At 73.5% G+C, this 227195-nt stretch carries 208 protein-coding genes, 1 tRNA gene and 1 pseudogene (2 of these 210 running past the window's edge); 131 read left to right on the forward strand and 79 right to left on the reverse strand.

What is annotated here, in order from left to right; translation table 11 throughout:
* The 7 genes from GA0070609_RS01835 to GA0070609_RS01865 all read left to right on the forward strand — a co-directional run.
* Positions 1 to 1206 carry the 3' portion of a homoserine dehydrogenase gene (locus GA0070609_RS01835; RefSeq protein ID WP_172899462.1) on the forward strand. 114 nt of this gene lie to the left of the window's left edge, so the window shows 1206 of its 1320 coding nt (coding positions 115-1320); its start codon lies beyond the left edge, outside the window; the stop codon is at positions 1204 to 1206.
* A gap of 147 nt (positions 1207 to 1353) precedes the next feature.
* Positions 1354 to 2403 (forward strand): threonine synthase, encoded by a 1050-nt coding sequence (gene thrC / locus GA0070609_RS01840; RefSeq protein ID WP_088992180.1) that lies wholly within the window; start codon positions 1354 to 1356, stop codon positions 2401 to 2403.
* A 347-nt stretch (positions 2404 to 2750) separates the two neighbouring features.
* Complete coding sequence (locus GA0070609_RS01845) at positions 2751 to 6038, forward strand: efflux RND transporter permease subunit (RefSeq protein ID WP_088992181.1); 3288 nt, start codon at positions 2751 to 2753, stop codon at positions 6036 to 6038.
* A gap of 103 nt (positions 6039 to 6141) precedes the next feature.
* The gene (locus GA0070609_RS01850) at positions 6142 to 7386 is read left to right on the forward strand and encodes an MFS transporter (protein ID WP_088992182.1); all 1245 of its coding nucleotides are present in this window, start codon (positions 6142 to 6144) and stop codon (positions 7384 to 7386) included.
* Between the two features lie 91 nt (positions 7387 to 7477).
* Entirely contained in the window at positions 7478 to 8422 is a 945-nt protein-coding gene (gene thrB, locus GA0070609_RS01855) for a homoserine kinase (RefSeq protein WP_088992183.1), read from the forward strand.
* A 294-nt stretch (positions 8423 to 8716) separates the two neighbouring features.
* Positions 8717 to 10711, forward strand: coding sequence for a transcription termination factor Rho (rho, locus tag GA0070609_RS01860; RefSeq protein WP_088992184.1), 1995 nt, complete (start codon positions 8717 to 8719; stop codon positions 10709 to 10711).
* Positions 10712 to 10891: 180 nt separating this feature from the next.
* Positions 10892 to 14389 (forward strand): phosphodiester glycosidase family protein, encoded by a 3498-nt coding sequence (locus GA0070609_RS01865; RefSeq protein ID WP_088992185.1) that lies wholly within the window; start codon positions 10892 to 10894, stop codon positions 14387 to 14389.
* A gap of 47 nt (positions 14390 to 14436) precedes the next feature.
* Here the strand turns inward: GA0070609_RS01865 and GA0070609_RS01870 are convergent, their stop codons facing one another.
* On the reverse strand, positions 14437 to 15333 hold the full coding sequence (locus tag GA0070609_RS01870) for a phosphatase domain-containing protein (RefSeq protein ID WP_088992186.1): 897 nt from the start codon (positions 15331 to 15333) through the stop codon (positions 14437 to 14439).
* 330 nt (positions 15334 to 15663) lie between these two features.
* Between GA0070609_RS01870 and rpmE the strand changes: the two genes are divergently transcribed.
* Together rpmE and prfA are read left to right on the forward strand one after the other, a co-directional pair.
* Entirely contained in the window at positions 15664 to 15888 is a 225-nt protein-coding gene (gene rpmE, locus GA0070609_RS01880; RefSeq protein ID WP_012184056.1) for a 50S ribosomal protein L31, read from the forward strand.
* Positions 15889 to 15980: 92 nt separating this feature from the next.
* Positions 15981 to 17069, forward strand: coding sequence for a peptide chain release factor 1 (gene prfA, locus GA0070609_RS01885; protein WP_088992187.1), 1089 nt, complete (start codon positions 15981 to 15983; stop codon positions 17067 to 17069).
* A 153-nt stretch (positions 17070 to 17222) separates the two neighbouring features.
* On the opposite strand, the gene GA0070609_RS01890 is transcribed toward prfA, so the two are convergent.
* Entirely contained in the window at positions 17223 to 18773 is a 1551-nt protein-coding gene (locus GA0070609_RS01890) for a GGDEF domain-containing protein (protein ID WP_088992188.1), read from the reverse strand.
* Positions 18774 to 18855: 82 nt separating this feature from the next.
* Here GA0070609_RS01890 and prmC point away from each other — a divergent pair, with 82 nt between their 5' ends.
* The 4 genes from prmC to GA0070609_RS01910 all read left to right on the forward strand — a co-directional run bounded on the left by prmC (position 18856) and on the right by GA0070609_RS01910 (position 23431).
* A complete protein-coding gene (gene prmC, locus GA0070609_RS01895) occupies positions 18856 to 19794 on the forward strand; it encodes a peptide chain release factor N(5)-glutamine methyltransferase (RefSeq protein ID WP_408630651.1) in 939 nt (312 codons plus the stop codon).
* Positions 19794 to 20441, forward strand: coding sequence for an L-threonylcarbamoyladenylate synthase (locus GA0070609_RS01900; RefSeq protein WP_088997429.1), 648 nt, complete (start codon positions 19794 to 19796; stop codon positions 20439 to 20441). Before prmC ends, GA0070609_RS01900 begins: the two co-directional genes overlap by 1 nt.
* Positions 20442 to 21053, forward strand: a complete 612-nt coding sequence (locus GA0070609_RS01905) for an arsenate reductase/protein-tyrosine-phosphatase family protein (protein ID WP_088992190.1) — start codon at positions 20442 to 20444, stop codon at positions 21051 to 21053. It begins immediately after the preceding gene.
* Between the two features lie 266 nt (positions 21054 to 21319).
* Positions 21320 to 23431: a transglycosylase domain-containing protein gene (locus GA0070609_RS01910; RefSeq protein ID WP_088992191.1), complete on the forward strand. Its 2112-nt coding sequence runs from the start codon at positions 21320 to 21322 to the stop codon at positions 23429 to 23431.
* On the opposite strand, the gene GA0070609_RS01915 is transcribed toward GA0070609_RS01910, so the two are convergent.
* Complete coding sequence (locus tag GA0070609_RS01915) at positions 23406 to 24902, reverse strand: SDR family oxidoreductase (protein ID WP_088992192.1); 1497 nt, start codon at positions 24900 to 24902, stop codon at positions 23406 to 23408. The genes GA0070609_RS01910 and GA0070609_RS01915 overlap by 26 nt on opposite strands.
* 35 nt (positions 24903 to 24937) lie before the next feature.
* Here GA0070609_RS01915 and GA0070609_RS01920 point away from each other — a divergent pair, with 35 nt between their 5' ends.
* The 13 genes from GA0070609_RS01920 to GA0070609_RS01980 all read left to right on the forward strand — a co-directional run bounded on the left by GA0070609_RS01920 (position 24938) and on the right by GA0070609_RS01980 (position 35897).
* Positions 24938 to 26227 (forward strand): serine hydroxymethyltransferase, encoded by a 1290-nt coding sequence (locus GA0070609_RS01920; protein WP_088992193.1) that lies wholly within the window; start codon positions 24938 to 24940, stop codon positions 26225 to 26227.
* Positions 26220 to 26648 (forward strand): hypothetical protein, encoded by a 429-nt coding sequence (locus GA0070609_RS01925; RefSeq protein ID WP_088992194.1) that lies wholly within the window; start codon positions 26220 to 26222, stop codon positions 26646 to 26648. Before GA0070609_RS01920 ends, GA0070609_RS01925 begins: the two co-directional genes overlap by 8 nt.
* A gap of 180 nt (positions 26649 to 26828) precedes the next feature.
* Positions 26829 to 27065 carry an AtpZ/AtpI family protein gene (locus GA0070609_RS01930; RefSeq protein WP_088997430.1) on the forward strand — a complete coding sequence of 79 codons (237 nt, stop codon included), beginning with the start codon at positions 26829 to 26831 and terminating at the stop codon, positions 27063 to 27065.
* Between the two features lie 12 nt (positions 27066 to 27077).
* Positions 27078 to 27875: a F0F1 ATP synthase subunit A gene (atpB, locus tag GA0070609_RS01935; RefSeq protein WP_088992195.1), complete on the forward strand. Its 798-nt coding sequence runs from the start codon at positions 27078 to 27080 to the stop codon at positions 27873 to 27875.
* 65 nt (positions 27876 to 27940) lie between these two features.
* On the forward strand, positions 27941 to 28174 hold the full coding sequence (locus tag GA0070609_RS01940; RefSeq protein ID WP_043966050.1) for an ATP synthase F0 subunit C: 234 nt from the start codon (positions 27941 to 27943) through the stop codon (positions 28172 to 28174).
* Positions 28175 to 28201: 27 nt separating this feature from the next.
* Entirely contained in the window at positions 28202 to 28741 is a 540-nt protein-coding gene (locus GA0070609_RS01945; RefSeq protein WP_088992196.1) for a F0F1 ATP synthase subunit B, read from the forward strand.
* Entirely contained in the window at positions 28741 to 29562 is an 822-nt protein-coding gene (locus GA0070609_RS01950; protein WP_088992197.1) for a F0F1 ATP synthase subunit delta, read from the forward strand. The genes GA0070609_RS01945 and GA0070609_RS01950 overlap by 1 nt, the downstream gene beginning before the upstream one ends.
* A gap of 93 nt (positions 29563 to 29655) precedes the next feature.
* The gene (gene atpA, locus GA0070609_RS01955; protein WP_088992198.1) at positions 29656 to 31311 is read left to right on the forward strand and encodes a F0F1 ATP synthase subunit alpha; all 1656 of its coding nucleotides are present in this window, start codon (positions 29656 to 29658) and stop codon (positions 31309 to 31311) included.
* Between the two features lie 9 nt (positions 31312 to 31320).
* Positions 31321 to 32250 carry a F0F1 ATP synthase subunit gamma gene (locus GA0070609_RS01960; protein WP_088992199.1) on the forward strand — a complete coding sequence of 310 codons (930 nt, stop codon included), beginning with the start codon at positions 31321 to 31323 and terminating at the stop codon, positions 32248 to 32250.
* A complete protein-coding gene (gene atpD / locus GA0070609_RS01965; RefSeq protein WP_088992200.1) occupies positions 32250 to 33689 on the forward strand; it encodes a F0F1 ATP synthase subunit beta in 1440 nt (479 codons plus the stop codon). The genes GA0070609_RS01960 and atpD overlap by 1 nt, the downstream gene beginning before the upstream one ends.
* Positions 33690 to 33911: 222 nt before the next feature.
* Positions 33912 to 35054 (forward strand): LCP family protein, encoded by a 1143-nt coding sequence (locus tag GA0070609_RS01970; protein ID WP_088992201.1) that lies wholly within the window; start codon positions 33912 to 33914, stop codon positions 35052 to 35054.
* A 90-nt stretch (positions 35055 to 35144) separates the two neighbouring features.
* Positions 35145 to 35429: a F0F1 ATP synthase subunit epsilon gene (locus GA0070609_RS01975; protein ID WP_088992202.1), complete on the forward strand. Its 285-nt coding sequence runs from the start codon at positions 35145 to 35147 to the stop codon at positions 35427 to 35429.
* A 12-nt stretch (positions 35430 to 35441) separates the two neighbouring features.
* Complete coding sequence (locus GA0070609_RS01980; RefSeq protein WP_088992203.1) at positions 35442 to 35897, forward strand: DUF2550 domain-containing protein; 456 nt, start codon at positions 35442 to 35444, stop codon at positions 35895 to 35897.
* A gap of 135 nt (positions 35898 to 36032) precedes the next feature.
* On the opposite strand, the gene GA0070609_RS01985 is transcribed toward GA0070609_RS01980, so the two are convergent.
* A complete protein-coding gene (locus tag GA0070609_RS01985; protein WP_088992204.1) occupies positions 36033 to 36422 on the reverse strand; it encodes a VOC family protein in 390 nt (129 codons plus the stop codon).
* 32 nt (positions 36423 to 36454) lie between these two features.
* Positions 36455 to 37027, reverse strand: a complete 573-nt coding sequence (locus tag GA0070609_RS01990) for a cob(I)yrinic acid a,c-diamide adenosyltransferase (RefSeq protein ID WP_088992205.1) — start codon at positions 37025 to 37027, stop codon at positions 36455 to 36457.
* On the opposite strand from GA0070609_RS01990, the gene murA reads away from it, so the two are divergent.
* Positions 37026 to 38468: a UDP-N-acetylglucosamine 1-carboxyvinyltransferase gene (gene murA, locus GA0070609_RS01995; protein WP_088992206.1), complete on the forward strand. Its 1443-nt coding sequence runs from the start codon at positions 37026 to 37028 to the stop codon at positions 38466 to 38468. The genes GA0070609_RS01990 and murA overlap by 2 nt on opposite strands.
* A 119-nt stretch (positions 38469 to 38587) precedes the next feature.
* Positions 38588 to 39436: a 3-hydroxyacyl-CoA dehydrogenase family protein gene (locus GA0070609_RS02000; protein ID WP_088992207.1), complete on the forward strand. Its 849-nt coding sequence runs from the start codon at positions 38588 to 38590 to the stop codon at positions 39434 to 39436.
* Positions 39437 to 39457: 21 nt separating this feature from the next.
* On the opposite strand, the gene GA0070609_RS02005 is transcribed toward GA0070609_RS02000, so the two are convergent.
* Entirely contained in the window at positions 39458 to 40642 is a 1185-nt protein-coding gene (locus GA0070609_RS02005; RefSeq protein WP_088992208.1) for an MFS transporter, read from the reverse strand.
* A gap of 59 nt (positions 40643 to 40701) precedes the next feature.
* Between GA0070609_RS02005 and GA0070609_RS02010 the strand changes: the two genes are divergently transcribed.
* Positions 40702 to 41655, forward strand: a complete 954-nt coding sequence (locus GA0070609_RS02010; RefSeq protein ID WP_088992209.1) for an ArsR/SmtB family transcription factor — start codon at positions 40702 to 40704, stop codon at positions 41653 to 41655.
* Positions 41656 to 41685: 30 nt separating this feature from the next.
* Here the strand turns inward: GA0070609_RS02010 and GA0070609_RS02015 are convergent, their stop codons facing one another.
* Both GA0070609_RS02015 and GA0070609_RS02020 read right to left on the reverse strand, forming a co-directional pair.
* Positions 41686 to 42531, reverse strand: coding sequence for an ABC transporter permease (locus GA0070609_RS02015; protein WP_088992210.1), 846 nt, complete (start codon positions 42529 to 42531; stop codon positions 41686 to 41688).
* Complete coding sequence (locus GA0070609_RS02020; protein WP_088992211.1) at positions 42528 to 43376, reverse strand: ABC transporter ATP-binding protein; 849 nt, start codon at positions 43374 to 43376, stop codon at positions 42528 to 42530. The genes GA0070609_RS02015 and GA0070609_RS02020 overlap by 4 nt, the downstream gene beginning before the upstream one ends.
* A gap of 151 nt (positions 43377 to 43527) precedes the next feature.
* Here GA0070609_RS02020 and GA0070609_RS02025 point away from each other — a divergent pair, with 151 nt between their 5' ends.
* Complete coding sequence (locus GA0070609_RS02025) at positions 43528 to 45534, forward strand: protein meaA (RefSeq protein WP_088992212.1); 2007 nt, start codon at positions 43528 to 43530, stop codon at positions 45532 to 45534.
* A gap of 65 nt (positions 45535 to 45599) precedes the next feature.
* Here GA0070609_RS02025 and GA0070609_RS02030 read toward each other — a convergent pair whose 3' ends face one another.
* Together GA0070609_RS02030 and GA0070609_RS02035 are read right to left on the reverse strand one after the other, a co-directional pair.
* Positions 45600 to 45899, reverse strand: a complete 300-nt coding sequence (locus tag GA0070609_RS02030) for a DUF1540 domain-containing protein (protein ID WP_088992213.1) — start codon at positions 45897 to 45899, stop codon at positions 45600 to 45602.
* Positions 45900 to 45958: 59 nt separating this feature from the next.
* Positions 45959 to 46885, reverse strand: coding sequence for a polysaccharide deacetylase family protein (locus tag GA0070609_RS02035; protein WP_231928499.1), 927 nt, complete (start codon positions 46883 to 46885; stop codon positions 45959 to 45961).
* A gap of 1483 nt (positions 46886 to 48368) precedes the next feature.
* On the opposite strand from GA0070609_RS02035, the gene GA0070609_RS02040 reads away from it, so the two are divergent.
* The gene (locus tag GA0070609_RS02040; RefSeq protein WP_088992214.1) at positions 48369 to 48962 is read left to right on the forward strand and encodes a hypothetical protein; all 594 of its coding nucleotides are present in this window, start codon (positions 48369 to 48371) and stop codon (positions 48960 to 48962) included.
* A gap of 639 nt (positions 48963 to 49601) precedes the next feature.
* Here GA0070609_RS02040 and GA0070609_RS02045 read toward each other — a convergent pair.
* Complete coding sequence (locus tag GA0070609_RS02045; protein WP_088992215.1) at positions 49602 to 50219, reverse strand: DUF4126 domain-containing protein; 618 nt, start codon at positions 50217 to 50219, stop codon at positions 49602 to 49604.
* Between the two features lie 71 nt (positions 50220 to 50290).
* Between GA0070609_RS02045 and nucS the strand changes: the two genes are divergently transcribed.
* Complete coding sequence (nucS, locus tag GA0070609_RS02050) at positions 50291 to 50950, forward strand: endonuclease NucS (protein ID WP_088992216.1); 660 nt, start codon at positions 50291 to 50293, stop codon at positions 50948 to 50950.
* Between the two features lie 145 nt (positions 50951 to 51095).
* Here the strand turns inward: nucS and GA0070609_RS02055 are convergent, their stop codons facing one another.
* Entirely contained in the window at positions 51096 to 52592 is a 1497-nt protein-coding gene (locus GA0070609_RS02055) for an aldehyde dehydrogenase family protein (RefSeq protein WP_088992217.1), read from the reverse strand.
* Between the two features lie 346 nt (positions 52593 to 52938).
* On the opposite strand from GA0070609_RS02055, the gene GA0070609_RS02060 reads away from it, so the two are divergent.
* From GA0070609_RS02060 to GA0070609_RS02090, 7 genes are all read left to right on the forward strand, one after another.
* On the forward strand, positions 52939 to 53433 hold the full coding sequence (locus tag GA0070609_RS02060; RefSeq protein WP_231928500.1) for an FHA domain-containing protein: 495 nt from the start codon (positions 52939 to 52941) through the stop codon (positions 53431 to 53433).
* Between the two features lie 85 nt (positions 53434 to 53518).
* The gene (locus GA0070609_RS02065) at positions 53519 to 54580 is read left to right on the forward strand and encodes an alpha/beta hydrolase (RefSeq protein WP_088992219.1); all 1062 of its coding nucleotides are present in this window, start codon (positions 53519 to 53521) and stop codon (positions 54578 to 54580) included.
* A gap of 170 nt (positions 54581 to 54750) precedes the next feature.
* Positions 54751 to 56541, forward strand: coding sequence for a 3-hydroxyacyl-CoA dehydrogenase family protein (locus GA0070609_RS02070; protein WP_088992220.1), 1791 nt, complete (start codon positions 54751 to 54753; stop codon positions 56539 to 56541).
* Positions 56542 to 56581: 40 nt separating this feature from the next.
* Complete coding sequence (locus GA0070609_RS02075; RefSeq protein WP_088992221.1) at positions 56582 to 57076, forward strand: SigE family RNA polymerase sigma factor; 495 nt, start codon at positions 56582 to 56584, stop codon at positions 57074 to 57076.
* Positions 57073 to 58152 carry a hypothetical protein gene (locus GA0070609_RS02080; RefSeq protein WP_088992222.1) on the forward strand — a complete coding sequence of 360 codons (1080 nt, stop codon included), beginning with the start codon at positions 57073 to 57075 and terminating at the stop codon, positions 58150 to 58152. Before GA0070609_RS02075 ends, GA0070609_RS02080 begins: the two co-directional genes overlap by 4 nt.
* A 66-nt stretch (positions 58153 to 58218) precedes the next feature.
* Positions 58219 to 58545, forward strand: a complete 327-nt coding sequence (locus GA0070609_RS02085) for a hypothetical protein (RefSeq protein ID WP_172899274.1) — start codon at positions 58219 to 58221, stop codon at positions 58543 to 58545.
* 66 nt (positions 58546 to 58611) lie between these two features.
* The gene (locus GA0070609_RS02090) at positions 58612 to 59421 is read left to right on the forward strand and encodes an alpha/beta hydrolase (RefSeq protein ID WP_088992224.1); all 810 of its coding nucleotides are present in this window, start codon (positions 58612 to 58614) and stop codon (positions 59419 to 59421) included.
* A gap of 67 nt (positions 59422 to 59488) precedes the next feature.
* On the opposite strand, the gene GA0070609_RS02095 is transcribed toward GA0070609_RS02090, so the two are convergent.
* From GA0070609_RS02095 to mce, 5 genes are all read right to left on the reverse strand, one after another.
* Complete coding sequence (locus tag GA0070609_RS02095) at positions 59489 to 60721, reverse strand: AI-2E family transporter (RefSeq protein ID WP_088992225.1); 1233 nt, start codon at positions 60719 to 60721, stop codon at positions 59489 to 59491.
* Positions 60722 to 61017: 296 nt separating this feature from the next.
* Complete coding sequence (locus GA0070609_RS02100) at positions 61018 to 63264, reverse strand: hypothetical protein (protein ID WP_088992226.1); 2247 nt, start codon at positions 63262 to 63264, stop codon at positions 61018 to 61020.
* 173 nt (positions 63265 to 63437) lie between these two features.
* Positions 63438 to 64700, reverse strand: a complete 1263-nt coding sequence (locus GA0070609_RS02105; RefSeq protein ID WP_088992227.1) for a coiled-coil domain-containing protein — start codon at positions 64698 to 64700, stop codon at positions 63438 to 63440.
* Positions 64701 to 64988: 288 nt separating this feature from the next.
* On the reverse strand, positions 64989 to 66344 hold the full coding sequence (ccrA, locus tag GA0070609_RS02110; protein WP_088997432.1) for a crotonyl-CoA carboxylase/reductase: 1356 nt from the start codon (positions 66342 to 66344) through the stop codon (positions 64989 to 64991).
* Between the two features lie 365 nt (positions 66345 to 66709).
* Positions 66710 to 67198 carry a methylmalonyl-CoA epimerase gene (gene mce, locus GA0070609_RS02115; RefSeq protein WP_088992228.1) on the reverse strand — a complete coding sequence of 163 codons (489 nt, stop codon included), beginning with the start codon at positions 67196 to 67198 and terminating at the stop codon, positions 66710 to 66712.
* Between the two features lie 62 nt (positions 67199 to 67260).
* Between mce and GA0070609_RS02120 the strand changes: the two genes are divergently transcribed.
* From GA0070609_RS02120 to GA0070609_RS02145, 6 genes are all read left to right on the forward strand, one after another.
* Entirely contained in the window at positions 67261 to 68460 is a 1200-nt protein-coding gene (locus GA0070609_RS02120) for an acetyl-CoA C-acetyltransferase (RefSeq protein ID WP_088992229.1), read from the forward strand.
* An 80-nt stretch (positions 68461 to 68540) separates the two neighbouring features.
* The gene (meaB, locus tag GA0070609_RS02125) at positions 68541 to 69476 is read left to right on the forward strand and encodes a methylmalonyl Co-A mutase-associated GTPase MeaB (RefSeq protein ID WP_408630652.1); all 936 of its coding nucleotides are present in this window, start codon (positions 68541 to 68543) and stop codon (positions 69474 to 69476) included.
* 212 nt (positions 69477 to 69688) lie between these two features.
* On the forward strand, positions 69689 to 70102 hold the full coding sequence (locus GA0070609_RS02130; RefSeq protein WP_088992230.1) for an Asp23/Gls24 family envelope stress response protein: 414 nt from the start codon (positions 69689 to 69691) through the stop codon (positions 70100 to 70102).
* 109 nt (positions 70103 to 70211) lie between these two features.
* Positions 70212 to 71900, forward strand: coding sequence for an acyl-CoA mutase large subunit family protein (locus tag GA0070609_RS02135; RefSeq protein WP_088992231.1), 1689 nt, complete (start codon positions 70212 to 70214; stop codon positions 71898 to 71900).
* A 194-nt stretch (positions 71901 to 72094) separates the two neighbouring features.
* Positions 72095 to 73003 (forward strand): tetratricopeptide repeat protein, encoded by a 909-nt coding sequence (locus GA0070609_RS02140; RefSeq protein ID WP_088992232.1) that lies wholly within the window; start codon positions 72095 to 72097, stop codon positions 73001 to 73003.
* 66 nt (positions 73004 to 73069) lie between these two features.
* Complete coding sequence (locus tag GA0070609_RS02145) at positions 73070 to 74410, forward strand: arginase family protein (RefSeq protein WP_231928501.1); 1341 nt, start codon at positions 73070 to 73072, stop codon at positions 74408 to 74410.
* Between the two features lie 141 nt (positions 74411 to 74551).
* Here the strand turns inward: GA0070609_RS02145 and GA0070609_RS02150 are convergent, their stop codons facing one another.
* Positions 74552 to 76501 carry a penicillin-binding transpeptidase domain-containing protein gene (locus GA0070609_RS02150; protein ID WP_088992233.1) on the reverse strand — a complete coding sequence of 650 codons (1950 nt, stop codon included), beginning with the start codon at positions 76499 to 76501 and terminating at the stop codon, positions 74552 to 74554.
* Between the two features lie 289 nt (positions 76502 to 76790).
* Between GA0070609_RS02150 and GA0070609_RS02155 the strand changes: the two genes are divergently transcribed.
* Positions 76791 to 81848: an NAD-glutamate dehydrogenase gene (locus tag GA0070609_RS02155; RefSeq protein ID WP_088992234.1), complete on the forward strand. Its 5058-nt coding sequence runs from the start codon at positions 76791 to 76793 to the stop codon at positions 81846 to 81848.
* A 66-nt stretch (positions 81849 to 81914) separates the two neighbouring features.
* Here GA0070609_RS02155 and GA0070609_RS02160 read toward each other — a convergent pair whose 3' ends face one another.
* Complete coding sequence (locus tag GA0070609_RS02160) at positions 81915 to 82592, reverse strand: class F sortase (RefSeq protein WP_088992235.1); 678 nt, start codon at positions 82590 to 82592, stop codon at positions 81915 to 81917.
* 1 nt (position 82593) lies between these two features.
* Positions 82594 to 83664 (reverse strand): hypothetical protein, encoded by a 1071-nt coding sequence (locus GA0070609_RS02165; RefSeq protein ID WP_088997434.1) that lies wholly within the window; start codon positions 83662 to 83664, stop codon positions 82594 to 82596.
* 615 nt (positions 83665 to 84279) lie between these two features.
* Here GA0070609_RS02165 and GA0070609_RS02170 point away from each other — a divergent pair.
* On the forward strand, positions 84280 to 86058 hold the full coding sequence (locus tag GA0070609_RS02170) for a glycoside hydrolase family 6 protein (protein WP_088992236.1): 1779 nt from the start codon (positions 84280 to 84282) through the stop codon (positions 86056 to 86058).
* A gap of 213 nt (positions 86059 to 86271) precedes the next feature.
* On the opposite strand, the gene GA0070609_RS02175 is transcribed toward GA0070609_RS02170, so the two are convergent.
* From GA0070609_RS02175 to GA0070609_RS02195, 5 genes are all read right to left on the reverse strand, one after another.
* Positions 86272 to 86652: a hypothetical protein gene (locus tag GA0070609_RS02175; protein ID WP_088992237.1), complete on the reverse strand. Its 381-nt coding sequence runs from the start codon at positions 86650 to 86652 to the stop codon at positions 86272 to 86274.
* 115 nt (positions 86653 to 86767) lie between these two features.
* Positions 86768 to 87082, reverse strand: coding sequence for a hypothetical protein (locus GA0070609_RS02180; protein WP_231928502.1), 315 nt, complete (start codon positions 87080 to 87082; stop codon positions 86768 to 86770).
* Between the two features lie 15 nt (positions 87083 to 87097).
* Positions 87098 to 88756, reverse strand: a complete 1659-nt coding sequence (locus GA0070609_RS02185; protein ID WP_088992238.1) for a sodium:solute symporter family protein — start codon at positions 88754 to 88756, stop codon at positions 87098 to 87100.
* A 157-nt stretch (positions 88757 to 88913) separates the two neighbouring features.
* The gene (locus tag GA0070609_RS02190) at positions 88914 to 89906 is read right to left on the reverse strand and encodes a hypothetical protein (RefSeq protein ID WP_088992239.1); all 993 of its coding nucleotides are present in this window, start codon (positions 89904 to 89906) and stop codon (positions 88914 to 88916) included.
* Between the two features lie 10 nt (positions 89907 to 89916).
* Positions 89917 to 90510: a hypothetical protein gene (locus tag GA0070609_RS02195; protein ID WP_088992240.1), complete on the reverse strand. Its 594-nt coding sequence runs from the start codon at positions 90508 to 90510 to the stop codon at positions 89917 to 89919.
* A gap of 300 nt (positions 90511 to 90810) precedes the next feature.
* Here GA0070609_RS02195 and GA0070609_RS02200 point away from each other — a divergent pair, with 300 nt between their 5' ends.
* The 8 genes from GA0070609_RS02200 (at position 90811) to GA0070609_RS02235 (ending at position 101395) form a co-directional block, all read left to right on the forward strand.
* Positions 90811 to 92301 carry a catalase gene (locus GA0070609_RS02200; protein ID WP_088992241.1) on the forward strand — a complete coding sequence of 497 codons (1491 nt, stop codon included), beginning with the start codon at positions 90811 to 90813 and terminating at the stop codon, positions 92299 to 92301.
* Positions 92302 to 92519: 218 nt separating this feature from the next.
* Positions 92520 to 95225, forward strand: a complete 2706-nt coding sequence (locus tag GA0070609_RS02205) for a sensor histidine kinase (RefSeq protein WP_408630626.1) — start codon at positions 92520 to 92522, stop codon at positions 95223 to 95225.
* A complete protein-coding gene (locus tag GA0070609_RS02210; protein ID WP_172899463.1) occupies positions 95222 to 95647 on the forward strand; it encodes a roadblock/LC7 domain-containing protein in 426 nt (141 codons plus the stop codon). Before GA0070609_RS02205 ends, GA0070609_RS02210 begins: the two co-directional genes overlap by 4 nt.
* On the forward strand, positions 95637 to 96026 hold the full coding sequence (locus GA0070609_RS02215; protein ID WP_088992243.1) for a DUF742 domain-containing protein: 390 nt from the start codon (positions 95637 to 95639) through the stop codon (positions 96024 to 96026). The genes GA0070609_RS02210 and GA0070609_RS02215 overlap by 11 nt, the downstream gene beginning before the upstream one ends.
* Positions 96007 to 96603 carry a GTP-binding protein gene (locus GA0070609_RS02220; protein WP_088992244.1) on the forward strand — a complete coding sequence of 199 codons (597 nt, stop codon included), beginning with the start codon at positions 96007 to 96009 and terminating at the stop codon, positions 96601 to 96603. The genes GA0070609_RS02215 and GA0070609_RS02220 overlap by 20 nt, the downstream gene beginning before the upstream one ends.
* A gap of 149 nt (positions 96604 to 96752) precedes the next feature.
* Positions 96753 to 97790, forward strand: a complete 1038-nt coding sequence (locus GA0070609_RS02225) for a lactonase family protein (protein ID WP_088992245.1) — start codon at positions 96753 to 96755, stop codon at positions 97788 to 97790.
* A gap of 142 nt (positions 97791 to 97932) precedes the next feature.
* The gene (locus GA0070609_RS02230; RefSeq protein WP_088997436.1) at positions 97933 to 99690 is read left to right on the forward strand and encodes a substrate-binding domain-containing protein; all 1758 of its coding nucleotides are present in this window, start codon (positions 97933 to 97935) and stop codon (positions 99688 to 99690) included.
* 220 nt (positions 99691 to 99910) lie between these two features.
* Positions 99911 to 101395: a sugar transferase gene (locus tag GA0070609_RS02235; RefSeq protein ID WP_088992246.1), complete on the forward strand. Its 1485-nt coding sequence runs from the start codon at positions 99911 to 99913 to the stop codon at positions 101393 to 101395.
* Positions 101396 to 101410: 15 nt separating this feature from the next.
* Here GA0070609_RS02235 and GA0070609_RS02240 read toward each other — a convergent pair whose 3' ends face one another.
* On the reverse strand, positions 101411 to 102541 hold the full coding sequence (locus GA0070609_RS02240) for a PP2C family protein-serine/threonine phosphatase (protein WP_088992247.1): 1131 nt from the start codon (positions 102539 to 102541) through the stop codon (positions 101411 to 101413).
* A gap of 96 nt (positions 102542 to 102637) precedes the next feature.
* On the opposite strand from GA0070609_RS02240, the gene GA0070609_RS02245 reads away from it, so the two are divergent.
* On the forward strand, positions 102638 to 103165 hold the full coding sequence (locus GA0070609_RS02245) for a MarR family winged helix-turn-helix transcriptional regulator (protein ID WP_088992248.1): 528 nt from the start codon (positions 102638 to 102640) through the stop codon (positions 103163 to 103165).
* Between the two features lie 135 nt (positions 103166 to 103300).
* On the opposite strand, the gene GA0070609_RS02250 is transcribed toward GA0070609_RS02245, so the two are convergent.
* The gene (locus tag GA0070609_RS02250; RefSeq protein WP_172899276.1) at positions 103301 to 104938 is read right to left on the reverse strand and encodes a PP2C family protein-serine/threonine phosphatase; all 1638 of its coding nucleotides are present in this window, start codon (positions 104936 to 104938) and stop codon (positions 103301 to 103303) included.
* Between the two features lie 129 nt (positions 104939 to 105067).
* Complete coding sequence (locus GA0070609_RS02255; protein WP_088992249.1) at positions 105068 to 106333, reverse strand: ROK family transcriptional regulator; 1266 nt, start codon at positions 106331 to 106333, stop codon at positions 105068 to 105070.
* Positions 106334 to 106382: 49 nt separating this feature from the next.
* Between GA0070609_RS02255 and xylA the strand changes: the two genes are divergently transcribed.
* The 3 genes from xylA to GA0070609_RS02270 all read left to right on the forward strand — a co-directional run bounded on the left by xylA (position 106383) and on the right by GA0070609_RS02270 (position 110627).
* Positions 106383 to 107570 (forward strand): xylose isomerase, encoded by a 1188-nt coding sequence (gene xylA / locus GA0070609_RS02260; protein WP_088992250.1) that lies wholly within the window; start codon positions 106383 to 106385, stop codon positions 107568 to 107570.
* A gap of 11 nt (positions 107571 to 107581) precedes the next feature.
* Entirely contained in the window at positions 107582 to 109078 is a 1497-nt protein-coding gene (locus GA0070609_RS02265) for a xylulokinase (protein ID WP_088992251.1), read from the forward strand.
* 124 nt (positions 109079 to 109202) lie between these two features.
* Positions 109203 to 110627 carry an MFS transporter gene (locus GA0070609_RS02270; protein WP_088992252.1) on the forward strand — a complete coding sequence of 475 codons (1425 nt, stop codon included), beginning with the start codon at positions 109203 to 109205 and terminating at the stop codon, positions 110625 to 110627.
* A 237-nt stretch (positions 110628 to 110864) separates the two neighbouring features.
* On the opposite strand, the gene GA0070609_RS02275 is transcribed toward GA0070609_RS02270, so the two are convergent.
* The 5 genes from GA0070609_RS02275 to GA0070609_RS02295 all read right to left on the reverse strand — a co-directional run bounded on the left by GA0070609_RS02275 (position 110865) and on the right by GA0070609_RS02295 (position 117147).
* Positions 110865 to 112529 carry a glycoside hydrolase family 13 protein gene (locus GA0070609_RS02275; RefSeq protein ID WP_088997438.1) on the reverse strand — a complete coding sequence of 555 codons (1665 nt, stop codon included), beginning with the start codon at positions 112527 to 112529 and terminating at the stop codon, positions 110865 to 110867.
* A gap of 68 nt (positions 112530 to 112597) precedes the next feature.
* On the reverse strand, positions 112598 to 113647 hold the full coding sequence (locus GA0070609_RS02280; RefSeq protein ID WP_088992253.1) for a LacI family DNA-binding transcriptional regulator: 1050 nt from the start codon (positions 113645 to 113647) through the stop codon (positions 112598 to 112600).
* Positions 113648 to 113709: 62 nt separating this feature from the next.
* Positions 113710 to 114675 (reverse strand): carbohydrate ABC transporter permease, encoded by a 966-nt coding sequence (locus GA0070609_RS02285; protein WP_088992254.1) that lies wholly within the window; start codon positions 114673 to 114675, stop codon positions 113710 to 113712.
* Position 114676: 1 nt separating this feature from the next.
* Positions 114677 to 115726, reverse strand: a complete 1050-nt coding sequence (locus GA0070609_RS02290; RefSeq protein ID WP_088992255.1) for a carbohydrate ABC transporter permease — start codon at positions 115724 to 115726, stop codon at positions 114677 to 114679.
* Positions 115727 to 115797: 71 nt separating this feature from the next.
* The gene (locus GA0070609_RS02295; protein ID WP_088992256.1) at positions 115798 to 117147 is read right to left on the reverse strand and encodes an ABC transporter substrate-binding protein; all 1350 of its coding nucleotides are present in this window, start codon (positions 117145 to 117147) and stop codon (positions 115798 to 115800) included.
* Positions 117148 to 117397: 250 nt separating this feature from the next.
* Between GA0070609_RS02295 and GA0070609_RS02300 the strand changes: the two genes are divergently transcribed.
* Entirely contained in the window at positions 117398 to 118171 is a 774-nt protein-coding gene (locus GA0070609_RS02300; RefSeq protein ID WP_088992257.1) for a M23 family metallopeptidase, read from the forward strand.
* A 39-nt stretch (positions 118172 to 118210) separates the two neighbouring features.
* Here GA0070609_RS02300 and GA0070609_RS02305 read toward each other — a convergent pair whose 3' ends face one another.
* The 5 genes from GA0070609_RS02305 to GA0070609_RS02320 all read right to left on the reverse strand — a co-directional run bounded on the left by GA0070609_RS02305 (position 118211) and on the right by GA0070609_RS02320 (position 120626).
* On the reverse strand, positions 118211 to 118699 hold the full coding sequence (locus GA0070609_RS02305) for a TspO/MBR family protein (RefSeq protein WP_088992258.1): 489 nt from the start codon (positions 118697 to 118699) through the stop codon (positions 118211 to 118213).
* A 155-nt stretch (positions 118700 to 118854) separates the two neighbouring features.
* The gene (locus GA0070609_RS33485; RefSeq protein WP_007464364.1) at positions 118855 to 118998 is read right to left on the reverse strand and encodes a GPGG-motif small membrane protein; all 144 of its coding nucleotides are present in this window, start codon (positions 118996 to 118998) and stop codon (positions 118855 to 118857) included.
* Entirely contained in the window at positions 118989 to 119765 is a 777-nt protein-coding gene (locus GA0070609_RS02310) for a metallophosphoesterase family protein (protein ID WP_088992259.1), read from the reverse strand. The genes GA0070609_RS33485 and GA0070609_RS02310 overlap by 10 nt, the downstream gene beginning before the upstream one ends.
* Positions 119766 to 119775: 10 nt before the next feature.
* Positions 119776 to 119985, reverse strand: coding sequence for a hypothetical protein (locus GA0070609_RS02315; RefSeq protein WP_231928829.1), 210 nt, complete (start codon positions 119983 to 119985; stop codon positions 119776 to 119778).
* A gap of 56 nt (positions 119986 to 120041) precedes the next feature.
* Positions 120042 to 120626, reverse strand: a complete 585-nt coding sequence (locus GA0070609_RS02320) for a nucleotidyltransferase (RefSeq protein WP_088992261.1) — start codon at positions 120624 to 120626, stop codon at positions 120042 to 120044.
* A 162-nt stretch (positions 120627 to 120788) separates the two neighbouring features.
* On the opposite strand from GA0070609_RS02320, the gene GA0070609_RS02325 reads away from it, so the two are divergent.
* Positions 120789 to 121520: a dTMP kinase gene (locus GA0070609_RS02325; protein ID WP_088992262.1), complete on the forward strand. Its 732-nt coding sequence runs from the start codon at positions 120789 to 120791 to the stop codon at positions 121518 to 121520.
* A gap of 71 nt (positions 121521 to 121591) precedes the next feature.
* Here the strand turns inward: GA0070609_RS02325 and GA0070609_RS02330 are convergent, their stop codons facing one another.
* Positions 121592 to 122275: an SDR family NAD(P)-dependent oxidoreductase gene (locus tag GA0070609_RS02330; RefSeq protein WP_088997439.1), complete on the reverse strand. Its 684-nt coding sequence runs from the start codon at positions 122273 to 122275 to the stop codon at positions 121592 to 121594.
* A 236-nt stretch (positions 122276 to 122511) separates the two neighbouring features.
* Here GA0070609_RS02330 and GA0070609_RS02335 point away from each other — a divergent pair, with 236 nt between their 5' ends.
* From GA0070609_RS02335 to GA0070609_RS02345, 3 genes are all read left to right on the forward strand, one after another.
* On the forward strand, positions 122512 to 123426 hold the full coding sequence (locus GA0070609_RS02335; RefSeq protein WP_088992263.1) for a MurR/RpiR family transcriptional regulator: 915 nt from the start codon (positions 122512 to 122514) through the stop codon (positions 123424 to 123426).
* Positions 123423 to 124373, forward strand: a complete 951-nt coding sequence (locus GA0070609_RS02340; protein WP_088992264.1) for an N-acetylmuramic acid 6-phosphate etherase — start codon at positions 123423 to 123425, stop codon at positions 124371 to 124373. The genes GA0070609_RS02335 and GA0070609_RS02340 overlap by 4 nt, the downstream gene beginning before the upstream one ends.
* Before the next feature lie 496 nt (positions 124374 to 124869).
* Positions 124870 to 125859 carry a sigma-70 family RNA polymerase sigma factor gene (locus GA0070609_RS02345; RefSeq protein WP_088992265.1) on the forward strand — a complete coding sequence of 330 codons (990 nt, stop codon included), beginning with the start codon at positions 124870 to 124872 and terminating at the stop codon, positions 125857 to 125859.
* Between the two features lie 187 nt (positions 125860 to 126046).
* On the opposite strand, the gene GA0070609_RS02350 is transcribed toward GA0070609_RS02345, so the two are convergent.
* Positions 126047 to 127021 (reverse strand): C40 family peptidase, encoded by a 975-nt coding sequence (locus GA0070609_RS02350; RefSeq protein WP_088992266.1) that lies wholly within the window; start codon positions 127019 to 127021, stop codon positions 126047 to 126049.
* 502 nt (positions 127022 to 127523) lie between these two features.
* Here GA0070609_RS02350 and GA0070609_RS02355 point away from each other — a divergent pair.
* Positions 127524 to 128063: a DUF6232 family protein gene (locus tag GA0070609_RS02355; protein WP_231928504.1), complete on the forward strand. Its 540-nt coding sequence runs from the start codon at positions 127524 to 127526 to the stop codon at positions 128061 to 128063.
* A gap of 114 nt (positions 128064 to 128177) precedes the next feature.
* Here the strand turns inward: GA0070609_RS02355 and GA0070609_RS02360 are convergent, their stop codons facing one another.
* Both GA0070609_RS02360 and GA0070609_RS02365 read right to left on the reverse strand, forming a co-directional pair.
* Positions 128178 to 128516, reverse strand: a complete 339-nt coding sequence (locus tag GA0070609_RS02360; RefSeq protein WP_088992267.1) for a DUF3817 domain-containing protein — start codon at positions 128514 to 128516, stop codon at positions 128178 to 128180.
* A 25-nt stretch (positions 128517 to 128541) separates the two neighbouring features.
* The gene (locus GA0070609_RS02365; RefSeq protein ID WP_088992268.1) at positions 128542 to 128937 is read right to left on the reverse strand and encodes a hypothetical protein; all 396 of its coding nucleotides are present in this window, start codon (positions 128935 to 128937) and stop codon (positions 128542 to 128544) included.
* 128 nt (positions 128938 to 129065) lie between these two features.
* Here GA0070609_RS02365 and GA0070609_RS02370 point away from each other — a divergent pair, with 128 nt between their 5' ends.
* Genes GA0070609_RS02370 through GA0070609_RS02380 form a run of 3 tightly spaced genes read left to right on the forward strand, consistent with a single transcriptional unit; the run spans position 129066 to position 130263 of the window.
* Positions 129066 to 129389, forward strand: coding sequence for a DUF6158 family protein (locus GA0070609_RS02370; protein ID WP_088992269.1), 324 nt, complete (start codon positions 129066 to 129068; stop codon positions 129387 to 129389).
* The gene (locus GA0070609_RS02375; RefSeq protein ID WP_088992270.1) at positions 129389 to 129709 is read left to right on the forward strand and encodes a hypothetical protein; all 321 of its coding nucleotides are present in this window, start codon (positions 129389 to 129391) and stop codon (positions 129707 to 129709) included. Before GA0070609_RS02370 ends, GA0070609_RS02375 begins: the two co-directional genes overlap by 1 nt.
* Before the next feature lie 26 nt (positions 129710 to 129735).
* Positions 129736 to 130263: a DUF1360 domain-containing protein gene (locus GA0070609_RS02380; RefSeq protein WP_088992271.1), complete on the forward strand. Its 528-nt coding sequence runs from the start codon at positions 129736 to 129738 to the stop codon at positions 130261 to 130263.
* Positions 130264 to 130332: 69 nt separating this feature from the next.
* Here GA0070609_RS02380 and GA0070609_RS02385 read toward each other — a convergent pair whose 3' ends face one another.
* From GA0070609_RS02385 to GA0070609_RS02395, 3 genes are all read right to left on the reverse strand, one after another.
* Complete coding sequence (locus GA0070609_RS02385) at positions 130333 to 130542, reverse strand: hypothetical protein (protein WP_088992272.1); 210 nt, start codon at positions 130540 to 130542, stop codon at positions 130333 to 130335.
* 32 nt (positions 130543 to 130574) lie between these two features.
* Positions 130575 to 130811 carry a hypothetical protein gene (locus GA0070609_RS02390; RefSeq protein ID WP_088997441.1) on the reverse strand — a complete coding sequence of 79 codons (237 nt, stop codon included), beginning with the start codon at positions 130809 to 130811 and terminating at the stop codon, positions 130575 to 130577.
* Between the two features lie 242 nt (positions 130812 to 131053).
* Complete coding sequence (locus tag GA0070609_RS02395; RefSeq protein WP_088992273.1) at positions 131054 to 132151, reverse strand: 3-deoxy-7-phosphoheptulonate synthase; 1098 nt, start codon at positions 132149 to 132151, stop codon at positions 131054 to 131056.
* 362 nt (positions 132152 to 132513) lie between these two features.
* On the opposite strand from GA0070609_RS02395, the gene GA0070609_RS02400 reads away from it, so the two are divergent.
* On the forward strand, positions 132514 to 132729 hold the full coding sequence (locus tag GA0070609_RS02400; protein ID WP_172899277.1) for a hypothetical protein: 216 nt from the start codon (positions 132514 to 132516) through the stop codon (positions 132727 to 132729).
* On the opposite strand, the gene GA0070609_RS02405 is transcribed toward GA0070609_RS02400, so the two are convergent.
* The gene (locus tag GA0070609_RS02405; protein ID WP_088992274.1) at positions 132696 to 133436 is read right to left on the reverse strand and encodes a phosphodiesterase; all 741 of its coding nucleotides are present in this window, start codon (positions 133434 to 133436) and stop codon (positions 132696 to 132698) included. The two genes, GA0070609_RS02400 and GA0070609_RS02405, sit on opposite strands and share 34 nt — an antisense overlap.
* Positions 133437 to 133524: 88 nt before the next feature.
* Between GA0070609_RS02405 and GA0070609_RS02410 the strand changes: the two genes are divergently transcribed.
* The 5 genes from GA0070609_RS02410 (at position 133525) to GA0070609_RS02430 (ending at position 138743) form a co-directional block, all read left to right on the forward strand.
* Complete coding sequence (locus GA0070609_RS02410; protein ID WP_088992275.1) at positions 133525 to 134817, forward strand: M16 family metallopeptidase; 1293 nt, start codon at positions 133525 to 133527, stop codon at positions 134815 to 134817.
* Positions 134814 to 136160: a M16 family metallopeptidase gene (locus GA0070609_RS02415; RefSeq protein WP_088992276.1), complete on the forward strand. Its 1347-nt coding sequence runs from the start codon at positions 134814 to 134816 to the stop codon at positions 136158 to 136160. The genes GA0070609_RS02410 and GA0070609_RS02415 overlap by 4 nt, the downstream gene beginning before the upstream one ends.
* Before the next feature lie 547 nt (positions 136161 to 136707).
* Positions 136708 to 137733 (forward strand): aspartate-semialdehyde dehydrogenase, encoded by a 1026-nt coding sequence (locus GA0070609_RS02420; RefSeq protein ID WP_088992277.1) that lies wholly within the window; start codon positions 136708 to 136710, stop codon positions 137731 to 137733.
* Between the two features lie 51 nt (positions 137734 to 137784).
* A complete protein-coding gene (locus GA0070609_RS02425; protein WP_088992278.1) occupies positions 137785 to 138225 on the forward strand; it encodes a PPOX class F420-dependent oxidoreductase in 441 nt (146 codons plus the stop codon).
* Between the two features lie 101 nt (positions 138226 to 138326).
* Complete coding sequence (locus GA0070609_RS02430; RefSeq protein ID WP_088992279.1) at positions 138327 to 138743, forward strand: CBS domain-containing protein; 417 nt, start codon at positions 138327 to 138329, stop codon at positions 138741 to 138743.
* Between the two features lie 126 nt (positions 138744 to 138869).
* Here the strand turns inward: GA0070609_RS02430 and GA0070609_RS02435 are convergent, their stop codons facing one another.
* Positions 138870 to 139979 (reverse strand): DNA glycosylase AlkZ-like family protein, encoded by a 1110-nt coding sequence (locus GA0070609_RS02435; RefSeq protein WP_088992280.1) that lies wholly within the window; start codon positions 139977 to 139979, stop codon positions 138870 to 138872.
* 210 nt (positions 139980 to 140189) lie between these two features.
* Between GA0070609_RS02435 and GA0070609_RS02440 the strand changes: the two genes are divergently transcribed.
* Both GA0070609_RS02440 and GA0070609_RS02445 read left to right on the forward strand, forming a co-directional pair.
* The gene (locus GA0070609_RS02440; RefSeq protein WP_088992281.1) at positions 140190 to 140564 is read left to right on the forward strand and encodes an SCP2 sterol-binding domain-containing protein; all 375 of its coding nucleotides are present in this window, start codon (positions 140190 to 140192) and stop codon (positions 140562 to 140564) included.
* Positions 140561 to 142621 (forward strand): amylo-alpha-1,6-glucosidase, encoded by a 2061-nt coding sequence (locus GA0070609_RS02445; protein ID WP_088992282.1) that lies wholly within the window; start codon positions 140561 to 140563, stop codon positions 142619 to 142621. Before GA0070609_RS02440 ends, GA0070609_RS02445 begins: the two co-directional genes overlap by 4 nt.
* 47 nt (positions 142622 to 142668) lie before the next feature.
* On the opposite strand, the gene GA0070609_RS02450 is transcribed toward GA0070609_RS02445, so the two are convergent.
* Positions 142669 to 143313 (reverse strand): alpha/beta hydrolase fold domain-containing protein, encoded by a 645-nt coding sequence (locus GA0070609_RS02450; RefSeq protein WP_088992283.1) that lies wholly within the window; start codon positions 143311 to 143313, stop codon positions 142669 to 142671.
* A gap of 116 nt (positions 143314 to 143429) precedes the next feature.
* Between GA0070609_RS02450 and GA0070609_RS02455 the strand changes: the two genes are divergently transcribed.
* The 3 genes from GA0070609_RS02455 to GA0070609_RS02465 all read left to right on the forward strand — a co-directional run bounded on the left by GA0070609_RS02455 (position 143430) and on the right by GA0070609_RS02465 (position 145969).
* A complete protein-coding gene (locus GA0070609_RS02455; protein ID WP_088992284.1) occupies positions 143430 to 144179 on the forward strand; it encodes a lysophospholipid acyltransferase family protein in 750 nt (249 codons plus the stop codon).
* 197 nt (positions 144180 to 144376) lie between these two features.
* A complete protein-coding gene (locus tag GA0070609_RS02460) occupies positions 144377 to 144985 on the forward strand; it encodes a cysteine hydrolase family protein (RefSeq protein WP_088992285.1) in 609 nt (202 codons plus the stop codon).
* A 3-nt stretch (positions 144986 to 144988) separates the two neighbouring features.
* Positions 144989 to 145969 (forward strand): GlxA family transcriptional regulator, encoded by a 981-nt coding sequence (locus GA0070609_RS02465; protein ID WP_088992286.1) that lies wholly within the window; start codon positions 144989 to 144991, stop codon positions 145967 to 145969.
* On the opposite strand, the gene GA0070609_RS02470 is transcribed toward GA0070609_RS02465, so the two are convergent.
* From GA0070609_RS02470 to GA0070609_RS02490, 5 genes are all read right to left on the reverse strand, one after another.
* Entirely contained in the window at positions 145851 to 146579 is a 729-nt protein-coding gene (locus tag GA0070609_RS02470; protein ID WP_088992287.1) for a hypothetical protein, read from the reverse strand. The two genes, GA0070609_RS02465 and GA0070609_RS02470, sit on opposite strands and share 119 nt — an antisense overlap.
* Positions 146580 to 146653: 74 nt before the next feature.
* Positions 146654 to 147367, reverse strand: coding sequence for a response regulator transcription factor (locus GA0070609_RS02475; protein WP_088992288.1), 714 nt, complete (start codon positions 147365 to 147367; stop codon positions 146654 to 146656).
* Entirely contained in the window at positions 147340 to 148542 is a 1203-nt protein-coding gene (locus GA0070609_RS02480; RefSeq protein ID WP_088992289.1) for a hypothetical protein, read from the reverse strand. The genes GA0070609_RS02475 and GA0070609_RS02480 overlap by 28 nt, the downstream gene beginning before the upstream one ends.
* The gene (locus tag GA0070609_RS02485) at positions 148532 to 149710 is read right to left on the reverse strand and encodes a sensor histidine kinase (RefSeq protein WP_088992290.1); all 1179 of its coding nucleotides are present in this window, start codon (positions 149708 to 149710) and stop codon (positions 148532 to 148534) included. Before GA0070609_RS02485 ends, GA0070609_RS02480 begins: the two co-directional genes overlap by 11 nt.
* Positions 149711 to 149828: 118 nt before the next feature.
* Entirely contained in the window at positions 149829 to 150641 is an 813-nt protein-coding gene (locus tag GA0070609_RS02490; protein ID WP_088992291.1) for a class I SAM-dependent methyltransferase, read from the reverse strand.
* Positions 150642 to 150777: 136 nt separating this feature from the next.
* Between GA0070609_RS02490 and GA0070609_RS34755 the strand changes: the two genes are divergently transcribed.
* Both GA0070609_RS34755 and GA0070609_RS02495 read left to right on the forward strand, forming a co-directional pair.
* Positions 150778 to 150903 carry a hypothetical protein gene (locus tag GA0070609_RS34755; RefSeq protein ID WP_269459268.1) on the forward strand — a complete coding sequence of 42 codons (126 nt, stop codon included), beginning with the start codon at positions 150778 to 150780 and terminating at the stop codon, positions 150901 to 150903.
* 45 nt (positions 150904 to 150948) lie between these two features.
* On the forward strand, positions 150949 to 151818 hold the full coding sequence (locus tag GA0070609_RS02495) for an alpha/beta fold hydrolase (protein WP_088992292.1): 870 nt from the start codon (positions 150949 to 150951) through the stop codon (positions 151816 to 151818).
* A gap of 78 nt (positions 151819 to 151896) precedes the next feature.
* On the opposite strand, the gene GA0070609_RS02500 is transcribed toward GA0070609_RS02495, so the two are convergent.
* Together GA0070609_RS02500 and GA0070609_RS02505 are read right to left on the reverse strand one after the other, a co-directional pair.
* Positions 151897 to 152997 carry a PLP-dependent cysteine synthase family protein gene (locus tag GA0070609_RS02500; RefSeq protein ID WP_197700208.1) on the reverse strand — a complete coding sequence of 367 codons (1101 nt, stop codon included), beginning with the start codon at positions 152995 to 152997 and terminating at the stop codon, positions 151897 to 151899.
* A 35-nt stretch (positions 152998 to 153032) separates the two neighbouring features.
* Positions 153033 to 153296, reverse strand: coding sequence for a hypothetical protein (locus tag GA0070609_RS02505; protein WP_088992294.1), 264 nt, complete (start codon positions 153294 to 153296; stop codon positions 153033 to 153035).
* A gap of 177 nt (positions 153297 to 153473) precedes the next feature.
* Between GA0070609_RS02505 and GA0070609_RS02510 the strand changes: the two genes are divergently transcribed.
* Entirely contained in the window at positions 153474 to 153710 is a 237-nt protein-coding gene (locus GA0070609_RS02510; protein ID WP_231928505.1) for a GntR family transcriptional regulator, read from the forward strand.
* A 167-nt stretch (positions 153711 to 153877) separates the two neighbouring features.
* Positions 153878 to 154468, forward strand: coding sequence for a dihydrofolate reductase family protein (locus GA0070609_RS02515; protein WP_088992296.1), 591 nt, complete (start codon positions 153878 to 153880; stop codon positions 154466 to 154468).
* 226 nt (positions 154469 to 154694) lie between these two features.
* Here GA0070609_RS02515 and GA0070609_RS02520 read toward each other — a convergent pair whose 3' ends face one another.
* The gene (locus GA0070609_RS02520) at positions 154695 to 155036 is read right to left on the reverse strand and encodes a winged helix-turn-helix transcriptional regulator (protein WP_231928506.1); all 342 of its coding nucleotides are present in this window, start codon (positions 155034 to 155036) and stop codon (positions 154695 to 154697) included.
* Between the two features lie 66 nt (positions 155037 to 155102).
* On the opposite strand from GA0070609_RS02520, the gene GA0070609_RS02525 reads away from it, so the two are divergent.
* Together GA0070609_RS02525 and GA0070609_RS02530 are read left to right on the forward strand one after the other, a co-directional pair.
* Complete coding sequence (locus GA0070609_RS02525; protein ID WP_088992298.1) at positions 155103 to 155531, forward strand: YybH family protein; 429 nt, start codon at positions 155103 to 155105, stop codon at positions 155529 to 155531.
* Between the two features lie 119 nt (positions 155532 to 155650).
* Positions 155651 to 156205, forward strand: coding sequence for a GrpB family protein (locus GA0070609_RS02530; RefSeq protein WP_157748039.1), 555 nt, complete (start codon positions 155651 to 155653; stop codon positions 156203 to 156205).
* 122 nt (positions 156206 to 156327) lie between these two features.
* On the opposite strand, the gene GA0070609_RS02535 is transcribed toward GA0070609_RS02530, so the two are convergent.
* Positions 156328 to 156939, reverse strand: coding sequence for a hypothetical protein (locus GA0070609_RS02535; RefSeq protein ID WP_088992300.1), 612 nt, complete (start codon positions 156937 to 156939; stop codon positions 156328 to 156330).
* Positions 156940 to 157155: 216 nt separating this feature from the next.
* On the opposite strand from GA0070609_RS02535, the gene GA0070609_RS02540 reads away from it, so the two are divergent.
* Together GA0070609_RS02540 and GA0070609_RS35135 are read left to right on the forward strand one after the other, a co-directional pair.
* Positions 157156 to 157467, forward strand: coding sequence for a tyrosine-type recombinase/integrase (locus GA0070609_RS02540; protein ID WP_088992301.1), 312 nt, complete (start codon positions 157156 to 157158; stop codon positions 157465 to 157467).
* Positions 157468 to 157525: 58 nt separating this feature from the next.
* Positions 157526 to 157996 (forward strand): annotated as a pseudogene (locus tag GA0070609_RS35135) (site-specific integrase); the annotation flags it as partial.
* A 64-nt stretch (positions 157997 to 158060) separates the two neighbouring features.
* Here the strand turns inward: GA0070609_RS35135 and GA0070609_RS02550 are convergent.
* Positions 158061 to 158136, reverse strand: a tRNA-Arg gene (locus GA0070609_RS02550).
* A gap of 168 nt (positions 158137 to 158304) precedes the next feature.
* Between GA0070609_RS02550 and GA0070609_RS02555 the strand changes: the two genes are divergently transcribed.
* Positions 158305 to 158997 carry a hypothetical protein gene (locus GA0070609_RS02555; protein ID WP_088992302.1) on the forward strand — a complete coding sequence of 231 codons (693 nt, stop codon included), beginning with the start codon at positions 158305 to 158307 and terminating at the stop codon, positions 158995 to 158997.
* Between the two features lie 36 nt (positions 158998 to 159033).
* On the opposite strand, the gene GA0070609_RS02560 is transcribed toward GA0070609_RS02555, so the two are convergent.
* Together GA0070609_RS02560 and GA0070609_RS02565 are read right to left on the reverse strand one after the other, a co-directional pair.
* Positions 159034 to 160083 (reverse strand): alpha/beta hydrolase, encoded by a 1050-nt coding sequence (locus GA0070609_RS02560; protein WP_088992303.1) that lies wholly within the window; start codon positions 160081 to 160083, stop codon positions 159034 to 159036.
* Positions 160084 to 160184: 101 nt separating this feature from the next.
* On the reverse strand, positions 160185 to 160610 hold the full coding sequence (locus GA0070609_RS02565) for an HPF/RaiA family ribosome-associated protein (RefSeq protein ID WP_088992304.1): 426 nt from the start codon (positions 160608 to 160610) through the stop codon (positions 160185 to 160187).
* A 364-nt stretch (positions 160611 to 160974) separates the two neighbouring features.
* Here GA0070609_RS02565 and GA0070609_RS02570 point away from each other — a divergent pair, with 364 nt between their 5' ends.
* The 4 genes from GA0070609_RS02570 to GA0070609_RS02585 all read left to right on the forward strand — a co-directional run bounded on the left by GA0070609_RS02570 (position 160975) and on the right by GA0070609_RS02585 (position 166180).
* Positions 160975 to 161844, forward strand: coding sequence for a single-stranded DNA-binding protein (locus GA0070609_RS02570; protein ID WP_088992305.1), 870 nt, complete (start codon positions 160975 to 160977; stop codon positions 161842 to 161844).
* Between the two features lie 263 nt (positions 161845 to 162107).
* Positions 162108 to 163106 carry a cobalamin biosynthesis protein gene (locus tag GA0070609_RS02575; RefSeq protein ID WP_088992306.1) on the forward strand — a complete coding sequence of 333 codons (999 nt, stop codon included), beginning with the start codon at positions 162108 to 162110 and terminating at the stop codon, positions 163104 to 163106.
* A complete protein-coding gene (locus tag GA0070609_RS02580) occupies positions 163103 to 164653 on the forward strand; it encodes a cobyric acid synthase (protein ID WP_088992307.1) in 1551 nt (516 codons plus the stop codon). The genes GA0070609_RS02575 and GA0070609_RS02580 overlap by 4 nt, the downstream gene beginning before the upstream one ends.
* A 540-nt stretch (positions 164654 to 165193) precedes the next feature.
* Complete coding sequence (locus tag GA0070609_RS02585; protein WP_157748040.1) at positions 165194 to 166180, forward strand: hypothetical protein; 987 nt, start codon at positions 165194 to 165196, stop codon at positions 166178 to 166180.
* 124 nt (positions 166181 to 166304) lie between these two features.
* On the opposite strand, the gene GA0070609_RS02590 is transcribed toward GA0070609_RS02585, so the two are convergent.
* On the reverse strand, positions 166305 to 166706 hold the full coding sequence (locus GA0070609_RS02590; protein ID WP_088992309.1) for a rhodanese-like domain-containing protein: 402 nt from the start codon (positions 166704 to 166706) through the stop codon (positions 166305 to 166307).
* A 188-nt stretch (positions 166707 to 166894) separates the two neighbouring features.
* On the opposite strand from GA0070609_RS02590, the gene GA0070609_RS02595 reads away from it, so the two are divergent.
* The 4 genes from GA0070609_RS02595 to GA0070609_RS02610 all read left to right on the forward strand — a co-directional run bounded on the left by GA0070609_RS02595 (position 166895) and on the right by GA0070609_RS02610 (position 170930).
* Positions 166895 to 167518 carry a uridine kinase family protein gene (locus tag GA0070609_RS02595; RefSeq protein ID WP_231928508.1) on the forward strand — a complete coding sequence of 208 codons (624 nt, stop codon included), beginning with the start codon at positions 166895 to 166897 and terminating at the stop codon, positions 167516 to 167518.
* Between the two features lie 74 nt (positions 167519 to 167592).
* Entirely contained in the window at positions 167593 to 168942 is a 1350-nt protein-coding gene (locus GA0070609_RS02600) for a dipeptidase (RefSeq protein WP_172899464.1), read from the forward strand.
* Between the two features lie 77 nt (positions 168943 to 169019).
* Positions 169020 to 169226: a hypothetical protein gene (locus GA0070609_RS02605; protein ID WP_088992311.1), complete on the forward strand. Its 207-nt coding sequence runs from the start codon at positions 169020 to 169022 to the stop codon at positions 169224 to 169226.
* Positions 169227 to 169346: 120 nt separating this feature from the next.
* Positions 169347 to 170930: an ATP-dependent DNA ligase gene (locus tag GA0070609_RS02610; RefSeq protein ID WP_088992312.1), complete on the forward strand. Its 1584-nt coding sequence runs from the start codon at positions 169347 to 169349 to the stop codon at positions 170928 to 170930.
* An 80-nt stretch (positions 170931 to 171010) separates the two neighbouring features.
* On the opposite strand, the gene GA0070609_RS02615 is transcribed toward GA0070609_RS02610, so the two are convergent.
* The gene (locus tag GA0070609_RS02615; RefSeq protein ID WP_172899278.1) at positions 171011 to 171826 is read right to left on the reverse strand and encodes an SURF1 family cytochrome oxidase biogenesis protein; all 816 of its coding nucleotides are present in this window, start codon (positions 171824 to 171826) and stop codon (positions 171011 to 171013) included.
* A gap of 175 nt (positions 171827 to 172001) precedes the next feature.
* Here GA0070609_RS02615 and GA0070609_RS02620 point away from each other — a divergent pair, with 175 nt between their 5' ends.
* The gene (locus GA0070609_RS02620) at positions 172002 to 173393 is read left to right on the forward strand and encodes a cobyrinate a,c-diamide synthase (protein WP_088992313.1); all 1392 of its coding nucleotides are present in this window, start codon (positions 172002 to 172004) and stop codon (positions 173391 to 173393) included.
* Positions 173390 to 173959, forward strand: coding sequence for a GNAT family N-acetyltransferase (locus tag GA0070609_RS02625; RefSeq protein WP_088992314.1), 570 nt, complete (start codon positions 173390 to 173392; stop codon positions 173957 to 173959). Before GA0070609_RS02620 ends, GA0070609_RS02625 begins: the two co-directional genes overlap by 4 nt.
* Before the next feature lie 120 nt (positions 173960 to 174079).
* Here GA0070609_RS02625 and GA0070609_RS02630 read toward each other — a convergent pair whose 3' ends face one another.
* Positions 174080 to 176212, reverse strand: coding sequence for a transglycosylase domain-containing protein (locus GA0070609_RS02630; RefSeq protein ID WP_088992315.1), 2133 nt, complete (start codon positions 176210 to 176212; stop codon positions 174080 to 174082).
* Positions 176213 to 176334: 122 nt separating this feature from the next.
* Here GA0070609_RS02630 and cobC point away from each other — a divergent pair, with 122 nt between their 5' ends.
* The 3 genes from cobC (at position 176335) to cobA (ending at position 179947) form a co-directional block, all read left to right on the forward strand.
* Complete coding sequence (gene cobC, locus GA0070609_RS02635; protein ID WP_088992316.1) at positions 176335 to 177432, forward strand: Rv2231c family pyridoxal phosphate-dependent protein CobC; 1098 nt, start codon at positions 176335 to 176337, stop codon at positions 177430 to 177432.
* On the forward strand, positions 177432 to 178502 hold the full coding sequence (gene cobT / locus GA0070609_RS02640) for a nicotinate-nucleotide--dimethylbenzimidazole phosphoribosyltransferase (RefSeq protein ID WP_088992317.1): 1071 nt from the start codon (positions 177432 to 177434) through the stop codon (positions 178500 to 178502). The genes cobC and cobT overlap by 1 nt, the downstream gene beginning before the upstream one ends.
* Positions 178503 to 178717: 215 nt before the next feature.
* A complete protein-coding gene (gene cobA / locus GA0070609_RS02645; protein WP_088992318.1) occupies positions 178718 to 179947 on the forward strand; it encodes a uroporphyrinogen-III C-methyltransferase in 1230 nt (409 codons plus the stop codon).
* 361 nt (positions 179948 to 180308) lie between these two features.
* Here cobA and otsB read toward each other — a convergent pair whose 3' ends face one another.
* Together otsB and GA0070609_RS02655 are read right to left on the reverse strand one after the other, a co-directional pair.
* On the reverse strand, positions 180309 to 182870 hold the full coding sequence (otsB, locus tag GA0070609_RS02650; RefSeq protein ID WP_088997444.1) for a trehalose-phosphatase: 2562 nt from the start codon (positions 182868 to 182870) through the stop codon (positions 180309 to 180311).
* Positions 182871 to 182911: 41 nt separating this feature from the next.
* Positions 182912 to 184312 carry an alpha,alpha-trehalose-phosphate synthase (UDP-forming) gene (locus GA0070609_RS02655; RefSeq protein ID WP_088992319.1) on the reverse strand — a complete coding sequence of 467 codons (1401 nt, stop codon included), beginning with the start codon at positions 184310 to 184312 and terminating at the stop codon, positions 182912 to 182914.
* Positions 184313 to 184613: 301 nt separating this feature from the next.
* Here GA0070609_RS02655 and ettA point away from each other — a divergent pair, with 301 nt between their 5' ends.
* The 4 genes from ettA (at position 184614) to GA0070609_RS02675 (ending at position 188155) form a co-directional block, all read left to right on the forward strand.
* Positions 184614 to 186290, forward strand: coding sequence for an energy-dependent translational throttle protein EttA (gene ettA, locus GA0070609_RS02660; RefSeq protein WP_088992320.1), 1677 nt, complete (start codon positions 184614 to 184616; stop codon positions 186288 to 186290).
* Position 186291: 1 nt separating this feature from the next.
* A complete protein-coding gene (locus tag GA0070609_RS02665; RefSeq protein ID WP_088992321.1) occupies positions 186292 to 186735 on the forward strand; it encodes an acyl-CoA thioesterase in 444 nt (147 codons plus the stop codon).
* Positions 186732 to 187448, forward strand: a complete 717-nt coding sequence (locus GA0070609_RS02670; protein ID WP_088992322.1) for a hypothetical protein — start codon at positions 186732 to 186734, stop codon at positions 187446 to 187448. Before GA0070609_RS02665 ends, GA0070609_RS02670 begins: the two co-directional genes overlap by 4 nt.
* A gap of 131 nt (positions 187449 to 187579) precedes the next feature.
* On the forward strand, positions 187580 to 188155 hold the full coding sequence (locus tag GA0070609_RS02675; protein WP_088992323.1) for a type III secretion system chaperone family protein: 576 nt from the start codon (positions 187580 to 187582) through the stop codon (positions 188153 to 188155).
* 136 nt (positions 188156 to 188291) lie between these two features.
* On the opposite strand, the gene GA0070609_RS02680 is transcribed toward GA0070609_RS02675, so the two are convergent.
* The 5 genes from GA0070609_RS02680 to GA0070609_RS02700 all read right to left on the reverse strand — a co-directional run bounded on the left by GA0070609_RS02680 (position 188292) and on the right by GA0070609_RS02700 (position 193395).
* Positions 188292 to 188723, reverse strand: a complete 432-nt coding sequence (locus tag GA0070609_RS02680; protein ID WP_088992324.1) for a globin — start codon at positions 188721 to 188723, stop codon at positions 188292 to 188294.
* A 63-nt stretch (positions 188724 to 188786) separates the two neighbouring features.
* Positions 188787 to 190232 carry an MFS transporter gene (locus GA0070609_RS02685; RefSeq protein ID WP_088992325.1) on the reverse strand — a complete coding sequence of 482 codons (1446 nt, stop codon included), beginning with the start codon at positions 190230 to 190232 and terminating at the stop codon, positions 188787 to 188789.
* Positions 190233 to 190467: 235 nt separating this feature from the next.
* Complete coding sequence (locus tag GA0070609_RS02690) at positions 190468 to 191514, reverse strand: mechanosensitive ion channel family protein (protein ID WP_231928509.1); 1047 nt, start codon at positions 191512 to 191514, stop codon at positions 190468 to 190470.
* Positions 191515 to 191659: 145 nt separating this feature from the next.
* Positions 191660 to 192715: a HEAT repeat domain-containing protein gene (locus GA0070609_RS02695; RefSeq protein ID WP_088992327.1), complete on the reverse strand. Its 1056-nt coding sequence runs from the start codon at positions 192713 to 192715 to the stop codon at positions 191660 to 191662.
* Positions 192709 to 193395 carry a HEAT repeat domain-containing protein gene (locus tag GA0070609_RS02700; RefSeq protein WP_088992328.1) on the reverse strand — a complete coding sequence of 229 codons (687 nt, stop codon included), beginning with the start codon at positions 193393 to 193395 and terminating at the stop codon, positions 192709 to 192711. The genes GA0070609_RS02695 and GA0070609_RS02700 overlap by 7 nt, the downstream gene beginning before the upstream one ends.
* Positions 193396 to 193774: 379 nt before the next feature.
* On the opposite strand from GA0070609_RS02700, the gene GA0070609_RS02705 reads away from it, so the two are divergent.
* The gene (locus tag GA0070609_RS02705) at positions 193775 to 194308 is read left to right on the forward strand and encodes an HNH endonuclease (protein ID WP_088997445.1); all 534 of its coding nucleotides are present in this window, start codon (positions 193775 to 193777) and stop codon (positions 194306 to 194308) included.
* Between the two features lie 6 nt (positions 194309 to 194314).
* On the opposite strand, the gene GA0070609_RS02710 is transcribed toward GA0070609_RS02705, so the two are convergent.
* The 3 genes from GA0070609_RS02710 to GA0070609_RS02720 all read right to left on the reverse strand — a co-directional run bounded on the left by GA0070609_RS02710 (position 194315) and on the right by GA0070609_RS02720 (position 196255).
* The gene (locus GA0070609_RS02710; protein WP_088992329.1) at positions 194315 to 195151 is read right to left on the reverse strand and encodes a class F sortase; all 837 of its coding nucleotides are present in this window, start codon (positions 195149 to 195151) and stop codon (positions 194315 to 194317) included.
* A gap of 11 nt (positions 195152 to 195162) precedes the next feature.
* The gene (locus tag GA0070609_RS02715) at positions 195163 to 195702 is read right to left on the reverse strand and encodes a hypothetical protein (protein ID WP_408630627.1); all 540 of its coding nucleotides are present in this window, start codon (positions 195700 to 195702) and stop codon (positions 195163 to 195165) included.
* A gap of 85 nt (positions 195703 to 195787) precedes the next feature.
* Complete coding sequence (locus GA0070609_RS02720; protein ID WP_088992330.1) at positions 195788 to 196255, reverse strand: Lrp/AsnC family transcriptional regulator; 468 nt, start codon at positions 196253 to 196255, stop codon at positions 195788 to 195790.
* Positions 196256 to 196368: 113 nt separating this feature from the next.
* Here GA0070609_RS02720 and GA0070609_RS02725 point away from each other — a divergent pair, with 113 nt between their 5' ends.
* From GA0070609_RS02725 to GA0070609_RS02790, 14 genes are all read left to right on the forward strand, one after another.
* Complete coding sequence (locus tag GA0070609_RS02725; protein WP_408630628.1) at positions 196369 to 197304, forward strand: tryptophan 2,3-dioxygenase; 936 nt, start codon at positions 196369 to 196371, stop codon at positions 197302 to 197304.
* A gap of 14 nt (positions 197305 to 197318) precedes the next feature.
* Positions 197319 to 198617 (forward strand): kynureninase, encoded by a 1299-nt coding sequence (kynU, locus tag GA0070609_RS02730; protein ID WP_088997447.1) that lies wholly within the window; start codon positions 197319 to 197321, stop codon positions 198615 to 198617.
* A 20-nt stretch (positions 198618 to 198637) separates the two neighbouring features.
* Positions 198638 to 199969 (forward strand): FAD-dependent oxidoreductase, encoded by a 1332-nt coding sequence (locus GA0070609_RS02735; RefSeq protein WP_088997448.1) that lies wholly within the window; start codon positions 198638 to 198640, stop codon positions 199967 to 199969.
* Positions 199970 to 199995: 26 nt separating this feature from the next.
* Complete coding sequence (locus GA0070609_RS02740; protein ID WP_088997449.1) at positions 199996 to 201477, forward strand: 2-hydroxymuconic semialdehyde dehydrogenase; 1482 nt, start codon at positions 199996 to 199998, stop codon at positions 201475 to 201477.
* A gap of 156 nt (positions 201478 to 201633) precedes the next feature.
* Positions 201634 to 202431, forward strand: coding sequence for a 2-keto-4-pentenoate hydratase (locus GA0070609_RS02745; RefSeq protein WP_088992332.1), 798 nt, complete (start codon positions 201634 to 201636; stop codon positions 202429 to 202431).
* A gap of 44 nt (positions 202432 to 202475) precedes the next feature.
* Complete coding sequence (locus tag GA0070609_RS02750; protein WP_088992333.1) at positions 202476 to 203420, forward strand: acetaldehyde dehydrogenase (acetylating); 945 nt, start codon at positions 202476 to 202478, stop codon at positions 203418 to 203420.
* Complete coding sequence (gene dmpG, locus GA0070609_RS02755) at positions 203417 to 204472, forward strand: 4-hydroxy-2-oxovalerate aldolase (RefSeq protein WP_088992334.1); 1056 nt, start codon at positions 203417 to 203419, stop codon at positions 204470 to 204472. The genes GA0070609_RS02750 and dmpG overlap by 4 nt, the downstream gene beginning before the upstream one ends.
* A complete protein-coding gene (locus GA0070609_RS02760; protein WP_088992335.1) occupies positions 204469 to 205242 on the forward strand; it encodes a 2-keto-4-pentenoate hydratase in 774 nt (257 codons plus the stop codon). Before dmpG ends, GA0070609_RS02760 begins: the two co-directional genes overlap by 4 nt.
* A 264-nt stretch (positions 205243 to 205506) precedes the next feature.
* A complete protein-coding gene (locus GA0070609_RS02765) occupies positions 205507 to 205935 on the forward strand; it encodes a RidA family protein (RefSeq protein ID WP_088992336.1) in 429 nt (142 codons plus the stop codon).
* Complete coding sequence (locus GA0070609_RS02770; RefSeq protein WP_088992337.1) at positions 205932 to 206456, forward strand: 3-hydroxyanthranilate 3,4-dioxygenase; 525 nt, start codon at positions 205932 to 205934, stop codon at positions 206454 to 206456. The genes GA0070609_RS02765 and GA0070609_RS02770 overlap by 4 nt, the downstream gene beginning before the upstream one ends.
* Positions 206456 to 207496, forward strand: a complete 1041-nt coding sequence (locus GA0070609_RS02775) for an amidohydrolase family protein (protein WP_088992338.1) — start codon at positions 206456 to 206458, stop codon at positions 207494 to 207496. The genes GA0070609_RS02770 and GA0070609_RS02775 overlap by 1 nt, the downstream gene beginning before the upstream one ends.
* 49 nt (positions 207497 to 207545) lie before the next feature.
* Positions 207546 to 209009, forward strand: coding sequence for an amidase (locus tag GA0070609_RS02780; protein WP_088992339.1), 1464 nt, complete (start codon positions 207546 to 207548; stop codon positions 209007 to 209009).
* A gap of 49 nt (positions 209010 to 209058) precedes the next feature.
* Positions 209059 to 209367, forward strand: a complete 309-nt coding sequence (gene ctaJ, locus GA0070609_RS02785; protein WP_446723590.1) for an aa3-type cytochrome oxidase subunit CtaJ — start codon at positions 209059 to 209061, stop codon at positions 209365 to 209367.
* The gene (locus GA0070609_RS02790) at positions 209354 to 209761 is read left to right on the forward strand and encodes a DUF5130 family protein (protein ID WP_088992341.1); all 408 of its coding nucleotides are present in this window, start codon (positions 209354 to 209356) and stop codon (positions 209759 to 209761) included. The genes ctaJ and GA0070609_RS02790 overlap by 14 nt, the downstream gene beginning before the upstream one ends.
* Positions 209762 to 210104: 343 nt before the next feature.
* On the opposite strand, the gene pepN is transcribed toward GA0070609_RS02790, so the two are convergent.
* On the reverse strand, positions 210105 to 212654 hold the full coding sequence (gene pepN / locus GA0070609_RS02795; RefSeq protein ID WP_088997450.1) for an aminopeptidase N: 2550 nt from the start codon (positions 212652 to 212654) through the stop codon (positions 210105 to 210107).
* 244 nt (positions 212655 to 212898) lie between these two features.
* Between pepN and GA0070609_RS02800 the strand changes: the two genes are divergently transcribed.
* From GA0070609_RS02800 to GA0070609_RS02815, 4 genes are all read left to right on the forward strand, one after another.
* Positions 212899 to 213498 carry a mycothiol-dependent nitroreductase Rv2466c family protein gene (locus GA0070609_RS02800; RefSeq protein ID WP_408630653.1) on the forward strand — a complete coding sequence of 200 codons (600 nt, stop codon included), beginning with the start codon at positions 212899 to 212901 and terminating at the stop codon, positions 213496 to 213498.
* A gap of 230 nt (positions 213499 to 213728) precedes the next feature.
* Entirely contained in the window at positions 213729 to 214151 is a 423-nt protein-coding gene (locus tag GA0070609_RS02805) for a hypothetical protein (protein WP_157748041.1), read from the forward strand.
* 85 nt (positions 214152 to 214236) lie between these two features.
* Positions 214237 to 215436, forward strand: a complete 1200-nt coding sequence (locus GA0070609_RS02810) for a DUF1015 family protein (RefSeq protein WP_088992344.1) — start codon at positions 214237 to 214239, stop codon at positions 215434 to 215436.
* A 71-nt stretch (positions 215437 to 215507) separates the two neighbouring features.
* Positions 215508 to 215978 carry a ribose-5-phosphate isomerase gene (locus tag GA0070609_RS02815; protein ID WP_088992345.1) on the forward strand — a complete coding sequence of 157 codons (471 nt, stop codon included), beginning with the start codon at positions 215508 to 215510 and terminating at the stop codon, positions 215976 to 215978.
* An 87-nt stretch (positions 215979 to 216065) separates the two neighbouring features.
* Here the strand turns inward: GA0070609_RS02815 and GA0070609_RS02820 are convergent, their stop codons facing one another.
* Positions 216066 to 216422, reverse strand: coding sequence for a hypothetical protein (locus GA0070609_RS02820; RefSeq protein WP_088992346.1), 357 nt, complete (start codon positions 216420 to 216422; stop codon positions 216066 to 216068).
* 24 nt (positions 216423 to 216446) lie between these two features.
* Positions 216447 to 217670, reverse strand: a complete 1224-nt coding sequence (locus GA0070609_RS02825) for a GNAT family N-acetyltransferase (RefSeq protein WP_088992347.1) — start codon at positions 217668 to 217670, stop codon at positions 216447 to 216449.
* Between the two features lie 111 nt (positions 217671 to 217781).
* On the opposite strand from GA0070609_RS02825, the gene GA0070609_RS02830 reads away from it, so the two are divergent.
* Positions 217782 to 218348, forward strand: a complete 567-nt coding sequence (locus GA0070609_RS02830; RefSeq protein ID WP_088992348.1) for a hypothetical protein — start codon at positions 217782 to 217784, stop codon at positions 218346 to 218348.
* 166 nt (positions 218349 to 218514) lie between these two features.
* On the opposite strand, the gene GA0070609_RS02835 is transcribed toward GA0070609_RS02830, so the two are convergent.
* Together GA0070609_RS02835 and GA0070609_RS02840 are read right to left on the reverse strand one after the other, a co-directional pair.
* Positions 218515 to 218781 (reverse strand): hypothetical protein, encoded by a 267-nt coding sequence (locus tag GA0070609_RS02835; RefSeq protein WP_088992349.1) that lies wholly within the window; start codon positions 218779 to 218781, stop codon positions 218515 to 218517.
* A 128-nt stretch (positions 218782 to 218909) separates the two neighbouring features.
* Positions 218910 to 222032, reverse strand: coding sequence for an Hsp70 family protein (locus GA0070609_RS02840; RefSeq protein WP_088992350.1), 3123 nt, complete (start codon positions 222030 to 222032; stop codon positions 218910 to 218912).
* 220 nt (positions 222033 to 222252) lie between these two features.
* On the opposite strand from GA0070609_RS02840, the gene GA0070609_RS02845 reads away from it, so the two are divergent.
* Complete coding sequence (locus GA0070609_RS02845) at positions 222253 to 223050, forward strand: S1 family peptidase (protein WP_088992351.1); 798 nt, start codon at positions 222253 to 222255, stop codon at positions 223048 to 223050.
* A 64-nt stretch (positions 223051 to 223114) separates the two neighbouring features.
* Here the strand turns inward: GA0070609_RS02845 and GA0070609_RS02850 are convergent, their stop codons facing one another.
* Positions 223115 to 223939 carry an HAD family hydrolase gene (locus GA0070609_RS02850; protein WP_088992352.1) on the reverse strand — a complete coding sequence of 275 codons (825 nt, stop codon included), beginning with the start codon at positions 223937 to 223939 and terminating at the stop codon, positions 223115 to 223117.
* A 116-nt stretch (positions 223940 to 224055) separates the two neighbouring features.
* Between GA0070609_RS02850 and GA0070609_RS02855 the strand changes: the two genes are divergently transcribed.
* The 5 genes in view from GA0070609_RS02855 to GA0070609_RS02875 are tightly spaced (at most 11 nt apart) and all read left to right on the forward strand, a layout consistent with a single transcriptional unit that may run on beyond the window.
* Entirely contained in the window at positions 224056 to 224394 is a 339-nt protein-coding gene (locus GA0070609_RS02855; RefSeq protein WP_088992353.1) for a PadR family transcriptional regulator, read from the forward strand.
* Entirely contained in the window at positions 224391 to 225218 is an 828-nt protein-coding gene (locus tag GA0070609_RS02860) for an ABC transporter ATP-binding protein (protein ID WP_088992354.1), read from the forward strand. Before GA0070609_RS02855 ends, GA0070609_RS02860 begins: the two co-directional genes overlap by 4 nt.
* On the forward strand, positions 225215 to 225904 hold the full coding sequence (locus tag GA0070609_RS02865) for an ABC transporter permease (RefSeq protein WP_088992355.1): 690 nt from the start codon (positions 225215 to 225217) through the stop codon (positions 225902 to 225904). Before GA0070609_RS02860 ends, GA0070609_RS02865 begins: the two co-directional genes overlap by 4 nt.
* Positions 225901 to 226776: an ATP-binding cassette domain-containing protein gene (locus GA0070609_RS02870; protein ID WP_088992356.1), complete on the forward strand. Its 876-nt coding sequence runs from the start codon at positions 225901 to 225903 to the stop codon at positions 226774 to 226776. Before GA0070609_RS02865 ends, GA0070609_RS02870 begins: the two co-directional genes overlap by 4 nt.
* An 11-nt stretch (positions 226777 to 226787) precedes the next feature.
* Positions 226788 to 227195: the 5' portion of a hypothetical protein gene (locus GA0070609_RS02875; protein ID WP_157748042.1), read on the forward strand. 183 nt of this gene lie beyond the right edge of the window; the window shows 408 of its 591 coding nt (coding positions 1-408); the start codon lies at positions 226788 to 226790; its stop codon lies beyond the right edge, outside the window.

Consider the following 227195-nt stretch of genomic DNA (forward strand, 5'->3'; position numbering starts at 1 on the left):
ATCGCCGTACGCCGCCTCAACCGCGACCGCGGTGACCTGCCGGTCGATCCGGCGCTGTTCACCACCGACGCGCTCGGCCTGGTCAAGCGCGACGACGTCGACGTGGTGGTCGAGGTGGTCGGCGGCATCGAGCCGGCCCGCGGCTGGCTGGTGGAGGCGCTGCGCGCCGGCAAGAGCGTGGTGACCGCGAACAAGGCGCTGCTCGCCGAAGACGGCGCGGCGCTGCACGACGCGGCCGCCGAGGGCGGTGGCGACCTCTACTACGAGGCATCCGTGGCCGGGGCCATCCCGCTGCTGCGCCCGCTGCGCGAGTCGCTGCACGGCGACCGGATCACCCAGGTCACCGGCATCGTCAACGGCACCACCAACTTCATCCTCTCCGCCATGGACGCCACCGGCGCCGGCTTCGCCGAGGCGCTGGAGGAGGCGACCGAGCTGGGGTACGCCGAGGCCGACCCGACCGCCGACGTGGAGGGCTTCGACGCCGCAGCCAAGGCGGCCATCCTGGCCTCGCTGGCCTTCCACACCCGGGTGAGCGCGGCCGACGTGCACCGGGAGGGCATCACCGAGGTGACCGCCGCCGACGTGGCCAGTGCCAAGGCGATGGGCTGCACGATCAAACTGCTCTGCATCGCGGCCCGGGGCGCGGACGCCGCCGGCCGGGAGACGGTCAACGTCCGGGTGCACCCGGCGATGATCCCGCTGACCCACCCGCTGGCGAGCGTGGGTGACGCGTTCAACGCGGTCTTCGTCGAGGCCGAGGCGGCCGGCCAGCTGATGTTCTACGGCCGCGGCGCCGGCGGCGCGCCGACCGCCAGCGCGGTGCTCGGCGACGTGGTGGCGGTGGCCCGCAACCGGCTCGCCGGCGTCCGCGCGGCCAGCGAGAGCGCGTACGCCGACCTGTCGGTGCGGCCGATGGGGGAGGCGCTGACCCGCTACCACATCAGCCTTGACGTGGCCGACCGTCCGGGCGTGCTGGCCGCGGTGGCCGGGGTGTTCGCCCGGCACGACGTCTCGATCGCGACCGTGCGGCAGGGCTCGGCGGCCGCCGGCACCTCCGGCGGCGGCCGGGACGACGACGCGGAGCTGGTCATCGTCACCCACGTGGCGCCGGACGCCGCGCTCGCCGCGACCGTCGGTGAGCTGCGCGGGCTGGACATCGTCCGCTCGGTGACCAGCGTGCTGCGGGTCGAGGGCGGATTCTGACCGCGTCGGCCGCCCGATCGGCACGTCGGCTGGCGCTCCCGTCCCGTCAGGTGGTTAATGGCGGGTGTGCGGCGGCCGGCCCGGCGAGGCTGGTCCAGGCTGGAGGCGCCCCCGGCTGGGCGGGGCGGTAGAGGCGAGGAGTGCGACATGTGGCGGGGCCTGATCGACGCCTTCCGGGACCGACTGCCGGTCACCGACGCCACTCCCGTCGTCACCCTGCACGAGGGGAACACCCCGCTGCTGCCCGCGCCGGTGCTCTCCGCCCGGCTCGGCTGCGACGTCCACCTGAAGGTGGAGGGGGCCAACCCGACCGGCTCGTTCAAGGACCGGGGCATGACGCTCGCCGTCTCCAAGGCGGTCGAGGCCGGCAACAAGGCGATCATCTGCGCCTCCACCGGCAACACCAGCGCCTCCGCGGCGGCGTACGCGGCCCGGGCCGGGCTGACCTGCGCCGTGCTGGTGCCGCAGGGCAAGATCGCGCTGGGCAAGCTGGCCCAGGCGCTGGTGCACGGCGCGAAGCTGCTCCAGGTCAACGGCAACTTCGACGACTGCCTGTCGCTGGCCGCGAAGCTCGCCCAGGACTACCCGGTCGCCCTGGTCAACTCGGTCAACATCGACCGGCTGCACGGCCAGAAGACCGCGGCGTTCGAGATCGTCGAGGCGCTCGGCGACGCGCCGGACATCCACTGCCTGCCGGTCGGCAACGCCGGCAACATCTCGGCCTACTGGATGGGCTACGAGGAGGACCTGCGGGACGGCAACGCCACCCGCGCCCCGAAGATGTACGGCTTCCAGGCCGCCGGCGCGGCGCCGATCGTGACCGGCGAGGTGGTGCGGGAGCCGTCCACCATCGCCACCGCCATCCGGATCGGCAACCCGGCCAGCTGGACCAGGGCGCTGGACGCCCGGGACGCCTCCGGCGGCCTGATCGAGGCGGTCACCGACCGGGAGATCCTGGCCGCGTACCGGCTGCTGGCCCGGGAGGTCGGCGTCTTCGTGGAACTGGGTAGCGCGGCCAGCGTTGCCGGTCTGCTCCAGCAGGCCGCTGCCGGCCGGGTGCCGGCCGGCTCGACAGTGGTCTGCACGGTCACCGGGCACGGCCTGAAGGACCCGGAGTGGGCGATCTCCACCGCCCCGGCCCCGGTCACCATCGCCAACGACCCCCTCGCCGCCGCCCGCTCCCTCGACCTCGCCTGACCCGCCCCCTCCACCGGCCCACCCCCGGACACCCGCGCCACGGTGCCGGTGATCAAGGGGTTTGGGTCAGATCCGCGCCGCGTCCTGACGCAAACCCATCGATCAACGGGCTCGGGAGGGCTGGTCCAGTGGGGATCCCCGGGATGGGGGCTCGCCTTCGGCGGCACCTCGGTGTTCTGGACGTGGGTGGGGGGCGAGCTCGGTGGGTGGGGTGGGGACGGCGGGGGTTGGCAGGGGTGGTGGGAGCGGTCCCGTGAGTGGGACGTGGGGCGGGGGCGCGCGGGGCGGGGGAGATCGGGTCCGGCACACTCTCCGTATCCACCCATCCCCCTTCAGGAGCCGAGCCGATGTCGCTGCTCGCCAGATTCAGCCTCGCCAACCGAGGGCTGGTCGCCCTCATCGCGGTGGTGGCCACGGCGTTCGGAGCGTTCGCCGTACCGTCGCTCAAGCAGCAGCTGCTGCCGTCGCTGGAGTTCCCGGCCGCGTTCGTGGTGGCCGCCTACCCCGGCGCCGGCCCGGAGATCGTCGAATCCCAGGTCACCGAGCCCATCGAGAACAGCCTCCAGGGCATCCCGGGGCTGGAGGAGGTCACCTCGACCTCCCGCGAGGGCTTCGCGACCGTCCAGGTGCTCTACGAGTTCGGCACCGACCTGGACGACGTGGTCAACAAGATGCAGACCGCGTTGAGCCGGATCGACACGCAGCTGCCGGAGAACGTCGATCCGCAGGTCATCGCGGGCAGCACGGACGACCTGCCGGCGGTGGTGCTGGCCGCGTCCGGCGGCGACGACCAGCGCGTGCTCGCCGAGCGGCTGCGCGGCACGGTGGTGGCGGAGCTGGAGGCGATCGACGGGGTCCGGTCGGTCGACGTCACCGGCACCCAGGACCAGGTCGTGGTGATCATCCCCGACCCGGCGAAGCTGGCGGCGGCGAAGCTCCAGCCCACCGCGATCGGCGCCGCGCTGAAGACCAACGGCGTGACGATCCCGGTCGGCACGGTCACCGACGGCACCGAGGCGCTGCCGGTGCAGGTCGGCACCCCGCTCGGCACGCTGGACGACCTGCGCGGCATCGTGGTCTCCCCGGCCGCGGGCAGGACCGGACCGGTGCTGCTGGGTGACGTGGCCAGCGTCTCCGAGCAGACCGCCCCGGCCACCGCGATCACCCGGACCAACGGCAAGGACAGCCTGGGCATCGCGATCACCGCGAGCCCGGACGGCAACGCGGTGGAGATCTCCCACGAGATCCGGGACCGGCTCACCCAGCTGCGCGAGGCTTCCGGCGCCGAGCTGACCATCGTCTTCGACCAGGCGCCGTTCGTCGAGAAGTCCATCGAGAGCTTGACCACCGAGGGCCTGCTCGGCCTGGTGATGGCGGTCGTGGTGATCCTGGTCTTCTTGCTGTCGGTACGGTCCACCCTGGTCACCGCGGTGTCCATCCCGCTGTCCGTGGTGGTCGCGCTGATCGCGCTCTGGGTCGGCGACTACTCACTCAACCTGCTCACCCTCGGCGCGCTGACCATCGCCGTCGGTCGGGTGGTGGACGACTCGATCGTGGTGCTGGAGAACATCAAACGGCACCTGGAGTACGGCGAGGAGAAGATCCACGCGATCCGTACCGCCGTCCGCGAGGTGGCCGGCGCGGTGACCGCGTCCACCCTGACCACGGTCGCCGTGTTCGCTCCGATCGCCCTGGTGGGCGGGTTCGTCGGGCAGCTCTTCGCGCCGTTCGCGATCACCGTCACGGTGGCCCTGCTCGCCTCGCTGCTGGTCTCGCTGACCGTCATCCCGGTGCTCGCCTACTGGTTCCTGAAGCCCAAGGGCGGCACCCCGGACGACGAGGCGGTCCGCCGGGCGGCGGAGGAGAAGGAGCTGCGCAGCCCGTTGCAGCGGGCGTACCTGCCGGTGATCGGGTTCGCCACCCGGAAGCGGGCCACCCGCTGGATCACCCTGGGGCTCGGCGTGCTGGTGCTGTTCGGCACGTTCGGCCTGTCCCGCCAGCTGGAAACCAACTTCCTGGACGACTCCGGCCAGGACACCCTGAGCATCCGCCAGGAGCTGCCGGTCGGCACCGGGCTGGCCGGCACCGACGCGGCGGCCCGCCAGGTCGAGGCCGTGCTGGAGCGGACCGCGGGCGTCGAGACGTACCAGCTGACCGCCGGGGCCGGCGACACCCCGTGGGCGGGCGGCGGCGGCAACAACGTCGCCACCTGGTCCCTCTCGCTCAGCGACGACACCGACGCCAAGGAGATGCGGGGCATCCTGCGCAAGGAGTTCGACACCCTCGGTGCGGGCGCGGGCGAGTTCAGCTTCGGTGGCGGGCAGGACGCGGCCGCCAACCAGATCGAGGTGGTCGTCCAGGCCAGCGACCCGGCGACGCTGGACCGGGCCGCCAAGGAGGCGGAGGCGGCGCTGGCCGGCGTCGCCGGCGTGGAGGACGTCGCCAGCAGCCTGGCCGCCGAGGTGGAGCGGGTGGAGGTGACCGTCGACCGGGTCGCCGCCGGCCGGTTCGGCCTCACCGAGGCGGCTGTCGGCCAGCTGGTGTCGCAGGCCTTCCGCGGCGCCCCGCTCGGCCAGGTGACGCTCGACGGCGGGCAGCGGGACGCGGTGCTGCGGCTGTCGGCCGTGCCGCCGACCACCGTGGAACAGTTGCGCGCGCTGCCGGTCGGCCCGGTCAAGCTGGACGACATCGCCGACATCGCCACCACCGCCGGGCCCCAGCAGGTGACCCGGATCGACGGTGAGCGCAGCGTCTCGGTGACCGGTACGGCCACCGGCTCCAACCTCGGCGCCACCAGCCAGGAGCTGCAGCGCCGGCTGGACGGCATCGACGTGCCGGGCGCGACGTTCCGCATCGGCGGCGTCAGCGCCGACCAGGAGGAGGCCTTCGCCGACCTCGGGCTGGCGGTGCTGGCGGCGATCGCGATCGTCTTCCTGATCATGGTGGCGACGTTCCGGAGCATCACCCAGGCGCTGATCCTGTTGATCTCCATTCCGTTCGCCGCCACCGGCGCGATCGCGTTGCTGCTGGGCACCGGCACCCCGCTCGGCGTGCCGGCGCTGATCGGTGTGCTCATGCTGGTCGGCATCGTGGTGACCAACGCGATCGTGCTGCTGGACCTGGTCAACCAGTACCGGGCCCAGGGCCTCGGGGTCGCCGAGGCAGTGGTCGAGGGCGGCCGGCGGCGGCTGCGGCCGATCCTGATGACCGCGGTGGCCACCATCTTCGCGCTGCTGCCGATGGCGTTCGGGCTCACCGGCGAGGGTGGCTTCATCTCCAAGCCGCTGGCCATCGTGGTGATCGGTGGTCTGCTCAGCTCCACGCTGCTGACCCTGATCCTGGTGCCGACGCTCTACGCGATGGTGGAGCACACCAAGGAGTCGATCCGGCAGCGGCGCTGGCGCTGGCGCGACGGTTCCGCAGCGGCCACCCCGGCCGAGCCGGTCGAGGGCGGGGAGTCCGCGGCGGCGCGGGAGCCGGCGACCACCGTCCCGGCCGGCGAGGCCGGTGACCGGGAGCGCGGCGAGCAGGCCCCCCGCCCGGCCCCGTCGGCCGCGCTGGTGGACGGCACCGACCAGTTCGAGGTGCTGCGGCTGCCGAAGAGCCGCACCTCGCCGCTGCCGCCGACCGAGTAACTCCGGCCGCACCGCGTACGCCCCCGCCGGGTCCTCCTGTCGGGGGCGTTCGCTGTCCGCGCTCCGACGGTTCCGCGCTGGCCTGGCGGGTAGGGTCCGGTCCGTGGCGTCCACCCTCTCGGTCCTCACCCGCAACCGGAACTTCCGCAACCTCTTCCTGGCCGAGCTGGTGGTCTTCGGTGCCGACTGGTTCGTCATGGTGCCGCTGCTCGTGCTCCTGCCGAAGCTGACCGGCAGCGGAGTGTGGGGCGCCCTGGTGCTCGCGGTGGACACCGGGATCGTGGCGCTGCTGCTGCCGTACACCGGCACCGTCGCCGACCGGTTCGACCGGCAGAAGATCATGATCGCGGCGAACGTCGCCGCGCTGCTCGGCGTGCTGTTGCTGCTCGGCGTCCGCAGCGCCGGCACCGCGTGGCTGGCCCTGCTGGGCATCGGCGTGGTCGCGGTGGCCAAGGCGTTCTACTCCCCGGCGGCCCAGGCCGCCCTGCCCAACGTCCTCGAACCGGACGAGCTGGCCGCCGGCAACGCCGTGGCCGGGTCGGCCTGGGGCACCATGACGATCGTCGGCGCCTCGCTCGGTGGCGTGCTCAGCGGCGAGGTCGGCCCGTACGTCTGCTTCTGGGTGGCCGCGGTCGGCCTGGTGCTCGCGGCCGGCCTGGCCGCGTTCATCCGCCGGCCGTTGCAGGCGCTGCGGGAGAGCGGGCGGCCGACGCCGCAGACCTGGGCGGCGGTCGGCGAGGCGCTGGGCTACATCGGGCACCGGCCCCGGGTGCTGGCGCTGGTCACCGTGAAGTCGGCGGTGGGCCTGGGCAACGGCGTGCTGACCGTGTTCCCGCTGCTGGCCGGGGTGTACGGCGCCGGCTCGGCGGGGACCGGCCTGCTCTTCGCGGTCCGCGGGGCCGGCGCGCTGGTCGGGCCGATCCTGATGCGCCGGGTGCTGACCAACCGGTCCTGGCTGCTGCCGGGCCTGGCCCTGTCGATGTCGCTGTACGGGCTCTCCTACCTCGGCATCTCGCTGGTCGACTGGTTCCCGCTGGTGCTGGCCCTGGTCTTCGTCGCCCACTTCGCCGGCGGCAGCAACTGGGTGATGTCGAACTTCGCCCTCCAGGGCGAGGTGCCGGACCGGTTGCGGGGGCGGGTCTTCGCCACCGACATGATGCTGGCGACGCTGGCCATCTCGGTCAGCCAGCTGGTGGTGGCCGCCGTGGTGGACACCGTGGACGAGCGGGTGGTGCTGGCCGGCTGCGGCCTGGTCACGCTGGTCTACGCGGTGGGCTGGCGGATCGCCACCCGGCGGCTCTCGCTCTCCGACCCGGTCACCGAGCCGGACCCGACCGCCGTCCGGTGACCGCCGGCCGCAGGCCCGCCGGTGAGCCGTCGCGGGTCCCAGGGTGCGGACGGCGATCCGTGGTGTCGGTACCGGGCCATAGCATGAGCGCGTGCCGACGACTTTCGCGCCCGGGCCGGTCCGGGTCCGGGTTCCCGCCACCAGCGCCAACCTGGGGCCGGGCTTCGACGCGCTCGGGCTGGCCCTGACGCTTTACGACGACGTGGCGGCCGAGGTCACCTCGGGCGGCGTGGTGGTGACCGTGACCGGGCAGGGCGCTGGTGAGCTGCCGGCCGACGACCGGCACCTGGTGGTGCGGGCCATGCGGGTGGCCTTCGACGCCCTCGGCGCGCAGCCGCCCGGGCTGGCGGTCGAGTGCGTCAACCGCATCCCGCAGGCCCGCGGGCTCGGGTCCTCCTCGGCGGCGATCGTGGCCGGGGTGCTGCTGGCCCGGGCCCTGGTGGCCGACGGCGAGAAGCGGCTCGACGACGCCGGCGCGCTGCGGCTGGCGGCCGAGATCGAGGGCCACCCCGACAACGTCGCCCCCTGCCTGCTCGGCGGGTTCACCCTGGCCTGGACGGAGCCGTTCGGCGCCCGGGCGGTGTCGCTGCCGGTCGCCGAGGGCGTCCGCCCCACCGTGTTCGTACCCGAGGAGCGGGGCCTGACCGCCACCGCGCGGGCGACGCTGCCGGCGACCGTGCCGCACGGCGACGCGTCGTTCAACGCCGGCCGGGCGGCCCTGCTGGTGCACGCGCTGACCACGGATCCCGCGCTGCTGCTGCCGGCCACCGCCGACCGCCTGCACCAGGAATACCGCGCGCCCGCCATGCCCGGCACCGCCGCCCTGGTCGATGCGCTGCGTGCGGCCGGTGTGGCGGCTGTGGTCAGTGGGGCCGGGCCGACGGTGCTGGCGCTGGCCGAGCCGCCGGAGAGTTTCCAGGCGGGAACAGGTTGGCAGGTTCTGCGGTTGCAGTCAGACGTAGGCGGCGCACAGGTCGCTCGGGGTAGACTTGGACACGCGGAGCGGGACCCTGTTGCCGCAGGTCGGAAGAGTTGATTACGCTCTAGACCTAGCACAGCCGCGAAGCATGCGATCTCCTGCGGGTCGGCGCACCCCCGAAGCTTTCGGCGGTAAGCCCGTCACCCCTGCCTAGGCCCACGCCGCACCGCAGTTTCCACAGGTCGCCGCAGACGGCGAGACCTGCTCACCGACGCTGGTGAGTCGGGAGACCGACCGGCTGCTGTGTCACAGACTCCCGCGACGCGTCCATGCGAGGCGGGTGCACCGAGGCCGCCCGGCCACCTGCTGTTCGACTCCGGGCAGTCCCGGCCTATCGAGGGAAGGAATCCATTGAGCGACACCACCGACGTGACGTCGGATGTTTCCAACGTCGCTGGCGATGCCACCACCGCCGCTCCCGCCCGTCGTCGGCGTAGCGGCACCGGTCTGTCGGCGATGCTGCTGCCAGAGCTGCAGAGCCTGGCCGCGTCGCTCGGCATCTCCGGTACGGCTCGCATGCGCAAGGGCGAGCTGATCAGCGCGATCTCCGAGCGGCAGGGCGGCGGCGCCGCCGCCGGGACCCCTCGACCGCGGGCCGAGGTCGCGGCCGCGGCCGCTCCCGCCCGTGACGAGGTCCACGCCGAGGTACGGGAGACCGGCGAGCGGCCGGAGGCCGAGCGGCGTACCGCGGAGACCTCCGCGGCGCCGGCGGCCGCCGAGCCCGAGGGCCGGGGCCGGTCCCGGCGCAGCCGGGCCGCCGCCGCCGAGGCGCGGGCCGAGGAGGCCACCGCCGAGACCGGCGAGCGGGCCGAGCGCGGCGAGGGCCGCGGCGGTCGCGACCGTGCCGAGCGCGGCGAGCGGACCGCCGAGCGCGGCGAGCGTGCCGAGCGGGCTGAGCGCGGCGAGCGGGCTGAGCGCGGTGAGCGTGCCGAGCGCGGCGAGCGGGCCGAGCGTGGTGAGCGCGCGGAGCGCAACGAGCGTGGCGACCGTGGCGACCGTGGCGACCGCAACGAGCGGGGCGAGCGTGCCGATCGGGGCGAGCGCAACGAGCGGGGCGACCGCGGGCAGCGCGCCGAGCGTGACAACGACTCCGACGACGACGGCGAGGGCGGCGGCCGGCGTGGCCGGCGCAGCCGGTTCCGCGACCGTCGGCGGGGCCGGGGCGAGCGCGCCGAGGGCGGCGACGGCGGGCGCGAGCCGCAGGTCAGCGAGGACGACGTGCTCGTCCCGGTGGCCGGCATCATCGACGTGCTCGACAACTACGCCTTCGTGCGGACCACCGGCTACCTGGCCGGCCCGAACGACGTCTACGTCTCGATGTCGCAGATCAAGAAGTACGGCCTGCGGCGCGGTGACGCGATCACCGGCGCGGTGCGTGCCTCGCGCGACGGCGAGCAGCGGCGGGACAAGTACAACCCGCTGGTGCGGCTGGACACCATCAACGGGATGGAGCCCGACGAGGCGAAGCGCCGGCCGGAGTTCTACAAGCTGACCCCGCTGTACCCGCAGGAGCGGCTGCGGCTGGAGACCGAGCCGCACATCCTCACCACCCGGGTGATCGACCTGGTCATGCCGCTCGGCAAGGGCCAGCGGGCGCTGATCGTGTCGCCGCCGAAGGCGGGCAAGACGATGGTGCTGCAGGCCATCGCGAACGCGATCACGCACAACAACCCGGAGTGCCACCTGATGGTGGTGCTGGTCGACGAGCGCCCCGAAGAGGTCACCGACATGCAGCGGTCGGTGAAGGGTGAGGTCATCGCGGCGACGTTCGACCGTCCGCCGCAGGACCACACCACGGTGGCGGAGCTGGCGATCGAGCGGGCGAAGCGCCTGGTCGAGCTGGGCCACGACGTGGTCGTGCTGCTCGACTCGGTGACCCGGCTCGGTCGGTCGTACAACCTGGCGGCGCCGGCCAGCGGCCGGATCATGTCGGGTGGTATCGACTCCACCGCGCTCTACCCGCCGAAGCGCTTCCTCGGCGCGGCCCGCAACATCGAGAACGGCGGCTCGCTGACCATCCTCGCCACCGCGCTGGTGGAGACCGGGTCCATGGCGGACACGGTCATCTTCGAGGAGTTCAAGGGCACCGGTAACGCGGAGCTGAAGCTGGACCGGAAGATCGCCGACAAGCGGACCTTCCCGGCCATCGACATCCACCCGTCCGGCACCCGCAAGGAGGAGATCCTGCTCGCGCCGGAGGAGCTGGCCATCGTCCACAAGCTCCGCAAGGTCCTGCACTCGCTGGACTCGCAGGCGGCCCTGGACCTGCTGCTCGACAAGCTCAAGCAGACCCGGACCAACATCGAGTTCCTGATGCAGATCGCCAAGTCGACGCCGGGGGAGTGACCCTCCCGGTTGACTGAGAAGGGGCACGGCCGTCCGGCCGTGCCCCTTCGTCGTGCGTCGGCGACGTCAGCCGAGCCGGTCGGTGGTGGTGCCGGCGGTGGCGGTGCGGATGCGAAGTTTTCCTTCGCTTCAAGCGGTAGGTATTGAAACTTCTATTCACAGTCGGGTTGACTGTCGTCCATGCGTACCCGCAGACGATCCGCCCGGCTCGCCGGTGTCCTGCTGATGACGCCGTTGCTCACCCTGGCCGGCCCCGTGCCGGCGACCGCCGGGGCACCGGCCCCCGACCGCTTCGCCACCGCCGCCGAGGACGCGCCGCGCGCCTCCTCCCATCCCACGGACTCCGTGACGCTGGCCGGCGACCCGGCCGCGAGCACGGCGACCGCCGGGGCGCCGACCGGCGTGGAGCCGGCCGGCGGCCTGGAGACCACGAAGACCACCCGTCCGGTCGCCCCCGGCCTGGAGCTCACCTCGTTCGACCGGTACGACGCGGACGGCTGGCTGCGCGCCGACGCGCTCACCGCCGACCTGACCGGCGGCGTCACCGTCGACTACGTCAACTCCGGCGTGGTGAGCCGCGCCGAGCCGCTCCGCGGGGCGGTGGACGCCGCCCGCGCCGTCGCCGCGGTCAACGGGGACTTCTTCGACATCAACAACTCCGGCGCCGCCCAGGGCGTCGGCATCCAGAGCGGCAAGCTGGTGCAGTCCGCGGTCAGCGGGCACCGCAACGCCGTCGCGATCACCACCGAGGGCCTCGGCCGGGTGATCGAGGTGAACTTCGACGGCACCGCGACGCTGCCCACCGGGCCGGTGTCGCTGACCCAGTTCAACAACATGGTCCAGACCAACGGCATCGGCGTGTTCACCGCGCTCTGGGGTTCGTACACCCGGGAGCGGACGGTCGCCGGGGCCAGCCGGGTCACCGAGGTCGTGGTGGTGGACGGCCGGGTGGCGAGTGTGGGCACGACGGCCGGCAGCGGGCCGATCCCGGCCGGCACCACCGTGCTGCTCGGCCGCGAGGCCGGCGCCGACGCGCTCGCCGGGCTGCGCCCCGGCGACCCGGTGGACGTCGCCTACCAGCCCAAGCCGGCCGACGGCGGCACCCTGCACGCGGCGGTCGGCGGCGGCAACGTGCTGGTCCGCGACGGCGTGGTGCAGAGCATCGCCGACGCGTCGCTGGCGCCGCGGACCGCTGTCGGGTTCTCCGCCGACGGCCGCCGCATGATCATGCTCACCGTGGACGGCCGGCAGGTCGACAGCCGCGGCGTCACGCAGACCGAGATGGGCCGGATGATGGCCGAACTCGGCGCGCACCACGCGCTGAACCTGGACGGCGGCGGCTCCTCGACGCTGCTCGCCCGGGAACCCGGCGCGGCCGCCGTGCAGGTCGAGAACAGCCCGTCGGACGGCACCGAACGCGCCGTGCCCAACGGTCTCGCGCTCTACGCGCCGAAGGGCAGCGGCCGGCTCACCGGCTACTGGCTGGAGACCGCCAGCGACCCGACCACCGCGCCGGGCGTCTCCCCGGTGCGCGGCGGCCGCCCCGATCGGGTCTTCCCGGGCCTCACCCGGCGGCTCACCGCCGCCGGCCACGACGAGACGTACGGCCCGGCGGCCGGCGCGCCGCGGTGGCGGGCCAACCCGGCGGTGCACGGCGTGGTCGACCACGAGGGCCGCTTCCGGGCCGGGCTGCCCGGCCGCACCACGGTCACCGCCTGGCGCGACGGAGCCCGGGGGACCCTCGACCTGACCGTGCTCGGGCCGCTGGCCCGGATCGACTCCACAGTGGATCGCGTCGGGCTGACCGCCGCCGGCGGCACCGCGCTGTTCGGCGTGGTCGGCTACGACGCCGAGGGCAACACCGCCCCGATCGAGCCCGCCGACCTGCGGCTCGACTACGACCGGGAGTTGCTGACCATCACCCCGACCGCGGACGGCAACCTCTCCGTGACCGCCCGGCGGGACACCGGTTCCGCCCTGGTCACCGTCCACGTCGGCCGGAGCAGCACGGTCGTGCCGGTCACCGTCGGGCTCACCGACGTGCCGGTGGCCACCTTCGACGACGCGGCGTCCTGGCGGTTCAGCCAGGCCCGGGCCAGCGGCGCGGTCGCCCCGGCGCCCGGCCACAGCGGCACCGGCCTGCGGATGACGTACGACTTCAGCCAGTCCACCGGCACCCGCGCCGCGTACGCGGACCCGCCGGCCTGGATCCCGGTCGCCGGCCAGCCGCAGGCGTTCGGCATGTGGATCCACGGCAACGGCACCGGCGAGTGGCCCAGCCTGCACCTGCACGACGCGCAGGACACCCAGCACGTGCTGCGCGGCCCCTACATCACCTGGACCGGCTGGCGGTACGTCGAGTTCACCGTCCCGGCCGGGGTGCAGTACCCCGTGCGGATCCGCCGGTTCTACGTCGCGGAGACCAACGCCGCCGCCCAGTACAAGAGTGAGGTGATCATCGACGACCTGGTGGCCCGGGTGCCGCCGACGGTCGACGTGCCGGCCGAGGCGCCGCGTACCGACCGGGTGGTGCTGCGCGACGGCAGCGTCGACGGCGCGCCGTGGCGGTTCGCGGTGCTGTCCGACGCGCAGTTCGTCGCCGCCGACCCGGACAGCGACCTGGTCGCCCAGGCCCGCCGTACGCTGCGCGAGGTCAAGGCGGCCCGGCCGGACTTTTTGGTGATCAACGGTGACTTCGTGGACACCGCGTACCCGGCGGACTTCGCGCTGGCGAAGCGGGTGCTGGACGAGGAGCTCGGCGGAGAACTGCCGTACTACTACGTGCCGGGCAACCACGAGATCATGGGCGCCCCGATCAGCAACTTCCGGGCCGTCTTCGGCGACACCGAGCGGGTCTTCGACCACAAGGGCACCCGGTTCGTCACGCTGAACTCGTCCACCGGTTCGCTCCGCGGCGGTGGCTTCGACCAGGTCCGGATGCTGCGCGAGGCGCTGGACTCCGCGGCCGGCGACCCGGCCGTCGGCTCGGTGGTCGTGCTGCACCACCACCCGCCGCGCGACCCGAGCCCGGCCAAGGCCAGCCAGCTCGGCGACCGGAAGGAGGCGGCGCTGCTGGAGCAGTGGCTGGCCGACTTCCAGCACCGCACCGGCAAGGGGGCGCTCTTCGTCGGCGGGCACGTCGGCACCTTCCACGCCGACCGGGTCGACGGGGTGCCGTACGTGATCAACGGCAACTCGGGCAAGAACCCGTCCACCCCAGCGGACCAGGGCGGCTTCACCGGCTGGACGGAGTTCGGGGTGGACCCGGTGAGCCCGGCCGAGGCCGACCGGGCCCGCCGCGACCCGCTCGCCGAGGGGCCGCGCTGGGTGAGCGCCGAGACGCACGCGCACGTCGACCAGCTCGCGCTGGCGGCGCCGGGGAGCGTCGCGGTCGGCGCATCGGCGACCGTCACCGCCACGGTCGCCCAGCCGGGCGGGCGTACGGTGCCGGTGGCCGCCCCGGTGAGCGCGGACTGGTCCGCCTCGCCGAACCTGCACATCGGCTCGGCCGCCGGGCTGCGGCCATGGCACGTGGCCCGCTTCGACCCGGCCACCGGGCGGCTCACCGCGCTGCGCCCGGGCGCCCAGGTCACCCTCGCCGTCGAGGTCAACGGCGCACGGGCCCAGGCGAGCATCGCCCTGACCGCGGCGACGGCGGCGGAGGCGCCCGCCGCCTGACCGCGCGCCGGTGGGCTCCCCGCGGACCGCGGGGAGCCCACCGGGGGTCAGAAGTCGCCCTCGGCCACCTGGAAGACGGTCAGGCCGAGGTCGCGCCACATCCGCACCACCTGCTGGCGGTCGTCGAAGACGCCCACCACCCGGTACCGGTCCCGGACCTCGCGCTCGTAGATCTCCCGCTTGACGATCGAGTCCTTGCGCGAGTCGCCGATCGCCCGCAGGTGCAGGGCCAGGTACGGCACCCGCACGTGCCGGGCCAGCCACGCCTCGGTGTCGGCCCGGGCCGAGGCGTCCCGGCCGGAGCAGAAGACCACCCCGTGGCCGGCGGCGTGCATCGCCCGCACCGCCGCGATCACCGCCGGGTTCGGCGCGTCCTCGCCGACCCGGGTCATGTCGTACGGGCTGCGCGAGACGTTCAGCGCCACCGTGCCGTCGATGTCGACCAGCACGATCTCGGGCGGCTCGGCGGACGGGGGGTGCACCCGGGCGGGGCGGCCGGTCCGCGCCTGCGGCACCGGCAGCGGCAGGGTGCGCCCCTCCAGGTACCGCTCGTGCAGCCGGCGGATCGCCGCCTCGCCGACCCGGTCGGCCTCCGGCCGCTCGGCGTCGCGGCGCAGGCACTCGGCCAGCGGCACGTCGGTGAAGTCGTGCACCTCGAACTCGGCGCCGTACCGGGCGGCCAGGTCGGCCCAGTCCCGCAGCGTCCGGGAGCGCAGGTTGGTGTCGTCGACGCAGACGTCCGCCCCGGCCCGCAGCAGCGTCTCCACCTGGGCCCGCTGCACCAGCGTCACCTGCCACTCCGCCCGCTGGGTGAAGAGCCGCTCGCCGTGCAGCATCCGGCGCAGGTCGTCCCGGTTGACCCGGACCACCCCGGGTTGCAGGGTGCGGGCGAAGGTGGTCTTGCCCGAGGCGGGCAGTCCCCGGGTCGCGATCAGGCGGGCCATCACTCACTCCGGTTGGCTCGGACGGACGGGCCGGAAGCGCTCGCCGGCCGGGACCTCGGCCGACGGGATCCGCGGGCCGGCGTACCCCGGACGGGGCACGGCCGCGCCGGCGGTCCCCGGGGTGAATGCCCCGCCAGGCGGCGGGAATGCGACGGGGCGGGCCGGTGTTGTCGATGCCGGACCCGCTGTGCGGCCCGGTTTCCGGGCCGGCGTACGCCCATGGCACACTGGTCAATCGGCCACCGGTTCCGGTTCACGCCCGAGTCCGTCGCGCGTAGCGGCGGGTGGCGACGGCGACCCGGCGACCACCGACGAGAGGACCGAGGCGACATGAAGCCCAACATCCACCCGGAGTACGTGACCACCGAGGTCACCTGCTCCTGCGGCAACACCTTCACGACCCGCAGCACCGCCAAGGGCGGCTCGATCCACGTCGAGACCTGCAGCGCCTGCCACCCGTTCTACACCGGCAAGCAGCGCGTGCTCGACACCGCCGGTCGGGTCGCGAAGTTCCAGCAGAAGTACGCCAAGGTTCAGGCCAAGAAGGGCAAGTAACTTCTCGTTCGGCGCCCGCGTCCGGTTTCCTGCCGGACGCGGGCGCCGTCCGTATGTCTCCCGGTCCGTCGCGTCGAAGGAGCAACCCCAGCATGAGCAGTGAGCGCCTGGCCGCCCTCCTCGACGAGTACGCCGAGCTGGAGAAGCGGCTGGCCGATCCGGCCATCCACGCCGACCAGGGCACCGCCCGGCGGGTCGGCCGGCGCTACGCCGAGCTGGTGCCGCTGCACAAGGCCGCCGGCGAACTGGAGCAGGCCCGGGCCGACCTGGCCGCCGCCCGCGAACTGGCCGCCGAGGATCCCGCCTTCGCGGCCGAGGCCGAGGCCATCGCGGCGTCCCTGCCGGCGCTCGAGGAGCGCCTGGCCGAGCTGCTGATCCCGCGCGACCCGCACGACGCCAAGGACGTGATCGTCGAGATCAAGGCCGGCGAGGGTGGCGAGGAGTCCGCGCTCTTCGCCGCCGACCTGCTGCGGATGTACACCCGGTACGCCGAGCGGCGCGGCTGGCTCACCGAGGTGATCGACGCCCAGGACTCCGACCTCGGCGGGGTGAAGGACGTCTCGCTGGCGATCAAGACCAAGGGCGTGCCCGAGGGGGGCAACGGCGTCTGGTCGCGGCTGAAGTGGGAGGGCGGCGTGCACCGGGTGCAGCGCGTCCCGGTCACCGAGTCGCAGGGCCGGATCCACACCAGCGCGGCCGGCGTGCTGGTGCTGCCGGAGGCGGAGGACGTCGACGTCACCATCGACCCGAACGAGCTGCGGATCGACGTGTTCCGCTCGTCCGGCCCGGGTGGGCAGTCGGTGAACACCACCGACTCGGCGGTGCGGATCACCCACCTGCCGACCGGGATCGTGGTCTCCTGTCAGAACGAGAAGTCCCAGTTGCAGAACCGCGAGCAGGCCATGCGGATCCTGCGTGCCCGGCTGCTGGCGGCGGCCCAGGAGCAGGCCGACGCGGCCGCCGCGGACGCCCGCAAGGCGCAGGTGCGCACGGTGGACCGCTCGGAGCGGATCCGCACCTACAACTTCCCGCAGAACCGGATCACCGACCACCGGATCGGCTACACCGCGTACAACCTGGACCTGGCGCTCGCCGGTGACCTGGACGGCGTGCTGGACGCCCTGACCGAGGCCGACCGGGCCGCCCGGCTGGCCGGCGACACCGAACTCGCCCGCCGCTGACCCCCGCCCCCACCCCTCCCCGCCGCCCGCCCTGGCGCCCACCCGGGCCGCACGTTCACTGAATGAGTGGCTGTTCCACGTGGAATAGCCACTCATTCAGTGAACGAGCGCCCCGTGGGCGGGTGCGGGAAGGGGCGGGGCGGGTCGGACGGGTCAGGAGGCGCGGGGGCGGGACTTGGCGCGGAGCATCTCCCGGTCGGCGATCTCGAAGGCGGTGCCCAGCGCGTCGCGCAGCCCGGTGCCCGAGCCGGAGACCTCGGCGAACCCGATGCTCACCCCGACCGGGGTGCCCGGCACCAGCGACTCCCAGTCCTCGGTACGCACGGCGGCCTCGATCCGGCGGGCCACCTCGGCGGCCTCGGTCATCCCCGCGCCGGGCAGCACCACCACGAACTCGTCGCCGCCGTAGCGGGCCACGAAGTCGCCCCGGCGCATCACCCGGTTGATCACCCCGGCCACCCGTTGCAGCACCAGGTCGCCGGAGTGGTGCCCGTGCCGGGTGTTGACCGCCTTGAAGCCGTCCAGGTCGCAGACGCCGATCACCACCTGCTCGCCGCGGGCGACCACGGCGGCGATGTAGCGCTCCAGGCGGCGCCGGTTGGGCAGCCCGGTCAGCGGGTCGGTCAGCGCCTCGCCCTCGTAGCGGGCCGCCTCGCGGCGCATCTCCTCGTGGTCGATCCGGGCGGCGATGCCGTCGATGTAGACGTCCCGCAGCCGGTCGTTGCGCTGGGCGGCGAGCCGGAACGCCAGCCGGTCGGCCCGGTGCGCCGCCGCGTGGTCGCCGGCCCGGGACAGGGCGATGCTGCGCAGCCGGGCCGGTTCGGCGGCGCCGAGCGTCTCGCTGGAGACCCGGACGGACTCCAGCCGGGTGACCGCCTCGATCGGCCGTCCCTCGGCGATGGCCAGGCACACCTGGCCGAGTTCACGCATGTCCCGGGCGCGGGCGCTGTCCCCGCCGTGGCCGAGCAGCCGGGCCGGCGCGGCGTCGGTGCCCACCTCCAGCCGGTCGCCCAGCGCCGCCTGCCGGGCGGCGGCGTAGCCGTACGCGGCGAGGCTGCTCGGGCGCAGCCGCCCGGCCCGCCCGCCGCGGATGAACCGGCCGAGATCGGCGGCGACGTCGCGGAGCACCCGCAGGCAGCCGTCGCTGTCGCCGTTGTGGTCCAGCGCCACCGCGTTGCGCAGCCGGATGCCCGGCGCGGCGAAGGTCTCCTCGGGAATGCCGGCCGTCTGCCCGAGTTGGCGGGCCCGCTCGATGGCCCCGAGGGCGTAGCCGTGGAAGCTGAGGTAGGAGTAGGCCATCGCCAGGTCGTGCCAGCCCCAGGCGGTGTCCCGGTCGGGGTCGTCCACCGCGCCCAGCGCCCGGGCGGACTTGACCAGGTGGGTGACGCAGCGGTCCAGCGCGCCCTGGTGGTGCGCGGCGAGCGCGGCCAGCGCGTTCAGGTGCCCGTGCAGGTAGGGCTCGGCGAGGTCGCGGACGGCGCCGGAGGCCTCCTCGATGGCCCGGGTGAACTCCGCGGTGCGACCGAGGTTGATCAGCGCGGAGAGCCGCTGCACCAGCGCGTCGGCCCGGGCGTACGGGTCGCTGGTGCTCCGGATCACCCGGTCGACCACGCTGTACGCCTCGGCGGACCGGCTCGCCTCCTGCAAGGCCCGGGACTGCCGCAGGGCGTCAACCTGGTCGGTGACCCGGTCGAGCCAGCCCACTCGCGACCTCCTGTCGGTGTGCGTCGGCGCGCACCCGCTCGTAATGTGAACCGCGACGCTTCATGATTATGTCGTGACCATCGTGCCGCAACACCCGTCCGAAGGGACGAACCGGGAGCGTCCGTCCGTGGCGGTGCTCCGGGCGGCGCGCGTGCTGGCCGAGGCCGGGGTCGAGGCGGCGCGGGCGGAGGCCGAGCTGCTGGCCGCGTACGTGCTGGAGGTGCCGCGCGGCCGGCTCGCCCTGGCGGACGGGTTCACCCCGGCGCAGCGCGACCGGTACGCGGCGCTGGTCGCCCGCCGGGCGGACCGGGAGCCGTTGCAGCACCTCACCGGCCGGGCCGCCTTCCGGCATCTGGAGCTGGCCGTCGGCCCGGGGGTGTTCGTGCCCCGCCCGGAGACCGAACTGCTCGCCGGCTGGGGCGTCGAGCAGGCCGCGCGGGTGGCCACCCCGCTGGTGGTGGACCTGTGCAGCGGCTCCGGCGCGATCGCCCTCGCGGTCGCCCAGGAGCTGCCGTCGGCCCGGGTGGTGGCGGTGGAGGGTTCGCCGGGGGCGCTGCCCTGGCTGCGGCGCAACGTGGCCGAGCGGGCCGCGGCGGGGGACCGGCCGATCGAGGTGGTCGCGGCCGACGTCACCACGCCGGACCTGCTGGCCGAGCTGGCCGGCCGGGTGGACGTGCTGCTCTGCAACCCGCCCTACGTGCCGGCCGAGGTGGCCGTGCCACCCGAGGTGGCCCGGCACGATCCGGCAAACGCGGTCTTCGGCGGGCCCGACGGGTTGGCGGTGATCCGCCCGGTGGTGGCCCGGGCGGCGGTGCTGCTGCGGCCTGGTGGCGCGCTCGGCGTGGAGCACGACGACAGCCACGGCCGGGTGGTGCCGGAGCTGCTCGCCGCGGACGGCCGGTACGCCGACGTGGCCGACCATCCGGACCTGGCCGGCCGGCCCCGGTTCGCCACCGCGTCCCGGCGGGCGGACGGTCAGCACCGGTTCACCGGCGCGGCGTGGCAGACTGGCTCCTCGTGATGCTCTACGACTGCCGGTCGCCCGCCGACCGGGACCGCGGCATCGCTGCGGCCATCGAGGCGGTCAAGAACGGCGAACTGGTCGTCCTGCCGACGGACACGGTCTACGGGATCGGCGCGGACGCGTTCACCCCGTACGCGGTCAAGGCGCTGCTCGACGCCAAGGGTCGGGGCCGGCAGATGCCGCCCCCGGTGCTGATCGGCTCCCGGCACACCCTCGACGGGCTGGTCTTCTCGCTGCCCCAGGCGGCCCGGGACCTGGTCGAGGCGTTCTGGCCGGGGGCGCTGACCATCGTGGTCGAGCACTCGCCGAGCCTGCAGTGGGACCTCGGGGACAAGACCGGCACGGTGGCGGTGCGGATGCCGCTGCACCCGGTGGCCCTGGAGGTGCTGCGGGAGACCGGCCCGATGGCGGTCTCGTCGGCGAACAAGACCGGCCAGCCGGCCGCGGTCACCGCCGAGGAGGCGCGCGACCAGCTCGGCTACTCGGTGCGCGCGTACCTGGAGGCCGGGCCCTGCCCGGACCCGGTGCCGAGCACGATCGTGGACCTCACCGGCGAGGTGCCGCAGCTGCTCCGGCTGGGCGCCATCCCGCTGGAGAAGCTGCGCGACGTGGTGCCGGACATCGTCGAGAGCCAGGTGGCCTGAGTGCCCCCGTTCACCGTGCTGCACGTGTGCATGGGCAACATCTGCCGGTCGCCGATGGCCGAGCGGCTGCTCGCCCTCGCCGTCCGGGACCGGCTGTCCCGCCGGGGGCTGGACCCGGCCCGCGCGGACGAGCTGCTGCACAGCCACAGCGCCGGCACCGGCGGCTGGCATGCCGGCGAGGAGATGAACCCGCCGGCGGCTCGCCAGGTCACCACCCGCGGCGGCAGCACCGAGGGGTTCGCCGCCCGCAAGCTCCGCTCGGACCTCATCGACGCGGCCGACCTGGTCCTCACCGCCACCGCCGACCAGCAGGAGTACGTGGTGGCGCTGCGCCCGGACGCCGCCGAACGCACCTTCGTGCTCGGCGAGTTCGGCCGGCTGCTGGCCGCGGTGGACGCCGCCGCGCTGCCCCCGGCCGAGGCCACCGGCGAGGCGGTGTACGCCCGCGGGGTGGCGCTGGTCGAGGCCGCTCACGCCGCCCGCCAGGGGGCCAGCCCGCTGCCCACCGACGATCTCGACGACCCGTGGGGTCGGGGCGACCAGTGCTTCAGCCGGGTCGCCGACGAGATCGAGGAAACCGTGCACCCCCTCGCCACCGCCCTCCTCCCCTGAGCCCCGCCGGCGCCACCCGCCCCCGCCCCCGCCCCGCCCGCGCCCGCGCCGCACGTCGATCATGAAGTTGTTGACCCGACACGCCGGTGCACGTGGCAACAACTTCATGATCAACCAGGGCGACGCTGTGGGCGGTGTGGGTGGGGTTGGGCGGGGTGGTCGGCTCGCGAATTTCCTGCGGGTTTGGCGAAACGCGGGGGCGAAAGGGGTGTTTCGGGTCATTCTGAACGGGTCCTAGCGCGATCCGGCTCCTGCGGGGAGAGCTGATGACCCGGGCCCATCTGCACCGAGTGCTGACCATCCTGATCGCCGGCGTGCTGGCCGGCCTGGCGCTGGCGGCGGCGGCCCTGCCGGTCGCGCTGGTCTTCGGGATCGGCTTCTCGGCGCTCGCCGCGCCGTACGCGGAGCTGCCGAACACACTGCGCACCCCGCCCACCGCCCAGCGGTCCAACCTGTACGCCAGCGACGGCACCACCCTGATCACCTCCTTCTACCAGGAGGACCGGGTGGACGTCCCGCTGGCCGAGGTGGCGCCGGTGATGCGCCAGGCGATCGTGGCCGCCGAGGACGCCCGGTTCCACCAGCACAGCGGGGTGGACCTGCGGGGCGTGGCCCGGGCCTTCACGGTCAACCAGGGATCGGGCGAGACCCGGCAGGGTGCCTCCACGCTGACCATGCAGTACGTCCGCAACGTGCTGAGCAGCGACCCCCGGCTCAGCGAGGCGCAGCGCGCCGCGGCCACCGAGATCACCACCGCTCGCAAGATCCAGGAGATGCGGTACGCGCTGGCGCTGGAGCGGGAGCTGAGCAAGGACCAGATCCTGGCCCGCTACCTGAACATCGCGTACTTCGGGGCCGGGGCGTACGGGGTGGCGGCCGCCAGCAAGCGCTACTTCTCCAAGGCGCCGGCCGACCTCAACCTCGGTGAGGCGGCCCTGCTGGCCGGCCTGGTCCGCTCCCCGCACAGCGACGACCCGATCAACGGGGACGCGGACAGCGCGCTGCGCCGCCGGGCGTACGTGCTGGACCGGCTGGTGGAGGCGGGGCAGGTGCCGGCCGAGGAGGCCGCCCGGGCCGCGGCCGAGCCGCTGAAGCTGCGGCCCAGCGAGACGCCGAACGACTGCACGGCGGTGCCCGAGGGGCACAACGACTGGGGTTACTTCTGCGACTGGTTCACCCGGTGGTGGAACGCCCAGCCGGCGTTCGGGGCCAGCGTGGACGAGCGGCAGCGCACGCTGCGCCGGGGCGGCTTCTCCATCGTCTCCTCGCTCGACCCGGCGGTGCAGCGCGCCGCCGTCGAGCAGGTCCACCGGATCTACCGGGTGGACGACCGCAAGGCGATGCCGACCGCGGTGGTGCAGCCCGGCACCGGCCGGGTGCTGGCCATGGCGGTGAACCGGAACTACCGGGTGGAGGCCAACCCGCCCGGGCAGAAGAACCACCCGAACACGGTCAACCAGCTGGTCGCCGGCGGCGGGGCGATCGAGGGCTACCAGGCCGGCTCGACGTTCAAGCTCTTCGCCGTGCTGGCCGCGTTGGAGTCCGGGCTGCCGCTGCGGACCGAGTTCGACGCGCCGGACCGGTTCGTCACCCGCTACCCGGCCTCCGGCGCGGCGAGCTGCGACGGCTACTGGTGCCCGGAGAACGCCAGCCGGTCGATGGCGGGCTGGCACGACATGTGGACCGCCTTCGGCGAGTCGGTGAACACGTACTTCGCCTGGCTTACCGAGCGGGTCGGCGCGGACCGGGTGGTGGAGATGGCCGAGCGGCTCGGCATCGTGCTGCGCTCCCCGGACGACGCCCGGCTGGCCCGCCACGGCGCCCGCACCTGGGGCCCGTTCGTGCTCGGCGTGGCCACCACCACGCCGCTCGACCTGGCCGGGGCGTACGCCACGCTGGCGGCCGAGGGCACCTGGTGCGCGCCGCTGCCGGTCACCTCGATCACCGACGCGGCCGGTCGCCCGGTCGACGCGGCCAAGCCGGACTGCCGCCAGGTGCTGGACGCCGAGGTGGCCCGGGCGGCGGCGGACGCGGCCCGCTGCCCGGTCGGCGACCAGTCCATGTACAACCGCTGCGACGGCGGCACCGCGACCCGGCTGCGGGACCGGCTGGGCCGTCCGGTGGCCGGCAAGACGGGCAGCTCGGAGCGGTACGCCACGGAGACCGTGGTGGCGTTCACCCCGCAGCTCGCGGTCGCCGCGATCGCCGCGAACCCGGACGACCCGCGGGACGGGGTGGGCCGTGCGGTGCAGGGCCGGATGGTGGACGCGGTGGCCGAGTTGATGTCGTTCGCGCTGCGCGACCAGCCGGTGCGCGACTTCGTGCCGCCGAGCGAGGCGATCGCCTTCGAGGTCAGCGGAGAGCGGACCGGGAACTGACCGACGACTCGGCCAGGTGCTCGGCGCCCCGGGCGATGTTGCGGGTCATCCCGCCGAAGACCACCGCGTGGAACGGCGCCACCGAACCCCAGTACGCGTGCCCGGACAGGCCGTGCGGGAGGAAGACCGCCCGCTGGTGGTAGCGGCTGTGCCCGTTCTCGGCCGGCAGCACCCGCATCTCCAGCCAGGCCCGGCCGGGCAGCCGCATCTCGGCGCGCAGCCGCAGCAGCTCACCGGGGACGATCTCCTCCACCCGCCAGAAGTCCAGCGCCTCGCCGACCTGGAGCCGGTGCGGGTCGCGCCGCCCCCGGCGCAGCCCCACCCCGCCGATCAGCCGGTCCAACCAGCCCCGCACCGACCAGGCGAGCGGGAAGGAGTACCAGCCGTGCTCCCCGCCGACCCCCTCGATCACCTGCCAGAGCACGGCCGGCGGGGCGGCCACCGCGCGCTCCCGCACGTCGGTGTACGTGGTGCCGCCGGACCACTTCGGGTCGCTGGGCAGCGGTTCGGCCGGCGCGTCCGGGCCGCTCGCGTTCGACCACCGGGTCTCCACCGCGGCGTTGCGGATCTTGGCCAGTGCCAGCTCCACCGCCCGGTCGAAGCCGGTGAGCCCCTCCGGCGGGTCGGGCACGTACCGGGCGATGTCGTGCTCGCGGGCGACCGCCTCGTGCACCAGGCTCTCCACCAGCGGCCGGGCGATCGCGTTCGGCACCGGGGTGATCAGCCCGACCCAGAGCGAGGAGAGCGCCGGGGTCAGCGGCCGGACCGGCACGATGAACCGCCGGGGCAGCTCGGCCACCCGGGCGTAGCGCTGCATCATCTCCTCGAAGGTGAGGACGTCCGGCCCGCCGATGTCGAAGGCCCGGTTGACCTCCGGCGGCAGTTCCGCGCAGCCGACCAGGTAGCGCAGCACGTCGCGGACCGCGATCGGCTGGATCCGGTTGCGCACCCAGCGCGGGGTGACCATCATCGGCAGCCGCTCGGTGAGATGGCGCAGCATCTCGAACGACGCCGAGCCGGACCCGATGATCACCGCGGCCCGCAGCACCGCGGTCGGCACCCCGCTGTCCAGCAGGATCCGCCCCACCTCGGCCCGGGAGCGCAGGTGCGCCGAGGGGACCGACCGGTCTTCGGCCGGCTCCGGCCCGCCCAGATAGACGATCCGGCGGACGCCCGCGGCGCGGGCCGCGGTCGCGAAGTTCGTCGCCGCCTCCCGGTCGGCGGCCTCGAACCCGGCCTGGCCGAGCGAGTGCACCAGGTAGTAGGCGACGTCCACGCCGTCGAGCGTGGCCGGCAGCGTCTCCGGTTTGCGCAGGTCGCCCTCGGCGATCTCGACCCGGCTCGCCCACGGCACGTCCCGCAGCCGGCCGGCCTTGCGGGCCAGGCAGCGTACGGTGTGCCCGTCGACCAGCAGCCGGGGCGCGAGCCGCCCGCCGATGTACCCCGTCGCTCCGGTGACCAGGCATCTCACGATCCCCAGTCTGCGGCCCAATAGACTCTGGCGCTGTGGACATCGCGCAAAGCACCTTCTGGGGGCCGGATTTCGACCAGCTCCGTGCCACCGACCCGGAGATCGCCGGGGTGGTGCTCGGCGAGCTGGACCGGCTGCGCGGCGGCCTCCAGCTGATCGCCAGCGAGAACCTCACCTCGCCGGCCGTGCTGGCCGCGCTCGGCTCGACGCTGACCAACAAGTACGCCGAGGGCTACCCGGGCCGGCGGTACTACGGCGGCTGCGCCGAGGTGGACCGGGCCGAGGAGATCGGCATCGCCCGGGCGAAGGAGCTCTTCGGGGCCGAGCACGCCAACCTCCAGCCGCACTCCGGGGCGAGCGCCAACCTGGCCGCGTACGCGGCGCTGGTGCAGCCGGGCGACACGGTGCTCGCCATGGACCTGCCGCACGGCGGGCACCTGACCCACGGCAGCCGGGTGAACTTCTCCGGCAAGTGGTTCCACACCGTCGGCTACACCGTGCACCGGGACACCGAGCTGATCGACTACGACGAGGTGCGCGACCTGGCCCTGGCGCACCGGCCCAAGATGATCATCTGTGGCGCGACCGCGTACCCGCGGCTGATCGACTTCGCCCGGTTCCGCGAGGTCGCCGACTCCGTCGGCGCGTACCTCATGGTGGACGCCGCGCACTTCATCGGGCTGGTCGCCGGCAAGGCCATCCCCTCCCCGGTGCCGTACGCCGACGTCGTCTGCGCCACCACCCACAAGGTGCTGCGCGGGCCGCGCGGCGGGATGATCCTGTGCCGGGAGTCGCTGGCCCAGCGGATCGACAAGGCGGTCTTCCCGTTCACCCAGGGCGGCCCGTTGATGCACGCCGTCGCAGCCAAGGCCGTCGCGCTGCGCGAGGCCGCGCAGCCCGAGTTCCAGGCGTACGCGGCCCAGGTGGTGCGCAACGCGCAGGCGCTCGCCGCCGGGCTGGCCGCCGAGGGGATGCGCCCGGTCTCCGGCGGCACCGACACCCACCTCGCCCTGATCGACCTGCGCGAGGTGGGGGTGACCGGCGCGGACGCCGAGGCGCGCTGCGACGCCGCCGGCATCACGCTGAACAAGAACGCCATCCCGTACGACCCGCAGAAGCCGATGGTCGCCTCCGGGATCCGGGTCGGCACGCCCGCCGTCACCACCCAGGGCATGCGGGAGGGTGAGTTGCGCCGGGTCGCCGGGCTGATCGCCCGGGCGGTGCGCACCGATCCGGCCGAAGCGGGTGGCGCCGACCGGCTGGCCGCGATCGCGTCCGAGGTGACCGAGCTGGTCACCGAGTTCCCGGCGTACCCCCGTGGCTGAGCCCGGGGTGCGCGAGCCGGTCGCGGCCGCCGACCGGCGCTGGCGGCTGCGGCACCTGCCGGTGCTGCTGGCCGCGAGCGGCCTGCTGACCGCCGTGGCCGCGCTGCTCGGCGCGGTCACCGGTGGCACCGACGCGGCGCTCGGCGCGGCGGCCGGGGTGGGCGTCACGGTGGCCAGCTACACCCTGACCACCGTGGTGCTGGCCTGGGCCGACTCGGTGAACCCGCAGCTGGTGCTCCCCTTCGGACTCGGCCTCTATGCGGCCAAGTTCACCCTGCTCGGGGTGGTGATGGTGGCCGTGGCGTCGACCGGCTGGGCCGGCCTGATCCCGCTCTGTCTGGGCATCGCCGCCGGGGTGGTGGTCTGGACCGGGGTGCACATCTGGTGGCTCACCGCCGTGCACGCCCACGGGACCCGCTGACCGCGGGAATCCCACCCCTCGGACGGCGCGAAAATGTGTCCGGCACTGGTCATTTCCAGGCTGGCGGAAGGGGAGTAGCGTGCCCACAGACGAGCCTGCCCGCCCGACGCCCACACAACGACGGTTGTGCGGGGGGTGAGGCACAGCCTCGACTTCCCGACTGATATCGTTCGCCCCGTCATGGCTGGTGACCAAACCCCCCGACCCAGCGGCGACCGGGACGACGTTCCGTCCGGCGCCGGCCAGGGTTGGACCGCGCTCACGTACCTGATCGCGGGCATGCTCGTGTGGGGTTTCATCGGCTGGCTGGTCGACCAGTGGCTCGACACCGGGGGCATCGCCACCGGGATCGGCGTCGTGCTCGGCATGGCCGGGGGGATCATCCTGGTCGTCCGCCGACTCGGCACGCCTACTTAGGAAGGGACGCAGGTGTTCGGAGCGGCGAACGTTCTGGCTCAGGGCGAGGCAGCATTCCCACCCAGCGTGGAGGACTTCTACCTGCCCAGCATCCTGCCCTGGGGTGCGGAGAACTCCTACTGGTTCACCAAGATCACCGCGATGGTCTGGCTGGCCGTCGGCGTTCTGATCATCTTCTTCCTGGCCAGTTACCGGAAGCCGCAGCTGGTACCGACGAAGAAGCAGTGGTTCGCCGAGTCGATCTACGGCTTCGTGCGGAACAACATCGCTGTCGACATGATCGGGCACGCGGGGGTGCGGTTCGCGCCGTACTTCACCACGCTGTTCTGCTTCATCCTGCTGACCAACTTCTTCGCGATCTTCCCGCTGCTCCAGATCTCGCCGAACTCGCACATCGCCTTCCCGGCGTTCCTCGCCGTGATCAGCTACGTGCTCTTCATCTACGCGGGCATCCGGCACCACGGCGCCGGCAAGTTCATCAAGAACTCCCTCATCCCGCCGGCGCCCTGGTACATCCTGCCGCTGCTGATCCCGATCGAGTTCTTCTCGACCTTCCTCGTCCGGCCGTTCTCGCTGGCCGTCCGTCTCTTCGCGAACATGTTCGCCGGCCACATGCTCCTGCTGGTCTTCACGCTCGGCGGCTTCGCGATGCTCAACGCCAACGCCTGGCTGGCGCCGGTCTCGCTCCTCTCCTGGGTGATGACCATCGCGCTCACCTTCCTCGAGTTCCTGGTGATCGTCCTGCAGGCCTACGTCTTCACCGTGCTCACCGCCAGCTACGTGCAGGGCGCGCTCGCCGAAGAGCACTGATCCACCGCACCACCCGTTGTCGTCCCGCGTGACCGTCACGCGTGATAACCAGGAGGAACCCACTAATGGACATCTACGCCGCGGTAGAGGGCAGCACCGCCGCCATCGGCTACGGTCTCGCGGCCATCGGCCCGGGCATCGGTGTCGGCCTGGTCTTCGCCGCCTACATCCAGTCGACGGCCCGCCAGCCGGAGTCGTCCCGGATGACCCTGCCGTACGTCTGGATCGGCTTCGCCGTCATCGAGGCGCTCGCGCTGCTGGGCATCGCCTTCGGCTTCATCTGGCAGGGCCAGCTCTAATCCCGCCCCTCGACCGGGAGGTCATCCATGTTCCTGCTCGCCGCTGAGGGTGGTGAGTCGACCCACAACCCGATCGTGCCTGTCTGGCAGGAGATCGTGGTCGGCACCATCGCCTTCGCCATCCTCTGCTTCGTGCTGATGAAGTTCGTCTTCCCGCGCATGGAGCAGACGTTCCAGGCTCGGGTGGACGCGATCGAGGGCGGCATCAAGCGCGCCGAGGCCGCCCAGGCCGAGGCCAACCAGCTGCTCGAGCAGTACCGCGCGCAGCTCGCCGAGGCGCGTACCGACGCTGCCAAGATCCGGGACGACGCCCGGGCCGACGCCGAGGGCATCCGGCAGGACATCCTCGCCAAGGCGCGGGAGGAGTCCGACCGGATCATCGCGGCCGGCAAGGAGCAGCTCGCCGCGGAGCGGGCCACCATCGTGCGCGAGCTGCGCACCGAGGTCGGCACCATCGCGGTCGACCTGGCCAGCAAGATCGTCGGTGAGTCGCTCGCCGACGAGGCGCGTCGCAAGGGCACCGTCGACCGGTTCCTGAGCGGTCTCGAGAGCACGGGGGCCCGCTGATGCAGGCCGCCAGCCGGGAGTCGTACAAGATCGCGGCCGAGCGCCTCGACGCGTACGTCCGCGGCGCGGAGCCGTCGGCGGTGGCCACCACCGCCGACGACATCCTCTCCGTCGCCGCCCTGCTGCGGCGGGAGCCGCGGCTGCGCCGGGCGCTCTCCGACCCGGCCCGCTCCGGGGAGGACCGGTCCGCCCTGCTGACCGGGATCCTCGGTGGCAAGGTCGGCGCGGACGCGCTCGAGCTGGTCGCCGCGCTGGTCTCCGGCCGCTGGTCGGCGCCGTCGGAACTGCTCGACGCCACCGAGCGGCTCGGCGTGGAGGCGCTCCTGGCGGGCGCCGACAAGAGCGGCGAGCTGGGTGAGGTCGAGGACGAGCTGTTCCGTTTCGGGCAGGTCGTCGCCGGCTCGCCCCAGCTGTCCAACGCGCTCTCCGACGCGATGGTGCCGGCCAAGCAGCGGGCCACCCTGGCCGACCAGCTGCTCGCCGGCAAGGCCCGGCCCGTCACCGGCTACCTCGTCGGGGTCGCGCTCGCCGGTTTCGGGGGACGCTCCTTCACCGGGGCGCTCACCCGGCTGGTCGAGCTCGCCGCCGACCGGCGCGACCGGCAGGTGGCGTACGTGACCGTGGCGGCCCCGTTGAGTGAAGAGGAGGAGCGCCGGCTGGGCGCTAGCCTCTCCGCGATATACGGTCGGGAGGTATCCGTCAAGCAGACGGTGAACCCCGAGGTCCTCGGTGGCGCGAGCGTGCGGGTCGGCTCCGACCTGTACGACGGCACCGTCCTGCGCCGCCTCAACGAGACCCGCAACGCGCTCGCGAAGCGCTGAGGCGGCCCCGCCGCGCAGCGCCTGAATGACAGACGCCATTCGGACCGGTCGGTACTAGGTATCCCGGGCCCCTGATACTTAAGGAAGCAGAGGATGGCCGAGCTGACCATCTCGACGGAGGAGATCCGCGGCGCCCTGGAGCGCTACGTCTCCTCCTACACGTCCGACGTCTCCCGCGAGGAGGTCGGCACCGTCGCCGACGCCGGCGACGGCATCGCCCACGTCGAGGGCCTGCCCTCGACCATGACCAACGAGCTCCTGGAGTTCGAGGACGGCACGCTCGGCGTGGCGCTGAACCTCGACGTCCGGGACATCGGTGTCGTCGTCCTCGGTGACTACGCCGGCATCGAGGAGGGGCAGCGCGTCAAGCGCACCGGCCGGGTGCTCTCCGTGCCGGTCGGCGACGCCTTCCTCGGCCGCGTGGTCAACGCGCTCGGCCAGCCGATCGACGGCCTCGGCGACATCGCCAACGAGGGCTACCGCGAGCTGGAGCTGCAGGCTCCGAACGTGATGGCCCGGCAGTCCGTCTTCGAGCCGATGCAGACCGGCATCAAGGCGGTCGACGCGATGACCCCGATCGGCCGGGGCCAGCGGCAGCTGATCATCGGTGACCGGAAGACCGGCAAGACCACCGTCGCCCTGGACACCATCCTCAACCAGCGGGAGAACTGGCGCTCCGGCGACCCGAAGAAGCAGGTCCGCTGCATCTACGTCGCCGTCGGCCAGAAGGCCTCCACGATCGCCTCGATCAAGGGCCTCCTGGAGGAGGCGGGCGCGATGGAGTACACCACCATCGTCGCCTCGCCGGCCTCCGACCCGGCCGGCTTCAAGTACCTCGCCCCCTACACCGGCTCGTCCATCGGGCAGCACTGGATGTACGGCGGCAAGCACGTCCTGATCGTCTTCGACGACCTGAGCAAGCAGGCCGAGGCATACCGGGCCGTGTCGCTGCTGCTGCGCCGCCCGCCGGGCCGCGAGGCGTACCCGGGTGACGTCTTCTACCTGCACTCCCGGCTGCTGGAGCGCTGCGCGAAGCTGTCGGACGAGATGGGCGGCGGCTCGATGACCGGTCTGCCGATCATCGAGACCAAGGCCAACGACATCTCGGCCTTCATCCCGACCAACGTCATCTCGATCACCGACGGCCAGATCTTCCTGGAGACCGACCTGTTCAACCAGGGCGTCCGGCCGGCCATCAACGTCGGCACCTCGGTCTCCCGGGTCGGTGGCGCCGCGCAGGTGAAGCCGATGAAGAAGGTCGCCGGCTCGCTGCGGCTGAACCTGGCCCAGTACCGCGAGCTGGAGGCGTTCGCCGCCTTCGCCTCCGACCTGGACAAGGCCTCCCGGGCCCAGCTGGAGCGCGGATCCCGCCTGGTCGAGCTGCTCAAGCAGCCGAACTACTCGCCGTTCCCGGTGCAGGAGCAGGTCGTCTCGGTCTGGGCCGGCACCGAGGGCAAGCTGGACGACATCCCGGTCGGTGAGATCCGGCGGTTCGAGTCGGAGTTCCTGCAGTACCTGCGGCACAAGCACGAGGGCGTCCTCGCGGCCATCGCCGACCACAAGTGGGACGACGACATCATCGGCTCGCTGGACTCGGCCATCACCGAGTTCAAGCAGGTCTTCCTCGGCAAGGAGGACGAGCGCCGAATCAACGAGGCGCCGGCCGCCCCGCTGGAGGGCGACGAGGCCCGCGAGACGGTGACCCGCTTCCGCGACGGCACGACCGACCGCCCGGTCGAGAACCAGTAAGGGCTGACCATGGCGGCCCAGGTTCGCGTTCTTCGTCAACGGATCCGCTCGGCGAAGTCGATGAAGAAGATCACCAAGGCGATGGAGCTCGTGGCGACGAGCCGGATCGCCAAGGCCCAGGCCCGGGTGGAGGCGTCCCTGCCGTACGCCCAGGCCATCACCAACGTGCTCACGGCGCTGGCGTCCAACGCGCGGATCGACCACCCGCTGCTCACCCCGCGGCCGCGGGTGCGGCGGGCCGGCGTCCTGCTGGTCACCAGCGACCGGGGCCTGGCCGGCGGGTACAGCACCAACGCGATCAAGACCGCCGAGTCGCTGATCGCCCGGCTCAAGGCCGACGGCAAGGAGCCGGTGCTCTACGTCGTCGGGCGCAAGGGCGTCACGTTCTACCGGTTCCGCAACCGGCCGATCGAGGCGAACTGGACCGGCTTCAGCGAGCAGCCGTCGTTCGCCGACGCCCGCGAGGTGGGCGAGACCCTGATCAAGGCGTTCTCGGCCGGCGCGGACGACGTGGACGGCGGCGCCGGGCCGGACGGGGTGCTCGGGATCGACGAGCTGCACATCGTCTACACCGAGTTCAAGTCCCTGATGACCCAGACCCCGGTGGCGAAGATCATCGGCCCGATGCAGGTGGAGGACCGGCCGCGGTCCGAGGGCCTGCTGCCGGCGTACGAGTTCGAGCCGGAGGCGGAGGCGCTGCTCGACGCGCTGCTGCCGAAGTACATCAACACGCGGATCTACGCGGCGTTGATCGAGTCGGCGGCGAGCGAGTCGGCGGCCCGGCGGCGGGCGATGAAGAGCGCCACCGACAACGCGGAAGAGATGATCGAGAAGTACACGCGTGAGATGAACTCGGCCCGCCAGGCCGGGATCACCCAGGAGATCAGCGAGATCGTCGGCGGCGCGAACGCGCTGGCCGCGTCGGGAAGTGAAGTGTGATGACTGCCCCAGTAGAGACCAAGACGGCCACGGGTCGCGTGGTCCGGGTCATCGGCCCGGTCGTCGACGCCGAGTTCCCGCGCGACGCCATGCCGGACCTGTTCAACGCCCTGCACGTCGAGGTGACGCTCTCCGGCGGCGAGAAGACGCTGACCCTGGAGGTCGCCCAGCACCTGGGTGACAACCTGGTCCGCGCCATCTCGATGCAGCCGACCGACGGCCTGGTGCGCGGTGCGGAGGTGCGCGACAGCGGCTCGCCGATCACCGTTCCGGTGGGCGACGCGGTCAAGGGCCACGTCTTCAACGCGATCGGCGAGGTTCTCAACCTCACCGAGGGCGAGACGCTCCAGGCCGACGACCGCTGGAGCATCCACCGCAAGGCCCCGGCCTTCGCGGACCTGGAGCCGAAGACCGAGATGCTGGAGACCGGCATCAAGGTCATCGACCTGCTCGCCCCGTACGTCAAGGGCGGCAAGATCGGCCTGTTCGGCGGCGCCGGCGTGGGCAAGACGGTGCTCATCCAGGAGATGATCACCCGGGTCGCCCGGAACTTCGGTGGTACCTCGGTCTTCGCCGGCGTGGGTGAGCGCACCCGTGAGGGCAACGACCTCATCGCCGAGATGACCGAGTCCGGCGTCATCGACAAGACCGCGCTGGTCTACGGCCAGATGGACGAGCCGCCGGGCACCCGGCTGCGGGTCGCCCTCTCCGCGCTCACCATGGCGGAGTACTTCCGCGACGTGAAGAAGCAGGAGGTGCTGCTCTTCATCGACAACATCTTCCGCTTCACCCAGGCCGGTTCCGAGGTCTCCACCCTGCTCGGCCGGATGCCGAGCGCGGTGGGTTACCAGCCGACCCTGGCCGACGAGATGGGCGAGCTCCAGGAGCGGATCACCTCCGTCCGGGGCCAGGCCATCACCTCGATGCAGGCGATCTACGTGCCGGCGGACGACTACACCGACCCCGCTCCGGCCACCACGTTCGCCCACCTCGACGCGACCACCAACCTGGAGCGGTCGATCTCCGACAAGGGCATCTACCCGGCCGTGGACCCGCTGGCGTCCTCGTCCCGGATCCTCGCCCCGGAGTTCGTCGGTCAGGACCACTTCCAGGTGGCCACCGAGGTGAAGCGGATCCTGCAGCGCTACAAGGACCTGCAGGACATCATCGCCATCCTCGGTATCGAGGAGCTCTCCGAGGAGGACAAGGTCACGGTCGGCCGGGCCCGCCGGATCGAGCGGTTCCTGTCGCAGAACACCTACGCGGCGGAGCAGTTCACCGGTGTGCCGGGCTCGACGGTCCCGATCAAGGAGACCATCGAGGCGTTCCGCAAGATCAGCGAGGGCGAGTACGACCACTTCCCCGAGCAGGCCTTCTTCATGTGCGGCGGTCTGGAGGACCTGGAGCGCAAGGCGAAGGAACTGATGGCGGAGGGCTGAGCCCGCCCGTTGTGAGCAAGAAAAAGGCCGCCCCGGCAATGCCGGGGCGGCCTTTTGTTCATCTTCGCGCCGTATCCTGCCCGCTGGCCGGTTTCCCGCGCTCGGCGATCGTGCCGCGTGCGAGGTACCGTCGGTTCGCGCGCTCACCGGAATGAGCGTTGGTCTATGGCAACCATTCGGCTGGGTGCGCCCGTCTCCTGATCGTGGGCGTGACGAACGGAGATGATCGTGGGTAAGGCCGGCAAGGGCGGCAAGCGGCCGTCCATCTGGGCGGGTGTGCCCCGGTGGGCCCGCGTCTGCACCGTGTTCGGCGCCGTGCTGATGCTGCTCAGCGGGGCGGTGCTGGTCGGCGCGGAGGCGCTGATGGCCCGCTACGAGGGCGCGGTGGGCAAGGCCGACCTCTTCGGCGACCAGGCCGCCGGCGCGAAGGAGCGCAAGAGCGACATCAAGGGTCCGCTAAACATCCTGCTGGTGGGCATCGACCCGCGCAACCCGGAGACGCCGCCACTGGCCGACTCGATCATGGTGCTGCACGTGCCCGCGACCATGGACCGGGCCTACCTCTTCTCCATGCCCCGCGACCTCATCGTGGAGATCCCGAGGTTCAGCAAGGCCGACTTCAACGGCGGCACCGACAAGCTCAACGCCGCCATGTCGTACGGCAGCCGGGTGCCGGGGAAGAACCCCGACGCGGCCCGCGGCTTCGAGCTGCTCGCCATGACCGTGCAGGACGCGACCGGGATCAAGCGCTTCGACGCCGGGGCGATCATCAACTTCACCGGCTTCCAGAAGATCGTCGACGCGATGGGCGGCGTCGACATGTACATCGAGCGTGAGGTGCGCTCCGAGCACCGGGAGCCGGACGGCAAGCACCGCAAGGGCAACCCGAACGGCGAGGGCTACATCGGCCCGCAGGCGGTCTACAAGAAGGGCAACCAGCACCTCAAGGGCTGGCAGGCGCTGGACTACGTCCGGCAGCGCTACCCGAAGAACGGCGTCCCGGACGGCGACTACGGCCGGCAGCGCCACCAGCAGCAGTTCGTCAAGGCCATGGTCGGCCAGGCGTTCAGCGCCGATGTGGTGACCAACCCGCTCAAGCTGGACCGGGTGCTCCGGGCCGCCGGGCAGTCGCTGATCTTCAACGGCCGCGGCCACAGCGTGGTCGACTTCGGGCTGGCGCTGAAGAACATCCGTCCGGAGACCATCCAGATGGTGAAGCTGCCCGGCGGCGGGGTGACGGAGAACGGCAAGTACCGCGGCGAGGCGTTCAAGCCCGAGGTGGACGACTTCTTCGCCGCGCTGCACAACGAGCAGCTGGACGCGTTCCTGCTGGAGCACCCGGACTTCCAGAACAAGACCAAGTAGGGCGTGGCGTAGCTCTCGCCACCCGCCTTGGGGGCGCTCCGGCGGCGGGACTAGACTTTCGGCAATCCGCCGCCGCAGCAAGGAGACAGCGTGGCACAGCAGCTTCACGTCGAGCTCGTAGCCGTCGAGGAGAAGGTCTGGTCCGGCGAGGCCGAGATGGTCGTCGCCCGGACGACCGAGGGTGAGCTGGGTGTGCTGCCGGGGCACGCGCCGCTGCTCGGCCAGCTCGCCGAGCCCGGGCAGGTACGCATCAAGCTCGCCGGCGGCGAGCAGGTCTCCTACGAGGTGGCCGGCGGCTTCCTGTCGGTGAGCGCCGAGGGCGTGACCGTCCTGGCCGAGAGCGCCACCCCGGTATCCGCCGCGCAGAGCCGCTGAGCCGTACCGTCGATGGAGATCGTCGAAGGGATCGGAATCGGCATCGCCGTGATCCTCGGCGCGCTGCTGATCCTCTTCGTCCGGCGAGCGGTGGTCACCCGTAGCGGTGGCATCATCCGACTCAGCGTCCGGGTCTCCACCATGCTCGACGGCCGCGGCTGGTCGCCCGGCTTCGGCCGGTTCGTCGGCGACGAACTCCGCTGGTACCGGATGTTCAGCTTCGCCCTGCGCCCCAAGCGGGTGCTGTCGCGCAAGGGGCTGACGGTCGAACGCCGCCGCCTCCCCGAGGGGCAGGAGCGGCTCTCCATGCCCGCCGACTGGGTCATTCTCCGGTGTACCAGTCACCACGCTCCGGTCGAGATCGCCATGGCGCGTTCCACCGTCACCGGATTCCTCTCCTGGCTCGAGGCCGCCCCACCTGGGGCGGTCTCGCCGCGTCTGGCCTCCCAAGACTGGCCCGCGGCCTGATCCCGCCCGGCCTCCGGTGTTTCCGGGGAGCCCACCCCGCTCCGGGCGGTCAGGCTTGATCCCTCCGCGGGGCGGGCTCCCCGGAAACACCTCACGTTGCCAGGCGCGTCCTCAGGTGCCTGCTATCTCGCACCGTCACCGGTCAGCGACCAGTTCGACCTCGTACCCCTGGTTGTCGGTGAGGTAGGCGGCGTAGGTGCCCGGGCCGCCGGCGTGCGGGTGGCGGTCGGGGAAGAGCAGCGTCCAGCCGTGCGCCGGCGCCGCGGCGACCAGCCGATCCACGGCGGCCGGCGGGCCGGCGTGGAAGGCCAGGTGGTTGAGGCCCGGGGCGAGCCGGTCGTGCCGCCGCCCGGAGAGCGCGGGGGACTCCTCCAGCACCAGGTAGGTCGGGCCGAGCCGCCAGGAGTGGCCGGCCGGCCACTCCTGGAACGGCGTCCAGCCCAGCTCACCCAGGAGCCAGCCCCAGCTCCGGCGGGCGGCCGTCAGGTCGGGTACCCAGATCTCGACGTGGTGCAACCCGCCCACGCGGGAAAGGGGTGGTGCCGGCGGCTGCGCGGTCAGCGCTTACCGCCGGGAACCCATAGCACATCTCCGTTCGGATTTGCTGTTCTTGACAGGATGAAGAGCAGGTCGGAGAGCCGGTTGAGATACTTTGCCGGGAGAGTGCTGGTCCGCTCGGAGTCATGGCTGACCAGGGCCCACGCCGCACGCTCGGCGCGCCGGGCGGTCGTCCGCGCCACGTGCAGCAGCGCCGCGCCCGCGGTGCCGCCGGGGAGGATGAAGGAGTCGAGCTTGCTCAGGCGTGCGTTGTACTCGTCGCACCAGCCCTCGAGGCGCTCGACGTACTCCTCGGTGACCCGCAGCGGCGGGTACTTCGGGTCCGGTTCGACCGGGGTGGCCAGATCGGCGCCCACGTCGAACAGGTCGTTCTGGATGGCGCCGAGCACCGCCCGCAGCTCGTCGTCGAGCTGGCCCAGCGCCAGCGCCACGCCGATCGCCGCGTTGCACTCGTCGACGTCGGCGTACGCGGCGATCCGGGGATCGGTCTTCGGCACCTGCTCGTTGTTGTTCAGCCTGGTCATGCCGGCGTCGCCGGCCTTGGTGTAGATGCGCGTGAGGTGGACGGCCATGACGCACAGCCTACGGATACCGGACCTGACGATCCCGGCGCGGCCGGACACCGCCGCCGGCTGGCCGGCCGGGGTGGGCCCCGGCGACGCGGGCGACCCGGCGGTCAACGACGTCGACGTGATCCGGGTGAACGGCGGCGCCCGGCTGGCCGGCACGGTGCACGTGGTGGGGGCCAAGAACTCCGCTTTGAAGCTGATGGCGGCCGCGCTGCTCGCCCCCGGCCCCAGCGTGATCACCAACGTGCCCCGGATCACCGACATCGCGATCATGGGGGAGGTGCTCCGCCGGCTGGGCTGCGCGGTGCGCTTCGACCCCGACGACCCGGTCGACCCGATGGTCGCCCGCGGCGGGGCCGCCCGTTCCCTGTCGGTCACCATCGACGTGCCCGACCAGCCGGACACGGCGGCCGACTACGACCTGGTCCGCCGGCTGCGCGCGTCGATCTGCGTGCTCGGCCCGCTGCTCGCCCGGCGCGGATACGTACGGGTGGCCCACCCCGGCGGTGACGCGATCGGTTCCCGTGGCCTGGACATGCACATCTCCGGGCTGACCCGGATGGGCGCCGAGATCTCCGGCGAACACGGCTTCGTGATCGCCGCCGCGCCGCACGGCCTGCACGGGGCCGACATCGTGCTCGACTTCCCCAGCGTGGGGGCGACCGAGAACCTGGTGATGGCGGCGGTGCTGGCCCGCGGCCCGAGCGTGATCGACAACGCCGCCCGGGAACCGGAGATCGTCGACATCTGCACCATGCTCAACCAGATGGGCGCCCACATCTCCGGGGCCGGCACCTCCACCCTGCACATCGAGGGCGTGTCCGACCTGCGGCCGGTACGGCACGCCACGGTGGGGGACCGGATCGTCGCCGGCACCTGGGCCTTCGGTGCGGCGATGACCCGCGGCGACGTGACCGTGACCGGGGTGGATCCGGCGTTCCTGGAGGTCGCGCTGGACAAGGTGGTCTCGGCGGGCGGCCTGGTGGAGACGCGGGCGGACGCCTTCCGGGTCCGGATGGACGACCGACCGCAAGCGGTGGACGTGGTGACGCTGCCGTACCCCGGCTTCGCCACCGACCTGCTGCCGATGGCGATCGGGCTGGCCGCGGTCAGCGACGGCGCCTCGCTGATCACCGAGAACATCTTCGACGGGCGGTTCATGTTCGCCAACGAGATGATGCGGCTCGGCGCGGACATCAAGACCGACGGCCACCACGCCGTGGTCCGGGGCCGGGAGCGGCTCTCCGGCGCCCCGGTACAGGCCACCGACATCCGGGCCGGCGCCGGGCTGATCATCGCCGGCCTCTGCGCCGACGGGGTCACCGAGGTCTCCCACGTGCACCACGTGGACCGCGGCTACCCGGACTTCGTGGCCGACCTGCGGGCGCTCGGCGTCGCGGTGGAGCGGGGCGTCGCCCCGGAGGGGCCGGCGGTCACCATCTGAGGGCCTTGGTGGTCGCTCAGGCTCGCCGACTGCGGCTGGCGGACTGAGGGCCTTAGCAGTCGTTCAGGCTCGCCGACTAGGGTGCTGGCAGACACTCATTCAGGCGAGGGAGTAAGCAGATGGCGGGTCGACTCGCGGTCGTCGGGGCCGGGCTGATGGGCTCGGGCATCGCCCAGGTGGCGGCGCAGGCGGGCTGGCAGGTGACGCTGCGGGACCTGGACGACGCGGCCACCCGGCGCGGCCTGGACGGCATCCGGAAGTCGCTGGAGAAGTTCGCCGAGAAGGGCAAGATCGAGGCGTCCGAGGTCGAGGCGGCGCTGGGCCGGATCACCCCGACCACCGACCTGGAGGCGGCCGCGGACGCCGACATCGTGGTCGAGGCGGTCTTCGAGCGGCTGGACGTCAAGCACGAGGTGTTCCGGGCGCTGGACAAGATCTGCAAGTCGGACGCGGTGCTGGCCACCAACACCTCGGCCATCCCGGTGACCCAGATCGCCGCGGTGACCGAGCGCCCGGAGGCCGTGGTCGGTACGCACTTCTTCTCGCCGGTGCCGATGATGAAGCTCTGCGAGCTGGTCCGCGGCTACAAGACCAGCGACCAGACGCTGGCCACCGCGAAGGCGTTCGCCGAGGAGATCGGCAAGACGGTGGTTGTGGTCAACCGGGACATCGCCGGCTTCGTCACCACCCGGCTGATCGCCGCGCTGGTGGTGGAGGCGGTCAAGCTGGTCGAGTCCGGTGTGGTGTCGGCGGAGGACCTGGACACCGCGTGCCGGCTCGGCTTCGGCCACGCCATGGGCCCGCTGGCCACCACCGACCTGACCGGCGTGGACGTGCTACTGCACGCCTCGAAGAACATCTACACCGACACCGCGGACGAGAAGTTCTTCCCGCCGGAGCTGCTCCAGCGCATGGTCACCGCCGGCGACCTGGGCCGCAAGACCGGCAAGGGCTTCTACACGTACTGACGGTGGCGCGCCCCCGGCCGCTCAGCGGACCGCTCCCGCCGGCGCGGGGGCGGTCCGCCGCAGTCCGGCGGTGAGCACCAGCGTGGCCGCCAGCGCCGCCGCGGCGAGCAGCGCGACGGCCCGGTTGGCCGGGACCAGGTCCGCGACGGTGCCGGCCAACGCGGCGCACACCGCCTGCCCGGCCATCATGCCGTTCTGGTGCAGGCCGAGCACCTGACCCCGGGCCTCGGCTGGCGAGTGGGCGATCAACCGCTCCTGCAACGGCAGTCCGCCGGCGAAGCCGACCGAGGCGACCAACGCGACGACCATGGCCAGTGGCAGCGGCGGCGACAGCAGGAACACCAGGTACGGGACCGCGAGCAGCAGCCGCAGTCCGGGAATCCACCGCTCCCGGCGGGCTCCGGTCAGGAACCGCCCCACCACCACGTCGCCGGTCAGCATGCCGAGGGCGGCGGCGGCGAACAGGAACCCGGCGCGGTCACCGGCGTACGGGACGAAGAGCGCCTCGCACCCGACGACCAGACCACCGGGCACCCACAGGTTCAGGAAGAGGGACCGGCGGCCCGGGTCCGCCCAGAGTTCCCTGTTCACCCGCAGGGTGCGCGCGACCGTCGTCCGCTCGGTGACCCGGACCGGGCGTTCGGACAGCCCGAACCAGCCCACTGCGGCGGCCACCGCCCGGAGCACCGCGGCGAGCAGGAACACCTGGTACGGGCTCAGCCACACGAGCAGGGCGCCGGCCAGGCCGAACCCGGCGATCTGCATCACCCCGACGCTCGTGTTCATGGTGGCCCGGGCCAGTACGTAGGCGTTGGCCGGCAGGATGTCGGTGAGCAGCGCCCACCTCGCCCCGCCGGTGATCGAGCCGACGTACGCGCTGGCGAAGATGATCGTGAAGCGGGCCCACAGTGGCAGCCCGGGCACCGCCTGCACCGCCGCTCCGACGGTGACCAGCACCGCGGCGAGGGTGAGCGCCCGGCGCGGGGGCAGGCTGTCCGCGGCCGACAGCAGCGTCAGGCTGCCGAGCACGCCGGCCAGCGGTGCGCCGAACATGCTCAGTGCGGTGAGCAGCGCCGAGCCGGTCGACGCGTAGGTCAGCGCGCCCAGCGCCAGGGCCGACGTGGTGTGCCCGGCGATCCCCGCGCAGTTGGCCAGGAACAGGTTGCGGAACTCGCGGGCGGCGAACAGGTCTGCGTACGTTCTCACGGACACGATCGTGCGGGGCGCCGGGTGGTATCCCGTAGAGTTACGTCCGGAGGCGAAACGTGGGCGTCTGGCAGGTGCCATCGGATCTGCTCGCGCGCAGCCGCTTCACGGTCTCCCCGATGGTCGACACGGTCGCCGCGCTGCGCGCGCTGTACCACCCGCGTACGCCCTGGCAGCGGGCCTGGCGAGGGCCGCACGTCGAGGCGTTCCAGCGGATGCTGGCCGCCCGGCCGGTGGCCCGGGCGCTGCTGCCCGCTTCGTTCAACCCCCGCTGGGTCGCCGACTTCCTCACCATCGCGCCCGCCTCGCCGGAACCGACGTTCGCGGCGGAACTGGCGGCCGTCGGGCGGTTGCCCGACGAGCGGATCCGGGCCGACCTGCGCGCCACCCGCCCGGAGCCGCTCGCCGCCGAACTGCTGGCGGACGGTCTCACCGGGCAGGTGGTGGCGCTCCTCGACTGGGTCTGGACGCACACCGTCGAGCGGGAGTGGCCGGAGCGGGAACGCCGGCTCCGGGCGGACATCGTGGCCCGTACCGCGGCGTTGAGCCGGGGCGGCTGGGCCGGGGTGTTCGCCGACCTCAACCGCAACATGGGTTGGTTGGGCGACGGTCGTCTCCAGGTCAACGACTACCCGGATCCGCCGCTGTCGCTGAGCGGGGCCGAGCAGCTGTTCTTCATCCCGGCGCACTGCCGTCGCGGCTGGGTGGTCTGGGACCGGCCGACCCGGTTCGGGATGGTGTACCCGGCGCGCGGGGTCCTGGTCGATCCCACCTCACCGGCGCCCGACGGGCTCGCCCGGCTGATCGGCGCGAACCGGGCCAACATCCTCGCCCGGCTGGACACCCCGTTGAGCACCTCGCAGCTCGTGGTGGTGACCGGGCTGTCCCTCGGGACGGTGAGCGACCACCTCCGGGTGCTGCTGGACGCGGGAGCGGTCAGCAAGCGGCGGTCCGGGCGCGAGGTGCTCTACTGGCGTACGCCGCTCGGCGACGCGCTCGCCGCCGGCGGCTGAGCGGGATCGCCCGGCCGCCGGCCCACCGGGTCAGCCGTCGCGCTTGGTCGTCCAGCGGAAGGTGGTCAGGCAGAGCACCAGGCCGACCGCGCACCACACGGCGAGCACCAGGGCGACCCGGCCCAGCTCGAACGATCCGGCCGGCTCCTGTGCGCCGAAGCTCTCCGGCAGGAAGACCGAGCGCAGCCCCTGGCACATCCACTTCAGCGGGAAGATCGCCGCCACCTGCTGCATCCAGGACGGCAGCTCGGTGAAGACGAAGAACACCCCGGAGATGAACTGGAGCACCAGCGCCACCGGGGTGACCACCGCCGACCCGCTGCGCGCGGTGCGGGCCAGCGACGAGATGGCGATGCCGCAGAGGGTGCAGGCGGTCACGCCGAGCACCGACACCCAGCCGAAGGTCAGCCACTTCGCGGCGGTGCCGGGCAGGTCCAGGTCGAACAGCGCCACCGAGACGGCGAGCAGCAGCACCGTCTCCGCGACGCCGATGGCGACCACCATCAGTACCTTGCCGGCGAACCACACCCACTTCGGCATCGGCGTGCCCCGGTAGCGCTTGAGCACTCCCCGGTCGCGCTCGATCGGGATCCAGATGCCGAGGTTCTGGAAGCTGACGGTCATCAGGCCGGTCGCGATCATGCCGGTGATGAAGTACTGGGTGTAGCTGACCCCGGGGGCGATCTCGTCGCTGAAGATCGCCGCGAAGATCAGGATCATGATGACCGGGAAGCCCATCGTGAACACGACGGACTCCCGGCTGCGCAGGAACTGGGTGATCTCCAACCGACCCTGCCGCAGGGCGAGGGCCGCCGGGCCCCGCCGCCGCGCCGGTGCCGCGGCGGCCCGCGGGGCCGGCTTCATGGTGGCGGTCATGCGTGTCCGATCATGGTGAGGTAGATGTCCTCCAGGGTCGGCCGGGTCACCGTGAGGCCGGGCACCTCGCCGCCGAAGCGCGCGGCCAGCTCCGCCACCAGCGCCGTCGGCGTCGCGCTCTCGACGCTCTCCAACGCCCCGTCCGGCGTACGCCAGGAGACCGTGGCCAGCGCCTCCTGCCGGTTGCCGAGCCGGTTCGGCGCGGCGACCTCCACCAGCCGGCCGCCCGCGATCACCCCGACCCGGTCGGCCAGCGCCTCGGCCTCGTCCAGGTAGTGGGTGGTCAGCAGGATGGTGGTGCCGGCCGCGGCCAGGTCCCGGATCAGCTCCCAGAACTCGCGCCGCGCCTCCGGGTCGAAGCCGGTGGTCGGCTCGTCGAGGAAGAGCAGCTCGGGCCGGCCGACGATGCCGAGCGCCACGTCGAGCCGGCGCTTCTGGCCGCCGGAGAGGGTGTGCGTGCGGGCCTTCGCCTTGCCGGCCAGGCCGACCCGCTCGACGACCTTGTCCGGGTCGTCGGCGTCGGCGTAGAACCCGGCGAAGTGGCGGACCACCTCGCCGACGGTCAGCTCGTCGAACTCCCCGGTGCCCTGGAGCACGATGCCGACCCGGGAGCGCCAGTCCGCGGCCGGCTGCGCCGGATCGCTGCCGAGTACCGAGACCTCGCCGGCGTCCCGGCGCCGGAAGCCCTCCAGGATCTCCACCGTGGTGGTCTTGCCCGCGCCGTTCGGGCCGAGCAGGGCGAACACCTCGCCCCGGCGCACGTCGAGGTCGACCCCCGCCACCGCGACGGTGTCCCCGTACGCCTTGCGCAGCCCCCGGACGGAGATCGCGAGCTCGTCATCCATGCCGTCAAGTGTGCGACCTGGGCGGCGGGGCCGACCGGCCGGGGTGTGGTGGTCCCCGCCATGTCGGGCGGTTGGCACCCGGACGTCCCCTCCATGGAGCTGTGTGGTTTTCCACAGCGCCGGTGACTGAACGGTAACTTAGACTCCGGCCATGGACGAGAAGGCTCCCCCCGGCCGGCTGCCCGAGCGCGACCGCCCCTGGGTGATGCGCACCTACGCCGGGCACTCCTCGGCCGCCGCGACCAACGCGCTCTTCCGCCGCAACCTGGCCAAGGGGCAGACCGGCCTGTCGGTCGCCTTCGATCTGCCCACCCAGACCGGTTACGACCCCGACCACGAACTCGCCGCCGGCGAGGTCGGCCGGGTCGGGGTGCCGGTCGCCCACCTCGGCGACATGCGGGCCCTCTTCGACGGCATCCCGCTGGCCGAGATGAACACCTCGATGACCATCAACGCGCCGGCGATGTGGCTGCTCGCCCTCTACGGCACGGTCGGCGCCGAGCAGGGGGCCGAGCTGGCCCGCTGCGCGGGCACCACGCAGAACGACATCATCAAGGAGTACCTGTCCCGAGGGACGTACATCTTCCCGCCCGCGGCGTCGCTGCGGCTCACTGCGGACGTCATCGCGTACACGCTGCGCGAGATGCCCCGCTGGAACCCGGTCAACATCTGCTCGTACCACCTCCAGGAGGCCGGCGCGACGCCGGTGCAAGAGGTCGGCTTCGCGCTGGCCACCGCAGTCGCCGTGCTCGACGCGGTACGCGACTCCGGCCAGGTGCCCGCCGAGCGGATGGGCGACGTGGTGCAGCGGATCTCGTTCTTCGTCAACGCCGGGGTCCGCTTCGTCGAGGAGATCGCCAAGATGCGCGCCTTCGGCGCGCTCTGGGACGAGATCACCCGGGACCGCTACGGGGTGGAGAACCCGAAGCAGCGGCGGTTCCGCTACGGCGTACAGGTCAACTCGCTGGGGCTGACCGAGGCGCAGCCGGAGAACAACATCCAGCGGATCGTGCTGGAGATGCTCGGCGTCACGCTCTCCCGGGACGCCCGGGCCCGCGCCGTGCAGCTGCCGGCCTGGAACGAGGCGCTCGGCCTGCCCCGGCCGTGGGACCAGCAGTGGTCGCTGCGCATGCAGCAGGTCCTGGCGTACGAGTCGGACCTGCTCGAGTACCCGGACCTGTTCGCCGGCTCGCACGTGATGACCGCGCTGGTCGACGAGATCGTCACCGGGGCCCGGGTCGAGCTGGCGAAGGTGCTGGAAATGGGCGGCGTGGTCACCGCCGTGGAGACCGGCTACCTGAAGAGCGCGCTGGTCGCCTCGCTGGCCGAGCGGCGGCGCCGGATGGAGGCCGGCACCGACGTGGTGGTCGGCGTCAACCGGTTCACCGAGACCGAGCCGTCGCCGCTGACCGCGGCCGGCGCCGAGGCGATCGAACAGGTGGACCCGGCGGTGGAGAAGTCCGCCGCGGTCGCCGTACGCGAATGGCGGGCCAACCGGGACGCGGCCGCCGTCGACGCGGCCCTGGCCCGGCTCCGCGCGGACGCCGCGACCAGCACGAACCTGATGCCGGCGACGCTGGAGTGCGTGCGGGCCGGGGTGACCACCGGCGAGTGGGCCGGCGCGCTGCGGCAGGTCTTCGGCGAGTACCGGGCGCCGACCGGGCTGGCCGGTGGCGCCGGGGCCGGCGCGGACGCCGGGCTCGCCGGGGTGCGGGAGCGGGTCGCCGCCACCGCCCGCGAGCTGGGCAGCGGCCGGCTGCGGCTGCTGGTCGGCAAGCCCGGCCTGGACGGGCACTCCAACGGCGCCGAGCAGATCGCGGTACGCGCCCGCGACGCCGGCTTCGAGGTGGTCTACCAGGGCATCCGGCTGACCGCCGGACAGATCGTCGCCGCCGCCGTCGAGGAGGACGTGGACCTGGTCGGGCTCTCCGTGCTCTCCGGCTCGCACCTGGCCGCGGTGCCCGCGGTGCTGGACGGGCTGCGTGCCGCCGGCCGGTCGGACCTGCCCGTGGTGGTCGGCGGCATCATCCCGGCGGCCGACGCGGAGCAACTGCGCGCCGCCGGGGTGGCCCGGGTCTTCACGCCGAAGGACTTCGCTCTCACCGGCATCATCGACGAGCTCGTCACCGTGGTTCGGCAGGCCAACGGTCTGCGCTGAGGCCCCCGCCGTCACCGACCACCGGGGCGGTGGCGGCGGGTCAGCGCTGGTTGTCGCTCAGGCGATCAGCGCTGGTCGTAGGTGATGCAGTCGGCCATGTCGTTGTCCGGACCGACCTTGATCGCCGGCGCGTGGCACTCCAACTGGTCGTTGTGCCGGCAGTCGGCCCGCTGGCAGGCGCCGACCTGCGCGATGAGGCCGTCCACGCCGGCCTGGACGGTGGGCAGTTCGATGAACGTCCGGCAGTGCGCGTGGTCCATGCTGCCGATAGTGATGGCGAACGCGTGGCAGTCGCCGGTGTGGTTGTACCCGCAGGCCACCACCACGCACTCCTGAACTCGGGGCATCTCCATCGCTGCGGTCATGCCGACCTCCTCTAGTCCTGCGTGAATTCTACTGATTTGCCGGCCTTCCGGACCGGGATTCAGCCCTGCCCGAGCACCTCCGAGAGCGGCGCCGGCTCCAGGCCGCGCTCGGCCAGGCCGGCCAGGATGTGCGGCAGCGCCTCGTCGGTCATCGGCGCGTTCGCCTCCGTCACGTGCAGGATGATCACCGAGCCCGGGCGGACCCCGTCCAGCGCCGCCCGCACCACCGGTCGCCAGGACTTCGCGAACGGGTCGCCGCTGACCACGTCCCCGTCCACCACGGTCAGCCCCAGCGGTGCCAGCGCGTCGAGCGCGTTGCGGTCGTGGCACAGGCCGGGGAAGCGGAAGTACCGGGTCTGCCGCCCGCCGTACCCGGCCACCAGGTCGAACGTCCGGGCCACGTCGGCGGTCATCTCCCGCTCGGGTACGCGGGGGAGGCCGTAACAGTCCGGGGTGAAGGCCAGATGCCCGTACGTGTGGTTGGCCAGCTCGAAGCGCGGGTTCGCGGCCAGGCGGCGGGTGAGCGCCGGGTACTGCTCGACCCACATGCCGGTGAGGAAGAAGGTGGCCGGCACCCCCTCCCGCTCCAGCAGGTCGATGATCTTCAGGTTCGCGTACGACCGCACCGCGCCGCTGCGCAGCTGGCGCCGCATCGCGCCGGTCATGTCCGCGTCGAAGGTGAGCGCCACCTTGTTCCCGGTACGCGGCCCGTGGTCGACGACGGGAGGCACGCTCCCGACCGGGGTGGCGCCCGGCAGTTCCGGGCCGATCCCGGGCCGGGCGGTGACGGGCGGTGCCGAGGCGGGTGCCGATGCCCGCGGCGTCGCCGGTGCCGGGGACTGCGTGGCGGGTACCGCCGCCGGCATCCGGACCATGCCGGCGCTGGCCGGCGTACGGAGCGGGCTGGGGCCGGTCAGCAGGGCGGCCGCCGCGGCCACGGCGGCGAGGACCGCGACGACTGGAACGCGGGGAATCTTCACGGGCACCGCAAGATGATCGCAGCGCCGCCTCGGCTCGTGTGGCCGGGACCAGCGGGCCGGTAGCCGGAAGCGACCGGTGGCGGTGGGGCGGTCGCTCCGGTCTCGGGTCGTGGCCCGCAACCGACCTTGCGGTCAGCTGGGCGCAGGAGGGGGTGTGGCCCGCCGTGACGGGCTTTGGGCGGTCGGGCTTGCGGTTGCGTCGGGGTTTGCTTGCGGTGGGTGGGTGGTTGCGGTTGGGGGTGTGGCCCGCCGTGACCGGCTCCGGGCGGTCAGGCTTGATCCCTGCGCCGGTCACAGCGGGCCACACCCTCGCCGTGGTCCAGCTCCGTCGGCCGCGGACGGCGACTGGATGCACGTCTGCGCCGCGGCGCGGTCATGGTGGGCCGACGTTGTCGTGGTCCAGCTCCGCTCGTGCGGTCACGGTAGGCCCATCGTTGTCGTGGTTCGGGTCCGCTCGGCTGGTCGCGGCGGGCCTTGTCGTGGTTCAGTCCGCCCGGCTGGTCGCGGCGGGCGAACCTTCGTCGGGGGTCAGGTCCGCTCAGTGCGCTCTTGTCGTGGTCCGGGTCCGTTCGTGCCGCCGGTGCCGGGGCCGGTTCGCTCGTCCCGTCCGGCGTGCGCTGGCTGGCGGCCGGTCGGTTCGGGCGTGTCGGCGGGGGCTACGTTGTCCGAGAGGTTGATACCTCTGAGTCATCAATATGCCGCTGAGGTATCACGCTCGTTCCTCCGTGAACCCACCGGCACGAGGGCGCCCGGTGGGATCCCGACCGGTTGGGATGGAACTTCAGCGGGCGATCCGGACATTCCGCGCGTCAGGCTTCGTGGGCGTGCGGGCCCGTCGTCGTTTCGCCGATGTGGCGGTATCGACCCGTGCGGGATAACCCCATATCGGCGACACGGAGTCGATCACCCCGTCCGGCCCGTCGGCCGGGCTGGTGGTTCGACCCGTGAGTGGGGTGTTTGTCGGTTTGTGGGTGTGACCGGCGGCATCCGGGTGGTGGAATCGGGGCCGGGTCGGGGGCGTTACATCATGCGGACGATCGAGCAAGGGCACGCCGCCGGCCACGGCCGGCCCGGGGCCTGGCGGAATGATGGCGGGCGGCCGGTCGTTACATCCCCCGGCGATCGCAGCAACGGTCCCGTCTGGCTCCAACCGATGAGGGTCGTGGCCCCGGAATGATGGGGTGCTGGCGGTCGTTACATCCCCCGGCGATCGCAGCAACACCCCGCCCGGCAAGAGCCGGGTGAGGGTTCTGGCCCCGGAATGATGGTGGGCTGGCGGTCGTTACACCCAGTCCGGCACCGCGCAGGGCACCCCCGCCCGCTGGTGTGCCGGGCATCTGGCACCGGCCAGGGCATCCCCCGCCCGGCGAGAGTGCCGAGAGTGTCGAGTAGGTCTTTCCCCGAGTCTTTCTGGGCGCCTGATGGTGCTTGCGCCCCTTATGGCCCGTCCCCCCGGGCTGGTGGCGTCATCCCCCGAAGGAGCTTTGTGATGAACACGATCATGCGTAAGAGCGTTCTGGGTATTGCTGGTCTGGCTTTCGCCGGTGGCATCGCCGCTGGCCCCGCCACGCACGCTGACACCACCTCGGTCGAGGCCGTGAAGCCGGTTGCCGTGGTGCAGGCTGACAAGCCGGGTGTCGATAAGGCGAAGCTGATTCCGCATGGTGTGCAGGGTGAGCAGTCGCGCATCGAGCTCGACGGTGAGCAGGTGGAGAACGTGAAGGCGATCATCGCGGCGACGAAGAAGTCCGACATGGACGAGCGCGCCGCCGTGGTGGCGATCGCTACCGCGCTGCAGGAGTCGAAGCTGGAGAACCTGGGTCACCTGGGTGACCGGAATGACCACGACTCGCAGGGCCTGTTCCAGCAGCGCCCGTCCAGCGGTTGGGGCACGGTGGAGCAGATCACCGACCCCGAGTACTCGACCAAGGCGTTCCTGAAGGGCCTCAAGCAGGTCGACGGCTGGCAGGACATGCCGCTGACCAAGGCCGCCCAGACCGTGCAGGTGTCGGCCTACCCGTTCCACTACGCCCAGTGGGAGCAGCAGGCCGCCGACCTCGTCGCCGAGCACTGGAACAACTGACCCAACCCAACACGCAGCACTGACTTTCCGCATAGGGGGACTGCTGGCCGACACCCACACCGGGTGCCGGCCAGCAGCACATCCACCGACCGCAGGGCCAGCACCCACCCCGGGTGCCGGCCCTGCGGCATACCCGGACTCGGGCCGGCCCCCGGATCGCGGGCACTCGCCAGCGATGTCTTCCCAGCAGACCGACCGACACCTGCCACCGCTGACCGGCACCCACCACCGGGTATCGGCACCTCGCGGAACCGAACCGATCCCCGCCGGCACCGGCACGGCGGCGGCAGCGGCGCGCGCTGACACCGGCGGCCTGGCGCAGATCTTGGACAGTTACCGTCCGCCGCGAACCGAAACTGTCCAAGATCTCGACCAGCGCCCCACACACCCACGTCCCACGTCCCGCACACCCACGCGGACAGCGCGAGGCACCGACCCGACGACCGCGACCGGCGGTCGAGGCTCGACCGGGACAGGGGTGTGGCCCGCCGTGCCCGGCGCAGGGATCAAGCCTGACCGCCCGAAGCCGGCCACGGCGGGCCACACCCCCAAACCACGCCCCCGACGCAGCCCCACCCACCTGGCGGACCCCGAACCCTGAACGCAGCCGGGCCCGACCACCGGCGGGAGAGAGAGCGGTCAGACCCGGTAGCCGGCGGCGCGGGCGGCTTGGCGTTCCCGGCGGCGGTCGGACCGGCGGCGCAGGAACCAGAACAGGAAGAGCGCCATGCCGGCCAGGAACGCCAGCACCAACACCGGCAGGATGATCGCCACCACAGACATCACCACGCTGGTGGCGTCCTCGGCGGTGCTCGCGACCGGCGCGCCCACCCCGGCGGTGGTCGCGTTGATGACCGGCCGCGCGGCCGACTTGAGCAGGTGTACGCCGAGCGCGATCAGCACCCCGGTCACCACGGGGACCCACTCGCTGGAGGAGAAGAAGCTCCCCGGGTCGCTCACCGTGACCGTCTCCGAGGTGGACCCGGCGCCGAAGGCCAGGCCGCCGGCCGTCGGGCGGACCACGGTCTGCACCACGTCGTTGACGTGGTCGACCACCGGCACCTTGTCGGCGACCACCTCGACGGCGAGCAGCACGGCGAGGATGAGGATCACCCAGCCGTTGCCGAGCCACTGCCAGCCGCTCGGCAGGTCGATGAGGTCGGTGTAGCGGGCCAGCAGCCCCATGGTGAGCAGGGGGATGTAGGCGTTCAGGCCCGCCGAGGCGGCGAGGCCGGTGCCGGTGAGGACTTCGAACACCGTCTCAGCATCGCACCGGCACGCCAGTGCCGCTCGGTGGCGTCGGCCGGCGTCTCCGCTACCCTCGTCGGGTGCGGTTGGTGATTGCGAAGTGCTCGGTGGACTACGTCGGACGGCTCTCGGCCCACCTGCCGCCGGCCACCCGGTTGCTGATGGTGAAGGCGGACGGGTCGGTGTCCATCCACGCCGACGACCGGGCGTACAAGCCACTCAACTGGATGAGCCCGCCGTGCCGGCTGGAGGAGGCACCGGGCGTCTGGCGGGTGGTCAACAAGGCCGGCGAGGAGCTGCGGATCACCCTGGAGGAGATCTTCCAGGACACCTCGTACGACCTGGGTGTCGACCCGGGCCTGCGCAAGGACGGCGTGGAGGCGCACCTGCAGGAACTGCTGGCGGCCAACCCGACGGCGCTGGGCGAGGGCTTCACGCTGATCCGCCGGGAGTACATGACCGCGATCGGCCCGGTCGACCTGCTCTGCCGGGACGGGCAGAACGCCACGGTCGCCGTCGAGGTGAAGCGCCGGGGCGAGATCGACGGCGTCGAGCAGCTCACCCGCTACCTGGAACTGCTCAACCGCGACCCGCTGCTGGCCCCGGTGGCCGGTGTCTTCGCGGCACAGGAGATCAAGCCGCAGGCCCGGGTGCTCGCCACCGACCGGGGGATCCGCTGCGTGGTGGTGGACTACGACAAGCTGCGCGGCATCGAGCGGGACGAGCTGACCCTGTTCTGACCTCCGGCGGCCGACCCGCGGCGGCCGACCCGCAGCGGTCACCCGCCCGCGGCGGCGCCGGGCGAACCCCGCCGGTCACCCGCCCGCGGCGGCCCCGGGCGAACTCCGCCGGTCACCTGCCACGGCGCCCGGCGGACCACGGCGGTCAGCGGCCGTACATCACCTTGATGGCCTTGACCAGCCGGGCGACGTCGGTGGGCGTCCGGTCGAAGGTGGTCGACGGCAGCAGCGAGCGGGCCCGACGACGGGTGATCGCCTTGGCCCGGCCGAACTCGCGCAGCCCGTCCTCGCCGTGGATCCGGCCGAAGCCGGACTCGCCCACGCCGCCGAACGGCAGGGTGGACATCCCGGCGAAGGTCAGCGTGGAGTTGACCGAGGCCATGCCCGAGCGCAACCGGCGGGCGATCGCCACCGCGCGCTGCCGCCCGAAGACCGAACCTCCCAGGCCGTACGGCAGGGCGTTGGCCCGGCTGACCGCCTCCTCGGCGTCGCGGACCCGGTTGATGGTGAGCGTCGGGCCGAACGTCTCCTCGCGTACGGCGGCCGAGTCCTCGGGCACGTCGACCAGCACGGTGGGCCGCACGTACGGCGGCTGTACCGCGTCCGCGCCGCCGAGCACCGCGCGCCCGCCCCGGGCCAGCGCGTCGTCGATGTGCCGGCGGATCACGTCGAGCTGGCTCGGCATGGTGATCGGCCCGATGTCGGCGCCGTCCGCGCCGACGGTGAGCCGGCCGGCCCGCTCCACCACCTTGCCGACGAAGGCGTCGAAGACCGGCTCGACGGCGTACACCCGCTCGATGCCGATGCAGGTCTGGCCGGCGTTGGTCAGCGCACCCCAGACGCACGCCTCGGCGGCGGCGTCCAGGTCGGCGTCCGCGTCCACGATCATGGCGTCCTTGCCGCCGGCCTCCAGCAGCACCGGGGTCAGCGACTCGGCGCAGGCCGTCATCACCTTCTTCGCCGTCGCCGTGGAGCCGGTGAACGCGATCTTGTCGACCCCGGAGCGGCAGAGCGCCGCGCCGACGTCGCCGAGGCCGTGCACCGCGGTGAGCACCGGGTGTTCCGGCACCACCTCGGCGAAGCTGTCGACCAGCCACTGCCCGACGGCGGGGGTGTACTCGCTGGGCTTGAAGACCACCGCGTTGCCGGCGGCCAGCGCGTACGCGGTGGATCCGATCGGGGTGAAGACGGGGTAGTTCCACGGGCCGATCACGCCGACCACCCCGTACGGCTGGTATTCGAGGTGGGCGGAGAACTCGGCGAGCACGAGCCGCGAGCGGACCCGGCGCGGGCCGAGCACCCGGCGGGCGTTGCGCGCCGCCCAGTCCACGTGCTCGACGGCGGTGACCAGCTCGACGACGGCGTCCGCGACCGGCTTGCCGCCCTCGGTGTGGATCAGCTCGGCGAGCTGCTCGATCCGCTGGGCGAGCAGCGCCCGCCAGCGCAGCAGCCGCCGCCGGCGCCCGGCGAAGCCGAGCCCGGCCCACCACTCGGCGGCCGCCCGGGCCCGCTTGACCGCCTCGGTCACCTCGGCCGCGGTGGCGATCGGATAGCGCCCGGCCTCGGCGCCGGTCGCGGGGCTGGTCGAGACCAGAAGACCGTCCTCGATGCGGGGGGCGCCCGGGACCTGCACTGCCGTCATGGCGGAAGTCTAGACCCGAGGATTACTCGCCGGTAGGGGTCGGCGCCGGCGCTCCCGGCGGAGCCCGCCGCGCGGCCGCCGCACCGGCCGCGCTGGGCCGGTGCACCGGACGGGTCGTCGGGCTCGTTGAACGGGCGGAGGGGGCCGTCCGGCACGCGGGAGGCGGATGCCGTTCCGACGAAGGACGGATGACCGCCCGGGGAGGCGGAGTTGACCGCGTGGGCGGTGGAGACAACTACTTTCTGATGGCAGGCTGGCGCGCGGGGTGACCGTGCGGGTGGAGGGCTGACTGTCCATGGAGGAACATCCGAATCTCTTGCCGTTGTTGACCGTGGCCGGTGGATCGATGCGCGGGGCGAGTTTCCGGGTCCGCCGGACGCCGCTGGTGATCGGCCGTGCGCCGACCGTCGACGTGGTGCTGAACGACCTGCACCTGAGCCGTCGGCACGCCCAGGTGTGGCTCACCCCGGAGGGGGTGTCGCTGGCCGACCTGGGCTCGACGAACGGCACCTGGTTGAACGACCGGCGGATCACCGGCGTGGAGTGGCTCAGCGACGGCGACGTGATCCGGCTCGGCCGTACCGAGCTGCGGTTCTTCGACCCGGGAGTGGCCGTCACCGACCCGGTGGGCCTGCTGATCGGCACCCCGCGGCGGGACCACCGGCCGACCCTGCCGCTGCCGGTCGCCGCCCCGCCCGCCGGCGCCCGGCCGCCGGAGCGCACCGTGCCGGCCACGCCCGGCGTACGGAACGCGCCGGGCCAGTCGCCGGTGCCGGCCGGGCCGGGCATGGCGGCGGAACCGACCGTGCCGCCCGCGCCCGCCGTGCCGACCGCACCGTAGGGCGGGCGGACCGCCACCTCCCGGCGGCCGGTCATAGCGGCCGGACACATGGACGCGCCGGCGGCCGGGTGGCAGCATGCCGCGGATGGAGAGCGTGCGGCAGGTCGTCACGGCGAACGGGATCACCCAGGCGGTACGGGTGGCCGGGCCGCCGGAGGGCGTACCGCTGCTGCTGATCCACGGCAACTGCTCGTCGGCCCTGTTCTGGGAGCCGCTGGTCCGCCGGCTGCCGGCCACGCTCCGGGTGGTCGCACCCGACCTGCGCGGCTACGGCGAGACGGACACCGCCCCGGTGGACGCCACCCGGGGGCTGCGCGACTTCGCCGACGACGTGGCCGCCCTGCTGGACGAGGGGTCGCTGTTCCCGACCGGGGCCCGGCCGGTGGTGGCCGGCCACTCGCTCGGCGGGGGAGTGGCCATGCAGCTGCTGGTCGACCACCCGGACCGGGTGGCCGCGCTGCTGCTCTCCGCCCCCGTCTCGCCGTACGGTTACGGCGGCACCCGCGACCTGGCCGGCACGCCGACCACCGCCGACTTCGCCGGCACCGGCGGGGGCACCGCCAACCAGGACTTCGTCAAGCGGCTGGCCGCCGGCGACCGCGGCGCGGACGCCCCGACCAGCCCGCGCAACGTGCTGCGGGCCACCTACGTGGCCGACCCGGCGTCCCTCGGCGCTGACGAGGAACTGCTGCTGGACAGCGTCCTGTCCACGGCCACCGGCGACGACAACTACCCGGGCACGGCGGTCGCCTCGGCGAACTGGCCGGGCACCGCGCCCGGCCGTCGCGGGGTGCTCAACGCCCTTTCTCCGGCGCACTTCCGGATCGCCGACGACCTGGTCGCGGTCGCCGACAAGCCGCCGGTCACCTGGATCCACGGCGACGCCGACGTGATCGTCTCGGACACCGCGCTGATGGACCTGGCGTACCTGGGGTCGTTGGGCGCGGTGCCCGGCTGGCCCGGCGAGGTGGACTGCCCGCCGCAGCCGATGGTCGGCCAGACCCGGGCGGTGCTCGACCGGTACGCGGCCGCCGGCGGCAGCTACCGAGAGGTGCTGCTGCCCGGTTGCGGGCACAGCCCGCACCTGGAGCGGCCGGCCGAGTTCGTCGCCGAACTGCTCGCCCTGACCGCCGGCCCGACGGCCTGACCCGTCCGATCCGACCCCCGCACGCCCCCGGGCGGACATCGACCGACGGCAGCGCCGACGGTGGTGAAATATCCCACGGCGTCTCGACAACCGACGGTCACGTGGCAGACTCGCGCGCATAACCTTAGTGGCCGTTCATGCGGCCGTGCGGAGCATTGGGGAGGCCGGTCGTGGCGCGCGAGTTCAGCAGCGTGGGCGTGGTGGGACTGGGCACCATGGGTGCCGGCATCGTCGAGGTCTTCGCCCGCAACGGCATCGACGTGGTCGCGGTCGAGATCTCCGACGCCGCGCTGGAGCGCGGCCGGGCCACCCTGACCGGCTCCACCGACCGGGCGGTGGCCAAGGGCAAGCTCGCCGAGGCCGACCGGGACGCCCTGCTGGCCCGCGTCGACTGGCAGGTGGGGCTGGACGCGCTGCACTCGGTCGACCTGGTGATCGAGGCGGTGCCCGAGCACCTCGACCTGAAGCAGCGGATCTTCGCCGAGCTGGACCGGGTCTGCAAGCCCGAGGCGATCCTGGCCACCAACACCTCGTCGCTGAGCGTCACCGAGATCTCGGTCGCCACCACCCGGCCCAATCAGGTCATCGGCATCCACTTCTTCAACCCGGCGCCGGTCATGAAGCTGGTCGAGGTGGTCCGGACGGTGGTCACCTCGGCCGACGTGGTCGCCGACGTGGAGGCGCTCTGCGAGCGGCTGGGCAAGGTCGACGTCACCATCAACGACCGGGCCGGCTTCATCGCCAACGCGCTGCTGTTCGGCTACCTCAACCACGCGGTCGGCATGTTCGAGTCGCACTACGCCAGCCGCGAGGACATCGACGCGGCCATGAAGCTCGGCTGCGGCCTGCCGATGGGTCCGCTCGCCCTGATGGACCTGATCGGCCTGGACACGGCGTACGAGATCCTGGACACCATGTACCGGCGCGGCGGCCGGGACCGCCGGCACGCCCCGGTGCCGCTGATCAAGCAGATGGTCACCGCGGGGCTGCTGGGCCGCAAGTCCGGCCGGGGCTTCTACACCTACGAGCGGCCCGGCTCGCCGGTGGTCGTACCGGACGAGCAGACGCCGGTGGCGACGGGGTCGGCGCTGGCCGACGGCGCCCGGGCCATCGCCAAGGTCGGCGTGGTCGGCTCCGGGACGATGGCGACCGGGATCATCGAGGTGTTCGCCAAGGCCGGCTACGAGGTCGTCTCGGTGACCCGGGGTGCGGAGAAGTCGGCCAAGGTCTGCGAGGCGGTCAAGACCTCGCTGAACAAGGGCGTGGTGCGGGGCAAGCTCAGCGAGGCCGACCGGGACGCGGCGCTGGGCCGGGTCACCTGGTCCGCCGCCCTGGACCACCTCGCCGACGTCGACCTGGTGGTCGAGGCGGTGGTCGAGGAACTCAGCGTCAAGAAGGCCCTCTTCGCCAGCCTCGACGAGATCTGCAAGCCGGGCGTGGTGCTCGCCACCACCACCTCGTCGCTGCCGGTGATCGACGTCGCGATGGCCACCCAGCGGCCGGCCGACGTGGTCGGGCTGCACTTCTTCAACCCGGCCCCGATCATGCCGTTGGTGGAGATCGTGCAGACCATCCGCACCTCGGCGGAGACCACCGCCACCGCCCGCGCGGTCTGCGCGGCGCTGGGCAAGACCGGCGTGGTCTGCGGCGACCGGTCCGGTTTCATCGTCAACGCGCTGCTCTTCCCGTACCTGAACGACGCGGTGAAGATGCTGGAGGCGAGCTACTCCACCGCCGACGACATCGACTACGCGATGAAGCTGGGCTGCGGCTACCCGATGGGCCCGTTCGAGCTGCTCGACGTGGTCGGCCTGGACGTCTCGCTGGCCATCCAGCGCGAGCTCTACCTGGAGCTGCGCGAGCCGGGCTTCGCGCCCGCGCCACTGCTGGAGCACCTGGTGACCGCCGGCTACCTGGGCCGCAAGAGCGGTCGCGGGTTCCGCGACCACACCAACCGCTGACCCGGTCAACGCCGGCCGGCGCCGGCGGCGTCTGGAGGATGTGACCTTCGAGGAGTACGTCGGCAGCCGCGGCCCGGCCCTGATCCGGCTGGCCCGGCTGCTGACCGGCGACGCACACCGGGCCGAGGACCTCACCCAGGACGTGCTGGCCCGGGCGTACGTGCACTGGCGCCGGATCGCCCGCACCGACCGGCCCGACGTGTATGTGCGCCGGATGCTGGTGAACGCGAACACCTCCTGGTGGCGGCGGCGGTCCAGCCGCGAGGTGGCGGTCGCCAGCTTCACCGAGCGCCCCCAGCGGGGCGACCTCGGCGGCGAGGCGGCCGACCGGGACGAGATGTGGCGGCTGATCAGCGCCCTGCCCGACCGCCAACGCGCCGTGCTGGTGCTGCGCTACTACGAGGACCTGGACGACGTGACGATCGCCCAGATCCTGGACTGCTCCCCGGTCACCGTCCGCACCCACGCGATGCGGGCGCTCGCCCACCTCCGGGAGCGCTGCGGCGTCCCGACGACCAAGGGGAGCCGGCCGTGACCGACCTTGACCAGCGGATCGCCTCGGTGCTGCGGGAGCGCGCCGAGGGAGAGATCGATTCCCACCGGCTGCTGTCGGCCTCGCGGGCCAGGGGTCGCCGCCGTCAACTGCGTCGCCGGTTCGCCACGGGCACGGCGCTGGCCCTGGTCGGCGTACTCGGCTTCGTCGGGGTGACCGGGCCGGACCTCACCGGACTGCCCGGCCGGCTGCCCTGGACCGCGGCCACGCCGACCGTCGCCCCGCCGGTGCCGCCCCGGGTCGACGGGGTGCCCGGCGCGGCCCAGCGGCCGGAGCTGGTGGGCACCGACCCGCGGGTGCTGCACCTCGGCGTCGACCGGAGCCGAGCCCGCTACCTGCGCTGGGCCGTCCACAGCTCGAACCGGGTCGAGTCGGTCCAGTTCAGCGTCGGCGGCGGCCGGCCCGTCCTGGTCGAGGTGAGCGGCTCCGCGGAGGCGATCGACGAATTCCTCCTCGACGGCGTCCCCCTCCAGGAGGCCGTGATTCCGCTGACCTTCGACGGCGCCGTCCAAGAGTTCGGGGGTACGGCCCGCGGGCTGGTCACGGCCTGGCAGCCCGCTCCCGGCCTGTACGCCCGAGCGAGCACGCTCGGCGGCGACCGGAGCGCCCTCGCCCAGGCCATGGACGCCGTCCGCTGGGACGAGGCACGACGGTGCGCGACGCCGCTGCGGCTGAGCACCCTGCCGGCGGGCGCGACGCTGAGCGCCTGCTCGGTCGAGGCCACCGCCTTCCCGGCGGGCCTCCGGGTGGAGTTCACCCTCCACCGGGAGCCGTCGGCGACCATGTGGGTGCGGCTGCTGTACGGGGCGCAGATCGCTGGCGGCACCACCGAGAGCAACCGCGTGGTGGGTGGCCGTCCCGCCTACCTCTACCCGGACGGCACGAAGCTGGAACTGCTCGGCATCCCGAAGGCGCACCTGACCGCCGACTTCGGTGCGCCGTTGCCCGGGACGGAGCGTCCCGAGGGCGACCCGGGCTTCAGCGAGGCCGACGCGACGGGCGTGCTGGCCGGGGCGCAGCTGGCGAAGGACCTGACCGACCCGGACACCTGGGAGTGACCGCGCGTCGTCGGCCGGGCCGCCCGAGCCGGGCCGGTCCGGCCGACGGCCGTACGCTTGGGAAGCGTGAGCCCCCGCCGTAACCGACCCCGCCGCGACGACACCGCGCACCTGGACACCGACCGGGTCCGCCAGGGGGTCGCCTCGGTGCAGCAGTGGCGCGACGGCGACTGGCAGGTACGCGGGATCACCGGCGGGGCGTCGGTGAAGACGTACCGCTGTCCCGGCTGTGACCAGGAGATCCGCCCGGGCGTGGCGCACGTGGTGGCCTGGCCGGCCGACGGCCGGGGTGACCTGACCGACCGCCGGCACTGGCACAGCGGCTGCTGGCGGGCCCGGGACCGGCGCGGGCCCAACCTCCAGCGCGGCCGCGGCGCTCCCCGGCACGGCTGAGCGATCTGGATCACCTGGTTCCCGCCTCGCCGGGCGGCGGATCCGGCGGCGCGGGAGACTGGGACGGTGAGCACACCGATCCGCGCGTCGTCGATCCTGCCCGGCCGCCGTGAGGACATCGAGCTGCACACCGCGGACGGTCTGCGGCTGGTCGGCGAGCTGGCCCGCCCGCTGGACCGGGAGCCGGTGGCCACCCTGGTCTGCCTGCATCCGCTGCCCACGCACGGCGGGATGATGGACAGCCACGTCTTCCGCAAGGCGGCCTGGCGGCTGCCCGCCCTGGCCGACCTGGCCGTGCTGCGGTTCAACACCCGGGGCACCAGCAGCCTGCGGGGCACCAGCGAGGGCGCCTTCGACAACGCGGTCGGCGAGCGCTTCGACGTCGCCGCCGCCATCGAGTACGCCGAGTTCCACGAGCTGCCGGACATCTGGCTGCTCGGCTGGTCGTTCGGCACCGACCTGACCCTCAAGTACGGCTGCGACCCGGCGGTGACCGGGGCCATCCTGCTCTCCCCGCCGCTGCGCTTCTCCACCCCGGCCGACCTGGCCCAGTGGGCGGACGCCGGCAAGCCGCTGGTCGCGCTCGTCCCCGAGTTCGACGACTACCTGCGCCCGGACGAGGCCCGGGAGCGCTTCGCGGCGGTGCCGCAGGCCGAGGTGGTCGGGGTGCCGGGGGCCAAGCACCTCTGGGTCGGTGACGCGGAGACCGCGCTGGACGAGGTGGTCCGCCGGGTCAACCCGGCCGCCACGGTCCCGCTGCCGACCACCTGGGACGGCCCGATGACCTCCGGCGACGTGAGCGCGTACGCCGACCGCACGGTGGCCTCGTTCGCCGACCGTCCGGTGCCCGGTCCGCCGGCCGGCCAGGCCGGCTGAGCAGGCCCGCCGGTCTGCCGGTCGGGCTGACCCGCCCGGGCCGGGCTGTCCGGCCCGCCGGGGCGGATCAGCGGGACTGCTGTCGGGGGAGCACCACCTCGCGCAGGATCAGCTGGACGGCCGCGACCAGCGGGATGGCCAGCAGCGCGCCCACCACGCCCATCAGCGCCACCCCGAGCAGCGCGGCGACCAGCGCGGCGACCTCGTTGACCTCCACCGACCGGCGCATGATCTTGGGGTAGATGAGGTAGTTCTCCACCTGCTGGTAGATCACGAAGAACACCACGCAGGCGATGCCGACCGGCAGGTCGGTGGCGAAGCCGACCAGGCTGACGATGACCGCGCCGAGGGTGGCGCCGATCTGCGGGATCAGGTCGGCCACCGCGACCACCACGGCCAGGGCGAACGGGTACGGCAGCCCGGCGATCAGCGCGAACACGAAGGTGCTCACCCCGGCCAGTACCGCGATGCTGAGCGCGCCGACCATGTACGCGCCCACCTTGGTCAGGATCTCGTCGCCGATCAGCCGCACCCGTTCCCGGCGGGAGGCCGGCACCACCGCGTAGCCGAGCGCCCGGAGCTTGTCGAAGTAGACCAGGAAGTAGATGGTCAGCACGAGCACGGTGAGGGCCCGGAAGATGGTGCCGAAGATGAGCTGGGCGCCGCCGAGCACGCCGCCCAGGGCCCGGCCGACGGTCTCCGCGTTGGCGGCGCCCTGCACCCGCTCCATCACGTCGTACCGCTCGACGAGGTCGTTGACGGTCTGGTTGCGACGCAGCGCCTCGACGTAGCTCGGCAGCTGCTCGATGAACTGGCCGGACTGGGTGACGATCGGCGGCACCAGCGCCACCACGCCGCCGCAGAGCAGCAGCAGCACGGTCAGCGCGACCACCGCCACGGCCAGACCGCGCGGCAGGCCGAACCGCCGTAGCCGGAGCACCGCCGGGTTCAGGCCGACGGCCAGGAAGAGCGCGATGACCACCAGGACCAGGATCCCGGCCGCGTTGCGCAGCCCCAGGTAGACGGTGTACGCGAGCAGCGCGCCGAGCGCGCCGGTGAAGCCGACCAGGAAGCTGTTGCGGCGCAGCGGCCGCCCGGGCCGGCCGAACCGTCCGGACGCGGTGTAGACCGGCGGGTCGTCGTCCGACCCGGCTCGGCTGCCCTCCTCGGGCGTCGCGTCCGGCCCGCTCGGCTCCCGCGCCGGCGCCGAGGTCCCAGGCCGGTCCGGTTCCGCGCCGGGCCGGGATGCTTCCGGCCGCTCCGGGTCCGGTCCGTGCGTCGTCGGCTCGCCCTGCGCCACCGGGACCTCCTCCGGTCACGTCCGGCGGATCCACCGGACACCGCTGCCGACCCGCGCGAGCGGGTTCCAGCCAGGAGCGTAGCGGGCGCGGGGGACGGTACGGCGAACCGACGGACGCTCGGGCTGCGCCGGCCAGCACGCCGCCGCGCCGACCGGCGGTGCCTGCTGGCCGGTCGACGATGTGGACGGACGGGTCTCAGGTGTTCAGCCGGGGCACCGCCACGGGTGCGGTCGAGCGTGTTCGATCTGCGCGGGATCCGGCGGCCCGGGTGTGGGCGGGACGCCGCCGGCCCCGGTCAGTCCTTCTCGGCGCTGACCGTGCTGGGCTTGGCGCTGCGCTCGTCGATGGTCGGCTTGGTGGGCCGCTTGCCGTTCTCGCCGGTGCTGGTGATCTTCGTCGGGGTGGCGCCTCGGCCGCCCTCACCCGGGACCGCGGCCACCGTCGGCTCGCCGCCCACACCGGCCCCGCCGCCGTCCGCCGTGGTCACCGGTTCGGCGACCGGGCCCGCCTCCGCCTGACCGGCCCCGGCCGGCTGGCCGCCGGCGGGCTTCCCGTCGGGCTTGGCGCCGTCCGGCTTCCCGTCCGGCCCGCCCGCCGGCTTCGCGCCGGAGACCGCCGCCGCGGCGTCGCCGGCCGGCTTCGGGCCGCCCGCGTCCACGGTCTGCTTCTGGCTGGTGCTCGGCGGGCTGGCCGGCTTCGCGCTCGCCTCCGCCGCGGTGGCCGGTCGCGCCGCGGCACCCGCCGGGATCCCGGACGCCGGCTTGGCGTCGGACCCCGGCTTGGTACCCGCGCCGGCCGGCTTCACCGCGCCGTCGGGGCGTTTCGCGTTGCCGGCCTTCGGGCCGGTCGTCGGTGCGGCCACGGTGGCGCCGTCGGTGCCGGCGGGGCGGCCGCCGGCGGTGGTCAGTTGCAACCGCAGCTCGGCCACCTGCCGCTGGAGCTCGTCGGACTCCTGCCGGGACTGCCAGGTCTCCTGGCGCAGGTCAGCGAGCTGCTGCTGGGCCTGGGCGATCTCCAGCATCACCTGGGCGAGCTGCTGCCGGCCGGCGGCCGCCTCCTGCTGGGTGGCGGCGAGGTGCTGCTGGGTGGTGGCCAGGTGCTGCTGGGTGGTGGCGGCGTACTCCTCGAACTGCCGGCGGGAGGTCGCCACGTACTCGTCGGCCGTGCGCCGCTTCTCGGCCGCCTCCGACTCGACCCGGCTGAGCAGCGTCGTGGCCTCCTCCTCGGCCTGCTGGCGCATGGTGAGCGCGTCCCGCTCGGCGGCCTCGCGGACCGCGGCGGCGCCCTGCTCGACCTCGTTCTTCCGGGTGCGGTACTCCGACTCCAGCTGCGTGCGCCGCTTGGTGTACGTCGACTCCAGCTCGTCCTGCCGCGTCTTGTGCTGCTTCTCCATCTCCGCGTTGCGGGTCTTGTACTGCTTCTCCAGCTCGGTGCGGCGGGTGGTGAACTCCTGCTCGGCGGCGGCCCGCCGCTGGGCCAGCTCCCGGTCGGCCGCCTCGCGCCGACCGTTCACCTCCTTCTCCACGCCGGCCCGCCAGGCGCCCAGCTCCTGCTGCGTCTGCGCCCGGGCGTGCTGCACGTACGCCTCGGTCTCGCTGCGCATCCGCTGCACGTACGCCTCGGTCTCGGCCCGGCTGCGCCGGGCGGACTCGGTCGCCTGCGTGGTCAGCCGCTCCGCCTCCTGGCGGGCCTTCTCCCGGGTGGCCCGGCCGGCGGTGCTGGCATCGTCGATGATCTGCTTGGCCTCGCGCTGGGCCTTGGCGTGGGTGGCCCGGCCGGCCTCGGTGGCCTGCTCGACCAGGCGGCGGGCCTCCTGCTGGGCCTTGGCGTGCACCTCCTTGGCGGCCTCGCGCAGCTCGGTCGCCTCCTGCTGGGCCTTGGCGTGTGCCTCCTTGGCGGCCTCGCGCAGCTTGGTCGCCTCCTGCTGGGCCCGGGTGTGGATCTCCTTCGCCGCGTCGCGCAGCTGGGTGGCCTCCTGCTGCGCCTTGGTCAGCGCCTCCTGGGCGGCCTTGCGCAGCCGCTCGGCCTCCGCCTTGGCGGACTTGACGGCGGCGTCCGCCTCGGCCTTGCGGGCGGCGGTGTGCCGCTCCTCCTCGGCCCGGCGGGCGGCCAGCGCGATCTCGAAGTCCTTGAGCGCCTTGGCGGCCTCCGCGCGGGCCTCCTCGATGATGTGCTCGGCGGCGGCGCGGCGGGCCTCGATCTCCTCGTTGGCCTCGCGCAGGATCGCCTCGGCCTGCTCCTCGGCGAGGGTGAGGATCTGTTCGACCCGGGGGCCGAGGTGCCGGAACGAGGCGCGGTCGACCACCCCGACCTGCTTGCGCACCTGGGCCAGATCCCGCTGGAGCACCTCGACCTGGCCGGCCAGCTTGTGGATCTGTGTGTAGGCCTGCTCCCGCTCAGCCGCGAGGGTCGCGATCTCGTGCTCCGCACGCGCGACGTACCGGTCGACCTGTCGTTTCTCGTACCCCCGCAGAGCGGACTCGAAGCTGGGCTCCGTGGTCACGTCCCCGCCGAGAGCGAACAGTTCCTCGCCGTGCGACATGCCCCCATCCTCACACGCATCGGGCCCTCCTGGGGCGATACGGACGCCCCTGTTGGGACCTGTTTCACTGCGTTTCGGTGCTCGACTCCCACGGACCGGGAAACGCATACGGCGCGGGGAGCCACCGGTCACCCGGTGTCACCCCGCGCCGTGTCATGCCCCGGCCGGGCCGGTCAGCCGGCGGTCTCCGCGGCCACCTTGTCGCCGCTGCCGTCGGCGGCCTTCTTCGCCTCGGCCTGCGCGGGCGCGGCCGAGCCCGGCACGCCGGGCACGATGCCGGCGAGACCGGAGAGCATCTGGCCCAGCTGCGCGGTGACCGCGTCCTTCTGGCGGGTGAGGTCCTCCACCTCGCGGCGGGCAGCCTGAGTGGTCAGCTCGGCCTCGGTGCGCGCCTCGCTGAGCAGCCGCTGCGACTCGGCCCGCGCCTCGTTCAGCGTCTTCTCGGCCAGCGCCTTGGCCTTCTCGACCGTCTCGGTCGCGGTGCGCTCCGACTCGACCCGGCGGGCCTCGGCGCGCTGCTCGATCTCCTTGGCCCGCTCCTGGGCGGCCCGGGCCCGCTGCTCGGCCTCGCTGACCAGCTTCTGGGTCTGCGCCACCTGGGCGGCGTGCCGCTCGGACTCCTCGCGCTCGGCCTTCTCGCGCCGCTCGGCGAGCTGCAGCTCAAGGGCCTGGAGGTCCTTGTCGCGCTTGTCGCGGGCGTCGGTGAGCAGCTTGGTCGCCTCGGCGCGCTTCTCCTCGGCCTCGCGGGCCGCCTTGGCCCGCTGCTGGGTGATCTCCCGCTCGGCGGTGGCGCGCAGCGTGGCGACCTCGCGCTCGACGGTGGACTTCAGCTCGGCCACCTCGTGCGCGGTGACCGTACGCAGCTGCTTGGTCTCGCGGTCGGCGTCCGCGCGCAGCGTGTCGGCCTCGCGGCGGGCCTGCACCCGGACCTCGGCGGCCTCCCGCTCGGCGGCGGTGCGGACGTTGCCCGCCTCCCGCTCGGCGGTGGCCTTCATCGCGGCCGCCTCGGCGCGGGCCTTGTCGGTGATCTCCCGCGCCTCGAGGCGGGCGGCGGACAGGATGCCCTCCGACTCGCGCTTGGCCTCGTTGCGGTGGTCGTTGGCCTGCTCCTCGGCGAGGCGGAGGATCTGCTCGACGCGGGTGCCGAGGCCGGAGAGGGTCGGCCGGCTGTTCTCCTCGAGCTGCTTGTTGGTGTCCGTGAGCTTCTGCTCCAGCGCGGCCATGCGCTGCTCGGCCTGGCGGAGCCGACGCTGCGCGTCGTTCATCCGCTGCTCGGCCTCGGCGCGGGCCTGCTCGGACTGGGTCAGCGCGGCGGTCATCCGGCCGATGAAGTCATCGACCTGGTGAGTGTTGTATCCGCGCAGGCCGACGGTGAAATCTGGCTGCGAGTTCGCGTTATCGAAGAACGCGAGAGGGGAGGACTGCTGCTGGGGCATTGGGACATACTCGCAGACGCCCCAGGGTCCTTCGCAAGAGCGGTGCCGAGCTTTGGTGTCCTGTTTACATGGTCAACTTCGGCGTCCGCCGGACACCGGACCAACCGGCGATCTTGGCAGGTCCCGGGCGGGTCGGACGGCTGGGTCCGAGAGCCGGAAAAAGGGCCGCGGGGCAAGCGCCCGCGGCCCTTTGTCGCCGCCGGTCGCGGGCACTCGAATGGGTGCCCGCGACCGGTGCGGAATGGCGATCGACCGTTGCGGCAATCGTCGCCGGCGGCCCCTGTCGGGTCAGTGGCCGCGGAACCGGTTGATCGCGTCCTCGTGCCGGGACCGCAGCTCCGGGTCGCGGACGCCGAGCCCGTCGGCCGGGGCGAGGCAGCGGACGCCGACCTTGCCCTGGTGCGCGTTGCGGTGCACCTCGTACGCGGCCTGGCCGGTCTGCTCCAGCGGGTAGGTCCTCGACACCGTGGGGTGGATCTTCCCGAGCGCCACCAGCCGGTTGGCCTCCCACGCCTCCCGGTAGTTGGCGAAGTGGCTGCCGACGATGCGCTTGAGGTGCATCCAGAGGTAACGGTTGTCGTACTGGTGCTGGTATCCGCTGGTGGAGGCGCAGGTGACGATGGTGCCGCCGCGCTTGGTCACGTAGACGCTCGCGCCGAAGGTCTCCCGGCCTGGGTGCTCGAAGACGATGTCCGGGTCCTCGCCGCCGGTCAGCTCCCGGATCCGCTCGCCGAAGCGCCGCCACTCGTCCTGGTCCTGGGTCTGCTCGTCCTTCCAGAACCGGAAACCCTCGGCGGCCCGGTCGATGACCAGCTCGGCGCCCATCCTGCGGCACAGCTCGGCCTTGTCCGGACTGGACACCACGCAGACCGGGATGGCGCCGCCGTTGAGCGCCATCTGGGTGGCGTAGCCGCCCAGGCCGCCGGAGGCGCCCCAGATCAGCACCACGTCACCCTGCTTCATGTTGGCGCCGTGGTGCGAGACCAGCTGCCGGTACGCGGTGGAGTTCACCAGCCCCGGGCTGGCCGCCTCCTCCCAGCTCAGGTGCCGCGGTTTGGGCATCAGCTGGTTGGCCTTGACGATGGCCAGTTCGGCGAGGCCGCCGAAGTTGGTCTCGAAGCCCCAGATCCGCTGCTGCGGGTCGAGCATGGTGTCGTCGTGCCCGGCCGCGTCCTCCAGCTCGACAGAGAGGCAGTGCGCGACCACCTCGTCGCCGGCGGACCACCGGGTCACCCCCGGCCCGGTCCGCAGCACCACGCCGGCGGCGTCCGACCCGACCACGTGGTACGGCAGGTCGTGCCGCTTGGTCAGCTCGGAGAGCCGGCCGTAGCGCTGGAGGAACTTGAAGGTGGACAGCGGCTCGAAGATGCTGGTCCAGACGGTGTTGTAGTTGATGGCGCTGGCCATCACCGCGATCAGCGCCTCGCCCGGGCCGAGCTCCGGCGTCGGCACCTCCTGCACGTGCAGCGCCTTGCGCGGGTCCTTGTCCCGGGTGGCCATGCCGTCGAACATCCGGGTCTCGTCGGCGCGTACCACGACGCCGCGGTAGGACTCGGGCACGGGCAGCCCGGCGAGACCGGCGAGTTCCCGCTCCGGTTGCGCGGAGCCTTCCGCCGACATGATCGCTTCGAGGATGTCCTGCACGGTGACCTCCGGTTCGTCCGCACCCGTGCGCACGGGCCTGGGTGCTGCCATCGTCGGCGCCGGGGCGGCCGTTAACCATGTCGACGTCCGACACATCCGGGACCGACCGCGTTCCGATGGGCCGGACGTTACTGAACGGTAGCTAGGGCCGGAAGTCCTCTGTGAAAAACCGCATCGACCGATGCGTGAAGGTGCCCGGGTGAACGTTGAACCGCGCACTGCCGTGCTTGCCGCCGGCGCGCCGGCCGGCACGACGGGTGGTCCCGGCGGGGGTCGCGGTGCCCCCGGGTCCCGCGCATCCGGTCGGCGGTACGGCCGGACGCGCCGCGCCCCGACGCTCTCCGGCGGCGCGCGGCGCGTCTGCGTCAGTGCGTGGCCGACTCGGCCGACTCGGCCGGCTCGACCAGCTCGACCAGGACGCCACCGGCGTCCTTCGGGTGCACGAAGTTGATCCGGGAGTCGGCGGTGCCGCGCTTCGGGGTCTCGTAGAGCAGCCGTACGCCGCGCTCGCGCAGCGCCGCGCAGGCCGCGTCGATGTCCGCCACGGTGTACGCCACCTGCTGCACCCCGGGGCCGTTGCGGTCCAGGAACTTCGCGATGGTCGACTCCGGCGTCAGCGGGGCGAGCAGTTGCACGCAGCCACCCTCGGTGGTCGGCCCGACGGCCAGCATCGCCTCGCGGACGCCCTGTTCGGCGTTGGTCTCGGTGTGCACGCAGCGCATCCCGAACGTCCGCTGGTAGAAGTCGATCGCGGCGTCCAGGTCGGCCACGGCGATCCCGACGTGGTCGATGCGGCGCAGCCCGATGTCTGTGACATAGTCGGCAGCGGTCTCGACGGGGGAGTTCTCAGCCATGGCGCTAGTCTGGCCGAACAATCGTTAAGGCGTACAGGTCGGCACCCCCCTCGGAGGCAGGTATGGCTTCGGTGATCGTCAGCGGCGCGCGGACCCCCATGGGGCGCCTGCTGGGCAACCTCAAGGACCTCCCGGCGACCAAGCTCGGCGGCGTGGCGATCAAGGCGGCGCTGGAGCGCGCCGGCGTCGCGCCCGAGCAGGTGCAGTACGTGATCATGGGTCAGGTGCTCCAGGCCGGCGCCGGGCAGATCCCGGCCCGGCAGGCGGCGGTCGAGGCGGGCATCCCGATGTCCGTACCGGCCCTGACCATCAACAAGGTCTGCCTCTCCGGCCTGGACGCGATCGCCCTGGCCGACCAGCTGATCCGGGCCGGCGAGTTCGACATCGTGGTGGCTGGCGGCATGGAGTCGATGACCAACGCCCCGCACCTGCTGCTCGGCCAGCGCGGCGGCTACAAGTACGGCGACGTGGTGGTCAAGGACCACATGGCGCTGGACGGCCTGACCGACGCCTGGGACTGCTGCTCGATGGGCGAGTCGACCGAGCGGCTCGGCGCCAAGCACGGCATCAGCCGGGCGGAGCAGGACGAGTTCGCCGCGGCCAGCCACCAGCGGGCCGCCGCCGCGCAGAAGAACGGGCACTTCGCCGAGGAGATCGCCCCGGTGGTCATCCCGCAGCGCAAGGGCGACCCGCTGGTGATCAGCGAGGACGAGGGCGTCCGGCCGGACACCACGGCCGAGACGCTGGGCAAGCTGCGTCCCGCGTTCACCAAGGACGGGACCATCACCGCCGGCAGCTCCTCGCCGATCTCCGACGGCGCCGCCGCGGTGGTGGTAATGAGCAAGGCCAAGGCCAAGGAGCTGGGGCTGACCTGGCTGGCCGAGATCGGCGCGCACGGCAACGTGGCCGGCCCGGACAACTCCCTGCACTCGCAGCCGTCCAACGCCATCCAGCACGCGCTGCGCAAGGGCGGGCTGAGCGTCGACGACCTGGACCTGATCGAGATCAACGAGGCGTTCGCCCAGGTCGGCATCCAGTCCATGCGTGACCTCGGTGTCGGCCCGGAGAAGGTCAACGTCAACGGTGGGGCGATCGCGCTGGGCCACCCGATCGGCATGTCCGGCGCCCGGCTGGTGCTCACCCTCGCGCTGGAGCTGAAGCGGCGGGGCGGCGGCACCGGCGCGGCCGCCCTCTGCGGCGGCGGTGGCCAGGGCGACGCGCTGATCATCCACGTCCCGGCCGCCGGCGAGAGCGGTCAGTGAGCGACGCGATCGTGAGCGAGACCGTCGACAGCGTCCCGGCGGCGGGCACCGGGTCGGTGCGCCGCAGCCGGGACGTGCCGATGCTGGTCGAGCGGGCCCGCGCGGGTGACCCCCGCGCGGTGGCCCGGCTGATCACCCTGGTCGAGTCCGGCGACGAGACGCTGCCGCGGATCGCCGCGGCGCTGGCGCCGTACGCCGGCCAGGCCCAGGTGGTCGGGCTGACCGGTTCCCCCGGCGTGGGCAAGTCCACCACCACCAACGAGCTGGTCCGGGCGTTGCGCGCCCGCGGTCACCGGGTGGGCGTGCTGGCCATCGACCCGTCCAGCCCGTTCACCGGCGGCGCGATCCTCGGCGACCGGGTGCGGATGCAGGACCACGCCACCGATCCGGGCGTCTACATCCGGTCGATGTCCAGCCGGGGCCACCTCGGCGGGCTCTCCGCGGCGACCCCGCAGGCGGTCCGGGTGCTGGAGGGCGCCGGCTGCGACGTGGTGCTGGTCGAGACCGTCGGGGTCGGGCAGGCGGAGGTGGAGGTCGCCTCGCTGGCCGACACCACGTTGGTGCTGCTCGCCCCCGGGATGGGCGACGCCATCCAGGCGGTCAAGGCCGGCATCCTGGAGATCGCCGACGTCTTCGTGGTGAACAAGGCCGACCGGGACGGCGCCGACGCCACGGTGCGCGACATCCAGGGCATGATCGCGCTCGGCGAGCGCGGGCCGGGCCAGTGGCGCCCGCAGGTGGTGCGCGCCGTCGCCGCGCGCGGCGAGGGGATCGACGACATCGCGGCCGCGATCGACAAGCACCGCGGTTGGCTGGTCGAGCACGGCGAGCTGCGCCGCCGGCAGGAGACGCGGGCCGCCGCCGAGATCGAGGCGATCGCGCTCGGCGCGCTGCGCGACCGGATCGGCTCGCTGCGCGACGGTACGGAGCTGCCGGCGCTCGCCGCGAAGGTGGCCGAGGGGGCGCTGGACCCGTACGCGGCGGCGGACGAGCTGCTCAGCCAGCTCGGCTCCTGACCGTCCCGCCGGTTCCGCCCGGCCGGCCCCGCCCGGCCGGTGCCGTGTCCACCCCGGACCGCCCGGAACTAGTACGCTCGCACCGCTCCACGGTCGGCGTGGGGCGGTGGTGTGCGGCCGGAGTGGGAGAGCATGAGCGAGCGCCAGCGAGCGAATCATCAATGCAGTGCGGCGGTGCCTCAGGGCGGCACGGAGCGCAGCGGAGGGCCGGCGTGAGCGACGAGGCGACGCGGGAACTGTCGGTGACGCCGGACGCGGTGGCGGGCGGAACGACCTCCGTCTCGGACGAGGTCGTGGAGAAGATCGCGGTGGCCGCCGCGCGGTCGGTGCCCGGGGTGGTGGAGCTGGGCGGCGACGTGGCGCGGTTCTTCAACTCGGTGCTCGACCGGGTCGGGCTGGACAAGGTCGGCGACGCCACGCGCGGCGCCTCGGCGCACGTGACCAACGGTGCGGCGGTGGTCAACCTGGTCATCGTGATCGAGGCGGGCCGGACGGTCCCCGAGGTGACCGAGGCGGTCCGGGCGAAGGTGACCGAGGCGGTCGAGGCGTACGGGCTGCGGGCGGACGAGGTCAACATCCGGGTCGACGACGTGGCCCTGGGCGAGTCCGCCGCGCCGACCGCCTGAGCCTCCGGGGCGCCCCCGGTTACCGGCCGGTACGACTTCCCTTAGCGATCGTTCAGGCTCCCGGCCTACACTCGACGTGCAGTCGAGAGCTCGAGGAGGAGCCCCGCGGATGAACGCCGACGAGATCGCAGCCGGACGGGCACGCTGGCAGGCCCGGTACGACGCCGCGCGCAAGCGGGACGCCGACTTCACCACGCTCTCCGGGATGGCCGTCGACCCGGTCTACGGGCCGCCGGAGGGCGTCGCCTATCCGGGCTTCGAGCGGATCGGCTGGCCGGGCGAGTACCCGTACACCCGGGGCCTGTACCCGACCGGCTACCGGGGGCGGACCTGGACCATCCGGCAGTTCGCCGGCTTCGGCAACGCCCGGCAGACCAACGAGCGCTACAAGATGATCCTGGGTGCCGGCGGCGGCGGCCTCTCGGTCGCCTTCGACATGCCCACCCTGATGGGGCGGGACTCGGACGACCCGCAGGCGCTCGGCGAGGTCGGGCACTGCGGCGTCGCGGTGGACAGCGCGGCCGACATGGAGGTGCTCTTCGACGGCATCGACCTGGCCGGCGTGACCACCTCGATGACCATCTCCGGCCCGGCGGTGCCGGTGTTCTGCATGTACCTGGTGGCCGCCGAGCGGCAGGGCGCCGACCTGTCCACCCTGGACGGCACCCTGCAGACGGACATCTTCAAGGAGTACATCGCGCAGAAGGAGTGGCTCTTCGACCCGGAGCCGCACCTGCGCCTGATCGGCGACCTGATGGAGTACTGCGCCCGGGAGATCCCGCGCTACAAGCCGCTGTCGGTCTCCGGCTACCACATCCGCGAGGCCGGCTCGACCGCCGCGCAGGAACTGGCGTACACCCTCGCCGACGGGTTCGGCTACGTCGAGCTGGGGCTGTCCCGCGGGCTGGACGTGAACGTCTTCGCCCCCGGCCTGAGCTTCTTCTTCGACTCCCACGTCGACTTCTTCGAGGAGATCGCCAAGTTCCGGGCCGCCCGCCGGATCTGGGCCCGGTGGCTGCGCGACGTCTACGGCGCCACCAGCGAGAAGGCCCTCTGGCTGCGGTTCCACACGCAGACCGCAGGGGTCTCGCTGACCGCCCAGCAGCCGGTGAACAACGTGGTGCGCACCGCCGTCGAGGCGCTCGCGGCGGTGCTCGGCGGCACCAACTCGCTGCACACCAACGCCCTGGACGAGACGCTCGCGCTGCCCACCGACGAGTCCGCCGAGATCGCCCTGCGCACCCAGCAGGTGCTGATGGAGGAGACCGGGGTGACCAACGTGGCCGACCCGCTCGGCGGTTCGTGGTACGTCGAGGCGCTCACCGACAAGATCGAGGCCGAGGCGGAGGAGATCTTCGCCCGGATCAAGCAGCTCGGCGGCGGGGGCCCGCACCAGATCGGCCCGATGACCTCCGGCATCCTGCGTGGCATCGAGGACGGCTGGTTCACCGGCCACATCGCCGAGTCGGCGTTCGCCTACCAGCAGGCGCTGGAGAAGGGCGAGAAGAAGATCGTCGGGGTCAACTGCCACACCAGCACCGTGGCCAAGGACCTGGAGATCCTGCGTATCTCGCACGAGGTGGAGCTGGAACAGCGCCGGGTGCTGGCCGAGCGCAAGGCGGCCCGGGACGACGCGGCGGTCAAGGCGGCCGTGGCGCGGATGGTCGAGGCCAGCCGGACCGGCGAGAACATGATCCCGGCGATGCTCGACGCCGTCCGCGCCGAGGCCACCCTCGGCGAGATCTGCGACGCCCTGCGCGACGAGTGGGGCGTCTACCGGGAGCCCGCCCGCTTCTGATCCGTCCGCACCCACGCCCCCGCTCCGGCGGCCCGGCAACCGGGGTATTCGTACCCTTTGCCGGGCCTTCCGGGGCGGGATCGTGGCGCTGCCGGGCCGAACCGCCCACAAGGGCGGTGAGCAGGGTGAGAACTGCAACTGTCGCCGTCGCGGTTGATCGGAGTTGGGCCGCGCGCGTGCGAGACTAGATAACCATGAGCGACCCACGGATCACCTCGTCGATCTTCACCCGCGGCGCGGTCGACCTCAGCGCGCTGCGCACCCCTGCCCCGAGTCCGACCCCGGCCCAGGCCGGTCCCCCCGCCGGTGCGCCCGGTGGCGCCGTCGGCGGCGGAGTCACCGTCATCGACGTGACCGAGGCGACCTTCCAGTCCGAGGTCCTCGAACGCTCGCTGAACACGCCGGTCGTGGTGGACTTCTGGGCCGAGTGGTGCGAGCCGTGCAAGCAGCTCTCCCCGGTGCTGGAGCGGCTGGCCGTCGAGGGTGGCGGCGCCTGGGTGCTCGCCAAGATCGATGTGGACGCCAACCCGCGCATCGCCCAGATGTTCCGGGTGCAGGGCATCCCGATGGTCTACGCGGTGGTCGGCGGTCAGCCGATCGACGCCTTCTCCGGGGTGGTGCCGGAGGCGCAGCTGCGGCAGTGGATCCAGGCGGTGCTCAAGGCCGGCGGCGTGACCGTGGCGGAGCCGACCGACCCCCGCCTCGACGAGGCCGACGACGCCCTGATGAGCGGCGACCTGGACGCCGCCGAGCGGGCGTACCGCAAGATCCTGGCCGACTCGCCGACCGACGCCGCGGCCGAGGCCGGCCTGGCCCAGGTCGGCCTCGCCCGCCGGGTGGCCGGCGCCGACCCGCAGGCGGCGCTCGCCGCCGCCGAGGCCAACCCGGACGACGTGGACGCCCAGCTGCTGGCCGCCGACATCGAGGTGCTCAGCGGCCTGGCCGAGCAGGCCTACCGGCGCCTGGTCGGCGTGGTCCGGCGGACCGCCGGCGACGACCGCGAGAAGGTACGCCAGCACCTCGTCGGACTGTTCACCATCGCCGGTCCGGAGGACCCCGCGGTGGCCTCGGCCCGCCGGGCCCTGGCCAGCGCGCTGTTCTGAGCACGTAGCACGCCAGCGCGGGCCGGCGTCCCGGCCGGCCCGCCCGACCACCGAGGACGGGAGCCCATGATGCGCCGGATCGCCGTCCTCGACGCGCCGTCCAACCTGGGCCTGCGCCCGCCCACGGCCACCTCGGTGCCGGGCTGCGCCAAGGCGCCCGGCGCGCTGCGCGACCACGACCTGCTCGCTCGGCTGCGGGCCCGGGACGCCGGCTGCCTGACTCCGCCGCGCTACGACCCGGGCGACTGGCGGCCGGGCGACGGGGTCTGCCACGCCCGGGAGATCTCCGACTACTCGGTGGCGCTCGCCGACCGGATCGGTTCGATCATCGACCGGGGGGAGTTCCCGCTGGTCCTCGGCGGGGACTGCTCGATCCTGCTCGGTTCGGCGCTGGCCATGCACCGGCTCGGCGAGGCGGTCGGCGGCCGGATCGGGCTGGTCTTCGTCGACGGCCACTCCGACTTCCGGCACCCCGGCAACGCCTCCTACGTGGGCGCCGCGGCGGGCGAGGACCTCGCCCTGGTGACCGGCCGGGGGCAGGCCGACCTGGCGGCCATCGAGGGGCGTCGCCCCTACTTCCGGGACATCGACGTGGTCGTGCTCGGCATCCGGGCGCAGGACGAGTACCGGCTCGACCTCCAGGCCGCCGGGATCGTCACCCGGCCGGTGCCGGCGCTGCGGGCCGAGGGCGCGGCGCGTACCGCGCAGTGGGCGCACGAGCAGCTCGCCGACTGCGCCGGCTACTGGGTGCACATCGACGTGGACGTACTGGACCCGGCCGTGATGCCGGCGGTCGACGCGCCCGACCCGGGCGGGATCGCCTTCGCCGAGCTGGAGATCCTGCTGGCCGGGCTGGTCGACACCCCGCACTGCCTCGGCGTCGAGCTGACCGTCTTCGACCCCGACTACGACCCGGACGGCGCGTACGCCGCCGAGATCGTCAACACGGTGGTGGCCGGGCTCGCCCCGGTCAGCGCGCCGGAGGCGGTGCCGCCCCGGCTGTTGCCGGGTCCGTCGAGCACCCGTGCCGCCCGGCCGGGCAACGGGCGGTCCGCCGCCCGGGTCGTCCCGCCGCGCGGCGCCGTGGACGCCGACCGGCCGACCCAGCCGGACCCGGACGCGACTGCTCCTCCGGCCGGCCTGGAACCGGTCCGTGCGTCCGGGGCGGCCGTCGCGGCCGGGCTGGAGCCGGTGGTGCCGCCCGGGTCCGCCGTTCCGGCCGGGCTGGAGCCCGTCGGGCCGTCCTCCGCCGAGCTGGAGCCGGTCGGGCCGCCCGCGGCCGCCGGTCCGGGGCTGCTGCGCCGGAACCCGCTGGCCATGGCCGAACCGCCTGCCGACCCCGACGCCGACGCCGACCTGTCGGCATCGGAGGACGGCACCGCCCACCCCAGCGCCGGGATCGCCTGACCCTCCGCACGGCACCCCCCGGCCCCGACCCGCTGCCCCGAGTAGTGATCAAGGGGTTTGCGTCAGAACCTGGCGGCCGGTGGTTGACGCAAACCCCTTGATCAACGCTGCCGTGGGGTGGGTGGGGTGGGTGGGGTGGGGTTAGTGGGGGAGGGCGCGGAGGAAGCGTTCGGCGATCGGGACGGCGGTGGCGGTGCTGGCGCCGCCCTGCTCGACGAAGACCGCGAACGCGACGTCGCCCTGCCAGCCGACGAACCAGGCGTGGGTGTGCGCCGGGTTGTTGTCGTACTCGGCGGTGCCGGTCTTGCCGTGCACCGGGTCGCCCGGCACGTCCTTGAGGGCGGTGCCGGTGCCGGCGGTGACCACCTCCCGCATCATCGTCTTCACCGCCTCGACCGACTCGGCCTTGAGCGGCTGGCCGGGGGCGGCCGGCTGGGCCGGGGCCGGGTCCAGCACCAGCTTCGGCTGCTCGAAGCGACCCCGGGCGACCGCGGCGGTGGCCGACGCCATGGCCAGCGGGCTGACCAGGGTGGTGCCCTGGCCGATCGCGGCGGCGGCCTGCTCGGTCGCGCCGCCGTTGGCGGAGACCTTGCCGGTGAAGGCGTCCAGGCCGACGTCCCACTGCGCCTCCAGGCCCAGTGACCGACCGGTCACCGCGAGCCCGTCCGCGCCCAGCTTCGGGGCCAGCGCGGTGAACGCGGTGTTGCAGGACTTCGCGAAGTCGGTGCGGAACGGCACCGAGCCGAGCACGAAGTTGTCGGAGTTCTTGAAGGCACGGCCGTCGACGGTGAACGTCTTCGGGCAGTCGACCGGCCCGTCCAGGGTGACCGCACCCCGGTCCAGCAGCCCGAGCGCGCTGACCATCTTGAACGTCGACCCCGGCGGGACCTGGGCGGTGAAGGCGAGGTTCTCCCCGGCCGCGCCCGGCCCGTTCGCCGCGGCGAGCACCGCGCCGTCGCTGATCCGCAGCGCCACCAGCGCGGAGCGCCGCCGCTCACCGCGCAGCGCCGCGTCGGCCGCGTTCTGGGTGGCCACGTCCAGGGTGGTCTTCAGCGGCGCCCCGGGCTGTGGGTCGCGGCGGAACACCTCGGTGCCGGTCGGCGCCAGGGTGCCGTCCGGCCCGGGCCGCTCGATGATCACGCTGAGCCCCGGCGTGCCGCGCAGCCGCTCGTCGTAGCGCCCCTGCAGACCGCCGTGGCCGACCAGGTCGCCGGCGGCGTACCGGTCGGGGTGCCGGGTCAGGTCGTCGGCCTGCGCCGGGTCGACCGAGCCGAGCACCGCCCGGGCGAACTCGCGGGTCGGGGCGAGGTCCAGCTCGTCGGCGCGGAACTTGGTGCCCGGCAGGTCGTAGATCCGTGGCTTGATCTGCCGGTACGCCTCCTCGCGCAGGGTCACCACCTCGACGAACGCGCCCGGGTCGGCGTCGGCGAGCCGCTTGGGCAGGCCGGAGAGGTCGACCGGCGGGGTGATCGCCGGCCGGATCGCCCGGAACGCGCCGTCCAGCTTCCGGACCAGACCCGGCACGTCGGTCGCCTCGCTCGGCTGCACCCCCACCCGGACCACCGGTCGCGGCGCCACGATCGGCTGGCCGGCGTCGTCGAGCACCGCTGCCCGCGGGCCGGTCTGCCGGCGCAGCCCGAGCCGGTCGCCCCGGGTGAGCTGCTCCTGCACCACCTTCGGCTCCCAGATCACCTGCCACTGGTCGTCGCCGCCGCGGGTCATCCGGACCGTCCGGTCATACGCCCAGCGGGTGTCGCCCGGCAGAGTCCACTCGACCTTGACGGTCGCGGTGGCGGTGTCCGCGGTGATCTTGGGTTCGCCGCGGCGGGTCAGTGCCGGCGGGGTGGCGGCCAGCTCGCCGGAGAGCTCCTTGATCTCCCGCGCGACGTCGACCGCCGGCACCTTGGCGCCGGTCGGGTCGACGAACCCGACCGCCTGCAGGTCGCCGGAGCGCCAGCCGGCCAGGAACGCGTCCACGCTGCGTTCCGGCCCGTCGCTGTCGGAGCAGGCGGTGAGCCCGCCGGCCGTGAGCAGGATCGCGGCCAGCGCGGCGAGTGACAGGCCGTGACGACGGGGGTACGACGGACGCATGGTGCAGCTCCTTGGATCTTCCACTGCCTGCACGTTAGTACGGGTCCGCCGTCCGCATCGTCCCCGGTTGGGGGCGGACGGGCGGGAAGACGGACCCGTGACGGTGTGATGAACATCGCGCGGCGGGGTACTCCTGGGGCCGGCCAACCTCGTACCCGCAACGGGTGAAAGGACAGTGTCCGGATCCGGACGTCCGGCCGGAGGTCCGCCGCGGAAGCACCAAAGCGGGAGGGCCTAGGCTGGGCGGGAGAGTGACCCACAACGCGGTGGGTCGAGGGGAGTGGCACCGATGGACCGGCGTCCGGCGATCAAACCGGGACCCGACCTCCGGCAGGATGACACCAGCCGGGACGACAGCTTCGATTCGGCGACCGACGGGGACGGTTTCGGCCGACTCGACACAGGAGTGACCGGGATGACCGGTTCGAGCATCGACACCATCTACGACCTGGGCCTGCCGCCGGATTCGCTGGCCGGGGACACGGAGGACAGCGAGCTCGACGAACCGGTACCGAACGCGGAGCGCCTGGTGGCCCAGGCGGTCGCGCTCGCCGGGGACGACCACGACGCGGCGACCCTGGTCAGCCGCTTCTGGCGGTTCGCCCCGGACGAGGAGCTGATCGGCTTCACCGCCGAGGAGATGCTCGCCGCGGCCCAGGCCCACCGCGACCTGGCCCGGCAGCGCGTCCCGGGTGAGCTGAAGCTGCGGATCCACGAGCCCGACGCCGACCAGCACCACACCGTGATCGAGATCGTCACCGACGACATGCCGTTCCTGGTTGACTCGGTGACCGCCCTGCTCAACTCGCACCACCTCGACGTGCACCTGCTGGTCCACCCGCTGGTGGTGGTGCGGCGGGAGCCGCTCGGCCGGCTCACCGAGGTCTGCGCGGACGTCGAGCCGGACGACGCGATCGCCGGTGATCTGGTCGAGAGCTGGATGCACATCGAGATCGACCCGGTCCGCGACGCCGCCGAGCGGGACACGCTGCGCCGGGAGTTGCAGCGGGTGCTCACCGACGTGCGGGAGGCCGTCGAGGACTGGCCGAAGATGCGCCAGCGGGCGCTCTCCCTCGCCGACGAGCTGGCCGCCGCCCGGACGAGCGACAACCGGCCGCCGGTGCCGGAGAAGGACATCACCGACTCGGTCGAGCTGCTGCGCTGGCTGGCGCACGACCACTTCACCTTCCTCGGCTACCGGGAGTACCGGCTGACCGAGGCCGCGGACGGCGGCCAGGCGCTGGAGGCGGTGCTCGGCACCGGGCTGGGCATCCTGCGCCAGGACTCGCCCGAGGCCCGGTCGCTGTCGTCGATGACCCCCGAGGCGCACGAGCGGGTCACCGAGAAGCGCCTGCTGATCATCACCAAGGCGAACTCCCGGGCCACCGTGCACCGCTCGGCCTACCTCGACTACATCGGCTTCAAGGTGTTCGACGAGGCCGGCGAGGTGGTCGGGGAGCGGCGCTTCCTGGGCCTGTTCTCCACCGCCGCGTACCGCACCAGCGTGCGGGAGCTGCCGGTGGTCCGCCGCAAGGTCGCCGAGGTGCTCGACCGCTCGGGCCTGAGCCAGCGCAGCCACTCGGGCAAGGACCTGCTCCAGATTCTGGAAACCTACCCGCGCGACGAGCTGTTCCAGATCAAGACCGACGACCTCTACCACGCGGTGATCGGCGTGCTGCGCATGGCCGGCCGCCGGCAGCTGCGGGTCTTCCTGCGCCGGGACGCGTACGGGCGGTTCATCTCCTGCCTGATCTACCTGCCCCGGGACCGGTTCACCACGCAGAACCGGCTGCGCATGCAGGACATCCTGTTGCGCGAGCTGAACGGGGTGGGCGTCGACTACACCACCCGGGTGACCGAGTCGATGCTGGCCCGGGTGCACTTCATCGTCCGGACCGACCCGAACCGGCCGCCCAGCGACATCGACGCCGACCTGCTCGCCGAGGAGCTGGCCGACGCCACCCGGCTCTGGGACGACGACTACCGGCTGGTGCTGGAGCGCAAGCTCGGCGACGAGCAGGCCAAGCACCTCTTCAGCCGGTACGCCGACGCCTTCCCGGAGGGCTACAAGGACGGGCACACGCCGTACGAGGCGATGAAGGACCTGGCCAAGCTGGAGCTGCTGGAGGAGCCCGGCCAGCTGGAGATGCACCTGTTCCGCAAGCAGCTGGCGCCCCGCCCCGGGGGCCGGACGGCGGAGGCCGAGCAGGCCGAGCCGATGGACGTGCGGTTCAAGGTCTACCGCTACGGCGAGCCGATGATGCTCTCCGCCGTGCTGCCGGTGCTGCACTCGCTCGGCGTTCGGGTGGTCGACGAGCACCCGTACGAGGTGGAGCGGGTCGACGGCCGGATCTGGCTGTACGACTTCGGGCTCCAACTGCCGGAGGGGCACCAGGAGCTGGCCGAGGTGCGCCCGCACGTGGAGAACGCCTTCGCGGCGGCGTGGCGGGGCGAGGCCGAGGTCGACGGCTTCAACGAGCTGGTGCTGCGTGCCGGCCTCACCTGGCGCCAGGTGGTGGTGCTGCGGGCGTACGCGAAGTACCTGCGCCAGGCCGGCACGGTCTTCTCCCAGGACTACATGGAGTCGACCTTCATCGCCTACCCGCGGATCGCGCAGCTGCTGGTCGAGCTCTTCGAGGTCCGGTTCGTGCCGGGCGCGATGGATGCCGGGCAGCGGCAGCAGCGCAGCGGTGAGCTGGTCGCCGAGATCCGGGCCGCGCTGGACGACGTGGCCAGCCTCGACCAGGACCGCATCCTGCGCTCGTACCTGACGCTGATCCAGGCCACCCTGCGCACGAGCTTCTACCAGAAGCGCTCCGGCGGGCGGCCGAAGGCGTACGTGGCCTTCAAGCTGGACCCGCAGGCGATCCCGGATCTGCCGGCACCCCGGCCGAAGTTCGAGATCTTCGTCTACTCGCCCCGCTTCGAGGGCGTGCACCTGCGGTTCGGGCCGGTGGCCCGGGGCGGGCTGCGCTGGTCGGACCGGCGGGAGGACTTCCGCACCGAGGTGCTCGGCCTGGTCAAGGCGCAGATGGTGAAGAACGCCGTGATCGTGCCGGTGGGCGCCAAGGGCGGCTTCGTGCTCAAGCAGAAGCCGGGCGACCGGGACGAGGCGGTGGCCTGCTACAAGGAGTTCGTCTCGGCGCTGCTGGACGTCACCGACAACATCCTCAGCGGGGAGATCGTGCCGCCGGAGGACGTGGTCCGGCACGACGGTGACGACCCGTACATGGTGGTGGCGGCGGACAAGGGCACCGCCACCTTCTCCGACATCGCCAACGAGATCTCCGCGGCGCACAACTTCTGGCTCGGCGACGCGTTCGCCTCCGGTGGCTCCGCGGGCTACGACCACAAGAAGATGGGCATCACCGCCCGGGGCGCCTGGGAGTCGGTCAAGCGGCACTTCCGCGAGCTTGGTCACGACACCCAGACCCAGGACTTCACGGTGGTCGGCGTCGGCGACATGTCCGGCGACGTGTTCGGCAACGGGATGCTGCTCTCCGAGCACATCCGGCTGGTGGCCGCCTTCGACCACCGGCACATCTTCCTCGACCCGGACCCGGACGCCGCCACCTCGTACGCCGAGCGGAAGCGGCTGTTCGAGCTGTCCCGGTCGTCGTGGGAGGACTACAACGCGGAGCTGATCTCGGCCGGTGGTGGCGTCTACCCGCGTACCGCCAAGTCGGTGCCGATCTCGCCGCAGGTGCGCGAGCGGCTCGGCCTGGACGACGACGTGGCGCAGATGTCCCCGCAGGAGCTGATGAAGGCGATCCTCACCGCGCCGGTCGACCTGTTCTGGAACGGCGGCATCGGCACCTACGTGAAGGCGTCCAGCCAGACCAACGCGGAGGTGGGCGACAAGTCCAACGACGCGATCCGGGTGGACGGCAAGAACCTGCGCTGCCGGGTGGCCGGTGAGGGCGGCAACCTGGGCTGGACCCAGCTCGGCCGGATCGAGTACGCCCTGACCGGCGGCCGGATCTACACCGACTTCATCGACAACGCGGCCGGGGTGGACTGCTCCGACCACGAGGTGAACATCAAGATCCTGCTGAACACGGCGGTCGCCGACGGCGAGCTGACCGTCCCGGAGCGGGACGAGCTGCTCGCCGAGATGACCGACGAGGTCGCCGAGCTGGTGCTGCGGGACAACTACGACCAGGCCCGGGCGCTGAACAACGCCCAGGCGCAGGCCGCCTCGCTGCTCCCGGTGCACCGGCGGATGATCACCGAGCTGGAGCGCTCCGGCGCGCTGGACCGGGCGCTGGAGGCGCTGCCGCCGGACGAGGAACTGGCGGTGCGTAGCGAGTCGGGGCTCACCGCGCCGGAGTTCGCGGTGCTGCTCGCGTACGTCAAGATCGTCCTGGAGAAGGAGATCCTGAACGAGGGGCTGGCGGACGAGGACTGGACCACCGAGGTCCTGGTCAACTACTTCCCGACCCCGATGCGGGAGCGGTTCGCCGACCGGATGGGCCGGCACCGGCTGCGCCGGGACATCGTCACCACGGTGCTGGTCAACGAGGCGATCAACCGGGGCGGCATCTCGTTCGTCTTCCGGGTCGTCGAGGAGACCGCGGCCAGCGCGGCGGACGTGATCCGGGCGTACGTCGTGGTCCGTGAGGTGTTCGGCCTGGGCGAGCTCTGGGACGCGGTGGAGGCGCTGGACAACAAGGTCGCACCGGAGCTGCAGACCAGCGTCTACCTGGACACCCGGCGGCTGGTCGATCGGGCGGTGCGGTGGCTGGTGACCAACCGCCGCTCGCCGATCGACGTGCCGGCGGAGATCGCCCGGCTGCGGGACGGGGTGGCCCGGCTGCTGCCGGGGCTGGAGAACCTCTTCTACGGCAGCGAGCGGGAGGCCATCGCGGCGCACATCGACTCGATGACCGAGCGGGGGCTGCCGCGCGACCTGGCCGAGCAGGCGACCCGGCTGATGTACAGCTTCGGCCTGCTGGACGTGGTGGAGACGGCGGCGAGCAGCGGACGCGACGTGGGCGAGGTCGCCTCGGTCTACTTCGTGCTCTCCGACCGGTTCCGGGTTGATTCGCTGCTGTCGAAGATCTCCCTGCTGCCGCGGGAGGACCGCTGGCAGACGCTGGCCCGGATGGCGCTGCGGTACGACCTGTACGCCGCGCTGGCCGCGCTGACCGCGGAGGTGCTCGACTCCACGCCGGACACCCTGCCTCCGCACGAGCGGGTGTCGCAGTGGGAGCAGTCCAACGCCACCTCGATCCACCGGGCCGAGCGGGCGATGGGCGAGTTCGACGAGTCCCGGGCGGACCTGGCGGCCCTGTCGGTGCTGCTCCGCCAGATCCGCACCCTGGTGCGGACCTCCGCCGCCGCCTGAGCGGTCCGTACAGCGGTCCGGCCGGTCGGTTTCACCGACCGGCCGGACCGTTCCGGCTCTGGTGGATCATTCCGTCAGAGTGGCGAGGACGATCACGTTGTCGGGGTAGCTGCCGGCGGCCTCGTCGAAGACCCCGCCGCAGGTCACCACCCGCAGGCCCGGCTTGTCGCTGGGGCCGTACACCAGCTCGGTGGGGAACGCGTCCTTCGGGTGCCGCTGGACCGACTCGACGGTGAAGGTCGCCGGCTGGCCGTCCTCGCGGGCCACGGTGATGGCGTCACCGGGTTGCAGTGCGCCGAGCGAGAAGAAGACCGCCGGCCCCATCTTGGCCGAGTCGACGTGCCCGACGATCACCGCGTTGCCGACCTCGCCCGGGCTCGGTCCCGGCTGGTACCAGCCGGCCAGCTCGGCCCGCTCCAGCGGTGGGACCTGGACGGTGCCGTCGGGGTTGGTGCCCAGCGAGATGATGCTGGCGCCGACCCCGATCCGGGGGATGGTGATCGTGGTGGGGGTGGAGCGGGGCAGTCCGACGGGGGCCGGTGCCTCGTCGTACGTGTCGAACGACGGCGTGGCGCTCGGCGTGGCCGCCGCCTGGGCCAGCGGCTGGGGCGGGCGGGGAGCGGGCGTGCCCTTGAGCGACGCACCGACCAGACCGGCGCCCACCATGGCGAGCAGGACGACGACGGCCGCGCCGGCGGCGCGCCACGGAATCCCGTGACGGCCGCCGGCCCGGGTCGTCATCACGTCACGCGTAGGACGCATCGGTCCGACGGCGACGCAGCAGCACGATGCCACCGAGGGCCGAGGCGCCGATCAGGCTCGCCCCCGCGGCGGCCAGCTCGCGGTCGGTGCCGGTGCCGGCGCCGCCGTCACCGCCGTCGACCCCGCCACGCGGGAGGACGACCAGCTCGCCCTTACCGCAGGAACCCTCGAGCTTGTAGCGGCCCGGCTTGGCGTGCCGGTCGACCTTGGCCTCGCCGTAGTAGACGAAGTCACGCTTGTGCTCCCAGCGGTCCTCGCCCTTGCCGTGGTCGCCGTACTCCTCGTCGGACCAGCCGTTCTCGTGGTCCTTGCCCTTGTCGTCGTGGTCCTTGCCCTTGTCGTGGTCCTTGCCCTTGTCGTCGTGGTCCTTGCCCTTGTCGTCGTGGTCCTTCCAGTCCGAGCCGTGGTCGCCCCGCTCGGACTCGTCGCCGTAGTCGCCGTGGTCCTTCTTGTCGCCGTCGCGGCCGGACTCCTCGCGGTCCTTCCAGTCGCCGTTGTGCTCGGCGTCCTGGCCGTGCTCGTCGCCCTTCCAGTCCTTGCGGTCCTCCTCGCGGCCGGAGTCGCCGCCGCCCTGGCCGTTCATCGCCGCCGGCTGCGGCTTGCCGGTCTCGTTCCCGTAGCCGTCGTGGTCCTTCTTGTCGTGGTCCTTGCCCTTGTCGTCGTGGTCCTTGCCCTTGTCGTGGTCCTTGCCCTTGTCCTCGTGGTCCTTGCCCTTGTCGTGGTCCTTCTTGTCGTGGTCCTTGCCGTGCCCGTCGCGACGGTCCTCCCCTCCGTCACGCCAGTCGCGGTGGTCCTCGCCCCGCCCGTCGACCGGCTTGAGCTTGACCTTGCCGGTGACCTTCGACCACACGAACGCGTGCTTCTGCGGCTCGTCGCAGACCTCGAGGAGCTTGACCTTGTCCCCGGGCTTCACGACGTGCGGCTTGGCGAAGACCTTGCCGTCCTTGTCGTGGTGGCCGCCGTCGGCGTACGCGATCGCCGGCGTGAACACCAGCAGCGAGGCACCGCCGAGGGCGGCGCCCGCGACGACCTTCCCGAGCATCTTCTTAGCCATGACCTGCGTCACTCCATCCCCTGTTGTCCTCGGCTCGGCGACATCCGAGCTAGGACCGACGTTAGACCGTTTCACGAGCTATGAGAGGAAAGATTCGTGTTTAAGAGTTTGGTGGAGATGCAGGTCATAGGGGTGCTAAGCCGTTTTCGTGGCCGCTGCTGCCGGTTGTTGAGGGGCCGAGGGGTTGTCGACTCCCGGTGCCTTCGGTGCCGGTCCGGCGTCCCTCGGGACGACTCGGCGGGATAGTCCGGGTCGCGCGCCCTCGCGTGCGACGGCCTCGATGCCCGGGCGGAACCCGTGGATGCCCGGATCGGCGGTGGCCCCGGTGCGCGAGGACATCGAGGCATTGCCATGGAAGCGCTCCCATGCAAGAATCGGCGCACGCGGTTCGGGGAGCCACACCGCGCAGCAGGCAGGAGTCGAGGGCACCGGTCCGCCGGACGACGTCCCGCCCCGGGCCGGCCGTCGCCGGCCGTCGTACCACCACCACCGCCCGTCCGGGTCGGGCGTCCCCGAAGAATCCCGTTGGCGCCGGCGGTCGTCCGCGCAGGACGCCCATCGGGCCACCGTGCCGGGCCGTTCGCGGGTCCGGTCTCGCCCAAGGAGATCAGTGGCATGAACGTGTGGAGAAGGATGTCCGGCCCACGCCGGGCCCTCGCGCTCGCCGGCGCGGGCACCCTGGTCGCGGGCGGGCTGGTGACCCTTCCGGTCACCGTCGCCCACGCCGCGACCCAGTGCGCGGTGACGTACACGACCAACGACTGGCCCGGCGGGTTCACCGCCACCGTCAACATCAGGAACATCGGCGACGCGCTCAACGGGTGGACGCTCGGCTTCACCTTCCCGGACGGTGGCCAGCGCGTGCAGCAGGGCTGGTCGGCCCGGTGGGCCCAGTCCGGCCAGAACGTCACCGCGCAGAACGAGTCCTACAACGGCTCGCTGGCCAGCGGGGCGACCGTGAGCATCGGCTTCAACGGCGCCTGGAGCGGCAGCAACCCGAAGCCGACCTCGTTCACCCTGAACGGGGTGACCTGCAACGGCGGCACGAACCCGACCACCCCGCCGCCCACCACCACGCCGCCGCCGACCACCCCGCCCCCCACCACGCAGCCGCCGACCACCCCGCCGCCCGGCACCAAGGTGGACAACCCGTACCTGAACGCCCAGGGCTACGTGAACCCGGAGTGGAAGGCCAAGGCCGAGTCCGTCGCGGGCGGCAACCGGGTCTCCAGCAACCCCACAGCGGTCTGGCTGGACCGGATCGCCGCCATCAACGGCACGCCGGACAGCAGCTCCAACGGTGCCATGGGGGTACGCGACCACCTGGACGAGGCGCTGCGTCAGGGCGCCAAATACATCCAGTTCGTCATCTACAACCTGCCCGGCCGGGACTGCGCGGCGCTCGCCTCCAACGGTGAGCTCGGCCCGGACGAACTGCCGAAGTACAAGGCCGAGTACATCGACCCGATCGCCGCCATCCAGGGCGACCCGAAGTACGCCAACCTGCGGATCATCAACATCATCGAGATCGACTCACTGCCGAACCTGGTGACCAACACCTCCGGGCAGCCCGGCGGCACCACGATGTGCGACACGGTGAAGGCCAACGGGGCGTACGTCAACGGGGTCGGCTACGCGCTGGCCAAGCTGGGCGCGATCGGCAACGTCTACAACTACATCGACGCCGCGCACCACGGCTGGATCGGCTGGGACAGCAACTTCGGCCCGACCGCCGACATGCTGAAGAGCGCCGCGGTCGCCTCCGGCAGCACGGTGGCGAACGTGCACGGCTTCATCGTGAACACGGCCAACTATTCGGCCCTGCGCGAGCCGTACGTCAAGGTCACCGACACGGTGAACGGGCAGACCGTGCGGCAGTCCACCTGGATCGACTGGAACCAGTACGTCGACGAGCTGTCCTTCGCCCAGGCCTTCCGCAACAAGCTGGTCCAGGTCGGCTTCGACAGCAACATCGGCATGCTGATCGACACCTCCCGCAACGGCTGGGGCGGCTCCGCCCGGCCCACCGGCCCGGGCCCGATGACCAACGTCAACGACTACGTCAACGGTGGCCGGGTGGACCGCCGGATCCACCCTGGCAACTGGTGCAACCAGTCCGGAGCGGGTCTGGGCGAGCGCCCGAAGGCCGCGCCGGAGCCGGGCATCGACGCGTACGTCTGGGTCAAGCCGCCGGGTGAGTCGGACGGCTCCAGCCGGGAGATCCCGAACAACGAGGGCAAGGGCTTCGACCGGATGTGCGACCCGACGTACGGCGGCAACGAGCGCAACGGCAACAACCCGACCGGCGCCCTGCCGGACGCGCCGATCTCCGGTGCCTGGTTCCCCGCGCAGTTCGCTCAGCTCATGCAGAACGCCTACCCGCCGCTCTCCTGAGCCGACGCCCACCGGCCGCTGGCAGTAGGTGAGGCGCTCCAGCGGCAGGTTCCCCCGGGCCCCCGGCCCGACCGCCACCGGTCGGGCCGGGGGCCCCTCGCCACCCCGCCCACTCCGTCCCACCCCTCGCACGTTCAGGGAAAGAGCGGCCTTCCGCCGCCCGGAGGCCACTCCTTCCCTGTTCGGGCGCGGATCTTGCCCCGGAGTGCGGGGTCAGGGCACGGTTTTCTCGATCGCGGCGCGGCCCAGTTCGGCGAGGTCGCGGCGGGCCCGTTCCAGATTCTCCGGGGTCATGTCCTGGCCCCGGGCCATCACCAGGTCCTCCGGATCCCACGGCTGCTCACCGCCGGTGCGGATGTTGTCCGGGGCGGCACCGGTGCCGGTCCCGGTCGCGCCGGTGCCGGCGGCGTACGGGTCACCGATCAGGTTCTCGCCGGCGCTCCGCTCGCCGCGGTCACCGGGCCCCACGAAGGTGGGATTGTCCCGGTCGGCGCCGCCCCCGGTCATCAGCTGCGGGACGCCGGTGTCGTCCTCCACCGCCGCGGCCACTTCCGGGCTCTCCTCCAGCGGGCGGTCACGGTCACGGTCCGTCATGTCGCTGCCCTCCTGTCCCAGGCGCGTTCCCTGATCCCCCTGGCCTACCCCGGGAGGCGGATGGCATGCCCGCCGGGACGCGCTCGTCCGGCCCGGGTCGGGCGGTACGTCCCGTTCAGGAGGGTCGCTTCTCCTCCGGCGACTCGGGTGGCTCGGCCGGGTTGCGCCACTGCCAGAGCAGCATCAGCACCCCGAACACGAGCATGCCGAGGCCGGCCCAGAGGTTGATCCGCACTCCCTCGGCCTTCTCCATCGCGGCGGCGCCGTCGAAGACGCCGACCAGCGTGACGATCACCCCGTACGCCGTGAACAGCCCACCGATCACCCGGCGGATGTCGAACAGCCGGGCGGCGGCGGACCGGCGACGGGCCTCCTCGGTGGCCGCCACCATCCGGTCGTGCCCGTGCGGGTTGAGGTTGTCCATGGCCATGGCCGAGCACCCTTCCTAGAAGAACGGCACGTAGAGGAGGAGGGAGAAGACCAGGGCGATCACGCCGAGGACGACGGGGGAGCGCCACCAGACCGCGTCCCCGGTGAGCACGTCGCCCTTCAGGTCGATCCCGCCGGTGCCGTACACCAGGCCGCGCAGGTCCTCGTCCCGCCGCGGGGTGGTGAACGGGGTGACGATCGCGGCGACCACCGCCACCGTCACGAACGCGATGCCGGCGCCCCAGAAGCTCTCCTCCAGGTCGGAGTTGAAGTGCACCACCCCGCCCTTGTAGAGCAGGTAGGTGGCCAGGGCGGCCAGGGTGCCCAGGAGCAGGGAGAGGAAACCGGCCGCGGCGGTCATCCGCTTCCAGAACATGCCGATGATGAAGGTGGCGAACAGCGGCGCGTTGAACAGCGAGAAGAGCGCCTGGATGTAGTTCATGATGTTGCTGAACCCGGCCGCGATGAAGGCGGTGCCGATGCCGATCAGCACGCCGGCGACGGTCGCCCAGCGGCCGATCCGGATGTAGTACTCGTCGGGCCGGTCCCGGCGGATGTACGACTGCCAGATGTCGTAGGTGAAGACGGTGTTGAAGCCGCTGACGTTGGCCGCCATGCCGGCCATGAACGAGGCGACCAGGCCGGTCACCGCGACGCCGAGCACGCCGTTGGGGAGCAGGTCGCGCATCAGCAGCGGGATGGCGTTGTTGTAGACCAGGTCGCCGCTCTCCGCCCCCAGCCCCTGCACGGTGACCAGGGCGACCAGGCCGGGGATCACGGTGACCACCGGGATCAGCAGCTTCGGGTAGGCGGCGATGATCGGCGTACGCCGGGCGGCGCTCATGTTCTTGGCCGACAGGGCGCGCTGCACCTCGGCGAAGTTGGTCGTCCAGTAGCCGAACGAGAGCACGAAGCCGAGGCCGAAGACGATGCCGATCCAGTGCGCGCCCAGCGGGTTGGCGGTGCTGCCGGTGTCCTGCCAGGTGTGCAGCCCCGCCTCGCCGAGCTTGGAGTCGCGCACCGCGTCCATCAGCCCGGACACCCCGCCCACCTTCACCAGGCCGAGGATGGTGATCGGCAGCAGGCCGGCGACGATCACGAAGAACTGGAGCACCTCGTTGTAGATCGCCCCGGAGAGCCCGCCCACCGTGATGTAGGCCAGCACGATCAGCGCGCCGACCACGATGGCCACCCAGAGCGGCCAGCCGAGCAGCGCCTGCATGATCAGCGCCAGCGCGTACAGGTTCACCCCGGCGATCAGCACCTGGGCCACCGCGAAGCTGAGCGCGTTCAGCAGGTGGGTCGGGCGGTTGAAGCGCAGCCGCAGGTACTCGGGCACGCTGCGGACCTTGGAGCCGTAGTAGAAGGGCATCATCACGATGCCTAGGAAGACCATCGCCGGCACGGCGCCGATCCAGTAGTAGTGCAGGGTCATCGCGCCGTACTGGGCGCCGTTGGCGGCCATCCCGATGATCTCCAACGCCCCGAGGTTGGCCGAGACGAAGGCGAGGCCGGTCACCCAGGCGGGCAGCGAACGGCCGGAGAGGAAGAAGTCGACGCTGGTCCGGATCGCCCGGCGGGCGGCGAAGCCGACCCCGAGCACGGTGACGAAGTAGAGCGCCAGGATGCCGTAGTCCAGGACGTTCATGTTCAGCCGGAGGCCGCCGCCGTCCATCCCCGTCACCCTTCGTCCACCGTCCACCGTCCCGCACCGGTCGTACGCGTGCGCCCCCATTTACCCCGGGTGCGAAGTTTCACGCCTGGGATGCGCGTGGCCGCCCGACACCCGGGCGCCCCCGACCGGAATCGGCCAGGGGCGCCGCGGTGGCCGGTCAGCGGCCGAGGACCCGGTCCAGGAAGTCGCGGTACTGGCGGACCGCCATTCGCAGCTGCTCGGTGTCCGTCGAGCCGGCGTCCTGCCACGCGCCGAGCCGGCTCTTCTGCGCCGACAGCGCCGAGGCGAGGGCCTGGATGGCCTCGTCCACCAGTGCCTGCGCCTCGCCGGCGGCCGCCCTGGGGTCGTCCACGAAACGCAGCTGGATGTCCCGCCAGCGGTCCCGGAACCGCTGCGCGACGTCCGCCTCGAAGAGGGTGGCGGGCTCGGCGGGCACCGTGGTGGCGGGTTGCCCGCCGACCGTACCGGCCTGCGGGGTCGTGGTGTCCGGGTCGACCATGGCCGGCGTGGCGCTGCCGTACCCGGCGGCCCCGGTCCCGTCCGGGTTCCCGGCCCAGTCGGTCAGGTCCGCGCGCCGCTCCGGGGCCCCCTCGGTGGCGTTCGGCGGCAGCACCGTCCGGGTGCCGGACGGTTCCTCGGGGTCACCGCCGGGCCGCTGTTCCGCGGCGCCGCGCGGCCCGTGGAACTCGGCCGTCGGGTCGGCCCGCCGCCCCTCCCGCGGGCCGTCGGCGGCGCCGTCGCCGGGCCGGGCGGTCCACTCCGTGCGGGGGTCCGGCTCGTCCTCCGGGCGCGGGCTGGCCAGCGCGGACGCGGCGACGGCACCCCCCACGCTGGTGGCGCCGAACGCGGTCGGCACCGGGCCCGGTTCGTGGAACTCGGTCCGGTCGTCGTCGGCCGACTTCGCCGCCCCGGTCGCGTCGGCCCGCCGGTCGGCGTCGCGGGAGCCGTCCGGCCGGTCGGCCGTACGGCCCTCGGCGCGCTCGCCGGCGACCGTCGGGTCGTCGAAGGTGCCGCGGTCGGAGAGCACGTCCTCCGGCACGTCGGCCCGGTCGGCCCGGTCGGCCCGGTCCCCGCTCGGCGGAACCGGCACCGGCGTGGACCGGACGGCCTCGGGGTGCTCCGTGCTCACCCGCTGCTCTTCCTGGCGCATGGTGGTCTCCTCAGCGGTTCGTGACGTCGTGCGGGGTGTCCGGTTGGCGCTGCTCGGGCGGCCGGGGCGCGACCGGCTCCTCGCCGAGCAGTTCGGCGAAGAGGGCTCGGTAGTGCACCAGCGCCTGACGCAGCTCCTCGGTGCTGGCCTCACCGCGGGAATTGCGCAGGTGGATCTCGTGCGCGTCCCGGTACCGGGTGAGCGTCCGGGCGTGCTCGACGGAGAGGTGGGCGAGCTGGTCGGAGAAGTCGCCGGTGGGGTAGCCGCGTTCGGCGACGAGTCGGGTGAGAAGTTCGTCCGCGTCGCCCACCGTCTCGCCCGGCGAGTCGACGAAACGCACCTGGAGTTCCTCCCAGGCGGCCGCGTACCGGGCCCGGGACTCGGCGGAGAGCGGGGTGAGAGTGAGCTCGGCGTGCCGGCGCTCCCGGTCCCGCAGTTCCCGCTCGGCGGCGGTACGGCTGTCCCGCTCGGCGACCACCCGGTCGTACTCCGGCCCGAAGCGGCGCCGCAGCGCCCGGCGCCGGCCGGCCACCAGGGCGACCGCGACCAGCGCCACGATCACCAGGACGACGAGGACTGTGACGATTACCTGCGTGGGCGACATGGCCTCCTCCTTCGCCCGGTGGTATTCCCTCGGCTCACTGATCGCCAATCCCGTTGCGCGGCACTTTCCTGACCGATCCGGCGAGATCCCGGCGTGTCGGCACGCCCCCGCGCGGACATGACGAGTCACACAGAGTGACGGCCTGACCAAAACTTGACTCATTCCAGAAAACGCGCTTGGCTGGGTGAGGCCGGTCGGACCGACCCCGAGCGCCCCGCCGCCCCCGACTGCCAGCAATCCGCCCCGAGCGACGGCGACGACGTCCGAGGGCACGCCGCGACACCGATCAGGAGGAGAGCGATGAGCGACCCGCGGGCCAGCAGGCCGGTCCTCACCACCCGCCAGGGCCACCCGGTGCACAACAACCAGCAGCAGCGGACGGTCGGTTCACGCGGCCCGGCGACGCTGGAGAACTACCACTTCCTGGAGAAGATCAGCCACTTCGACCGGGAGCGGATCCCGGAGCGGGTGGTGCACGCCCGCGGCTTCGTCGCGCACGGCGAGTTCGAGGCGTACGGGACCATCGGCGACCAGCCGGCGTCGACGTACACCCGGGCCAAGCTCTTCCAGACCACGGGCGGGAAGACCCCGGTCACCATCCGGTTCTCCACCGTCATCGGCGGCCGGGACTCCTCCGAGGCGGCCCGCGACCCGCGTGGCTTCGCGGTGAAGTTCCGCACCGAGGACGGCAACTGGGACATGGTGGGCAACAACCTCCAGGTCTTCTTCATCCGCGACGCGATCAAGTTCCCGGACGTGATCCACGCGCTGAAGCCGGATCCGGTGACCTTCCGGCAGGAGCCGAACCGGATCTTCGACTTCATGTCGAACACGCCCGAGTCGATGCACATGCTGACCTGGCTCTTCTCCCCGTACGGCATCCCGCGCGACTACCGGACCATGCGCGGCTCCGGGGTGAACACCTACCGCTTCGTCAACGCCGAGGGCGAGGGTGTGCTGGTCAAGTTCCACTGGCTGTCCCAGCAGGGCGAGCACAACCTGACCCAGGCCGAGGCGAACGCCATCCAGGCCACCGACCTGGGCCACGCCTCCAAGGACCTCTACGAGGCGATCGAGCGCGGCGACTACCCGCGCTGGGAACTCAACGTGCAGATCATGAGCGACGACGAGCACCCGGAGCTGGACTTCGACCCGCTCGACGACACCAAGATCTGGCCCGAGGAGGACTTCCCCTACCTGCCGGTCGGCATGATGACGCTCAACCGCAACATCACCGACCACCACAACGAGAACGAGCAGATCGCCTTCGGCACCGGCGTGCTGGTCGACGGGATCGACTTCTCCGACGACAAGATGCTGGTCGGGCGGACCTTCTCCTACTCGGACACCCAGCGCTACCGGGTCGGCCCGAACTACCTCCAGCTGCCGATCAACCGGCCGCGCGAGGACGTGGTGGTCAGCACCAACCAGACCGGCGGCTCGATGTCGTACGGGGTGGACAACCGCGGCGCCAACCCGCACATCAACTTCGAGCCGTCCTCGGTCGCCGGGCTCCAGGAGGCCGACGAGTCCTACCGCGAGTACCGCCCGTTCGTCTCGGGGCAGATCATGAAGGCCCCGATCGAGCGGCAGAACAACTACGCGCAGGCCGGCCGCCGCTACCGCGAGATGGCCGACTGGGAGCGGGACGACCTGATCCTCAACCTGGTCACCAACCTGGCCCAGTGCGACAAGCACATCCAGGAGAAGATGGTCTGGCACTTCAGCCAGTGCGACTCCGACTACGGTCGGCGGGTCGCCGAGGGGCTCGGCCTCGCCGCCAACCTCTGATCCCGTCCGTTCTCCGCGCGCCCCGCCGGCCGACCGGCGGGGCGCGCGTCGTCCGTCCGGGTCCACGGTGGAGGGCGCGACGGACGGTAGTGCTTCGGGCGCGGATTACGTATCCTGCCGAAGGCGCCCTGCCGGCGCCGCGGCCGGGCCCCGGCCGGCCGGAAGCCACCCGGCCGGCGTCGGTTGCCCCTGCCGCCATCCTTCCGGGCGAGGTCTGATTGAACACCCGCGACTGGCCGATCCGGTCCAAACTGACCGCGCTGGTCGTCGTCCCGGTCACCGCGCTGCTGGCGCTCTGGATCTTCGCCACCACGCTCACCTTCGGGCCCGCGCTCGACCTGCTCTCCGCCCGGACCCTCCTCTACGACCTGGGCCGCCCCGGCGAGGCCGTGGTGGCCGAGTTGCAGCGGGAACGCCGCCTCTCGGTGATCCAGCTGGCCGGGTCCGAGCCGCTGCCGGCGCTGGCCGAGCAGCGGGCGCGTACCGACCGGGCGGTGGCGGAGCTGCGCCGCCGGATCGCCGGCGACGACCTGCGGGACGCCGCCGGCGACCACCTCGACACCCGACTGGACCAGCTGGTCAGTGCCCTGGAGGGGTTGCCGCTCGGGCGCGGGTTCATCGACCGGCGGGAGGTCGACCGGGTCGGCGCGCTCAACCTCTACAGCGGGATGATCTCGTCGGCGTTCCAGACCTTCGCCGCCATGGCGACCCTGCCCGACCAGCAACTCAACCGGCAGGCGCTGGCCGTCACCGCGCTCGGCCGCTCCCGCGAGCTGCTCGGCCAGACCGACGCGCTGCTGGCCGGGGCGCTGGCCGCCGGCCGGTTCGCCGACGGTGAGCACGCCCAGCTGGTGCAGACCATCGGCAACCAGCGGTTCCTGGCCGAGAACGCGGTGGCCGACCTGCCCGACGCCGACCGCGCCGACTACCAGCGGCTCACCGAGCAGGAGGCGTTCGGTCGGCTCCGCGCCATGCAGGACACGCTGCTGGCCGCCGACCGGTCCGCCCGCCCGCCGGTCGACGGGCCGGCGTGGCAGGCCAGCTACGAGACCGTCCAGCAGGCGCTGCGCGACTACGAGCTGGCCCAGGCCGACGGCCTGGCCGAGCGGTCGGTGCCGCTGGCGGTGCGGGTCCTGGTCCGGCTCGCCGCCGCCGGCCTGCTGGGCCTGACCGCCGTCGTGGTCGCGGTGGTGGTGGCGCTGCGGGTCGGTCGTTCCCTCGCGCACCGACTGACCGGCGTACGCACGGCCGCGCTGGAGATGGCCGAGCGCCGGCTGCCGGACGTGGTGGCCCGGCTGCGCCGGGGCGAGCAGGTGGACGTGGCCCGCGAGGCACCCCCGCTGGAGTACGGCGCGGACGAGATCGGCCAGGTGGGCCGGGCGTTCAACGAGGTGCAGCGGACGGCGGTGCGGGCCGCGGTGGACGAGGTGACCCTGCGCCGGGGCCTGAACGAGGTCTTCCTGAACATCGCCCGGCGCAGCCAGGGGCTGGTGCACCGGCAGCTCGCCCTGCTCGACCGGATGGAGCGGCACACCGAGGACCCGGACGAGCTGGCCGAGCTGTTCCGGGTCGACCACCTCGCCACCCGGCTGCGCCGGCACGCCGAGGACCTGGTCATCCTGGCCGGCGCGGCGCCGGGCCGGGGCTGGCGCAACCCGGTCGCCATGGTCGACCTGATCCGCGGCGCGATCTCCGAGGTCGAGTCGTACGACCGGGTCGAGATCACCACCGTGCAGCCCGCCGGCACCCTCGGCCGGGCGGTGGGCGACGTGATCCACCTGCTCGCCGAGCTGATCGAGAACGCCACCGCGTTCTCCCCGCCGGACAGCCGGGTGGAGGTGACCGGGGAGCGGGTGGCCAAGGGCTACGCCATCGAGATCACCGACCGGGGGCTGGGCATGTCGGCCGCGGCGATCGAGGACGCGAACCGGCGGCTGGCCCGCTCGCCCGAGTTCGACCCCACCGAGACCGCCCGCCTCGGCCTGTTCGTGGTGGCCCGGCTCGCCGCCCGGCACGGGGTCCGGGTGCGGCTGCGCCCCGCCGATCCCACCGGGCTGACCGCCGTGGTGCTCCTGCCCGCCGACCTGGTCACCGCCGAGCCGTCTCCGCTGCCCGGGCCGGCCGACGCCGAACCGGCGCGGGTCGGGGCGACGCCGGGGCGGCGCCAGCTGGACCGGGCCGACCGGCTGGCCAGCCTGCCCCGTCCCCGGACCGGCCGGACGACCCGGCCGCGCCCCGCGCCGACCGCGCCGGACGGGACGGCCGAGCTGTCCGGGCCCGGCGGCGGCCCGGTGCCCACCGCCCCGGCCGGGGAGATCGACGGGCTGCCCCGGCGGGTGCGCCGGCGGCCGGCCGCCCGCCCGGCACCGCGCGCCGGGGACACCGCCCGCCCGACGCCGGGGACGACCGCGGCCCGCCCGACGACGGAGTCGACCACGGTCGGTCCGCCGACGGAGGCCGCGGCGAGCCCGGCGGAGTCCGCGAGCCGGCCGCCCGTCCTGCCCGTGCGACAGCCGGCCCTGGACGTGCCGACCCTGCCGCAACCGGTGGTGGAGGCGCTGCGGTCGCGGACCCCGGAGGAGGCGCGCCGGTTCATGTCGGCGCTGCAGACCGGCACCGCCCGGGGCCGCCGGGCGGCTGCCGAGGGCGCCGACCCGGGCCGGGAGGCCCGCCAGAGCGCCCCCGCCCCGACCGGCGCCGCCGCCGAACCCACCGGTCCGGCCGAAGCCGCGTCTCCTGCCGGTCCCGCCGCTTCCGCCGGGCCGGTCGGCGGCGAGGCGCCGGTGGTTGCCCCGGGCACCGCTGACTCCGCCGACGGCCCCGCAGCGGCGGGTGCCGCGGCTGGTCGGCCGGTCGACAACGACCGCACGGCCGTCCTGCCGGCGGCCACCGAATCCCTGACCGTGACTGAGAGGGACGCCTGATGCTGCAGCCGACGAGGCAGAGTGCCGATCTCGACTGGTTGCTCGACGAGTTGGTGGACCGGGTGCCAGCCGCCCGCGAGGCGGTGGTGCTGTCGGCCGACGGGCTCCTGCTCGGCGCGTCCGCCGGGTTGGACCGGGCGGACGCGGAGCACCTGTGCGCGCTCGCCTCCGGTCTGTCCAGCCTGGCTCGGGGCGCGAGCCGGCACGTCGCGGGCGGACCGGTCCGGCAGACCGTGGTGGAGATGGAGGCGGCGTACCTGCTCGTCACGGCGGCTGGGCAGGGGGCCTGCCTGGCCGTGGTCAGCGAGGCCGACGCCGACATCGGCCTGGTGGCGTACGAGATGGCGATGCTGGTGACCCGGGTGGGGGAGAACCTGACAGCCCCGGCCCGGTCGGCGGCGGGAGCGGCCGATGCGGACTGAGTCGCCCGGGCCGCAGCACGAGTGGCTGGACGGCGACGCCGGCCCCGTGGTGCGGCCCTACACGCTCACCGGCGGGCGGGTCCGGTCGGCCGTCGACGGCTTCGACCTGGTCGCGTTCGTGCTGGCCGAGCCCGGCGCCGACCTGGCCGCCCATCCGGAGCTGCAACCGGAGCACCGCCGACTGGTCGAGCTGACCGGCCGGCCGGTCCCGGTGGCCGAGCTGGCGGCCGACCTCGACCTCGCGGTCGGCGTGGTCCGGGTGCTGCTCGGTGACCTGCTGGCCCGGGGCGTGGTCGCCGTGCACCAGCCGCCGCGCACCACGTACCTGCCCGACAACGACATCCTCAAGGCGGTGGTCAGTGGACTCCGTGCGCTATGACGGTGAGCGGGCCCGGATCCCGCTCGCCCTGAAGATCCTCATCGCCGGGGGCTTCGGCGCCGGCAAGACGACGCTGGTCAGCGCGCTGAGCGAGGTCCGGCCGCTGCAGACCGAGGAAGTGCTGACCGGGGCCGGGGTCGGCACCGACGACCTGTCCGGGGTGGAGACCAAGTCGACCACCACGGTGGCGATGGACTTCGGCCGGATCACCATCAACGAGGACCTCCAGGTCTACCTCTTCGGCACCCCCGGCCAGGACCGCTTCTGGTTCCTGTGGGACGAGCTGGCGTTCGGTGCGCTCGGCGCGGTGGTGCTCGCCGACACCCGGCGACTGGCCGACTGCTTTCCGTCGATCGACTACTTCGAGCAGCGCGGCATCCCGTTCGTGGTCGGGGTGAACTGCTTCGACGGCGGACGCCGGTTCAGCCTGGAGACCGTACGCCAGGCCCTCGACCTGGACCCCGAGGTGCCGTTGGTGCTCTGCGACGCCCGGGACCGGCAGTCCGGCAAGCTGGTGCTGATCGAGCTGGTCGAGCACGTTGCCCGGCAGCGCGGCGAGCCGGTGCCGGCGGCCTGACCGCGCGGCGCGGCGCTCCGGCGGACCGGCGACGCGGGCAGCGAGCGGTCGGGCCGGCCGGGAATCGGTGCGGCGAATCGCGGCTAACGGTCGGGCATTGCGGGAACCCTCTGGTTGGATCGACGCAGGAGCGGGCGGAGGGTGGACTGGTGACAGGTCAGGGCACGATCGTCCACGTAGGCGGCTACACGGAGCACAGCGGCGGCCGGGCCACGGGCATCGTGGCGGCCCGGCGGGATCCGGACTCCGGTGAACTCACCCCGCTGGGCACGGTCGCGGTCACCCCGTCGCCGTCGTTCCTCGCCCGGCACCCCGCCCTGCCGGTGCTCTACGCCGTCAACGAGCTCTCCACCGGTGAGGTCAGCGCCTGGCGGGTCGCGCCGGACGGCGGGCTCACCCCGCTCGGTGTCCAGCTCAGCGGCGGTGTCGAGCCCTGCCACCTGGCGGTCGCCCCGGACGGGCGGCACCTGTTCGTGGCCAACTACGGCGACGGCAGCGTAGCGGTGCTGCCGCTCGACCCGCAGGGGATGCCCGGCGAGCGCACCGACCTGGTGCAGCACGAGGGGCACGGCGCCGACCCCCAGCGCCAGGACCGGGCGCACGCCCACATGGTTTCGCCGGACCCGGGGCGCGGGCCGCTGCTCGCGGTCGACCTGGGCACCGACTCGGTCTACCGGTACGACCTGGACGCCGCCACCGGACGGCTGGTGCCCCGGGCGCCCCGGGTGCGTACCCACGCCGGGACCGGCCCCCGGCACCTGGCCCGGCACCCGGACGGCGGGAGCTGCTACCTGGCCGGCGAGCTGGACGCCTCGGTCACCGCGTACGAGCTGACCGCCGACGGCACGCTGCACCAGCGGGGTCGGGTCGAGGCCAGCGAACGGACCGGGCACGTGCAGCCGTCCGAGATCGCGGTCGGGCCGGACGGGCGCTTCCTGTACGTGGCCAACCGCGGGGTGGGCACGGTCTCGGTCTTCTCCCTCGCCGGCCAGCTGCCGGAGCTGGTCGCCGAGGTGGACACCGGCGGGGAGTGGCCGCGGCACTTCGCGCTGATCGGGCCGCACCTCTACGTGGCCGATGAGCGGGCCGACATGGTCCGGGTGTTCCGGGTCGATCCGGCCACCGGCGTACCGGCCCCGGTGGGCGAGCCGGTGCCGCTGCCGAGCCCCACCTGCGTGCTGCCCTGAGTGGGCGGGATGCCTTGTTCGGCAACGCCTTGAGGCTGACCAATCACTCAGCGTCGTGAAACGGTGATCAACTGTATCTCCTCCGTAACTTTCGTCCGAACGGTTATGGCAGTCACCCCTTCGGATACGCAAGATGGTCTGCGTGTCAGCAGGCCGCCATCGCATGCGTTCGAATCTCAACGGAGCCGCCGCCGCAGCAGCGGTCGGCGTTCTCGTCGTCTCCGCGGGGGGCTGGTTCGGCTATCAGCAGCTCGCCGGGCCGGACTGCTCGGGCAAGGTCGAGCTCTCCGTCGCGGTGGCCACGGAGCTCGCGCCCGCCGTCAGCGGAGCCGCCGACCAGTGGGTCAAGGACGGCGCGGCGGTCGGCGGCACCTGCATCGCGGTGACGGTGACGGCCTCCGACCCGGTCGAGGTCGCCGCCACGGTGGCCGCCAAGCACGGCGCCGTGCTGGCCGGCGTCGGCCAGGCGAGCGGCACGGCGGTCAGCCCGGACGTCTGGATCCCGGATTCGTCCACCTGGCTGGCCCGGCTCAAGGACGGCGGCGCGACCGCGTTCGACCCGGCCAACGGGGCGTCCATCGCGCGCAGCCCGGTGGTCGTGGCGATGCCCGAGCCGATCGCCTCCCGGCTCGGCTGGCCGGACAAGAAGCTGACCTGGAACAACCTGCTCGGCGAACTGAAGAGCGACAAGCCGTTGAACACCGGCATCGTCGAGCCGACCACGGACGCGGCCGGGCTCTCCGGGCTGCTCTCGCTCACCGCCGCCGCCGGGGCCGCGGGCGGCGCCGACGCGCAGCGGGACACCGTCGGCGCGCTGCGCGCACTGGCGAACAGCCGCTCGAAGCTGCGCCAGGACCTGCTGGCGCGGTTCCCGACCTCGCCGGACCCCACGACGATCGCCAGCGGCCTCGGCGCCGCGCCGCTCTCCGAAGAGGACGTGATCGCCTACAACAAGAAGAAGCCCCCGGTCCCGCTGGCCGCGCTCTACCTGGAGCCGGCGCCGATGCCGCTGGACTACCCGTACGCCGTGCTGCCCGGTATCGAGCCGGCCAAGGCGTCCGCTGCCCGGGTGCTCTTCGAGGTGCTCACCCAGTCGACGTTCCGCAACCGGCTGGCGGCGCAGTCGCTGCGCTCTCCGGACGGCAACTGGGGCTCGGGCTTCGAGGCGCCGGCGGGTGCGCCGAGCCCGGCGGGGGGCGCGCCGGCGCCCCCGACCGCGGGCGGCACCGCCGCCGGCGGGCTGGACGCCGCCGCGATCGGCAGCGCGGTCTCCAGCTGGGCGATCGCCACCCAGTCCGGCCGGATGCTGGCCGTCATCGACGTCTCCGGCTCGATGAAGGCCGAGGTGCCCACCGCCAACAACGCCACCCGGCAGCAGGTCACCGTCGAGGCGGCCCGCCGCGGTCTCACCCTCTTCGACGACTCCTGGTCGATCGGGCTCTGGACCTTCTCCACCAACCTCGACAACAGCCGCGACTACCGGCAACTTGTCCCCATCGGCCGGCTCTCCAGCAGGCGCGGTCAGCTGGAGCAGGCGCTCGGCGGCATCCGGTCCTCCAGCGGTGACACCGGCCTCTACGACACCATGCTCGCCGCCTACAAGGAGGTCCAGGAGGGCTGGGAGCCGGGTCGGGTCAACTCGATCGTGCTCTTCACCGACGGCAAGAACGAGGACGCCAACGGCATCTCCCAGCAGAAGCTGCTCTCCGAGCTCAACAAGATCAAGGACCCGGAGCGGCCGATCCAGGTCGTGATCATCGGTATCGGCGACAAGGTCAGCAAGGCCGAGCTGGAGTCGATCACCAGGGTCACCGGCGGCGGTGCCTTCGTCACCGAGGATCCGACCAAGATCGGCGAGATCTTCCTCAGGGCGATCGCGTTGCGCAAGGCGCCCGCCTGAGCCTTCGGACAGCCTGAAAGGGCCCGTCGTACCGCTGCATTCGGTACGCCGGGCCCTTTCCGCATCGCGGCCCGGCCGGGAAAAGTGACGGCAATACGTCCGAAGCAATCGGCCGCCACACTTGTCGGGGCAGGATGTCGTTCGTGCTCCCGCACCGCCGGTCCCGCGATCCGGGCCGGCCGCCACCCGGGGGCCGCCGGCGACCGATGTGGGAGGTTCGGTGACCTCGGCGACGCTGTTGACCCCCGCACGGACGCCGGCGCCACCGGACGGGTCGCCCTCCGGCCCGGTGGCCCGCGCCGACGAACGGGCCTACGTCCGCGTGCTGGTGGTGCTGGACGCCAGCATCCTGACCGTCGCCGTGTTGATCGGCTACGTCGCCCGGTTCGGCGAGGACGTCCCGACCGGCTCCCGGATCCCGTACGTGCTGGTGGCGCCCGGGGTGGTGCTCGCCTGGCTGGTCTCGCTCAAGGCGCTCGGCTGCTACGACGACCGGGTGCTCGGCTACGGGGCGGACGAGTACCGCCGGGTCAGCGCGGCCAGCCTGCGCCTGGCCGGCGGGGTCGCGATCGCCGGCTACGTCGCCGACGTCGGCATCTCCCGGGGCTTCCTGGCCGTCTCCTTCGCCGTCGGCACCCTCGGGCTCGAGGTGGCCCGGTTCGCCGCCCGCAAGCGGCTGCACCGGGCCCGGTCCCGGGGCGCCGGCTGGTCGCGCAGGGTGCTGGTGGTCGGCGACACCGCGCACGTGCTGGAACTGGTGCACACGCTGCGCCGCGAGCCGTACGCCGGCTACCACGTGGTCGGCGCGTGCATCCCGGACGCGCTGCTGGCCCCGGTCGCGCAGCGGCTGGGCGACGTGCCGGTGGTCGGCTCCTTCCGAGGCATCCCCGAGGCGGCCACCGCGATCGGCGCGGACACCGTCGCCGTCACCGCCTCCGGGGAGCTGACCGCAACCCGGCTGCGCCGGCTGGGGTGGCAACTGGAGGGCACCGGCATCGACCTGGTGGTCGCCCCGGCGCTGACCGACGTGGCCGGCCCGCGCATCCACACCCGGCCGGTGGCCGGGCTGCCGCTGATCCACGTCGAGGCGCCCGAGTTCCGGGGCGTCCGGAAGCTGGTCAAGGGCCTCGTCGACCGGTCCGCCGCCGCGCTGGCCGTGGCGCTGCTGCTGCCGGTGCTGGCGCTGATCGCGCTGGCCATCCGGCTGGACAGCCGGGGGCCGGCGCTGTTCCGGCAGGTCCGCGTCGGCCAGGGCGGCCGCGAGTTCGGGGTGTTCAAGTTCCGCACCATGGTGGTGAACGCGGACGTCCTGCTGGCCGAGCTGACCGCCCGGAACGAGACCGACGGCCTGATGTTCAAGATGCGTGACGATCCCCGGGTCACCCGGATCGGCCGGCTGCTGCGCAAGTGGTCCCTGGACGAGCTGCCACAGCTGGTCAACGTCCTGCTCGGGCAGATGAGCCTGGTCGGCCCCCGACCGCCGCTGCCCGCCGAGGTGGCCCGGTACGAGGGCGACGTGGCCCGCCGGCTGCTGGTCAAGCCGGGCATGACCGGGCTCTGGCAGGTCAGCGGCCGGTCCGACCTGAGCTGGGAGGACGGCATCCGGCTGGACCTCTACTACGTGGAGAACTGGTCGCTCGCCGCCGACCTGACCATCCTGTGGAAGACGTTCGGCGCGGTGCTGCGCAGCCGGGGGGCGTACTGACCGCCGGGACCGGGGTCACGGCTGCGGGCCGGTCCAGTCCAGACAGACCACCACGGCGTCGTCCACCAGGTCACCGGCGACGAACGCGCGCAGGTCGCCGATCAGCGAGCGGACGGCGTCCAGCGGCTCCATCCGGCCGGTCCGGCGCAGGAACCGGTCCAGCGCGGTCTCGCCGTACCGGAGGTTCTGCCCGGTGGCGTCGATCACGCCGTCGCTGACCACGAAGAGCCGGTCGCCGCGGCGCAGCTCGAGGTGTTGCTCCCGGTAGTCGGTCGCCTCGAACATGCCGAGCGGGAACTGCTCCTCCAGCGGCTGCTCGGTCACCTCGCCGTCGCGCAGCAGCACCAGCCGGGGCGAGCCGGCGTCGACCACGGTCAGCACCCCGGTGCGCAGCTCCAGCTGCATCAGCAGGGCGGCCAGGTGCTGGCTGCCCCGGTGTACGTCGTAGACGGCCTGGTCGGCCAGGGCGGCCTGGTCGGCCAGGCTCAGCCCGGCCCGCCGGGCGTTGCGCAGCGCGTGGGTGGCGAGCGTGGTGAGCATTGCCGCCTCGATGCCCTCGCCGGAGCCGTTGATGGTGGAGAGCCAGAGTCGGTCGCCGTCGTCGGCCCAGTCGAAGCTGTCCCCGCGCACCGCGTACGCCGGCTCCAGTTGACCGGCCAGCCGGAACGCGGGGCGGGTGCGGCTGCGCCCGGGCAGCAGCTCCCACTGCATTTCGGCGGCGAGGGTGAGTCGCCGACTGCGTCGGGCGGTCCGGTAGACGTCCGTGCCGGCGGAGACGGCCGCCAGCTCGTGGGCCAGCGCGGTGGCGATCTCGGCCAGCCCGGCCAGCGCCGCCGGGTCGTCCGGCACCGGGGTGACCCGGAGCACTCCGCGCCGCTCCCCGCGCATCGAGACCGGCAGGTAGCCCACCTGCTCGGCGACGATCGGCGCCTGGTGGTCGAAGCAGCGCCAGGCCGGATGCCCCGGCGAGGTGACCGGCTCGCCGTCGTGCAGCGGCAGCAGCGCGGAGAGCCGGTAGTCGACCTGGAACAGCTCGGTGCCGGTCACGCCGTACGACCCGGCCAGCACGGCGGCGACCCGGTCCACCAGCAGGTCGGCCGGGGACTCGATGAGCGCGCGCCGGGCCTGGTCGACGGTTTCGCTCATCGTCGCTCCAATCACAAGCCCAAAGACCAGCAGAGGCGGAGTAGTCTCGGGCCCACCATGGCGGAACTGCACGGTCCACCGGGACCCGACACGAGTATGGCTGCCGAACTGGACGCGGCGGCGGGTGCCCTGCTGACCGTATGGGAGGCGGCGCGGGAACGCACGACCAGCCGGATCTCCGGTGCCCAGTTGCGCGCCGTGATGGTGGTCGAGCAGCAGGACGGGATCAACCTGCGCCGGCTGGCCACCGGCCTGGACATGCTGCTCTCCTCGGCGAGCCGGCTCTGCGACCGGCTGGTCGCCGCCGGGCTGCTGGAGCGCGAACCGGGCCGGTTCGACCGCCGGGAGATCTCGCTGCACCTCACCCCGGAGGCCCGCCGGCTCCTCGCCGAGCTGCGGGACGACCGCCGCCAGCAACTCGCCGCGATCCTGGCCGACATGACCCCCGCGGGTCGGCAGGCGCTGCTGGACGGGATGCGGGAGTTCGACGAGGCGGCCCGCCGGCGGGAGGTCCGCTCCGTCGAGCCGGTCGGCCCCTGGTCGCCCGAGGCCGCCGCGGCGGAGCGCTCGCTCGGGGTGCCGCCCGAGTGGCCGGGCGACCAGTCGGTGGCCCGCACGGCCTGACCGGCCGGCCGCCGCCGGTCCGCCCACCGCGGCCAGCCGGCTCACCGGCCTGCCGACTCCCGCCACCGGCCGACCGGCCCCGATGCCGGCCGCCGGGCCCCACCCCGGCCCGCCGGCTGGAATTCGTCCCGGAGATCAGCCTTCCGCCGCCGCTACGGCGAGCATCGCGATGTCGTCCTGGCTCTGCCCGGCCAGCCAGTCGTCAACCAGCCGGAGCAGCCGGTCGACCAGCGCCGTCGGGGGCAGGCCGGCCGCTTCGCCGAGCGCCTGGCGCAACCGCCGCTCGCCGAACAGCTCGGCGCCCGCCGGCCCGCCGCGGGCCCCGGTCACCCCGTCGGTGTAGGCGAGCAACAGCTCACCCGGGGCGAGCCGGACCTCGGCGTCGGCGAACCCGGCCGCCGTCAGCGCGCCCACCGGCATCCCGCCGACCCGGACCCGGCCGACCGTGCCGTCGGCCCGCACCACCAGCGGATCCGGGTGCCCGCCACCGGCCACCCGGAGTCGGACGCTCCCGTCCGGCTCGGCCTCCACGGTGCCGAGCAGCAGGGTGGTGAACTGGCTGCGCGGGGTGGGCTGCGGGGTGTCCAGCAGCGCGCGGTCGAGCAGCCGGATCAGCTCCAGCGGCCGCCGCTCCACCAGCCGCAGCGTCTGCAGCGACTGGCGGACCCGCCCGGTGAGCACGGCCGCGCCGACGCCCCGGCCGCAGACGTCGCCGAGGGCGAACAACGCGCCCTGCCCGATCCGCGAGACGTCGTAGAAGTCACCGCCGATCCGCAGCCGGTCGCCGGCCGCGCGGTAGCCACCGGCGAGGGCGACACCGGGCACCGTGGGCAGTTTCGGCGGGAGCAGGCTCTGTTCCAGCACCCGGGCCAGGTGGGCCTGTTCGCCGTAGAGCTCGGCGGCGCCGACGGCGGCCCCGGCCCGGGCCGCGTACTCCCGGGCCAGCTCGGCGTCCCGCCGATCGAAACCGTCCCGGCCGGCGCGGCGCAGCAGGACCAGCGCACCGGCCGGGCGGCCCGTGCCGGGCATCGAGCAGACCAGCACCGGGCCGGGTCGGGCGAACTCGGGCGGGAGCACGGCGGCCAGCGCGGCCGGCTCGGCGTCCCGCCACGGGTCCGGGTCGGCGTCACCGCGCAGCGCTGCGCTCAGGCCCGGCAGCCCCGCCGGCACCGGGCCTTCCGTGGGCGCCGGGTCGCCGTCGGCGTACCGGATCCAGCACGGCCGTTGGTCGGCCGGGGAGGGCGGGCGGTACAGCACCAGGGCCAGGTCGGCCAGGTAGGGCACGGGCAGGGTGGCGGCGGTGTGCAGCGTCTGGTCGCGGTGCAGGGACAGCCCGAGGCGGCTGCCGGCCTGGGCCAGGAAACCGGTCCGGGTGCGTTCGGCGTGCAGCGCGTCGACGCGTGCCGACTCCTCGGTGACGTCCCGCACGTACCAGGCGCACCGGCCGCCGGTCAGGGTGCGCCGGGTGCCGCGCAGCCGCCGCCCGTGGTGCGTCGCGTCGAAGCCGTCCGTCCCGCTCCGGGCGGCTGCGGCCAGCGCCGGCACCGCGCAGCGGGTCAGGTCGGTGCCGGGGGTGACCTCGGGCAGCAGGTCGGCGGCGAGCGCGTTGGCCAGCGTGACCACCTGGTCCGCGCCGGTGGTCAGCACCGCCTCGGCCAGCCCGTCGAGCAGCTCGCGGGCGAGTCGGGGGTCGGCCGGGAGCCGGCCGCCGCGGCGTCGCCCGGCGGCGGTGGGCGGCGCCCCGGCGCCGACGTCCGGTCGGGTCGTGGTCACCGCCGGTCGCCGGGCGCTCCGGCCTGTCGACCTGTGGTCATGCTGGTCGGGCACTCCTCGGCTGGGGGTTGCTGCCTGCGGCAAGCGTACCGAGGCGGGCGGCGGGGCGCCCGGGGCGGCGGTGCGGGGTCAGCTCGCCCGGGCCAGCCAGCCGCCGGGGCGGGCGACGATCCGGCGGACCACCGATCCGGCGGCGCCGACCGCCGCGGCGGTCGCACCGAGGGTCGCCGGCCGGACGGTGACCGGTGACCAGGCGGCGGTCAGCACCCGCGCGGAGATCTCGGCGAGCACCGGCGGGCACAGCCAGCGGGCCAGCGGGGCGTAGCCGCCACCGAGCACCACCGTGTCCAGGTCCAGCAGGTTCACCACGGCGGCGACCGCCACGCCGAGGGCGGTGCCCGCGTCGTGCAGGGCGCGCAGGGCGGCCGGGTCGCCGGCCCCGGCCAGCTCCGCCAGCCGGGCCGCGGCGCTGTCCGCCGGCAGGTCCGCCCCGGCCAGCCCGGCCGCCGCCAGGACGGCCTCCTGGCCGGCGTACCGCTCCAGGCAGCCGCGGCCGCCGCACCGGCACGGCCGGCCCTCGGGGCGGACCGGGATGTGCCCGATCTCGCCGCTCCAGCCGCGCGCGCCACGGAAGAGGTCGCCGTCCAGCACGATCCCGGCGCCGATGCCGACCTCGCCGGAGATGTGCAGGAAGCTGGCCGGCCCGGGTGGCCCGGCGTGCAGTTCGCCCAGCGCGGCGAGGTTGGCCTCGTTGTCGACCACCAGGGGCGGCACCCCGTCGATCCGTTCGGTCAGCGGCGGGTGCCCGGCGAGCAGCGCGGGGACCGGCACGTCCCGCCAGCCGAGGTTGGGCGCGAGGCGGACCAGCCCGGCGTCGTCGACCAGGCCGGGCACGGCGAGGGCCGCGCCGGCCAGGGTGAGCCCCTGGTTGGCCGCGTCGGCGCGGGCCTGGGCGGCCAATTCGACCAGCCGGGCGAGGGTCTCGGCGGGGGAGACCGGCCGCAGGTCGGCCCGGCGCACCGTGTGGTGCCGGACCCGACCGCCGAGGTCGACCACGCAGGCGGCCAGGTAGTCGACGTTGATCTCCAGGCCGAGCCCGGCCGGGCCGTCGTCGGCGAGCACCAGGCCGCGGGCGGGCCGGCCGGCCCCGGTACGCGGCGTCGGCTCCGCCTCGGCGACCAGCCGCCCGGTGACCAGGTCCTCCACGACGGCGGAGACGGTGGCCCGGGTCAGCCCGGTCTCGGCGGCCAGCTCGGCCCGGGACGGGGGGCGCTCGGCGGCGGCGATCCGGCCCAGCACCACGGCGAGGTTCAGCTCGCGCAGGCTGCCCTGCCGGACCGCCCCGGCGGTGGTGTCGGGTCGGCGCACCCCTTGACACTGCCACAGGTGCGGCATTTAATTCAACCACTGAACAAATAGCGGACGACACCCCCGGAGGTCTCCCATGGCACCCCGTCCCACCCCCGCCGACAAGTTCTCCTTCGGCCTCTGGACGGTGGGTTGGCCGGCCCGCGACCCGTTCGGCGACGCCACCCGCCCGGCGCTCGACCCGGTCGAGGCGGTGCACCGGCTCGCCGAGCTCGGCGCGTACGGGATCACCTTCCACGACGACGACCTGGTGCCGTTCGGCGCCGACGCGGCCACCCGCGACCAGCACATCGCCCGGTTCCGCAAGGCCCTCGACGAGACCGGCCTGGTGGTGCCGATGGTGACCACCAACCTCTTCAACCACCCGGTCTTCAAGGACGGCGGCTTCACCAGCAACGACCGCGACGTCCGGCGCTACGCGCTGCGCAAGGTGCTGCGCAACGTCGACCTCGCCGCCGAACTCGGCGCCAGGACGTTCGTCATGTGGGGTGGCCGCGAGGGCTCCGAGTACGACGTGGCCAAGGACGTCCGGGCCGCGCTGGACCGCTACCGCGAGGCGGTCGACCTGCTCACCCAGTACGTGCTCGACCGCGGCTACGACCTGCGGTTCGCGCTGGAGCCCAAGCCGAACGAGCCGCGCGGCGACATCCTGCTGCCCACCGTGGGGCACGCGCTCGCCTTCATCTCCACCCTGGCCCACCCGGAGCTGGTCGGCCTCAACCCCGAGGTGGGGCACGAGCAGATGGCCGGGCTGAACTTCGTCCACGGCATCGCCCAGGCGCTCTGGCAGGGCAAGCTGTTCCACATCGACCTCAACGGTCAGCGCGGCGTCAAGTACGACCAGGACCTGGTCTTCGGCCACGGCGACCTGCTCAACGCGTTCGCCCTGGTCGACCTGCTGGAGAACGGCGGCCCGGGCGGTGCGCCCGCCTACGAGGGCCCCCGGCACTTCGACTACAAGCCGTCGCGCACCGAGGACTTCACCGGCGTCTGGGCCTCGGCCGCCGCCAACATGCGCACCTACCTGCTGCTCAAGGAGCGGGCCGCGGCGTTCCGCGCCGACCCGGAGGTAACCGAGGCGCTGGCCGCCGCGAAGGTGGGCGAGCTGAGCACGCCGACGCTCGCCCCCGGCGAGACGTACGCCGACCTGCTGGCCGACCGGTCCGCCTTCGAGGAGCTGGACGTCGACGCGGTGGCGGCCCGGGGCTTCGGCTTCGTCCGGCTCAACCAGCTCGCCGTCGAGCACCTGCTCGGCGCCCGCTGAGGCGGCCGGCGGTGACCCTCGTCGCCGGGGTGGACTCCTCCACCCAGTCCTGCAAGGTGGTCGTCCGGGACGCGGCGACCGGCGCGCTGCTGCGGCAGGGCCGGGCGCCGCACCCGGACGGCACCGAGGTCGACCCCGAGGCCTGGTGGCGGGCCCTGGGCGCGGCCGTCGAGGCGGCCGGCGGGCTGGCCGACGTCGCTGCCGTCTCGGTCGCCGGGCAGCAGCACGGCATGGTCGCTCTCGACGAGGCGGGCCGGACGGTCCGGCCGGCGCTGCTGTGGAACGACACCCGCTCCGCCGGGGCCGCCGCCGACCTGGTCGAGGAGGCCGGCGGCGGCGAGGCCGGCGGGCGGTTCTGGGCGGACGCGGTGGGCAGCGTGCCGGTGGCCAGCTTCACCGTCACCAAGTTGCGCTGGCTGGCCCGGCACGAGCCGGCGCAGGCGGCCCAGGTGTCGGCGGTCTGCCTGCCGCACGACTGGCTGACCTGGCGGCTGGCCGGCGCGGCCGGGTTGGCCGCCCTGCGCACCGACCGGGGCGACGCCAGCGGCACCGGCTACTGGTCGCCGGCGACCGGTGAGTACCGGTTCGACCTGCTGGAGCGGGCCTTCGGCCGGCGGCTGCAGGTGCCGACGGTGCTCGGGCCGGCGGAACCGGCGGGCGTCCTGCACCCGGCGGCGTTCCGGGTGGCGCCGGCGATCTCGTCCGGCGAGCCGTCCGGGCTGCCGTGGCCGCCCGGGCCCGGGCAGGCGTGGACCGGCGACGGTCCGCTGCTCGGCCCCGGCACCGGGGACAATGCCGCGGCCGCGCTCGGCGTCGGGGCCGGTCCCGGCGACGTGGTGGTGTCAATCGGCACCTCCGGGACGGTGTTCAGCGTCGCCGACGCCCCGGCCGCCGACCCCACCGGGATCGTCGCCGGGTTCGCCGACGCCACCGGCCGCTACCTGCCGCTGGTCTGCACGCTCAACGCGGCCCGGGTGCTCGACGCCGCGGCGGCGATGCTCCGGGTCGGCCTGGACGAGCTCGCCGAGCTGGCACTGTCCGCCCCGGCCGGCGCCGACGGGCTGGTCATGGTCCCCTACCTGGAGGGCGAGCGGACCCCGAACCGGCCGACCGCCAGCGGCGCGGTACACGGATTGACCCTGCGCACCTCGACCCCGGCGCACCTGGCCCGGGCGGCCGTCGAGGGCATGCTCTGCGCCCTCGCCGACGGTCTGGACGCCATCGTGGCGCAGGGCGTGACCCCGCGTCGGGTGATCCTGGTGGGCGGTGGCGCCCGATCGGCCGCGGTGCGCCGGATCGCGCCGCAGGTCTTCGGCTGTCCCGTGGTGGTGCCCCCGCCCGGCGAGTACGTCGCCGACGGCGCGGCCCGCCAGGCCGCCTGGGTCGCCCTGGGCGGCGCGGCGGCGCCCGAGTGGGCGGTCGAGGGCATCGAGGAGTACGAGGCTGAGCCCGTCCCCGCCGTCCGGGAGCGGTACGCCGCCGCCCGGGAGCACGTCATCGAACGCTGACCCGCCGCCGCCGGACCGGGGGACCGCCCGCACCCGGTTCGGCGGCGGTCGGTAAACCGCTGTACGCGGGCTCCGGCGGCGAGCCTTCACCCGGTCGTGATCTGACCCTGGTTGGCTGCCGCACATGACCTTGACCAGGGGCGGCCCGGCGCGGGCCTGGGGCGGTACGGCCGCGCACCGGTTCTACAGCGTGGTGGTCTTCGTGCTGCTCGCCTCGCTGGACAACGTGGCGATCGGCCTGGTGCCCCCGCTGTACGGGTCGATCGCCGAGGCGTTCGACGTGCCGCAGCGGTCGCTCGGCCTGGTCACCGCGGTGAGCTTCCTGGTCAGCGCGGTGGCCGCGGTGGCCTGGGCGTACGTCGGCGACCGCAGCAACCGCAAGCCGCTGCTCATGGTCGGCACCCTGATCTGGGCGCTGGGCACCGCCGGCAGCGGGGTCGCCGGGAACTACCCGGCCTTCCTGGCCGCGCAACTGCTCGCCGCGGTCGGTCTCGGCGCGGTCGGTTCGGTCGGCTTCTCGGTGGTCACCGACCTGATCTCGCCCCGCCGCCGGGGACTGGTGATGAGCTTCTGGGGGCTGTCGCAGGGCGTCGGCACGCTGGCCGGCACGCTGGTCGGCGGGCTGCTCGGGGCCGCCGACTGGCGGCGGCCGTTCCTGTTGCTGACCGTGGTCGGGTTGGCCGCCACCGCGGCGTACCTGTTCACCTACGACATCCGGCGCGGCGAGAGCCAGCCGGAGTTGGCCGACGCGCTGGCCACCGGCGCCGAGTACGACTACCGGATCAGCCGGGCCGACCTGCCCCGGATCCTCGACCGGCGGACCAACCGCTGGCTGATCCTGCAGGGCCTCACCGCGCAGGCGGCGTTCGGGTCGCTGGTCTGGCTGCCGGTGCTCTTCCGCGAACGGGCCGAGGCGCAGGGCTACTCCGGCCCGACGGCGGTGGTGGTGGGCAGCGTCTTCGCCACCCTGTTCCAGCTCGGCGGGGTGCTCTCCATCGTCGGCGGGCTGGCCGGCGACGCGCTGCACCGGCGTACGCCCCGGGGCCGGGCCCTGGTCGCGGCGATCGGCATCCTCGCGGCGCTGCCGTTCTACCTGGTGCTCTTCTTCGTGCCGATCCGCATCGACGTGCCCGACGGCGCCGCTAACGGGGCGGTGGTGCAGGCGGTGCTGGGCAGCGTTTTCACCGAGCCGACCGTCGGGCTGAGCCTGCTCACCGCGGTGTTCGCGCTGGCTCTCACCTCGGCCAACTCGCCGAACTGGTTCGCGCTGATCGCCGACGTCAACCCGCCCGAGCACCGGGGCACCGTCTACAGCCTCGGCAACCTGGTCAACGGAGTGGGGCGGGCGGGCGGCAACTACCTGGTCGGCGTGGCCTTCCAAGGGCTGCGGGCGGCGTTCCCGCCGCCGCTGAACTACGCCGTCGGGCTTGCCGCGTTCCAGCTGTTCTTCATCCCGACCGGGATCATGTACTGGCTCGCGTCCCGCACCTCGCCGAAGGACATCGCCGAGGTGCACGACGTGCTGGCCGCCCGCGCCGAACGGCTCTGAGGACCACCGGCCGCCGGAGTCCGCGCCGCCGCCGGGTCGCCATGCTCGTGTCCGCGTCGCTGGCGGCCGGGGGTCGGCATGCCCTTTGGAGCTGATGTCGTCACCGACTCACTGTGGTGAATCGGCTACGACATCAGCTCCAAAGGCACACCGAGGCATTCGGCCACCGGCCGGCGCGGACCGGCCGCCCGGGCCCGGCCCGGGCGCGGCGCGGCCCGGGCCGGCCCGGGGCGTCGGTCAGCCGCGGACCCAGACCGTGACGTCGGTGGGCACGGCGCCGTCCTCGGTCAGCGGAGCGCTGGCCAGCAGCAGCTCGCCGCCGGCCGGCAGCGGCACCGGCGCGGCGCCGAAGTTGGTCAGCACGGTCAGCTCGCCGGTACGGAACGAGAGCACCTCGTCGCCGGAGGCGAGCCAGGTCAGCGGCCCCCGGCCCAGTCCGTGCGCGCGGCGCAGCCGCAGCGCCGAGCGGTACAGCTCGTAGGTGGAGCCGGTGACGCCGCGCTGGCGGTCCAGCGCGTACTCGGCCCAGGTCGGCGGCTGCGGCAGCCAACTGGCGTCGGTCGGCCCGAAGCCGTACGACGGGGCGTCGGCCTCCCACGGGATCGGCACCCGGCAGCCGTCCCGGCCGCGCTGGGTGTGGCCGCTGCGCTCCCAGGTCGGGTCCTGCCGGGCCTCGTCGGGCATGGTGGTGTGCTCCGGCAGCCCCAGCTCCTCGCCCTGGTAGAGGTACGCCGAGCCGGGCAGGGCGAGCATCAGCAGGGTGGCCGCCCGGGCCCGGCGCAGGCCGAGCGCGGCGTCCGGCTGCGGGTCGCCGATGCCGATGCCGTTCGGTCGGGGGTTGCCGACCGGCAGGCCGAGCCGGGAGGCGTGCCGCACCACGTCGTGGTTGGAGAGCACCCAGGTGGTCGGGGCGCCGACCGAGTCGGTGGCCTCCAGCGAGCGGGTGATCACCGCGTACTGGGCCGGCGCGGTCCAGGAGGCGAGCAGGTACTCGAAGTTGAACGCCTGGTGCATCTCGTCCGGGCGGACGTAGCGGGCCAGCCGCTCGGCGGGCTCGACCCAGGCCTCGGCGACCAGGATCCGCCCGCCCGGGTACCCGTCCAGCACCCGGCGCCAGTCCCGGTAGATCTCGTGCACGCCGTCCTGGTCCCACATCGGCGGGCGCGGCTTGTCGATCTCGTTGCCGGAGAGGATCTCCTGGGGCTCCTGCCAGTCCGCCAGGTCGGCCTGCTTGATCAGGCCGTGCGCCACGTCCACCCGGAAGCCGTCCACCCCGCGGTCCAGCCAGAACCGCAGCACGTCCAGGAACTCGGCGCGTACCTCCGGGTTGTCCCAGTTCAGGTCCGGCTGCCCGGTGTCGAACAGGTGCAGGTACCACTGGCCGGGGCGGCCGTCGGCCTCGGTGACCCGGGTCCAGGCCGGCCCGCCGAAGACGCTCTGCCAGTCGTTCGGCGGCCGGTCGCCGTCCGGGCCGAGGCCGTCGCGGAAGACGTACCGGTCGCGCTCGGGGCTGCCCGGCCCGGCCGCCAGCGCGGCGGAGAACCAGCGGTGCGCCGACGAGGTGTGGTTGGGCACCAGGTCGACGATCACCCGCAGCCCCCGGGCGTGCGCCTCGGCGATCAGCTTGTCCGCGTCGGCGAGCGTGCCGAAGAGCGGGTCCACGTCCCGGTAGTCGGCCACGTCGTACCCGGCGTCGGCCTGGGGCGACGGGTAGAACGGCGACAGCCAGAGCGCGTCCACGCCCAGCTCGACCAGGTGGTCGAGGCGGCCGGTGATGCCCGGCAGGTCGCCGATCCCGTCGCCGTCGGAGTCGGCGAAGGAGCGCGGGTAGACCTGGTAGATGACGGCCTCGGTCCACCAGCCGGGGGCGGACGATTCCTGCTGCGTCGGGTTGCTGTTCAGGGTCTTCTCCTGTGCGTCGAGCCGGTCGTCGGTGCGGTGGACGCCCGCCGGGGCGGGACGGCTGCCGTTCAGTGTGCCCGGGGTGGCGCGGTCGATTCGCGGACGACCAGCCGAGTGGGCAGGATCACCGGAATTCCCGGCGGGCCGTCGCCGGCCGGGGCGGCGAGCGGATCGAGGACCCGGCCGCCGAGCGGGTCGAGCAGCAGCCGGGCGGCGAGCCGGGCCTGCTCCGCCGCGGGCTGCGCGATCGTGGTCAACCCGAGCGCGCCGGCCAGGTCGTGGTCGTCGATGCCGACCACGCTCACGTCCTGCGGCACCCGCAGCCCGGCCTCGCGCAGCGCCGTCATCGCGCCCATCGCCATCTCGTCGCAGGCCGCGAAGATCGCCGTCGGCGGGTCGCCCCGGCGCAGCAGCTCCTCGGCGGCCCGGGTGCCGCCGTCGATGGTGAACTGCGACTCGACGTCCAGGCTCGGGTCCGGGTGCAGCCCGGCCGCCCGCAGTGCGTCCCGGTAGCCGCGGCGCCGGTCCAGGTGGGTGGTGAAGGCGAGTTCGTCGTCGGGGTCGCCGGAGATGTGCGCGATCCGGCGGTGGCCGAGGTCGAGCAGGTGCCGGGTGGCGGTCCGCGCGGCGGCCACGTCGTCGATGCGTACGCACGGCCAGCCGGGCACGCCGGTGCCGGAGCTGACGATCACCCCGGGCAGGTCCAGCGCCCCGAGAGCGGTCAGGTCGGCCGGTCGCAGCGGGGTGGCGACCAGCATGATCCCGTCCACCCGCTTGTGCAGGTTGGCCGTCCGCAGCACCCGCTGGCGGATCCGCTCCCGCCCGCCGAGGTTGTACAGCAGCAGGTCGTAGCCGGCCTGGTGGAGGAACTCCTCGACGGTCTCGACGATGACGCCGAAGAACCACCGGGTGATCCGGGGGACCACCACGGCGACGGTCCCGGTCCGGCCGCCGGCCAGCCGGGAGGCGCTGGGGGAGACCGCGTACTCCAGTTGCTCGGCGGCGGCCAGCACCCGGCGGCGGGTGGCCGCCGAGACCGTCGGCAGGCCCCGCAGCGCCCGCGAGACGGTGGCCGTGGAGACCCCGGCCAGCCGGGCGACGTCGTCGATCTTCGTCATGGTTCCGCGCTCCCCACCCACGCCCGCCGCCGCCGGTCACCCGGCGGCGGCGTGGCCGCGGGTCAGCCCTTGACGCTGCCGGCGAGCAGGCCTCGCACGAAGTAGCGCTGCAGGGAGAGGAAGACCAGCAGCGGTACGACGATCGAGACGAACGCGCCGGCGGTCAACCGCTGCCACTCGTTGCCCCGGGTGCCGGCCAGTTCCGCCAGCCGGACGGTGAGCGGGGCGGTCTCGTCGCCGCCGCCGGCGAAGATCAGCGCGACCAGCAGGTCGTTCCAGACCCAGAGGAACTGGAAGATGCCGAACGCGGCCAGCGCCGGGGCGACCAGCGGCAGGACGATGGTGCGGAAGATCTTCGGGTGGGTGGCCCCGTCGACCCGGGCCGCCTCCATCAGGTCCCGGGGCAGCTGCGAGATGAAGTTGTGCAGCAGGAACACGGCGAACGGGAGCGCGAAGCAGGTGTGCGCGAACCACACCTGGGCGAACTTCTGCGCGCCGTCGAGGTCCCAGGCCGGCAGCAGGGTGATCCCGGCCAGGGTCACCCCGTTGGAGAAGAAGCTGAGCAGCGGCACCAGGGCCATCTGCAGCGGCACGATCTGCATGGCGAAGATCGCGATGTAGACCCAGTCCCGGCCCCGGAAGTTGATCCACGCGAGCGCGTACGCGGCCAGGGCCGCGAAGGCGAGCGGGAACAGCACCGACGGGATGGTGATCGCCAGCGAGTTGATGAAGTAGCTGGCCAGCTGCCCGGACGACGAGGACCGCCCGAACAGCACCTCCTGGTAGTTCTCCAGGGTGAACTGGGGGTCGCTGAAGAAGGTCCACCAGCCGGTGGTCTTGATCTGGTCCTCTGGCCGGATCGAGGAGATGAACAGGCCGAAGGTCGGGATGGTCCAGACCAGCGCGATGACGATCGAGACCACGGTGGCCGTGCGGGTGTTCAGCCGCTTGCGCACCCGGGCGGCCCGGGTCGTCGGCTGGTCGGTCGCCTGCGTGCCCGTGGCGAGCGTGGGCGTGGTGGTGGTCATCTCAGCCCTCCCGCTGCTGACGCAGGTTGCGGATCTGGTAGATCACGATCGGGATGACCAGGACGAAGAGGAAGACCGCCAGTGCGGAGCCCTGCCCGTTCTGGCCGTACCGGAACGCCTGGTTGTACATCTCGTTGGCGATCACGCTGGTGTCGTAGTTGCCGTTGGTGGCGGTCCGGACGATGTCGAAGACCTTCAGGGTGGCGATGGAGAGGGTGACCACCACGACGATCAGCGCCGGCCGGATGCTCGGCAGGGTGATCTGCCAGAACATCTGCCAGGGGCTGACCCCGTCGAGGCGGGCGGCCTCCACGATGTCCGCCGGGATCGCCTTGATCGCGGCGGAGAGCACCACCATGGCGAAGCCGGCCTGGATCCACACCATGATCACGATCAGCAGCAGGGTGTTCAGCGGCGACTCGAGCAGCCACTGCTTCGGCTCGCCGCCCAGGCTGACCACGATCTGGTTGAGCAGGCCGATCTGCTCCTGCCCGTCGCCCCGGTAGGCGTAGACGAACTTCCAGATGATGCTGGCACCGACGAACGAGATCGCCATCGGCATGAAGATGAGCGACTTCGCCAGGGCCTCGAACCGGGCCTTGTCGACCATGACCGCGTAGAGCAGGCCGATCGAGGTGGCCACCAGGGGCACCAGGAGCACCCAGACCAGGGTGTTCAGCAGCACCCGGACGATCGAGTTCTCGGTGAACATCCACTCGTAGTTGCTCAGGCCGACCCAGTTCTGGCTGTTGCCGTCCATGAACGACAGCAGCGTGGTGCGGATGGCCGGGACGACCAGGCCGACGATGAGCAGCAGCACCGTCGGCAGCAGGAAGAAGAGCGCGAAGAGGCCCTCGCGGGGCTTGGTGCGCGCAGGGAGCGGGGCGCCGCTGGCCGAGGCGGCGATCAGCTGGGCATCGCGGCGCCGGGCGAACCAGGACGGCACCGCGTCGAGCAGCAGGAGCAGGCCGCCGACCACCGCGACGAAGGCGACCAGTCCCCAGAGCAACATCATCAGCTTCGGCGACTCGTCGGCGAAGTCGAAGTTCATCAACCCTCCCAGGGGGTGTCCGCGAAGCAGGCGGGCCGGCCCGCGGTCACGGGCCGGCCCACCGTCTCAGGTCACTTCGGCCAGTTGCTCTCGATGCCCTGGAGCACCGTCGCGGTGTCCTTGCCGTTCACCCAGTCGACCATGCCCTTCCAGAAGGTCCCGGCGCCGACCGCCGCCGGCATCAGGTCGGAACCGTCGAACCGGAAGACAGTGCTCTTGTCCTGGAGGATCTGGACGGAGAGCTTGTCGATCGGGTTGGCGACGTTGGCCAGGTCGAGCTTGTTGTTCGCCGACACCCAGTCGCCGATCTTGGCGCGGCTGTTCGCGTGCTCACCGGAGGCGAGGTAGGTCTGCACCGCCTGCACCTCGGGGCGGTCGGCGAAGGCCGCGACGAACTCGCCGCCGCCCAGCACCGGCTTGCCCTTCGCCGGGTCGATGGCCGGGAAGTAGAAGGCGAAGACGTCGCCGTCCTCGGCCACCTTGGTGCCCTCGGGCCACTGGTTGGCGTAGAACGACGCCTGCCGGTGCAGCGCGCACTTGCCGGTGGTGATCGGCACGCCGGCCTCCTGGAAGGAGGTGGTGGCGATGCTCTTCACCCCGCCGAAGCCGCCGTTGACGTACTTCTCGTTCTTGAGGATCTGACCGGCCCGGTCCAGCGCCTCGGCGACCTTCGGGTCGTTGAACGGGATGCCGTGGGTGGTCCACTGGTCGTAGACCTCGGGGGTCTGCGTCCGCAGCATCAGGTCTTCGATCCAGTCGGTGGCCGGCCAGCCGGTCGCGTCACCGGACTCGATGCCGGCGCACCACGGCTTGGTGCCGGTCGCGGCGATCGTGTCGCTGAGCTTGATCAGGTCATCCCAACTGGTCGGGACGGTCCAGCCCTTCTCCTTGAACGTCTTCGGCGAGTACCACACGAACGACTTGACGTTCGAGCCGAGCGGGGCGCCGTAGAAGGCGCCGTTGACGGTCGAGTACTTCAGCCAGTCGGCCGGGTAGTTCTGCTCGGCCATCGCCTTGGTGTCGGCGCCGGCCGGCTTCAGCTTGCCCTGGTCGACGAAGCGCTTCAGCAGCCCCGGCTGGGGGATGAAGGCCAGGTCGGGGGCGTTGCCACCGTCGACCCGGACGCCGAGCTGCGCCTCGAACTCACCGCTGCCCTCGTGGTCGATCTCGATCCCGGTGCACTCGGTGAACTGCTCCCAGGACTGCTCCAGGCGGTCGGCCTCGATGTCCCGGATCGACGAGTAGATCGAGACCTTCTTGCCCTCGTGGCCCTGGTACTTCTCGTATGCGGCACACTCCGCGGAGCCCGCGTTGCTGCTCTTGTCGTCGTCGCCGCCGGTGCCGCAGGCGGTGGCGCTGAGCGCCAGCCCCAGTACGCCGGCGATCGCGAAGGCCTGGCGTGGTCTGGCAAAGACCGCCATGCCGTCCTCCTTTCTTGCCGGCGCGGTCCACGAGCGTGACCCGGCGCCGGTCCGATGGGCGTCCCCACATGTAAGCGCTTGCATCTGGTCCGGTCCAGCCCTCGCCGGACACGACCGAGTAACAATCCGGAAACCCGCCCGCCGCCTGATGGGCACGCTCCCACCCTGCATTTTCACCCCTTTCGATCGATGGCGATTTCTGTCACGCTGAAGGCAGGTGATCGAAGGATTTCGACATAGGAGGTGCTGGATGGGTAAGCGGTGGTTCAGCCTGATCGCGGCAGGACTGCTCGTGGTGGGGGTCACACTCCCGGCGGCCCCGGCGATGGCCGCCCCGACGTTCAAGGTCCCGTTCCCCTGCGGGCAGACCTGGTCCGGGCAGACCCGCACCAACCACAGCCCCGCGTACGCGGTCGACTTCAACCGCACCGACGACCTCGGCGATCCGGTGGTGGCCAGCGCCCCCGGCACCGTCGACCGGGTCACCGATCTCGGCGGCACGAGCTACGGCAAGTACGTACGGATCAGCCACGCCGGCGGCTACCACACCTACTACGCCCACCTGAACGGCTTCAACGTCTCGGTCGGGCAGAGCGTCGGCTACGGCAAGGTGATCGGCTGGGTCGGCAGCACCGGCGGCTCGACCGGCCCGCACTTGCACTACGAGCAGCGGCTGAACGGCAGCGACATCCAGGTCCGGTTCAACGGCGCGCTGGCGCTGTACTGGGGGACCAAGAACTACACCAGCGACAACGGCTGCGGCAGCGCGACCGGCTCCGGCACCGTGAACACCAGCGGCACCCCGCTCACCGTGCGTTCCGGCCCGGGCACCGGCTACGCCGCGGTCGGCACCGTCGCTGACGGCGCCAACGTGACGATCTACTGCCAGACCAGCGGCACCAGCGTGACCGGCACCTACGGCACCAGCTCGATCTGGGACCGGATCGGCAGCGGGCGCTTCATCGCCGACGCCTACGTCTACACCGGCTACGACGGTTACATCCCGAACGTGCCACGCTGCTGACTGCGGCGGCGGGGCCCCGGCAACGCGGGGTCCCGCCGCTCAGCCGTTCAGCCGCCAGATGGCGAAGTTGAGCGCGCCGGCGAAGGTGACCCACGCCCAGTACGGCAGCAGCAGCACCGCCGCCAGCCGTCGGACCCGGTCGAACAGCACGACCGTCACCGCGATCGCCAGCCAGAGCAGCACCAGCTCGGCGAAGGCCAACCCGTACCTGCCGGCGCCGAAGAAGAGCGGGGTCCAGCTCGCGTTCAGCACCAGCTGCACGGTCCAGGCGACGAGCGCCGCGCCGAAGCCGACCCGCCGCCAGACCAGCCAGCCGGCCAGCGCGATCAGCGCGTAGAGGAGGGTCCAGACCGGGCCGAAGAGCCACGAGGGCGGGGCCCAGGCCGGCTGTTCGAGCGCCGCGTACTCCGCGCCGGTGCCCCGGACGCCCAACCCGCCGATCGCGGCCGCGACGAAGACCGCCGCGGCGAACCCGAGCAGGGCCCACCACTGCCGTGCGCCGTGCCGGTTGCGCTCGGATATCTCCATGGTCGAGATATCACCGCCGAACGAGGTCGGCAAACCTCCCGGACCGGGCCGGAACGCACGACGCCGGGGTCATCACGTCCGGGTGCTCCTGTCGGGAGGACGGAGCTCCGGCCGCGACGACCCCGGCGGGTCCGGGTGTGCGTACGGCGGCGAGGTCAATTGAAGATGCTGACCCCACCCGGGCCCACCAACAGCCCGACCACGATGAGGACGATGCCCCACAGGATCTGCCGGCGGAACAGCGCCAGGATGCCGGCGACCACGAGCACGACTGCGAGAATCCAGAGAATCAGCTCCATGACCGCTCCATACCCGAGGTTCCGATCCGGGAAACCTGGTGTTGATCGAGGTGGTCGCCCAGGTGGAAGACGCTGTAGGCCTGCTTGATCACCGGGTGGGCGACGTTGCGCACCCGGACCCCGCCCGGCGTGGTGCCGCGCTCGGTGCCGGCGTGCGCGTGCCCGTGCAGGGCGAGCGCGGTCGGCGCCGAGTCGATCGCCTGCCCCAGCTGGTACGCGCCCAGGAACGGGTAGATCTCCAGCGGCTCGCCGGCCAGCGTGTCCGGCACCGGCGCGTAGTGGGTGAGCGCCACCAGCAGGTCGCAGTCGAGCGAGTGCAGCGCCTCGGCCAGCCGGTCGGCGCTGTCGGTGGTGGTCCGTACGAACGCCTTCATCTCCGGCTCGCCGAAGTCGCTGGCGCACCGACCGGCGAACCCGCCGCCGAAGCCCTTGACCCCGGCGACGCCGAGCCGACCGCCGGCGCACTCCAGCACCACCCCGTTGCCCTCCAGCACGGTGATGCCGGCGTCCTCCAGCACCCGCACCACCTGCGGCACCTGGTCGCACTGGTGGTCGTGGTTGCCCAGCACGGTCACCACCGGCACGCCGAGCCCACCGAACTCCTGGGCCACGCAGCGCGCCTCCGACTCGGTCCCGTGCCGGGTCAGGTCCCCGGCGAGCAGCAGCGCGTCGGCGTGCTCGGGCAGCTCCTCCAGGGCCGGCCGGAACCGGCCGACCACGTCCTCGTCCAGATGCACGTCGCCCACGGCGGCGATCCGGATCACCATCGAACCTCCCTCAGGGCAGTTCCTCGATCTGGGTGGGCGCCTGCGCGCGGATCACCCCGATGTCGCTGGTGATCGGCTCGTCGGGAAAGCGCTCGGCCACCCGGCGCAGGATCTCCTCGCGCCGGTGCGGGCTCTCCACCTCGCCGGAGATCACGAGGGCGTGTTCCCGGCGGGTCACGGTGATGCCCTGCTCGGCCACGTCCGGGTCCTCGGTCAGCATCCGGTGGATCTCCGCTTCGACGTACGCGTCGGGTGGCCCGGCGCCGCGATGCACGGTCACGGTGTCCCCTTCCCCTCCGGGGTGCCGGAGTACGGCACCACGTCCAGCCGGTCGAGCAGCACCAGGAACGCCTCCGCGTACGGCGAGTGCTGCGTCTCCTTCCGTACCCGTTCCCAGTCGATCTGCTCCCGCAACGAGCGGGCCAGTGGCAGACCGCGGGCGAAATCGCAGTAGTGCTGGGAGAAGCTGAGCAGTTTGTGCACCATTAGCTGGGTGGCCGAGAGCACCGGCATGTGGATGGCGTCGACCGGCCGCACGACGGTGTCGGCGAAGGTCTCCTCGGTCACCGGGGTCTCGATCGGCCGGTGGATCAGGTCCACCATCCGCCCGTCGTCGTAGACCTTGACCAGCCAGTCCTCCGGCGGGCGCTCGGCGGTGAAGCCGGCCTCGACCAGCGCCTCCAGAGCGCGGTCGACGTCCTCGCCGCGGATCAGGAAGTCCACGTCGTGCTCGCTGGAGTGGCCGCCGTGCGCGTAGACCGCGAAGCTGCCGCCCAGGGCGAACGGGATCTCGGACTGCTTGAGCACGGCGGCGACCTTCTTCAGGGTGGTTACCAGGGTCTCGTCTCCGCGCTCGGCCATCTGGATCTCCCGTCGTCATGAGGTGGACAGGCGGTTGGGATCGAACTTCGATACCCGGCATTCCGGTCGCCCACACCTGGCCCGGTCCCGGGTGGGTGCCAACAGGGAGCATGCTGGACAAATCACCCGGCACCCGAGCGTGCGTCGGATAGCCTGTGTCGGGTGGCCAGATCAACGCGGACGCGGCGCGGCAAGGCCCGATTGCGCGCCGTCGCCCTGATCGGCATCGACGGTTCGGGCAAGACCACCCAGGCGCACCGCCTCGCCGACGCGCTCACCGCGGCCGGCCGCCCCGCCACCTACCACCGCAACGCCGGCGGCCGCCGCTGGCTCGGCCGGGTCGCCCAGCGGCTCGGCCGTCCGGACGCCCAACGACTCGTCGGGCGTAACGGCCTGCTCGCGGTGGAGTCCGTGCTGCGCTGGCTCGCCATCGCCACCGCCCTGCTCAGCCACCTGGTGACCGGCCGGGTCGCGGTGATGGACCGCTACTCCGCCTGCCAGTACGTCAGCATCCGGGCGCACGGCGGGCGCCGCTGGGAGCGGCTGGCCCGGGTCGGCTACCGGCTCTTCCCGGCGCCGCAGGTGACCTTCCTGCTGGCCGTCGACCCGGCCGAGGCGTACCGGCGGATCGAGCGGCGTGGCACCGACCACGAGAGCATCCGCTATCTCACCGCGGCCGACACCGCCTACCGGACGCTGCCCGAGTTCCCGACGTTCGTGCTGGTCGACGCCGGCCGGTCGGCGGAGGAGGTGTCCCGGCAGATCCAGGACCACCTGGCCGGCTGGCTGTCGGCTGCCGAGCCGCGGCCGGACGGCCCGCCGCCCGCCGGTCCGGCGACCCTGCCGGTCGACCGCACGCCGCCGGGGCGGCTGCCAGCGCGGGTCGTGCCCTAGGGCGCGGGCCTCCGTCGCCGGCCCGCGCTGCCCGGACGACGCCCGCGGCTCCCGGACGACGCCCCCGGCGTTCAGGCCCGGCCGTACACCGGGATGCTGGCGCCGCTGGTCGGCGCCGACTCGTCGGAGGCCAGGAACCGGATCACCCGGGCGATCTCGGCCGGGTCGACCCAGCGGGAGTGGTCGGCGTCGGGCTGGGCGGCCCGGTTGGCCGGAGTGTCGATGACGCTCGGCAGCACGGTGTTGCAACGCACCCCGGCGGACCGGTACTCGACGGCCACCGCGGCGGCGAAGGCGAGCACCGCGGCCTTGGCGGTGACGTAGCCGGCGGCCCCGGCGAACGGGGCGACCGCGGCCCGGGACGAGACGCAGACCACCGCGCCGCCGCCGGCCGACACCAGGTGCGGCAGGGCCGCCCGGGTGACCAGGTGGGTGGGGCGCAGGTTGACCGTCAGCATCCGCTCGAACTCGTCGACCGGCGTCTCGTGCACCTTGCCGCCGCCGGCGTACCCGCCGACCAGGTTGACCACCGCGCGCAGCGGCGCGGCCGGGTCGCCGGCGGCGGCCTCGACCGCGCGTTGCGCCCCGGCCGGTTCGGTCAGGTCGGCGACCACGCGGAGCGGCCCGTCCGCCGTCGTGGCCGGGCTCCTCCGCTGCGGTACGACCACCCGCCAGCCCGCCTCGACGAACGCGGCGGTGACCGCACCGCCGAGCCCACCCGTGCCTCCGGTCACCAGCACACTGCGATCCGCCATGCCGCCCACGCTAGCGGCGGTTCGGCGTGCAGTGGTCCCCGCCCGGGGGTCGACCGGCGACCGACCGGCAGGCCGGTCCGGCCCGGTGGGCCGAGGCGCCGGCCGTCCGGCGGTGGCACGCTGTCAAGTTGCTACGCAGTGGCACGCTGTCAAGCGGAGCGCGCCGATTGGCGGTACTTTCGCCAACACACGGAGTCATGGTTGACGCTCACGCCTCATGAAAGTAAGTTTCATCCGTGGCGAAGAGTCCGAAGATTTCTGCGAGTCACGAGCCGGGTGGGCTGATCGTCCACATCAGCGGCCTGCTCCCCTCGCTGTCCCCGGCCGAGCAGCGGGTCGCCCGGTTGGTCGTCGCCGACCCGGCCGACGCCGCCCGCCGGACGATCACCGACCTCGCCACCGCCGCCGAGACGTCCGAGGCGACCGTCATCCGGTTCTGCCGGTCGGTCGGCATGGACGGCTACCCCCAGTTGCGGATCCGGCTGGCCGCCGAGGCCGCCCGCCGGGTCGAGCCGCCGGACGCCCGGGTCGTCGGCGGCGACATCCCACCCGGCGCCGACCTCGCCCAGATCATCGCGACCATCGCGTTCAACGACGCCCGGGCCGTCGAGGAGACGGCCGAGCAGCTCGACCCGGCGGTCTGCGAGCAGGTCGTGGACGCGATCGTCAACGCCGGCCGGATCGACGTCTACGGCGCGGGCGCGAGCGGCTTCGTCGCCTCCGACTTCCAACAGAAGCTGCACCGGATCGGCCGCACCGCCTTCTACTTCCCGGACGTGCACACCGCGCTGACCTCGGCCGCGCTGCTCGGCCGGGGTGACGTCGCGGTCGGCATCTCGCACACCGGCACCACCTCCGACGTGGTGGAGGTGCTGGAGCAGGCGCGCGCCCGGGGCGCGGCGACGGTGGCCCTGACCAACTTCCCGCGCTCGCCGATCACCGAGGTCGCCGACTTCGTGCTCACCACGGCGGCCCGCGAGACCACCTACCGGTCCGGCGCCATGGCCAGCCGGCTGGCCCAGCTCACCGTGGTCGACTGTCTCTTCGTCGGGGTGGCGGCGCGCAACCGCGCCCGGGCCAGGAAGGCCCTCGAGGCGACCGCCGAGGCCGTCCAGTCGCACCGGGTGGGCTCGGGCCGGAGGCGGGCATGACGGCGGTGGAGCCGGACGAGCAGGCGCCTTCCATGGCGGCCGGGCCGGCGATCCGGGTCGGCGCGCCCACCGAAGGTCGCAACCCGCTCAGCATCGACCTCGACCTGATGTCGACCCGCGAGATGCTGTCGGTGATCAACGAGGCGGACCGGCGGGTGCCGGGCGCGGTCGCCGCCGTCCTCGACGAGATCGCCGAGACGGTCGACCTCGCGGCGACCGCCCTGCGCGGCGGGCACCGGGTGCACTACTTCGGCGCCGGCACGTCCGGCCGGCTGGGCGTGCTCGACGTCGCCGAACTCGCCCCGACCTTCAACTCCCCGCGCCACTGGTTCTGCGCCCACCTGGCCGGCGGCCCGGACGCCATGTGGCAGGCGGTGGAGAACGTCGAGGACGACGATCGGGCCGGCGCGGCCGAGGCGGCCGACTGCGTCCGTTCCGGTGACGTGGTGGTCGGCCTGGCCGCGAGCGGGCGCACCCCGTACGTCCTCGGGGCGCTCGCCGCGTCCCGGGCCGCCGGGGCCGCGACGGTGCTGGTCTGCGCGAACCCGGAGGCGGAGGCCGCCCGGTCGGTCGACGTCTTCATCGGCGTGGACACCGGCCCCGAGGTGATCACCGGGTCGACCCGGATGAAGGCGGGCACCGCGCAGAAGCTGGTGCTCAACACGTTCTCCACCGCTGTGATGGTGCGGCTGGGTCGGGTCTACTCGAACCTCATGATCGACATGGTGGCCACCAACGCGAAGCTGCGGGGTCGGATGATCTCGATCCTGGTCGAGGCGACCGGATGCGCGGAGGAGATCTGCCGGCGGGCCCTCGACGAGGCCGACGGCGACCTGAAGACCGCCCTGGTGTCGCTCGTCTCCGGCGCCGAGGTGTCGGTCGCCCGGGCCGCCCTGGCCCGCTCCGCCGACCAGGTACGCGGCGCGCTCGCCCTGCTCGCCTCCTGAACCGGCACGGGCCGGGTCACCCCGGACGCGCCGCCCGGGCGGCGCGGAACGTGTCGTCCGACACGTCCGGGACCGGCTTGCCGCACCGGGCATAACCGGAGGCCCCGGATTGTTCAACCTGCCGTGGGGTATCACCACGGGCGTGGATGAACCGACCCGGCGGCCCGCGCGTATGTGGCAGTGACCAGGATCGCAGCGCGGCGGTGACCCGGGTCGCTGTGCTCCCGGGACGGGCGGTGTTGCCATGGACCGGACGGACGGCGTCCGTCGATCCGTAACCCGTGTGTGGTGCCCACCGATGAGCAGCCCGACGGGGTGCTGACAGCAAACATGGACCGTGCTCTCAGCTGATTATCAGGCATTCGTGACACTTTCGACTCACGACATGGAATCCCCGACACGTCTCATCTGTTGTGTAGGTGTCAGCACCGGTGAGCACGGCGGAAGTTACGGGGGAGGGCTGATGGACGTGGGGACGGCAAGGAACCGGGTGGGGATGGCAAGGAACCGGGCAACCGGCGCGAGCGAGGGGACCGTGGGCAACGTGGACAAGAACATCGGCATGCGAACCGACGAGGTCGCCGAGGAGCGCGACCTGGTCGGCGTCTACCTGCACGAGATCTCCCGGACACCGCTGCTGGACGCCGCCAAGGAGGTCGATCTCTCCAAGGCGATCGAGGCCGGCCTCTACGCCGAGCACCTGCTCGCCGAGGACCGCGTCCCGGACGGAATCGGACGGGACGAGCTGGAGCGGCTGGTCGCCGAGGGTGAGCGGGCCAAGGACCTGTTCATCCGGGCGAACCTGCGCCTGGTGGTGTCGATCGCCCGACGCTATGTGCGGTCCGGGATGCCCATGCTGGACCTGATCCAGGAGGGCAACACCGGCCTCGTCCGGGCGGTCGAGAAGTTCGACTACGAGCGGGGCTACAAGTTCTCCACCTACGCGACCTGGTGGATCCGCCAGGCGATCAGCCGGGCGATCGCCCAGCAGGAGCGCACCGTGCGGCTGCCGGTGCACCTGGTCGAGGACGTCAACCGGATGCGCAACGTGGCCCGGCAGCTCACCCGTGAGCTGGGCAGCGACCCCGAGCCGGAGCAGATCGCGGCGGCCCTCGGGGTGACCGTCGAGCGGGTCAACGAGCTGGTCCGGTGGTCGCAGGACACCGTGTCGCTGGACACGCCGGTCGGCGACGACGGCGACACCAACCTCGGTGACCTGGTCGCCGACAGCGACGCCCCGTCGCCGGAGGAGATCGTCCTCACCGGCCTGGAGCGGCAGCGGATCGAGGGCCTGCTCAACCACCTCGACGACCGGTCGGCCGGCATCATGCGGGCCCGGTACGGGCTGGAGGACGGCCGGGAGCACTCGCTCACCGAGGTGGCCTCGCGGTTCTCGCTCTCCCGGGAGCGGATCCGCCAGCTGGAGATCCAGGCGCTCGGCCGGCTCCGCGAGCTGGCCCGCGCCGAGGGGCTGCAGGCGGCCTGAGCTGGTAGTAATGACGACAACGGCCGGCGTCCGATAGGGGGACGCCGGCCGTTCGTCGTGTCCGGGGCGCAACTGCCCGCGGAGCGCGCCGGGGCGCTGCTCGTCGGGGCGTGCCGAGGCGCTGCCCGTGGGGCGTGTCGAGCGCTGCCCGTGGGGCGGGCCGGGGCGCTGGTTGCGGACCCGTGGGTCAGCGGACCCGGCCGTAGCCCTGGATGGGCATCAGGTTCATGCCCCGCTTGAGCACGTTGCGACCGGCGCTGGGCGCGTCGATCACCTGCCCGCCGCCGACGTAGAGCGCCACGTGGCCGAGACCGCTGTAGAAGACGAGGTCGCCGGGGCGCAACTCGGCACGGCTGATCCGGGCCACCACGCCCCACTGCATCCGGGTGTTGTGCGGCAGTGACTTGCCGGCCGCCCGCCAGGCCGCCGAGGTGAGGCCGGAGCAGTCGTAGCCGTCCGGGCCGTCGGCGCCCCACCGGTACGGCTTGCCCAGCGCGCCGTAGGCGTAGCGGACCGCCGCGCCGGCCCGGCCGGAGACGGCGGGTGCGTCGTCGGCGCTGCCCGGCCGCGCGGCGGGCTGCTCGGTGGCCCGGCCGTACGCCTGGCGGCGCAGCTCGTAGAGGCGGGCCAGGTCCCGCTCGATGCGCTTCTTCCCGGCCGTCAGCTCCCGGGCCTGGGCCGCCTGCCGGCTGAGCGTGACGTCCAGTCGGGTCTTCTCGGCGACCAGCGCACGCTGGCTGGCGGCGAAGCCGGCGATCCGCTGCTGCCGCTGCCGGGTGAGCTGGTCGAGGGCGTCGAGCCGGTCCAGCAGGGTGCCGGCGGAGTCGGGCCGCAGCAGCGCGTCGGCGGTGCTCAGGTCGCCGCCGGTCTTGTACGCGGTCACCGCCAGCGCGCCGACGTCGGCCCGGCTCTGCTCGCTCTGCCGCTCCAGCGGCGCGATGCGCTCCTGCAGCCCGGCGACGGCCGCGCGGTTCTCCTTCATCTCCTCCCGGAGCTTGTTGTACGCCTCGACCACGTGCTCCAGCTCGGCCGAGGACTTCTCGATCCGCCGGGTCAGTTCCGCCGCGGACGGTTCGGCCCGGGCCACCGCGGCGGGCGCGAGCAGCGCGGCGGACAGCACCGTGACGGCCAGGCCGCGCAGCGTGTATCTGAGGGACGACAAGAGCGGAAGGCTCCTCTCCCACCGGCCACCGAGGGCTGCTGAGGCCCCGGGCGGCACCCGGGCCGGCGCCATCCGGGTGGACGGCGATCGACCGGGCCGGGCCCGCCCAACCTAACCCGGGGCAGGAGTGGCCCGCAGTGAAAGCCGGGGCGAATGTTGGCAAAGGGGCGGTGATGGCGCACGTGCCGTCACGGCACGTGTGTGGCGCGTCGCTTCGCCAGCCGCCAGGCTCGCCGGTCTTTTCGGGTCAGGAAGTGACTTGTCGGATACGTCGTTCCGGGCGTATGCCGTTGGCTGTCAGGGCGCTATAACCGAAAAGACGGACTTGGATGGCTCTATCCGGCGGACCGCCGGTGACCAGCGCCACCAGGGGTGGCGAAAACGGCGGTCCGGGCTGGCGGGGCGGCAACACAATGAAGCGCGGAGCCGGGAATCCCGCCGGCGGGCATTGATGCCCGTACCGGCGGCGGCCGACCCGGCGCACCAGCCGTGGGAGGTAGCCGTGAACCACGATGGCGCCACGACCCGACCGCCGCGTCCGCCCCGACCCGCCAAGGTGAGCGCGGAGAAGAGGAACACGCTGCTCTACGCCCGCCCCGGGATCATCGTCACGGTCGACCGGTTCACCGTCGGCCGAAACACCTGGCGGGTCGCCGAGCTGACCCACCTGCACACCACCCGTGGGCCGCACGACCGGGTCGCGATGCGCGCGGTCGCCGCCAGCGGCGCGGTGATCGGCGGTGTCGGGCTGCTGCTCGGCTTCACCGGCGGCCTGCAGCGGCTGACCGCCGGGGCGTACCTCACCCTCGGGGTGGTGTTCCTGCTGCCGGTGCTGCTCGCCGCGGCCGGTGACCGGTGGCGGCCGCCGGCGTACGAGCTGTGGGGCTGGCACCGGGGCACCGAGGTGCTGCTGTTCAGCAGCGACGACGAGCGGCAGTTCGGCCAGGTGTCCCGGGCGTTGCGCCGGGCCCGGGAGATGAACCGCTACGGCGGCTGGGAGGAACCGGTCGCCTCGATGGACCCGTGGCGGCCGATCCGCTGAACCGGGTGGCGGCGGCCGAGCCGGTCGGTGCCCGGCCGGCCGCGCGCCGCCGTCCGTGCTGACCCGCTGCCGCCGATACGGCCGGGGCCGCCGGTCGGGGTGGAACGGGCCGGGTCAGCGGGAGGCCGGCACGGCCCGCTCGGTGACCGCCCCGGCACGGCCGGCGGTGACCCAGGAGCTGACCCGGCGCTCGGCGTAGAAGGAGACGAACGGCACGGTGCCGGCCAGCATCACGGCGAGCATCCGCTTCAGCGGCCAGTCGGCCCGGCGGGACAGGTCGAACGCGGCCACCAGGTAGATCATGTAGAGGAAACCGTGCGCCGGGCCCACCGTCTCCACCACGACCGGGTTGTCGAAGCCGTACTTCAGCGGCATGCCGATCACCACGAGCAGGATCAGCACCACGCCCACGATCCAGGCGATCACGCGGTACCGGGTAAGGGCTGCGCCCACCTTCGTCCGTCCTTCCGACCCGGGGTCAGCCGGGGTAGTCACCGGGCCGGGCGCCCGGATTGGCGTTCAACCATTGCAGGTAGCGGTTGTAGGCGGTCAGGTCGGCGTCCTCGCCGTCGGCGGCCGGCATCGGCACCCGGGCGACCCGCACCGGCCGGCGTACGCCCGGGCGGGTGGGGGCTTCGGACGGCGCTGCCGGGGCCGGGGCGGCGGGCCCGCGCAGGGCGTGGCGGACCTCACGCCACCAGACGAACACCACGAAGCCCGCGAAGATCGGCCACTCGAAGGCGTACGCCCAGCTCAACGCGTTGCCCGAGGCGGCCCGGCCGATCTGCCACCAGCCCAGCGCCAGGAAACCCGCGACCAGCACGACCATGGCCACGTGGCGCACGATCCACGCCGGGGTCCAGAGCCGCTTCATGGCATCGAGGGTACCGGGGCCGCCAGCGTTCTCCGACGCGGTGTCGTAGTCCGTCCGCGCCGGGATGGTTTGGTGCGACCCGGTCTGGGCATCCGTCTAGATGCCAGCCAGAAACTCCACCAGGGGGCGTGATGACCGGATCGATACGACAGGACGAGTTCCCGAGCCCGGAGCAGCGGATGCCCGAGTGGGGTGGCGACCAGGTCCACGACATGGCGTCCACCGGCGTGGACGACGACGGCGACCTGATCGGCGTGGACCCCGCCGAGCTGGCCGACGAGGACCTGATCCGCGAGATGCACAGCCTGCACCGCACCCGGCTGGACACGCTGCGGCACGCGTCCGACTCGGCGTTGGCGAACCACCTGCGCCGCACCGCCGAGCTGGAGACCGAGTACCTCGCCCGGCACCCGGGCCGCGAGGTCGACCCGAGCCGGCTGCGGGACGAGTGATGGGGTCCGCCGAGCGCGGCGTGTCCGCGCCGCCGGAGGTGGTGTTCAGCACCGCTGTCGACCCGGACCGGGCGTCGGCGTGGCTGCCCGAGCCGCTGCGCGCCGACGGCACTCCCGCCGAGCACACCGACGCGGAGGAGTTGTCGGCGCGCTGGACCGCCCCGGGCGACTGGAGCGCGAAGCTGCGGGTGGACCCGGTCGACGCGGGCGGAGCCCGGGTCCGCCTCGACCTGACCGGTGGCACCGACCCCGACCGGCTCGCCGGTGAGGCCCTGGACAGCCTCGCCCGCGAGGTGGCGGACAACCTGCAGGCCGGCTGAGCCGGCGCGGAGCACGAGGAGACCGGGTGACCGACCTGAGGGACAAGGTGGCGCGGCTGCGCCAGGCGTACGCACCGAACGAGTACCGGCCGCTGGGCGGCTATCTGGCGGCGATGGGCACCTACGCGGGGGTGACCGGGGCGATCGCCGGCCTGGTCCGGTTGACCGGCCGGCCGGTGCCCGAGCGCCCCGCCATGGCCGACGTGGTGCTGCTCTGTGTGGCAACCCACAAGCTGAGCCGGCTGCTGTCCAAGGACGCGGTGACCAGCCCGCTGCGCGCCCCGTTCACCCGCTACGACAAGCCGATCGGCAGCGGCGAGGTGATGGAGCAGGTGCGCGACTCGGGCAGCTCCACCCGGCACGCCATCGGCGAGTTGCTCAGCTGCCCGTTCTGCCTGGCGGTCTGGGTGGCCACCGGGCTGACCGGCGGGCTGGTGTTCGCCCCACGGCTGACCCGGCTGGTCGCCACCGCGCTGACCGCGGTGGCCGCCTCGGACTTCCTCCAGATGGCGTACGCGGTGGCCCAGCAGGCCGCCGAGGGGGACGAGCACTGACACCTGCGAACGGAAGCGGGAGGCCGGCGATCCGCCGGCCCCCCGCTGTCGCGTCGACAGCCGCGTCCGTCAGGTGGGGGTCGTCCCGTGGTTCTGACCGGCCCAGCCCCGGGACCGCTCGGGCTCCCGCTCGTCCTCGTCCGCGCCGGTGATCACGTCCCGGTCCACCGCGGTCTTGTCGTGCTCGTTGGCGAAGTCCGGCTCCGGCAGCGTGTCCACACCCTCCGGGGGCTGGCCCAGCGCCGGGATCTTCTCGTGCGGCTGCTCGTGGTGGGACATCTCGCTCTCCTCTCGCGGGGGACGCCGGGACGTCAGGTGACCGACCCGCCGAGCAGATCCGCCGCCTCGTCCACCGAGTACTCGCCCTCGGGCAGCGCGGCGATCCGGGTAAGCAGCTGAGCGGGCAGCTCCGCGGCCACCGCCCGGCGGTAGATGGTGGCCTGGGTGATCCGCTCCTGGCCGTGGTAGAGGTCCTCCAGCAGGTCGTCGAGCCGCCGGATGTCCGGCTCGTCGCCGACCGGCTCGTCCGCGACCGGCACGCCGGCCACCGGCGCGTCGGCCACGGAGGTGTCGGCCACGGGTCTGTCGGTCACGGGTACGTCCTCGGTCACCCCGCCCAGCTACCCGCCCCCAAACCGGTCAAACCCCACCGCCCCCGCTCCCGCCCCTCCCCGCCCCCGCCCCCGCCACCCGTTGATCATGAGGTTGGCCGCGATGTCGGAGATCGATTTCGCCGCCAACCTCATGATCAACGGGCTCGGGTCTGGGGGAGGGGAGGGCGGGGTGGGGGTCAGGCGGGGGTGGGGGCGGGGGTGCGGCGGCGGGTGCGGACGGCGGCGGCGAGCTGGTCGAGGACCTCGGCGGTGGTGTCCCAGCCCATGCAGGCGTCGGTGACCGACTGCCCGTAGGTCAGCTCCCGGGTGGGGTCGAGGTCCTGCCGGCCCGGGAGCAGGAAGCTCTCCAGCATGATCCCGACGATGCCCCGCTGGCCGGCGGCGAGCTGGCCGGCCACGTCCGCGGCCACGGTCGGCTGGTTGCGGTGGTCCTTGCCGCTGTTGGCGTGGCTGGCGTCCACCACCACGCGCTCGGGCAGCCCGGCCGCCCGGAGCAGCTCCAGCGCCCCGGCCACCGACTCCGCGTCGTAGTTGGGCCGGCCGCCACCGCCGCGCAGCACCAGGTGCCCGTCGGCGTTGCCCCGGGTGTGCATGATCGCCGGGGTGCCGGAGACGTCGATGCCGGGGAAGACGTGCGGCACCCCGGCGGCGCGGATGGCGTCCACCGCGGTGGCGATACTGCCGTCCGGCCGGTTCTTCATCCCGATCGGCATCGACAGCCCGGAGGCGAGCTGCCGGTGCACCTGGCTCTCCACCGTGCGGGCGCCGATCGCGCCCCAGGCCACCGTGTCGGCGATGTACTGCGGGGTGATCGGATCGAGGAACTCGCAACCCACCGGCAGACCCAGCCGCAGCACGTCGAGCAGCAGCGCCCGGGCGGTACGCAGCCCGCTGTTGACGTCGCCCGAGCCGTCCAGCCCCGGATCGTTGATCAGGCCCTTCCAGCCCACCGTTGAGCGCGGCTTCTCGAAGTAGACCCGCATCACCACCAGCAGGTCGTCGGCGAGGCGGTCGGCCGCGACGCGGAGCCGGTGCGCGTAGTCCAGGGCGGCGGCCGGGTCGTGCACCGAGCACGGGCCGACCACCACCAGCAGGCGGTCGTCCGCGCGGTCCAGCACCCGACCGACCGCGCGGCGGCCGGCCAGCACGGCCGAGGCGAGCGTGTCGTCCAGGGGCAGCTCGTGGTGCAGCAGGGCCGGGGTGGTCAACGGCACGACGCGGTCGATCCGCTGATCGCTGACCCGATCGGTCTCCGGGGTCGTCACGGTGGGCATCCTTTCGCCGACCGCGCCCGGTGCCGGTGCCCGGGGTCGAGCCGGCTGCTCGCATGCGAAAGGGCAGGAACACAGTGCTCCTGCCCGGCCGGCTCGTGGTGCGGTGACGTCAGATCATGGTGAAGTCACCGGCTGGCGAGCCGGCTGCCTAAACCATCGATACGACCGCGTCACGCCGGCAAGCCTACCCGACGCGACGGTCGGTGGCACCAGGCTCGTCGCACCGTCACCGGCACCTGCGCGGGCGGACTCGTCACCGGCGTGGGGCGGGTCGCCCGTGCCGTCCCGCCCGCCGTCCGTGACCGTCCCGGCGGGTGCGGTCACCTGGCGTGCCGGGTACGCGCCCGGGGTATGGGATCGGCATGACGCACGAGCAGAGCGACCAGGAACGGGTCGAGTCCCGCGCCCACCTGCTGCCAGAGGAGGCCAGCGTGGGCAGCGACGACCCGGTGGCGCAGGCGGACACCATCCTCGACGAGTCCGACGTCCGGGAGGAGGACCGCAACGCCGCCCCGGACACCGTGCTGGAACGGCGGACCTCGGATCAGACGGTGACGCCGAGCGAACCGCCGGACTGAACCCGGGCGCCGCGCGCCCGGCGCGAGCCGCGGTAGGTGTGTTCGCGTATCCAGGCCAGCGGCCCGGCCGCCCGCAGGCCGGCCGGCAGGTTGCCGATCGGGTCGAAGGCCAGCTCGGCGTCCGTCCGGGCGCTGAGCTGGTCGCCGAGCGCGACCTGGCCGACCGGCCGCCACGGCCCGACCGCCGACGCGACCGCGAGCACCAGTCGCGGCGCGTCCGTTCGGGTCGCCGCCGCCACGTCGGCCAGGCTCCGGCCCAGGTCCACCGATTCCGGGTCGGCCAGCGTGGCCAGCCAGATCCGCCGCCGGCCCACCCGGTAGGACATGATCGAGCTGTACGTGCCGGCGAACCGCCGCCGGGGCAGCGGCAGGTGGCGCAGCACCGGCGCCGCGCGGCTGGAGCTGACCAGCAGGTCGAACGGCCGGTCCTCGCCGCGGTGCATCCGTACCGCCAGGCCGAGCACGTCCGGCCAGCCGTCCGGGGTGGGCACGCCCCGCGACAGCCGGACCGTGGCCGGGTAACGGCCGGGCCGGTCGAGCATCCCGACTCCGGTCGGCGGCCCGGCCACGCCCCAGATGGTGACCTCGCCGGCGAACGAGCGGCCGAGCGGATGCAGCAGGCGGGCGCGGCGGAGCCGGGTCAGGGTGGCGGCGGCCCGTTCCAGGGCGGCACCGGCCCGGGCGGTGGCGCCGGTCGGGACGGACATGCCCCTCCGGTACCCGGCGACCCGCGGTCGATACCTGCGGCGTACGGCGTGTGAGGTTGACGCCCGCGAGATCGGATAGCGTCGAGCCATGCCCGACAGCGGTTTCCCCTGGCCCATCGAGACGACCCGACTGGACAACGGCCTGCGCGTGGTGGTGAGCGAGGACCGCACCGCCCCCGCGGTCGCGGTGAACCTCTGGTACGACGTCGGCTCCCGGCACGAACCGGAGGGGCAGACCGGCTTCGCCCACCTCTTCGAGCACCTGATGTTCGAGGGCTCGATCAACGTGGCGAAGACCGAGCACATGAAGCTGGTGCAGGGTTCGGGCGGCTCCCTGAACGCCACCACCAACCCGGACCGCACCAACTACTTCGAGACGGTCCCGGCCGAGCACCTGGAACTGGCGCTCTGGCTGGAGGCCGACCGGATGGGCGGCCTGGTGCCGGCGCTGACCCAGGAGACCCTGGACAACCAGCGCGACGTGGTGAAGAACGAGCGGCGGCAACGCTACGAGAACGTCCCGTACGGCGACGCCTGGCTGCGGCTGCTGCCCCTGCTCTATCCGCCCGGGCATCCGTACCACCACGCCACGATCGGTTCGATGGCCGACCTGAACGCCGCCGACCTGGCCACCTTCCAGGCCTTCCACCGGACCTACTACGCGCCGAACAACGCGGTGCTCACGGTGGTCGGCGACGCCTCCGCCGCCGAGGTCTTCGCGCTGGCCGACAAGTACTTCGGTGCCATCCCGGCCCGGGCCGACATCCCGTCCGCGCCGGACGGGCGGGTCGTTCCGGCCACCGGCCGGCCCGCCGTCGACACGGTCACCGGCGACGTGCCCGCGCCCCGGGTGTACGTGGCCCACCGCACCTACCCCTTCGGCAGCCCCGGCTACGACGTGCTCACCGTGCTCGCCACCGTCCTCGGCAGCGGTCGGGGCAGCCGGCTCTACCAGCGGCTCGCCGACGGCGAGCGGATCGCGCAGCCGGACCTGGTCGGGGCGTACGGGGTGGACCTGGCGCACGCCCCGGCGCCGCTGATCGCCACCGCCACCGCCCGCCCCGGGGTGACCGGCGAGCGGTTGGCCGCCGGGCTGGCCGAGGTGGTCGACGAACTGGCCACCGTGCCGGTCACCGCCACCGAACTGGAGCGAGCCAAGGCGCTGCTGACCACCGCCTGGTGGCGACAGATGTCCACCGTGGACGGACGGGCGGACACGCTGGGCCGCTACGCCACCCAGTTCGGCGACCCGGCGAAGGCCGGCGAGCGGCTGCCGGCCTGGCTCGCGGTGACCGCCGAGCAGATCGCCGAGGCCGCCGCCGAGGTGCTCGGCGCCGCCGACCGGGTGACCCTGACCTACCTGCCCGAGGAGACGTCATGACCCTGATCGGACACCGTCCCGGCCCGGGCGCCGCCCGCCCGTACCGGTTCCCGCCGGTGGTCCGCCGCGCCGTGGCCGGCGGTCAGGTCGTCGCCGCGCACCTGCCCGGGCAGAACCTCGCCGTCGCCCTGCTGCTGCTCGACGCCGGCGCGGCGCGCGAACCGGTCGGCAAGGAGGGGCTCGCCGGGGTGCTGGCCAAGGCCCTGGAGGAGGGCACCGCGCAGCGCGACGCCACGGCGTACGCGCTGGCGATCGAGGCCCTCGGCACCGAGCTGGTGACCGGGCTGGACTGGGACTCCTTCCAGGTCAGCGTGCAGGTGCCGGTGGACCGGCTGAGCGCCGCCGTGGAACTGCTCGCCGAGGCCGTGCGGACACCCCGGCTCGACCCGACCGACGTGCGCCGGGTCCGCGACGACGAGGCGACCGCGCTGCGGATGGACTGGGCCAACCCGGGCCCGCGCGCCGACAAGGCGCTGCGCGCCGACCTGTTCGGCGCCGAGAACCGCTGGGGCCGCCCGATGTACGGCGACCCGAACTCGGTCGCCGCGCTCGACCCGGAGGACGTCACGGTCTTCCACTCCGAGTGGTTCATCCGGCCCGGCACGCTGATCGTGGTCGGTGACCTCGACCGGCTCGACCTGGACGCGCTCGGCGCGACGGCGTTCGCCGGCGCCGGTGGCGGACCGGTCGACCGGGGCGGACCGATCCAGGTGCCCTTCCGGGAGGGCCGGCGGATCATCCTCGTGGACCGGCCCGGCTCGGTCCAGTCCACGCTGCGGCTGGGGCACCCGTCGCCGCACCGCGCCCACCCCGACCACGTGCCGATGACGCTCGCCGGCACGGTGCTCGGTGGGGCGTTCACCTCCCGGCTCAACCACCTGATCCGCGAGGTGCGCGGCTACACGTACGGCATCCGGGGCGACTTCGCCTCGTCCCGGCGGTTCGGCCGGTTCGCGGTCAGCTCCGGGGTGCAGACAGCGGTGACCGCGCCGGCCCTGGTCGAGGCGGTCGGCGAGATCACCCGTACCCAGGCCGGCGGGGTGACCGAGGACGAGCTGGCGGTGGCCCGCTCCTGGCGGGCCGGTCAGCTCTCGGTCGAACTGCAGAGCCCGCGGGCGATCGCCTCCGCGCTGACCACGCTGGTGGTGCACGACCTGCCGGACGACTACCACGCCCGGCTGCGGGAGTCGCTGCTCGCCGCCGACGTCGACCAGGTGTCCGCCGCGGCGGCGACGCACCTGCGCCCGGAGTCGCTCACCCTGGTCGTGGAGGGGGACGCGGCGGTCATCCGGGACGAACTGGTGGCCACCGGCCTCGGCGAGGTGGTCTCCGCGACGCCCTGAGCCTGGCCGCCTGCCCGTGGCTCCCCCTTGCTCGCCCTTGGTCGTGGTCGGCTCGCGGTTCCGTCGTGGTCCGGGTTGGGGTGTGGCCCGCCGTGACCGGCGCAGGGATCAAGCCTGACCGCCCGGAGCCGGGCACGGCGGGCCACACCCCGTCGTGGGCCCGGTGCGTCGAGGTGTGCCGGGAACGACTCAGCGCCATGCTTCCTTGATCCACACCGGGTCGGGGATATGGGGGTGTCCGGCGGCGGTGGATGGCGCAACTTCGGGGAACTTGAGTGGATCAAGCCGGCTGTGATGTGGGTCGCTGGTGGGCTTCGGCGGGGTGGCGGGGTGGCGGGGGTGCCGGGCGTGGGACCGGTGGCGATACTGCGGTGGGGGATGGCGGTGGGCCGCGAATCTTTCGGGGCGGAGCGCGTACCGCCGGGGTCGTTGTGGTCGGCGGTTCGCCCCGGCCCGCCGGCGGCGCCGCCCGGGCCCGGCGCGGCGTCGGCCCGGGCGGTGGGAAAGCGTTCCCGGTCCGGGGCCGGGGCTGGGTAGCCTCGCGGGCATGAGGATCGGCATTGTGGGGGCCACCGGCCAGGTAGGTGGCGTGATGCGGCAGGTGCTGGGCGAGCGGGAGTTCCCGGCGGAGCAGGTGCGGTTGTTCGCCTCGGCCCGGTCGGCCGGGCGTGCGCTGCCCTGGCGGGACGGCGAGATCACCGTCGAGGACGCGGCCACCGCCGACTACACCGGTCTGGACATCGTGCTCTTCTCGGCCGGTAAGGGCACCGCCAAGGAGCTCGCCCCCCGGGTCGCCGCCGCCGGCGCCGTCGTGATCGACAACTCCTCCGCGTTCCGGATGGACCCGGAGGTGCCGCTGGTCGTCGCCGAGGTGAACCCGCACGCCGCCGCCGTACGCCCGAAGGGCATCATCGCCAACCCGAACTGCACCACGATGGCCGCGATGCCGGTGCTGCGCCCGCTGCACGAGGAGGCGGAGCTGGTCAGCCTGGTCGTCTCGACGTACCAGGCGGTCTCCGGCGCCGGCCTGGCCGGCGTGGCCGAGCTGGACGAGCAGGTCCGCAAGGTGGCCGAGCACGCCAGCGGCCTCACCTTCGACGGCGCCGCCGTCGAGTTCCCGGCGCCGCGCTCCTTCGCCCAGCCGATCGCCTTCAACGTGCTCCCGCTGGCCGGCTCCGTCGTCGACGACGGCTCGGAGGAGACCGACGAGGAGCAGAAGCTGCGCAACGAGAGCCGCAAGATCCTGGAGATCCCCGGCCTCAAGGTCTCCGGCACCTGCGTTCGGGTGCCCGTCTTCACCGGCCACTCGCTCCAGGTCAACGCCCGGTTCGCCCGGCCGATCACCCCGCAGCGGGCCCGCGAGCTGCTGGCCGAGGCGCCCGGCGTGGCGCTGAGCGACGTGCCCACCCCGCTGCAGGCCGCCGGGCAGGACCCGACCTACGTCGGGCGGATCCGGGCCGACGAGACCGTCGAGCACGGTCTCGCCCTGTTCTGCTCCAACGACAACCTGCGCAAGGGCGCCGCGCTCAACGCCGTGCAGATCGCTGAGCTGGTGGCCGCCGAGTTGCGCTGACCCGACGCCGGGTGGGATGACGGGACGACCTGACTCGACGAGGAGGACGCGGTGCCGGACGACCGTACCCGGGAAGCGCTGACCGACCTGATCGCCGGGCGGTGGATGGGGGTGCTGGCCACCATCCGCCGGGACGGCCGGCCGCAGCTGTCCACGGTGGTCTACGCCTTCGACCGGGACCGCGGCGTGATCCGGGTGTCGGTGACCGACGACCGGGCGAAGACGGCCAATCTCCGCCGGGACCCGCGGGCCAGCTTCCACGTCGGCAGCGAGGACGGCTGGGCGTACGCGGTGGCGGACGCGCGGGCCGAGCTGACCCCGGTGGCCGCGGACCCGGCCGATGCGACCGTCGAGGAACTGGTCGGGCTCTACCGGTCGATCCAGGGCGAACATCCCGACTGGGACGACTACCGGCGGGCGATGGTCGCCGAACGGCGGCTGGTGCTGCGGCTGCACGTCGAGCGCGTCTACGGCGCCCCGCCCCGCGGCTGACCCGGCCCGGCCGCTCCCCGCCCACGGCGACCCGCCAGCCGGGGGCGTTACCCCGGCGGGGCGGCGGGTAGACCGCGGTGCCGAACCGAGAGGGGAGCACCATGACAACGGTCGGAGAGTTCATGACGACCCGGTTGGTGACGATGGACGGCAACGACACGCTCACCGCGGCGGCGCAGGAGATGCGCGACAGCGCCATCGGTGACGTGGTGGTGACCGACGGCGACGACGTGGTCGGCATCGTCACGGACCGGGACATCACGGTCCGGGCCGTGGCGGAGAACCTGGACCCGAACACCACCGCGCTCAACCGGATCACCAGCAAGGACGTGATCACGGTGAGCCAGTACGACGACGCGGTGGCCGCCGCGGACCTGATGCGGACCTACGCCGTCCGCCGGTTGCCGGTCGTCGACGACGGGCGCCTGGTGGGGTTGGTGTCCATGGGCGACCTCGCGGTCGAGCGGGAGCCCCAGTCGGTGCTCGCCGACATCAGCGCCGACGACCCGAACAATTGACCTGTCCGCCGCGGTAGGCCGGCTCCCCGGTGCGGGGGGCCGGCCTTGCGGCGTTCCGCGGCACAGTCCCCGCTTGAGCCCGCGCCCCGGCGCCCGACGCGTCGCTGCGTCCCCGCGCGCGGGACGTCAGGCCGGCTCGACGCTCACCCGCACGTCGGTGGCGCCCCGCGCGGCGGCCACGACGGCCGCCTCCGCGTCCACCTCGCGGCGGACGCGGCCCGGCAGCGGGTCACCCTCGAACGGGGTGACGGTCACCTCCAGCGCGCCCCGGCCCGCCACCTTGGCCCGCCAGACACCGGCCACCTCGCCGTCGACCAGCAGCGCCCCGGGATTGCCGAGGATCCGCCAGAGCTGCTTCTGGTGGGCCTTCTCCGGCACCAGCAGGTCGCGGTCCCGGCCCTGCAGGAACGGGTCGCCGGGTGGGAGCAGCCGGACCTTCGGCGCCGGCCGGGCGTCGCGTAGCGCGTCGAGCCGGTCGGCCGGCAGCCAGGCGCGTCGGCCGGCCACCCGCACCTCGACCAGCCCGTCGGGCCACACCCCGCGCAGGAAGCCGGCGCTGGTGCCCAGGAAACCGGCCACGTCGGCCGGGGTGGCCGGGCCGAGCAACCGCAGGTAGGCCAGCGCCAGCGCGTCGGTGCCCGCCGCGCGTTCGGGCGGCCCGGGCCAGCCGGGCAGCGGAGCGAGCGTCGCCGCCCGCCCGGACACCGCCAGCCGTACGCCGCCGGCGAGGCCGGCCTGCTGGAAGAGCGCCCCGGAGATGTGCCGGGCGCGGCACGGCTCGCAGTCGTACGTCAGCTCGGCCGGCACCCGGTCGCTGACCGCGCGGCTCACTTCGCCCTTGGCCATCGGCGCGGTGACCACCGCGGCGAACGCGTCCGCCGCGGCCCGGAACGCGGCCAGCCCGAGCCGGGCGCCCTCGCGGATCCGGCCGGGGAGGCGTCGGGTGGCGTCCGCGTCGTCCAGCGGCCAGATCGCGGCGGCCAGGCCGGGCAGCTCCGCGCGCCGGTGCAGGTGCGGTGCCCCGCGCATCGACCAGACCAGCTCCAGCCGGTCGTCGGCGGTGGGCGCACCCCGGGCGGCGAGCGCCAACTGGGCCGAGCCGTACGGAGTGTCCTGCACGCCCAGGTCGAGCACCGCGAGATCGGCCGCGGCACGCCCCGGACGGTGCAGCTCCTGGGCGGCCGCCCGGTAGGCGAGGACCTGCTCCCGGCTGACCTCCGGCCCGTTCGTGGCCATCTGACCTCCCGCCCTGCGTCCGGCTTTCCCGGAGGCTACTGCCCGGCTGGGACAACCGGGCGAGGGCTCACCCGATCCGGGCGAGGTTGACGCCGCGTGGGCCGGGGACCCCGTGCACCGAGGCCGAACGCCGGATGGTGGCACCTACGTGACGACGCCGCCGGCTGGCCGGTGAGGGCCGGGACCGACCGACGGGGAGGAGAGGACCCGATGGTGGACGCGACCACGAGGTTCTTCGAGGATCTCGACCGGCGGGGGTTCGAACCCGTGCTGGCGAAGACCAAGGGGACCCTGCGTTTCGATCTGCACGAGGGGGCGCAGACCACGCACTGGCTGATGCGGATGGACCGGGGCCGGGTCGAGGTGAGCCAGGAGGACGCCGAGGCGGACACCGTCGTCGGGACCACCCCGGAGTTGTTCGAGGACCTGGCCACCGGGCGGGAGAACGGGATCGCGGCGCTGTTCCGGGGGGACATGACGGTGACCGGTGACGCCCGGCTGGTGGTGCAGGTCGAACGGCTCTTCCCGGGCCCGCCGGACAGCCGTGGGCCGCGCCGGCGCTTCGAGAGGGGGATGCAGCGATGAGCCAGACCAGCACCGTCCGGATCCTGGACGGCAACACCTTCGTGGTCTCCGAGGACACCGGCGACATCGAGGCGACGCCGACCGAGCCGACCGGACTCTTCTCCCTCGACATGCGCTTCCTGTCGACCTGGGTGCTGACCATCAACGGGGAGCGGCTCAACGCCCTCTCCTACGACGACCTCCAGTACTACGAGGCCCGGTTCTTCCTGGTGCCGGGAATGGCGACGCACTACATCGACGCCAAGCTCTCGGTCATTCGGGAACGCGCGGTCGGCGGCAGCTTCCGCGAGCAGCTGACCATCCTCAACCACGACGAGAAGCCGGTCGATCTGGAGATCCGGATGGAGGCGGGCGCCGACTTCGCCGACCTGTTCCAGGTCAAGGACGAGATCCTGAACAAGAAGGGAGAGCTCTACTCCGAGCCCGAGGCGGACCGGCTGCGGCTCGGCTACCGGCGGGGCAACTTCACCCGGGAGACGGTGATCTCCTCGTCCGCGCCGGCCCGGTACGACCGGCAGGGCTTCGCGTACACCATCCACCTCGAACCCAACCAACAGTGGGACACCCGGATCGACGTGCAGACCATCGCGGTCGGGCCGGGCGGCCGGGACCTGCGGATGGGGTTGCGGGCACACGGCACCGAGCGGCTCGCCCTCCAGCACGACCTGGAGGAGTGGCTGCGCAACGCACCCAAGGTGAACACCCAGCACGAGGAGTTGGGCAGCACCTACCGGCGTAGCCTGATCGACCTGGCGGCGCTGCGCTTCTCGCCGATCTCCCTCGGCGGAGCGGCGCTGCCGGCGGCCGGCCTGCCCTGGTTCATGACCATGTTCGGCCGGGACAGCATCCTGACCTGCCTGCAGACACTGCCCTTCACGCCCACGATGTCCACGACCACGCTGCGAATCCTGGCCGCGTTGCAGGGCACCCGGATCGACGACTTCCGGGAGGAGGACCCGGGGCGGATCCTGCACGAGATGCGCTACGGCGAGACCGCTGCCTTCGAGGAGCAGCCGCACACGCCGTACTACGGCTCGGTGGACGCCACCCCGCTGTTCGTGGTGCTGCTCGACGAGTACGAGAAGTGGACCGGAGACGCCGCGCTGGTCAAGGAGTTGGAGCAGGAGTCGCGGGCGGCGTTGAAGTGGATCGACGACTACGCCGACCTGGTCGGCAACGGCTACATCTGGTACGAGCGGCGTAACACCGACACCGGCCTGGAGAACCAGTGCTGGAAGGACTCCTGGGACTCGGTCTCCTACCGCGACGGCAAGCTGCCGCCGTTCCCCCGGGCCACCTGCGAGGTGCAGGGGTACGCGTACGACGCGAAGATGCGCGCCGCGCGGCTGGCCCGCGAGTTCTGGGACGACCCGGAGTACGCCGACCGGCTGGAGCGCGAGGCGGCGCAGCTCAAGGAGCGGTTCAACCGGGACTTCTGGGTGGAGGACGGCGAGTTCTACGCGCTCGCCCTCGACCCGGACGGCCGGCAGTGCGACGTGCTCAGCTCCAACATCGGGCACCTGTTGTGGAGCGGCATCGTCGACCACGATCGGGCCGAGAAGATCGCCCAGCACCTGGTCGGCCCCCGGCTCTTCTCCGGTTGGGGGGTGCGGACGCTGGCCGAGGGCGAGGTCCGCTACAACCCGATCGGTTACCACAACGGGACGATCTGGCCGTTCGACAACTCGTTCATCGCCTGGGGCCTGCGCCGGTACGGCTTCGCCGAGGAGTCGGCGATCATCGCCAGCGGCATCCTGGACGCCGCCACCTACTTCCAGGGCCGGTTGCCGGAGGCGTTCGGCGGCTACCCGCGCGAGCTGACCAAGTTCCCGGTCGAGTACCCGACGGCGTGCAGCCCGCAGGCGTGGTCGACCGGCACCCCGATGCTGCTGCTGCGCACCATGCTCGGTTTGGAGCCGCACGAGGGGCACCTCGCGGTGGAGCCGCGGCTGCCGATCGGGATGGGCCGGATCGAGGTGCTGGACATCCCGGGCCGGTGGGGCCGGGTGGACGCGTTCGCCCGCGGCCGGCTGGAGATCGAGGAGCCGACCGGCTGACCGGAGTGCACCGTGCACCGCCCTGGCCAGGGCGGCGCACGGCGGGCTCAGGCCGGCAGGACGGTGTCCAGGAACGCCCCGGTCACCGCCGCCAGGTCCGGCCGGCGCAGGTCGAGCGCGTGCCCGCCGTGGGTGATCCAGGCGTGCACCGGGTGCCCGGCGGCCAGCAGCGCCGCCGCCAGGTCCACCGACTGGCTGACCGGCACCGAGCGGTCGGCGACGCCGTGCACCAGCAGCACCGGTACCCGGTTGCCGGCGTGCGTGGTCACGGTCGCGTCCACGGTGGCCGGGTCGCCGGCGGCGGGCGGGTGGCCGAGCAGGCCGGCCCACGGGTCGTCGTCGCGGCGCAGCCGCCGCCAGTCCGCGGCCAGCGGGTCGACGGCCGGCCAGTAGGCCAGCACGGCGGACACGTCGCCCGGCCGGTCCAACCCGCGCAGCGCCAGGTGCAGAGCCAGCGTACCGCCCGCCGAGTCGCCCGCCACCAGCAGCGGACGATCCCCGGCCGCCGCGCGGGCCTGCCGCGCCGCCGCGCGTACGTCGTCGAGCTGGGCCGGCCAGTGCGCCCGGTCGACCAGCCGGTAGGTCGCCGGCACCACCCGCAGCCCGTACCGGGCCAGCGCCGCGCCGTCCTCGGTCGAGCGGGCCCGCCAACCGCCGCCGTGGATCCAGAGCAGCACCCCGCGTTCGATCATCCCGCCATCCTGGCCCCGCCCGGGCCGGACCGCCCCGCCGGTACGCCGAGGGCAGAAGCGCCGACGGGGCGTTCGACCCTGGCGTGACTCACAGGTGGGCGGGGTATTTTCTGCGGATGCCGGAACTCGTGTACCCGCCCGTGATCGCCGCCGCCAAGACGATGTTCCGGGTCCTCGACCTGAAGATCACCGTCGAGGGCGCCCACCATGTCCCGCGTACCGGCGGGGCGGTGCTGGCCAGCAACCACGTCAGCTACCTCGACTTCATCTTCTGCGGCCTGGGCGCGCACCCGGCGAAGCGGCTGGTCCGCTTCATGGCCAAGCAGTCCGTGTTCACCCACAAGGTGTCCGGCCCGCTGATGCGCGGCATGCGGCACATCCCGGTGGACCGCCGGGCGGGCGCCGGGTCGTACGCGACAGCGGTCAGCGCGCTGCGCCGGGGCGAGGTGGTCGGCGTCTTCCCGGAGGCCACGATCAGCCGCTCGTTCACGGTGAAGGAACTCAAGAGCGGCGCCACCCGGATGGCCCAGGAGGCCGGCGTGCCGGTGCTGCCGGTGGCGCTCTGGGGCACCCAGCGGCTGTGGACCAAGGGCCGGCCGCGCACCCTCACCCGCCGACACACCCCGATCACCATCCTGGTCGGTGAGCCGATGGACCCGGCCGGCTACCCGGACCCGAACGCGATGACCGCCGATCTGAAGAAGCGGCTGGACGCGCTGGTCGACCGGGCCCAGCGGGAGTACCCGGAGGCGCCCGCCGGCCCGGACGACCGCTGGTGGCTCCCCGCCCATCTCGGCGGCACGGCACCCACCCCGGAGGAGGCCGCCGCCCTCGACCGCGGGGACCGCCGCACCTCCGCCGCCTGACCCACCTTCCCGCGATCTTGCACTTTGTGCCCTGGCGAACACGGCAAAAGCCGCAAGGAAGGGGCGGAACGTGCAAGATCGCGGGAGCGGGAGCGGGGGTGGGGGTGGGGGTGGGTCGCGGCGGTGGCCGGATCGTTCCGCAGCGGGGCAGGATGGTGTCTGCCGCCCCGGCCCCCGGGCCAGCCAGGATTCAGGTCATGAGCAGAGCAGCACTCGTCGTCATCGACGTCCAGGAGTCCTTCCGGCAGCGCCCGATCTGGGCGTACGCCTCGAACCCCGACATCGTCGGCGCGGTCGACCGTTTGGTCGCCGCGGCGCGGGACCGGGGCGACCTGGTGGTCTGGGTCCTGCACGCCGAACCCGGCAGCGGCGGCGTCTTCGACCCGGCGAACGGGCACGTCCGGCTGATCGACGGGCTGGCGCCGGCGGCGGGGGAGCCGACCCTGGTGAAGACCTCGCACAACGCCTTCACCACCACCAACCTCCAGCAGGTGCTGACCCTGGCCGGCATCCGCGACGTCACCGTCTGCGGGATCCGCACCGAGCAGTGCGTGGAGACCACCGCCCGGGTCGGCTGCGACCTCGGCTACGAGATGACCTTCGTGACCGACGCCACGGTGACCTTCCCGACCCCGCACCGGGACCTGCCGGAGACCGCCACCCTGGCCGAGATCCTCGCCGACCCGCGCACCCTCGCCACCGACGAGATGATCGCCCGCACCGAGTACGCGCTGGCCGGCCGGTTCGCCACCGTCCGGACGGTGGCCGAGGTGACCGGCGCGGTCCCGGCCGGCGCGCGGGGCTGAGCCGTGGCCCGGGTCGTCTTCCTGCTCGTCCCGCAGCTGCACCTGCTGGACCTCGCCGGGCCGGCCCAGGTCTTCTCCGCCGCCGCCGACCTCGGGTACGACTACCGGCTGCACTACGTCGCCGACCGGCCGCAGGTGCCGACCGTGCAGGGCGTACCGCTGGTGGCCGGGCTGGACTGGCCCGAGCTGACCCGCGACGACCTGGTGGTCGTACCCGGGTGGCGGACCAGCGCGCACGGCCCGCAGGGGCCGGTCGGGCCGGACGACCTGCGGCGGCTGGCCGAGCACCACGCCCGGGGCGGCACGGTGGCCAGCGTCTGCGCCGGCGCGTACGCCCTGGGCCGGGCCGGCCTGCTCGACGGCCGGCGCTGCACCACCCACCACGACGTGCAGGACGACCTGGACCGGCGGTTCCCGGCGGCCCGGGTGGTCCGCGACGTGCTCTACGTGGTCGACGACCGGGTGGTCACCTCGGCCGGCATCGCCAGCGGCATCGATGTGGCGCTGCACCTGGTGGCCACCCGGCACGGCCCGTCGGCGGCCGCCCGGATCGCCCGGACGATGGTCGTCTACGCCCGCCGCAACGGCCACGAGCAGCAGGCCAGCGCCATGATGCGGTACCGCTCGCACCTGTCCGACGCGGTGCACCGGGTGCAGGATCTGATCGACTCCCGGTTCGCCGAGCCGCTGCCGCTGGCCGAACTGGCCGCCGCCGGCGGGGTCGCCGAGCGCACCCTGACCCGGCTGTTCCGCCAGGCCACCGGGCTGACCCCGCTCGGCTACCAGCAGCTGCTGCGGGTGGAGCGCGCCGAGCACCTGATCGGGCACGGCAGCACCGTGGAGGCGGCGGCCCGCACGGTCGGGTTCACCGACGCCCGCATGCTGCGCCGGCTGCGGGCCCGGGCGACCCGGAGCCCGCGCCCGCCGGGTGGTAGTAGTCGTCCCGGGAACGGAACTCCACCGGCAGCGACCCGGGCAGCGTGATCCGTCCGTCGCCGGCCAGCGGCCCGCCGCCGGCGCGCAGCCGCAGCACGTCCCGCTCGGCCGGGGAGAGGTCGACCAGCTGCGGCCGGGTCAGCCGGAACGTCGCCACCGACCGGCGTACCTGCCGGGCCAGTTCGGTGACCTCGTCGGCCGGGCCGGCCAGGGCGAGCGCCGGCTGCCAGATGGTGCGCAGCGCGTCGCAGACCACCAGCAGCTCGGCCGGCCGGTCCGGCCCGGCCGGCACCAGCTCCAGCCGGGACGGCCACTGCCAGCGGATCTGACCACTGACCAGGCCGGGCGTCCGGACCCGGTGGCGGTGCCGGGCGGTGTCCCGCACCCCGCCGACCACGGCGAGCTGCCACCCGCCGCCCGCGTACGCGATCCGCCGGTCGGTGACGGTCACCGTCACCGGCACCGGCAGCGCCCACCGCTGCCACGCCTCGGTCGGGCCGAGCAGGTAGCCGGCGGCGTGCAGCCGGTGCCGCCACAGCACCCGCTCGCCCGGCTCGGGCACCAGCTCGTGGCGCCGGTCGAGCACCGGGGCGACGTCGTCGTCCGGCGCGTCGAACCGATGCGGGCCGATGAAGAAGGGGGACGCGTCGTCGTGCATGGTCAGGATCTCCCGGAGCAGACGGCCTTACCCACCGAGCGTCGCCGAACCGGACCACGGTGTCATGACACCCGTTAGGGGGTCGGCCGGTCGTAGGACGCCTGTGACCGGTAGATGCCGATCTCCTCCGGCCGGATGAGGCCGTCCTCGATCGCCCGGGCGAGCAGCGCCGCCTTCGTGGCAGCCGGCCGCCCCGCCCGGGTGTACTTGATCCGCGCCCGGTCCACGTACTGCTTGACCGTGTGTTCGCTGATCCGCATCCGGCGGGCCACCGAGGCCTTCGACATCGACTGGAACCACAGCAGCAGCGCCTCGCGTTCCTTGTCCGACAGGACCGGCCGGTCCGGGCGGGCGTCGCCGACGATCGCCCCGGCCAGTGCCGGCGGCACGTACGGGCGGTCGCTGGCGGCGGCCAGCACGGTGGCCACGCAGTGCTCCCGGCCCTCGTGCTTGGCGAGGAACGCCACCGCCCCCGCGTCCAGCGCGGCGAGCATGGTCTCCGGGTCGGTGTGCTCGGAGTAGACCACCACCCGCCGGCCGGCCGCGCTCAGCTCGGCGACCTTGTCCAGCGCCATCCGGCCGTGCAGTCGCAGGTCGAGCAGGACCACGTCGGCGGTCGGGGCGGCCCGCAGCACCTCGTCCGGGTCGTCGCCGGTGGCCAGTACGGTCAGCCGGGGCTCGGTCGCCAGCCAGGCCCGTACCCCCTCGACCACCACCGGATGGTCGTCGACGATCGCCACGCCCACCGGTCGCTCGCCGGTCACCGGCGCCACCGGGTCTGCGTCCATGTGATCTCCCCGTCGTCTTCGTAGCGCAGTTCCACCAGGTCGCCACCGTCGCCGCAGGCCGGCGGCGGCCCGGTGGCCGGGCCGGCCCGGTCGGGCGTGACCAGGCTGACCACCACCTCCTCCGGCCCGGCGACCACGGTCAACCGGGCCCAGTCGCGGGCGCCGGCCAGGGCGGCGGTGGGCGGGTCGACCAACCGTCGGCGGACCTCCACCGGCAGCGGCGGTGGTGTGCCCATGGTGACCAGGTCGATCGGCAGGCCGCCGCGCTCGGCCAGGTCGGCGGCCGCCCGCAGCTCGTGCAGCAGCGGGTCGGGCACGTCGTCGGACTCGGCGATGAGCCGGCGCAGTCGGGCCGCGGCCAGCACGCAGCGGCGCTGCACGTCCGGGTCGGCCGGGTCGGCCCGCCCGTCGGCGAGTTCGGCGAGCACCTGCTCGGCGGTCCCGCTGACCAGCGCCAACCGGTCCCGGCGGTCCCGGCGGGCCCGCTCGGCGGCGTCCCGCTCCGCCGCCATCGCATGTGCCGCCGCGGCGGAGGCGGCCCGCTCCCGGGCCAGCGTGGCGATCACCGCGCCGCCCACGAAGACGGCCACCGGCAGCGACAGGGTGCCGTAGACGTACATCGCGTAGCGGGCCAGGTCGGCCGGGGCGGTCGCGTCGTGGCCGAGCACGGCGGCCAACGCGATCAGCGAGTGCGCGGCCAGCAGGGCGAGCAGGCCGATCACCCGCCGTCCCCAGAGGACCAGCACGAAGAACCAGCCGAGGGTGCCCCAGACCCAGTTGGCGGCGGTGAAGAGCTGCCGCTCGCCGGCCGCCGCGAAGACCGCCACGTCGACCACCAGCAGCAGCGCGGCCAGCGGCCAGGCCGGCAGCGGGGCGCCGCGCAGCAGTCGTACGCCGGCCAGCGCGCCGGTCGCCGCGACGACCAGCCAGCCGGCCGCCACCACCGCCGGGGCCGCGAGGTCGGCCCGGGCCGCCAGCACCGCCGGCAGCCCGATCGCGGCGTGCCAGGCGAGCGCGATCGCCACCACCACGATCCGGGCGCCCCGGTCGGAGGCGCTGCCCACGGCGGCCGCCGCCTGCCGCGACTCGACCGCCACCGGCCCGGCCACCGGGGGCCCGACCGACCCGGTGCTTGTCGGATCGGCCGTCGTGGCTTGAGCGGTGTCAGTGGACATCGGACCACTCCAGCCGGACCCGGGTGCCGGCGCCTGGCGCGGAGTCGACGATGGCCCGCCCGCCCACGCCCGCCATCCGGCCGCGCACCGACTCCCGCAGGCCGTACCGGTGGGCCGGCACCCGCTCCGGGTCGAAGCCGGGGCCGTCGTCGGCGACCTCGACCGCGACGGTGCCGGCCGTCCGCTCCAGCCGGAGCGTGGCGCGGGCGCCGGGCGCGTGCCGGACCACGTTGGACAGCGCGGCGTACGCGCTCTCGGCGATCGCCTCGGCGACCGGTCCGGGCACCACGCAGGGCGTCAGGTCGGCGGTCACCGGCAGCTCGGGCAGCCGGCGGAGCACCACCCCGAGCCGATCGTCCAGCGACACCGGCCCGGCGTCCGGTGCCGACCGCGCGCCGGCGAGCGTGGTGAGGACACGCAGATCGGCGGCGCAGCGCTCGCGCAGCCCGGCCGAGGGGCCGGCGACCGCGCCCAGCCCGACCATGGTGAGGGTGGCCAGCACCGTGTCGTGCAGGTCCCGGTTCTGCCGCCGCTCGGCGTCCCGGGCGGTCCGGGCGGCCAGCGTCTCCCGGGTCAACCGCTGGTGCTCGGCGAAGCCGCGGTCGGCCCGGCCGATCCGGCGCCGCATCACCGCGGTCATCATCGCTGCGCAGGCCGTCTGCACCAACAGGGTGCCGGCGTGCGCACTCGCCTCGTCGGGGTTGCCGGCGGTGGCCGCACCGACCGCGTAGCCGGCGGCGACCAGCAGTCCGGCCGGGATCGACCAACGCGCGGGCGCGGTGGCCTGGGCGCCGATCACCGTGGTGCTGGCCAGCACCGCGACCCAGCTCCCCTCGCCGGGCAGCACCTCCGGTGCCACCAGCACCGGGATCGCCAGGCAGGTGGCGGTGGTCAGCGCCACGTCGCCGGCGACCAGCGGCCCGGTGACGCCGTGCCGCAGCGCGCGCACGGCGTACCAGACGGACCAGGCGGTCAGCCCGGCCACCGCCGGGACCAGCAGCGTCGGCTCGACCGGCGGGGTGCGGACCGCGAGCGCCACCGCCGCACCGACCAGCCCGCAGGTCAGCCGGAGCAGCGCCGGGATCGTGGTGAAGATGAGCGTGAACGCGCCGCCCGCCGGATTGTCCAGCAGGGCCGGCGGCGGGGTCGGAGTGGTAAGGGCCGACATCGGGGAGGAGTCCTTTGCGACAACGACCCGATCCGGGCCCGCGCTGCGGAGATAGACGCCGGAGAATAACACGGGCTCCGGCCGCGTCACCGTCAGTGCTCGGCGTGTCGCCGCCGGGTCAACCTCGCGGCACCCGCGCCGCGGCCAGCAGGTGCGCGCTGGCGCCGAGCACCTCGGGATCGCGTTCGACGAGGGCCGCGCAACGCAGCACCTCGGCGAAGAGCCTGCCGTCGGTCTCCGCACCGCCGGCCAGCGGCAGCAGCGGCCAGAGCGGTCCCTCGACGCCGTACAGCTCCGGCCCGGGCAGGCCGGCGGCGCGGAACTCGTCAACCAGCTCCGCGGGGCGATGGAAGTAGGCGGTGGTGAAACCGGAGACCGGATCGTTGACGCCGGAGCCGTAGGTGGCGAGCAGGGCGGGACGGGTGCGATCGTCGACCCGACCCTGCCGGATCAGGTCCATCAGTGGGGCGTGTCGGCTGATCGTCGCGGTGACCACCACGCCACCCGGCCGGGTCACCCGCAGCGCCTCACCCAGCGCGGCCACCCGGTCGGCGCGTTCGGTGAGGTGGTAGAGCGGCCCGAGCAGCAGGGTCGCGTCGGCGCACCGGCCGGCCAGCGGTAGCCGCCGCGCGTCACCGACCGCCACGGTCACCGCCGGATGCACGTGGCGGGCCGCCGCCGCGTGCGCCGGAACGAGGTCGACCAGGTGCACCTGGTACCCGGCGTCGGCCAGCCAGCCGGCGTACGCGCCGGGGCCACCGCCGACGTCGAGCACCATCGCGGGCGCCGGCGGCAGCAGCTGGGCCAGCAGGTCGCGGGTACGCAGCGCCTCCAGCCGCCCGTGTGGTGCACGGGACAGCCGGTCCGCCTCGACGAAGACGTCCGTGTAGTAGCGCACGATGTGCGGCTCTGGAGGTCGATGGTCCGGCATCCGTCGATGGTGGACGTATTCGCGCCGGCCCGTCACCCGGTTTGTCTCACCGCGGCCCGGCCCGTTCCTGGTCCGCGCCCGGCGTCGCCGTCCGGGTTGCCGGCGTTCCCGCGCGGCCGGCCGGCATACTCGGGTAGTGCGCCAGGACGACGGGCTGAGTGACGGGCTCCAGTTGGGAGCGAACCTGGCCCTGGCCGTGCTGCTGATCCTGGCGCCGGTCGCCTGCTGCGCCGGGCTGGTGGCCAACTGGTCATGGCACTGATAGTCGGGGCCGATGAGTTTTCACCACGGGAGGGGTCGACACGTCATGACGAACACGCACACACTGGAGACCGCCGAGGTCGACATCGTCTACGACGTGCGCGGCCCACTGCCGCCGGCCGACGGACGCCCACCGCTGTTCATGATCGGCCAGCCGATGGAGGCCAACGGCTTCGCCACCCTGGCGTCGTACTTCCCCGACCGCACGGTGGTCACGTACGACCCGCGCGGGCTCGGCCGCAGCCGCCGCAAGGACGGCCGGGACGACAACGACCCCACCGTCCAGGCCACCGACGTGCACGCCGTCATCGAGGCGCTGGGAGCCGGGCCGGTCGAGATGTTCGCCAGCAGCGGCGGCGCGGTGACCGCGCTGGCGCTGGTGGCTGCCTTTCCCCACGATGTGACCACCCTGGTGGCCCACGAGCCACCACTGATCTCCCTGCTGCCCGATGCCGAGGCCGCCGTACGCGCCCGCGACGGCGTTCGGGACGTGTACCAGGCCAAGGGGTCGAACGCCGGCATGGCGGCCTTCATCGCCATGACGTCCTGGCAAGGCGAGTTCACCGCCGACTACTTCGCCCAGCCCGCACCGGACCCGGGCCAGTTCGGGATGCCCAGTGAGGACGACGGCTCCCGGGACGATCCGCTCCTGTCGGACCGGTCCTGGGCGGTCAGCAGCTACCGTCCCGACCTGGCCGCGCTGGCCGCGGCGCCGACCCGCGTCCTGATCGCCGTCGGCGAGGAGACCGGGGACGTCCTCACCGGACGCACCGCGGGGGCCACCGCCGAACTGCTCGGCCAGCGGACGGTCGTGTTCCCCAGCCACCACGGGGGCTTCCTCGGCGGCGAGTTCGGCTACGCCGGCCAACCCGAGGCGTTCGCCGCCAAGCTGCGCGAGGTCCTCGACAACGCGTGACGCCTGCGCTCGGCCTCGCCGTACGGTCTTCGGCAGGTGCGCGGATCGTGGCAGACCCGCGCACCTGTCGAAGCGCGGTCAGGAGGGCTCGGCCCACCGGCCGTCGGTGAGGAAGCGGTCGATCGTCTCGGTGTACGGGGTCGGATCGAGTGACCTCTGCCGGATCCAGCCGCCGTCGTAGTAGGTGCCGCGGTAGGCGTCGGCGCCGTCGCAGATCAGCGTGGCTATGCTGCCTGACTCGCCGCCCTGCCGCATGCGGTGGGCGATGCGCAGGGCACCCCAGAAGTTGCTGCCCGTGGAGGGGCCCACCGACCAACCGGTGGTCGCCGCCAGGTGACGCATGGCGGCGAGGCTCGCCGCATCCGGTACGGGCATCGCCAGGTCGATGACCTCGGGCCGGAACGCCGGCTCCACCCGGGGCCGGCCGATGCCCTCGATCCGGGACGGCATTCCGGTGCCGTAGCCGTCGTAGCCGGTGACCCAACTGGGCCAGTACGCCGAGTTTTCCGGGTCCACCAGCGCCAGCCGGGTGGGATGGCAGTGGTAGCGGATGTGCCGCCCCACCGTGGCGCTGGTCGATCCGGTGCCGGCGCCCATGACCACCCACGCGGCAGCCTGGCCCTCCTGCGTGCGGACCTGCGCCAACAGGGCCGCCCCGACGCTGTCCGGGCCGCGCCAGTCCTCCGCCTGCGCCGCCGAGGCGAGGTGGTCGAGGTAGTGGCCGTCGACCTCGGCGGCGAGCCGGACCGCCTCGTCGTAGATTGCGGCGGGCGGATCGAACGCCTGGCAGCGGCCGCCGTAACGCTCGATCCGTTGCCGTTTCGCCGGCGAGGTCCGGCCCGGCACGACGGCGATGAACGGTACGCCGATCAGCTGGGCGAAGTAGGCGGTGGCGATCGCGGCGTTACCGGCGCTCGCCGCCACGACTGTGCTGCCCTGCCGGATGTCGCCCCGGACGACCGCGTCTTCCATCAGCCGCCGGACCAGGCGGTGCTTGAGGCTCCCGGTGGGACGCAGCGACTCGTCCCGGAAGTACAGCGAGACCCGCCACGACTCCGGCAGCGGGTAGCGGCGCAACGGAATGGGCGGCTCCGCGGCGGCCTCCTCGCGCAGCCGCGCCAACGCCTGCTGCGCCCATCGGCGGGTTTCAGCGTGGGTCGAGCCGTCAGGATCAGTCACAGCGCTCCCGTGGTGAAGATCGATTCCGACGTACGTCATCGTAGGGTCCCGGACGGTGGCGGCGGGGCGTCGGCCAGGGTGCCGGTCGGATAGACGTGCAGGTGGCCGCAGGGCCCCGCCAGGTCCGGTGCCATGCCGACCGGATGGGCGTCCAGACCGACCCGCGCGATGGCGGCGGTGGCGTGGACCGCGTGCGCGATGCAGGTGTACGCGCAGGCGTCCAGGGAGTCGGCGCTGTACAGCTCGATGCGGACGGTCGCGGGTTCTTCGCAGGCGGGCAGGGTGGGTAGGGTTCGCACGGGTCGCCTCCTGGTCAGGCGATCAAGGCCCTCGGTCAGCGGTTGCGTCGCTGCCCGAGGGCCGTCTTGTTCTGTCCTGGATCAAACGTACAGCCTCTATACGTCTAGATGCTAGACGTCTAGATACTGGACAACCCTGCACACGTACAGATCATGTGCGTGTCTACGCTGCCGGCCATGACGAGCCCGCTGTCCAACGTGCCGCTCTATCGGCAGTTGGCGGACCTGCTCGCCAAGCAGATCGAAGAAGGCAAGCTGCGGCCGGGGCAGCCGCTGCCCAGCGAGCTCCACTTGCAGCAGACGTACGGCGTAGCCCGTGGGACCGTGCGGATGGCCATGCGTGAGCTGCGCGATCGGGGACTCGTCGTCACGGTGCACGCCCGGGGAACCTTCGTCGCCGAGCGGGCCGACTGACCACCGTCCCACGTGGTGCCTCAGCCCGCTGATCGTGCCTGGGTGGCCGATGCGACGCTCTGCCACAGCCCCGGAATTTCTCACGGCGTCGTCGATTCGGCGGCGGGTCGGTCGTGTAGCTGGTGACGGGCCGGCGACGGGCTGGCCCTGCACGCGAGGAGACCGCGATGGGCGAGCTGGTGGTCGTTGAGAACGTGACGCTCGACGGGGTGATGCAGGCACCGGGCGGGGCCGACGAGGATACGCGGGGCGGCTTCCGGCACGGCGGTTGGGCGCACCCGTATGCCGACCAGGTGATGGCCGAGACGATGAGCAAGGGCATGAGCGACGACGGCGTGATGCTGTTCGGCCGCCGCACCTACGAGCAGTTCCACGGCTTCTGGTCGAAGCAGACTGACAGCAACCCGTACACCGAGGTGCTCAACCGCAAGCACAAGTACGTCGCCTCACGCACCTTGGCCGAGCCGCTGCCGTGGCAGAACTCCTCCCTGCTGGCGGCCGACGTGACGCAAGCCGTGGCCGCGCTCAAGCGGGACGTCGAAGGCGACCTGGTCGTGCTCGGCAGCGGCGAGCTGGTGCGGTCACTGGCCAGGGCGGGCCTCGTCGACGTCTACACGCTGTCGATCCACCCGCTCGTGCTGGGTACCGGCCGCAAGCTGTTCGCCGAGGGGGAGGTCGCGTACGGCACCTTGGAGCTGGTCGAGACCGTGCCGACGACGACCGGCGTGATCATCGCGACGTACCGCCCGACCGCCTGACAGGATCACCTCGCGTCACTGGTCCGCCCCGCCAGGTTCCCGGTGATTTCCTGGTGGGGGCTGGACCGGTTTCCGGTGGTCAGTCGGCTGTGGCGAACATCTGGTCGGCCATCGGCCGCGTGCGGCGGACAGAAGCCTGAGCGAGCCACCCCGGCTCAGGAGCGTCCCGTATCCGTCCCCACCCGCCACGCCTTCCCGCTGGCACGCGGCAGGTGTTCACCGCGCGTCACGCCCGCTCGCGCAGGAGCGCGTCCCCGGTCCGGTAGAGCTCGACGAGCAGCGGGCGCAGCTCCGTACCGGCGCGGGTGAGGCGGTAGCAGGTACTCGGCGGGAAGGTGCGGGAGCGCTCGCGCTCGACCAGGCCCTGCCGGGTCAGCGCTGCGAGCCGCTCGCTGAGCACCTTGGCGCTCAGGTCGGGCAGCGCTGCCTGAAGACGGCCGAACGATCGGGGGCCGTGCATCAATTCCCGCAGCACCAGGGTGGCCCACCGGCCGCTCACCGCGGCCAGCGCGACTTCGACGGGGCAGTCGGGCTCCGGCCGACGGGTGGTGCCTCGCTGGTCCGGCACCAGGTCACGATCCCAGCCGCCCCTCACCGTTTGGTTACCTTCGCGAGCAGCACCTTGACTGTCGACATGGCTCACGATCTCAACACCCACTCCAAGAGTGTCCCGCTCAGCGACAACGCTGCCCAGCACCCGTCGGTGTTCGCCCGCGCCTTCAACTCGCGGGACGTCGCGGCGGTCGAGCAGGTCTACGAACCCGGAGGCGTACTCGTCACCGTCCCGGGCCAGCCCGTCACCGGCGCCGCCCGGATCGCGGCCAATCAGCGCTTCCTCGATCTCGGGCTCCCCATCGAGGTGCGGCCCCGCCACGTCTACGTGGCCGACGACATCGCCCTGCTCATCGTCGACTGGACCATTGACGGCACCGATTGCGACGGCCGACCCGTACACATTGAAGGCACCGCCACCGATGTCGCCCGCCGCGGCCCCGACGGCCGCTGGCGGTACATCATCGACAACCCGTTCGGCACCGCCGAACCGGAGACTCACCACGGTTAGCGGTAGAGCGGCGCAGGCTCGCGTAGCGAGTAGCCCGTCCGTCGTTGCCGGCGAGCGTCGGCATTGGCGGGCGGGCTTGACCGTACGGATGGCTGTATCGAGCCGCTACCGTGGCCGACGTGAAGGACGATGCGCCCGTAGTCGAGGTGGTGCCTCACGACCCGGCCTGGTCGGGGCGATTCACGGTCGAACAACGGCTGTTGTCGGAGGCGCTGCCTGCGGCGCTGAGCGTCGAGCACTTCGGGTCCACCAGCATCCCCGGATTAGCGGCCAAGCCCATCATTGACATCCTGGCGGTAGTGCCTGAGGTCGATGCGGTCGTCGCCGACCTCCGGCCACTCGAGCAGTTGGGGTACGTCTACCGTCCGATGGCCTTCCCGGAGGACGATGATCACTTGTTCTTCGCGAAGGACACCGCGGGGAAGCGAAGCCACCACCTGCACGTCTTCGGCGTCACGTCGCTGATACCAGAAGCGAATCGAGTCTTTCGCGCCTACCTCGCGGCCAACCCCGACGCTGCCCGCCGCTATGAGGCGGCAAAGAGGCGTGCGGCCCAGTTGCATCCCCACAGCCGGGCCCAGTACGGCGCCGCGAAGGAAGAAGTGATGACGCAGTTGTTGGCTGAGGCCCACCTGTGGAGGCGAGCGGCAAGGCACCAGTCGGCAGAGGGCTAGAACTGGCTGTACGGGCGCGTTGGCTCGTCAGGTCTATCCCACCAACTGGCCGTCGCTTCTTCGGCGGATCTCTGAGGAGGGCCGGGGTTCGGGGCGGAGCCCCGAGGTCCTTTAGGCTCCAGCTAGTGAGTACGCCAGTCCAGGGCGTCGAGCAAGGCCGCTGCCAGGGCCGACCGGTTTCTTGCGCCGATCCCCTCCATTGCCCCGCGCAAAATCTCCTCGGCGTCCTCGGATAGTTCCTGCGGACCCAGCATGGGCAACATCAGGATGAGCCGCTGCGCCCAGGTCAGCCGCTCATCCGGCAGCGCCGCCGCGGCAAGCAGCTCCGCCCAGGTCATCGCGGACGTGAAGCCGTGGCCCTCGACCGAGGTGACCACCTCTGCCGGCCGGCCCGGCCGCTGCTCCACGAAGTCGAGTCCAGCCCCATCCTCGATGTTGCGGTACACGATCCGTAGCCACGCTTCTCCGTCGAGCTGAACCGAAATGACCGGCCAGCGCTCGGGGTCGTCCAGGACGGCGCCCATCGCGTTGTAATCAGCGGCCTGCACCTCGAAGGCGGTCTCCGACTCCGGGTAGGCACCCAGGGGTCCCGACAGGTAGTGCCACCAGAAGGCGGGGTATCCCACCACACCATCTGCCGCGTACACGGTTGCGTCGCACTCGATGTCGTAGTCCGGCGCTGCCATGGTGGTATAGCCGGGGATCGTGAACGCGGATCCGATGGTCAACGCCATTCCCGCATTCAACACGAGACCAGAACGAGATGATCCGCGCCTCGTTCCCCGATTTTGCCAACGACTCTGAGCCATGACTCGTCCGTCAGCGTGGCCGGCCGGCCCGGCCGATGCCGGCCGAAGGTCGCCAGCAGGCCGGGGCCGGGCCGGCCTTGATGTGGGCTGGGCGAGGGCAGGTGGTCGCGGAAGTGGGTCTATGGCAAGACGGAGCGGGAAGTGCTCGACAAGCTGGCCGACCTTCGCCGCCGCCAGGAGCAGGGGCAGAACCTCGCCGCCGCGCCCCGGACGGTCGGGGAGTGGCTGGACGAGTCGCTACTGATGAAGAAGCGGGACGGTACGCGCCCGTCCACGTTGCAGGGCTACCGGAAGCTCATCGAGAACCACGTCCGCCCGTCGCTCGGCCGGCTGGCACTCGACAAGCTGCCGCCGACCGTCATCCGCCGCCTGTTGGGCCAAGAAGACCGACGGCGGTCTCTCGGCAACGACGGTTCGGCACATCCACGGGCTGATCCGAAACTCACTCGGTGACGCGGAGCGGGAGGAGCTGGTGCACCGCAACGCCGCCAAGTCGGTCCGCCCGCCGGCCATGAGGCAGATCGAGCGTCGCGCCCTGGGCGTGAACGAGGCTAAGCGGTTGCTCGATGTGCTGCGGGGTCACCGCCTGGAAGCCTTGTACGTCTGCGCTCTGACGGTGGGCCTTCGTCGCGGGGAGCTGCTCAGGCTCGCCTGGTCGGATATCGACTTCGATGCCGGCACGCTGACCGTTCGGCAAACCGTGCAGCGGGCAGAGGGTCGCCTCCAGCTCGTGGCGCCCAAGACGGAGCGGTCCCGGCGGACGGTTCCGGTGCCGGCGCAGACCCTCGCCCTCTTCCGCGCGCATCGCCGGCAGCAAGCCGCAGACCGGTTGGCGGCGGGGGAGCGGTGGCAGGATCACGGTCTGGTCTTCCCATCCAAGGTCGGTACGCCGATGGACCCGGACCACATCGACCGGACGTGGCACAAGATCCGGGCGGCTGCCGGCCTCGACTGGCTGCGGCCGCACGACCTACGGCACGCCTGCGCGACCTTCCTGCTCGACTCCGGTGCCTCGCCCCGGACCCTGATGAAGGTGCTCGGGGTGGTGGCGCGCCCGGCAGGATTCGAACCTGCGGCCTTGGGATTAGAAGTCCCCTGCTCTATCCGCTGAGCTACGGGCGCATGCTGTGGTCGTCGCGCCAGAAGGGTACCGCCGCCCCCGGCGCGAGCGGTGGAACGGGTGCCCGGGTGGCCACGCCGCCGATCAGCGTCGCACGTGCTCGCGGCCGGCGGCACCCGGATTCCGGCCCGCCGCCCACGAAGGCGCCTCCGATCCGTACCCTCGGCCTCGTGCTGCTTGACCCGGACGTCGAGAACGAGGTCGCCTACGAGCTGTGCCAGCTCGTCGGCCGCGCCATCCTGCCGTTCCGCGGGATCGGCCAGGTCCCGGCGACCGCCGGCACCGCGTTCTTCTTCCGCGACTCGGCGGGGGAGTATCTGCTGACCGCCGACGCGCTCACCGACGCGCCGCTGGGCGAGCTTGGCCTGCGGGCGAGCCTGACCGAGCCGGCGGGGGCGGCCGGCGACGTCGTGCCGGCGCCGAAGTCCTGGCTGCACCGGACCGAACTCGGCGTCGCGATCCTGCCCACCGCCGGCCTGCACGAGGACGCGCGGCGGGCCGGCTGGCGGTGGCGGACCCAGCAGGTGGCCGAGAGCGTCGCGGCCGGCGCCGACGTGGTCGCCCGGATCGGCGCGGAGCCGGGGTCCGCGTTCGTGCTCGCAAACGGGGTCCGCGAGGACGGGTCCCGGCCGCTGGAGGTGGCGATCGAGCAGGTGGCGCGCTCCGGGGACGCCGTCCGGATCACCACGGAGCTGCCGCCCGGCTACGTCGGCGCGCCGGTGTTCGGCGTGCAGGCCGACGCCGCCGGCGAGGTCGCGCTGCACTGCCTGGGTCTGGTCCTGCCGGCCACCGTGCGCGGGCACCCGGTGGCGACCTTCGACCGGATCCGGGCCGCCCTCCCGGCGGCGCCCGGCCCCGCCTGAGCACACCCGGTCCGCCGGTCGGTCCCGCCCGGGCGGTCAGCCGCTCTGCGCGGCCGCGTCCGCCGGGTCCGGCTCGTCCGCCGGTCGCCGGCCGCCGGGCACGCCGGCGTCGACGGGCTCCGGGCGTACGTCGGTCGGCCCGGCGCCGAGGAACGCCTCGGCCCAGCGGCCCACCTCGGCGAAGACCTGCTCCCGTACGGCCGGGCCGGAGAGCGTCAGGTCGTGCATGCCGCCGTCGAAGCGGGCCACGGTGACGTGCCGGCCCAGCCGGGGCGCCCAGCGGACCATGTGCTCGACGTCCAGCACGGCATCGGCGAGCGCGGCTGACTCGTGCCACCGGGTGCCCTTGAACGAGCGGGTCGAGCAGGCGAGCAGTACCGGCACCTGGATGTCCAGCCCGGCGCGCAGTTGCCGCTGGCCGGTGCGGATCGCGTTGAGCCAGCCGGCCCGGACCGGGAACCCGGCGAGTGGCTTCCACTCCAGGTCGTACTGCCACTCGCCGCGGTGGTCGGCGTGGATGGTCTCGCTGTAGACGGTGCCGAGCCCGAACGGCAGGACCCGGCGGGGCGCCCGGCGGCCCAGCCGCGCGGCGGCCGCGGCGAGCGGGCGCCGCAGCAGCCAGGGCGCGTTCAGGTCGAAGAACGGGCTGTTCAGGAAGACCCCGTCGATGATCCCGGCGTCCCGCCGGGCGTGCGCCCAGAGCGGCATGACCAGCCCGCCCGTGGAATGGCCCATGGCCAGCAGGGTGTCGTGCCCGTCGTCGTCGCGGATGATCTTCGCCGCGGCGTCCAGCTCCGGGAAGTAGTCGCCGATCTCCCGGCAGAAGTTCGGGGTCTGGTGCGGCAGCAGGCTGCGGCCGTGCTTGCGCAGGTCGAGCGCGTAGAAGTCCCACCCCCGCTCGGCAAAGAAGTGGCCGAGGTGGGCCTGGAAGAAGTAGTCGGTGAAGCCGTGCGTGTAGAGCACGGCGCGCCTGGTGGGGCGCTCCGCCCGGCGGCGGACCAGGGTGGCCACCACCGGCCCCTCGTCGTCGGTGCCCAGGTCGATCGTCTGCCGCTCGTACGGCGGGCCCAGCACGTCCGGTTCCACGCCGGTGACGGTACGCCCGGAAGCTACCCGGCGGTAGCCCTCGGGCGCTCCCGCGTCCCCGTCCGCCCGCACCCGGCGGACGGGGACGCGGCGCGTACGCCTCAGGCGGTCTCCGCGTCGGCGCGGGCCAGGTCGAGGTCGCCCGCCGGTTCACCGGCCCGCTGGCCCGGCTGGCCGATCTCCCGGACGTGTTTGTTGTGTCGCGGCTCCTGCTTCGTCTTCGCGTCGTTGAGCCGCCGCCGCAGGTCGTCGCGAGCGTCGTTCAGCGCGGCCCGCAGGTCCTCCTCGGCCGAGGTGGTGACGATCTTCTGCCGGCCGGCGATCCAGCACTCCAGGGTGACCTTCTGGCCTCGGGAGTCCCGGTCCTTCACCGACACCTCCAGCTCGGTGGCGTCCGCGTGGAAGGCGGCCAGCCGGGCGTCGAGGGTGGCGAACTGCTCGACGATCCAGTTCCGGTCGCCCTGGGAGAACCCGGCGCCGACCCGCAGGCACCCGGCCACCGTGGCGGGGTTCGTGACGGCGCTCATCGCCGCACCTGGCCGGGGACGCGGGCGGAACGGATGGTGGTCGTCATCATGGCGCTGACCTTTCGTTCGACGTCGTGCTGTCGGCGGTGCGGTTGATCAAATCCATACCCCGCCGCGCTCCGTCCGGAACGCGACGCTTGTCGCACCTCGATCGTCCGACCGTGATCACCGCCGGCCCAGGGCCGGCCGGGCGTCGTGCCCGGGCCGCTCGGCCCTAGCACACCGCCTGCTTGATCGGGGCGTTGTCCACAGCCGGTCGGGTTGTCCACAGGCGGGCGGCACGGGCCGGCGCCGGGCGGAGCGCCGGGCCAGGCTCGGCACGAGTCGACTCGCCATGCCAAGCCTGATCTCCCCTGGAGGGACGATGTTCGACACGTACGTCACGATCGTCGGCAACGTGCTGACCGCGCCGGAGTGGCGCCGCACCACCCAGAGCAACACCCTGGTGGCCAACTTCAAGGTCGCCTCGACCGCCCGCCGGCTCGACCGGGACAGCGGCCGCTGGGTCGACGGCAACAGCCTGCGGGTCCGCGTCAACTGCTGGCGCAAGCTCGCCGAGGGGGTGGCCGCCTCGGTGATGGTCGGCGACCCGGTGGTGGTGTGCGGCCGGCTCTACACCCGCGACTGGACCGACGACGCCGGCAACCACCGCACGCTGTACGAGTTGGAGGCGGTCGCGGTCGGGCACGACCTGTCCCGGGGCCGGGGCCGCTTCCTGCGTAACCGGCCCAGCCTGACCACCAGCACGGTCGAGGACGCCGAGGCGGAGCAGCGGGTGCACGGCGAGCCGACCGAGCCGGTGCCGACCGGCGAGGCGCCCGCCCGGCCGGACGAGCGCCCGCTCGACGACGACTTCGAGCTGTCCGGGTTCACCACCTCCCGGCCCGGTCGCGACCTGCCCACCGACGCCACCTTCGCCGGGCCGCTCGACCCCTTCGACGAGCGGGCGGACGACGATGACGACGGGCTGGGCGAAGCCGGGCCGACGGTCGACGGTCCGGCGGCCGGCGCCCGCAGCGTGGAGTTGACCGTCGACGGCTTGGGTGGCGGCGCGGGAGGTACCAGGCCGCTGGGCGCCGACGACGGCCCGGCCGGTGGTGCCGACGAGCTGGCGCCGCTCGGCGGCGAGGACGAGGCACCCGACGGCGAGCTGGGGCCGGCGCCGGAGACCCCGCAGACCGCTTCCGGCGGGCGGGGTCGACGGGGTCGGGGCCGGGTGCCGCAGCCGGCGTGAGCACGGGGCGCGGAGGTGTCCCGACGACGGGGGGCGGAGTGCCGACGGTCCACCGTCGCCACCCCGCTTCGGCCACACCTCCGCGCCGCCGGCCGGTCGGGGCAGGCACGACATCCGGGATGTAGCGGTGTCCGGCAAGCTCGGACACCCCAACTTCCCGTAAGTCGCGGCAGTGCCCCCGGCCGCCCCGTGTCGGGCGGGTGCGCGGGGCGAGGGTGGGAGCGTGGGCCTGGTCTAGGCTGGCCGGCCGGAGGTGGTGACGGGTGCGGCAGGCTGCGCCGGTGGCGAACGCGGTGGGACTGGCCGCTGGATACGCCCTGGACACGCTCCTCGGTGACCCACGGCGGTGGCACCCGGTGGCGGGCTTCGGCCGCGCGGCGGGCGCCCTGGAACGGCGGGTGTACCGACCGGACCGGCCGAGCGGCGCGGCGTTCACGGCGGTGGCGGTCGGCGTGCCGGTGCTGCTCGGCGCGGCCGCCACGATCGCCACCCGACGCCGGCCGGTGGCCCGGGCGGTGCTGGTCGCCGCCGGCACCTGGACCGTGCTCGGCGGGCGCACCCTGCGAACCGAGGCCACCGTGATGGGCCGCGCGCTGCGTGACGGTGACCTGCCGGCTGCCCGGCAGCGGCTCGGCAATCTCTGCGGGCGGGACCCGTCCGCGCTCGACGAGCCGGAACTGGCCCGCGCCACGGTCGAGTCGGTCGCCGAGAACACCTCCGACGCGGTCGTCGCTCCGCTGCTCTGGGGCGCGGTCGCCGGGCTGCCCGGCCTGCTCGGCTACCGCGCGGCGAACACCCTCGACGCGATGGTCGGCCACCGCTCGCCGCGCTACGCCCGGTTCGGCACCCCGGCCGCCCGCCTCGACGACCTGCTCAACCTGGTGCCCGCCCGGGCGACCGGGCTGCTGACCGTCGCGCTGGCACCGGTCGGGCGCGGCGACCGGGACCGGGCCTGGCGGGTCTGGCGGCGGGACCGCAACGACCACCCGAGCCCGAACGCCGGGCAGTGCGAGGCGGCGATGGCCGGGGCGCTCGGCGTACGGCTGGGTGGGCGCAACGTCTACTTCGGGCGCTCGGAGGTGCGCCCGTTCCTCGGTGACGGTCCCCGACCGGAGGCCCGGCACCTGAGGCGGGCGGCCCGGATCTCCGGCGCGGTCGGGCTGGCCGCGCTGGGGCTGGCCGCCGCGTACCCGTTGACCGTGGGCCGGCTGGTGACGGCCGCCGGGCGCCGGGTGTTCGGCGGGCGGGGGAGCGCACGGTGAGCGGGGGGCTGCTGGTCGCCGGCACCACCTCGGACGCCGGCAAGAGCGTGCTCACCGCGGGCATCTGCCGGTGGCTGCACCGCCGGGGCGTCAAGGTGGCGCCGTTCAAGGCGCAGAACATGTCCAACAACTCGGCCGTGGTGGTCGGGGCGGACGGCCGGGGCGGCGAGATCGGCCGGGCGCAGGCGATGCAGGCCGCCGCCTGCGGTCTCGCCCCCGACCTGCGGTTCAACCCGGTGCTGCTCAAGCCCGGCAGCGACCTGGCCAGTCAGGTGGTGCTGCTCGGCGAGGCGGTCGACACGGTGACCGCTGGCAACTTCCGCCAGTTGCGCCCCCGGCTCGCCGAGACGGCGTACGCGGCGCTCGCCGAGCTGCGCACCGCCTACGACGTGGTGATCTGCGAGGGCGCCGGCAGCCCAGCCGAGATCAATCTGCGGGCCGGGGACTACGTCAACCTGGGGCTGGCCCGGCACGCCAACCTCCCCACCATCGTGGTCGGCGACATCGATCGGGGCGGCGTCTTCGCCTCGATGTTCGGCACCGTCGCCCTGCTCGACCCGGCTGACCAGGCGCTGATCGCCGGCTTCGTGATCAACAAGTTCCGGGGCGACCTCGGGCTGCTCCAGCCCGGGCTGGACATGCTGCACCGGGTCACCGGCCGCCCGACGTACGGGGTGCTGCCCTGGTCGCTGGACCTGTGGCTGGACGCCGAGGATTCGCTCGCCTACGGCCGGGTGCTCGGGCGGCCGGCCGCCCCGCACGGCACCGACTGGCTGGACGTGGCCGTGGTCCGGCTGCCTCGGATCAGCAACGCCACCGACGTGGAGGCGCTCGCCACCGAGCCGGGCGTACGGGTCCGGCTCACCGTCGAACCGGCCGAGCTGGCCGCCGCCGACCTGGTCGTGCTGCCCGGCTCGAAGTCGACAGTGGCCGACCTGGCCTGGCTGCGGGAGACCGGGCTCGCCGACGCCGTGCTGGCGCACGTGGCGGCGGGAAAGCCGCTGCTCGGCATCTGCGGCGGTTTCCAGATGCTGGCCCAGGCGATCCACGACCCGGTGGAGAGCCGGCGGGGCAGCGTGCCGGGCCTCGGCCTGCTGCCCGTCGAGATCACCTTCGACCCGCGCAAGACCGTCCGGCAGTCCGTCGGCATGGCCAACCCCGACGTGCCGGTGCGCGGCTACGAGATCCACCACGGCTACGTCTCATCCACCGAACCCGGCCTGACCCCGCTGCTGACCTACGCGGACGGCACCGCGGAGGGGGCCGTCGCCGGTGCCGTGCACGGCACCCACTGGCACGGCGCGTTCGAGTCCGACGAGTTCCGCCGCCGGTTCCTCACCGAGGCCGCCCGGTTGGCCGGCCGGCACGGCTTCCGGGTCGCGCCGGGCACCTCGTTCGCCGCCGCCCGGGAACGTTCCCTGGACCTGCTCGGCGACCTGGTCGAGGAACACCTGGACACCGACGCCCTCTGGCGGCTCGTCGAGACCGGGCCGCCGCCCGGCCTGCCCTTCATCCCGCCCGGCGCCCCGCCCGGCGCCGACCACTGACCTGCCGCCCGCCCGTGCGGCGGCCGGGGCAGACGTCGCGCGGACCCCACACCAGCGCGGACCCCACACCAGCGCGGACCCCACACCAGCGCGGACCCACACCAGCGCGGACCCAGACCAGCGCGGACCCCACACCAGCGCGGACCCACACCAGCGCGGACCCCAGACGAGCGCGGACCCCACACCAGCCCGGACCCAGACCAGCGCGGACCCAGACCAGCGGACCCAGACCAGCACCGGCCGGTTGGCGTGCAGCACCAGGCAGACCTCCGGAAGGCCTCCGGAAGACCTCCGGAAGACGGCCAGCGGCGGTGTTCCGGCCCGGTGGCGAGCACTGACCTGCCGTCCCGACCGGTGGCCAGACCGGCGGTGGCCAGCGAAGCAACGGTCCGGCCGACGACGGCTGGCGCGGACGCCAGCGGGACACCGCACGGGCGGCGGGATCGCTAGAGTGCGCCGGTGTTCTTGAATCGTTCCGGAAAGTTGACTGATCGCTGCGCCGAGGTGGAGGCGGCCGTGCGGGCCCACGACAGTGCCCGGATGACCAAGGCCGTGCCGCGGTTGTGGGAGGCGGCCCAGCAGGCCACGCCCGCCGAGCTGGACGAGGCACTGTCCCGCTGCGTCGCGCTCCTGCCCGGGCTGGGAATCAGCGCGGGCGGGCAGTTCGCGGTGCTCTGCGGCGCGCTGGTGGAGCTGGGCGCCCGACCGGACCACCTGGTCCCCGCCGTCGCCGAGGGGCTGCTGGAGGCGCTCACCGAGGCCGAGCGGTTCCGGGCCGCCTGGGAACGGGTCCACCCCGACGAGGAACTGCCCGAGCCGGGTGACCCCACCGCGTTGGAGCCGGCGATCGCGGCGATGACCGCGGCCGGCGGCGACGAGGACGGGGCCCTCCGGGCGGCGCTGGGCTGGCTCTCGGCCGGCAACTGGGCGATGCCGGCGACGACGCTGCTGCAGCACTCGACGGCCCTACGGGAGACGTTCCCGCACCGGGCGCGGCTGCGCGAGCTGGGCAGCGGGCTGGCCGACGCCCGCGGGGACCTGGACTGCATGCTCGGGCTGCTGCGGCTGCTCGACGCCGAGCGGTTGCTCGTCCTGCACCGGGAGACCGGGCGGGGTTGGTGGGTCACCGTCGACGGCGTGGGGGACAACTTCCAGCTGCACACCCTGCTGGCCGGGGCGCTGGCGCAACCGGGCCGCATCGCCGGGCTCACCGTCGACCCGGCGTGGGTCGCGGTCGCCACCGACGCGCCGCCGGAGCGGTTCGGCGGCATGGTCACCGGCAGTTTCAACCTGGTGGACGGCCACGGCGCATGGATCTGGAACGAGGGACTTCCGGCCGACATCCCGCTGCTGGACGGCGTCCGGGTCGTCGTGCTCGACCCGCCGTCCTACACCCGTAGCTGGGAGAACGTCCGCCGGTACCCGACGGTGCCCGGCTCGCTGACGGTGGACGGGGAACTCGGCCCCGCCGACGCGGCGGCCTGGCTGACCAGGGTGGCGCCCACCGGGAACCCGCTGGACGACTGACACCACCCGGCGGCGCGGCAGCCGGGCGAGCCGGGCCGCCTGGAACCCGCCCGGCGACGCGCGGCCCGCCTGGGCTCGCCCAGCCGATCCGGTCCACGTCCCCGCGGGCCGTACCGGCGTCCGGTCAGTAGCGGACGTCGGCCGGGCGGTCGGACATCGGCAGCCCGGCGGCCAGCCACGCCTGCACCCCGCCGATCATGTCGGTGGCCCGGTGCAGCCCCAACGCCCGTAGGCTCGCCACCGCCAGGCTGGAGCTGTAGCCGTGCCGGCAGGCCAGCACGATCCGCAGGTCGTAGCCGGTGGCCTCGGGGATCCGCCAGGCGCTGGCCGGGTCCAGCCGCCATTCCAGCACGGTGCGGTCGATGACGATGGCGCCTGGCAGTTCGCCCTGTTCCTGCCGCTGCCGTTCGGTGCGGGTGTCGATCAGCAACGCCCCGGTGCGGACCGCCTCGACGGTCTGGTGCGGGGTCAGCCGGCGTACCCCGGCGCGGGCCTGTTCCAGCAGGGCGTCGACGCCCGGACTCATCACGCTGTGGGACACCAGCCGATCATCCCGTCCCGTCCCGGTGTCCGGCCGGGGAACGGCCGCGGTCCGTGCCACGACCGCCCGAACGGGCGACCGCACCGCGTCCGCGCCGGCCGGGGCGCGCCGGACGCCGGCACCCGTCCGTACCGGCCCGTCCCACGGTCGGGTGGGCCGGTTACCGTCGGCGGGTGGCGGTGGTCGTGGTCGAGGCGTACGCCCAACTGGCCCGCCGTGTGCTGGCCGCGCCGGCGCGGTTGGGGCGGACCCGGCTGGTGGCGGTCGACGGGCCGAGCGGCGCGGGCAAGAGCGTCTTCGCGGCGCGCCTCGCGGACGCGCTCGCCGGGCTGCCCGGCGGCGGGCGGCCGCCCGTGGTGCACACCGACGACCTGCTCGACGGCTGGGCCGACCAGCTCACCTTCTGGCCCCGCCTGGAGGCGTGCGTGCTGGCGCCGCTGCGTGCCGGCCGGCCGGGCGCCTACCAGCGGTACAGCTGGGTGCGGCAACGTTTCCTGCCGCGTCCGGTGCCGGTGCCGGTGACGCCGGTGCTGCTCGTCGAGGGGGTGAGCGCGGCCCGGGCGGCGGCGCGGCCGGACCTCACGCTCGCCGTCTTCGTCACCGCCCCGGCGCCGCTGCGGCTGGCCCGGGCGGTCGAGCGGGACGGCGTGCAGATCCTGCCGGAGCTGCGCCGCTGGCACGCCGGCGAGCGGGCGCACTTCGCCGCCGACCGCACCCGGGCGCGGGCCGACCTGGTGGTCGACGGGGCGCCAGCGCTGCCGCACGACGCCGACCGCTACTACCTGCGGTTGCCCTGACCAGCGTCCCTGCCGCCTCGGGCGGTGCCGCCCGGTAAGGCCGGCATACGATGCCGGTCATGACCACACCGACCATGTCCGAGTCCGACCTGCGGGCCGCCGTCGAGCGGGAACTGCCCGGCGTCCGCGCCGACCTGGAGCGCCTCGTGCGCATCCCCGGCATCGCGTTCGAGGGTTTCGACCACTCGCACGTCGAGCGGTCCGCCGAGGCGGTGGCCGAGCTGCTGCGCGGCTGCGGCCTCGACGTGAAGATCGTGCGCTCCGGTGGGCAACCGGCCGTGATCGGGAAGAAGGCGGCCCCGCCCGGTGCGCCGACGGTGCTGCTCTACGCCCACCACGACGTGCAGCCGGTCGGCGACCTGTCGCTGTGGGAGTCCGACCCGTTCGAGCCGGTGGAGCGGGACGGCCGCCTCTACGGCCGGGGCGCCGCCGACGACAAGGCCGGCATCATGGCGCACGTGGCGGCGCTGCGCGCGTTCGGCGACGCCCTCCCGGTCGGCGTGGTGCTCTTCATCGAGGGCGAGGAGGAGTACGGCTCCGACTCGCTGGAGCGGCTGCTCGCCGAGCACCGTGACGAGATCACCTCGGACGTGATCGTGATCGCCGACTCCGGCAACTGGGACATCGGCGTACCGGCGTTGACCACCTCGCTGCGCGGCATCGTGAACTGCTTCGTCGAGGTGCGCACCCTCGACCACGCGGTGCACAGCGGGATGTTCGGCGGCGCGGTGCCGGACGCGCTCACCACCCTGGTGCGGCTGCTGGCCACCCTGCACACCGACGCCGGCGACGTGGCCGTGGAGGGCCTCCTCGGGCGGGAGGGCGCCACCGTCGACTACCCGGAGGACCGGTTCCGCGCCGAGGCCGGGATGGTCGAGGGCGTGTCGTTCATCGGCACCGGCCGGATCACCGACCGGCTCTGGACCAAGCCGGCGCTGGCCGTGCTGGGCATCGACGCCCCGGCCACCGGCGAGGCGCCGAACGCCCTGGTGCCGGCGGCCAAGGCCAAGCTGAGCATCCGGCTCGCTCCGGGCGACGACCCCAAGCGGGCGTACGCGGCGCTGCGCGCCCACCTGGAGAAGCACGTGCCGTGGGGGGCGCGGGTGGAGGTCACCTTCGAGCACGACGGCTTCCCGTGCGTCATCGACGCCGCCGGCCCGATGTTCGACGCGGCCCGGTCGGCCTTCCGCGCGGCGTGGGACGGCACCGACCCGGTGGACATCGGCGTCGGCGGCTCGATCCCGTTCATCGCCACCTTCCAGGAGATGTTCCCGCAGGCGGCGATCCTGGTGACCGGCGTGGAGGACCCGCACGCCCGGGCGCACGGCCCGAACGAGAGCCTGCACCTGGGCGAGTTCGCCCGGGTCTGCCTGGCCGAGACGCTGCTGCTGGCCAAGGTGGCCGAGGCGGCGAAGGGCCGGTAGGCGTCGGAACCGTAACTTCCCGAACGATGTCGGAGTTTGCGGTGTGTCGGGCGCGGGGCTGTTATAGCCTTTCGAACATGGGTACGAACGAGGTGATGGCCCGGCTGGGGGCCGCCGTCAGCGCTCTGGGGGACGTCGACGTCTCCGCGTGGCCCGAGGACACGCTCAAGGAACAGCTCGGCGAGCTCTCCGCCGCCCTGGTCGCGCTGGACGCGGTGCTCTCCCGGGTCGCCGACGAGGTCCGCGCCCGCGGCCTGCGCATCGAGGAACCCGTCTCGGCCTGACCGGCACACCGGTTCGCGCGGCGGTGTCCCGGCCGGCGTGGCGGTTTGGTCCTGGGGGCCGCGCCGGCCCGGGCACGGCGATGCCGCGCTGGTGTCGGGGGTGGCTGGCAGGATGAACCCGTGCGGTTCATCGACCTGGCAGCCACCTCCGCCGCCGTCGGCGCCACCAGCGGCCGGCGCGCCAAGGTGGAGCTGCTCGCCGAGGCGCTGCGCCGGCTCGACCCGGCGGAGATCGCGGCCGGCGCCGGCTGGCTCGCCGGCGAGCTGCGCCAGCGGCAGACCGGGGTGGGCTGGGCGAGCCTGCGCGACCTGCCGCCGGCCGCCGAGCAGCCCACGCTGACGGTGACCGCTGTCGACGCCGCGATCGACGAGATCGCCGCGGTGCACGGCCCCGGTTCGCAGGCTCGCCGCCGGGCGCTGCTCGGGGCGCTCTTCGGCGCCGCCACCGGCGACGAGCAGCGCCTGCTCACCGCGCTGTTCAGCGGCGAGCTGCGGCAGGGCGCCCAGGCGGGGCTGCTCGCCGACGCCGTGGCCAAGGCGGCCGGCGTGCCGCTCACCGCCGTTCGCCGGGCCCTGCTGCTCGCCGGTGACCTGCGGGCCGTGGCGGTGGCCGCGCTCACCGGCGGCGCCGCCGCGCTGGCCACCTTCGGTCTGCGGGTCGGGCGCCCGCTGGCGCCGATGCTGGCCCAGAGCGCGCCCTCGGTCGACGAGGCGCTCTCCGCCACCGGCACCCCGGCCGTGGTCGACGTCAAACTCGACGGCATCCGGATCCAGGTGCACCGCTCCGGGTCGGAGATCGCCGTCTTCACCCGCAGCCTCGACGACATCACCACGCGGGTGCCCGAGGTGGTCGCCGCCGTGCGCGCGCTGCCCGCCCGCGAACTGGTGCTCGACGGCGAGGCCATCGGGCTGGACGCGACTGGGCGGCCGCTGCCGTTCCAGGAGACCGCCAGCCGGGCGGCCCGGCGCACCACCCCGAGCACCACCGGCCGCGCCCCGGTCGCCCCGGCGGTGCTCGCCGCCGCCGAGACCACCGGCCAACCGGTGCTCACGCCGTACTTCTTCGACCTGCTGCACCTCGACGGCGCGGATCTGATCGACCTGCCCGGCCGGGACCGCTGGGCCGCGCTGGCCGGCGCGGTCGACGCCTCGCTGCTGGTCGGGCGGATGGAGGTGGACGGGCCCGAGCAGGCCGGCGCGGCGTTCGCCGCGGCGGTCGACGCCGGCCAGGAGGGCGTCGTGGTCAAGTCGCCCGAGGCGCCGTACGACGCGGGCCGGCGTGGCGCCGCCTGGGTGAAGGTGAAGCCCCGGCACACCCTCGACCTGGTGGTGCTCGCGGTGGAGTGGGGCAGTGGCCGGCGTACCGGCTGGCTGTCGAACCTGCACCTCGGCGCCCGCGACCCGCGCACCGGTGAGTTCGTGATGCTCGGCAAGACGTTCAAGGGGCTCACCGACGAGCTGCTGCGCTGGCAGACCGAGCGCTTCCTCGACCTCGCGGTGGAGAAGGGCGACTGGGTGGTGCGGGTCCGCCCCGAGCAGGTGGTGGAGATCGCCTTCGACGGGGTGCAGACCAGCTCCCGCTATCCGGGCGGGATGGCCCTGCGCTTCGCCCGGGTGGTGCGCTACCGCGACGACAAGACCGCCGCCGAGGCCGACACCATCGACGCGGTACGCGCCATCCACGCCGGCCGCCCCACCGGCTGACCACCGCCCAGCCGCCGCCGGCGTGCCCGCGACCGGCGGCGAGCGTCCCCGCCGGAGCGCTGATCAGCGGGCAGGCAGGGTCAGGCCGGGGTGCTCGGGGCGGCCCGGTCGACCGGCCCCTGTGGCGTCGCCCCCGACAGCCGGCGGGCCTCCCGGCGGGCCACCCAGACGTAGCCGAACAGCGTCATGCCGGCGAAGAGCCACCACTGCACGACGTAGCCGAAGTTCTGCCAGTTGTTGGCGTGCCCGACCGGCACCGCGACGAAGGCCGGATCCGCCGCCGGCGTCTGCTCGTCCAGCAGCAGGTACGCCCCGTGCACCGGGTAGGGCAGCTCACGGGCGAGCTGGGGGACGCCGATCCGCCGGGTTTCCAGCCGGCCCTCGCGCCGGGACACCGTGACCGACCCGCTCTCGCTCTCGTGCACCCGGCCCACCACGGTCACCTCGCCGGACGGGGCCGGCGGCACCTGCGGCTGGGCGGTGGCGCCACCAGGCGCCGGCGGGATCCAGCCCCGGTCGACCAGCACCGCGGTGCCGTCGGCCAGGACCAGCGGGGTGAGCACCTCGAAGCCGACCTTGCTCTCCACCGTCCGGCCACGGACCAGGACCACGTTCGCGGTGTCGTACCGGCCGGTCACGGTGACCCGGGTCCAGATCTTATCCTCGGCGGGCGGCGGGCCGGCCGTGCCGCTGCCACCGGTCGGCGCGGGCACCGCCTCCCGCAGCGGCACCGGGGCCATCCGCAAACCGGCGTCGATCCGCTCGTTGACCTCGGTGCGACCCCGGTAGCGGTCCAGCTGCCAGTTGCCGAGCAGCACCATCACCGTCGCGGCGACCAGGGTCAGCGCGAGGATGCCCAGCCAGCGCGGCGTCAGCAGGAACCGGTACACGACCACGAGGCTACCCGTATGACCCGGGCCACTGCGCCGGACCGGGTGCCGCTGGTGCGGCCGGCGGCCAGGACCCGCCCGGTCGGCGGCGCTCGCCCGGCGGCGGGTTCGGCTATCGTCACGCGGGCGGACCGCGGCTGCGGTCCGTGGCCGCGTACCCGCCGCCGCGAGGGAGTCGATGATGACCGTCGTGCCGCGCCTGGTGCTCAGCGCGCCGTCCTCCGGGCACGGCAAGAACGCGCTGGCGATCGGGTTGCTCGCCGCGCTCGCCGACCGGGGCGACCACGTCGCCGGGTTCAAGATCGGCCCGGACCAGGTCGACGCGGCGTACCTCGGGCTCGCCGCCGGGCGGCCCGGGCGCAACCTGGACCCCCGGCTGGTCGGCGCGGACCGGATCGCCCCCCTGCTCGGGCACGGCGCCGCCGGGGCAGCGCTCGCCCTGGTGCAGGGCAGCATGGGCCTCTACGACAGCCTCGGCGGCCGTCCCGAGACCGAGTCGACGGCGGCCGTCGCGATCGCGCTGCGCAGCCCGGTCGTGCTGGTGGTCGACGTGGCCGCCATCGGGCAGTCGGTGGCCGCGCTGGTGCACGGCTTCCGGTCGTACGACGAGCAGATCTGGCTGGGTGGGGTGATCCTCAACCGGGTCGCCTCGGCCCGGCACGAGGCGCTGCTGCGCGAGGCGCTCGACGACATCGGCGTGCCCGTCTACGGCGTGCTGCGCCGCCAGGACCTGCCGCCGGTGCTGCCGGCGCGCCGGTTGGGCGCCGTTCCCGCGCTCGCCGGCTCCGGTGAGGCCACCCGGGCGGTGCGCCGGCTCGGCGAGGCGGTCGCCGCCACCGTCGACCTGGACCGGCTGCTCGGGCTGGCCCGCTCCGCCCCGCCGCTGCCCGCCGAGCCCTGGTCGCCGAACCCGGGCGGGGAGCCGCCGGCGGGGGAGCGCCCGGTGGTGGCGCTGGCCGGCGGACCGGGCGGCAGCTACAGCCACGCCGAGACCGCCGAGCTGCTGCGGGCGGCCGGGGCCGAGGTGGTCACCGTCGATCCGTTGCGCGACGAGGCGTTGCCGGCCGGCAGCCGGGCGCTGGTCGTCGGCGGCGGCCTGCCCGAGTCGTACGCCGAGCAGCTCTCCGCCAACCGTCGGCTCTGCATAGCGGTCGCCGAGCTGGCCCGCACCGGCCGACCGGTGGTCGCCGAGGGCGCCGGCCTGCTCTGGCTGGCCCGGGAGTTGGACGGGCTGCCGATGTGCGGGGTGCTCGACGCGGTCGGCGCGAGCCGGGAGGGCCTGGTGGTCGGCTACCGCGAGGCGACCGCGTTGACCGGCACCGTCGTCGCGCCGCCCGGCGCCGTGGTGGCCGGGCACAAGGCGCACCGGGCGGTGCTCACCCCGCGGGCCGGGCAGCGCCCGGTCTGGAGCTGGTCGGGTGGCGCGCCGGAGGGCTTCGTCTGGCGGGGCGTGCACGCCTCGCAGCTGGTGGTGCACTGGGCCGCGGACCCGGAGATCGCCGCCCGGCTGGTGGCCGCCGCGGCGGCGGAGCCGGCGGTCGAGGAGGCGCGGCCCGGCGGAGTGCCGGCGTGATCGGTCAGGTGGCGATCCGCCGGTTCCCGGCGCTGACCGTCTCCACCCCGCGCACCGAGGTGCGCCCGCTGGTGGCCGCGGACGCGCCGGCGGCCGAGGAGGTCTTCGCCGACAAGCAGACCCAGCGCTGGCTGCCGCTGGCCGACGCCACCGGGCAGATCGACGGCCACGCCTGGTGCACCGACCTGGCCCGGCAGCGGCGGGACGCCGGCGCCGGCGACCACTACGGGGTGGTGCGTCGGGAGGACGACCGGGTGGTGGGCTGCCTCTGGACCCGGCGCACCGACTGGGGTGCCCGGTGCACCGAGGTCTCCTACGCGATCGCGCCGCACGCCCGCGGCTTCGGGCTGGCCGCCGAGGCGGTCGACGCGCTGGCCATCGCGCTGATCCTGGAGCACGGCTTCCAGCGCGTCGAGCTGCGGGTGGCGCCGGGCAACCTGGCGTCGCGCCGGGTGGCCGAGAAGGCCGGGTTCAGCTACGAGGGCCTGCTCCGTAACGCCGGCTACGCCCGTGGCGGCCGGGTCGACCTGGAGGTCTGGTCCTTCGTGACCGCCGACCTTCACTGACCCGCCGCCGCTCCGCCCGCCGTCGCCGTGGTCGAGGGGCCGGGCGGGCCGGCGCCGTCGCGGTGGTCGAGGGGATCGGGCGGTCGCGGACCCGACCCCCCTGGTCCAAGGCCAGGCTGGTCAGCCGACGATGCGGTCGGAGGGTGGAGTGAACTGGCGGGTGGGTTTGCCCTTGAGCGCGTCGCGGAGGGTCTCCGCGACCGCGGCGATCGGGATCTGGGACTGGCCGTCGCCGACCGCGTTGAACGGGTTGTCCGGGTCGGAGATGAAGCTCGCCGCGGCCAGCTCCGGGGTGTAGCCGACGAACCAGGCGGATCGGGTGCTGTCCGTGGTACCCGTCTTGCCGGCCACCGGCCGCCCGACCGTGCCCCGCACGCTGTCCGCCGTCGACCAGCCGCCGCAGCTTCCGCGCGCCGGGGTGTCCCCGGTGGGGCAGCGGGCGGCGTCGGTGGCGGCCCGGGCCGCGTCCGCGCTCACCACCTGTCGGCAGCGTGGCTTGGCGACCTCGCGCTCGATCCCGCCGGCGGTCCGGTACGTGGTCGGCGTGCCGTCCCGGTTGTGGATCGACTGCACCGGGATCGCCTCGCAGTACCGCCCGTCCGCGGCGATGGCCGCGTACGCGTTGGCCATCTCCAGCGGGGTGGCGTCGGAGACCCCCAGGGTGAACGCACCCCACTTCGGTGCCTTGCTCGGAGAGGCGTGTTCCCGGTCGACGTCGGTGCGCCAGCGCAGCCCGAGCTGCTCGGCGAGGCGGACGCCCTTCTCCGCGCCGATCTGCTCCTCCAGCCACACGAAGTACGTGTTCACCGACTTGCCGAAGCCGGACCACATGGTCTGGTTACCGGACATCGCGCCGCTGGCGTTGGACGGCGCCCAGCCGTCGTAGACCTCGGAGCGGTACTTGTACGGGGCGTTGAACGAGGTGGACAGCGGCATGCCCTCGTTGAGCGCGGCCAGCATCGGGAACATCTTGAACGTCGATCCGGCCTGGTAGCCCGGCAGGCTGCCGCCGCCGAGTAGGGGCGCCACCGTGTTCGGGTAGTTCGCCTTCGTCGTCGGGCCGGCCTCCGGGTTGGAGCTGGGCGGGTTCTCGGCCAGGTCCAGCGAGTAGGTCCGGTTCACCGCCATCGCCTTCACCCGCCCGGTGCCCGGCTCGGAGACCACGATGCCGTTGGCGAACGGGCTGCCGGTGCCCTCCTTCGCGCCGACGTTCTTCTCGGCCGCCTCCTGGATCTTCGGGTCCAGGCTCAGCACGATCCGGTAGCCGCCCCGGCGCAGCTTGTCCATCCGCTCCAGCCGGTTGTCCCCGAACGCGGGCTGCGCGCTCCACCAGTTCTTCAGGTAGTCGCAGGCGAAGCCCCAGCTGTTCCACTTCTCCGGGATCGAGGCGCAGTCGTTCGGCGGGTAGCTCAGCTTGAGCCGGATCGGTTCGCTCTTGGCCCGCGCCGCGTCGGTGGGGGAGACGTAGCCGAGCTGGGCCATCCGGTCCAGCACGTAGTTGCGCCGGGCGGTGGCGTCCTTCTGGTCCGAGCTGGCCGGGTCGTACTCGGACGGGGACTTGACCAGGCCGGCGAGGGTGGCCGCCTCGACGGGGGTGAGGTCCTTCGGGGTCTTGGAGAAGAAGATCTCGCTCGCCGCGTAGATGCCGTACGCCCGGTGGCCGAAGTACGCCGAGTTCAGGTAGCGCTCCAGGATCTCCTCCTTGCTCAGCTCCTTCTCCAGGTCGAGCGCCATCCGCATCTCGCGGATCTTGCGCAGGCTGGTCTGCTGGGTGGCCTCCTGGACCTCCTTCGGGGTCTTCGCGCTGTCCCGCAGCGCCATCCGGACGTACTGCATGGTCAGCGTGGAGGCGCCCTGGGAGACGCCGCTGGAGCGGGCGTTGGCCACGAAGGCGCGGGCGACGCCCTTCGGGTCGACGCCGTGGTGCTGGTAGAAGCGTGAGTCCTCGGCAGCGACGATCGCCTGCTGGATGTTCGGCGACATGTCGGCCAGCTTGGTGTACTGCCGGTACTCCTCGTAGAACATCGTCAGCACGGTCTTGCCGTCCGGCGCGTACAGGTACGACGTCTCGGCGGGCAGGGCGACCGTCAGGATCTTGGTCTTGTGCTCCAGCGCGTGCGCGGTGACCTTGGCGCCGATGCCGGTGGCGGCGGCCAACGGATAGGCCACGGCGGCGATCACGATGCCGGCGATCAGACCGGCGCGGACGAGGGGAAGGAGACGACCAGCGGCAGCAAGGGGTCGGTTGCTCACACGGCCAAGTTATGACATTTCCGATTCATCCATGAGAAGTATTCATAAACGCCGTGGGTGGTGACGCGTCTTACGCCGGGACACGCTGTCCCGTGGGCCGCCTTCCCGGCAGGATCGCGGTCATGCGCGGTCAGCCGATCGGGGCGCCCACCGGCGTCGGGCCCGACCCCGCCCACGAACCCGACCTCGCCCACCACGGCGACGCGGAGGTGGGCGAGGGTCTGGTCGACCTCGCCGTCAACGTCCGCACCGCCCCGATGCCAGCCTGGCTGGCCGAGCCGATCACCGCGTCGCTGGCCGACCTCGCCCGCTACCCCGACCCCGCGCCGGCCCGGGCCGCCGTCGCCGCCCGGCACGGCCGGCCCCCGGCGGAGGTGCTGCTCACCGCCGGCGCGGCCGAGGGCTTCGTGCTGCTCGCCCAGGCGCTGCGCGGGGTACGCCGGCCGGTGGTGGTGCACCCCCAGTTCACCGAACCGGAGGCCGCGCTCCGGGCCGCCGGCCATCAGGTCGAACGGGTGCTGCTCGACCCCGCCGACGGCTTCCGGCTCGACCCGGCCCGGGTGCCCGCGGACGCCGACCTCGTCATGATCGGCAACCCCACCAACCCGACCTCGGTGCTGCACCCCGCCGCCGATCTGGCCGCGCTGGCCCGCCCGGGTCGGGTGCTGGTGGTCGACGAGGCGTTCGCCGACACCACCGCCGCGCCCGGCGTACCCGGCGAGCCGGAGTCCCTGGCCGCCCGGCGGGACCTGCCCGGCCTGCTGGTGGTGCGCAGCCTCACCAAGACCTGGGGACTGGCCGGGCTGCGCATCGGCTACCTGCTCGGCACCGCACCGCTGCTCGACCGGCTGACCGCCGTGCAGCCGCTCTGGGCGGTCTCCACCCCCGCGCTGGCCGCCGCGGCCGCCTGCGCCGGTCCCGCCGCGGTCCAGGCCGAGCGCGCGATCGCCGCCCGCCTCGCGGCCGACCGCGACCACCTGGTCGCCCGCCTGTCGGCCCTGCCGGGGGTACGCGTCGCCGGCCGCCCGGCCAGCGCGTTCGTGCTGGTCCAACTGCCCGGCGCCGCCGCCGTACGAGCCGCCCTGCGGGAGCGCGGCTGGGCGGTACGCCGGGGCGACACCTTCCCGGGCCTCGGCCCCGACTGGCTGCGGATCGCCGTTCGCGACCTGGCCACCACCGACGCGTTCACCGAGGTACTGGCGCAGATCCTGGAGGCATGATGCTGGAGACCACGATCGCGGCGATCCGGCCGCTGGACGAGCCGGCGATGGCCGCCGCCCGGGAACTGCAGGGCCGGCTGACCAAGCCCGCCGGTTCGCTCGGCGCGCTGGAGGAACTCTCGGTACGCCTCGCCGGCCTGGCCGGGGCCTGCCCGCCGCCGCTGCCCGAGCCGGCCGCGGTGGCGATCTTCGCCGGTGACCACGGCGTACACGCCCAGGGGGTGACCCCCTGGCCGCAGGAGGTCACCGCCCAGATGATCGGCAACTTCCTGGCCGGCGGCGCGGTGGTGAACGCGTTCGCCCGGCAGGCCGGCGCCACGGTCACCGTGGTCGACGTCGGAGTGGCCACCCCGGTGCCCGCCGCCCCGGCGAGCGACGCCGGCGCGCCCCGGCTGGTGGCGGCGAACGTCCGGGCCGGCACCCGGGACCTGGCGGTGACCGCCGCGCTCACCCGGGAGGAGGTTCGGGCCGCGGTGGAGACCGGCATCCGGGTGGCCGGCGACCTGATCGACGCCGGGGCGGGCATCCTGCTCACCGGTGATATGGGCATCGGCAACACCACCCCGGCGGCCGCGCTGATCGCCGCGTTCACCGGAGTCGACCCGGCGGAGACGACCGGTCGGGGCACCGGCGTGGACGACCCGACGTACCAGCGGAAGATCGGCGTGGTGCGGGACGCCCTGCGCCGGCACCGGCCCGACCCGGCCGACCCGCTGGGCGTGCTGGCCGTCGTCGGCGGCCTGGAGCACGCCGCCCTCGCCGGGCTGATCCTCGGCGCCGCCGCCCGCCGCACGCCGGTGCTGCTGGACGGGGTGATCGCGGTCTCCGCCGCGCTCGCCGCCGCCGCCTTCGCGCCGGACGCCACCGGGGCGATGGTCGCCGGCCACCGCTCCGCCGAGCCCGGCGCCACGGTCGCGCTGCGTCGGCTCGGCCTCGACCCCCTGATCGACCTCGGGCTGCGCCTCGGCGAGGGCACCGGTGCGCTGCTCGCGCTGCCGGTGGTCACCGGCGCGGTCCGGGTGCTGCACGAGGTGGCCACCTTCGACTCGGCCGGGGTGGCCGAGAAGTGAGCACGCTGGGCAGCGTGGCGCCGCACGCCGGTGGAAAGCGCAGCGGAGTGCCGGCATGAGCGAGCGTCAGCGAGCGAATCATCGGCTCAGCGCGGAGGTGCCTCATGGCGGCACGGAGCGCAGCGGAGTGCCGGCATGAGCGAGCGTCAGCGAGCGAATCATCGGCTCAGCGCGGAGGTGCCTCATGGCGGCACGGAGCGCAGCGGAGTACCGGCATGAGCGGCAATCCGTACCCGCTCGGGCTGCGGCTGGCCGGGCGGCGGGTGGTCGTGGTGGGCGGCGGGGCCGTCGCCACCCGGCGGGTGCCGGCCCTGCTCGACGCCGGCGCCGACGTCCTGCTGGTCGCCCCGGAGCTGACCCCGGCGCTGCGGGCGCACGCCGACGCCGGCCGGCTGCACTGGGCGCCGCGCCGGTTCGCCCCCGACGACCTGGACGGGGCCTGGCTGGTCCAGGTCGCGGTCGACGACCCGATTGCCGCCGCGTCGGTCAGCGCGGCCGCCGCCGAGCGGCGCATCTTCTGCGTACGCGCCGACGACCGGGCGGCCGCCACCGCGTGGACCCCGGCGGTGACCCGGCACGGCCCGGTCACCGTGGCCGTGCTCGGCGGCGGCGACCCGCGCCGGGCGATGAGCGTGCGCGACGCGGTGCGGGACCTGCTCACCGCCCGGATCGAGACGGCCCCGGCCGGAACGGCGACCGGTGCCGCGGCCGGCCGGGTCGCGCTGGTCGGTGCCGGGCCGGGCGACCCGGAGCTGATCACCGTCAAGGGCTGGCGGCTGCTCACCGCGGCCGACGTGGTGGTCGCCGACCGGCTGGTCCCCGGGCTGCTCCTCGACGAACTGCGCGCCGACGTGGAACTGGTCGACGCCTCGAAGATCCCGTACGGGCCGGCCCGCGCGCAGGAGGAGATCAACCGGATCCTGGTGGACCGGGCGCTGGCCGGGAGGTTCGTGGTCCGGCTCAAGGGCGGCGATCCGTACGTCTTCGGGCGGGGCGGTGAGGAGCTGCTCGCCTGCGCGGCGGCCGGTGTGCCGGTGACCGTGGTGCCGGGGGTGACCAGCTCGATCGCCGCGCCGGCGGTGGCCGGCATCCCGGTCACCCACCGGGCGGTGGCGCACGAGTTCACAGTGGTCTCCGGGCACGTCGCGCCGGACTCGCCGGCCTCGCTGGTGCGCTGGGAGCACCTGGCCGGGCTGCGCGGCACCCTGGTGATCCTGATGGGCCTGAAGAACCTGGCCGAGATCACCGCCACGCTGATCGCGCACGGCCGGCCCGGGCAGACGCCGGCCGCGGTGGTGCAGGAGGCCACCACCGGCGCCCAGCGCGTGCTCCGGTCCACGCTCGCCTCGGTCGCGGCGGACGTGACCGGGGCGGGGCTGCGCCCGCCGGCGGTGGTGGTGGTCGGCGACGTCGTGCCGGTGCTCTCGTCGGTCCCGCTCGCCTGATCCTCGCCGCCGGGCTCGTCATCCGGGCCGGGCTTGGGCTGCTGGTCGTCGTCGGCTGGGGTCGGGGGTTTCCGGGGAGCCCACTCGCTCGGGCGGTCAGGCTTGATCCCTCCGCGAGTGGGCTCCCCGGAAACCCTGTCGTGGGCGCGGTCCGTTCGTCGTCTCCGACTTGATCGACTTCTTGTCGGCGATGTGGCGGGGTCGGTGCGGCTCGGATGCCGCGATGTCGGTGGTATGGAGTTGATCTCTGCGCTTGATCTCTGCGCTTGATCTCTGCGCTTCGGCTCTGCGCTTCGGAGGGTGCGTGGACGCGACGGCGGCCGGAGACACGGGTCTCCGGCCGCCGTCGTGGTGCGTCAGGTCACTGCTTGAGCATGTTGTCCAGCAGCAGGGCGCAGCGGACCACGCCGAGGTGGCTGTAGGCCTGCGGATGGTTGCCCAGTCCGCGCTCGGCCAGCGGGTCGTACTGCTCGGGGAGCAGCCCGGTCGGCCCGGCGGTGTCGATCATCTGGGCGAACAGGTCCTCGGCGTCGTCCCGCCGGCCGGTGCGCAGGTACGCCTCGACCAGCCAGGCGGTGCAGATGTGGAAGCCACCCTCGCGGCCGGGCAGGCCGTCGTCCCAGTGGTACCGGTAGACCACCGGGCCGCTGCGCAGGTCGGCCTCGATCTTGAGCACGGTGGAGAGGAAACGCGGGTTGTCGCCGGGGAGCAGGCCGGACAGGCCGATCCAGAGCGACGAGGCGTCCATGTCCTCGTCCCCGTACGCGACGCTGTACGCCTCGGCGTGCTCGTGCCAGCCGTACTCCAGCACGTTGGCGCCGATCCGGTCGCGCAGCTCCACCCACTCGGGCCGGTCGTCGCCGCCGTGCTGGCGGACCACGTGCAGCGCCCGGTCGACGGTCATCCAGCACATCGTCTTCGAGAAGATGTGGTGCCGCGGCGGGAGGCGGGCCTCCCAGATGCCGTGGTCGGGCTCGTGCCAGCGGCGACGGACCGCCTCGACCATGTTCTCCAGCACCCGCCACTCGTCGTCCCGCACCGAGCCGCGGGCGTCGGCGACGGCGGCGATCAGGTCGGCCACCGGGCCGAAGACGTCCAGCTGGAGCTGGTGGTTGGCGAGGTTGCCGACCCGCACCGGCCGGGAGCCGGCATAGCCGGGCAGGGTGTCGATGACCGCCTCGGCGCCCAGCTCGTAGCCGTCCACCGTGTAGAGCGGGTGCAGCCGCTCGGGGTGCCCGCCGGTGCGCTCGACGACGCCGTCGATCCACCGCAACAGCCCCTCGGCCTCCTCGATCGAACCGAGGTCGACCAGCGCCCGGGCGGTCAGCGCCGCGTCGCGCAGCCAGCAGTACCGGTAGTCCCAGTTGCGGACCCCGCCCAGTTCCTCCGGCAGCGAGGTGGTCGCCGCGGCCAGGATCGAGCCGGTCGCCTGGTGGCAGAGCGCGCGCAGGGTCAGTGCGCTGCGGGCGACCAGGTCCCGCGCGGTGTTCGGCAGCCGCAGCGAGGCCACCCAGTCCTTCCAGGGCTGCTCGGCCGCGGCCTGACGCTCGTGGATCGACAGCCGGTGGTGTTCCAGGCTCTGCGTGCCGAAGCGCATCTCCAGCACCACCTGCCCGCCGGCGGCGCGCAGGTCGACCACCGCCTTGGCGGTCTCGTAGACGCCGTCGCTGGTCACCTCCCACTCGACGCCGGGGGAGTAGAGCGCGACCGGCTCGTTGGAGCCGAGCACCAGCAGGCCGTCGCCGAGCGGTTGCAGCTGGACGGCCACCTGGCCGAACTCGGGCCGGGGCGCGAACTCCAGGCGGGCCCGGCCGGTGCCGGTGAGCACCCGGATCAGGGTCGAGTCGCCGCTGAGGATGGCCGGGCCGTCCGGGGTGGTCTCGCTGTCCGGCGTGTCGAGCCAGTCGGTGACGGTCAGGCCCGACCAGCGGGTCTCCACGGTCATCGTGCCGGAGCGGTACCGCTGGCCGAGCGGGATGCCGCCGCGCTCCGGCGCCACGCTGAAGTGGCCGGCCGGGCTGCCGCCGACCAGGTCGGCGAAGATCGCCGCCGAGTCCGGCTTGGGGTGGCAGAGCCAGGTGACCTTGGCGTCCGGGGTGAGCAGCGCGACGGTACGGCCGTTGGCCAGCATCGAGTGCCGCTCGATCGGCACCGCCCGCTCGCCGAAGAGCCAGTGCCGGCGGGTCTCCAGCAGCAGCCCGAGGGCCCGCGCCGCCTCGATCGGCTCGGCGACCCGGTACTGCGCCTGGGTGTCGCCGGGCCCGATCTTGATGCCGACGTCCGGCCCGTGCAGGTTGCCGAAGGCGTTCTCGTCGGTGACGTCGTCGCCGATGAAGAGCACGGCGCTGGCGGAGAGCTGGGTGCGCAGCTGGTCGACAGCGGTGCCCTTGTGGGTGGCCACCACCGACAGCTCGATGACCTCCTTGCCCTGGGTGACCGTGACGCCGTCCCAGGTGGCGGGGCCGCTGCGGACCGCCTCGATGGCGGCCGCGGCGACCTGCGGGTCCACCCCGCGGGTGTGCACCGCGACGCTGGCCGGCTTGCGCTCCAGCCGGATGCCCGGGTGGGCGGCGGCGATCTGGCGCAGCTCGTCGCGCAGCCGGGTGCGCACCGCGATCAGCTCGGGGGAGAGCCGCTCGACGAAGCCGATGTCGAACTCGGAGCCGTGGCTGCCGACCAGGTGGACCTCGCTGGGCAGCCGGGAGAGCGCGGCCAGGTCGCGCAGCGCCCGCCCGGAGACCACCGCCACGGTGGTCTGCGGCAGCGCCGCCAGGGCGCGCACCGCCGCCACCGACTCGGGCAGCGGTACGGCCTTGCTCGGGTCCTCGACGATCGGCGCCAGCGTGCCGTCGTAGTCGCAGGCGATCAGGAGCTGCGGCACCCGGGCGATCCGGCCGATGGCGGTGCGCAGCTCAGCGTCCATCACTCCGGTGACGATGGGCGCTCCGTCGCTGACGGACGTGTTCACGCGGCCTCCGCCTCGGGCACACCGAGCTCGGTGAGGAACGACTTGGCCCAGTGCCCCACGTCGTGGGTGCGTAGGTGGCGTTGCATCGTCCGCATCCGCCGGCGGGCCTCGGCCCGCTCCACGTGCACAGCTCGCAGCAGCGCGTCCTTGACCGCGTCCGGGTCGTGCGGGTTGCACAGAAACGCCTGGCGCAGCTCGGTGGCGGCGCCGGCGAACTCACTGAGCACGAGCGCGCCGCCCTGGTCGGCGCGCGATGCGACGTACTCCTTGGCCACCAGATTCATTCCGTCTCGCAGCGGGGTCACCATCATCACGTCGGCAGCGACGTACATCGCGGCCAGTTCACTGCGACTGTACGACTGATGCAGATAATGCACCGCCGGCACGCCGACCCTGCCGAATTCGCCATTGATCCGACCAACTTCACGTTCAACCTTGACCCGAAGTGCCTGGTAGTGCTCCACCCGCTCGCGGCTCGGCGTGGCCACCTGCACCATGACGGCCTCGGGCACTGTCAACTTTCCGTCAGCCAGCAGCTCGCGGAAGGCCTTGAGCCGCAACTCGATCCCCTTGGTGTAGTCGAGCCGGTCGACGCCCAGGATGATCGTCTTCGGGTTGCCCAGTTCCTCCCGGATCTCCTTGGCCCGGGCCTGCACCGCCGGGTCGGCGGCCATCCGCTCCATCTCCTTGGTGTCGATGCTGATCGGGAAGGCACCGGCCTTCACCTGCCGCCCGTCGACCTGGATCATCTGGCCCTCGTAGCGGAGCCCGAGCAGGTGCCGGGCCAGCCGGACGAAGTTCTGCGCGGCCAGCCGCTGCTGGAAGCCGACCAGGTCGGCGCCGAGCAGGCCGCGCAGGATCTCGGTGCGGAACGGCATCTGCATGAACAGCTCGATGGGCGGGAACGGGATGTGCAGGAAGAAGCCGATCCGCAGGTCCGGGCGCAGCTCGCGGAGCATGGCCGGGACCAGCTGGAGCTGGTAGTCCTGCACCCAGACGGTGGCCCCCTCGGCCGCGACGTCCGCAGCGGCCTCCGCGAACCGGGCGTTGACCAGTCGGTACGCCTCCCGCCACCGGCGCTTGTAGGCCGGGGTCTCCACCGCGTCGTGGTAGAGCGGCCAGATCGTCGCGTTGGACTGCCCCTCGTAGTAGCGCTCCAGCTCCTCGGCGCTCAGCGGCACCGGGTGCAGCCGGATCCCCTCCAGGTCGAACGGCTCCGGGGCGGCGCCGGTGCCGCCGGCCCAGCCGACCCAGGTGCCCTGGTGTTCGGCGAGGACGGGATGCAGGGCGGTGACCAGCCCGCCGGGGCTGCGTCGCCACTGCCGGCCCTCGGGTGTGCTCACCTCGTCGACCGGCAGGCGGTTCGCCACTACGACAAAGGAGCTGCGGACGGTCACGTTCGGCCACCTCCGGGTGCTGACGGGTCAACCGTGATGAGCGTACTGAGCGTAGCTGCGGCGTCTGGGGCCCCGTGCCGGAGTTCCCTACCCGTCCCACGCCCGCCGAACCCTGGAGGTGATCTTGTCAACATGCCGCCGCCGCACGCTGCGGCGGGGTGATGTGGGCGTTGCGACGCGTACCTGTCAGGATTGACAGCGGCGTGCGTGCGGCCGGCCCCGGCCGGCGGCCGCGGGTGACGACCAGCCCGCGCCCTCGCCCGCCGGCTCCCAGTCGCAACGTACGGAGGTAGCCCGCACCGTGGCCCAGTTCATCTACGTCCTGGAAAAGGCGCGCAAGGCGCACGGCGACAAGGTCGTGCTCGACAACGTGACGCTGAACTTCCTGCCGGGGGCCAAGATCGGTGTGGTCGGTCCGAACGGCGCCGGTAAGTCCAGCCTCCTCAAGATCATGGCGGGCTGGGACCGGCCGAGCAACGGCGAGGCGCGGCTGATGCCCGGCTACACCGTGGGCATGCTGGCCCAGGAGCCGCCGCTGAACGACGCCAAGACCGTCCTCGGCAACGTCGAGGAGGCGGTCGCCGAGACCAAGGCGAAGCTGGAGCGGTTCAACAAGATCGCCGAGCAGATGGCGACCGACTACTCCGACGCGCTGATGGAGGAGATGGGCAAGCTCCAGGAGGAGCTGGACAACGCCGACGCCTGGGACATCGACTCCAAGCTCGAGCTGGCCATGGACGCGCTGCGCTGCCCGCCGCCGGACGCCGACGTCACCATGCTCTCCGGTGGCGAGCGCCGCCGGGTGGCGCTGTGCAAGCTGCTGCTGGAGGCGCCCGACCTGCTGCTGCTCGACGAGCCCACCAACCACCTGGACGCGGAGAGCGTGCAGTGGCTGGAGCAGCACCTGGCCAAGTACGCCGGCACCGTCATCGCCATCACCCACGACCGGTACTTCCTCGACAACGTGGCCAACTGGATCCTGGAGCTGGACCGCGGCCGGACGTACCCGTACGAGGGCAACTACTCCACCTACCTGGAGAAGAAGGCCGCCCGGATGGCGGTCGAGGGCCGCCGCGACGCGAAGATGAAGAAGCGCCTCGACGAGGAGCTGGAGTGGGTCCGCTCCAACGCCAAGGCCCGGCAGACCAAGTCCAAGGCCCGCCTCGAGCGTTACGAGGAGATGGCCACCGCGGCGGAGAACACCCGCAAGCTGGACTTCGAGGAGATCCAGATCCCGCCGGGCCCGCGCCTGGGCAGCACGGTGATCGAGGCGCGGAACCTCACCAAGGCCTTCGGCGACCGGGTGCTGATCGACGACCTGTCGTTCTCGCTGCCGCGCAACGGCATCGTCGGCGTGATCGGTCCGAACGGCGTCGGTAAGACCACCCTGTTCAAGACCATCGTCGGGCTGGAGGAGCCGACCTCCGGCTCGGTGAAGGTCGGCGACACCGTCTCGCTGTCGTACGTCGACCAGAGCCGGGCGGGGCTGGCCGGTGACAAGACGGTCTGGGAGACCGTCTCCGACGGGCTGGACCACCTCCTGGTGGGCAAGGTCGAGATGCCGTCCCGGGCGTACATCGCGGCGTTCGGGTTCAAGGGCCCGGACCAGCAGAAGCCGACCAAGGTGCTCTCCGGCGGCGAGCGCAACCGGCTCAACCTGGCGCTGACGCTGAAGATCGGCGGCAACGTGATCCTGCTCGACGAGCCGACCAACGACCTCGACGTCGAGACGCTCGGCAGCCTGGAGAACGCGCTGCTGGAGTTCCCCGGCTGCGCCGTGGTCATCTCGCACGACCGGATGTTCCTCGACCGGGTCGCCACGCACATCCTGGCCTGGGAGGGCGACGACCAGAACCCGGCGAGGTGGTTCTGGTTCGAGGGCAACTTCGAGGCGTACGAGAAGAACAAGATCGACCGGCTCGGCGCCGAGGCCGCCCGGCCGCACCGGGTGACCTACCGCAAGCTGACCCGCGACTGACGTGGCCGACCGCTTCGTCTACCACTGCACCCTGCGGTGGTCCGACCTGGACGCGTACGGCCACGTCAACAACTCGCGCTTCCTCACCCTCTACGAGGAGGCCCGGGTGGCGTTGATGTTCGCCGGTGGCCGGGCGTGGGGAGTGGGCTCGTTCGCCGACGGCGTGGTGATCCGCCGGCACGAGGTCGACTACCTGCGCCCGGTCGACTACGCGCTCGGCCGGGCCACCGCGGAGGCGGCGCCGACGGTCCGGATCGAACTCTGGGTGGAGGAGATCCGGGCCGCCTCGTTCACCGTCGCCTACGAGCTGTACGACGGCGACGTGCTGGCCAGCCGGGCCCGCTCGGTGCTGGTCCCGTTCGACCTCGACCGGCAGGTGCCGCGCCGGGTCAGCGCCGAGGAGCGTGAGTTCCTCCTGACGTACGCCCCGCAGGGCGCGGCGTGACCGCGGCCGGTCACCCGGTCGACGCGGCCGGCGGGCACGGGATCGCCGACGGCGCCGACGCGGGCGCCTTCCTGGCCCGGCTGGTCCGGCTGGACCGGGGTGCCCTGGTCCGGCTCCGGCCGGCCGGCGCGCCGGCGCGTACCGCCCTCTGGGCCCGCCTGCCGTGGGGGGTGCTGGTGGTGCGCACGGTGGCCGGCGTGGCCCCGGGCGACGTCACGGTCGGCGCGGACGCTCTGCTCGCGGCGCTCACCGAGGGACGGCAGGAGTTGCCGGCCCGGCGCGACGCGCAGTGGCGGTGGCCGCTGCCGCCGGCGGCGAGCCGCCGGGTGGAGACGCTGCCGGGCGGTGAGCTGCGCCGGATCGCCGAGGCGGCGGCGGGCACGCTGCGGGCCGCCAGCGCGCACGGCGTGGCCGGGCGGGCGGTGGGGCAGCGGGCGCTGCGCGACGCGCTGCTCGACCACGTGCCGGTGGTGGTGACCCCGGACGACCCGCCGGGCGAACCGGTGGAGGTGAACCAGCGGCTGGTCCAGGGTCTGGTCCGGATGGGCTTCCTGGGCGCCCCGGGGGCCGGTTCCGGCGCCGCTGGCGCCGCCGCCGTCCAGGTGCGGACGGCCGGACGTTGGGTCGGCCTGGTGGGACCATACGGAGCGACTTGGTCGCAGACGGCCACTGATCTTGCCGTACGACCCTCCGGCGGTCATCCGTTCGGATGACCACCGGTCATTCTTCTGGTTTGGGGCTCCCGTTGGGGGGATGCTTCAACCCGGCTGTCCGGGTACCGTCCATCCTCGGATCCAACGCACCGTAGGCGACTGGATCCGCTGGGGAGTGAGGTGCGCGAGCGATGCCGTGGTGGTCATGGCGCCCCGGTCCCGCCAACGGCGGCGACCCGGAAACTCGAAGCGGGATCACAGTGGAGGGCACCGTCCGGGTCGGGCCACCGACCCCCCGGCAGCCGGAGGACGACTGCCCGGCCGTCGACCGGCCCGCCATCCCGGAGATGCGGGCTGCGGTCGAGCCGGTCACCCTGGGCCGGGTCTGCGAGGCGCTCGACCTGCTCGACGTGCGCTACCTGGCCGACGGTGACGGCAACCTGCTGGCCATGTGGGAGCGGCACGCGGTGCTGGTCACCCTTGAGGGCCCGGAGGACGAGATCCTGGTGATGCGGGCGCGTCCACACGCGACCGTCCCGCCGGACTGGGCCTACCGGGTGGTCAACGAGTGGAACCACACCCGCCGGTTCTGCAAGGCCTACGTCGGCGACCCCACCGAACGCGGCCAGCTGCCCATCTACGCCGAGCTCCAGGTGCCGTTCGGCGCCGGAACGCACGACGCGCTCCTGGTCGAGATGCTCGACTGTGGCGCCGCGGTGGCCACCAGCTTCGTCGACTGGCTGCACGACGAGGGCGCCCTGCTCTGAGCCGTCGCCAGACCGGTCGCCAGCCCCACTCGCGGTCCGCCCGTGCCGCGGTCTGCTGTGCTGCGGTCTACCTGCCGCGGTCGACCGTGCCGATGCCGACCGGGCGCCGGCCACGGCACCGCCGCCGCGCCGACGGCTACGGCGTCCCGGCGGCCGGGTCCTCCATCACGTTGACCATGAAGTACGCCGCCCGCTCCAGGTAGTCCCAGAGCGCGGTGGCGAGTTCCGGCGGCAGGTCGAGGCTGTCGACCGCCGTGCGCATGTGCCGCAGCCAGGCGTCCCGCTCGGCCGCGCCGATCCGGAACGGCGCGTGCCGCATCCGCAGCCGCGGGTGCCCCCGCTGGGCCGAGTAGGTGTTCGGGCCGCCCCAGTACTGCATCAGGAACAGCGTCAGCCGGTCCGCCGCCGGGCCCAGGTCCTCCTCCGGATACATCGGGCGCAGCAGCGGGTCGTCGGCGACCCCCGCGTAGAACTCGTCGACCAGCTTGCGGAAGGCGGGCTCACCGCCGATCGCCTCGAAGAGGGTCATCGACGGCCGGGGACGGCCGGACTCAGCAGCGGGATTCACCGTTCCATCCTGCCAGGTGCCCGCGGCCGCACCCCTGGGGAGGGACCGGGGTACGGGTGTAACTCACCTCACCGCGTGGCGCGGCCGCCCCGGTTCGCCGGGCCGGCCGGCGACCGGACCGCCGGGGCCGTCCTGCGCCGGCGGCCGCTCGTCCGCCCCGCCCTCGCCCCGGTCCGGCGCGCCGCCGGTCTGCTCCCTGGTCACGTCCTCGGCCGGCGCCACCCCGGCGCCGCCGGCCCGTTCCGCCGCGGTGACCGCCGCGTCGACGCTCGACCGGCTCGGCCAGCGCAGCGCCACCAGGGCCATCAGCAGGACGCCCGCCGCACTCCACCACCCGACCACGGCCGGGATCGGGAACCGCTCGGCGAGCAGCCCGGTGACCAGCACCGCCACGCCCTGGATCACCTGCACCCCGCTGGCCATCACGCCGAACGCCCGGGCCCGGAAGCCGCTGGGCAGGGCGCGGACGAACAGGCCGTTGGCCATCGGCAGCATGCCGGCGACCGCGAACCCGCAGGCCCCGGCGAGCAGCGCCACCACCGCCGGTGGCGGGTCGAACAGGGCGGGCACCAGCACCGCCGGGGCGAGCACCGCGAGGGGCCGCATCAGCGCCAGTCGCCGGTCGGGCCCGAACGCCCGCCCGACCACCAGCCCGCCGAGGATGAAGCCGACCGGGTTGGCGGCCATGATGACGGCCTGCGCGACGCCGGTGTCCATCCCGCCGGCGCCGTGCTCGCTCGCCCAGGCCGCGGCCAGCCCCTCCGGCACGATCGAGAAGAGCATGGCGCTGAACACCAGCACGGCGATGGCCCGCAGCACCGGCGTGCCGAACACGAGCCGGAACCCCTGGCCGGTCTCCCGGAGCAGGTGGCTGCGGTGCGCGGCGGTCATCGCCGGCGGCCGGTCGGCGACGCCGAAGCGGGTGAGCGCGGCCGAGACGGCGAACGTCGCCGCGTTGATCAGCAGGGCCAACGCCGGGTTGAACGCCGCCACGGACGCGCCGATCAGGTAGCCGACGACCTGCGCGGCCTGGCCGGTGCTGGCGTTCAAAGACAGCCCGAGGACCAGCTTGTCGCCGGTCAGCACCAGCGGCATCAGCGCGGACTTCGCGGCCTGGCTCGGTGGGTTGGCCAGGGTGGCGGCGAAGAGCAGCACCAGGATCACGTTGACCGGCATGTTCGGGATGGCGATGACCACCATCAGCGCCATCCGGATCAGGTCGCAGGCGACCATCACCTGCCGGTAGCGGTGCCGTTCGGCGAGGGTGGACAGCAGCGGGCCGCCGACCAGCCAGGGCAGGTAGCTGATCGCGAACGCGGCGGCGGAGAGGGCCACCGACCGGGTCTCCTGGTAGACCAGGAGGGTGACCGCCGCCTTGGCGATGTAGTCACCGACCCAGGAGAGTGCGCTGGCCGCGAAGATCGCCCGATACTCGCGCTGGGCGAACACCTCATGGAAGGTGGCCGGCCCTTCCGGAGAGGGTCGCTCGTCGGACACCGTCGCCTCCATCGTTTCCCGGGTGCTGCCGCTCGTGGCGTACGCGCCCGGGAAACCGTCGTCAGATCTACCGATCAGCGAGGACGTGATCACGTTCCGGGGGGAACGCGTGTCCCGGATTCTGCCCGATCGTCTGACAACTGGCTAGGGCGAACGGCTTGATCGTCGCATCCCCGACTGAACGAACGGACGATACCCGAGGGGCCGGCCGGCCCGAGACCCCCGCGCTGCCCGGTCATTCGTACCGTCAGGTGGCGCCGCCCTGACCGGTCTCGCCGGGACCGCCGGCGGGCATCCCCGGGTAGAGACGTGCCGCCGCGATCCGCGCGGTGATCCCGGAGTTCTCCAGCGCCTCGGTCAGCCGGCGGCGCAGTTCACGGCCGACCGCGAACTGCCCGTCGGCGGTGGTCTTGACGACGGTCCGGATCACCGCGCCCTCCACCGTCATCTGCTCCACGCCGAGCACCTCGGGCGCCTCCACGATCTCCGGCGCCAGCTCGGGGTCGACCGCGACCGACGCGGCCGCGGTACGCAGCACCGCGCTGGCCTCCTCGGTGCCGGCGAAGCCGATCGGCAGGTCGACCACGACGAGGGCCCAACCCTGGCTCTTGTTGCCGACGCGGATGATCTCGCCGTTGCGGATGTACCAGAGCACCCCGCGCCCGTCCCGGACGGTGGTGACCCGGAGCCCGACCGCCTCCACCATCCCGGTCGCCTCGCCCAGGTCGACCGTGTCGCCCACGCCGTACTGGTCCTCGATGAGCATGAACAGGCCGGCGATCAGGTCCTTGACCAGACTCTGCGCGCCGAAGCCGAGCGCCACCCCGGCGATGCCGGCGCTGGCCAGCAGCGGGGCGAGGTCGAAGCTGAACTCCTTGAGCACCATCAGCAGCGCGATGCCGAAGATGAACGCCGTGCTCAGGCTGCGCAGCACCGACCCGATCGCCTCGGCGCGCTGACGCCGCCGTTCCGGCACGAACTCGCCCGGCTCGGCCGCGGCGGTGGGGATCCGTTCGCGCAGCGGCCGCAGCATGGTGGGCACCCCGGCGGCGGTGGTGGTGCGCACCAGCCGGCGGATGGTCCGGTGCACCAGCCACCGGGCGGCGACGGCCAGCAGCAGGATCAGCACGATCCGCAGCGGCTTGAGCAGGATCCAGTAACTGCCCTCGGCGAACCACACCGAGTTGGTGATCTCCCAGGCCGCCTTGCAGAGCGCCTCCTCCAGGCACTCCGGGCTCGGCGATGGGTCCGGGCTCGGTGTGGGCGCGGCGTGGAGCAGGTTGACGGTACGCACGATGTCTTCGTACCGCACCCCGGGCGGGCCGCCCGCGCCGACCCACCATCCGGGTGACCGGAGCCGCCCACCGACATGGCCACCGACAGGTGCGCAACCGTCACGGGGTGCTGTCGGGTGACGGCGTCGGTCGGGCCGCAGCGCCTCAGCCGTGGCGGTGGGAACCACCGGCCGTGGCGTCCCCGGTCCGCTCGTCCGACCGGTTCTCCAGCACCGTTACGAGGGCCGAGGCGACGAGCGCCACGGGCCGGTCGTCGTCGTGTGCCAGTTGCCGGAGGGTGGCCAGCGCGATGGTGCCCGGCAGTTCGGCGAGGGCCTGGGTCAGGCGCACCCGAACCGTCGGATCCGCGGTGTGTGCGGCGAGCTCGTCGACCAGCGCCGCCAGGATCCGGTCTGCCCACGCCGCGTCCCGCGCCAACGTGCCCAGGGTCTCGGCCGCCTCGACATCGTTGCGGCCCTCGACCACCATGCCGACGAGCGTCGGGACGGCTCGCGTCCCGCCCCGTGCTCCCACGGCGAGAGCGGCATGGCCGCGGACCGTCGGGTCCGGGTCGCCGAGGGCGCCGGTGAGCGTCGCGGTCGCCTCGCCGTCGGGCAGCTCGGCGAGCGCGAGGGCCGCGCGCCGCCGGACGTCGACGTCGACGGAGGTCAGGCCGGACGCCAGGTTCGCCACCCCGGCCCCGCCGGCTCGCGCGAGGGCCCAGCGCAGGGCCCCGGCGACGTTCGGATCGGATTCGGTGAGGATCGCCGTGGCCAACAGCTCGGCGGGAACCGCCGCGGGCTCGGTCGGGGCCAGGGCGGCCTGCTGCCGCCGCGCGGCGCTCGGCGAACCCAGCCCGTGCAGGAGGTCGACGATGCGCGCGACGTCCTGCCAGCCGGCGGGCTCGGCCGCATCGACCGTACGGAGCCGATCGAGCAGCTCGTGCTCCCGGTCCAGTCGTTCCTCGGTCTTCCGGATCAGGTCGCCGACCAGCGCGGACGGGGTGAATCCGGGATCGTCGAGAGTGCGCGCGACCTGACGCAACGACAGTCCCAGGGACCGCAGACCCTCCACGTAGAAGATCCGCCGGATGTCGTCGGGGGTGTACTCCCGGTAGCCACCCACGGTGCGGCCCGTCGGCTGCACCAGCCCGAGGGAGTCGTAGTGCCTGAGCATCCGGGCGCTCACCCCCGAGCGGCGCGCCACCTCACCGATCAGCACTCGCTGGTCTCCTCCCGGTGCGGACCGAGCGCGACGACCCGTGTCGCTTCGTCGACGGCCAGGTCGAATCCGGCATCCGGGTCGTGGAGGAGCCGCTCGGTGGCGCCCGCGTGCGCCCGCACCGTCGGGTCGTGGTGCGCCATCGCCGTTCGCAGGATCGGCTCGACCACGTCGCCGAGTGCGGCGAGGGCGCGGCTCAAACTGAGCCGTACCTGCCGGTCGCCGCGGCCGAACTGCGTCGCCAGTTCCGCCGCCAGCGCCCCCTTCTCCTCGTCGGGCACCAGGACGACGGCCGCCCGCCATGCGGTCCGCGCCACCTCGTCGTCGGTGTCGTGCAGCAGCGACGGCGTGATCGCCGGCCACGCGCTCCGGTCACCGATCTTGGACAGCGTGTGCAACGCCTGGCTACGGGCCTGTGCCCGCGCGGAGCGGAGTTCCGCGCGCAGCTTCGGCACCGTGATCTCCGCCGGGAGCCGGGTCAGCGCCCAGGTGAGCATGTCGCGCACGAAGAAGTCCGGCTCGATCGCGCACCGTGCCACGAGCACGTCGACGAAGCCGGGCTCGGGCCGGCTACCGATCGCCAGGGCCGCCTTCAGCCGCGTCGACGAGTTGCCGGCGGCCAGTGCGTCCAGCAGTCGCGGGTTCTCGGAGTCGCTGTGTGCCGAGTCGATGGGGACCACCTCCGGCCGCCAGTCAAGGCCTTGTCACAGTGGCAATGTCAAGCGCGCTGGATGAAGCCGGCGCGATGCCCGGAGGTGCGGCCGGGGGAGGGCGGGCCGGAGATCATCGGGCGTGGACCCGGCCCGGTCGAGGCCGGCGGCGACCGTCGACCACCGTCGGGCAGGTGGAGAGTTCGCCCAGGTCGGGACGGTGATCCAGGCCAGCACGGATGATCCTCATACCAGAAGAGAGATTAGTACGTGCAATCCCGGTTCCGATCAGGGACTATTGGCGCAACGGATGTCGGTGATCCGGCCGGCGTCGGCCGCGGTGAGCGCTGTGCCCGATCCCGGTCGATGGTGGCGAGGTGGGGGCCGCTGGACCGGGAGGGTGAGCGCGATGCCTGACATACGACCCACGGTGGGCTCCGGCGCGCTGGTCCTCAACGCCACCTACGAGCCGCTGTGTGTCGTGTCCGTCCGTCGTGCCGCCATCCTCGTGCTCTCCGCCAAGGCCGTCTGTGTCGCCGACGGCGACGGCATCCTGCACAGCGCCCGCAACGCGTTACCGGTGCCGTCGGTCGTCCGGCTCACCCGGTTCGTCCGGGTGCCCTACCGCACCCACGTCGGACTGTCCCGCCGGGCGATCTTCGCCCGGGACGGCTGGCGGTGCGCGTACTGCCGAGGGCCGGCGGAGACCATCGACCACGTCTTCCCGCGCAGCCGGGGTGGCCGGCACGCCTGGGAGAACGTCGTGGCGGCCTGCGCGAAATGCAACCACACCAAGGGCGACAAGACCCCGGCCGAGCTGGGTTGGCGACTGCACGCGCTGCCGGCCGCCCCGAAAGGCGTCGCCTGGCGGGTGCTGGGCCACCGGGCCCCCGATCCGCGCTGGGCCGACTGGCTCGACCTGCGGGAGCCCGAGGCGGCCTGATCCCGCTCATCCGGTGCGCGCCCGCACCAGGGTGGCGAAGACCACCACGTTGTCGGCGTAACCGGTCTCGCCGCCGATCCAGCGTCCGCCACAGGTGATCAGGCGCAGGTTGGGGCGGCTGAAGTCGCCGTACACCTCGTCCACCGGCAACCGCTCCTTGTCGAACCGCTCCACCGAGTTCACCTCGAAGACCGCCACCGAGCCGTCCTCGCGGCTGACCTCGACCGGATCGCCGGCGCGCAGCTCACGCAACTGGTGGAACACCGCCGGTCCGGTGTTGGTGTCGACGTGCCCGACGATGACGGCCGGCCCGTACTGGCCCGGGGTCGGGCCCTGGTCGTACCAGCCGGCCTCCTGGGCGCGGGCGGCGTCCGGCACGGCGATGCTGCCGTCCGGGGCGATGCCCACGTTGTGCACGGGCGCCGCCAGGTCGATCGGTTGGCTGCTGATGCCCACCGGTCGGCTGGCCGCCAGCACCGGGAACTTCTTCGGCGGTGGCCGCAAGCCCGCGGTGAACCGGTCGGGCAGGACGTGGATCCCGGTGACCCGCTCCACCCCGAGCATCGCGATGATCAGCGCCATCAGGGTGCCGATCACCAGCACCGGCAGCCCCGGCCCGGCGTCGGCCAGCCGGCGGCCGGCGGCCCAGCGGTGCCGCGGCCGGGGCGGCAGCGGTTGGGCGGCCGGGTCGGGCGTGGCCACGCTGGCCGTGACGGCCTGCCCGGCCACCCGGCGCAGCCGGCCGGTGGCGGCCACCACCACCCGGCGGGACGCCCGCAGCGCCCGCCGGGCGGCCGCCCGGCGCGGATCCGGTCGCGGGTTACGCGCGCGAGAACCGGCCATGGCGGCGGCGGTCAGGAACCGGCCCCGGTCCGACGACGGTTGCCGAACAGCCCGAAGGCGACCACGAGGGCGACCGCGGCGACGCCGCCGACCAGCAGCAGCGAGCCGGTGCCCCGGCCGTCGGAGGTGCCCCCGCCCCCGGTCGCCGGCCCCTTGGTGGGCTGTTCCATGTCGAGCACGGTCAGCGTGGTGGTGGCGGTGTTGTTGTTCTGGCAGCGCAGGTTGACCGGATAGTCACCGGGCTCCTTGCCGTTCGGAACGGTCGCCTTGCCGGTCAGGAAGCCGTTGTCCGGCCGGAGCACCACCCGGCCGAACGCGTCCGACTGCACCTCGGCCTCCCGGTTGTTGCCGTCGTCGCAGCTGGCCCGGATGTTCACCCGGCTGCCCGCCTGCACGCTGTTCGGCGTCACCTCGACGAAGGCGTTCTCGCCCGCCCGGGCCGGCGCCGCGCCGACCAGGACGAAAGCCCCGATCAGGAGACACACCCCGAACAGCCGGATGATGGTCGACGGGGCGCAGAGCACGCCTCCGTACGGTCGCAGACCCCGCATGATCCTCCCTCCCGGCACCGGTGTACCGGTCCTGCTGGGGCGACCCGGCGTGCTTTCCCCCTGCGTGCGGGGCTAACCGGTCCGGTCAGCGGCGGCGGGCGGTGGGGCCGTGGGCGGGCGGCAGCGGGGTGACCGGATGCCAGTCCAGCGGGGTGGAGAGCACCATCGTGCTGGACGGCTGGCCGTACGGGGCGAGCCGGTCGATCACCGCCTCGAACTCGTCGATCGAGCCGGCCGCGACCTTGAGCATGCTGCACGCGTCGCCGGTGATCCGGTGGATCTCCAGGATCTCCGGCCAGTCGGCGACCTCCGGGTCGTGCAGGATGCACCGGGCGCCGTAGCAGGACATCCGGATCAGCGCGACCACTGTGCGTCCGGCCCGGGTCAGGTCGACGTGCGCGTGGTAGCCGGTGATGATGCCGGACTCCTCCAGCCGGCGGACCCGCTCGGCCACCGCGGGCGGTGACAGGTGCACCCGCCGGGACAGCTCGCTGAAGGAGAGCCGCGCGTCGGCCTGCAGTTCGCGCAGCAGCGCCCAGTCCATGTCGTCCATGAGCAGACCTTACGTTCTCCAACCGGAACCTTCGAACCGCCTTCGGAACGGCAGGCCGTCCCGGCGCAGCGCCGTTGAACAGGCATTCCGATCAGTGCTGCGACCGGGAGATCATGTCGCCACCCGGCTCACGGAGGAGACGACAGGTGAAGCAGACGGAGCTGCCGGCGCCCGCGCCGGCCGCGGTGGTGCGCCCCACCACCCCGCAGCAGCGGGCCGCTCGGGCGCAGCGCAACGGCGGTAAGCCGACGCTGGAGTTCACCGAGCGGGTGCCCTACGACGCGTACGTCCGGGCCAGCACCCTGCACCGGTTGCAGGAACCGCTCAGCGACGACCCGGGCGAGATGTCGTTCCTGGTGGTCAGCCAGATCATGGAGCTGTACTTCAAGCTCACCTGCCACGAGCTGCGGGAGACCCAGCGGCTGCTGCGGGCCGACCGGGTCTGGGACGCGTTGGCCCCGCTGCGCCGCGCCGCCCTGCACCTGGAGGGGTTGAACGCGGCCTGGAAGGGGCTGCGCTGGATGACCCCGGCCGACTTCAACCGGTTCCGCAACCTGCTCGGCGAGGGCTCCGGCTTCCAGTCGGCGATGTACCGCCACCTGGAGTTCCTGCTCGGGCTCCGGGACCCGGCGCTGATCCGGCCGTTCCGCCGGCACACCGAGGTGTACGCCGAACTGACCGCCACCCTGGCCGCGCCGAGCGTCTGGGACGACGTGCTCGCCCTGCTCGCCCGGCACGGCCACGACCTCCCGGCCGAGCTGCTGGAGCGGGACGTGGCCGTCGAGCACGAGCCGCACGCCGCGGTGGAGGCGGCCTGGGTGCGGATCTACGCCGACGCCGGACCGGAGAACCACCTGCGGCTGCTGGGCGAGGCGCTGACCGAGGTGGCCGAGCAGTTCGGTGACTGGCGGCAGCACCACATCAAGGCCGTGCAGCGGACAATGGGCGCCAAGGTCGGCAGCGGCGGCTCCGCCGGTCTGGCGTGGTTGCAGCGCAGCATGGCCCGGGTGGTCTTCCCCGAGCTGTGGTCGGCCCGGACCGCGATGTGACCGGAGAACGCGACATGGACACCCCCGCACCCCTCGCCGCCGGCGAGGCCGAGGCGCGGCGCCTCGACGCCGCCGACCCCGGCCACCGCCACCTGTTCCACGTGCCGCCGGCCGAAGGCGGCCGGTACCCCGAGGTGGCCTACCTGGCCGGCAACTCGCTCGGGCTGCAACCCCGGGCCACCCGCACCGAACTCCTCGCCGACCTCGACGCCTGGAGCCGGCTCGGCGTCGAGGGGCACCTGGAGGCGGAGCGGCCCTGGTTGCCGTACCACGAACTGCTCACCGGGCCGGCCGCGCGACTGGTCGGCGCCCGGCCCGCGGAGACCGTGGTGATGAACTCGCTCACCGTCAACCTGCACCTGCTGATGGTCAGCTTCTACCGGCCGGCCGGCGCCCGGACCCGGATCGTCATCGAGGACAGCGCCTTCCCCTCGGACAGCTACGCGGTGCGCAGCCAGGCTCGGTTCCACGGGCTCGACCCCGACGAGACGGTGGTCCGGCTCCGGCCCCGCCCGGGCGAGGACACCCTGCGCACCGAGGACGTCACCGGCTACCTCGCCGCCGAGGGCGACCGGGTGGCGTTGGTGCTGCTCGGCGGGGTCAACTACCTCACCGGCGAGCTGATGGACATCCCGGCGATCACCGCCGCCGGCCGGGCCGCCGGAGCGGTGGTCGGCTGGGACCTGGCGCACGCCGCCGGCAACGTCCCGCTCGCCCTGCACGACTGGGACGTCGACTTCGCCGCGTGGTGCTCGTACAAGTACCTCAACTCCGGCCCCGGCGCGCTGGCCGGCGTCTTCGTCCACGAGCGACACCTCGGTGACCCGGGCCTGCCGCGCTTCGAGGGCTGGTGGAGCACCGAGGCGGCCACCCGGTTCGAGATGACCCCGGTCTCCCGGCCACCGGCCACCGTGGAGGCCTGGCAGATCTCCAACCCGCCGATCTTCGCGATGGGCCCGGTGCGGACCTCGCTGGAGATCTTCGACGCGGTCGGCATGACCGCCCTGCGCGAGCGCAGCGTCCGGCTCACCGGCTACCTGGAGCGGCTGCTCGACGAGGTGACCGTGACCCGGCCGCTGACCGTGGTCACCCCGCGCGAGCCGGAGCGCCGCGGTTGCCAGCTGTCCGTGCGGATCGGCGCCGGCAGCGCGGCCGAGCTGACCAAGCGGCTGCGCCACGAGCACGGCGTGATCGCCGACGCCCGGGAGCCGGACGTGGTCCGGTTCGCCCCGGTGCCGCTCTACTCCACGTACCACGACTGCTGGCGGGTCGCCACGGCGCTCGCCGCGACCGTCGGGGAGGTGCCGGCATGAGCACGCTGCCGAGTTCCGGCATGACCGAGCGGGACGAGATCGCGGTGGTCGGCGCCGGGCTGGCCGGCTGCCTGCTGGCCTGCTTCCTGGCCCGGCGCGGCTACCGGGTGGCGCTCTACGAGCGGCGGCCCGACCCGCGTACCGGGCGGGTCGAGCGGGGTCGCTCGATCAACCTGGCGCTCTCCGAGCGCGGCCTGGACGCGCTGCGCCGGATCGGGCTGGCCGAGCAGGTGATGGCGGACGCGCTGCCGATGCGCGGCCGCATGATCCACCCGGTTGACGGCGAGCCGCAGTTCCAGTCGTACAGCGCGGCCGGCACGCTGGCGATCAACTCGATCAGCCGGGGCGCGCTGAACAACGCCCTGCTGGACGCCGCGGCCGCGCTGCCCGAGGTGCGGATCGCCTTCGACCACCGGCTGGTCGGCCTCGACCCGGCAACCGGGGAGATGACCTTCGAGACGCCGACGGGCAAGACGACCGCCGTCGCGCCGGTCGTGCTCGGCGCCGACGGCGCCGGTTCGGCGGTACGCGGCCAGTTGCTCGGCCACGGCCTGCTCACCGAGAGCCTCGACTTCCTCGACTACGGCTACAAGGAGCTGACCATCCCGCCGCTGGGCGGCGACTTCGCCCTCGACCCCGAGGCGCTGCACATCTGGCCGCGCGGCACCTCGATGATGATCGCCCTGCCCAACCCGGACCGGTCGTTCACCTGCACGCTCTTCTGGCCCACCCACGGCACCGCCAGCTTCGCCTCGCTGGGCAGCCCGGCCGCGATCGAGCGGCACTTCGCCACCCACTACCCGGACCTGCCGCCGCTGGCGCCGAACCTGGTCGACGACTACCAGCACAACCCGGTCGGCGTGCTCGGCACGGTGCGCTGCACCCCGTGGCAGGTGGGCGGCAAGGTCGGCCTGCTCGGCGACGCGGCGCACGCCATCGTGCCGTTCTACGGCCAGGGCGCGAACTGCGCGTTCGAGGATGTGGTGGAGCTGGACCGCTGCCTGGACGACTGCGCCGACGACTGGGCGGCCGCGCTGCCGCTGTTCCAGCAGCGCCGGCAGGACAACGCCGAGGCGATCGCCCGGATGGCGCTGACCAACTTCGTGGAGATGCGGGACAAGGTCGCCTCGCCGGTGTTCCAGCTGTGGCGGCGGGTGGAGCACGCACTGGAACGGGCGCTGCCCGGCCGGTACGTTTCGCAGTACGAGCTGGTCTCGTTCTCCACCACCCCGTACGCGGAGGTGCGGCGGCGGGTGCGCCGGCAGCACCGGGTGCTGGGGGCGGTGGCCGCGGGTGCGGTGGCGGCGCTGGTTGGTGCGGTCGGTGCCGCGGTCAGCCGAGGGAGGCGCTGATGACGACGGTCTGGGATCCCCGGTTGATGACCGGTCACGCGCCGGCCGGGCCGGGCCTGCTGCGCAACTTCGTCGGCGGCGAGTTCGTCGCGGCCGGCAGGACCTTCACCAAAGCCAGCCCGGTGACCGGGGAACCGGTCTTCGAGGTGGCCGAGGCCGACCGGTCCACGGTGGACGACGCGGTGGCCGCCGCCCGGGCGGCGCTGCGCGGGCCGTGGGGTCGGATGGGCGAGCGGGAGCGGGCCGAGGTGCTGCGCCGGGTCGCCGACGAGCTGGAACGTCGCTTCGACGACCTGGTCACCGCCGAGGTGGCCGACACCGGCAAGGCCATCTCGCAGGCCCGCACCCTGGACATCCCGCGCGGGGCGGCCAACTTCCGGGCCTTCGCCGAGATCGTGGCGACCGCGCCGACGGAGTCGTTCACCACGGTCACCCCGACCGGCGGCCGGGCGCTGAACTACGCCGTCCGCAAGCCGGTCGGCGTGGTCGCGGTCATCGTGCCGTGGAACCTGCCGCTGCTGCTCCTCACCTGGAAGGTCGCCCCGGCGCTGGCCTGCGGCAACGCGGTGGTGGTGAAGCCGAGCGAGGAGACGCCCGCCTCGGCGGCGCTGCTCGCCGAGGTGATGGCCGCGGCCGGGGTGCCGGCCGGGGTCTTCAACCTGGTGCACGGCTTCGGCCCGGACTCGGCCGGGGAGTTCCTCACCCGGCACCCGGACGTCGACGCGATCACCTTCACCGGCGAGTCGGCCACCGGCAGCGCCATCATGCGGGCCGCCGCCGACGGGGTGAAGGCGGTCTCCTTCGAGCTCGGCGGCAAGAACGCCGGGCTGGTCTTCGCCGACGCCGACCTGGACGCGGCGGTGGCCGGCTCGGTCCGGTCCAGCTTCACCAACGGCGGCCAGGTCTGCCTCTGTACCGAGCGCGTCTACGTGCAGCGGCCGGTCTTCGCCGAGTTCACCGAGCGGCTGGCGAAGCGGGCCGCGGACCTGGCGTACGGGTGGCCGGCCGACGAGGCCACGGTGAACATGCCGCTGATCTCGCACACCCACCGGGACAAGGTGCTCGGCCACTACGCCCTGGCCCGCACCGAGGGCGCCGAGGTGCTGACCGGCGGCGGGGTGCCGGCGTTCGGCGACGCCCGCGACGGCGGGGCGTACGTGCAGCCGACGGTGCTCACCGGGCTCGGCCCGGACGCCCGGACCAACCGCGAGGAGATCTTCGGTCCGGTGGTGCACGTGGCCCCGTTCGACACCGAGGAGGAGGCGTACGCGCTGGCCAACGGCACCGAGTACGGACTGGCCGCGACGGTGTGGACCCGGGACGTCGGCCGCGCGCACCGGGCCGGGGCCCGGCTGGACGCCGGCATCGTCTGGGTGAACACCTGGTTCCTGCGCGACCTGCGCACCCCGTTCGGCGGGGTGAAGGCGTCCGGCATCGGGCGCGAGGGCGGCCTGCACTCGCTGGACTTCTACTCCGAACTCACCAACGTCTGCGTGGACCTGTCATGAGCGAGCGCAGCGAGCGAATCATCAGGTGCAGTGCGGTGGAGCCTCATGGCGGCACGGAGCGAAGCGGAGTGCCGACATGAGCGAGCGCAGCGAGCGAATCATCAGGCGCAGTGCGGTGGAGCCTCAAGTCGGCTCCGAGCGAAGCGGGGAGCCGACATGAGCGATTACGAGGCCGCGGCCCGGGAACTGGTCACGGCGCGGGAGAGCGGCAAGCCCTGCCCACCGCTGCGCGAGCGGCTGCTGCCCGAGGGGGACGTCACGTCCGCGTACGTGGTGCAGCAGCTCCAGGTGCGGCAGTGGCTGCAGCGCGGCCACCGGCGGGTCGGCGCGAAGATCGGGCTGACCTCCCGGGCGGTGCAGGAGAGCTTCGGCGTGTACCAGCCGGACTTCGGCGTGCTGCTGGACAGCATGGCGGTGCCCGACGGTGCGGAAATCGGCCTGGACCGGCTGCTCCAGCCCCGGGTGGAGGCGGAGGTCGCCTTCGTGCTCGGCGCCGACCTGCCCGACGAGCGGGTCACCACGGCCGACCTGACCCGCGCGGTCGACCACGTGCTGCCGGCGATCGAGATCGTCGACTCCCGGGTCGCCGGCTGGGACATCTCCATCGTGGACACCGTCGCCGACAACGCCTCCAGCGGGCTGTTCGTGCTCGGCACCACGCCGCGCCGGCTCACCGACGTGGACCTGCGGCTCTGCGGGATGGTGCTGGAACACGCGGGGGAGCCGGTCTCGGTCGGCGCCGGGGCGGCCTGCCTGGGCAACCCGCTGCACGCGCTGGAGTGGCTGGCCCGCACGATGGCCCGCTCCGGCGACCCGCTGCGCGCCGGTGACGTGGTGCTCTCCGGGGCGCTCGGCCCGATGGTGCCGGTCACCCCCGGCGCGGCGTACGAGGCCCGGATCTCCGGCCTCGGCTCCGTCCGGACCTGTTTCTCGTCGTCGGAGGGGGCGTCGTGAGCGCGCCGAGTGAGTCCGCGAGCCGCGCGAACGGAGGGCACGGCATGACCGTCGGGGTGGCGGTGCTCGGGTCCGGCAACATCGGCACCGACCTGATGATCAAGGTGCTGCGGCTCTCCGAGTCGCTGCGGATGGTGGCGATGGCCGGCATCGACCCCGGGTCGGACGGCCTGGCCCGGGCCCGGCGGCTCGGCGTGGCCACCACCGCCGACGGCGTGGACGGCCTGGTGGCGATGCCCGAGTTCGCCGACGTCGAACTGGTCTTCGACGCCACCTCGGCCGGGGCGCACCGGCGCCACCACGAGGTGCTGCGCGCGCACGGCCGGACGCTGATCGACCTGACCCCGGCCGCCATCGGCCCGTACGTGGTGCCGCCGGTCAACCTGGACGAGCACCTGCACGAGACCAACGTCAACATGGTCACCTGCGGCGGGCAGGCCACCGTGCCGATCGTCGCCGCGGTCGGCCGGGTGACCCCGGTGGCGTACGGGGAGATCGTCGCCTCGATCGCGTCCAAGTCGGCCGGGCCGGGCACCCGGGCCAACATCGACGAGTTCACCGAGACCACCGCCCGGGCGATCGAGGTGGTCGGCGGCGCCGAGCGGGGCAAGGCGATCATCGTGCTGAACCCGGCCGACCCGCCGCTGCTGATGCGGGACACCGTCTACTGCCTCTGCCCGGACGCCGACGCCGACCGGGCAGCGATCGCCGCCTCCGTCGCCGCGATGGTGGCGACCGTCCAGGACTACGTCCCCGGCTACCGGCTCAAGCAGGACGTGCAGTTCGACCGGGTGGACAGCTACGTGCCGGCGCTGGGTCGGCACCTGACCGGGTTGCAGGTCTCGGTCTTCCTGGAGGTCTCCGGCGCCGGGCACTACCTGCCCGCGTACGCCGGGAACCTGGACATCATGACCTCGGCCGCGCTGCGGACCGCCGAGCGGCTGGTCGCCCTGCGGGCCGCGCCCACGACGGAGGTGGCCGCGCGATGACCGATCTCTACATCCAGGACGTGACGCTGCGCGACGGCATGCACGCCATCGCCCACCGCTACACCGTCGAACAGGTGCGCACCATCGCCGCCGCGCTGGACGCGGCCGGGGTGGCCGCCATCGAGGTGGCGCACGGCGACGGCCTCGCCGGCTCCAGCGTCAACTACGGCCACGGCGCGGCCAGCGACGCCGAGTGGATCGCGGCGGCCGCCGAGGTGATGACCAACGCGAAGCTCACCACGCTGCTGCTGCCCGGCATCGGCACCATCGCCGACCTGAAGGCGGCCAAGGCGCTCGGGGTGACCAGCGTACGGATCGCCACCCACTGCACCGAGGCGGACATCTCGGCCCAGCACATCTCCTGGGCCCGGGAGAACGGCATGGACGTCTCCGGCTTCCTCATGATGTCGCACATGAACGACCCGGCCGGGCTGGCCGGGCAGGCCAAGCTGATGGAGTCGTACGGGGCGCACTGCGTCTACGTCACCGACTCCGGCGGCCGGCTGCTGATGTCCGACGTGGCCGAGCGGATCGACGCGTACCGGCAGGTGCTGGAGCCGGAGACGCAGATCGGCATCCACGCGCACCACAACCTGTCGCTGGGCGTGGCCAACAGCGTGGTGGCGGTCGAGCACGGCCGGATCCTCGGCACCGGGCCGCTCGGGTCGCCGCACGGGCGGACCGTGCGGGTGGACGCCTCGCTGGCCGGCCAGGGCGCCGGGGCCGGCAACGCCCCGCTGGAGGTCTTCGTCGCGGTCGCCGAGCTGCACGGCTGGAAGCACGGCTGCGACGTGTTCGCCCTGATGGACGCGGCCGACGACCTGGTCCGCCCGTTGCAGGACCGGCCGGTGCAGGTCGACCGGGAGACGCTCTCGCTGGGGTACGCCGGGGTCTACTCCAGCTTCCTGCGGCACGCCGAGCGCGCCTCGGCGAAGTACGGCGTGGACGTCCGGTCGATCCTGGTCGAGCTGGGCCGGCGCCGGATGGTGGGCGGCCAGGAGGACATGATCGTGGACGTGGCGCTGGACCTCGCCGGCAAGGAGGAGTCGTGATCGGGCCGGACACCGCCGGGATCGCCGAACGGTTGGGTGCGGCGGCGGACACCGCCACCGCCATCCCGCAGCTCGCCGCCGAGACCGGGTTGGACGTCGACGGCGCGTACGCGGTGCAGACCGCGCTGCTGCAACGCCGGATCGACCGGGGCGAGCGGCTGGTCGGGCTGAAGATGGGGCTCACCAGCAAGGCGAAGATGGCCCAGGTCGGCGTGGACGAGGTGATCTGGGGCCGGCTCACCGACGTGATGCGGGTGCCCGACGGGGGCACCGTCGACCCGGCCGACTACATCCACCCGCGGGTCGAGCCGGAGGTGGCGTTCCTGCTGGACCGGCTGCCCCAGCCGGGCGAGCCGGTCGGCGAGTTCCGGGACGCGGTCCGTGCGGTCGCGCCGGCCATCGAGTTGATCGACTCCCGGTACGCCAACTTCACCTTCTCGCTGCCGGACGTGATCGCCGACAACACCTCGGCCGCCGCGTTCGTGGTCGGCCCGTGGTCACCGGTGCCGGACGGGCTGGACAACCTCGGCGTGCTGTTGGAGGTCGACGGCCGGGTGGCGCAGGTCGGGTCGACCGCGGCCATCCTCGGCGATCCGCGCCGGGCGTTGGACGAGGGGATCCGGCTGGCCGGCCGGCACGGGGTGCGGATGCACTCCGGCTGGGTCTTCCTGGCCGGCGCGGCGACCGCCGCGGTGCCGCTGCGTCCGGGTGCCCACGTCCGGGCCGTCGTCGAGAAGCTCGGCACCGCGTCGCTCCGGGCGGCGTCGTGATCGGGCGGCACGTCGTGGGCGGCGGGGTCGTCGTGGGTGGCGGGGTCGTCGTGGGCGGCGGGGTCGTCGTGGGCGGTGTGGGGGGTTCCGGGCAGCCCACCCGGCTCCGGGCGGTCAGGCTTGATCCCTCCGCCGGGCGGGCTGCCCGGAACCCCGTCGTGGGCACCGTCCGCGCGTCGGCCGGTGGTCCGCATCCCCTTGCCGGGCAGGCTGCGCGGAGCCCCATCGTGGTCGTTGTCCGTTCTGCGCTGCCGGCTGGTCGTCATGGGTGACGGCGCGAAGGTAGTGGCCGGCAAGGCCGTCCCCAGGGGCGCGTTTCCGCACGTCAAGGTGGCCGGTGGGTTCGTCTTCGTCTCCGGTACGTCGTCCCGGCGGCCGGACAACACCTTCGCCGGCGCCGAGGTGGACGAGTTCGGCACCACCAACCTGAACATCCGGGTGCAGACCCGGGCCGTGATCGAGAACATCCGGGACCTGCTGCGCTCGGTCGGCGCCGACCTGTCCGACCTCGTGCAGGTCACCACGTACCTGGTGAACATGAACGACTTCGGCGGCTACAACGAGGTGTGGGCCGAGTTCTTCGACGCCACCGGGCCGACCCGCACCACCGTCGCCGTGCACCAGTTGCCGCACCCGCACCTGCTCATCGAGATTCAGGCCGTGGCCCTTCTTCCCTCAGGAGGTCAGTCGTGAGCGAGATCGCCGAACCGTTCAGCTTTCCCGGGTGGATCGCGGAGCACCAGCACCTGCTCAAGCCACCGGTGGGCAACAAGGAGATGCTGCCGGGCAGCGACGACTTCATCGTCATGGTCGTCGGCGGCCCGAACCAGCGCACCGACTTCCACGTCGACCCGTACGAGGAGTTCTTCTACCAGGTCAAGGGCAACATGCACGTCAACCTGATGACCCCGGAGGGGCCGCGGACGGTACACATCCGCGAGGGTCAGATGTGGATGCTGCCGCGCAACATGCCGCACTCGCCGCAGCGGCCGGAGGCCGGCTCGATCGGGATGGTGATCGAGCGGGTCCGCGAGGAGGGCACCCTGGAGAAGTTCCAGTGGTACTGCCCCGAGTGCGGGCACAAGGTGCACGAGGTGGAGCTCCAGGTACGCGACATCGCCGCCGACCTGCCCCCGGTCTTCCAGGCCTTCTACACCGACGAGAATGCGCGGACCTGCGACAACTGCGGCGCGCTGCATCCGGGGAAGGGCTGATGGCCGCTGCCGCCGAGGGCCGGCCGGTTCGGTATCCGGTGGTGGACGTGCACACGCACGTCGTACCGAAGGGATGGCCGGACCTCGGCGCCGCGTGCGGCGGGTCCGGCTGGCCCTGGCTGCGGGTCGACTCCGAACGCGCCGCCATGATCATGGTGGGCGAGACGGAGTTCCGCCCGATCGGCGCGTCCTGCTGGGACGCGCCGACCCGGCTGGCGGACATGACCGCCGACGGTGTCGACCTGCAGGTCGTCTCGCCCACCCCGGTCTTCTTCAGCTACGACCGCCCCGCCGACCAGGCGGCGAAGGTGGCGCGGATCTTCAACGACCTCACCCTGGAGGTCACCGCGGCCGGCGGCGGGCGGCTGGTGCCGTTCTGCCAGGTGCCGTTGCAGGATCCGGCGGCCGCCTGCGCCGAGCTGGACCGCTGCCTGGCCGCCGGGCACGCCGGTGTCGAGATCGGCAACCACGTCGGCGACCGCGACCTGGACGACGGCGGCATCGTCGAGTTCCTCACCCACTGCGCCCGGGTGGGCGCGCCGGTCTTCGTCCACCCGTGGGACATGCCCGGCGGTCCCCGGCTGGACCGGTGGATGGCCCGCTGGCTCACCGGCATGCCGGCTGAGACCCACCTGTCGGTGCTGGCGCTGATCCTCGGCGGCGTGTTCGACCGGGTGCCGGAGACGCTGCGGATCTGCTTCGCGCACGGCGGCGGCAGCTTCCCGTTCTGGCTGGGCCGGGCCGACAACGCCTGGCACCGCCGCGGCGACCTGGTCCGGGGTTCCTCGACCGCCCCACCCAGCGCCTACGTCGACCGGTTCTGCGTCGACTCGGTGGTCTTCGAGCCGGCCGCGCTGCGGCTGCTGGTGGACACCATGGGGGAGGACCGGGTGCTGGTCGGCAGCGACTACCCGTACCCGCTGGGCGAACGCCCGGTGGGGCAGGTCGTCCGCAAGGCCGACTTCCTCACCCCCGACCAGCGCGACAAGCTCCTCGGCGGCAACGCCCTGCGCTTCCTCGGCTGCTCGGAGTCCGACTGACCGGCCGTGTCTGCGGGCACGGCCGCCGGTGGGCGGGCAGGATGAGGGGATGGCCGAGCCGCACGACCTGACCGCGCTGGAGCAGGCCGCCGCGATCGCCGACGGCGAGCTGTCCAGCGTGGAACTCGTCGAGCACCACCTGCACCGGGTCGCCGCGCTCGGCGACACCGTCGGGGCGTTCGTCACCGTCACGCCGGAGCTGGCCCGGGAGGCCGCCCGCGCCGCCGACGCGGTGCCGGTCGAGCGGCGCGGGCCGCTGCACGGCGTGCCCACCGCGATCAAGGACCTCACCCTCACCGCCGGAGTCCGCACCACCTTCGGGTCGGCCGCCTTCGCCGACTTCGTGCCTCCGGTCGACGCCGACGTGGTCCGGTTCATGCGCGCCGCCGGGCTGGTCAGCCTCGGCAAGACCACCACCTCGGAGCTGGGCTGTTCGCTCTACTCCGAGGGGCTGGTCGCGCCGCCGGCCCGCAACCCGTGGAACCTGGGGAACACGGCGGGTGGCTCCAGCGGCGGCGCGGCCGCCGCGGTGGCGGCCGGGCTGGTGCCGGTGGCGCAGGGCTCCGACGGCGGTGGTTCGCTGCGCATCCCGGCGTCGCTCTGCGGGCTGATCGGCTACAAGCCGAGTCGGGGCCTGGTCTCCGGCGGCCCGCTCGGCTTCGGCGCGTTCGGCCTGCCCACCAGCGGACCGATCGGGCGCACCGTCGCCGACGTGGCGGCGCTGCTCGACGTGCTGGCGCAGCCGGTGGCGGGGGAGCCGTACCTGCCGCCGCTGCCGCCGGCCGGCGGCTACCTGGCCGCGGCCCGGCAGGCCGACCCCGGCCGGCTGCGGGTCGGCCGGTTCACCGCGCCGATGCTCGCCGACGAACCGGTCCACCCGGACTGCGTCGCGGCCGTGGACCGGGCCGCCGCGCTGCTCACCGCCGCCGGGCACGAGGTGGTCGAGGTGCCGCCGCCGCTCGGGCCGTCGGCGTGGCCGCTGTTCGAGATCATCTGGTACGTGCTGGCGCTCGCCCCGGTGCCGCCGGAGCTGGAGGGCCAGCTGCTGCCGCTGACCCGTCACCTGCGGGCCCGGGGCGCGGAGATCTCCGCCGCCACCCTCAGCGCCACGCTCGGCGAACTCCAGGCGCAGGTACGCCGGGGCGTGTACCGCACCGCCGGCTGCGACCTGCTGCTCTGCCCGACCCTCGCCGCTCCGCAGGCGCCGGTGGGCTGGTTCACCGAGGGCGGCGACCCGGCGGAGGATTTCGACCGGCAACGCCGGTTCTCGCCGTACTGCGCCATCTTCAACGTCACCGGCGATCCGTCCGTGTCGCTGCCGGTGGGCGTCACCGCCGAGGGACTGCCGGTCGGGGTGCTGCTGACCGGTCGGTACGGCGACGACGCGCGGCTGATCGCCACGGCTGCGCAACTGGAGAATTCCAGTGGCGGGTGGGATCGCCACCCCGCAATCTGGCGGGCCGTCGGCTCCGCTAACGTGAATGGCAGCGGAGTCGGGCGGTCGGCGCCATGATTCGTCCACCCGACCCGGATGCTCTGGTCTCTCTTTCCGCCTGGGGGCGTTGGGATTGTCTGTTACCGAGACGTTGCTGGTCTTCGTCGGCATCCCGGCGGCCGCGGTGCTGGTGATCGCCGGTTTGGCGTACGCCGGTAGCCGTGGCGGCGGTGGCGGCGCCAAGCGCTACCGGCCGGGTCGGCCCTTCGACTTCACTCCGGTCTGGTTCCTGGCCCGTCCGGAGCAGCTGGCCGACTCGGCCGGCACCGCCCTGGCAGCGGGCGCCCAGGCGCCGGCGCTGACCAGTCGCAAGCAGGAGCAGGCCGGCGAGATGGCGCCGGCCGGTGGAACCGGAGGCGCAAGTGACCGTTGGTGAGATGCAGGCCGGGCCGGACAATCCGCCCGAGGTGCTGGACGGGCCGTTCTCGACCCGGCAGCTGCTGCGCATCGACGAGGCGCTCCGACTGGCCGACCAGAACACCGGCCTGGTCTTCTCGGTCTTCGTCGGCGGTCTCGACGAGCCGATCCGGGAGCACGCCGAGCGGCTGCACCGCCAGCTCGCCGAGCCCGACAAGTCGGTGCTGATCGCGGTCTCGCCCAACCAGCGCCAGCTGGAGATCGTCACCGGCCGGTACGCGCGCAAGCGGATCCCGGACACGTACGCCAAGCTGGCGGCGCTCTCCATGGTCGCGGCGTTCGGCGGCGGCGACCTGGCCGGCGGCATCATCAACGGACTGGACCAGCTCGCCAGCCACGCCGGCAAGGGCTGAGCCCTTCCTCGTACGACGAAGCCCGGCCCGCGTCCCACGCGGGCCGGGCTTCGTCGCGTCGGCGGACCGGGGTGCCCAACTCGGCACAGGGGCCATTGCGAGCCTGATACCTCAGAGTCATTTCGATGACTCTGAGGTATCAGGCTCGACCGGTGTACGTCTCTGCCGGCTGCTGCCACTGTCGAGCCGACCGTTCGGTCAGCGCGCGGCCAGCGGCCGGGGCCGAGCCTCATCGGCCAGGGCTCGGCGACCCGACCGGGTCGTCCGGCCTGCCGGTTCCGAGCGATAACGGCCGGGGCCGGCGCGGGCTTCCGCCCCCGCCGGCCCCGGCCGGTCACGCCGCTCAGGCGCTCCGGGCGTCCTTGGCGCGCGCCTTGAGCGCGCGGACCACGCCGTCGCGGCCCTCGGCGACCAGCCGGCGCAGCGGGCCCGGGTGGCCGTCGGCCGCCAGCCAGGCGTCGGTGGCCGCCACCGTGTCGTCCTCGACCAGGTACGCCGGGTACGCCAGCTGCGCGAACTCCTGGGCCGGCTCGCTGTCCCGGCTGGCCCACACCTGGCCCACCGCGGCGAAGTACTTCTCCCGGTAGGGCGCGACCAGCTCGACCTGCGCCGGGTGGGTCAGGCCCTGCAGCAGCGCCCGGTGCCGCCAGTTCGGCAGCGCCTCCGGGCCGGTCAGCTGCGCCCAGACGGCGGCCTTGTTCTCCGCCGTCGGCACCAGCGCGTGCGCGTACGCGGCCTCCCGCTCGCCGCTGGCCGTGCGGTCGGCGGCCAGCTCGGCCTCGATCTCGGCCGGGCCGGCCGCGCCGTTGGCCACCAGCGCGCCGAGCACCGCCCAGCGCAGCTCGGTGTCGATGGTGAGGCCGGTCGGCACCTCGCCGCCCGCCAGCCAGCCGCGCAGCGTGGCCAGGTCCTCCGCGGAGCGGGCCGCCGAGGCGTACGCCCGGGCCCAGGCGAGCTGGAAGCCGCTGCCCGGCTCCGCGGCGGCCAGCGCCGCCCGGGCGGTACGGGCCAGCTCGGCCCAGCCGGTCGGCGCCCAGGCCGGGTCGGCGTAGAAGGTGAGCGTGGTGGTGGCCTGCCGCAGCGTCGCGGTGACCAGGTTGATGTCGCTCTCGGCGGGCAGCCCGGCCAGCACCAACGCCACGTAGTCGCGGGCGGCCAGCTCGGCGTCCCGGGTCATGTCCCAGGCCGCCGTCCAGCAGAGCGCGCGGGCCAGCGACGACTCCAGGCCGGCGATGTGCTGCACCACGGTCGCCATCGACCGCTCGTCCAGCCGCAGCTTGGTGTAGGTGAGGTCGTCGTCGTTGAGCAGCAGCACGTCGGCGGCGCGAACCCCGCGCAGCTCGGCCAGCTCGGTCCGCTCGCCGGTCACGTCCACCTCGAGCCGCTGGCGGCGCACCAGCCGGCCGCCGGTGAGGTCGTAGAGGCCCACCCCGATCCGGTGGGTACGCAGCGTCGGGTGCCCGGCCGGTGCCTCCTGCCGGATCACCACCTGCTGGTAGGCGCCGTCGGTGTCGATCGTCACCTCGGGGCGCAGCGTGTTGACCTGCGCGGTCTCCAGCCACTGGGCGGCGAACTTACGCAGCTCCCGGCCGGAGGCCGTCTCCAGCTCGGAGAGCAGGTCGTCGAAGGTGGCGTTGCCCCAGGCGTGCTTGCCGAAGTACGTCCGCAGGCCGGCCAGGAACGGCTCCTCGCCCACGTACGCGACCAGCTGCTTGAGCACGCTGGCACCCTTGGCGTAGGTGATGCCGTCGAAGTTGACCTCGACCGCCTCCAGGTCGGGCATCTCGCAGTAGACCGGGTGGGTGGAGGAGAGCTGGTCCTGCCGGTAGCCCCAGTTCTTCCGGATGGACAGGAAGGTGGTCCACGCGTCCTGGAACCGGGTGGCGTGCGTGTTGCACCAGTGGCTGGCCCACTCGGCGAACGACTCGTTCAGCCACAGGTCGTTCCACCAGCGCATGGTGACCAGGTCACCGAACCACATGTGCGCCAGCTCGTGCAGGATCGTGTTCGCCCGCTGCTCGTACTCGAAGTCGGTAACCTGCGAGCGGAAGATGTAGTGCGACTCGGCGTGCGTGACGCAGCCGAAGTTCTCCATCGCGCCGGCGTTGAAGTCGGGCACCCAGAGCTGGTCGTACTTGGGCAGCGGGTAGCGGACGCCGAACTTCTCGTGGAAGAAGTCGAAGCCCTGCTTGGTGATCAGGAAGAGGTCGTCGGCGTCCAGGTACTGCGCCATCGACGCCCGGCAGAACACCCCCAGCTCGATGCCGTCGTGGCTGTCCCGCACCTCGTGATAGGGGCCGGCGCAGAGCGCGGTGATGTAGGTGCTCATCCGGGCCGACTCGGCGAAGTGGACGGTCTTCAGGCCCTCGCCGGCCGGCTCCTCGCGCGCCACCGGCATGTTCGACACCACCCGCCAGTGCTCCGGCACGGTGGCCCGCCAGGTGTACACGCTCTTCAGGTCGGGCTGGTCGAAGCAGGCGAAGACCCGCTGCGCGTCGGCCGTCTCGAACTGGCTGTAGAGGTAGGTCTCGCCGTCGACCGGGTCGACCGTGCGGTGCAGCCCCTGCCCGCTGTTGGAGTACGCGAAGTCGGCGTCGACCACCAGGACGTTCTCGCTGTCCAGGCCGGACAGCGTCAGGCCCTTCTCGGCGGACCAGTCGCCCAGGTCGACCGGCTCGCCGTTCAGCGTCGCCGAGCGCATCGAGTCGGCGGCCACCTCGATGAAGGTGCTCGCTCCCGGCTCGGCGCAGCGGAACCGGACCTCGGTGGTCGATCGGAAGGTGCGGCCCTCGGCCGCCTGGACGGCGCTCGACAGGTCCAGACTGATGTCATACCCGGTCACGTCGAGCAGGCGGGCCCGCTCGGTCGCCTCGACCTGCGTCAGGTTGCGCACTCCCGGCACGTTCGTCTCCATCCCATTCTCGCCGTACGCCGCGGCGGCGCCCGTCCGCCGGCCGCTCGTGGCGGCCGGTCGGATCCGAGTCTTGCATGCACCGGCGGTCCGCGGTGGTCGAGGTCACGCTCTCGTTCCGGTACCGCGCCACGGCGCCGGGGGCGAAGATCGGGGTGAGGCGCCGGAACCCCGGCGTCACCCGTCGTGAAGGGACCTCACCGTGACCGAGCGTGCCGCCGTCGACATGTGGTTCGACCCCCTCTGCCCGTGGGCGTGGATCACCTCCCGTTGGCTGCTGGAGGTCGAGCAGGTGCGGGACGTGGACATCCGCTTCCACGTGATGAGCCTGTCGGTGCTGAACGAGGGACGCGACCTGCCCGAGCAGTACCAGGAGCTGATGCGGACCGGCTGGGGCCCGGTGCGGATCTGCATCGCGGCGGAGCAGCGGCACGGCTCCGAGGTGCTGCGCAAGCTCTACACCGCCCTCGGCACCCGGATCCACCTCGGCAAGCAGATCCTCGGGCCGGAGCTGTACGCCGCCGCGCTGATCGACGCCGGGCTGGACCCGACGCTGGCCGAGGCGGCCGGGAGCACCGAGTACGACGAGGCGCTGCGGGCCAGCCACGAGGCGGGAATGCGGCCGGTCGGCACCGACGTGGGCACCCCGGTCATCCACGCCCCGGGCCCGGACGGCGGCCAGGTCGCCTTCTTCGGCCCGGTGGTCACCCCGGCCCCGAAGGGCGAGGCCGCCGGCCGCCTCTGGGACGGCGTCCTGCTGGTCTCCGCCACCCCCGGCTTCTTCGAGCTGAAGCGCTCCCGCGACCTCGACCCCATCTTCGACTGACCCACCCGCCCCACCCGCCCCCGCACTCTCCCCGTCGATCAAGGGGTTCGGGTCAGATCCGAGCGGATACCTGACCGAACTCCTTGATCAACGGCAGGGGGGGCGGGGAGCGCGCGGGCCGGGGGGTGGGGGTGGGTGGGGCGTCACCGGGGTGGTGGGGGGCTCGTTGGCCTCCATGTCCGCCGCAGCGACCCGCAGGGCCGCACCCCGCAGCTCGTGGAGGCATCCCGATGGCCAAGCACCGTGCGTCCGTTGACGATTCCCCGAGCGGTGAGGAGGTGGCCGACAGCCCCGACCCGGCGTACTGGTCGGTCGACGACTCACGCTGGCCGGCGCTCCGGCCCGACCTTCCCCCGGACGTGGTGGACCTGCTCGCCCCGCCGATCGTGGTCGGCGTGGCCCGGGTGCCGGCGACCTCCCGACTGACCCCGCCCGCCACCGACCGGCCCGCGCCGGTGGTGGCCACCCGGCCCGCGGCCGCGCCCACCCGGCCGGCGGTACCCGCGCCGCTGGGCGCGCCGATCGGTGCGGCGGATCCGGTCGGCCCGGTGGGCGGTCGCCGGGGCCCGCACGCCGCCTCCACCACCCATCGCCGGCCGACTCCCGCCGGCCGGCACCGCCGCCCGGCGGGTTCGCCGGACCGTACCGACTGAGCTGGGCCCCGGCGCTCTTTCATCTGGTGGACGCCGTGCGGGTCCGCGGTCGCCGGCCGGCCCGCCCCGGGTAGCGTCAGCGGTCATGACGGTCGTGCATCCGATCGCCCGGGCCTGGATCACCACTGGCGGCACCGGCGCGCAGAACTACGACGAGTTCGCCGACGACGCGGAGATCACCGCGATCATCGAGGCGAACCCGCACAGTGCCCTCGGCATCGAGATGCCGCACCGGGCGCCGGAGAGCCTCGGGAAGTCCTTCCTCGACGCCCTGCCGGACGCGGTCGCCCGGCTCGCCGAGGCCAAGGCGGACGGCAGCTACACCCCGGCCGAGCAGGTCGTGGTGCTCTACCGGATCAGCGCACCGGGGGAGGAGCCGGCGTACGGCCTCTTCGCGATGGTGGACACCGACCAGATCTCCACCCGGGCCGACGAGCCCGGTCTGGTGATCCGCAACGAGGACGTCTTCATCGCCAAGGTGCGCGAGCGGGTGGCACTGGCCGAGGCGTTGGGTCACCTGCTCTCGCCCGTACTGCTGCTGCAGACCGGGCGGGGCGACGAGCTGCACGCCGCGCTCGCGGCGGCGACCGAGGCGGCCGGGGCGCCGGCCGCCACCGACACCGACCAGGCCGGGCGCACGCACGCCATCTGGCTGGTCGGTCCCGGGCCCGAGCAGGACGAGCTGACCGCGCTGGCCGGTGGCGGCGAACTGGTCGTCGCCGACGGCAACCACCGCAGCCTGGCCGCCCAGACCGGCGGGCTGCCGCGCTTCCTGGCGGTGGTCACCACGCCCGCGTCGGTGGCCATCCAGCCCTACAACCGGCTGGTCAGCGAGCTGACCACCACGCCCGACGAGCTGCTCGACCGGCTGCGCGCCGCCGGCGCGCGGGTCACCCCGATCGACGGCCCGGTCGAGGTCCCGGCGGCCGGCGGCACCGTACACCTCCGGCTCCCCGGCCAGGGGTACGCGGTGACCCTGCCGGTCACCGGCGACGGCCGGCTGGAGAACCTCGACCACGCCCTGGTCGAGCGGCTGCTGCTGCGCGATGCGCTCGGGCTGGACCCGGGCGACAAGCGGATCACCTACGTCGGCGGCGACTACCCGGCGAGCTGGCTCACCGGCGAGGTCGACGCCGGCCGGGCGGAGCTGGCCGTGCTGATCGCCCCGGTGACCGTGGACGACTTCGTGGCGGTGAACCTGGCCCGGGAGAAGATGCCGCGCAAGAGCACCTGGTTCACCCCGAAGGCGCGCGGTGGCCTGGTGGCCGCCGAGCTGGCCGGCTGAGCTGTGACGAATCCGCCCCCGGGCGCCGCCCGCGCGGCGTCCGGGGGTGGCGGCCTGACAGACTGCGCGGTATGCGCGTCTACCTGGGATCCGACCACGCCGGTTTCGAGTTGAAGGTGCACCTGGCCAACCACCTGGCCACGCAGGGCTACGACGTGGTCGACGTCGGCCCGCACGCCTTCGACCCGGACGACGACTACCCGGCGTTCTGCCTGCACACCGGTGACCGGGTGGTGGCCGACGCGGGCAGCCTGGGTGTGGTGATCGGCGGCTCCGGCAACGGCGAGCAGATCGCCGCCAACAAGGTCGCCGGGGTCCGGGCCGCGCTCGCCTGGAACATCGAGACCGCCCAGTTGGCCCGCGAGCACAACGACGCGAACATCGTCGCCGTCGGCGCCCGGCAGCACACCCTGGCCGACGCGACAGCCATCGTCGAGGCGTTCCTCGCCACCCCGTTCTCCGGCAACGAGCGGCACTCCCGGCGCATCGCCCAGATGGCCGAGTACGAGCGCACCCGGACCCTGCCCGCCCTGCCGGCCTGACGCTGCCGGTTTGACGCCGCCCGCCGGACCGCTGTCGGCCCCGCCCCCGCACCGCCCAGTCCCCGCCGGTGCGGGGATCCGTCGGGTTCAGCGGCGGGGCAGGTCCTCCCGGGGCACCCAGTTGCGGCGCACGATCACCACGCGCTCCTCGGCCTCGGCCAGGTCCGCCTCGCTCGGCCGGGCGGCGTCCCGGGCCCGCATCGCGGCGGTGACGCTCACCTGGGACGAGCCGGAACCGACCAGGCCGCGCAGCCCGCGCTCACCCTCGCGGTCCTCGGGCGGGCCGCCCCGCCGCCCGCGCGGCGGGTCGCCGCCGTCGTGCACCCCGGCGGTGGTCGCGCTCGGGCCGTCGACGGCCCCTGTCTCCTCGCCGCCCGGCTGGTGCCTGAGCCGGCGCCGGCGCCGTTCCGCGTCGCCGAGTCGCCGTCGTTCCGCGTCCCGCATCAGCCGACCGTACCGGCTTGTGGGTCAGAACACCTCCATGCCGGCCGGGGCGCGGTGCCAGCCGAACGCCGGCCCGGCGGCGGCCAGGGCGCCGGGGCGCAGCTCGTGGACCCGGCCCGCGGCGGCCAACGCCCCCAGCCCGGCCCCGCCGAGGTAGAGCTCGCCGAGGCAGCGCACGTCACAGGCCAGCGCCGCCGGCCGGTCGGTCGGTACGCACTCCGCACCGTCCGGGCCGCCGGTCAGCCGCCACCGGCCGGTGTTCCCCGGCAGCAGCTCGTCGGTGATCTCGATCACCAGGTCCACCCCGGTGGCGTACCGGCGGGCGGCGAGCGCGGCCGGCACGTCGACCACCCGCAGCCAGAGCGCGTCGACGAGCTGGGCGCCGAGCCGACGCGGCTCGTTGACCAGCCGCAGCAGCGGCTCGTCCACCGCCGCCGCCCGGAAGGTCAACTGCCGGGTCAGGTCGATGGAGAGCAGCATCCGCCACAGCGCCGCGTACGCGTCGGGAGTGATGGCCACCACCTCGTCGACGAGGGTGTGCCCGCGGGGCCCGGAGTGGTCCCACTCGGCCCGGGTGCGGAACAGCCCGTACCCGTCGACCCCGTCGGGGCCCTCGTGCAGCACCACCCGCCGCTCGGTGGCGCCCCCGCGCTGGGTCGCCGGGTCGCCGAGCACGTACCGCCACCAGGCGGCGTTCCGGCTCGACCAGCCCGGCCGGTCGGGGCGCACCCGGTCGTACACCCGGGCCAGCTCGGCCTGGCGCGCGGCCAGGCGGTCCAGGCGCAGCCGGCCCGCCTCGGGCGCCGGCCCGGGCAGCCGCAGCTCGCCGGTGGCGCACTCCAGCGAGAGCCGCTGCGCGGCCAGCCCGTAGCCGAACCGGGGGTAGATCCGCCCCTCGGTGGCCCAGAGCACGGCCACCGGCTCCCGGCCGGCGTCGGCGAGCTGCCGCAGCTGGTGGCGCATCAGCGAGGTGAGCAGGCCGCGGCGGCGGTGGGTCGGCACCACCCCGACCATGCTGACGTGGGCGGCCGGCACAGTGCCGCCCGGCACGGTTAGCCGGCGGGTGAAGGCGGTGGCGCTGGCCACCGGTTCGGTGCCGTCGCGGATCAGCAGCGCCCGCTCCGGCTCGAAGAGGCCGCGTTCGATCTCGTGCGTCTCGGCGTCGAACCCGCTGTGGAACAGGTCACCGAGCATCCGGGAAAGCTCGTCGAAGTCCTCGGCGCGGGCCGGCAGCGGGGAGTTCGTCACCGCTCGTGTCTAACCGACCGGTCCGCCGTCAGCGACCGATTTGCCGGCTGGCTACCCTCGAAACCGGGACGGCGACCGGTAGGCCGCCGCCGGTCCAGGGGAGGGGACGAGATGGCAGACCAGACGCAGCCGTGGGCGGAGCGGACCGTCGAGGTGCCGCCGCAGCCGGGTGCCGCGGTGCCGCCGCAGCCCGGCGTCGGGGTGCCCTCGCAGCGCGACGCGTTCCGGCCGGGGGTGGCGTCGGTCGGCCGGCCGCGGACGCCGCGCACCGAGCCGTTCCCGGTCGTCGAGGAGCCGACCGGCACCGGTTGGCCGGGCGGGCCTTCGCCACGGCGGCCGATGAGCTGGCACATGGCGCAGTTGCGGCGTGGCGGCGAGTGGAGCGCGGCCGGCGTGCTCTTCGCCTTCGTCTGCTGGGGCATCTGGGCGATCTCCGGCGGTGGCGACCTGACCGGCCCGTTCCTGATCTTCGTGCTGAGCCTGCTGGTGGCGGCCGGGCTCTTCACGCTCGCCCGGCTGCTCGGCCGGGTGGTGCTGGAGCGGCAGCTGGGCCGGGTACGCCGCAGCGCCCGCGGCGCGCACCTGGTGACCGCGGTCTTCCTGGCCGGCCTCGGCATCGCCTACCTGCAGCAGACCGAGTGGGTCGTGTCGGCCTGGAACTGGATCACCAACAACTGATCTCCCCGGTACGCCCCGGACGGGCCGGCCTGCCGCCGCCCGCCCGGGGCGTCCGATCGCGGGTACCGCGACCGAGGTCGTCTCTCCACCAGGACGGCCGCTGCTTACCCGGCCGGCCGCGGATCATCCGTGGCCGGGCGCGCCGACCGTGTCGCTGATCGATGGCTCAGTGGGAGCCGCCGTGCCCCTCGGCGTCCGCCCGGGGCGAGGCGACCCGGGCGGCCGGGTCCTCGACGCCCGGCTCGCCGCCGCCCGGGGCCACCATGCCGTCGTAGTTGTAGACCGTGCCGTCCTCGCCGTGCCGCTTCGTGGTCCGCACGTAGCGGTGGATCATCCCGTCGATCTCCAGTTCCAGCAGCGCGCTGTCGCCGGCGTCGTGGGTGCTGCCGTCGCGCGGCCCACCGACCAGGTGCGCCTTCGTGTTCGTGTCCATAGCCGATGCCCTACCCGGGGCGTCCCACCGCAAAACGGGCGGCCGACGCGGCCGGCACGGGTGGCGGGCGGGGGCGCGGGCGGCGGGCCGGCGCGGGCGGCGCGGGCGGCGCGGGCGGCGGGCTGGGGCTACTGCTCGGCGAAGCGGTAGAGCACGTAGTCCTTGTCCGCGCCGCAGACCACCACGGTGGTGTTCCACGAGCAGGTGTCGCTCCGGACGTCCTTGAGCTGCCCCAGCTCGACCACCTTGCCCGAGCTCACCGGCACCCCGGCGACGCTGCGGTCGTCGGAGACCGAGCTGAGCCGATCGGCGAAGACCAGCAGGTTGCCCGCGTCGATCCGGACCGCCACCCCGTCCCGGTCCTTCAGCACCCCGCTGCCGTCCGGACCGAACAGCGTGCTGGCCGACTCCGGCGAGGTACGCCGGGCCAGCACGTGCTCGCCGAGCGGCACCAGCACGGTCGCCTCCGGCGCCGGCCAGCGCTCCGCGCGCTCCTCGGTGACCGCCACCACCTCGGTGGTCTTCGCGTCGCCACCGGCCACCTCGAGCAGGCAGACCCGCCGTTCGCCGCAGGGCACCAGCGCCTCCGGCCGCCGTCCGTCGCCGGCGGTGTAGAGCAGCTCCGGCTTCGCGTCGCTGGTCAGGTCGTACGCCAGCAACTGGTAACGCGACTCGTCGTCGGCCACGTAGAGCCGGTCGCCGTGCGCCATCACCAGGTCGTCGAGGTCGGCCGCCCCGGCGCGGGTGCGGATCACGGTCCTGGTGTCGGTGTCGATCAGCCGTACCGAGCGATCCGCGCCGACCTGCACGATCCGGCGGGCGTCACCCCGCCACGGGTCGCGCGGGGCGCCACTGGGGTACGCCGGTCCGCCCAGCGCCTCGTCGGTGGTGACCCGGTACACGCTGGTGCGGGCGCCGCCGTACTCGTCGCGCGGGTTGGCCAGGGTCCAGGCCTCGGCCCCGTCGTCCAGTCGCAGTCCGACCAGCCGGTGCAGGGTCCGGTCGACCAGCACCGCGACGTTCTCGGCGAAGAGCACGTCGTCGTCGCCCCGGATCGGCTCGTCCCACCGCCGGTCACCGGACGCGCCGTCGAGGACGATCAGGTCCCGCGGGGTGTCGCTGGAACTGGCGTCGGCGAAGACCGCCACCGCCCCGGGCAGCGCGACGATCCGCTCCCACCGCTGGGTGGATGACCCGACCTGCCGGCGCCACCGCTGCCCGCCGGTGCGGGTGTCGACCGCGACCACCTCCAGCCGGCCGTCCGGCAGGGGGTGGGCGAGGTAACCGTGGTCGCCGAGGACCGCTGTGAACATGTCCGTCGGGCGCTCCTCGCCGGCGGGGATCCGCTTCACCTCGGCGACCGGGTTCTGCCACTCCAGGGCCGGGTAGCGGTCCCGGGTCAGGTACAGCGCGGCCGCCACGGAGACGCCGGCGAGCGCCAGTACGGCACCGAGCGTTATCCACAGCGCCCGGCGTCGGAAGACGCGGGGGCCGCCGGGCGGCGGCGACACCGGCGCGCCGGAGACGGGTACGCCGGGCCAGCCCAGTGGCGGCGCGACCGGCCCGGCCGGGGGCGCGCCGGGCGGCCCGCCGACCGGCGGCCGCGGCTCGGGGAGGGTGGCGGGCGGCGGGGGCGGGCCGACCAGCGTGGCCGCCGGCGGCGCAGCGGCCGCGCTGGGCGCCGGGACGGTCGGTGCTGTCGGGGCATGGCCCGGCGTCGCCGGGAGGCCCTGCTGGGCCGGCGCCGAGCCGGCCGGGACCGGCGGCGGTGCGGCCGGGCTGGTCGGGTGCGCGGCGGGCACGGTCTGTGGCGGCGGTCCGGCCGGAGCCGGCGGTGCGGCTGGGCTGGTCGGGGGCGCGGCGGGCACGGTCTGCGGCGCTGGCCCGGCGAGCCCGTCGGGGTGGGCGCCATGGTGCGCCGGGACCGGTGGTGGCGCGGCGGGGCTGACCGGGTGCGGTGCCGCCGGGGTGGTCTGCGCCGGGGCCGCGGCGGGCACGGTGGGCCCGTCGCCCGGGGCCGGGACGGGCGCCGGCGCGGCGGGTGGCGGGGCCGGGACGGGCGGCGGCGGGGCGAGCGCGGGCGCCCCGAATCCGGCCGCCACCCGGGCCGGGCGGGGCAGCGGCAGGTCGGTCAGCGCGCCCTCGGCCACCGGCAGCTCCGGTTGCTCCAGCACCGTCGGCGCCACCCCGAGTTCGGCGTGCAGCAACCGGGCCACCAGCGGGGTCCGGGTGGCGCCGCCGACCAGGAAGAGACCGGCGAGCTGCTGCGGGTGCAGGCCGGCCGTGTCGAGCACCTCGCGGGTGACCGCCACCCCCCGGCGCAGCAGTGGGGTGGCCACCCGCTCCAGGTCGTCCCGGGTGAGCGGGACCGCCGCGTCCACCCCCGGTACGGCGACCGGCGCGACGGTGGCCCGGGAGAGCATCTCCTTGGCGCCCCGGACGTTCTCCCAGAGCTGGTGGCGGTCCCGCCACTGGGTGGTCGACTCCGGCCGGGTCAACGTCGCCCAGCGCTCCGGATGCGCGCTCGCGACCAGTTCGCCAAGCCGGTCGAACAGGGCTGCGTCCACGTCCAGGCCGCCGAGGTCCGCGGCGCCGCCCGCGGCCACCACGGTGAATCCCGAGTCGCCCCACGGGTCGGCGCCCTCGTTGCGCAGCACGGCGACGTCCAGGGTGCCGGCGCCGAAGTCGAAGACCGCGACGGTGCCGCCGACCGGCACCGGCCGGCGCAGCACCTGGGTGTAGTAGCGGGCGGCGGCCACCGGTTCGCGCAGCAGCCGGGTCCCGGGCGGGGTGGGGCCGGACATGGTGTGCTCGGCCGCGGATGGCCACCCGGCCAGCGCCAGCGCGTCGCTGAGCACCTGGCGGCGCGGCGCGTCCCAGGTCGCCGGGCAGGTGAGCACCGCCGGGGGCAGGAAGCCGACCGCCTCGACCGCGGCCCGGGCCACCGCGTGCAGGGTGGCGGCCAGCAGTTCCGCCGGGGGATAGCGCCGGTCGCCCAGGGCCACCGCGGGTTCGTCGATCCGCCGCTTCGGGTGCGGTTCGTACCGGCCCGGCTCGGTGCGGGCGAGTCGCTGGGCGTCGCGGCCGGCGTGCAGCACCCCGTCCGCGTCGGCGTACACACCGGAGGGGATGATCGGCTGGCCGTCCAGCAGCAGCGGGCGGGTCTGCCCGTCCGGGCGGCGGAGCACCGCTACCGTGTTCGACGTGCCCAGGTCGACGCCGAGGGCGTACCCCTCGTGCTGGCCTGCCATCTGCCGATACCTCCGCGCGGGACGAGGGGATGCCCGGTCCCGCATGGTACGCAGCCCGCGCCGCCACCGGGTCGGCCGGTCGGCCCGACGCGCCGGTCCGTCGTATGACCGAGCCGGGATGAAATCCATGCATTGCCATCTATCGATTGAGTTGCGTACGCTCCCGCCATCACAGCTACGGCGTGGTCACGAGCCGCGCCGTCGAGGCTTGGAGGGACCCATGGTGCGTTGGCGCAGACTCGTCGGCCGGATGGCGGCCGTGTTGGCGGTGGTCACCGCCGGAACGTTCGTGGCGGCCGTGCCGGCCAACGCGGCGCCGGACGACGGCATGACCCCGTACGTCGTCGGCGGGACCCGGGCCGCGCAGGGCGAGTTCCCGTTCATGGTCCGGCTCTCGATGGGCTGCGGCGGGTCGCTCTACAGCCCGCGGCTGGTGCTCACCGCGGCGCACTGCGTCGGCCGTACCGGCACCAACACCAGCATCACCGCCACCCTCGGCGTGGTTGACCTCCAGTCGTCGAGCCGGATTCAGGTCCGGTCCAACTACGTCTACCGGGCGCCGGGCTACAACGGCGCCGGCAAGGACTGGGCGCTGATCCGGCTCGCCACCCCGGTCACCTCGCTCAGCACCCTAAAGATCGCCAACACCACGGCGTACGACAACGGCACCTTCACCGTCGCCGGCTGGGGCGCGGCCCGGGAGGGTGGCCCGCAGCAGCGCTACCTGCTGAAGGCGACCGTCCCCTTCGTCGACGACACCACCTGCGACAACTACTACGGTGGCGACATCATCCCGAGCGAGGAGATCTGCGCCGGCTACGCCAGCGGCGGCGTGGACACCTGCCAGGGTGACTCCGGCGGCCCGATGTTCCGCCGGGACGCCACCAACGCCTGGATCCAGGTCGGCATCGTCAGCTGGGGCTACGGCTGCGCCCGGCCCAACTACCCCGGCGTCTACACCCAGGTGAGCACCTTCGCCTCGGCCATCGCGTCGGCCGCCGCCAGTCTCGGCGGCTGACCGTACGGTGGTTGGTGGCCCGGCCGCGTCCGGCGGCCGGGCCACCGGCGTGCCGGTCGGGAGCTCAGGCCTCCGCGCCGATCACCCGCTCGCGGCGCAGCCAGGCGGCGAATCCGTCCTCGTCGACGCCGCCGGTGCTGTCGCCCGCCGCGGCGAGCACCTCCGGGTGCCCGTCGGCTATCGCGACGCCGAGCCCGACGGCGGCGAACATCGGCAGGTCGATCGGCATGTCGCCGAACGCGACGGCGTACTCGGGCGGCACGTCCAGCGCGGCGAGGGCGCGCCGCACCCCGCTGGCCTTGTCGACGCCGGCCGGGGCCGCCTCGACGACCCGATGGCCGGCCTGGCCGAAGCTCGCGACGACCGGCGCGGCACCGACGGCGGAGAGCGCGGCGATCAGCGCGGGCGGACCGAGACCGGGATGGCACACGGCCGCCACGCACGCGTCGACCTGCGGCAGCCACCGCCGCTCCACCACCGCTCGCGGTCCGAAGTGGTCGACTCCCCGGACGGCCCGGTAGGCCGCGGTCATGAACCAGGCCCGACCGTCGTAGACCGCCACCTCCGCCTCCGGCAACTGCCCGGAGAGGCGGTCGAGCAGCCCGACGAGCGTCTCGCGCGGCATCCGTTCCCGCCAGAGGTACCGGTCACCGGCCGGGTCGTAGCCGATCGCTCCGGTGCAGCAGACGGCGATGGAGATCAGCGGGGCGAGGCCGCCCAGCGCGCGGATTCCCGCCGGGGTCCGGGCGGTGGCCGCCACCAGCGGAATCCCGGCCGCCCGCAGTGCCCGGCAGGCCGCCACCGTCGCCTCGCTCGCCGTGCCGTCGGCCCGGACGATCGTGCCGTCCAGATCGGTGACCACGGCCCGTACGTCCCGTCGCCCGCCCACCGGACGGATCCTGCCATGCCGTCGGCGGTCGCGTCGGCAAGCTAGGTTGTTGCGCTAGCTAGATGGCGGCGCTAGGTTGTCGGCGTGATCTTTCCAGCAGGTCTGGGCGGCGCCGGATGAACCAGGAACGGCGGGCGCAGTGGCTGCGCGGGGTGCTCGACCTCTGTGTCCTCGGGCTGCTCAGCCGGGGAGAGTCCTACGGCTACGAGCTGTCGCAGGCGCTGAAGGCCAGTGGGCTCGGCACCGTGCAGGGCGGCACGCTCTACCCGGTGCTGCTGCGGTTGCAGCGCTCGGGCCTGCTCACCGCGCACTGGCGGGAGGGCGAGACCGGCCCGGCGCGCAAGTACTACCGGATCAGCCCGGCCGGCAGCGCGGCGTTGCGTACGGCCGCCATCGACTGGACCGCCTTCGCCGCGAGCGTCGGCACGATTCTGCACGAGGAGTCGAACCGGTGAACCACAACGCCTGGCTTGCCGCCCTCACCGGCGAGCTGCGCCGGCACGGCGTCGGGCCCGACCTGGCCGGACACGTCGTCGCCGAGGCCGCCACCCACCTGCGCGAGAGCGGGGAACCGCCGCTGCGGGTCTTCGGGCCGCCCGACGTGTACGCCCAGGCGGTCGCGGACAGCCTCGGCGGCCCAGACCAGCGCCCGCCCCGCCGGCAGCCGGGCCCGGTCCGGCTCGCGGCCCAGGGCATCAGCAAGCGCTACCGGGGCCGGACCGTCCTGGACCGGGTCGACCTCACCGTCCGGGCGGGGGAGATCGCCGCGGTGGTCGGTGCCAACGGGGCCGGCAAGAGCACCTTCCTGCGGATCTGCGCCGGAATGCTCAGCCCGGACGCCGGCACGGTGCGGGTGCACGGCACGCTCGGCTACTGCCCGCAGGACGGTGGCACCGCCGAGTTCCTCGACCCGGACGAGCACTTCGTGCTGGTCGGTGCGGGCCGGGGCCTGAACCGGGCCGCGGCCCGCCGGGCCGGCCGGGCCGGAGCCGCCGTGCTGGACTGGGCGCCGCCGGCCGGCACCCAGGCGCGGCACCTCTCCGGCGGTACGCGCCAGAAGCTGAACCTGGTGCTGGCCCAGCTCGGTGAACCGGACGTGCTGCTGCTCGACGAGCCCTACCAGGGTTTCGACCGGGGCACCTATCTCGACTTCTGGCACGAGGTGTGGCGGTGGCGCGACGCCGGCAAGGCGATCGTCGTCGTCACCCACCTGCTCAACCAGCTGGACCGCGTCGACATCGTGCTCGACCTGACCGCCGCCCGGGAGCCCCGCGCATGACCAAGATCCTCGTGGTGGCCGAGAGCGCGCTGCGCGAACTGCTGCGCCGCCGTTCCGTGCTGCTCATCCTGCTGCTGTTGCCGCTGGCCTTCTACCTCAGCCGTCGCGGCGATCACCTCGGCCAGTCGATCCGGTTCGTCTGCCTCGGGCTGGGCTGGGCGTTGAGCACCGCCGCGCTCTTCGCCGGCAGCGCGGCGCGCGGGATGGAGCCCCGGCTGCGGCTGTCCGGCTACGGCAGTCTGCACCTGGTGCTCGGGCGGTTGCTCGCCCTGTGGACGGTCGGTGTGCTGCTGTCCGCGCCGTACTTCGTGCTGATCCTGGTCGACCAGCACGACGTCCGGTACGGCGCGATCGCCCTCATCATGGCGTTGACGGTGGCCGTCGCCACCCCGTTCGGCCTGCTGCTCAGCGCGGCCCTGCCCCGCGAGCTGGAGGGCACGCTGGTGCTGCTGACGATCGTCGGCCTGCAGATGGTGATGGACCCGGCCGACACCACCACCCGGGCGCTGCCGTTCTGGTTCAGCCGCGAGATCGGCACGTACGCCATCGACCACACCGACGGCGGCTACCTCGTCCGGGGGCTGACCCAGGGGCTCACGTTCGCGGTCGTGCTCACCGTGCTGGTCGCCGTGGCCGCCGCGGTCCGGCTCCGCCACCGCCGGCACCTGCGGTTCGCCCAGCCGTGATCCAGGCCGTCGAGCTCACCAAGCAGTACGGCGGAGTCCGCGCCGTGGACGGCGTGAGCTTCTCGGCCAGACCCGGCAGGGTGACCGGGTTCCTCGGGCTCAACGGCGCGGGCAAGACGACGACGCTGCGGATGCTGCTCGGTCTGACCCGACCGACCGCCGGCGCGGCGTTGATCAACAACAGCAGGTTCCGCGACCTCGTGAACCCACCGGCACAGGTCGGTGCGGTCCTCGAACAGGGCCTCAGCCATCCGGGGCAGACCGGGCGGGCGCACCTGGTCGCACAGGCCATCGCGGCCGGTGTGCGCCGTTCACGCGCCGACGAACTGCTCGACTACGTCGGGCTGGCGCGTGCCGCGGACCAGCGCAGTGGCGACTACTCGCTGGGCATGCGTCAGCGCCTGGCGGTGGCGACAGCACTGCTGGGTGACCCGCCGGTGCTGGTGCTCGACGAGCCGGCGAACGGCCTCGACCCGGAGGGCATCGCGTGGCTTCGCCGACTGCTGCGGGACCATGCCCGGCAGGGCGGGACGGTACTGATCTCCAGTCACCTGCTCTCCGAGTTGGCGCAGCTCATCGACGACGTCGTCATCATCGCCAAGGGGAAGATCAGATGTGCGGCGCCGCTGGCCAGCCTGTACGGGACCGCGGGTCACCGACTGCGAATCCGGGGTCGCGACCCCCGACGTCTCCGGCAGGCGTTCGAGAGTTTCGGGGCTCGGGTCACCACCGACGGACACACCCTGGAGGTGGTGGGACTGTCCCCCGAGGCCGCGGGTGACATCGCCTTCAACGCGGGGGTGCCGCTCCACGAGTTGACCGTCGACACCCCGAACCTCGAACAGATCTTCCTCGACCTGGCGGCCGGCTGATGATCGCGTTGGTGAGCAGCGAGCTCTACCGAGCCGTGACGATCCGGTCCAGCCGGGCCTCCATCGTCGTGTTCGGCGTGCTGGGCATGCTGTTCGGCGTTCTGAACATCGACGCCTGGGCACTGCTGGCCGGGATGGGCGCGTTCGGGATCGCCGTCATGATCGTGGCCCAGCACCATCAACACCGGACGGCCGTCCTGCTGTACCTGGCCCGACCCCGACGGGCGCTGGTCCTGGTCAGCCAGGTCATCACCAGCGTGATCGTGGCGACGGGCTTCGCGGCGATCAGCGGCGTCACGGTGGTCGCCAGGGATGAAGCGTCCCGCTACCAGGCCATCCTGACCGTCGTGCCGATCATCGCCGGGTTCGCTGCCGCGAACGCGGCGATCGTCCGTCGGCCCACCTGGCTGTTCCTCGGC

The sequence above is a fragment of the Micromonospora echinaurantiaca genome (genome assembly GCF_900090235.1).
GTDB classification, from domain to species: Bacteria; Actinomycetota; Actinomycetes; order Mycobacteriales; family Micromonosporaceae; genus Micromonospora; species Micromonospora echinaurantiaca.

Coding starts and splice junctions, on each gene's coding strand:
- thrC (WP_088992180.1), top strand. CDS start 1,354: ATGTGGCGGGGCCTGATCGACGCCTTCCGGGACCGACTGCCGGTCACC.
- GA0070609_RS01845 (WP_088992181.1), top strand. CDS start 2,751: ATGTCGCTGCTCGCCAGATTCAGCCTCGCCAACCGAGGGCTGGTCGCC.
- GA0070609_RS01865 (WP_088992185.1), top strand. CDS start 10,892: ATGCGTACCCGCAGACGATCCGCCCGGCTCGCCGGTGTCCTGCTGATG.
- GA0070609_RS01870 (WP_088992186.1), bottom strand. CDS start 15,333: ATGGCCCGCCTGATCGCGACCCGGGGACTGCCCGCCTCGGGCAAGACC.
- rpmE (WP_012184056.1), top strand. CDS start 15,664: ATGAAGCCCAACATCCACCCGGAGTACGTGACCACCGAGGTCACCTGC.
- prfA (WP_088992187.1), top strand. CDS start 15,981: ATGAGCAGTGAGCGCCTGGCCGCCCTCCTCGACGAGTACGCCGAGCTG.
- GA0070609_RS01900 (WP_088997429.1), top strand. CDS start 19,794: ATGCTCTACGACTGCCGGTCGCCCGCCGACCGGGACCGCGGCATCGCT.
- GA0070609_RS01910 (WP_088992191.1), top strand. CDS start 21,320: ATGACCCGGGCCCATCTGCACCGAGTGCTGACCATCCTGATCGCCGGC.
- GA0070609_RS01930 (WP_088997430.1), top strand. CDS start 26,829: ATGGCTGGTGACCAAACCCCCCGACCCAGCGGCGACCGGGACGACGTT.
- GA0070609_RS01940 (WP_043966050.1), top strand. CDS start 27,941: ATGGACATCTACGCCGCGGTAGAGGGCAGCACCGCCGCCATCGGCTAC.
- GA0070609_RS01945 (WP_088992196.1), top strand. CDS start 28,202: ATGTTCCTGCTCGCCGCTGAGGGTGGTGAGTCGACCCACAACCCGATC.
- GA0070609_RS01950 (WP_088992197.1), top strand. CDS start 28,741: ATGCAGGCCGCCAGCCGGGAGTCGTACAAGATCGCGGCCGAGCGCCTC.
- atpA (WP_088992198.1), top strand. CDS start 29,656: ATGGCCGAGCTGACCATCTCGACGGAGGAGATCCGCGGCGCCCTGGAG.
- GA0070609_RS01960 (WP_088992199.1), top strand. CDS start 31,321: ATGGCGGCCCAGGTTCGCGTTCTTCGTCAACGGATCCGCTCGGCGAAG.
- atpD (WP_088992200.1), top strand. CDS start 32,250: ATGACTGCCCCAGTAGAGACCAAGACGGCCACGGGTCGCGTGGTCCGG.
- GA0070609_RS01970 (WP_088992201.1), top strand. CDS start 33,912: ATGATCGTGGGTAAGGCCGGCAAGGGCGGCAAGCGGCCGTCCATCTGG.
- GA0070609_RS01980 (WP_088992203.1), top strand. CDS start 35,442: ATGGAGATCGTCGAAGGGATCGGAATCGGCATCGCCGTGATCCTCGGC.
- murA (WP_088992206.1), top strand. CDS start 37,026: ATGACGCACAGCCTACGGATACCGGACCTGACGATCCCGGCGCGGCCG.
- GA0070609_RS01990 (WP_088992205.1), bottom strand. CDS start 37,027: ATGGCCGTCCACCTCACGCGCATCTACACCAAGGCCGGCGACGCCGGC.
- GA0070609_RS02000 (WP_088992207.1), top strand. CDS start 38,588: ATGGCGGGTCGACTCGCGGTCGTCGGGGCCGGGCTGATGGGCTCGGGC.
- GA0070609_RS02015 (WP_088992210.1), bottom strand. CDS start 42,531: ATGACCGCCACCATGAAGCCGGCCCCGCGGGCCGCCGCGGCACCGGCG.
- GA0070609_RS02020 (WP_088992211.1), bottom strand. CDS start 43,376: ATGGATGACGAGCTCGCGATCTCCGTCCGGGGGCTGCGCAAGGCGTAC.
- GA0070609_RS02025 (WP_088992212.1), top strand. CDS start 43,528: ATGGACGAGAAGGCTCCCCCCGGCCGGCTGCCCGAGCGCGACCGCCCC.
- GA0070609_RS02030 (WP_088992213.1), bottom strand. CDS start 45,899: ATGACCGCAGCGATGGAGATGCCCCGAGTTCAGGAGTGCGTGGTGGTG.
- GA0070609_RS02040 (WP_088992214.1), top strand. CDS start 48,369: ATGAACACGATCATGCGTAAGAGCGTTCTGGGTATTGCTGGTCTGGCT.
- GA0070609_RS02055 (WP_088992217.1), bottom strand. CDS start 52,592: ATGACGGCAGTGCAGGTCCCGGGCGCCCCCCGCATCGAGGACGGTCTT.
- GA0070609_RS02060 (WP_231928500.1), top strand. CDS start 52,939: ATGCGCGGGGCGAGTTTCCGGGTCCGCCGGACGCCGCTGGTGATCGGC.
- GA0070609_RS02065 (WP_088992219.1), top strand. CDS start 53,519: ATGGAGAGCGTGCGGCAGGTCGTCACGGCGAACGGGATCACCCAGGCG.
- GA0070609_RS02100 (WP_088992226.1), bottom strand. CDS start 63,264: ATGTCGCACGGCGAGGAACTGTTCGCTCTCGGCGGGGACGTGACCACG.
- GA0070609_RS02105 (WP_088992227.1), bottom strand. CDS start 64,700: ATGCCCCAGCAGCAGTCCTCCCCTCTCGCGTTCTTCGATAACGCGAAC.
- mce (WP_088992228.1), bottom strand. CDS start 67,198: ATGGCTGAGAACTCCCCCGTCGAGACCGCTGCCGACTATGTCACAGAC.
- GA0070609_RS02120 (WP_088992229.1), top strand. CDS start 67,261: ATGGCTTCGGTGATCGTCAGCGGCGCGCGGACCCCCATGGGGCGCCTG.
- meaB (WP_408630652.1), top strand. CDS start 68,541: ATGCTGGTCGAGCGGGCCCGCGCGGGTGACCCCCGCGCGGTGGCCCGG.
- GA0070609_RS02135 (WP_088992231.1), top strand. CDS start 70,212: ATGAACGCCGACGAGATCGCAGCCGGACGGGCACGCTGGCAGGCCCGG.
- GA0070609_RS02140 (WP_088992232.1), top strand. CDS start 72,095: ATGAGCGACCCACGGATCACCTCGTCGATCTTCACCCGCGGCGCGGTC.
- GA0070609_RS02145 (WP_231928501.1), top strand. CDS start 73,070: ATGATGCGCCGGATCGCCGTCCTCGACGCGCCGTCCAACCTGGGCCTG.
- GA0070609_RS02150 (WP_088992233.1), bottom strand. CDS start 76,501: ATGCGTCCGTCGTACCCCCGTCGTCACGGCCTGTCACTCGCCGCGCTG.
- GA0070609_RS02155 (WP_088992234.1), top strand. CDS start 76,791: ATGGACCGGCGTCCGGCGATCAAACCGGGACCCGACCTCCGGCAGGAT.
- GA0070609_RS02165 (WP_088997434.1), bottom strand. CDS start 83,664: ATGGCTAAGAAGATGCTCGGGAAGGTCGTCGCGGGCGCCGCCCTCGGC.
- GA0070609_RS02170 (WP_088992236.1), top strand. CDS start 84,280: ATGAACGTGTGGAGAAGGATGTCCGGCCCACGCCGGGCCCTCGCGCTC.
- GA0070609_RS02175 (WP_088992237.1), bottom strand. CDS start 86,652: ATGACGGACCGTGACCGTGACCGCCCGCTGGAGGAGAGCCCGGAAGTG.
- GA0070609_RS02180 (WP_231928502.1), bottom strand. CDS start 87,082: ATGGCCATGGACAACCTCAACCCGCACGGGCACGACCGGATGGTGGCG.
- GA0070609_RS02185 (WP_088992238.1), bottom strand. CDS start 88,756: ATGGACGGCGGCGGCCTCCGGCTGAACATGAACGTCCTGGACTACGGC.
- GA0070609_RS02190 (WP_088992239.1), bottom strand. CDS start 89,906: ATGCGCCAGGAAGAGCAGCGGGTGAGCACGGAGCACCCCGAGGCCGTC.
- GA0070609_RS02195 (WP_088992240.1), bottom strand. CDS start 90,510: ATGTCGCCCACGCAGGTAATCGTCACAGTCCTCGTCGTCCTGGTGATC.
- GA0070609_RS02200 (WP_088992241.1), top strand. CDS start 90,811: ATGAGCGACCCGCGGGCCAGCAGGCCGGTCCTCACCACCCGCCAGGGC.
- GA0070609_RS02215 (WP_088992243.1), top strand. CDS start 95,637: ATGCGGACTGAGTCGCCCGGGCCGCAGCACGAGTGGCTGGACGGCGAC.
- GA0070609_RS02240 (WP_088992247.1), bottom strand. CDS start 102,541: ATGAGCGAAACCGTCGACCAGGCCCGGCGCGCGCTCATCGAGTCCCCG.
- GA0070609_RS02245 (WP_088992248.1), top strand. CDS start 102,638: ATGGCTGCCGAACTGGACGCGGCGGCGGGTGCCCTGCTGACCGTATGG.
- GA0070609_RS02255 (WP_088992249.1), bottom strand. CDS start 106,333: ATGCCGCACCTGTGGCAGTGTCAAGGGGTGCGCCGACCCGACACCACC.
- xylA (WP_088992250.1), top strand. CDS start 106,383: ATGGCACCCCGTCCCACCCCCGCCGACAAGTTCTCCTTCGGCCTCTGG.
- GA0070609_RS02270 (WP_088992252.1), top strand. CDS start 109,203: ATGACCTTGACCAGGGGCGGCCCGGCGCGGGCCTGGGGCGGTACGGCC.
- GA0070609_RS02280 (WP_088992253.1), bottom strand. CDS start 113,647: ATGACGAAGATCGACGACGTCGCCCGGCTGGCCGGGGTCTCCACGGCC.
- GA0070609_RS02285 (WP_088992254.1), bottom strand. CDS start 114,675: ATGACCACCACCACGCCCACGCTCGCCACGGGCACGCAGGCGACCGAC.
- GA0070609_RS02290 (WP_088992255.1), bottom strand. CDS start 115,726: ATGAACTTCGACTTCGCCGACGAGTCGCCGAAGCTGATGATGTTGCTC.
- GA0070609_RS02295 (WP_088992256.1), bottom strand. CDS start 117,147: ATGGCGGTCTTTGCCAGACCACGCCAGGCCTTCGCGATCGCCGGCGTA.
- GA0070609_RS02300 (WP_088992257.1), top strand. CDS start 117,398: ATGGGTAAGCGGTGGTTCAGCCTGATCGCGGCAGGACTGCTCGTGGTG.
- GA0070609_RS02305 (WP_088992258.1), bottom strand. CDS start 118,699: ATGGAGATATCCGAGCGCAACCGGCACGGCGCACGGCAGTGGTGGGCC.
- GA0070609_RS33485 (WP_007464364.1), bottom strand. CDS start 118,998: ATGGAGCTGATTCTCTGGATTCTCGCAGTCGTGCTCGTGGTCGCCGGC.
- GA0070609_RS02310 (WP_088992259.1), bottom strand. CDS start 119,765: ATGGTGATCCGGATCGCCGCCGTGGGCGACGTGCATCTGGACGAGGAC.
- GA0070609_RS02315 (WP_231928829.1), bottom strand. CDS start 119,985: ATGCTGACCGAGGACCCGGACGTGGCCGAGCAGGGCATCACCGTGACC.
- GA0070609_RS02320 (WP_088992261.1), bottom strand. CDS start 120,626: ATGGCCGAGCGCGGAGACGAGACCCTGGTAACCACCCTGAAGAAGGTC.
- GA0070609_RS02330 (WP_088997439.1), bottom strand. CDS start 122,275: ATGGCGGATCGCAGTGTGCTGGTGACCGGAGGCACGGGTGGGCTCGGC.
- GA0070609_RS02340 (WP_088992264.1), top strand. CDS start 123,423: ATGACGGCGGTGGAGCCGGACGAGCAGGCGCCTTCCATGGCGGCCGGG.
- GA0070609_RS02345 (WP_088992265.1), top strand. CDS start 124,870: ATGGCAAGGAACCGGGCAACCGGCGCGAGCGAGGGGACCGTGGGCAAC.
- GA0070609_RS02365 (WP_088992268.1), bottom strand. CDS start 128,937: ATGAAGCGGCTCTGGACCCCGGCGTGGATCGTGCGCCACGTGGCCATG.
- GA0070609_RS02375 (WP_088992270.1), top strand. CDS start 129,389: ATGGGGTCCGCCGAGCGCGGCGTGTCCGCGCCGCCGGAGGTGGTGTTC.
- GA0070609_RS02385 (WP_088992272.1), bottom strand. CDS start 130,542: ATGTCCCACCACGAGCAGCCGCACGAGAAGATCCCGGCGCTGGGCCAG.
- GA0070609_RS02395 (WP_088992273.1), bottom strand. CDS start 132,151: ATGCCCACCGTGACGACCCCGGAGACCGATCGGGTCAGCGATCAGCGG.
- GA0070609_RS02400 (WP_172899277.1), top strand. CDS start 132,514: ATGACGCACGAGCAGAGCGACCAGGAACGGGTCGAGTCCCGCGCCCAC.
- GA0070609_RS02405 (WP_088992274.1), bottom strand. CDS start 133,436: ATGTCCGTCCCGACCGGCGCCACCGCCCGGGCCGGTGCCGCCCTGGAA.
- GA0070609_RS02410 (WP_088992275.1), top strand. CDS start 133,525: ATGCCCGACAGCGGTTTCCCCTGGCCCATCGAGACGACCCGACTGGAC.
- GA0070609_RS02415 (WP_088992276.1), top strand. CDS start 134,814: ATGACCCTGATCGGACACCGTCCCGGCCCGGGCGCCGCCCGCCCGTAC.
- GA0070609_RS02420 (WP_088992277.1), top strand. CDS start 136,708: ATGAGGATCGGCATTGTGGGGGCCACCGGCCAGGTAGGTGGCGTGATG.
- GA0070609_RS02430 (WP_088992279.1), top strand. CDS start 138,327: ATGACAACGGTCGGAGAGTTCATGACGACCCGGTTGGTGACGATGGAC.
- GA0070609_RS02435 (WP_088992280.1), bottom strand. CDS start 139,979: ATGGCCACGAACGGGCCGGAGGTCAGCCGGGAGCAGGTCCTCGCCTAC.
- GA0070609_RS02440 (WP_088992281.1), top strand. CDS start 140,190: ATGGTGGACGCGACCACGAGGTTCTTCGAGGATCTCGACCGGCGGGGG.
- GA0070609_RS02445 (WP_088992282.1), top strand. CDS start 140,561: ATGAGCCAGACCAGCACCGTCCGGATCCTGGACGGCAACACCTTCGTG.
- GA0070609_RS02450 (WP_088992283.1), bottom strand. CDS start 143,313: ATGATCGAACGCGGGGTGCTGCTCTGGATCCACGGCGGCGGTTGGCGG.
- GA0070609_RS02455 (WP_088992284.1), top strand. CDS start 143,430: ATGCCGGAACTCGTGTACCCGCCCGTGATCGCCGCCGCCAAGACGATG.
- GA0070609_RS02460 (WP_088992285.1), top strand. CDS start 144,377: ATGAGCAGAGCAGCACTCGTCGTCATCGACGTCCAGGAGTCCTTCCGG.
- GA0070609_RS02470 (WP_088992287.1), bottom strand. CDS start 146,579: ATGCACGACGACGCGTCCCCCTTCTTCATCGGCCCGCATCGGTTCGAC.
- GA0070609_RS02475 (WP_088992288.1), bottom strand. CDS start 147,367: ATGGACGCAGACCCGGTGGCGCCGGTGACCGGCGAGCGACCGGTGGGC.
- GA0070609_RS02480 (WP_088992289.1), bottom strand. CDS start 148,542: ATGTCCACTGACACCGCTCAAGCCACGACGGCCGATCCGACAAGCACC.
- GA0070609_RS02485 (WP_088992290.1), bottom strand. CDS start 149,710: ATGTCGGCCCTTACCACTCCGACCCCGCCGCCGGCCCTGCTGGACAAT.
- GA0070609_RS02490 (WP_088992291.1), bottom strand. CDS start 150,641: ATGCCGGACCATCGACCTCCAGAGCCGCACATCGTGCGCTACTACACG.
- GA0070609_RS02495 (WP_088992292.1), top strand. CDS start 150,949: ATGACGAACACGCACACACTGGAGACCGCCGAGGTCGACATCGTCTAC.
- GA0070609_RS02510 (WP_231928505.1), top strand. CDS start 153,474: ATGACGAGCCCGCTGTCCAACGTGCCGCTCTATCGGCAGTTGGCGGAC.
- GA0070609_RS02515 (WP_088992296.1), top strand. CDS start 153,878: ATGGGCGAGCTGGTGGTCGTTGAGAACGTGACGCTCGACGGGGTGATG.
- GA0070609_RS02525 (WP_088992298.1), top strand. CDS start 155,103: ATGGCTCACGATCTCAACACCCACTCCAAGAGTGTCCCGCTCAGCGAC.
- GA0070609_RS02535 (WP_088992300.1), bottom strand. CDS start 156,939: ATGGCGTTGACCATCGGATCCGCGTTCACGATCCCCGGCTATACCACC.
- GA0070609_RS02565 (WP_088992304.1), bottom strand. CDS start 160,610: ATGAGCGCCGTCACGAACCCCGCCACGGTGGCCGGGTGCCTGCGGGTC.
- GA0070609_RS02570 (WP_088992305.1), top strand. CDS start 160,975: ATGTTCGACACGTACGTCACGATCGTCGGCAACGTGCTGACCGCGCCG.
- GA0070609_RS02585 (WP_157748040.1), top strand. CDS start 165,194: ATGACCAAGGCCGTGCCGCGGTTGTGGGAGGCGGCCCAGCAGGCCACG.
- GA0070609_RS02590 (WP_088992309.1), bottom strand. CDS start 166,706: ATGAGTCCGGGCGTCGACGCCCTGCTGGAACAGGCCCGCGCCGGGGTA.
- GA0070609_RS02600 (WP_172899464.1), top strand. CDS start 167,593: ATGTCCGAGTCCGACCTGCGGGCCGCCGTCGAGCGGGAACTGCCCGGC.
- GA0070609_RS02605 (WP_088992311.1), top strand. CDS start 169,020: ATGGGTACGAACGAGGTGATGGCCCGGCTGGGGGCCGCCGTCAGCGCT.
- GA0070609_RS02620 (WP_088992313.1), top strand. CDS start 172,002: ATGACCGTCGTGCCGCGCCTGGTGCTCAGCGCGCCGTCCTCCGGGCAC.
- cobC (WP_088992316.1), top strand. CDS start 176,335: ATGCGCGGTCAGCCGATCGGGGCGCCCACCGGCGTCGGGCCCGACCCC.
- cobT (WP_088992317.1), top strand. CDS start 177,432: ATGCTGGAGACCACGATCGCGGCGATCCGGCCGCTGGACGAGCCGGCG.
- cobA (WP_088992318.1), top strand. CDS start 178,718: ATGAGCGGCAATCCGTACCCGCTCGGGCTGCGGCTGGCCGGGCGGCGG.
- otsB (WP_088997444.1), bottom strand. CDS start 182,870: ATGGACGCTGAGCTGCGCACCGCCATCGGCCGGATCGCCCGGGTGCCG.
- GA0070609_RS02675 (WP_088992323.1), top strand. CDS start 187,580: ATGCCGTGGTGGTCATGGCGCCCCGGTCCCGCCAACGGCGGCGACCCG.
- GA0070609_RS02685 (WP_088992325.1), bottom strand. CDS start 190,232: ATGGAGGCGACGGTGTCCGACGAGCGACCCTCTCCGGAAGGGCCGGCC.
- GA0070609_RS02705 (WP_088997445.1), top strand. CDS start 193,775: ATGCCTGACATACGACCCACGGTGGGCTCCGGCGCGCTGGTCCTCAAC.
- GA0070609_RS02710 (WP_088992329.1), bottom strand. CDS start 195,151: ATGGCCGGTTCTCGCGCGCGTAACCCGCGACCGGATCCGCGCCGGGCG.
- GA0070609_RS02715 (WP_408630627.1), bottom strand. CDS start 195,702: ATGCGGGGTCTGCGACCGTACGGAGGCGTGCTCTGCGCCCCGTCGACC.
- GA0070609_RS02720 (WP_088992330.1), bottom strand. CDS start 196,255: ATGGACGACATGGACTGGGCGCTGCTGCGCGAACTGCAGGCCGACGCG.
- GA0070609_RS02725 (WP_408630628.1), top strand. CDS start 196,369: ATGTCGCCACCCGGCTCACGGAGGAGACGACAGGTGAAGCAGACGGAG.
- kynU (WP_088997447.1), top strand. CDS start 197,319: ATGGACACCCCCGCACCCCTCGCCGCCGGCGAGGCCGAGGCGCGGCGC.
- GA0070609_RS02735 (WP_088997448.1), top strand. CDS start 198,638: ATGACCGAGCGGGACGAGATCGCGGTGGTCGGCGCCGGGCTGGCCGGC.
- GA0070609_RS02740 (WP_088997449.1), top strand. CDS start 199,996: ATGACCGGTCACGCGCCGGCCGGGCCGGGCCTGCTGCGCAACTTCGTC.
- GA0070609_RS02745 (WP_088992332.1), top strand. CDS start 201,634: ATGAGCGATTACGAGGCCGCGGCCCGGGAACTGGTCACGGCGCGGGAG.
- GA0070609_RS02750 (WP_088992333.1), top strand. CDS start 202,476: ATGACCGTCGGGGTGGCGGTGCTCGGGTCCGGCAACATCGGCACCGAC.
- dmpG (WP_088992334.1), top strand. CDS start 203,417: ATGACCGATCTCTACATCCAGGACGTGACGCTGCGCGACGGCATGCAC.
- GA0070609_RS02765 (WP_088992336.1), top strand. CDS start 205,507: ATGGGTGACGGCGCGAAGGTAGTGGCCGGCAAGGCCGTCCCCAGGGGC.
- GA0070609_RS02775 (WP_088992338.1), top strand. CDS start 206,456: ATGGCCGCTGCCGCCGAGGGCCGGCCGGTTCGGTATCCGGTGGTGGAC.
- GA0070609_RS02780 (WP_088992339.1), top strand. CDS start 207,546: ATGGCCGAGCCGCACGACCTGACCGCGCTGGAGCAGGCCGCCGCGATC.
- GA0070609_RS02800 (WP_408630653.1), top strand. CDS start 212,899: ATGTGGTTCGACCCCCTCTGCCCGTGGGCGTGGATCACCTCCCGTTGG.
- GA0070609_RS02805 (WP_157748041.1), top strand. CDS start 213,729: ATGGCCAAGCACCGTGCGTCCGTTGACGATTCCCCGAGCGGTGAGGAG.
- GA0070609_RS02810 (WP_088992344.1), top strand. CDS start 214,237: ATGACGGTCGTGCATCCGATCGCCCGGGCCTGGATCACCACTGGCGGC.
- GA0070609_RS02815 (WP_088992345.1), top strand. CDS start 215,508: ATGCGCGTCTACCTGGGATCCGACCACGCCGGTTTCGAGTTGAAGGTG.
- GA0070609_RS02820 (WP_088992346.1), bottom strand. CDS start 216,422: ATGCGGGACGCGGAACGACGGCGACTCGGCGACGCGGAACGGCGCCGG.
- GA0070609_RS02830 (WP_088992348.1), top strand. CDS start 217,782: ATGGCAGACCAGACGCAGCCGTGGGCGGAGCGGACCGTCGAGGTGCCG.
- GA0070609_RS02835 (WP_088992349.1), bottom strand. CDS start 218,781: ATGGACACGAACACGAAGGCGCACCTGGTCGGTGGGCCGCGCGACGGC.
- GA0070609_RS02840 (WP_088992350.1), bottom strand. CDS start 222,032: ATGGCAGGCCAGCACGAGGGGTACGCCCTCGGCGTCGACCTGGGCACG.
- GA0070609_RS02845 (WP_088992351.1), top strand. CDS start 222,253: ATGGTGCGTTGGCGCAGACTCGTCGGCCGGATGGCGGCCGTGTTGGCG.
- GA0070609_RS02855 (WP_088992353.1), top strand. CDS start 224,056: ATGAACCAGGAACGGCGGGCGCAGTGGCTGCGCGGGGTGCTCGACCTC.
- GA0070609_RS02865 (WP_088992355.1), top strand. CDS start 225,215: ATGACCAAGATCCTCGTGGTGGCCGAGAGCGCGCTGCGCGAACTGCTG.